Annotated in this window: 205 protein-coding genes, 1 tRNA gene, 3 pseudogenes and 1 riboswitch (2 of these 210 running past the window's edge); of the genes and pseudogenes, 95 read left to right on the forward strand and 114 right to left on the reverse strand. The window is 53.7% G+C overall.

Annotated features, from left to right (window positions below; all coding sequences use genetic code 11):
• A protein-coding gene (gene wrbA / locus E2L00_RS05760; RefSeq protein WP_167608262.1) for an NAD(P)H:quinone oxidoreductase crosses the window boundary here: on the forward strand, positions 1-523 show its 3' portion. Its footprint begins 74 nt before the window's first position; 523 of the gene's 597 nt are visible here — the last part of the coding sequence; its start codon lies off the left edge, out of view; its stop codon occupies positions 521-523.
• 17 nt (positions 524-540) lie between these two features.
• Positions 541-768: a YccJ family protein gene (locus tag E2L00_RS05765; RefSeq protein ID WP_167608264.1), complete on the forward strand. Its 228-nt coding sequence runs from the start codon at positions 541-543 to the stop codon at positions 766-768.
• A gap of 47 nt (positions 769-815) precedes the next feature.
• Here E2L00_RS05765 and agp read toward each other — a convergent pair whose 3' ends face one another.
• The gene (gene agp / locus E2L00_RS05770) at positions 816-2,063 is read right to left on the reverse strand and encodes a bifunctional glucose-1-phosphatase/inositol phosphatase (protein ID WP_167608267.1); all 1,248 of its coding nucleotides are present in this window, start codon (positions 2,061-2,063) and stop codon (positions 816-818) included.
• Positions 2,064-2,474: 411 nt separating this feature from the next.
• Positions 2,475-3,548: a LacI family DNA-binding transcriptional regulator gene (locus E2L00_RS05775; protein WP_167608269.1), complete on the reverse strand. Its 1,074-nt coding sequence runs from the start codon at positions 3,546-3,548 to the stop codon at positions 2,475-2,477.
• 268 nt (positions 3,549-3,816) lie between these two features.
• On the opposite strand from E2L00_RS05775, the gene E2L00_RS05780 reads away from it, so the two are divergent.
• Positions 3,817-5,079 (forward strand): maltoporin, encoded by a 1,263-nt coding sequence (locus tag E2L00_RS05780; protein ID WP_167608272.1) that lies wholly within the window; start codon positions 3,817-3,819, stop codon positions 5,077-5,079.
• A gap of 161 nt (positions 5,080-5,240) precedes the next feature.
• Here the strand turns inward: E2L00_RS05780 and E2L00_RS05785 are convergent, their stop codons facing one another.
• The 6 genes from E2L00_RS05785 to E2L00_RS05810 all read right to left on the reverse strand — a co-directional run bounded on the left by E2L00_RS05785 (position 5,241) and on the right by E2L00_RS05810 (position 12,376).
• Positions 5,241-5,552 carry a PTS sugar transporter subunit IIB gene (locus tag E2L00_RS05785; RefSeq protein ID WP_167608275.1) on the reverse strand — a complete coding sequence of 104 codons (312 nt, stop codon included), beginning with the start codon at positions 5,550-5,552 and terminating at the stop codon, positions 5,241-5,243.
• 68 nt (positions 5,553-5,620) lie between these two features.
• The gene (locus E2L00_RS05790; RefSeq protein WP_167608278.1) at positions 5,621-7,681 is read right to left on the reverse strand and encodes a beta-galactosidase; all 2,061 of its coding nucleotides are present in this window, start codon (positions 7,679-7,681) and stop codon (positions 5,621-5,623) included.
• Positions 7,682-7,710: 29 nt separating this feature from the next.
• Positions 7,711-8,913: a glycoside hydrolase family 53 protein gene (locus E2L00_RS05795; protein WP_167608281.1), complete on the reverse strand. Its 1,203-nt coding sequence runs from the start codon at positions 8,911-8,913 to the stop codon at positions 7,711-7,713.
• Between the two features lie 4 nt (positions 8,914-8,917).
• Positions 8,918-9,769, reverse strand: coding sequence for a sugar ABC transporter permease (locus E2L00_RS05800; protein ID WP_167608284.1), 852 nt, complete (start codon positions 9,767-9,769; stop codon positions 8,918-8,920).
• Between the two features lie 10 nt (positions 9,770-9,779).
• Positions 9,780-11,087, reverse strand: a complete 1,308-nt coding sequence (locus E2L00_RS05805) for an ABC transporter permease subunit (protein WP_167608287.1) — start codon at positions 11,085-11,087, stop codon at positions 9,780-9,782.
• 56 nt (positions 11,088-11,143) lie between these two features.
• Entirely contained in the window at positions 11,144-12,376 is a 1,233-nt protein-coding gene (locus E2L00_RS05810; protein ID WP_167608290.1) for an extracellular solute-binding protein, read from the reverse strand.
• A gap of 357 nt (positions 12,377-12,733) precedes the next feature.
• Here E2L00_RS05810 and E2L00_RS05815 point away from each other — a divergent pair, with 357 nt between their 5' ends.
• Positions 12,734-13,843, forward strand: a complete 1,110-nt coding sequence (locus E2L00_RS05815) for an ABC transporter ATP-binding protein (RefSeq protein ID WP_167608293.1) — start codon at positions 12,734-12,736, stop codon at positions 13,841-13,843.
• Positions 13,844-14,129: 286 nt separating this feature from the next.
• On the opposite strand, the gene melR is transcribed toward E2L00_RS05815, so the two are convergent.
• Positions 14,130-15,059, reverse strand: a complete 930-nt coding sequence (melR, locus tag E2L00_RS05820; protein ID WP_167608296.1) for a transcriptional regulator MelR — start codon at positions 15,057-15,059, stop codon at positions 14,130-14,132.
• A 268-nt stretch (positions 15,060-15,327) separates the two neighbouring features.
• Here melR and melA point away from each other — a divergent pair, with 268 nt between their 5' ends.
• The 4 genes from melA to E2L00_RS21545 all read left to right on the forward strand — a co-directional run bounded on the left by melA (position 15,328) and on the right by E2L00_RS21545 (position 19,681).
• Positions 15,328-16,683: an alpha-galactosidase gene (gene melA, locus E2L00_RS05825; protein WP_167608299.1), complete on the forward strand. Its 1,356-nt coding sequence runs from the start codon at positions 15,328-15,330 to the stop codon at positions 16,681-16,683.
• Between the two features lie 92 nt (positions 16,684-16,775).
• Entirely contained in the window at positions 16,776-18,212 is a 1,437-nt protein-coding gene (gene melB / locus E2L00_RS05830) for a melibiose:sodium transporter MelB (protein ID WP_167608302.1), read from the forward strand.
• A 2-nt stretch (positions 18,213-18,214) separates the two neighbouring features.
• Positions 18,215-18,469 (forward strand): SemiSWEET transporter, encoded by a 255-nt coding sequence (locus E2L00_RS05835; RefSeq protein ID WP_167608305.1) that lies wholly within the window; start codon positions 18,215-18,217, stop codon positions 18,467-18,469.
• Between the two features lie 1,083 nt (positions 18,470-19,552).
• Positions 19,553-19,681 carry an LbetaH domain-containing protein gene (locus tag E2L00_RS21545; RefSeq protein WP_338031907.1) on the forward strand — a complete coding sequence of 43 codons (129 nt, stop codon included), beginning with the start codon at positions 19,553-19,555 and terminating at the stop codon, positions 19,679-19,681.
• Between the two features lie 26 nt (positions 19,682-19,707).
• Here the strand turns inward: E2L00_RS21545 and E2L00_RS05845 are convergent.
• Positions 19,708-20,049, reverse strand: a pseudogene (locus tag E2L00_RS05845) (tail fiber assembly protein); the annotation flags it as partial.
• Positions 20,050-20,228: 179 nt separating this feature from the next.
• Here E2L00_RS05845 and E2L00_RS05850 point away from each other — a divergent pair.
• A pseudogene (locus E2L00_RS05850) lies at positions 20,229-20,409 on the forward strand (tyrosine-type recombinase/integrase); the annotation flags it as partial.
• Between the two features lie 77 nt (positions 20,410-20,486).
• On the opposite strand, the gene E2L00_RS05855 reads toward E2L00_RS05850, so the two are convergent.
• Together E2L00_RS05855 and E2L00_RS05860 are read right to left on the reverse strand one after the other, a co-directional pair.
• Positions 20,487-20,574 (reverse strand) — tRNA-Ser (locus tag E2L00_RS05855).
• 139 nt (positions 20,575-20,713) lie between these two features.
• On the reverse strand, positions 20,714-22,342 hold the full coding sequence (locus tag E2L00_RS05860; protein ID WP_167608308.1) for an ABC transporter substrate-binding protein: 1,629 nt from the start codon (positions 22,340-22,342) through the stop codon (positions 20,714-20,716).
• A gap of 227 nt (positions 22,343-22,569) precedes the next feature.
• Here E2L00_RS05860 and yccA point away from each other — a divergent pair, with 227 nt between their 5' ends.
• Together yccA and tusE are read left to right on the forward strand one after the other, a co-directional pair.
• Positions 22,570-23,229 carry an FtsH protease modulator YccA gene (yccA, locus tag E2L00_RS05865; RefSeq protein WP_167608311.1) on the forward strand — a complete coding sequence of 220 codons (660 nt, stop codon included), beginning with the start codon at positions 22,570-22,572 and terminating at the stop codon, positions 23,227-23,229.
• 108 nt (positions 23,230-23,337) lie between these two features.
• Complete coding sequence (gene tusE / locus E2L00_RS05870; protein ID WP_167609634.1) at positions 23,338-23,667, forward strand: sulfurtransferase TusE; 330 nt, start codon at positions 23,338-23,340, stop codon at positions 23,665-23,667.
• Positions 23,668-23,670: 3 nt separating this feature from the next.
• On the opposite strand, the gene yccX is transcribed toward tusE, so the two are convergent.
• A complete protein-coding gene (gene yccX, locus E2L00_RS05875; protein ID WP_167608314.1) occupies positions 23,671-23,952 on the reverse strand; it encodes an acylphosphatase in 282 nt (93 codons plus the stop codon).
• A gap of 90 nt (positions 23,953-24,042) precedes the next feature.
• On the opposite strand from yccX, the gene rlmI reads away from it, so the two are divergent.
• A complete protein-coding gene (gene rlmI / locus E2L00_RS05880; RefSeq protein WP_167608317.1) occupies positions 24,043-25,233 on the forward strand; it encodes a 23S rRNA (cytosine(1962)-C(5))-methyltransferase RlmI in 1,191 nt (396 codons plus the stop codon).
• Between the two features lie 62 nt (positions 25,234-25,295).
• Positions 25,296-25,613: a heat shock protein HspQ gene (gene hspQ / locus E2L00_RS05885; protein ID WP_167608319.1), complete on the forward strand. Its 318-nt coding sequence runs from the start codon at positions 25,296-25,298 to the stop codon at positions 25,611-25,613.
• Positions 25,614-25,640: 27 nt separating this feature from the next.
• Here hspQ and E2L00_RS05890 read toward each other — a convergent pair whose 3' ends face one another.
• Positions 25,641-26,054: a CoA-binding protein gene (locus E2L00_RS05890; protein WP_167608322.1), complete on the reverse strand. Its 414-nt coding sequence runs from the start codon at positions 26,052-26,054 to the stop codon at positions 25,641-25,643.
• A 187-nt stretch (positions 26,055-26,241) separates the two neighbouring features.
• On the opposite strand from E2L00_RS05890, the gene csgI reads away from it, so the two are divergent.
• Positions 26,242-26,907, forward strand: a complete 666-nt coding sequence (gene csgI / locus E2L00_RS05895) for a curli synthesis inhibitor (RefSeq protein ID WP_167608325.1) — start codon at positions 26,242-26,244, stop codon at positions 26,905-26,907.
• Positions 26,908-27,004: 97 nt separating this feature from the next.
• Complete coding sequence (gene mgsA / locus E2L00_RS05900; protein WP_167608328.1) at positions 27,005-27,463, forward strand: methylglyoxal synthase; 459 nt, start codon at positions 27,005-27,007, stop codon at positions 27,461-27,463.
• On the opposite strand, the gene helD is transcribed toward mgsA, so the two are convergent.
• Positions 27,464-29,518 (reverse strand): DNA helicase IV, encoded by a 2,055-nt coding sequence (gene helD / locus E2L00_RS05905; protein ID WP_167608331.1) that lies wholly within the window; start codon positions 29,516-29,518, stop codon positions 27,464-27,466. It abuts the gene before it with no gap.
• 128 nt (positions 29,519-29,646) lie between these two features.
• Here helD and E2L00_RS05910 point away from each other — a divergent pair, with 128 nt between their 5' ends.
• Together E2L00_RS05910 and yccS are read left to right on the forward strand one after the other, a co-directional pair.
• A complete protein-coding gene (locus E2L00_RS05910) occupies positions 29,647-30,093 on the forward strand; it encodes a YccF domain-containing protein (protein ID WP_167608334.1) in 447 nt (148 codons plus the stop codon).
• A gap of 21 nt (positions 30,094-30,114) precedes the next feature.
• Positions 30,115-32,250 carry a YccS family putative transporter gene (yccS, locus tag E2L00_RS05915; protein ID WP_167608337.1) on the forward strand — a complete coding sequence of 712 codons (2,136 nt, stop codon included), beginning with the start codon at positions 30,115-30,117 and terminating at the stop codon, positions 32,248-32,250.
• Here the strand turns inward: yccS and E2L00_RS05920 are convergent.
• On the reverse strand, positions 32,247-32,861 hold the full coding sequence (locus tag E2L00_RS05920; protein WP_167608340.1) for a TfoX/Sxy family DNA transformation protein: 615 nt from the start codon (positions 32,859-32,861) through the stop codon (positions 32,247-32,249). The two genes, yccS and E2L00_RS05920, sit on opposite strands and share 4 nt — an antisense overlap.
• Positions 32,862-33,080: 219 nt before the next feature.
• Here E2L00_RS05920 and sulA point away from each other — a divergent pair, with 219 nt between their 5' ends.
• Both sulA and ompA read left to right on the forward strand, forming a co-directional pair.
• Complete coding sequence (sulA, locus tag E2L00_RS05925) at positions 33,081-33,590, forward strand: SOS-induced cell division inhibitor SulA (protein WP_167608343.1); 510 nt, start codon at positions 33,081-33,083, stop codon at positions 33,588-33,590.
• Positions 33,591-33,948: 358 nt separating this feature from the next.
• Positions 33,949-35,022 (forward strand): porin OmpA, encoded by a 1,074-nt coding sequence (gene ompA / locus E2L00_RS05930; protein WP_167608347.1) that lies wholly within the window; start codon positions 33,949-33,951, stop codon positions 35,020-35,022.
• An 81-nt stretch (positions 35,023-35,103) separates the two neighbouring features.
• Here ompA and matP read toward each other — a convergent pair whose 3' ends face one another.
• Complete coding sequence (gene matP / locus E2L00_RS05935; RefSeq protein WP_167608350.1) at positions 35,104-35,556, reverse strand: macrodomain Ter protein MatP; 453 nt, start codon at positions 35,554-35,556, stop codon at positions 35,104-35,106.
• Between the two features lie 175 nt (positions 35,557-35,731).
• On the opposite strand from matP, the gene E2L00_RS05940 reads away from it, so the two are divergent.
• Positions 35,732-37,486: an AAA family ATPase gene (locus E2L00_RS05940; protein ID WP_167608353.1), complete on the forward strand. Its 1,755-nt coding sequence runs from the start codon at positions 35,732-35,734 to the stop codon at positions 37,484-37,486.
• A 68-nt stretch (positions 37,487-37,554) separates the two neighbouring features.
• Positions 37,555-38,073, forward strand: coding sequence for a bifunctional 3-hydroxydecanoyl-ACP dehydratase/trans-2-decenoyl-ACP isomerase (fabA, locus tag E2L00_RS05945; protein ID WP_167608356.1), 519 nt, complete (start codon positions 37,555-37,557; stop codon positions 38,071-38,073).
• Positions 38,074-38,131: 58 nt separating this feature from the next.
• Here fabA and rmf read toward each other — a convergent pair whose 3' ends face one another.
• The 6 genes from rmf to rlmKL all read right to left on the reverse strand — a co-directional run bounded on the left by rmf (position 38,132) and on the right by rlmKL (position 46,061).
• Positions 38,132-38,299 carry a ribosome modulation factor gene (gene rmf / locus E2L00_RS05950; RefSeq protein WP_167608359.1) on the reverse strand — a complete coding sequence of 56 codons (168 nt, stop codon included), beginning with the start codon at positions 38,297-38,299 and terminating at the stop codon, positions 38,132-38,134.
• Positions 38,300-38,552: 253 nt separating this feature from the next.
• Complete coding sequence (gene pqiC, locus E2L00_RS05955) at positions 38,553-39,119, reverse strand: membrane integrity-associated transporter subunit PqiC (RefSeq protein WP_167608362.1); 567 nt, start codon at positions 39,117-39,119, stop codon at positions 38,553-38,555.
• Positions 39,116-40,756, reverse strand: coding sequence for an intermembrane transport protein PqiB (gene pqiB, locus E2L00_RS05960; protein WP_167608365.1), 1,641 nt, complete (start codon positions 40,754-40,756; stop codon positions 39,116-39,118). The genes pqiC and pqiB overlap by 4 nt, the downstream gene beginning before the upstream one ends.
• Positions 40,746-42,014, reverse strand: coding sequence for a membrane integrity-associated transporter subunit PqiA (gene pqiA, locus E2L00_RS05965; RefSeq protein WP_167608368.1), 1,269 nt, complete (start codon positions 42,012-42,014; stop codon positions 40,746-40,748). The genes pqiB and pqiA overlap by 11 nt, the downstream gene beginning before the upstream one ends.
• A 16-nt stretch (positions 42,015-42,030) precedes the next feature.
• A complete protein-coding gene (locus tag E2L00_RS05970; protein WP_167608371.1) occupies positions 42,031-43,938 on the reverse strand; it encodes an ABC transporter ATP-binding protein in 1,908 nt (635 codons plus the stop codon).
• A gap of 5 nt (positions 43,939-43,943) precedes the next feature.
• Positions 43,944-46,061, reverse strand: a complete 2,118-nt coding sequence (rlmKL, locus tag E2L00_RS05975) for a bifunctional 23S rRNA (guanine(2069)-N(7))-methyltransferase RlmK/23S rRNA (guanine(2445)-N(2))-methyltransferase RlmL (RefSeq protein ID WP_167608374.1) — start codon at positions 46,059-46,061, stop codon at positions 43,944-43,946.
• Between the two features lie 107 nt (positions 46,062-46,168).
• Between rlmKL and E2L00_RS05980 the strand changes: the two genes are divergently transcribed.
• Positions 46,169-47,281: a YcbX family protein gene (locus tag E2L00_RS05980; RefSeq protein ID WP_167608377.1), complete on the forward strand. Its 1,113-nt coding sequence runs from the start codon at positions 46,169-46,171 to the stop codon at positions 47,279-47,281.
• Here E2L00_RS05980 and E2L00_RS05985 read toward each other — a convergent pair.
• Positions 47,278-47,820: a cell division protein ZapC gene (locus E2L00_RS05985; RefSeq protein ID WP_167609636.1), complete on the reverse strand. Its 543-nt coding sequence runs from the start codon at positions 47,818-47,820 to the stop codon at positions 47,278-47,280. The genes E2L00_RS05980 and E2L00_RS05985 overlap by 4 nt on opposite strands.
• 165 nt (positions 47,821-47,985) lie before the next feature.
• Entirely contained in the window at positions 47,986-48,996 is a 1,011-nt protein-coding gene (gene pyrD, locus E2L00_RS05990; protein WP_167608380.1) for a quinone-dependent dihydroorotate dehydrogenase, read from the reverse strand.
• 248 nt (positions 48,997-49,244) lie between these two features.
• Between pyrD and ssuE the strand changes: the two genes are divergently transcribed.
• From ssuE to ssuB, 5 genes are read left to right on the forward strand one after another with little or no spacing between them, the layout of a single operon-like run.
• Complete coding sequence (gene ssuE / locus E2L00_RS05995) at positions 49,245-49,820, forward strand: NADPH-dependent FMN reductase (RefSeq protein ID WP_167608383.1); 576 nt, start codon at positions 49,245-49,247, stop codon at positions 49,818-49,820.
• Complete coding sequence (locus E2L00_RS06000) at positions 49,813-50,790, forward strand: sulfonate ABC transporter substrate-binding protein (protein ID WP_167608386.1); 978 nt, start codon at positions 49,813-49,815, stop codon at positions 50,788-50,790. Before ssuE ends, E2L00_RS06000 begins: the two co-directional genes overlap by 8 nt.
• Positions 50,787-51,932: an FMNH2-dependent alkanesulfonate monooxygenase gene (gene ssuD / locus E2L00_RS06005; protein WP_167608389.1), complete on the forward strand. Its 1,146-nt coding sequence runs from the start codon at positions 50,787-50,789 to the stop codon at positions 51,930-51,932. The genes E2L00_RS06000 and ssuD overlap by 4 nt, the downstream gene beginning before the upstream one ends.
• A gap of 10 nt (positions 51,933-51,942) precedes the next feature.
• A complete protein-coding gene (gene ssuC / locus E2L00_RS06010) occupies positions 51,943-52,734 on the forward strand; it encodes an aliphatic sulfonate ABC transporter permease SsuC (protein ID WP_167608392.1) in 792 nt (263 codons plus the stop codon).
• Positions 52,731-53,501 carry an aliphatic sulfonates ABC transporter ATP-binding protein gene (gene ssuB, locus E2L00_RS06015; RefSeq protein WP_167608395.1) on the forward strand — a complete coding sequence of 257 codons (771 nt, stop codon included), beginning with the start codon at positions 52,731-52,733 and terminating at the stop codon, positions 53,499-53,501. Before ssuC ends, ssuB begins: the two co-directional genes overlap by 4 nt.
• A 91-nt stretch (positions 53,502-53,592) precedes the next feature.
• Here ssuB and pepN read toward each other — a convergent pair whose 3' ends face one another.
• Positions 53,593-56,205 carry an aminopeptidase N gene (pepN, locus tag E2L00_RS06020; RefSeq protein ID WP_167608398.1) on the reverse strand — a complete coding sequence of 871 codons (2,613 nt, stop codon included), beginning with the start codon at positions 56,203-56,205 and terminating at the stop codon, positions 53,593-53,595.
• Between the two features lie 311 nt (positions 56,206-56,516).
• Between pepN and E2L00_RS06025 the strand changes: the two genes are divergently transcribed.
• The 5 genes from E2L00_RS06025 (at position 56,517) to E2L00_RS06045 (ending at position 62,930) form a co-directional block, all read left to right on the forward strand.
• Positions 56,517-56,807: a YdgH/BhsA/McbA family protein gene (locus E2L00_RS06025; RefSeq protein WP_167608401.1), complete on the forward strand. Its 291-nt coding sequence runs from the start codon at positions 56,517-56,519 to the stop codon at positions 56,805-56,807.
• A 272-nt stretch (positions 56,808-57,079) separates the two neighbouring features.
• Positions 57,080-58,282: a nicotinate phosphoribosyltransferase gene (gene pncB / locus E2L00_RS06030; protein ID WP_167608404.1), complete on the forward strand. Its 1,203-nt coding sequence runs from the start codon at positions 57,080-57,082 to the stop codon at positions 58,280-58,282.
• A gap of 172 nt (positions 58,283-58,454) precedes the next feature.
• Positions 58,455-59,855 (forward strand): asparagine--tRNA ligase, encoded by a 1,401-nt coding sequence (gene asnS / locus E2L00_RS06035; RefSeq protein WP_167608407.1) that lies wholly within the window; start codon positions 58,455-58,457, stop codon positions 59,853-59,855.
• A 595-nt stretch (positions 59,856-60,450) separates the two neighbouring features.
• On the forward strand, positions 60,451-61,551 hold the full coding sequence (gene ompF, locus E2L00_RS06040; RefSeq protein WP_275940753.1) for a porin OmpF: 1,101 nt from the start codon (positions 60,451-60,453) through the stop codon (positions 61,549-61,551).
• 188 nt (positions 61,552-61,739) lie between these two features.
• Positions 61,740-62,930, forward strand: coding sequence for an amino acid aminotransferase (locus tag E2L00_RS06045; RefSeq protein ID WP_167608410.1), 1,191 nt, complete (start codon positions 61,740-61,742; stop codon positions 62,928-62,930).
• A gap of 42 nt (positions 62,931-62,972) precedes the next feature.
• On the opposite strand, the gene E2L00_RS06050 is transcribed toward E2L00_RS06045, so the two are convergent.
• The 7 genes from E2L00_RS06050 to cmoM all read right to left on the reverse strand — a co-directional run bounded on the left by E2L00_RS06050 (position 62,973) and on the right by cmoM (position 73,694).
• A complete protein-coding gene (locus E2L00_RS06050) occupies positions 62,973-63,620 on the reverse strand; it encodes an MBL fold metallo-hydrolase (RefSeq protein ID WP_167608413.1) in 648 nt (215 codons plus the stop codon).
• 40 nt (positions 63,621-63,660) lie between these two features.
• Positions 63,661-64,209 carry a peptidoglycan L,D-endopeptidase MepK gene (gene mepK / locus E2L00_RS06055; protein WP_167608416.1) on the reverse strand — a complete coding sequence of 183 codons (549 nt, stop codon included), beginning with the start codon at positions 64,207-64,209 and terminating at the stop codon, positions 63,661-63,663.
• 183 nt (positions 64,210-64,392) lie between these two features.
• Positions 64,393-66,273 carry a L,D-transpeptidase gene (ldtD, locus tag E2L00_RS06060; RefSeq protein ID WP_167608419.1) on the reverse strand — a complete coding sequence of 627 codons (1,881 nt, stop codon included), beginning with the start codon at positions 66,271-66,273 and terminating at the stop codon, positions 64,393-64,395.
• Between the two features lie 175 nt (positions 66,274-66,448).
• The gene (gene mukB / locus E2L00_RS06065) at positions 66,449-70,897 is read right to left on the reverse strand and encodes a chromosome partition protein MukB (protein ID WP_167608422.1); all 4,449 of its coding nucleotides are present in this window, start codon (positions 70,895-70,897) and stop codon (positions 66,449-66,451) included.
• Positions 70,894-71,610 (reverse strand): chromosome partition protein MukE, encoded by a 717-nt coding sequence (gene mukE, locus E2L00_RS06070; protein ID WP_167608425.1) that lies wholly within the window; start codon positions 71,608-71,610, stop codon positions 70,894-70,896. Before mukE ends, mukB begins: the two co-directional genes overlap by 4 nt.
• Complete coding sequence (gene mukF / locus E2L00_RS06075) at positions 71,591-72,913, reverse strand: chromosome partition protein MukF (RefSeq protein WP_167608428.1); 1,323 nt, start codon at positions 72,911-72,913, stop codon at positions 71,591-71,593. Before mukF ends, mukE begins: the two co-directional genes overlap by 20 nt.
• On the reverse strand, positions 72,906-73,694 hold the full coding sequence (cmoM, locus tag E2L00_RS06080) for a tRNA uridine 5-oxyacetic acid(34) methyltransferase CmoM (protein WP_167608431.1): 789 nt from the start codon (positions 73,692-73,694) through the stop codon (positions 72,906-72,908). Before cmoM ends, mukF begins: the two co-directional genes overlap by 8 nt.
• A 135-nt stretch (positions 73,695-73,829) precedes the next feature.
• On the opposite strand from cmoM, the gene elyC reads away from it, so the two are divergent.
• Positions 73,830-74,606: an envelope biogenesis factor ElyC gene (elyC, locus tag E2L00_RS06085; RefSeq protein WP_167608434.1), complete on the forward strand. Its 777-nt coding sequence runs from the start codon at positions 73,830-73,832 to the stop codon at positions 74,604-74,606.
• On the opposite strand, the gene E2L00_RS06090 is transcribed toward elyC, so the two are convergent.
• The 13 genes from E2L00_RS06090 to E2L00_RS06150 all read right to left on the reverse strand — a co-directional run bounded on the left by E2L00_RS06090 (position 74,586) and on the right by E2L00_RS06150 (position 89,530).
• Positions 74,586-75,479 (reverse strand): YcbJ family phosphotransferase, encoded by an 894-nt coding sequence (locus E2L00_RS06090; RefSeq protein WP_167608437.1) that lies wholly within the window; start codon positions 75,477-75,479, stop codon positions 74,586-74,588. The genes elyC and E2L00_RS06090 overlap by 21 nt on opposite strands.
• Positions 75,480-75,612: 133 nt before the next feature.
• Positions 75,613-76,359: a 3-deoxy-manno-octulosonate cytidylyltransferase gene (gene kdsB, locus E2L00_RS06095; RefSeq protein ID WP_167608440.1), complete on the reverse strand. Its 747-nt coding sequence runs from the start codon at positions 76,357-76,359 to the stop codon at positions 75,613-75,615.
• Complete coding sequence (locus E2L00_RS06100) at positions 76,356-76,538, reverse strand: Trm112 family protein (RefSeq protein WP_167608443.1); 183 nt, start codon at positions 76,536-76,538, stop codon at positions 76,356-76,358. The genes kdsB and E2L00_RS06100 overlap by 4 nt, the downstream gene beginning before the upstream one ends.
• 49 nt (positions 76,539-76,587) lie before the next feature.
• Positions 76,588-77,820 carry a winged helix-turn-helix domain-containing protein gene (locus E2L00_RS06105; RefSeq protein WP_167608446.1) on the reverse strand — a complete coding sequence of 411 codons (1,233 nt, stop codon included), beginning with the start codon at positions 77,818-77,820 and terminating at the stop codon, positions 76,588-76,590.
• A 46-nt stretch (positions 77,821-77,866) separates the two neighbouring features.
• Entirely contained in the window at positions 77,867-78,850 is a 984-nt protein-coding gene (gene lpxK / locus E2L00_RS06110; RefSeq protein ID WP_167608449.1) for a tetraacyldisaccharide 4'-kinase, read from the reverse strand.
• Positions 78,847-80,595: a lipid A ABC transporter ATP-binding protein/permease MsbA gene (msbA, locus tag E2L00_RS06115; protein ID WP_167608452.1), complete on the reverse strand. Its 1,749-nt coding sequence runs from the start codon at positions 80,593-80,595 to the stop codon at positions 78,847-78,849. The genes lpxK and msbA overlap by 4 nt, the downstream gene beginning before the upstream one ends.
• A 37-nt stretch (positions 80,596-80,632) precedes the next feature.
• On the reverse strand, positions 80,633-82,909 hold the full coding sequence (locus E2L00_RS06120) for a ComEC family protein (RefSeq protein WP_167608455.1): 2,277 nt from the start codon (positions 82,907-82,909) through the stop codon (positions 80,633-80,635).
• A 202-nt stretch (positions 82,910-83,111) separates the two neighbouring features.
• Entirely contained in the window at positions 83,112-83,399 is a 288-nt protein-coding gene (ihfB, locus tag E2L00_RS06125) for an integration host factor subunit beta (RefSeq protein WP_121267284.1), read from the reverse strand.
• 90 nt (positions 83,400-83,489) lie between these two features.
• Complete coding sequence (rpsA, locus tag E2L00_RS06130) at positions 83,490-85,163, reverse strand: 30S ribosomal protein S1 (protein ID WP_121267283.1); 1,674 nt, start codon at positions 85,161-85,163, stop codon at positions 83,490-83,492.
• Positions 85,164-85,354: 191 nt separating this feature from the next.
• Positions 85,355-86,035 (reverse strand): (d)CMP kinase, encoded by a 681-nt coding sequence (cmk, locus tag E2L00_RS06135; protein WP_167608458.1) that lies wholly within the window; start codon positions 86,033-86,035, stop codon positions 85,355-85,357.
• 196 nt (positions 86,036-86,231) lie between these two features.
• Complete coding sequence (aroA, locus tag E2L00_RS06140) at positions 86,232-87,515, reverse strand: 3-phosphoshikimate 1-carboxyvinyltransferase (protein WP_167609642.1); 1,284 nt, start codon at positions 87,513-87,515, stop codon at positions 86,232-86,234.
• 76 nt (positions 87,516-87,591) lie between these two features.
• Positions 87,592-88,677 carry a 3-phosphoserine/phosphohydroxythreonine transaminase gene (gene serC, locus E2L00_RS06145; RefSeq protein WP_167608461.1) on the reverse strand — a complete coding sequence of 362 codons (1,086 nt, stop codon included), beginning with the start codon at positions 88,675-88,677 and terminating at the stop codon, positions 87,592-87,594.
• A gap of 160 nt (positions 88,678-88,837) precedes the next feature.
• Positions 88,838-89,530 carry a DUF421 domain-containing protein gene (locus tag E2L00_RS06150; RefSeq protein WP_167608464.1) on the reverse strand — a complete coding sequence of 231 codons (693 nt, stop codon included), beginning with the start codon at positions 89,528-89,530 and terminating at the stop codon, positions 88,838-88,840.
• Between the two features lie 135 nt (positions 89,531-89,665).
• On the opposite strand from E2L00_RS06150, the gene ycaO reads away from it, so the two are divergent.
• From ycaO to pflA, 4 genes are all read left to right on the forward strand, one after another.
• Complete coding sequence (gene ycaO, locus E2L00_RS06155) at positions 89,666-91,429, forward strand: 30S ribosomal protein S12 methylthiotransferase accessory factor YcaO (RefSeq protein ID WP_167608467.1); 1,764 nt, start codon at positions 89,666-89,668, stop codon at positions 91,427-91,429.
• 559 nt (positions 91,430-91,988) lie between these two features.
• Positions 91,989-92,846, forward strand: coding sequence for a formate transporter FocA (focA, locus tag E2L00_RS06160; protein WP_167608470.1), 858 nt, complete (start codon positions 91,989-91,991; stop codon positions 92,844-92,846).
• A gap of 53 nt (positions 92,847-92,899) precedes the next feature.
• Positions 92,900-95,182: a formate C-acetyltransferase gene (gene pflB / locus E2L00_RS06165; RefSeq protein ID WP_167608473.1), complete on the forward strand. Its 2,283-nt coding sequence runs from the start codon at positions 92,900-92,902 to the stop codon at positions 95,180-95,182.
• Between the two features lie 384 nt (positions 95,183-95,566).
• Entirely contained in the window at positions 95,567-96,307 is a 741-nt protein-coding gene (gene pflA, locus E2L00_RS06170; RefSeq protein WP_167608476.1) for a pyruvate formate lyase 1-activating protein, read from the forward strand.
• Positions 96,308-96,475: 168 nt separating this feature from the next.
• Here pflA and E2L00_RS06175 read toward each other — a convergent pair whose 3' ends face one another.
• The 6 genes from E2L00_RS06175 to lrp form a co-directional block, all read right to left on the reverse strand.
• A complete protein-coding gene (locus E2L00_RS06175) occupies positions 96,476-97,624 on the reverse strand; it encodes an MFS transporter (RefSeq protein ID WP_167608479.1) in 1,149 nt (382 codons plus the stop codon).
• A 295-nt stretch (positions 97,625-97,919) separates the two neighbouring features.
• A complete protein-coding gene (gene serS, locus E2L00_RS06180; RefSeq protein ID WP_167608481.1) occupies positions 97,920-99,212 on the reverse strand; it encodes a serine--tRNA ligase in 1,293 nt (430 codons plus the stop codon).
• 93 nt (positions 99,213-99,305) lie between these two features.
• Positions 99,306-100,652: an AAA family ATPase gene (locus E2L00_RS06185; RefSeq protein WP_167608484.1), complete on the reverse strand. Its 1,347-nt coding sequence runs from the start codon at positions 100,650-100,652 to the stop codon at positions 99,306-99,308.
• Positions 100,653-100,660: 8 nt separating this feature from the next.
• A complete protein-coding gene (gene lolA, locus E2L00_RS06190) occupies positions 100,661-101,272 on the reverse strand; it encodes an outer membrane lipoprotein periplasmic chaperone LolA (RefSeq protein WP_167608487.1) in 612 nt (203 codons plus the stop codon).
• Between the two features lie 163 nt (positions 101,273-101,435).
• The gene (locus E2L00_RS06195) at positions 101,436-105,212 is read right to left on the reverse strand and encodes a DNA translocase FtsK 4TM domain-containing protein (protein ID WP_167608490.1); all 3,777 of its coding nucleotides are present in this window, start codon (positions 105,210-105,212) and stop codon (positions 101,436-101,438) included.
• A gap of 121 nt (positions 105,213-105,333) precedes the next feature.
• Positions 105,334-105,828, reverse strand: coding sequence for a leucine-responsive transcriptional regulator Lrp (lrp, locus tag E2L00_RS06200; RefSeq protein ID WP_025245352.1), 495 nt, complete (start codon positions 105,826-105,828; stop codon positions 105,334-105,336).
• 503 nt (positions 105,829-106,331) lie between these two features.
• Between lrp and trxB the strand changes: the two genes are divergently transcribed.
• The 5 genes from trxB (at position 106,332) to infA (ending at position 112,162) form a co-directional block, all read left to right on the forward strand.
• A complete protein-coding gene (trxB, locus tag E2L00_RS06205; RefSeq protein WP_167608493.1) occupies positions 106,332-107,300 on the forward strand; it encodes a thioredoxin-disulfide reductase in 969 nt (322 codons plus the stop codon).
• Positions 107,301-107,414: 114 nt separating this feature from the next.
• Positions 107,415-109,181, forward strand: a complete 1,767-nt coding sequence (cydD, locus tag E2L00_RS06210; protein WP_167608496.1) for a heme ABC transporter permease/ATP-binding protein CydD — start codon at positions 107,415-107,417, stop codon at positions 109,179-109,181.
• Positions 109,181-110,902: a heme ABC transporter ATP-binding protein/permease CydC gene (gene cydC / locus E2L00_RS06215; RefSeq protein ID WP_167608499.1), complete on the forward strand. Its 1,722-nt coding sequence runs from the start codon at positions 109,181-109,183 to the stop codon at positions 110,900-110,902. Before cydD ends, cydC begins: the two co-directional genes overlap by 1 nt.
• 58 nt (positions 110,903-110,960) lie before the next feature.
• Entirely contained in the window at positions 110,961-111,659 is a 699-nt protein-coding gene (gene aat / locus E2L00_RS06220; RefSeq protein WP_167608502.1) for a leucyl/phenylalanyl-tRNA--protein transferase, read from the forward strand.
• Between the two features lie 284 nt (positions 111,660-111,943).
• Positions 111,944-112,162, forward strand: coding sequence for a translation initiation factor IF-1 (gene infA, locus E2L00_RS06225; protein WP_002211347.1), 219 nt, complete (start codon positions 111,944-111,946; stop codon positions 112,160-112,162).
• A gap of 94 nt (positions 112,163-112,256) precedes the next feature.
• Here the strand turns inward: infA and clpA are convergent, their stop codons facing one another.
• Positions 112,257-114,530 carry an ATP-dependent Clp protease ATP-binding subunit ClpA gene (gene clpA / locus E2L00_RS06230; protein WP_167608505.1) on the reverse strand — a complete coding sequence of 758 codons (2,274 nt, stop codon included), beginning with the start codon at positions 114,528-114,530 and terminating at the stop codon, positions 112,257-112,259.
• A 28-nt stretch (positions 114,531-114,558) separates the two neighbouring features.
• On the reverse strand, positions 114,559-114,879 hold the full coding sequence (clpS, locus tag E2L00_RS06235; RefSeq protein WP_167608508.1) for an ATP-dependent Clp protease adapter ClpS: 321 nt from the start codon (positions 114,877-114,879) through the stop codon (positions 114,559-114,561).
• A 319-nt stretch (positions 114,880-115,198) separates the two neighbouring features.
• Between clpS and cspD the strand changes: the two genes are divergently transcribed.
• Positions 115,199-115,423: a cold shock-like protein CspD gene (gene cspD / locus E2L00_RS06240; protein ID WP_167608511.1), complete on the forward strand. Its 225-nt coding sequence runs from the start codon at positions 115,199-115,201 to the stop codon at positions 115,421-115,423.
• 87 nt (positions 115,424-115,510) lie between these two features.
• Here cspD and macB read toward each other — a convergent pair whose 3' ends face one another.
• Positions 115,511-117,457, reverse strand: a complete 1,947-nt coding sequence (gene macB, locus E2L00_RS06245) for a macrolide ABC transporter ATP-binding protein/permease MacB (RefSeq protein ID WP_167608514.1) — start codon at positions 117,455-117,457, stop codon at positions 115,511-115,513.
• The gene (gene macA, locus E2L00_RS06250) at positions 117,454-118,569 is read right to left on the reverse strand and encodes a macrolide transporter subunit MacA (RefSeq protein WP_167608517.1); all 1,116 of its coding nucleotides are present in this window, start codon (positions 118,567-118,569) and stop codon (positions 117,454-117,456) included. The genes macB and macA overlap by 4 nt, the downstream gene beginning before the upstream one ends.
• 286 nt (positions 118,570-118,855) lie before the next feature.
• On the opposite strand from macA, the gene E2L00_RS06255 reads away from it, so the two are divergent.
• The gene (locus tag E2L00_RS06255; protein ID WP_167608520.1) at positions 118,856-119,008 is read left to right on the forward strand and encodes a hypothetical protein; all 153 of its coding nucleotides are present in this window, start codon (positions 118,856-118,858) and stop codon (positions 119,006-119,008) included.
• Here the strand turns inward: E2L00_RS06255 and E2L00_RS06260 are convergent.
• Positions 119,005-120,660 carry an ATP-dependent endonuclease gene (locus E2L00_RS06260; RefSeq protein WP_167608523.1) on the reverse strand — a complete coding sequence of 552 codons (1,656 nt, stop codon included), beginning with the start codon at positions 120,658-120,660 and terminating at the stop codon, positions 119,005-119,007. The genes E2L00_RS06255 and E2L00_RS06260 overlap by 4 nt on opposite strands.
• A gap of 276 nt (positions 120,661-120,936) precedes the next feature.
• Here E2L00_RS06260 and E2L00_RS06265 point away from each other — a divergent pair, with 276 nt between their 5' ends.
• The 7 genes from E2L00_RS06265 to E2L00_RS06295 all read left to right on the forward strand — a co-directional run bounded on the left by E2L00_RS06265 (position 120,937) and on the right by E2L00_RS06295 (position 130,040).
• Positions 120,937-121,836, forward strand: a complete 900-nt coding sequence (locus tag E2L00_RS06265) for a LysO family transporter (protein ID WP_167608526.1) — start codon at positions 120,937-120,939, stop codon at positions 121,834-121,836.
• A 143-nt stretch (positions 121,837-121,979) separates the two neighbouring features.
• Complete coding sequence (gene hcp, locus E2L00_RS06270) at positions 121,980-123,632, forward strand: hydroxylamine reductase (protein WP_167608528.1); 1,653 nt, start codon at positions 121,980-121,982, stop codon at positions 123,630-123,632.
• 9 nt (positions 123,633-123,641) lie between these two features.
• Complete coding sequence (hcr, locus tag E2L00_RS06275; protein WP_167608531.1) at positions 123,642-124,610, forward strand: NADH oxidoreductase; 969 nt, start codon at positions 123,642-123,644, stop codon at positions 124,608-124,610.
• 102 nt (positions 124,611-124,712) lie between these two features.
• Complete coding sequence (poxB, locus tag E2L00_RS06280; protein WP_167608534.1) at positions 124,713-126,437, forward strand: ubiquinone-dependent pyruvate dehydrogenase; 1,725 nt, start codon at positions 124,713-124,715, stop codon at positions 126,435-126,437.
• Positions 126,438-126,474: 37 nt separating this feature from the next.
• Complete coding sequence (ltaE, locus tag E2L00_RS06285; protein WP_167608537.1) at positions 126,475-127,476, forward strand: low-specificity L-threonine aldolase; 1,002 nt, start codon at positions 126,475-126,477, stop codon at positions 127,474-127,476.
• Between the two features lie 16 nt (positions 127,477-127,492).
• Entirely contained in the window at positions 127,493-128,944 is a 1,452-nt protein-coding gene (locus E2L00_RS06290; RefSeq protein ID WP_167608540.1) for an SDR family oxidoreductase, read from the forward strand.
• 88 nt (positions 128,945-129,032) lie between these two features.
• Positions 129,033-130,040 (forward strand): NAD-dependent epimerase/dehydratase family protein, encoded by a 1,008-nt coding sequence (locus E2L00_RS06295; RefSeq protein WP_167608543.1) that lies wholly within the window; start codon positions 129,033-129,035, stop codon positions 130,038-130,040.
• Here the strand turns inward: E2L00_RS06295 and E2L00_RS06300 are convergent, their stop codons facing one another.
• Both E2L00_RS06300 and E2L00_RS06305 read right to left on the reverse strand, forming a co-directional pair.
• Positions 130,041-130,871, reverse strand: a complete 831-nt coding sequence (locus E2L00_RS06300; protein WP_167608546.1) for an N-acetylmuramoyl-L-alanine amidase — start codon at positions 130,869-130,871, stop codon at positions 130,041-130,043. It abuts the gene before it with no gap.
• On the reverse strand, positions 130,868-131,191 hold the full coding sequence (locus tag E2L00_RS06305; RefSeq protein WP_167608549.1) for a heavy metal-binding domain-containing protein: 324 nt from the start codon (positions 131,189-131,191) through the stop codon (positions 130,868-130,870). The genes E2L00_RS06300 and E2L00_RS06305 overlap by 4 nt, the downstream gene beginning before the upstream one ends.
• Before the next feature lie 107 nt (positions 131,192-131,298).
• Between E2L00_RS06305 and E2L00_RS06310 the strand changes: the two genes are divergently transcribed.
• The 6 genes from E2L00_RS06310 to artJ all read left to right on the forward strand — a co-directional run bounded on the left by E2L00_RS06310 (position 131,299) and on the right by artJ (position 135,813).
• Positions 131,299-131,826: a lipoprotein gene (locus E2L00_RS06310; RefSeq protein ID WP_167608552.1), complete on the forward strand. Its 528-nt coding sequence runs from the start codon at positions 131,299-131,301 to the stop codon at positions 131,824-131,826.
• Between the two features lie 226 nt (positions 131,827-132,052).
• A complete protein-coding gene (gene artP / locus E2L00_RS06315) occupies positions 132,053-132,781 on the forward strand; it encodes an arginine ABC transporter ATP-binding protein ArtP (RefSeq protein ID WP_167608555.1) in 729 nt (242 codons plus the stop codon).
• Positions 132,782-132,801: 20 nt separating this feature from the next.
• Positions 132,802-133,533 carry an arginine ABC transporter substrate-binding protein ArtI gene (artI, locus tag E2L00_RS06320; RefSeq protein WP_167608558.1) on the forward strand — a complete coding sequence of 244 codons (732 nt, stop codon included), beginning with the start codon at positions 132,802-132,804 and terminating at the stop codon, positions 133,531-133,533.
• Between the two features lie 10 nt (positions 133,534-133,543).
• The gene (gene artQ, locus E2L00_RS06325) at positions 133,544-134,260 is read left to right on the forward strand and encodes an arginine ABC transporter permease ArtQ (protein ID WP_167608561.1); all 717 of its coding nucleotides are present in this window, start codon (positions 133,544-133,546) and stop codon (positions 134,258-134,260) included.
• Positions 134,260-134,928: an arginine ABC transporter permease ArtM gene (artM, locus tag E2L00_RS06330; protein WP_167608564.1), complete on the forward strand. Its 669-nt coding sequence runs from the start codon at positions 134,260-134,262 to the stop codon at positions 134,926-134,928. The genes artQ and artM overlap by 1 nt, the downstream gene beginning before the upstream one ends.
• Before the next feature lie 153 nt (positions 134,929-135,081).
• Positions 135,082-135,813, forward strand: a complete 732-nt coding sequence (gene artJ, locus E2L00_RS06335) for an arginine ABC transporter substrate-binding protein ArtJ (protein ID WP_167608567.1) — start codon at positions 135,082-135,084, stop codon at positions 135,811-135,813.
• Between the two features lie 46 nt (positions 135,814-135,859).
• Here artJ and rlmC read toward each other — a convergent pair whose 3' ends face one another.
• The 10 genes from rlmC to E2L00_RS06385 form a co-directional block, all read right to left on the reverse strand.
• The gene (gene rlmC, locus E2L00_RS06340) at positions 135,860-136,990 is read right to left on the reverse strand and encodes a 23S rRNA (uracil(747)-C(5))-methyltransferase RlmC (RefSeq protein ID WP_167608570.1); all 1,131 of its coding nucleotides are present in this window, start codon (positions 136,988-136,990) and stop codon (positions 135,860-135,862) included.
• A gap of 48 nt (positions 136,991-137,038) precedes the next feature.
• Complete coding sequence (locus E2L00_RS06345) at positions 137,039-137,512, reverse strand: YbjO family protein (RefSeq protein ID WP_338031898.1); 474 nt, start codon at positions 137,510-137,512, stop codon at positions 137,039-137,041.
• A 76-nt stretch (positions 137,513-137,588) separates the two neighbouring features.
• The gene (gene potI / locus E2L00_RS06350; RefSeq protein ID WP_167608573.1) at positions 137,589-138,434 is read right to left on the reverse strand and encodes a putrescine ABC transporter permease PotI; all 846 of its coding nucleotides are present in this window, start codon (positions 138,432-138,434) and stop codon (positions 137,589-137,591) included.
• Positions 138,431-139,384, reverse strand: a complete 954-nt coding sequence (gene potH, locus E2L00_RS06355) for a putrescine ABC transporter permease PotH (protein WP_167608576.1) — start codon at positions 139,382-139,384, stop codon at positions 138,431-138,433. The genes potI and potH overlap by 4 nt, the downstream gene beginning before the upstream one ends.
• Before the next feature lie 9 nt (positions 139,385-139,393).
• Positions 139,394-140,527, reverse strand: coding sequence for a putrescine ABC transporter ATP-binding subunit PotG (potG, locus tag E2L00_RS06360; RefSeq protein WP_167608579.1), 1,134 nt, complete (start codon positions 140,525-140,527; stop codon positions 139,394-139,396).
• Positions 140,528-140,682: 155 nt separating this feature from the next.
• Complete coding sequence (potF, locus tag E2L00_RS06365; protein ID WP_167608581.1) at positions 140,683-141,795, reverse strand: spermidine/putrescine ABC transporter substrate-binding protein PotF; 1,113 nt, start codon at positions 141,793-141,795, stop codon at positions 140,683-140,685.
• 382 nt (positions 141,796-142,177) lie between these two features.
• The gene (locus E2L00_RS06370) at positions 142,178-142,657 is read right to left on the reverse strand and encodes a YbjN domain-containing protein (protein ID WP_167608584.1); all 480 of its coding nucleotides are present in this window, start codon (positions 142,655-142,657) and stop codon (positions 142,178-142,180) included.
• A gap of 114 nt (positions 142,658-142,771) precedes the next feature.
• The gene (gene rimK / locus E2L00_RS06375; RefSeq protein WP_167608587.1) at positions 142,772-143,674 is read right to left on the reverse strand and encodes a 30S ribosomal protein S6--L-glutamate ligase; all 903 of its coding nucleotides are present in this window, start codon (positions 143,672-143,674) and stop codon (positions 142,772-142,774) included.
• A 190-nt stretch (positions 143,675-143,864) separates the two neighbouring features.
• Complete coding sequence (gene nfsA, locus E2L00_RS06380; protein WP_167608590.1) at positions 143,865-144,587, reverse strand: oxygen-insensitive NADPH nitroreductase; 723 nt, start codon at positions 144,585-144,587, stop codon at positions 143,865-143,867.
• Positions 144,571-144,939, reverse strand: coding sequence for a YbjC family protein (locus E2L00_RS06385; protein WP_338031899.1), 369 nt, complete (start codon positions 144,937-144,939; stop codon positions 144,571-144,573). The genes nfsA and E2L00_RS06385 overlap by 17 nt, the downstream gene beginning before the upstream one ends.
• Positions 144,940-145,051: 112 nt before the next feature.
• Between E2L00_RS06385 and E2L00_RS06390 the strand changes: the two genes are divergently transcribed.
• Entirely contained in the window at positions 145,052-145,327 is a 276-nt protein-coding gene (locus E2L00_RS06390; protein ID WP_167608592.1) for a GrxA family glutaredoxin, read from the forward strand.
• Positions 145,328-145,511: 184 nt separating this feature from the next.
• On the opposite strand, the gene ybjM is transcribed toward E2L00_RS06390, so the two are convergent.
• Positions 145,512-145,901, reverse strand: coding sequence for an inner membrane protein YbjM (gene ybjM, locus E2L00_RS06395; RefSeq protein WP_167608595.1), 390 nt, complete (start codon positions 145,899-145,901; stop codon positions 145,512-145,514).
• Between the two features lie 297 nt (positions 145,902-146,198).
• On the opposite strand from ybjM, the gene E2L00_RS06400 reads away from it, so the two are divergent.
• On the forward strand, positions 146,199-147,878 hold the full coding sequence (locus tag E2L00_RS06400) for an aspartate:alanine antiporter (protein ID WP_167608597.1): 1,680 nt from the start codon (positions 146,199-146,201) through the stop codon (positions 147,876-147,878).
• A 188-nt stretch (positions 147,879-148,066) separates the two neighbouring features.
• On the opposite strand, the gene E2L00_RS06405 is transcribed toward E2L00_RS06400, so the two are convergent.
• Both E2L00_RS06405 and E2L00_RS06410 read right to left on the reverse strand, forming a co-directional pair.
• Entirely contained in the window at positions 148,067-149,302 is a 1,236-nt protein-coding gene (locus E2L00_RS06405) for an MFS transporter (protein ID WP_167608600.1), read from the reverse strand.
• Between the two features lie 159 nt (positions 149,303-149,461).
• Entirely contained in the window at positions 149,462-150,007 is a 546-nt protein-coding gene (locus E2L00_RS06410; RefSeq protein WP_167608603.1) for a TetR/AcrR family transcriptional regulator, read from the reverse strand.
• A 123-nt stretch (positions 150,008-150,130) separates the two neighbouring features.
• Between E2L00_RS06410 and E2L00_RS06415 the strand changes: the two genes are divergently transcribed.
• Together E2L00_RS06415 and E2L00_RS06420 are read left to right on the forward strand one after the other, a co-directional pair.
• Positions 150,131-151,348 (forward strand): MFS transporter, encoded by a 1,218-nt coding sequence (locus E2L00_RS06415; RefSeq protein WP_167608606.1) that lies wholly within the window; start codon positions 150,131-150,133, stop codon positions 151,346-151,348.
• A gap of 28 nt (positions 151,349-151,376) precedes the next feature.
• Positions 151,377-152,192 carry a Cof-type HAD-IIB family hydrolase gene (locus E2L00_RS06420; RefSeq protein WP_167608608.1) on the forward strand — a complete coding sequence of 272 codons (816 nt, stop codon included), beginning with the start codon at positions 151,377-151,379 and terminating at the stop codon, positions 152,190-152,192.
• Positions 152,193-152,276: 84 nt separating this feature from the next.
• Here E2L00_RS06420 and E2L00_RS06425 read toward each other — a convergent pair whose 3' ends face one another.
• From E2L00_RS06425 to mntR, 6 genes are all read right to left on the reverse strand, one after another.
• The gene (locus tag E2L00_RS06425; protein ID WP_167608611.1) at positions 152,277-153,311 is read right to left on the reverse strand and encodes an aldo/keto reductase; all 1,035 of its coding nucleotides are present in this window, start codon (positions 153,309-153,311) and stop codon (positions 152,277-152,279) included.
• Between the two features lie 121 nt (positions 153,312-153,432).
• A complete protein-coding gene (locus E2L00_RS06430) occupies positions 153,433-154,962 on the reverse strand; it encodes an efflux transporter outer membrane subunit (protein WP_167608614.1) in 1,530 nt (509 codons plus the stop codon).
• 1 nt (position 154,963) lies between these two features.
• Positions 154,964-156,544: a DHA2 family efflux MFS transporter permease subunit gene (locus E2L00_RS06435; protein WP_167608617.1), complete on the reverse strand. Its 1,581-nt coding sequence runs from the start codon at positions 156,542-156,544 to the stop codon at positions 154,964-154,966.
• Entirely contained in the window at positions 156,541-157,710 is a 1,170-nt protein-coding gene (locus E2L00_RS06440) for an HlyD family secretion protein (protein WP_167608620.1), read from the reverse strand. The genes E2L00_RS06435 and E2L00_RS06440 overlap by 4 nt, the downstream gene beginning before the upstream one ends.
• A gap of 115 nt (positions 157,711-157,825) precedes the next feature.
• Positions 157,826-158,938, reverse strand: coding sequence for an SLC13 family permease (locus E2L00_RS06445; protein ID WP_167608623.1), 1,113 nt, complete (start codon positions 158,936-158,938; stop codon positions 157,826-157,828).
• Positions 158,939-159,409 (reverse strand): manganese-binding transcriptional regulator MntR, encoded by a 471-nt coding sequence (gene mntR, locus E2L00_RS06450; RefSeq protein ID WP_167608626.1) that lies wholly within the window; start codon positions 159,407-159,409, stop codon positions 158,939-158,941.
• 191 nt (positions 159,410-159,600) lie between these two features.
• Between mntR and mntS the strand changes: the two genes are divergently transcribed.
• Positions 159,601-159,729 (forward strand): manganase accumulation protein MntS, encoded by a 129-nt coding sequence (mntS, locus tag E2L00_RS06455; RefSeq protein ID WP_167608629.1) that lies wholly within the window; start codon positions 159,601-159,603, stop codon positions 159,727-159,729.
• A gap of 319 nt (positions 159,730-160,048) precedes the next feature.
• A complete protein-coding gene (locus E2L00_RS06460; protein ID WP_167609651.1) occupies positions 160,049-161,632 on the forward strand; it encodes a phosphoethanolamine transferase family protein in 1,584 nt (527 codons plus the stop codon).
• A 67-nt stretch (positions 161,633-161,699) separates the two neighbouring features.
• On the opposite strand, the gene ompX is transcribed toward E2L00_RS06460, so the two are convergent.
• Positions 161,700-162,206: an outer membrane protein OmpX gene (gene ompX, locus E2L00_RS06465; RefSeq protein ID WP_167608632.1), complete on the reverse strand. Its 507-nt coding sequence runs from the start codon at positions 162,204-162,206 to the stop codon at positions 161,700-161,702.
• 368 nt (positions 162,207-162,574) lie between these two features.
• Here ompX and rhtA point away from each other — a divergent pair, with 368 nt between their 5' ends.
• The 6 genes from rhtA to ybiO all read left to right on the forward strand — a co-directional run bounded on the left by rhtA (position 162,575) and on the right by ybiO (position 169,315).
• Entirely contained in the window at positions 162,575-163,462 is an 888-nt protein-coding gene (gene rhtA / locus E2L00_RS06470; protein WP_167608635.1) for a threonine/homoserine exporter RhtA, read from the forward strand.
• 310 nt (positions 163,463-163,772) lie between these two features.
• Positions 163,773-164,276: a DNA starvation/stationary phase protection protein Dps gene (gene dps / locus E2L00_RS06475; protein ID WP_167608638.1), complete on the forward strand. Its 504-nt coding sequence runs from the start codon at positions 163,773-163,775 to the stop codon at positions 164,274-164,276.
• A 362-nt stretch (positions 164,277-164,638) separates the two neighbouring features.
• Positions 164,639-165,385 (forward strand): glutamine ABC transporter substrate-binding protein GlnH, encoded by a 747-nt coding sequence (gene glnH, locus E2L00_RS06480; protein WP_167608641.1) that lies wholly within the window; start codon positions 164,639-164,641, stop codon positions 165,383-165,385.
• Positions 165,386-165,468: 83 nt separating this feature from the next.
• Complete coding sequence (glnP, locus tag E2L00_RS06485; RefSeq protein ID WP_167608644.1) at positions 165,469-166,128, forward strand: glutamine ABC transporter permease GlnP; 660 nt, start codon at positions 165,469-165,471, stop codon at positions 166,126-166,128.
• Positions 166,125-166,847: a glutamine ABC transporter ATP-binding protein GlnQ gene (glnQ, locus tag E2L00_RS06490; RefSeq protein ID WP_167608647.1), complete on the forward strand. Its 723-nt coding sequence runs from the start codon at positions 166,125-166,127 to the stop codon at positions 166,845-166,847. Before glnP ends, glnQ begins: the two co-directional genes overlap by 4 nt.
• Positions 166,848-167,056: 209 nt before the next feature.
• Positions 167,057-169,315 carry a mechanosensitive channel protein gene (gene ybiO, locus E2L00_RS06495; protein ID WP_167608649.1) on the forward strand — a complete coding sequence of 753 codons (2,259 nt, stop codon included), beginning with the start codon at positions 167,057-167,059 and terminating at the stop codon, positions 169,313-169,315.
• Here ybiO and rlmF read toward each other — a convergent pair whose 3' ends face one another.
• Entirely contained in the window at positions 169,316-170,257 is a 942-nt protein-coding gene (rlmF, locus tag E2L00_RS06500) for a 23S rRNA (adenine(1618)-N(6))-methyltransferase RlmF (protein WP_167608651.1), read from the reverse strand.
• 90 nt (positions 170,258-170,347) lie between these two features.
• Here rlmF and E2L00_RS06505 point away from each other — a divergent pair, with 90 nt between their 5' ends.
• The 6 genes from E2L00_RS06505 (at position 170,348) to E2L00_RS21550 (ending at position 175,574) form a co-directional block, all read left to right on the forward strand.
• Complete coding sequence (locus E2L00_RS06505; protein WP_167608653.1) at positions 170,348-170,974, forward strand: flavin reductase family protein; 627 nt, start codon at positions 170,348-170,350, stop codon at positions 170,972-170,974.
• Positions 170,975-171,153: 179 nt separating this feature from the next.
• Positions 171,154-171,414 (forward strand): DUF1471 family periplasmic protein McbA, encoded by a 261-nt coding sequence (mcbA, locus tag E2L00_RS06510; RefSeq protein ID WP_167608654.1) that lies wholly within the window; start codon positions 171,154-171,156, stop codon positions 171,412-171,414.
• 256 nt (positions 171,415-171,670) lie between these two features.
• Positions 171,671-172,984, forward strand: coding sequence for a PTS cellobiose transporter subunit IIC (celB, locus tag E2L00_RS06515; RefSeq protein ID WP_167608655.1), 1,314 nt, complete (start codon positions 171,671-171,673; stop codon positions 172,982-172,984).
• Between the two features lie 7 nt (positions 172,985-172,991).
• The gene (locus E2L00_RS06520; RefSeq protein WP_167608658.1) at positions 172,992-173,960 is read left to right on the forward strand and encodes a glycosylasparaginase; all 969 of its coding nucleotides are present in this window, start codon (positions 172,992-172,994) and stop codon (positions 173,958-173,960) included.
• Entirely contained in the window at positions 173,957-175,402 is a 1,446-nt protein-coding gene (locus E2L00_RS06525; protein WP_167608661.1) for a leucyl aminopeptidase, read from the forward strand. Before E2L00_RS06520 ends, E2L00_RS06525 begins: the two co-directional genes overlap by 4 nt.
• 22 nt (positions 175,403-175,424) lie before the next feature.
• Entirely contained in the window at positions 175,425-175,574 is a 150-nt protein-coding gene (locus E2L00_RS21550; RefSeq protein ID WP_236127684.1) for a PTS sugar transporter subunit IIB, read from the forward strand.
• A 74-nt stretch (positions 175,575-175,648) separates the two neighbouring features.
• Here E2L00_RS21550 and E2L00_RS06535 read toward each other — a convergent pair whose 3' ends face one another.
• On the reverse strand, positions 175,649-176,476 hold the full coding sequence (locus tag E2L00_RS06535) for a helix-turn-helix domain-containing protein (protein WP_167608664.1): 828 nt from the start codon (positions 176,474-176,476) through the stop codon (positions 175,649-175,651).
• Between the two features lie 363 nt (positions 176,477-176,839).
• Here E2L00_RS06535 and ybiJ point away from each other — a divergent pair, with 363 nt between their 5' ends.
• Complete coding sequence (gene ybiJ, locus E2L00_RS06540; protein WP_167608667.1) at positions 176,840-177,100, forward strand: DUF1471 family protein YbiJ; 261 nt, start codon at positions 176,840-176,842, stop codon at positions 177,098-177,100.
• A gap of 158 nt (positions 177,101-177,258) precedes the next feature.
• On the opposite strand, the gene ybiB is transcribed toward ybiJ, so the two are convergent.
• Positions 177,259-178,227, reverse strand: a complete 969-nt coding sequence (ybiB, locus tag E2L00_RS06545; RefSeq protein ID WP_167608669.1) for a DNA-binding protein YbiB — start codon at positions 178,225-178,227, stop codon at positions 177,259-177,261.
• 146 nt (positions 178,228-178,373) lie between these two features.
• The gene (gene dinG, locus E2L00_RS06550) at positions 178,374-180,545 is read right to left on the reverse strand and encodes an ATP-dependent DNA helicase DinG (RefSeq protein WP_167609654.1); all 2,172 of its coding nucleotides are present in this window, start codon (positions 180,543-180,545) and stop codon (positions 178,374-178,376) included.
• Between the two features lie 166 nt (positions 180,546-180,711).
• Here dinG and E2L00_RS06555 point away from each other — a divergent pair, with 166 nt between their 5' ends.
• The 3 genes from E2L00_RS06555 (at position 180,712) to E2L00_RS21555 (ending at position 182,921) form a co-directional block, all read left to right on the forward strand.
• Positions 180,712-181,836, forward strand: coding sequence for a ribosomal protein uL16 3-hydroxylase (locus E2L00_RS06555; protein WP_167608672.1), 1,125 nt, complete (start codon positions 180,712-180,714; stop codon positions 181,834-181,836).
• Positions 181,837-181,986: 150 nt separating this feature from the next.
• Positions 181,987-182,754, forward strand: a complete 768-nt coding sequence (locus tag E2L00_RS06560) for a MerR family transcriptional regulator (RefSeq protein ID WP_167608674.1) — start codon at positions 181,987-181,989, stop codon at positions 182,752-182,754.
• Between the two features lie 59 nt (positions 182,755-182,813).
• Positions 182,814-182,921: a hypothetical protein gene (locus tag E2L00_RS21555; protein WP_236127685.1), complete on the forward strand. Its 108-nt coding sequence runs from the start codon at positions 182,814-182,816 to the stop codon at positions 182,919-182,921.
• Here E2L00_RS21555 and E2L00_RS06565 read toward each other — a convergent pair.
• From E2L00_RS06565 to bglX, 7 genes are all read right to left on the reverse strand, one after another.
• Positions 182,902-183,633 (reverse strand): ABC transporter permease, encoded by a 732-nt coding sequence (locus E2L00_RS06565; protein WP_167608677.1) that lies wholly within the window; start codon positions 183,631-183,633, stop codon positions 182,902-182,904. The two genes, E2L00_RS21555 and E2L00_RS06565, sit on opposite strands and share 20 nt — an antisense overlap.
• The gene (locus tag E2L00_RS06570) at positions 183,617-184,561 is read right to left on the reverse strand and encodes an ABC transporter ATP-binding protein (protein WP_167608680.1); all 945 of its coding nucleotides are present in this window, start codon (positions 184,559-184,561) and stop codon (positions 183,617-183,619) included. Before E2L00_RS06570 ends, E2L00_RS06565 begins: the two co-directional genes overlap by 17 nt.
• Positions 184,558-185,715 (reverse strand): ABC transporter permease, encoded by a 1,158-nt coding sequence (locus E2L00_RS06575; RefSeq protein WP_236127686.1) that lies wholly within the window; start codon positions 185,713-185,715, stop codon positions 184,558-184,560. Before E2L00_RS06575 ends, E2L00_RS06570 begins: the two co-directional genes overlap by 4 nt.
• 55 nt (positions 185,716-185,770) lie before the next feature.
• Complete coding sequence (gene osmF / locus E2L00_RS06580; protein WP_167608686.1) at positions 185,771-186,682, reverse strand: glycine betaine ABC transporter substrate-binding protein OsmF; 912 nt, start codon at positions 186,680-186,682, stop codon at positions 185,771-185,773.
• A 406-nt stretch (positions 186,683-187,088) separates the two neighbouring features.
• Positions 187,089-187,376 carry a hypothetical protein gene (locus E2L00_RS06585; RefSeq protein WP_167607588.1) on the reverse strand — a complete coding sequence of 96 codons (288 nt, stop codon included), beginning with the start codon at positions 187,374-187,376 and terminating at the stop codon, positions 187,089-187,091.
• 97 nt (positions 187,377-187,473) lie between these two features.
• The gene (locus E2L00_RS06590) at positions 187,474-187,737 is read right to left on the reverse strand and encodes a hypothetical protein (RefSeq protein WP_167608689.1); all 264 of its coding nucleotides are present in this window, start codon (positions 187,735-187,737) and stop codon (positions 187,474-187,476) included.
• A gap of 554 nt (positions 187,738-188,291) precedes the next feature.
• Positions 188,292-190,589, reverse strand: a complete 2,298-nt coding sequence (gene bglX, locus E2L00_RS06595) for a beta-glucosidase BglX (RefSeq protein ID WP_167608692.1) — start codon at positions 190,587-190,589, stop codon at positions 188,292-188,294.
• 198 nt (positions 190,590-190,787) lie between these two features.
• Between bglX and dld the strand changes: the two genes are divergently transcribed.
• Together dld and E2L00_RS06605 are read left to right on the forward strand one after the other, a co-directional pair.
• A complete protein-coding gene (dld, locus tag E2L00_RS06600) occupies positions 190,788-192,533 on the forward strand; it encodes a D-lactate dehydrogenase (RefSeq protein WP_167608695.1) in 1,746 nt (581 codons plus the stop codon).
• 118 nt (positions 192,534-192,651) lie between these two features.
• Positions 192,652-193,203 carry a GNAT family N-acetyltransferase gene (locus E2L00_RS06605; protein WP_167608698.1) on the forward strand — a complete coding sequence of 184 codons (552 nt, stop codon included), beginning with the start codon at positions 192,652-192,654 and terminating at the stop codon, positions 193,201-193,203.
• A gap of 49 nt (positions 193,204-193,252) precedes the next feature.
• On the opposite strand, the gene pbpG is transcribed toward E2L00_RS06605, so the two are convergent.
• Both pbpG and E2L00_RS06615 read right to left on the reverse strand, forming a co-directional pair.
• The gene (gene pbpG, locus E2L00_RS06610; RefSeq protein ID WP_167608701.1) at positions 193,253-194,194 is read right to left on the reverse strand and encodes a D-alanyl-D-alanine endopeptidase; all 942 of its coding nucleotides are present in this window, start codon (positions 194,192-194,194) and stop codon (positions 193,253-193,255) included.
• Between the two features lie 135 nt (positions 194,195-194,329).
• Positions 194,330-194,917, reverse strand: a complete 588-nt coding sequence (locus tag E2L00_RS06615) for a Yip1 family protein (RefSeq protein WP_167608704.1) — start codon at positions 194,915-194,917, stop codon at positions 194,330-194,332.
• A gap of 167 nt (positions 194,918-195,084) precedes the next feature.
• Here E2L00_RS06615 and E2L00_RS06620 point away from each other — a divergent pair, with 167 nt between their 5' ends.
• Entirely contained in the window at positions 195,085-195,654 is a 570-nt protein-coding gene (locus E2L00_RS06620; protein WP_167608707.1) for a DedA family protein, read from the forward strand.
• Here the strand turns inward: E2L00_RS06620 and E2L00_RS06625 are convergent.
• The gene (locus E2L00_RS06625; RefSeq protein ID WP_167608710.1) at positions 195,651-196,424 is read right to left on the reverse strand and encodes an SDR family oxidoreductase; all 774 of its coding nucleotides are present in this window, start codon (positions 196,422-196,424) and stop codon (positions 195,651-195,653) included. The genes E2L00_RS06620 and E2L00_RS06625 overlap by 4 nt on opposite strands.
• 511 nt (positions 196,425-196,935) lie before the next feature.
• Between E2L00_RS06625 and yohP the strand changes: the two genes are divergently transcribed.
• Positions 196,936-197,019 (forward strand): small membrane protein YohP, encoded by an 84-nt coding sequence (gene yohP, locus E2L00_RS06630; RefSeq protein WP_072009412.1) that lies wholly within the window; start codon positions 196,936-196,938, stop codon positions 197,017-197,019.
• Between the two features lie 36 nt (positions 197,020-197,055).
• On the opposite strand, the pseudogene E2L00_RS21560 reads toward yohP, so the two are convergent.
• A pseudogene (locus tag E2L00_RS21560) lies at positions 197,056-197,334 on the reverse strand (MBL fold metallo-hydrolase); the annotation flags it as partial.
• Between the two features lie 149 nt (positions 197,335-197,483).
• Between E2L00_RS21560 and E2L00_RS06635 the strand changes: the two are divergent.
• Positions 197,484-198,398, forward strand: coding sequence for a LysR family transcriptional regulator (locus E2L00_RS06635; RefSeq protein ID WP_167608713.1), 915 nt, complete (start codon positions 197,484-197,486; stop codon positions 198,396-198,398).
• 20 nt (positions 198,399-198,418) lie between these two features.
• Here the strand turns inward: E2L00_RS06635 and E2L00_RS06640 are convergent, their stop codons facing one another.
• From E2L00_RS06640 to rhlE, 7 genes are all read right to left on the reverse strand, one after another.
• The gene (locus E2L00_RS06640; protein ID WP_167608716.1) at positions 198,419-199,822 is read right to left on the reverse strand and encodes a glycoside hydrolase family 1 protein; all 1,404 of its coding nucleotides are present in this window, start codon (positions 199,820-199,822) and stop codon (positions 198,419-198,421) included.
• Positions 199,806-201,692 carry a PTS beta-glucoside transporter subunit IIABC gene (bglF, locus tag E2L00_RS06645; protein WP_167608719.1) on the reverse strand — a complete coding sequence of 629 codons (1,887 nt, stop codon included), beginning with the start codon at positions 201,690-201,692 and terminating at the stop codon, positions 199,806-199,808. The genes E2L00_RS06640 and bglF overlap by 17 nt, the downstream gene beginning before the upstream one ends.
• A gap of 127 nt (positions 201,693-201,819) precedes the next feature.
• The gene (gene licT / locus E2L00_RS06650; RefSeq protein ID WP_167608722.1) at positions 201,820-202,662 is read right to left on the reverse strand and encodes a BglG family transcription antiterminator LicT; all 843 of its coding nucleotides are present in this window, start codon (positions 202,660-202,662) and stop codon (positions 201,820-201,822) included.
• A gap of 162 nt (positions 202,663-202,824) precedes the next feature.
• On the reverse strand, positions 202,825-203,715 hold the full coding sequence (gene surE, locus E2L00_RS06655) for a 5'/3'-nucleotidase SurE (RefSeq protein WP_167608726.1): 891 nt from the start codon (positions 203,713-203,715) through the stop codon (positions 202,825-202,827).
• 179 nt (positions 203,716-203,894) lie between these two features.
• Complete coding sequence (locus tag E2L00_RS06660; RefSeq protein ID WP_167608729.1) at positions 203,895-204,071, reverse strand: hypothetical protein; 177 nt, start codon at positions 204,069-204,071, stop codon at positions 203,895-203,897.
• A gap of 399 nt (positions 204,072-204,470) precedes the next feature.
• A complete protein-coding gene (gene dusC / locus E2L00_RS06665) occupies positions 204,471-205,403 on the reverse strand; it encodes a tRNA dihydrouridine(16) synthase DusC (RefSeq protein WP_167608732.1) in 933 nt (310 codons plus the stop codon).
• Positions 205,404-205,651: 248 nt separating this feature from the next.
• On the reverse strand, positions 205,652-207,019 hold the full coding sequence (gene rhlE / locus E2L00_RS06670; protein ID WP_167608735.1) for an ATP-dependent RNA helicase RhlE: 1,368 nt from the start codon (positions 207,017-207,019) through the stop codon (positions 205,652-205,654).
• 250 nt (positions 207,020-207,269) lie between these two features.
• Between rhlE and cecR the strand changes: the two genes are divergently transcribed.
• Genes cecR through E2L00_RS06695 form a run of 5 tightly spaced genes read left to right on the forward strand, consistent with a single transcriptional unit; the run spans position 207,270 to position 212,939 of the window.
• The gene (cecR, locus tag E2L00_RS06675) at positions 207,270-207,965 is read left to right on the forward strand and encodes a transcriptional regulator CecR (RefSeq protein WP_167608738.1); all 696 of its coding nucleotides are present in this window, start codon (positions 207,270-207,272) and stop codon (positions 207,963-207,965) included.
• Entirely contained in the window at positions 207,955-208,962 is a 1,008-nt protein-coding gene (hlyD, locus tag E2L00_RS06680) for a secretion protein HlyD (protein ID WP_167608741.1), read from the forward strand. Before cecR ends, hlyD begins: the two co-directional genes overlap by 11 nt.
• On the forward strand, positions 208,949-210,697 hold the full coding sequence (locus E2L00_RS06685) for an ATP-binding cassette domain-containing protein (RefSeq protein ID WP_167608743.1): 1,749 nt from the start codon (positions 208,949-208,951) through the stop codon (positions 210,695-210,697). Before hlyD ends, E2L00_RS06685 begins: the two co-directional genes overlap by 14 nt.
• A complete protein-coding gene (locus tag E2L00_RS06690; RefSeq protein WP_167608747.1) occupies positions 210,684-211,823 on the forward strand; it encodes an ABC transporter permease in 1,140 nt (379 codons plus the stop codon). Before E2L00_RS06685 ends, E2L00_RS06690 begins: the two co-directional genes overlap by 14 nt.
• A 9-nt stretch (positions 211,824-211,832) precedes the next feature.
• Positions 211,833-212,939, forward strand: coding sequence for an ABC transporter permease (locus E2L00_RS06695; protein ID WP_167608750.1), 1,107 nt, complete (start codon positions 211,833-211,835; stop codon positions 212,937-212,939).
• Here the strand turns inward: E2L00_RS06695 and E2L00_RS06700 are convergent.
• Positions 212,901-213,308, reverse strand: coding sequence for a YbhQ family protein (locus E2L00_RS06700; RefSeq protein WP_167608753.1), 408 nt, complete (start codon positions 213,306-213,308; stop codon positions 212,901-212,903). The two genes, E2L00_RS06695 and E2L00_RS06700, sit on opposite strands and share 39 nt — an antisense overlap.
• A 133-nt stretch (positions 213,309-213,441) precedes the next feature.
• On the opposite strand from E2L00_RS06700, the gene E2L00_RS06705 reads away from it, so the two are divergent.
• The 3 genes from E2L00_RS06705 to E2L00_RS06715 are packed head-to-tail and all read left to right on the forward strand — an operon-like array spanning position 213,442 to position 216,463.
• Positions 213,442-214,203, forward strand: coding sequence for an endonuclease/exonuclease/phosphatase family protein (locus tag E2L00_RS06705; RefSeq protein WP_167608756.1), 762 nt, complete (start codon positions 213,442-213,444; stop codon positions 214,201-214,203).
• Complete coding sequence (clsB, locus tag E2L00_RS06710; RefSeq protein ID WP_167608759.1) at positions 214,200-215,444, forward strand: cardiolipin synthase ClsB; 1,245 nt, start codon at positions 214,200-214,202, stop codon at positions 215,442-215,444. Before E2L00_RS06705 ends, clsB begins: the two co-directional genes overlap by 4 nt.
• Positions 215,444-216,463: a lysylphosphatidylglycerol synthase domain-containing protein gene (locus E2L00_RS06715; RefSeq protein ID WP_167608762.1), complete on the forward strand. Its 1,020-nt coding sequence runs from the start codon at positions 215,444-215,446 to the stop codon at positions 216,461-216,463. The genes clsB and E2L00_RS06715 overlap by 1 nt, the downstream gene beginning before the upstream one ends.
• Here the strand turns inward: E2L00_RS06715 and E2L00_RS06720 are convergent.
• From E2L00_RS06720 to moaA, 6 genes are all read right to left on the reverse strand, one after another.
• The gene (locus E2L00_RS06720; RefSeq protein WP_167608765.1) at positions 216,460-217,170 is read right to left on the reverse strand and encodes a Bax inhibitor-1/YccA family protein; all 711 of its coding nucleotides are present in this window, start codon (positions 217,168-217,170) and stop codon (positions 216,460-216,462) included. The two genes, E2L00_RS06715 and E2L00_RS06720, sit on opposite strands and share 4 nt — an antisense overlap.
• Before the next feature lie 88 nt (positions 217,171-217,258).
• Positions 217,259-217,711 carry a molybdopterin synthase catalytic subunit MoaE gene (gene moaE, locus E2L00_RS06725; RefSeq protein WP_167609657.1) on the reverse strand — a complete coding sequence of 151 codons (453 nt, stop codon included), beginning with the start codon at positions 217,709-217,711 and terminating at the stop codon, positions 217,259-217,261.
• 4 nt (positions 217,712-217,715) lie between these two features.
• The gene (gene moaD, locus E2L00_RS06730; protein WP_167608769.1) at positions 217,716-217,961 is read right to left on the reverse strand and encodes a molybdopterin synthase sulfur carrier subunit; all 246 of its coding nucleotides are present in this window, start codon (positions 217,959-217,961) and stop codon (positions 217,716-217,718) included.
• Positions 217,954-218,439 carry a cyclic pyranopterin monophosphate synthase MoaC gene (gene moaC / locus E2L00_RS06735; protein ID WP_167608772.1) on the reverse strand — a complete coding sequence of 162 codons (486 nt, stop codon included), beginning with the start codon at positions 218,437-218,439 and terminating at the stop codon, positions 217,954-217,956. The genes moaD and moaC overlap by 8 nt, the downstream gene beginning before the upstream one ends.
• Positions 218,440-218,442: 3 nt before the next feature.
• Positions 218,443-218,955 (reverse strand): molybdenum cofactor biosynthesis protein B, encoded by a 513-nt coding sequence (gene moaB / locus E2L00_RS06740; RefSeq protein ID WP_167608775.1) that lies wholly within the window; start codon positions 218,953-218,955, stop codon positions 218,443-218,445.
• A 24-nt stretch (positions 218,956-218,979) separates the two neighbouring features.
• Positions 218,980-219,969, reverse strand: coding sequence for a GTP 3',8-cyclase MoaA (moaA, locus tag E2L00_RS06745; protein ID WP_167608778.1), 990 nt, complete (start codon positions 219,967-219,969; stop codon positions 218,980-218,982).
• Positions 219,957-220,089: riboswitch (molybdenum cofactor riboswitch) on the reverse strand. (Overlaps the previous gene by 13 nt.)
• A 203-nt stretch (positions 220,090-220,292) precedes the next feature.
• Between moaA and yvcK the strand changes: the two genes are divergently transcribed.
• Positions 220,293-221,201 carry a uridine diphosphate-N-acetylglucosamine-binding protein YvcK gene (yvcK, locus tag E2L00_RS06750; protein ID WP_167608781.1) on the forward strand — a complete coding sequence of 303 codons (909 nt, stop codon included), beginning with the start codon at positions 220,293-220,295 and terminating at the stop codon, positions 221,199-221,201.
• A 94-nt stretch (positions 221,202-221,295) separates the two neighbouring features.
• Here yvcK and uvrB read toward each other — a convergent pair whose 3' ends face one another.
• Positions 221,296-223,311 carry an excinuclease ABC subunit UvrB gene (gene uvrB, locus E2L00_RS06755; protein WP_167608784.1) on the reverse strand — a complete coding sequence of 672 codons (2,016 nt, stop codon included), beginning with the start codon at positions 223,309-223,311 and terminating at the stop codon, positions 221,296-221,298.
• 841 nt (positions 223,312-224,152) lie between these two features.
• On the opposite strand from uvrB, the gene E2L00_RS06760 reads away from it, so the two are divergent.
• Positions 224,153-224,863: an ABC transporter ATP-binding protein gene (locus tag E2L00_RS06760; RefSeq protein ID WP_167608787.1), complete on the forward strand. Its 711-nt coding sequence runs from the start codon at positions 224,153-224,155 to the stop codon at positions 224,861-224,863.
• A gap of 41 nt (positions 224,864-224,904) precedes the next feature.
• On the opposite strand, the gene E2L00_RS06765 is transcribed toward E2L00_RS06760, so the two are convergent.
• From E2L00_RS06765 to bioB, 5 genes are all read right to left on the reverse strand, one after another.
• Complete coding sequence (locus tag E2L00_RS06765; RefSeq protein WP_167608790.1) at positions 224,905-225,423, reverse strand: DNA-binding protein; 519 nt, start codon at positions 225,421-225,423, stop codon at positions 224,905-224,907.
• 444 nt (positions 225,424-225,867) lie between these two features.
• Positions 225,868-226,551: a dethiobiotin synthase gene (bioD, locus tag E2L00_RS06775; protein ID WP_338031900.1), complete on the reverse strand. Its 684-nt coding sequence runs from the start codon at positions 226,549-226,551 to the stop codon at positions 225,868-225,870.
• On the reverse strand, positions 226,544-227,302 hold the full coding sequence (gene bioC / locus E2L00_RS06780) for a malonyl-ACP O-methyltransferase BioC (RefSeq protein ID WP_167608796.1): 759 nt from the start codon (positions 227,300-227,302) through the stop codon (positions 226,544-226,546). Before bioC ends, bioD begins: the two co-directional genes overlap by 8 nt.
• A complete protein-coding gene (gene bioF / locus E2L00_RS06785; protein WP_167608799.1) occupies positions 227,286-228,437 on the reverse strand; it encodes an 8-amino-7-oxononanoate synthase in 1,152 nt (383 codons plus the stop codon). The genes bioC and bioF overlap by 17 nt, the downstream gene beginning before the upstream one ends.
• On the reverse strand, positions 228,434-229,474 hold the full coding sequence (bioB, locus tag E2L00_RS06790) for a biotin synthase BioB (protein WP_167608802.1): 1,041 nt from the start codon (positions 229,472-229,474) through the stop codon (positions 228,434-228,436). Before bioB ends, bioF begins: the two co-directional genes overlap by 4 nt.
• Positions 229,475-229,563: 89 nt before the next feature.
• On the opposite strand from bioB, the gene bioA reads away from it, so the two are divergent.
• Positions 229,564-230,686: the 5' portion of an adenosylmethionine--8-amino-7-oxononanoate transaminase gene (gene bioA / locus E2L00_RS06795; RefSeq protein WP_167608804.1), read on the forward strand. It continues 167 nt past the right edge of the window; only the first 1,123 of its 1,290 coding nucleotides appear in the window; it begins with the start codon at positions 229,564-229,566; its stop codon lies beyond the right edge, outside the window.

Consider the following 230,686-nt stretch of genomic DNA (forward strand, 5'->3'; position numbering starts at 1 on the left):
TGCGCAAAAGGTCGATGGTGCTGAAGTAACGATAAAACGGGTACCGGAAACCATGCCGGAAGAGGCCTTCTTAAAAGCCGGTGGTAAAACGCAGAATGCACCCCAGGCTACCCCGCAGGAGCTGGCAGAATATGATGCCATCATTTTTGGCACCCCAACCCGCTTTGGCAATATGTCAGGGCAAATGCGGACCTTCCTCGATCAAACCGGCAGTCTGTGGGTATCCGGTGGCCTTTACGGCAAGCTTGCCAGCGTGTTCAGTTCAACCGGCACAGGCGGCGGACAGGAACATACTATCTCTTCAACATGGACTACGCTTGCACATCACGGGATGGTCATTGTCCCGATCGGCTATGCGGCACAGGAGCTGTTCGATATTTCTCAGGTACGCGGCGGCACCCCTTACGGCGCCACGACTATAGCCGGTGGCGACGGCTCTCGTCAGCCAAGCCCGGAAGAGCTATCAATCGCCCGCTATCAGGGTGAATACGTGGCTGGTCTGGCAGTAAAACTTAACGGTTAATTTCAGAAGGAGCATATATGCCAACTCAAGAATCCAAGGCGCATCACGTCGGTGAATGGGCGAGTTTACGTAACACTTCTCCTGAGATAGCAGAAGCTATTTTTGAAGTGGCCGACTATGACGAAAAGCTCGCAGAGAAAATCTGGGAGGAAGGCAGCGACGAAGTGTTGATCAAGGCGTTTGAGAAAACCGATAAAGACTCGCTGTTCTGGGGAGAGCAAACCATAGAGCGCAAAAACGTTTAGATTGTGCAACCGGTCCCCCGCCAGGGCGGGGGACTTATCTCTCTACGCTACTTGCCTGCCACCGCCTGATTTAACACGTCGGTAAACTTATCCCACGGACAAAAACCATTTGCGTCAATCGGACAGCCGTTGAGCTGCAGCGTTACGCGCTGCGGCGGCTGTTGCAGGCTCAGCACCTGCCCGTTTCGTAACTGCTCGCTGCTCTGGTAGACGTACTCTACTTTCATCAGCTCACGATTGGCCTTGCTGTCATGCCAGCGCTGGAACATGATTTTGCCGCCGATAGGCGTACGCTCGTTTTGCTGCGCAAGCTGGTAGTCTTTAAAATCCAGCGCGGTCAGCAGCGAAGCAATATTTGAATCATGGCCCACCAACAGGGTAACTTTTGGCGCTTCGGCCTGGTTACCGGTCAGCGCTTTCTGGATATATTTTACCAACGGGGCCGCCACGTTACGCGCAACTTCTGGTGACGTGAACAGCGTGTCCTGATAGCTGTTTTTCAACTGCGACAGCACGCGCCACTGCTTTTCGGTTTTGATTTGCCCCCAGGCAACCTGGTCGAGCGGGAACCCTTCGTAGTATTGCAGCGTAAAAGCATCCACCAGCGAGTTGCCCACTTTTAACGGCCCGCTGACGCCCGGCTCCTCGGTCGCTTTTGCGCTGAATTGGTCCTTCGATGCGGTTAAATCACACTGTTGTTTCTCTTTGCAGGTCGGCGAGTCGTTAAACGCCGTCACCTGCTCAAGCAGTTTGTAGCTGTCGTCCAGCTTGTAGTGCTCGCGCTGGGCCTCCATGGCTTTCACCGCCGCCTGCTGGAATGCGGGAGAGTCGTTGGTTATCACCGGATTAAACGTTGGGTCCATGGTGCCCATTTTTTCCTGATGATGAACCGGCACGTCGCAGCCGGGGAAAGCGCCGGTGATAAAGAACTGTGCGGTAGCTACGGTTCGTTGCAGGCTGTTGGCGTAGGCATACACACTTTGCGGAGCCGGACACTCGCCGCTTTTCACCAGGCCCTGCTCCGCCAGCCACTCGCGCAGATAATGCCCCATGTAGATTTCCAGCACGCCACCTTTGGTGGTTAGCTGCCCGCCAGGCACATCCCATTCCGGCCACGATTGCGCAGTAGACTGCTCAAGCACGCTGCCATTATTCGCCAGCGGCGCACGCAGATTGTGGCGGCTCATCAACAGAACCTGCTGAAGCTGATAGCCTTCCGGGGCGGCTTCGGCATTTGCCATTCCTGGAACAAAACAGGACACGGCCAGTAATGAGGCGACGATTTTCTTATTCATTCCTTATTCCTCAAGAGGTTATTGCAGCAAAGGTACCAGGCAAAGTGTGGCAGAAAAACCGCTGCACGCCCGGTAACAGATCGCAAAATGACAGATTAACGAACCCATACTCAGAAAATTATGGAGTTATCTGACCGGCAGACTCAATCAACTGATTTTTTGGTAGCGGTTATGCGGGCCATAAAGCGGACGTCCAGGCAAATGCGGCATGGTCAGAGCGATGTAGCGCGAATTACAGAGCCACGGAAGGATTTTCAGTTGGTGCATCCGGCACGGTCAAAGTAGCTGCCGATGCCTTTGAGCCGCCGCTTTTTCATAAAGTCTTTCGGGAAGAATGCCGGGCCCACGGCATCCGCAAACGGCATTGATTAAGACAGGTTAACGGACTCCGTGAAGAAGTCCGCTATGGCATCACCGGGCGAGCATCCGGGCAATGCCGCTTAGCTGCTCCGCTATGGCCTGCAGATTCTGGCTTTTTTCCTGCTTCGGCCCGGTGGAATTACGCACAACCAGCCGGGCAGGCAAAATAGAGGAACTGCGCTCCGCGTCGTTATGGTTGCTGTCGAGAATACGCCGCACAGCCTCTTTTCCCTGCAAATCTAAATCCAGTGATACGGTGGTCAGCGCCGGATGGAAAAACGAGCTTTCATAGGTATCGTCATAGCCGATAACCGATTTTTCGCCGGGAATCGAGATTTGATGTTGATGAAACGCGCTCAGTACACCCAGCGCCATCTGGTCGTTTGCCGCTAAAACGGCGCTAAAATTTGGCGTTGAGCGAAGTATTTGCAGCGCTCCAGCATAGCCGCTCTGCGCATCCCAGTTCCCCTTCACCACCGCAGCCGGCTGCAGGCCGTAACTATTAAGCGTTTCTATCCAGCTTTTCAGACGCAGCTTCGCGGATACCGAGCTATCCGGCCCTGAAAGCAATGCGATGTCCCGGTGTCCCAGCTCATAAAGATATTTCACGCTGGAACGGGTGCCGTCCGCCGGGTTGAATGAGACATTAAAGACCGAACTGTAGGGATCGACGTCGAGAAACAGGCACTGCACGTTAGCGTTATCCGCGACAATTTTTTCGGCAGATTCGGTCTCCAGCGGCACATTAATAATGACCTTATCAACCAGCTGCGACTTGAGTTCGTTGATGGAATCCTGAATACCATAGTTGACGTTCTCATCAATCATGGAGATCAGCACCTGGTAGCCCTCAAGATTCGCATAGCGTTTTACCGCAGCAGCAACCTGTGAAGGCGCATGCAACGCAAGCGATGTGGTGACCAGCCCAACGGTTTTACTCTGCTTTCCTACCAGCTGCTGCGCCAGCTTATTTGGTACATAGCGTAGTAACTCTATGGACTTCTCTACCTTACTACGCGTGGCTTCGGAAACATTGGCTGACTTATTTAGCACCCTTGACACTGTCTGGTAAGAGACGCCCGCATGGTGAGCAACATCCTCTAACGTCGCGCTTTTAGACTTCATGGTCCGGTTCCTTATGTTGTTATGCATTGATTTTAACAGGGGCCATTTAAAAAACGCACACCAGGATAAAAAAACGCGACCGTTACGCCATTTAAGTATTACGTTCACATAAAAATCAAGTGTGAACACGCCCACCTATCGCCATTAATCTTGCTGATTTATTTGCACTTAATCACACATTCGAGATCAATCATTTGCCTGATTTTACGTTTAGGCATTTTATGACATCGATTTTTGTGAACGTAATACAAAACAATAAGAGGATAACATGAAAACTACGCTACGCACCGTGTCCATTGCGTTAGCCGCTGCGCTAACTTCACCCTCGCTTCTGGCTGCCGTTAACCCCATCGATTTCCATGGCTATCTGCGCTCCGGTATAGGTGTATCGCGGGACGGTGGAATGGAAGAGTGGCAAAAGAATAAAATCGGCCGTTTAGGTAACGAGGCCGACACTTATGGCGAACTGGAACTGGGTTCTGAGGTATATAAAAAAAACGATGTCAGCTTCTATGTGGACAGCATGGTCAGTATGGTTTCTGACGGTTCAAACGACAGTGAAACCACCTTTGACGATGATGCAGAATTTGGTCTGCGCCAGCTTAATTTGCAGATTAAAGGGCTGATCCCCGGCGATCCGAATGCGGTGATTTGGGGCGGGAAACGCTACTACCAGCGTCACGACTTGCATATCATCGATACAAAATACTGGAATATTTCCGGTTCCGGTGCCGGTATTGAGAACTATACCGTCGGACCGGGTGCGGTTTCTTTTGCATGGATTCGCGGAGATGCGAACGACGTTGACTATCGTGTCGACGGTGACAGCGATGTGAATATTAACTACCTCGACCTGCGTTATGCTGGCTGGAAGCCATGGACGGGAGCCTGGACTGAGTTTGGTATCGACTACGCCATGCCTAACCCTACTAATAAGCAAAAAGAATACGGCGGACTTTACGAGGCCGATAATGGCGTAATGCTGACCGGTGAAATATCCCAGGATATGCTCGGCGGCTATAACAAACTGGTATTGCAGTATGCTAACAAAGGGCTGGCACAGAACATGATTTCGCAGGGCGGAGGCTGGTATGACATGTGGAATTACGTTAACGACGCCACCGGTTACCGCGTCATTAACACCGGTCTTATTCCTATCACCGGCAGGCTTTCGCTTAACCACGTGCTGACCTATGGTTCAGCAGACGACATCACGCAGTACACCGACAAATCACGCCTGGTTTCACTGGTTGGCCGTGCACAGTATCAGTTCACCGAATATGTGCGTTTAATAGGTGAAGTGGGTGGCTTCTATCAGAAAGATACCTACAACAACGGTACGCATTATAAGCAAAGCGGAGAAAAATATACCGTAGCATTAGGCCTGGCAGACGGCCCTGATTTTATGTCTCGCCCGGAACTGCGCGTGTTCGCTTCTTATCTTAACGATTCAGAAGACGGAAAATCTTTCCAGGATGGCACCGCCAGCGATACCTGGAACTTTGGTGTACAGGTTGAAACCTGGTGGTAATCGTCACTCGTTAATCTAATTAAAGAGTAATATTTTCTGTATATTTTTGCCGCCCTATCTCCGAGCCTTTAATTTAACTCCGCTATTGAGTAAATTATTAATTTCTTTTTTTCTTGTATTATTTTGGGATGGATTTTATCAGGCCATCCCATTTTTATTATTTAGCGTGTAGAGAAATGTTCTTCAAGTAATTTTCTTAAAGCGTCTGACTGCTTACCAAAAACAGCATGCACTTCCTGCCCCAGAATAATAACCCCAAGCGCACCTTGCGCCTGTAATTCTTCAGAATTAACCCGCAGCAGATTTTTAACCGTGACACGCAGACGGGTAATACAGGCATCCACCTTTTCAATATTTTGCTCGCCACCAAACGCGGTAATAAGCGCGATAATTTTCTGTTGCTCCTGCTCGGTTAATGCCACCGTCAGTTTGGGTTGGGAGAAATAATGCAGAAATGACTTTAAACTCACCATAATTGTCTCCAGATATTTGGTAGATAAAAAAACGCCTGCTCGTCCGAACAGGCGTTAGGGTATTACAATTACGCTTTACGTTTAACGATGCGGCAATCGTACGGCATTAGCTGGAGGAGCGCGCCGTTGATATCCTTGCCGTTCAGCGCGTCGCTGTAGCCTTGCGGCAGCGTCACTATCTGCTGCTGCGCGGTGAAGTTCTGAACAAACACCCAGCATGATTCCCCGTCGGTACGCGCAGTGGCGACGACTCCCGGCGGGAACTCAGCCTCAATAGCGCGCGGCAGTTTTAGCTCCTGCATAATACCGGCGAAGAAATCTCGCTGGAAAGCAAGATCGTTGCGCGACGCGACATACCAGGCTTTTCCCTGACCGAAGCGATTCACCGTGACCGCCGGACGACCGGCATAGAAATCATCCCGGTAGGTAGCCAGAACCTGCGCGCCTTGCGCGTGGATCAGGTCGCATAAATGACGAACCTGGTACGGTCCCTGCAACCCTGCCGCATTCCCCGCAAGCCCCTGAATCAGATTGCGCTCGCCCTCGCCCAGACAGTCAATCTCTTCGGCCCAGACTCCCAGCAAATCGCGTAGCGGCCCCGGGAAGCCACCAAGATGGCAGAGATCGGATTCATTGACGATCCCGCTCCAGTATGTTGTAACGAAGTGACCACCTGCGGCAACAAAGGCCTCGGCACGTGCGGCAAAGCCTTCGCGCACCATATACAGCATCGGCGCGATAACTAACTGATATCCGCTTAGATCGCAGTCAGCGTTAATGATATCTACCGCAACACCCTTCTCCCAGAACGGGCGATAGTGTTCGGTGACGGTTTTTTCGTATTCCATCCCCATGTTGCGCGGACCTTCGGCATCATCCATGGCCCAACGGTTTTCCCAGTCAAAAATAATGGCGACTTTCGCTTCAGTGCGACAGCCGGCCACAGCGTTGAGCTGGTTGAGCATCTCGCCGAGCTTCGTCACTTCACGTCCTACCCGAGTATCAATGTGCCCTACATGATCCACCACCGCGCCGTGGAGTTTCTCCACCGAGCCACGGCTTTTGCGCCACTGGAAGTACTGCACCGAATCGGCACCGTGCGCCACCGCCTGCAATGACGAAAGAATGTGCATGCCCGGTTTTTTCAGCTTGCTGGTAGGTTGCCAGTTGGTCACGCTGGGGGACGATTCCATTAGTACGAAGGGTTTGCCCCCTTTCAGAGTACGCATTAAATCGTGATACATGGCGGTGTAGCAGGCGAGCGTGGTTTCATCTTTTTCGTGATGCCACATCGGGTAGCTATCCCAGGAGATGAAATCCAGCTGTTGGGCAAGCTGCCAGTAGTTGTAATCGTAGAAGTACTCCATAAAGTTCGTGGTGGCCGGCAGCTGCGGATTCACGGCTTTAAGAGGCTCAATTTCATGGCGATAGAAATCTGTAACCTGAGCGGTGTTAAACCGCCGCCAGTCAAGATTCAGGCCGTGAATGGATACTTCCCCCTGCGGAGACGGAGACTGGATCTGCGACCAGTCACTGTAGGTGTGGCTCCAGAAGGTGCTCCACCAGGCGTGGTTGAGGTTATCCAGCGTCTGATAACGTGCCTTCAACCAGTCGCGGAAGCGTTCCTGACACAGATCGCAATGACATTCGCCACCATACTCATTAGAAACATGCCAGCCGAGTACCGCCGGATGCTGTGAATAACGTTCAGCCAGCAAGCGGTTAATCCTGAGCGTTTTTTCCCGATAAACCGGGGAACTCATACAGTGATTGTGGCGGCCTCCATGCAGCGCCGGTACGCGATCGCGGCCCACACGCAGCACTTCCGGGTATTTTTGCGACATCCAGGCCGGACGCGCGCCGCTCGGCGTCGCCAGGAAAACATGGATACCCGCCTGATAAAGTTTATTCAGAATCGTATCCAGCCAGGCGAAATCAAATTCACCTTCGCGAGGTTCAAGTTTAGCCCAGCTGAAAATACCGACCGACATGACATTACAATTTGCCTGCGACATCATGGAAATATCTTTCTCAATAATACCGGGATACGCTTCCCATTGCTCCGGATTATAGTCCGCGCCGTGCAATAGCCCGGCAACCTTTGGACTTAAAGGCAAAAATTTTTTCATATTTACGGTCCTGAAAATAACGTCGAAAATTAATTAAACACTTTTACTGATGGCAGCACTTTCCCCTGGCAATTAAATAACGCCTGATTTTCACGTGCATTACCTTCTTTCCACGGGTCTTCGGTATATTTCATTCCAGCGGGCGTCGCCCAGGTATTTCCCGGCACCGCAATCCAACCGGGCTCCCAATAAAATACACCTTTACCGCGCTGGTTCGGCACATTAACAACCGCCTGCATTAAATCATGGACATAATCATATTGCCCTTGCACGGTGGCTGGATAACCGCCGTTTTGCTCTTCTTTTTGCTGGAAACTATTTTCCGTGTTATCGCAATTTTCCAGCGTCCAGGCATAGGCCGCTTCTACTACAATGACATCTTTTTTATAGCGTTGGCTGATATCATCCATATTGGCTTTTAACGCGCTAATCGGCCCGTTCCAGTAGGTATACATCGACAGGCCAATTACATCAAACGGCACGTTGCGTTTGGTTATTTCATCAAACCACCAGCGGAAAGTATCGTTCTTAGTCCCTTCCGCCAGATGCAGCATGATTTTCACCTGTTCGCCGGGCTTGATATTTTCTTTCATCCCGTCAATGGCAGCATTCAGCAAACCGGCCAGCCGGTCAAATTCACCGCCGCCCTGCCCCCAGCTTTTGCCTTCTGGCCACAGTATGCCGCCGTTAATTTCATTGCCAATTTGCACCATATCCGGCAGCACTCCTTCTTGTTTGAAGCGGGCGATGGTGTCGCGGGTATAGTCGTGAATCGCGGTTTTTAACTGCGGGTAATCCATTTTTTGCCAGGCTTTCGGCTTAAACTGTTTACCCGGATCGGTCCAGAAGTCACTGTAATGGAAATCCAGCAGCAGTTTCATCCCCTGCGCTTTAGCCCGTTTAGCCAGCGCCAGCGTGACGGCCAGATCGTTCTCTCCGCCGCCGTAGCTATTGCCCTGTTTATCTTTTGGATCAACCCACAGGCGCAGGCGAACATAGTTCACACCGTTCTCTTTCAGAATGACGAGTGCGTCTTTCTGCTGGTTATTGGCGTCATAAAATTTACCGCCGTGTTTTTCGACGTCCAGCAGCGTGGAAATGTCCACCCCTTTGATAAAATCGGCGGGCATGTTATCGAAAGTACGTGTTTTAAGGTTATCGGCGGCTAACAGGCTGGCGGAAAAACTGCATGCCAGACAAACAGCAAGCACCGTTGGTTTCACTCTTTTCATGGAATTATCCTTTCGTACTGCCAGAGGTAAGGCCGGAAACAAAGTATTTTTGTAACGCCAGATAAAAGATGGCCACCGGTAACGCGATCAGGACTGCACCTGCGGCATAGGTGGTGTAGCTGGCGCCCATTTTTTGCGCCACCAGGTTATACAGTCCGATGGGAAGCGTGTATTTATCCGGCGTGCGCAGAATGGTGCTGGAAAGAATGAAATCCCCCAGCGGGCCGGTAAACGAGAACAGCGCTACAACCGCCACAATCGGCTTTGATAGCGGCATGATTATCTCGATGAATATGCGGAAGTTACTGGCTCCGTCCATGCGTGCCGATTCGTCCAGATCTTTAGGAATGGCATCGAGATAGCCTTTCATCAGATAGGTATTCATCGGGATCATGCCGGCAACATAAATCAGCACCAGCGCCAGGTGGCTATTGATAAGCCCCAGCAGCTGGGACAGGACAAAAATCGCAATCAGCGCCGAAAACTGCGGGATCATTTGCAGCAACAGGAACAGCATCAGACCGTTTTGCCGTCCCTTAAAGCGAAAGCGTGAGAAGGCATAGGCGGTAAAACTCACGCTAATCAGCGTCAGGATCATGGTAAGGAAGCTGATTTTCATCGAGTTCCAGTACCAGGTCATATAATTGACCTGCCCGTTAAACAAGTCTGCATAATGCTGAAACGAGAGGTTTTCCGGGATGATTGATGTACTCAGCAGACTGTTGCCTGCGTTAAGCGATGCCCCAACGGTCCAGATAAGCGGATAGATAATGATCGCCGACACCGCCAGAATAATCCCCCAGGAAAGAGAAAGGCGGATCCATTTATCACGTTTAATGCTTGGTGATTTAGCCATAATTCTCTCCTTATGCCATGTCATCATTTTTAAATGATTTCGTGGCGCGGAACTGCCACAACGCCAGGCCAACCACGAAGATCGACAGCAGGATGGTGATGGTTGCCGCAATGGCGTACTGCGAAGATGACATCGTCAGCTTGTAGATCCACGAAACCAGGATGTCTGTTCCGCCTGCATTTGACCCCACCACGGCTGGCCCACCGTTGTTAAATAGATATATGATGTTGAAATTATTAAAATTGAAGGTGTACTGAGTGATGATGATTGGCGCAATGGCGTAAAGCACCAGCGGCAGCGTAATAGTGCGCAGTTTCGTTCCGGTGCTGGCGCCGTCCATGGTGGCCGCTTCGTAGAGATCGTCCGGGATGGCCTGCAGTACGCCCGTTGTCATCGCAAAGACAAACGGGAAACCCAGCCAGGTCTGCATCATTATTAGCGCAGTTTTGGTCCAGAACGGATCGGTCATCCACGCTTTCGGGCTGATGTTAAGGAAGGCCAGAATCGCATTGTTGATAACCCCAAAGGTGTCATTAAACATCCCGGCGAACACGAGGATGGTTACGAAACCCGGAACCGCCCAGGGCAGGATAAAAATAGTGCGAATCAGCGGCTTAAAGCGCAGATCTTTTTGATTAACCAGAATCGCCAGCATTACGCCAACGGTACACTGCAAGGTTGTCGCAAGCAGCGTCCAGACTACCGTCCACTGCAGGACGTCAAAGAAGGTCGAACGCCAGATAGATAAGGTGAAAATATTGACGAAGTTTTTAAACCCTACCCAGTTCACCAGCTTAGCGGGCGGCGTGTGGTAGAGGTTGTAGTTGGTAAAAGCGATGGCAAAACCGAACAGGATAGGAAAAATAACCACGAACACCAGCAAAATAAAGCCGGGGGTGATCATCAGATAAGGAAAACCTTCGCTCAGCAGCAGCTGATACTGTTTGCGTACGCTGTTGAGCTGCTCGCCGTCGTCGCGTTTTTTGCCGTTAACCCACGCGTCGCGCAGTGACAAATAATAGACGCTGACGCCAAACCCTATAATCAGCAGGCTGATAATGCCTTCTGCCAGCAAAAAGATTGAGTTATCTCGCGGCACTTCTTCACCCAGCGTAGACAGCCCCCACAGGCCCTCACGCAGGAAATCAGAAAAAATGCCCATAAAGCTGCTCAGCAGCACCAGGAAGACTCCCCCTTTCAGCCACTGGCGGTGATAAAACTGACCAAACCCCGGCACGATAGCCAATAACAGGCCACACCAGGCATGGCGACCTGCGCTACGCGCTTTCGCAATATTTCCGCTGGGACTGATAATCACACATGACTCCTTCTGAAAATGGGAGGCATCGCTCCCATTCTGTTACTACAAAGCGGTTACTGGTTGCTGGCCTGCATGGCTTCAATTTGCATTTTGATTTGCTTCTCCGCGCTGTCGAGGGCGGCCTTCGGCTCCTGTTTGCCGGTGAGGCTCAGCTCCAGCGCCGCATTGGCCGGTCCCCACACCTCACCCATTTCCGGGATACCGGGCATCGGTGTTGCGCGGGCAGACTGCACGGCGACCGCACTCGCCTTCTCGTCATTTTTAATCATCGGCTCGTCAATCATGGCCGTCATCGGCGGGATCTCACGAGTGGAGATGTAACGCGTTTTCACATATTGAGGCTGGTTGATGAACTCAATAAACTGCTGCGACAGCGCCTTATCTTTACTCCAGGTGGAGACCACATATCCTTTTACACCGAGGAACGAACTCATCGGTTTACCGTCCGGCAGCAGCGGTAGCGGCACAACGCCAAAGTTGATTCCGGCGGCTTCATAAGGTTGGAACGCCCACGGGCCGTTAATCACCGCCACCGCTTTTTTCTCAGTAAACAACGAGTCGATGGCGTTCAGGCCGTTATCGCCAATGAGTCCCGCCGGGAAAACTTTCTCGGTATAAAACTTTTTCAGGAAAGTGACAGCCTCCACGGCTCCCGGCTTGTTAAGGCCCACATCCTGCGCGTTTAAGCCGCCTTTGCCGTTGTCACCGAAGATGTAGCCGCCCATCGGGCCAATAGCGCCCCAGCTGTAGTAGATCTGATCAAATTTGGCCAGAAGACCGTATTTATTCTGCTCACGCTGTTTTTTCGAGTAGTCGAACCACTCCTGCAGCGTGCTGAGCGGCTTGTCAATCAGGTCTTTATTGTAAATAAGCACCAGCGTCTCAACGGCTTTCGGCACACCGTACTGAGTGTTATCCATGTTGAATGCGCGAACCGAGGCGGGAGTGAAAGCGTCAAGCTTTGATTTGTCCAGGTTCAGGGGGGTCAGCAACCCTTGTACAACGGCAGCGCCAAGCTGATCGTTGGGGATGACCAGCACGTCTGGCCCGATGCCCGCTGGGCCATCAAGACGCAGCTTTTCCAGCTGCTGTGCGTAAGGCATCTCCTGCACGTTGACCTTAACGTTGTACTGTTTTTCAAAATCGCTAACGGCATCTTGAATGCCCGGGGACTTTTTGATGTCTTCCCACACGTTAAGCTGCTGCGCGCCGTAAGCGGATAGACTAATAAGCTGCCCAACGGCAAGCGTTGAGAGGATTAGTGCAGTAAGAATGTTCTTTTTCATTATCAACCTCATGTGAAGGTATAACAATTAAGTAGTTTTAATGGTTTGTATTTTGCAGAAAAGCGGGCATGAATCGTGATTACAAGGCACCTTACCAACGTTCAGCCCAACACTTCGCATTTGTTATACGCTACACTTGATAGCGGTTTAACACGATAAAAAACTGCAAGTTGTGTGATCTTCTTAGCAGAAATGAAACTTACCTGTAGGGCGCTAACCCGCTGAAAGTTATAGTCACGCCATGAATTAAACGCTGTTGAGCATCCATTAGCTGAATTGTTATACGTAATACACAAATAGCTTCAGCACCGTCAAACCCCAACGGCAAACAACGGCTAATGATTTCGAGGAATGTTGATGTCTAATATCAGGCTTAGAAATGTTACTAAGCGATTCGGCAAAACCGAGACGCTGCACAATGTTAATCTTGACATTGAAGACGGTGAATTTGCGGTGTTTGTCGGCCCGTCCGGCTGCGGTAAATCTACGCTGCTGCGCATGATTGCGGGTCTGGAAGAGGTGAGCGACGGCGAAGTACTGATTGGCGATGAGGTGATGAACGATGTGGCGCCCGCGCACCGCGGCGTGGCGATGGTGTTTCAGTCTTATGCGCTCTATCCGCACATGACGGTTGCGGAGAATATGGGTTACGGTCTGAAGGTCAATAAAATGCCGAAAGATGAGATCCGTCATCAGGTGGAAATGGTGGCGAAAACCCTGCAGCTTTCTCATTTGCTGGATCGTAAACCAAAGCAACTTTCCGGCGGCCAGCGTCAGCGCGTGGCGATTGGCCGCGCCATCGTGCGCAATCCACAGGTGTTTATGTTCGATGAACCGCTATCAAATCTGGATGCTGAACTGCGCGTGGATATGCGTCTGCATATCGCCAAGCTGCATCAGGAAATGAAAGTCACCATGGTGTATGTGACCCACGATCAGATTGAGGCGATGACGCTTGCGGATAAAATCGTGGTGATGAACTACGGTAAAGTCGAGCAAATCGGCGCGCCTATGAGCCTTTACTACAATCCGGTGAATAAATTTGTGGCGGGTTTCATCGGCTCACCCAAAATGAACTTCTTGCCCGTTACCGTTATAGCCTGGCAGCCCGGCGAACTCACCGTCAGCGTGGCGCAAAACCAGACGCTAACGCTTGCACTCGATACCGCACCGCTCCAGCGAGGTGACAGTATCACGCTGGGTATCCGTCCCGAGCATCTGTCCACCAACGTTACCAACGGTACGGCACTGGAATTCAATTGTGAAGTTGTGGAGCGGTTGGGTAATAACACCTATCTGTTCGGGCAATGCTACGGTCACGATAACATTAAAATTCTGCTGCCCGGCGATGTTCAGTTCAAACCGTGGCAGAAGATAGGCGTGGCGTTTGATCCTAAGTACTGCATGGTTTTTGATGAAAATGACCTGCGTATTAACAGCGCAATCCCCTTCCCTGTCGGCCAGTAATCATAGCGCTCCTGAAATACGGGGCGCTCGTTTTTCCTCGTTTCCTTTCTGCTAAGGCTAAGTCAGAACCAACGAAATATTGAAGCCTTAGCCGACCTGCTTAAGCAGTATCGGCTCATAATATTCAATCTTTCTGAATAATCATCCACATATATGCCATGGTTTTATCTGCTTTTTTTGATGACATGGAACCCATTCGTTCGGCAATCTGCACAATTTCCCCATCCTGTCGGGCCAACCCGCGACGCGATAATCTCTTCCTGTTAGATAAAAGCGCCAGCCTGGCTCAGACAGACTTTATTTGCCGCCGCTGCTGACTCAGCTTGCGATATTGCTGAGGTGACATGCCGACATATTTAGCAAACGTACTGTAAAAACGGCTGCTGGAACGGAAACCGGCGATTAGGGCAACATCAAGGATGGTTTTGTCGGTATCGCTTAGCAGGGCGCGAACATGATTAATGCGCATCGCCGTAATGTATTGCTTCATGGTTAGCTGCATCACTCGCTGGAAAATTCCCATCGCATAGTTGGCGTTGAGCTTTACATGCTCCGCGACGTCGTTGATCGTCAGCGCCTGATCGTAGTTATCGGCAATAAATCCCAGCATCTGGCTGACGTAAAATTGCGCATGGCGCGAGACGCTGTTTTTATGCGTGCGTGAGGTTTTGTTAACCAGAATGGGCTGCCAGCCAGAAAGACTAAAACGCTTAAGCATCAAGCCGATTTCGTCCATTGCGAGCTGGCGAATTTGTTCGTCCGGGCTGCTTAACTCCTGCTGCCAGCGCTGGACTTCAAAGGTGCTGAGCTGCTGTGTGGCCAGTGATTTTATGACCATCCCATGCGTGACATGGTTAATCAAATCCCGGTCCAGCGGCCAGGAGAGAAACAGGTGCATCGGCAGATTAAAAATCGCCATGCGCTGGCAGTTGCCAGGACGGGTAAGCTGATGCGGAGTACAGGCCCAGAAGAGTGTGATATGCCCTTGTTTTATCTGTACTACTTCGTTATTAATCAGATATTCTACGTCGCCGTCGAATGGGACGTTTACCTCAACCTGTCCATGCCAGTGGCTGGCAGGCATGCTGTGCGGCGGACGCAGTTCGATCTCCATTCGTTGATATTCCGAGTACAGCGACAGCGGGCTACGGGTCTGCTTTTCGTCGCTGCTGCACATATACGGGTCGGGTAGAGAAGATATTGGCAGCGTATTCATGGTTACTCCATTTCCTGAATTATCAGAAATATGCCGCCAGCGTTGAAGCAAGACCGGGAATGAGGGCATAAAACCAACGTTTATTATAGATAGTAGCCTGGCTGCAAGGCCAGATACTCTGCTTTTTACGTTATTTTGTCCCAAAAACTCAGATCTCCTGTCAGCCAGCATAGGATCTGAGTTTATGGGAATACTCATCAGGGAAAACGGAAGTTTTCATCCGGTTAGCGTGCCACCATGATCTTGTTCAACAACCTTCTGGAGAGTCATGATGTCTGCACCCAAAATTACCTTTATCGGCGCTGGTTCGACTATTTTCGTGAAAAATATCCTCGGCGATGTTTTTCACCGCGAGGCGCTGAGATCGGCGCATATTGCGTTGATGGATATCGACGCGACTCGTCTTGAAGAGTCGCATATTGTCGTGCGCAAGCTGATGGATTCTGCCGGGGCTTCCGGCCATATTACCTGCCATACCAACCAGAAAAAGGCTCTGCAGGATGCTGACTTCGTGGTGGTTGCCTTCCAGATAGGCGGTTATGAACCGTGCACCGTCACCGATTTTGAGGTCTGTAAGCGTCACGGCCTGGAACAGACCATCGCCGATACGCTCGGCCCGGGCGGCATTATGCGTGCTCTGCGCACCATCCCGCACCTGTGGCAGATTTGCGAGGACATGACCGAAGTCTGTCCAAACGCCACAATGCTTAACTACGTTAACCCAATGGCGATGAACACTTGGGCGATGTATGCCCGTTATCCGCATATCAGGCAGATAGGTCTGTGCCACTCTGTACAGGGAACGGCAGAAGAGCTGGCGCACGACCTGGATCTCGATCCTGCTTCTTTGCGCTACCGCTGTGCCGGGATCAATCACATGGCGTTCTACCTTGAGCTGGAGCGCAAAACGGCCGATGGCACTTATGTGAATCTTTACCCGGAACTGCTGGCGGCGTATGAAACCGGGCAGGCGCCACAACCGAATATCCACGGTAACGAACGTTGTCAAAACATCGTGCGTTATGAAATGTTCAAAAAGCTGGGTTATTTCGTAACGGAATCGTCGGAGCACTTTGCCGAATACACACCGTGGTTTATCAAACCGGGACGTGAAGATTTAATCGAGCGCTATAAAGTCCCGTTGGATGAGTATCCGAAACGCTGTGTGGAGCAGCTGGCGAACTGGCATAAAGAGCTGGATGAGTACAAAACCGCCGATCGAATTGATATTAAACCGTCGCGGGAATATGCCAGCACCATTATGAACGCGATTTGGACAGGCGAGCCGAGCGTGATTTATGGCAACGTTCGTAACGATGCGTTAATCGACAACCTGCCGCAGGGCAGCTGCGTGGAAGTGGCCTGCCTGGTCGATGCGAACGGGATTCAGCCGACGAAGGTGGGGACTATTCCTTCGCATCTGGCGGCGATGATGCAAACTAATATTAATGTGCAAACGCTGCTTACCGAAGCCATCCTGACGGAAAACCGCGATCGCGTTTATCACGCGGCGATGATGGATCCCCACACGGCTGCCGTGCTGGGCATTGAAGAGATTTATGCGCTGGTAGATGACCTGATTGCCGCACATGGCGACTGGCTACCGGCCTGGCTCCACCGCTAATACCCCGCAACGCCGGGCGATAAGTCCGGCGTTCAACGACTAACGTTTCCAATTACAGAAGGCAGGCGCTGGCAACAGCGACCCGGTACCCTATGAGCATTTCAACGACAACAAAACTCAGTTATGGATTCGGAGCGTTTGGTAAGGATTTCGCTATCGGCATTGTGTATATGTACCTGATGTATTACTACACCGATGTGGTGGGATTATCGATGGGGCTCATCGGGACGCTATTTTTGGTGGCGCGAATCTGGGATGCGATAAACGATCCCATTATGGGCTGGATTGTTAACGCCACGCGTTCGCGATGGGGGAAATTTAAGCCGTGGATTTTTATTGGCACTTTAGCCAACTCGCTGGTGCTGTTTCTGCTTTTTAGTGCGCATCTTTTTGAAGGCACAACCCAGATTGTCTTCGTCTGCGTAACCTACATTTTGTGGGGCATGACCTATACCATCATGGATATTCCGTTCTGGTCGCTGGTGCCGACTATTACTCTCGACAAACGTGAACGCGAACAGCTGGTGCCTTTCCCACGCTTCTTCGCCAGCCTGGCCGGGTTTGTAACCGCCGGGGTGACGCTGCCGTTTGTGAATTATGTGGGCGGTGCGGATCGGGGTTTTGGTTTTCAGATGTTTACGCTGGTGCTGATCGCATTCTTCATCGCCTCGACTATCGTCACGCTGCGTAACGTGCATGAAGTCTTTTCCTCCGACAGTGACGCCACCGCTGACAGTTCCCGACTGTCGCTAAAATCCGTTGTCGGACTGATTTACAAGAACGATCAGCTTTCGTGCCTGCTGGGCATGGCGCTGGCCTATAATATTGCTTCTAATATTATCAGCGGCTTTGCTATCTACTACTTCACTTATGTTATTGGTAATGCCGATCTTTTCCCGTATTACATGTCCTACGCAGGCGCCGCGAACCTGTTGACGCTGATCCTCTTCCCCCGGCTGGTGAAAATGCTGTCTCGCCGTATTTTGTGGGCAGGTGCATCAATGTTGCCGGTTCTGAGCTGCGGCGTACTCTTTGCGATGGCGTTAGCGGGGAGCCATCACGCTGCTCTGATTGTGGTCGCAGGGATTTTGATGAACACAGGAACCGCGCTCTTCTGGGTATTGCAGGTCATTATGGTGGCTGACACCGTCGATTACGGCGAATGTAAACTCAATGTTCGCTGTGAGAGTATCGCCTATTCTGTACAAACCATGGTGGTGAAAGGCGGCTCGGCGTTTGCGGCGTTATTTATCGCCATTGTGCTGGGATTGATTGGCTATGTCCCGAATATCGCTCAGTCTGCACAAACGATTCAGGGGATGCAGTTCATCATGATTGCGCTGCCAGCACTGTTTTTCATGATAACACTCGTCCTCTACTTCCGCTTCTACCGCCTGAATGGCGATACGCTGCGTAAGGTTCAGATCCTCCTGCTGGATAAGTACCGTAAAATGCCACAGGCCGAAGTGCAACCTGAGACACCGGCTATTCCTGCGTCTGTTGTAGCAGTTGGCGATATGAAGGCGTAACCATGGACTGGACTTCAACGATTGGTTATCTGGCGGCAAGTCTGACGACGCTCTCTTTTTTGCCGCAGGCATTTAAAGTTATCACTACCCAAAATACGCAGGGAATTTCCGGGCTGATGTATGTGATGTTTGTTACTGGGCTGGTGATATGGCTGGTTTATGGGCTGCTGATTGGAGATGCGGCCGTGAGTATGGCGAATTTTTTAACGCTGGTGTTCGCCTTGCCGATTCTGGTGATGAAATATCGTAAAGGATAATGCTGCTTAGCGGGAAAGCGCTGAAGGAAATCAGAATCTGCTTTAGATTATGTCAGCTTAAGGATTATTGCGGCAAAAACGAAAAAGCCCGGGCTTGTTACAAGCTCGGGCTTAAACGTTGGCAGAAGCGCAAAGCTTAGCACTCTGGAACCCTTTCGGGCCGCTGGTTGCCAGGGCTGGCCAGGCCATACGAACTTAATAACAAGCGCTTGCCTTTTATAGCTGCTACAGCTTCGTAATTTTACCTTTATCAAAATCACCGGGATAACCGTTTACGGCAAGTTCGTCTATCAACCCTTTCTTGATAAATGCGTGGATATAAAATTCCTGCAAACGCTTTTTGCGGTTAATTTTTGTGCGAATGAGGCTGTAGAGGAATGAATCAGTTATTATGTCCTGCTTCACGCCTTAATCATTAGATAGCTGTTTCTCTGCTCGTCAGCAAATCTTAATAACGCTTCATCTACCACGGCTGCTGAATACCCTGCCCGGCAAAATACAGCATGTCGCGTCCCCCTGGCTACGAGATGGATGAGCACTTCCGCGGTCTTTACTGTTATGACTGTCCATCCGGCTGATTTTTAATGATGTTGTTTACAAGGTTTGCAATATTCGTATCATTGCAAACCTTACGTGTTATATAAGATGAGATGAAATTGTGGAGAAGTAATTTTTAAAAGAATGCCTCAGGGTAGAAGTAATTGGGGGAAGAGACAAAAAATTTTCATGGAGCAGGGCTTGTCGTCACGCATGGCGTCAACCGAAACGCAGGTTCCTTTTTTGGTGGCGCATAGCCTCATACATTTATTCTACAAATGGGAAGAGGGGAAATAAGCCTGCCACCTTTTTGAACAGGCGACTGATGAAAAAATACAATACCGAAATTGGCCTCTGTGCGGGAATAAAACCAGGGCTCTTCATTGCGCATTATAATGGCATTGTCGTTTCCTCATATTGTGATATTGGTGAAAATTTCATATTAAGAAAAACACGACAATCGGAATTAAAACACCCGGTAAAAATGATGATGAGTATAAGATTACCATTGGCGACAATGTAGTTATCGGCGCGAATAGTTGCATAATCTCTGATAATTTAACCATAGGCAGTAACGTAAAAATAGGAGCCATGTCGTTCATTAACAAAAACATACCTGATAACTGCATATACTACACAAAAAGAGAACATACTTGTGTGATAAGGGAGCAGTAATTCTCCCTAAATTATTTTCCTTATTCCTACACTGGCTTATCTGGCCATAAAATATCAGGATCCGTTGTGATATCAACGCGGGTTAATAGAAGAAAATATTTTCCCCGTTCCAGCGATACCTTCTGCTGTTCTTCTGCTGCGATATTAAGATCGGCGGCGTTCTGTAGCGGGCCGATTCTTTTCACGGTGCGATCAAGTAGCACATTCCTCTCTTGTGATGCGGCTTCAGGCTGGGCATTCCGTTCCGCTTCCTTGTCTTTTACCCCATTATCCCCCGTTCCATACTTGATAATTGCCAGCAAGGCAACAGAAACAGCAGCATCAGGCCAGGCACTCAATTGGCTACTTGCAATAGCCTGCCCTGTCTGAGTGTTGTAATCGCCGCGTTTACGCGCGGCCGTGGATCTCGCTACCCAAAAAACTGATTAGCCGGTGAGCTGCCAGATCCCTGAACCATCTGGCGGCAAAAGGAATAAAAAATGTTCACTACCTGGTGCAATAAGCAAAGAAAGCAGTCGTGCTGGAGATTGGGCGCTCTATCCCCGGAACGTTTCATGACCTCAAGGCAAAGGCGATTTCGGACTATGAAGGAGGTTCCCTAAATGAAACAGCTTTTCTCCGGGCACAAGACAGAAAGTCAGGTTAATACTTATGATCGCAAGGTGAAAATTTCACCTACGTTGGATGTGCCGATGATGGCTAAAGAGGAAGGGAAAACGGGTGCGTAAAGCAAGAATATACCAGGTAAATATACCAACACCCCAAAAGCAAAAGGGGTCGCCTTTCGGCAACCCCTTGATAATGTTGGCGGAAGCGCAGAGATTCGAACTCTGGAACCCTTTCGGGTCGCCGGTTTTCAAGACCGGTGCCTTCAACCGCTCGGCCACACTTCCAACGAGGCGAACTATAAACATACCCATACTTCATGTAAAGCATGATTTTGTTCGTTCGCCTGAAAAACAAGCAAATTTGCATCGTTTGGCTGAAACATCAACAATTTGACCGGTTTATCGACATCGCTTGCGGAAGTATTTAGTGTTTTTTGATGTACATATCCTTTGTGTAGTAGAAGCCAAGGTTACCGGGCGCGTATCCCCCCACGAAAGGTTTTACCAGCTGAGCCAGTACATAGTGATAAACCGGGATGGCCGGCACATCCTGAGCAAGCTGATTTTCCGCCTGTTGGTAAAATTTCCCACGAGCCTCGACATTATCCGCTTTCGCAGCGTTCTTTAACGCTTCATCAAACCTGGCATTGGTATACTGGGAAGTGTTTTCGCTATCGCCGGTGCGGAAGTTGTTCAGGAAGGTGGATGCGTCATCGTAATCCGCTATCCACGCATACCGCACCATATCGAAATTGCCGCTGTGCATAGTATCGAGCATGGTTTTCCATTCCTGATTTTGCAGCCTTGCGACCACCCCCAGGTTCTTGCTCCACATTGAACTGACCGCAATGGCGATGCGTTTATGGTTTTCAGAAGTGTTGTACAGTAGGTTGAAACTTAACGGATGCGCAGCATTATATCCTGCTGCTTCCAGCAGATGTTTCGCCTCTTCAACCCGTTTCTCGTGGCTCCAGCTTGCGTAGTCGGGCGATTTAAGCTCTACCCCACCGATTTTTTTCTGGCTAATGACCCAGGCGGGGATTTGTCCCTGCCCCAGCACCTTATCCGCGATAATATCCTTATCCAGCGCCATGTTCAGCGCTCTGCGAACCCGTGCATCATTAAATGGCGCTTTGGTGGTATTAAATTCAAAATAATAGGTCGCAAGTTTTGGCGTAACGTGCACCTGATCCGGCATGGATTTTTTCAGAGAAGCAAACAAGGTTTGCGGCAGGGAGTAAACGATATCAATTTCACCTGCCTTATAACGATTGATATCTGCCGTCTCGGAACCGATCGGCAGATACGTTACCTTATTAATAACGGTGTGTTTGTTGTCCCAGTATTGAGCATTTCTTTCAGCAACGATTTTTTCATTCACCACCCATTGAACAGGCTTGTATGCCCCGCTGCCGACGAAATTACCGGGCTGGGTCCATTTCTCGCCAAACTTTTCAAGAAGAGTTTTATCCACAGGCACCAGCGATGGATGCGCCAGCATGGCAAGGAACGCGGCTGTCGGCTGGGTGAGGGTTATCTGAAGCGTGCTGTCATCCAGTGCTTTGATGCCGAGCGTATCCGCAGTTTTAGTCCCCTGCGCGATTTCCGCCGCATTTTGCAGATGCATATTGCCGAGATAGCTTGCATAAGGAGAAGCTGTTTTCGGATCGACCAGACGTTGCCAGCTCCAGACAACATCTTCAGCCGTAATCGGCTGACCATTCGACCATTTAATACCCGGACGTAAATGGAACGTCCAGACGGTGCTGCCTTTCTCTTCCCATTTTTCTGCCAGGCGCGGCTCAATTGAACCGTCGCGGCGCACGGCTACCAGACCGTCGAAAAAGTCGCTGATGAGATTAAATTCAACATCACTTTCGACCTTATGGGGATCCAGGGAAGCGGGTTCGCTGCCGTTGTTACGGACAAGCTCCTGCTTTGTTGCGAGTTCCGTTCCTTGCGGTACATTTGCGGCCCAGGCACCAGAAGAAGCTGCACTAATCAGGCTCAGGGCGATAATCGATTTGATGAACGTGTTGTAGTTTGCTTTCATTAAACGCGCCTTGTTTGAGTTATTAATGACGGTACGGCTACCACTTTTAGTCATGACCGCGCGTTAATGCAATATTTTTCAGGAACCTATAAGGGACAAATATGGAACGCTTTCTGAACGGTTTTTTTGACAATGACAGGTAAAGATGGGTAAAAAAGCTTTTGTGCAATAAAGGTGCCGCTTATTCTCCATCACCATATCCACCTGTAATAAGAGAGAGTTTCTGAATGGATCGCATAATTACCTCCTCGCGTGGCCGTTCGTCACTGCTAAGCACTCACAAGGTGCTCCGTAATACCTATTTCCTGCTCAGCCTGACGCTGGCCTTCTCTGCGTTAGTTGCCACGGCCAGCACCGTGCTGATGCTGCCTTCGCCGGGTCTGATCCTGACGCTGGTTGGTATGTATGGCCTGATGTTTCTGACCTACCGCCTGGCAAATAAGCCAACCGGGATTATTGCAGCTTTTGCCTTTACCGGTTTCCTTGGCTATATCCTGGGACCGATCCTTAACGCCTATCTGTCTGCCGGTATGGGCGACGTCATTGGTATGGCGCTGGGCGGTACTGCCCTGGTATTCTTCTGCTGCTCTGCTTACGTTCTGACAACCCGTAAAGACATGTCTTTCCTGGGTGGAATGTTAATGGCGGGCGTCGTGGTAGTGCTGGTTGGCATGGTCGCGAATATCTTCCTGCAGCTGCCTGCGTTACATCTGGCTATCAGCGCGGTGTTTATTCTGATCTCCTCGGGTGCCATCCTGTTTGAGACCAGCAATATCATCCGCGGCGGTGAAACAAACTATATTCGTGCTACGGTGAGCCTGTACGTTTCCCTGTACAATATCTTCATCAGCTTGTTGAGCATTCTGGGTTTCGCCAGCCGCGATTAACGGCAGCGTTTCTCAACTGAACCATAGCCCCGCCATGCGGGGCTTTGTTTTTTCTGAGCGAGCAAATTTGTTACACTGCGCGCAGTTTGATTAAGGTTGCAGATGACTATGTTGACGTTCGAAGGAAAAGAAATAGCAACAGATGCTGATGGGTATCTGAAAAACAGCGCGGAATGGAGCGAGCCGCTTGCCGTGGTTATCGCGGAAAAAGAAGGGATTACGCTCGCGGTGGAGCACTGGGAAGTGGTGCGTTTCGTGCGCGAATTCTATCTGGAATTTAACACCTCTCCGGCGATTCGCATGCTGGTTAAGGCTATGGCTAACAAATTTGGCGAGGAAAAAGGTAACAGTCGCTACCTGTATTGCCTCTTTCCAAAAGGCCCGGCTAAGCAAGCCACCAAAATTGCAGGCCTGCCCAAGCCGGTGAAATGTATTTAGTATTTAGTAGCGGATCCCAAAGTTGGTCCATTCTCTGTCGGGTTGGTGAGGTTCTGTGAGCACTTTATCAACCCTGGCGCTGCGTGGCCCTCCCGCTTTCAGCCAGTCGACAAGCTGTTCAACCTGCTCCGCTTCACCACAGGCCAGCACTTCAACGCTGCCGTCATCCATATTGCGCGCGTAGCCGGTAAGGCCCAGCTTCTGTGCTTCGTGCTGCGTACTGTAGCGAAAACCAACCCCCTGAACCATACCGTGGACCCAGGCAAGCGTGCATACTGATGCCATAACTTCCTCCGTTTAGGGTTCTTGCGTTGCATTTCTACGGTGTAACCCGGAAAATGACGCCCAATTCTTAGCAAAACAGCATAACAAAATATGACCGTACGTTTAGTGTTAACCAAAGGGCGCGAAAAATCTTTATTGCGCCGTCATCCGTGGGTGTTTTCTGGTGCAGTCGCTCGCCTGGAAGGAAAAGCCAATCTCGGCGAAACCATTGATATCGTCGACAGCCAGGGTAAGTGGTTAGCGCGTGCAGCCTACTCTCCCTCTTCGCAAATCCGCGCCCGCGTGTGGACATTTGATGCTAACGAAAGCATCGATATCGCCTTTTTCACTCGCCGTCTGCAGCAGGCGCAGCAGTGGCGGGAATGGCTTGCTAAGCGTGACGGGCTGGACAGCTACCGTCTTATCGCCGGAGAGTCCGACGGACTGCCTGGCGTGACTATCGACCGCTTCGGCAATTTCCTCGTGCTGCAACTGCTCTCAGCTGGCGCCGAATACCAGCGCCCGGCCCTGGTTGCAGCGCTGCAAAATCTCTATCCGGCATGCGCCATTTATGATCGTTCAGACGTTGCCGTGCGTAAAAAAGAAGGTATGGAACTAACGCAGGGCCCGATTAGCGGTGAGTTACCGCCTGAGCTGCTGCCAATTGAAGAACACGGCATGAAGCTGCTGGTGGATATTAAAGGCGGTCACAAAACGGGTTATTACCTCGATCAGCGCGACAGCCGCTTTGCCACGCGCCAGTACGTTAAAGATAAACGTGTTCTGAACTGCTTCTCCTATACCGGCGGTTTCGCCGTTTCTGCTTTGATGGGCGGCTGCAGCCAGGTGGTGAGCGTTGATACTTCGCAGGACGCGCTGGACATCGCAAAGCAAAACGTCGAGCTGAATAAGCTGGATCTCAGCAAAGCTCAATTCCTGCGTGATGATGTTTTCAAACTGCTGCGTAAATATCGCGACGGGGGCGAGAAGTTCGACGTTATCGTGATGGACCCGCCAAAGTTTGTAGAAAACAAAAATCAGTTGATGGGCGCCTGCCGCGGTTACAAGGATATCAATATGCTGGCCATTCAGCTTCTGAACCCGGGCGGCATTTTGATGACCTTCTCCTGTTCCGGCCTGATGACCACCGATTTATTCCAGAAAATCATTGCTGATGCCGCCGTAGATGCCGGGCGTGATGTACAATTTATAGAGCAGTTCCGTCAGGCGGCCGATCACCCGGTGATCGCAACCTATCCGGAAGGTCTTTATCTGAAAGGGTTTGCCTGTCGCGTCATGTAGCTTGAAAAGTGGAAAGTTGCCCGCATATCTCTATGCAGAATAACGTTTCCCGGGAGGTGACAATGATTGCCAGCAAATTCGGAATTGGTCAGCAGGTACGCCATTCGTTGTTGGGTTACTTAGGAGTCGTGGTTGATATCGATCCTGAGTATTCCCTTGATGAACCAGCGGAAGATGAACTGGCTGATAACGACGCTTTGCGTACCGCGCCCTGGTATCACGTTGTCATGGAAGATGATGATGGCCAGGCGATGCATACTTATCTTGCTGAAGCCCAGCTGAGCGGGGAGGCGCAAGAAGAGCACCCTGAACAGCCTTCAATGGATGAACTGGCGGCGTCAATACGGCAGCAGCTTCAGGCACCTCGCCTGCGTAACTGACAAAAACCCGCATCTGCGGGTTTTTTCTTATTTAGCTAGCCCAAGCCGCGGGATCTCAATTGCCGGACATCTGTCCATAACAACGTTCAGACCAGCATCCTGAGCCAGCACAGCCGCCTGTTCATTTATGACCCCTAGCTGCAACCAAAGCGTTTTTGCGCCAATGGCTATGGCCTCTTTGGCGACATCCCATGCGGCTTCGGAATTGCGGAACACATCCACCATATCCACCTTCTTCGGGATTTCCGCGAGGCTGCCGTAGCCCTGCTGACCCAACAGCGTTTTGCCCGCTACTTTTGGGGAGACCGGGATTACCTCGTAGCCCTGATTTAACAGATATGCCATCACCCGATAGCTCGGGCGATCGGGCTTATCGCTGGCGCCCACCAGCGCGATGGTATGTGTATTTTTTAAAATACTTTCAATATCTGTCTGTTTCATGACGCTCTCCGCCTTGATGAAGTAATCAAAAGTGTAAGCCAAAGGTTACTGGCCCACCATATTTCCCATACGGATGGGCGAGAGCAAAGAATAAGAATATGTCTATATGTTAATGAGCCGTTATTGTGAAAAATTTTGATACATTCTGGAGCAGGTAATTCAGGCCGCGCTGACGCAGGAGAAAAGAATGAAAATCGGGCCTTATACGTTATTCTGGTGCGTCCTGTTCCTGCCTTTCTCCGGATGGGCAACCACCTTACAGCTTTCCACCGACGTGGACTTGTTGGTGCTTGATGGCAAGAAAGTTTCCAGTTCGCTATTAAAAGGGGCGGATAGCATTGAGCTGGACAACGGCGCGCACCAGATAGTCTTTCGCGTCGAAAAAAATATTCGGGCAAACGCGCACGAACAAAGGCTTTATATTTCTGCCCCTTTGGTGGTGAGTTTTGATACGAAACGAATAAGCCAGGTGAATTTCAACCTCCCGCGTATTGAAAATGAAAAAGAAAGCGAGGTTTTTGACCATGCCCCTCATCTGCAGCTTCTTGATGGCAGCGCGGTGGCTATTCCTGTCAAACTTGACGTATTAACCACAAACCCCTCGCCACAGGGAATCGATTACGAAAATGATACCCAGCGATATAACAAAGCAGGCAAAATCGCTTCGATGCCGCAATTCGCCATAATGATGGCAGATGACAGCGCGTTGCTCTCCAGAACTTCTGAACTCGATCCGCCGGTTCGTCCGTCCGAAACGCTGACGGAGCAGCGGCTGAAATACTGGTTTGTACAGGCCGATAAAACGACTCGTGAACGTTTTTTACAATGGGTGAAAGAGCATCCATCGCCTTAATTATGTGACCTTTTGAATACATTTTTACCGCCTTCTCTTGCAGCATCAGCGGCTTCCAGTAAGCTGTAGCCAACGCTAATCAATCGGGGTTTTCTCCATGGAATCAACCATCCGCACCCTCGCGGCTAAAAAACATATTGCGCTGGTGGCGCACGATCACTGTAAAGAAGCGCTGCTGAAGTGGGTTGAACGTCATCGTGCAACGCTGGCTACGCATATCCTGTACGCAACAGGCACTACCGGTAATTTGATTCAGCGAGCCAGCGGGCTGGACGTTAACGCCATGCTGAGCGGGCCTATGGGCGGCGATCAACAGGTCGGCGCGTTGATTTCGGAAGGGAAAATTGACGTACTGATTTTCTTCTGGGATCCCCTTAACGCGGTGCCGCACGATCCGGATGTGAAGGCTCTGCTGCGCCTTGCTACCGTCTGGAATATCCCGGTGGCAACTAATCTTTCTACCGCTGATTTCATTATTCAGTCGCCAGGTTTTAACCAGGCTGTGGAAATCCTTATCCCGGATTACCAGCGCTACCTTGCTGAAAGGCTGAAATAATTAAGGGCGGCTGGCGGTCGGTACGCCGAGGCGCCTGAGAATATCGACAAAATCAGAAGGCTCTTTTTTGTTAAAAAGTAGCCAAACGCGATGACGTGCCCGCGTCATCGCGACATATAATAACCGCCGCTCTTCTGCATCCGGATACGCTTCCGGCTGCGGCAATAATGCCTGTTCCATCACCGACTCCCTTGCCGCGGCCGGGAAGCCGTCTTTGCCCTGCTGCAATCCCAGCACGATAACGTAATCCGCCTGCTGTCCTTTACTGGCGTGGATGGTCATAAAATCAATATTGAGTTTTGGCCAGCGCGTCGCCGCTTTTTCAAGACTCGGCGGACGCAGATGATGATAACGAGCAAGTACCAGAATGCGTTGTTCTGGCTTAGCGTAGCCGCTGAGCTTATCGAGAAGGTTGTCGAGCTGCTCGTCTGCCAGAAGCGTAACCGATTTTTTATCCCCTTTTGACAGGCTGTTTAATGGCTTAGCAAGCTGGCCTGGGTTCTGCTGAATAAAATTATTAGCAATTTCACCGATGCGATCGTTAAAGCGATAGGTGGTATCCAGCGCGCACCGATCGCCTTCACCGAAATGATGCGCAAACGCCGTAGTGAGGGCCATTTCCGCACCGCTGAAACGGTAGATAGCCTGCCAGTCATCCCCTACCGCGTACAGGGATGCGTGAGAGTTTTGCCGACGAAGCGCCGTCAGCAATGCGGCACGCTGCGGAGAGATATCCTGGAATTCATCCACCAGAATGTGCTTCCACGGACTAATAAAACGCCCTTTCTCCAGCACGTTAATCGCCTGGTGGATCAGACCTGAGAAATCTACCGCTTCCTCGGCTTTAAGCGTACTTTTCCAGGTTTTTAATAAGGGAGCCATCAGCTTCACGCGTTTTGAAAACAGGTCGCGCACTTCCTCTGGACACGCAGCGATCATTTCTACCTGCGAACCCCCGTGCATACGCATCAGCCCCAACCAGCGGTCAAGCCTGCTGGCCAGACGTTTGGCTAAACGTTCGTTCTGCCAGTATTCGCCTTCGGGCACGTCCCATTCCAGCTCTTCACTTAACCATTCACGCCACCCTTTTGCCTGGGCTTTTTTCTCACGACACTGCTGTCGCCAGCTTTCAATTAAAAGCTGATGGCGTGCGGCGGTGTCCGATTCCAGTTCGCTGATACGCGGCGATTTGCGCCCGCCTTGCTGAATGATATGCAGCGCAAGCGCGTGAAAAGTGCGTGCGGTTATCGCATCCGTGTGCAGGCGTTCAGCAATTCGCTGATCCATTTCTTGTGCAGCCTGGCGCCCAAAGGCCAGCAGCAGAATTTGATCTTCCGTCGCCTCGCCCCGTTGCAGTAACCAGCCTGCACGGGCGACCAGTACTGAAGTTTTGCCACTCCCCGCTCCTGCCAGAACTAATAACGAATCTTCCCCATTTACCACGGCGCGCGCCTGAGAAGGATTGAGCGGAGAGCTTTCAACCCGCTGGAAAAAATCAGCATATTTTTCCAGCATGCGATCGGTATACTCCGCGTTGCGCTCCTCGCGGCGCATGTCGCCCTGTTCCAGCCACGCCTTGCAGCTCAGCCAGGCTTCACGGCAATTATCAAATTCTTCAAGCCTTGCCAGAGGCAGAGGTAACGCCGCAAAAGCGGCTCTGACATTCTGCTGTAATGCTTCCATATCGCTGCGCTTAAACCATTTTTCCTGAAGCGTACGTCGGGTGATGTCGGCATACTGTTCGCTGAGCACCAGGGCTGCGACCTCACTCATTTCCACGCTCCATGTCTGCCACAGGGTTTCCAGTTGACGATAAAAGCGCTGGGTTTCGCCCCATTCGGTACCATGCAAGCGCACAACTTTATCTTCCGGCAATACAAACTCCAGTTCCCCCCAGACCAGCCCGCGCTTGATGTTAATCGCCACCAGTTGATTAAATGGGATAAGGTATTCGTGACGATCGCCCTTTACCTCCACGCCCGCGCTGAGTAATTTCACGCGATTGTAAGGATGCTGTGCTAAATGTTTGCCAAGGGAGGTCGCTTTGAGTTCCATTACGCTTTGTCTGCATCTGAAAGAAGTTGTCGCTAAGTTTACCCGTCGATGGAATGACGCTCCAGAGTAAAAACGCGTTACAATTGCTGTGGTTATTTATTTATGACATCAACCAACGAAGAGTGCTTATGCGTACGGTCCTTAATGTGTTGAACTTTGTACTGGGTGGTTTCGTGACAACCCTCTCCTGGTTACTGGCCACTCTCGTCAGTATTATCTTTATCTTCACGATGCCCCTGACTCGCTCCTGCTGGGAGATAACCAGGCTTTCCCTTGTGCCGTACGGCAATGAAGCTGTTCATGTCGATGAACTCAATCCGCAGGGTAAAAGCGTGCTGATGAACACGGGCGGCACCTTATTGAACATTTTCTGGCTGGTTTTCTTCGGCTGGTGGCTTTGCGTGATGCATATCCTTACGGGTATAGCACAATGCGTTACCCTCATTGGTATTCCGGTGGGAATTGCGAATTTTAAAATCGCCGCCATTGCCCTGTGGCCCGTCGGCCGTCGCGTAGTCTCCGTTGAAACTGCACGGGCTGCGCGTACTGCCAACGCGCAGCGCCGTTTTCAGTAACGCAGAGGAAATTGCGTACTAATGCTTAGTCCCTTACTGCACCGCTATACCCGGAACAGCACCTGGCTTTATAACTTACGCATTTTTATCGCTCTGACCGGTACGGCTGCGCTGCCCTGGTGGCTGGGAGAAGTCAAACTGACTATTCCGTTGACGCTTGGCGTGGTTGCAGCGGCGCTGGCGGATCTGGACGACCGCCTGACCGGGCGTCTGCGAAATCTGTTGATAACGCTGGTAAGCTTTTTCATTGCTTCAGCTTCCGTAGAACTGCTGTTTCCCTGGCCGTGGCTGTTTGCCTTGGGGCTGATGTTTTCTACCAGCGGTTTCATCCTGCTGGGCGGGCTGGGCCAGCGCTACGCAACGATTGCGTTTGGTGCTTTGCTTATCGCTATTTACACGATGCTCGGCATCTCTTTATACGAGCACTGGTATCAGCAACCGATACTTCTGTTAGCGGGTGCCGTGTGGTACAACCTGCTCACGCTTGCTGGGCATCTTATTTTCCCGATCCGCCCATTGCAGGATAATCTGGCCCGCTGTTATGACCATCTGGCGGATTATCTGGAAATCAAAGCGACGCTGTTTGATCCCGATATTGAAAAGGAAAGCCACGCGCCAATGCTGGAGCTGGCAATGGCTAACAGCAGGCTGGTAACTACGCTGAACCAGACAAAAGCCACCCTGCTGACTCGCTTACGTGGCGATCGCGGACAGCGTGGCACCAGGCGCACCCTGCACTACTATTTTGTCGCACAGGATATCCACGAGCGGGCCAGTTCTTCGCATATTCAGTATCAGGCTCTACGGGATAAATTTCGCCACAGCGACATTATGTTTCGTTTTCAACGCCTGCTAACGCTGCAGTCTCAGGCTTGCCAACAGCTTTCGCGCTCAATTCTTTTACGCGTTCCCTACCAGCATGACGCCAGATTAGAGCGCGCCTTTACCCATCTTGAAGCCGCCCTTGAAAGAATTAACCTGGCACAGGTTGCCGCTGGCGAAATGAAGGCGCTGGGCTATCTGTTAAGTAACCTGCACGCCATAGACGCGCAGCTTGCCACTATCGAATCCGAACAGGCTCTTGCCGCCCCGCAAAATGATATTGAGAACCGCCTTGCTGACGACAGGCTAACGGGATTTAGCGATATCTGGCTGCGTCTTACCCATAATCTGACCTCTGATTCCGCACTGTTCCGTCATGCTGTGCGTATGTCGGTGGTGCTTTGCGTGGGCTACGCTTTTATCCAGCTTACGGGCTTACAGCACGGTTACTGGATCCTGCTTACCAGCCTTTTTGTCTGCCAGCCGAATTACAGCGCCACCCGCAGACGCCTTGCTTTACGTATTGCCGGCACGCTCGCGGGTGTGGCGATAGGTCTGCCCATTTTGTGGTTTGTCCCCTCGCTGGAAGGCCAGCTGGTCCTGATTGTCATCACCGGCGTATTATTCTTCGCGTTTCGTAACGTTCAGTACGCGCATGCAACCATGTTTATCACCCTGCTTGTGCTGCTGTGCTTCAATTTGCTTGGCGAAGGTTTCCAGGTTGCGTTACCGCGCGTGGTTGATACGCTGCTTGGCTGTGCGATTGCATGGGCCGCGGTAAGTTTTATCTGGCCAGACTGGCGTTTCCGCCGTCTGCCGCTGGTTGTAGAACGTGCGTTTAACGCCAACTGCCGTTATCTGGACGCTATTCTTGAGCAGTATCACCAGGGAAGAGACAACCGCCTCGAATACCGTATTGCTCGCCGTGATGCGCACAACCGCGATGCTGAACTTGCCTCTGTGGTGTCCAACATGTCCTCAGAACCCCGGGTTGCACCTGAAACCCGGGAAACCGCATTCCGTTTATTGTGTCTAAATCACACGTTTAACAGCTATGTCTCAGCGCTGGGCGCGCACCGTGAAAAGATTGATAATGGCGAGATCCTGTTGCTGCTGGATGATGCTGTCTGTTACGTTGACGATGCGCTTCACCACTTACCTGCCGATGAACAGCGAGTGCAACACGCGCTCACGGGGCTGTCGGAAAGAATTGCTCATATCGAGCCGGGTCCTGAGACTAAAGAACCGCTTGTGCTGCAGCAAATTGGACTGCTGGTCTCCCTCCTGCCAGAGATATCTCGTCTCCAGCAGCATATTGTCCATCACACCGATTAACGTCTGTGACGTTGTTCGTAACGATGATACCAGTCTAACAGCTCCTGGCGTGTCACTGCCGGGAGCGCTGCTTCATGAATCCCTGAGATAGCACCGGCCAGGGCGAGAAGGATTTTTACGCCCACGAATTTTTTAACGCTGCGCAGTTTGATCCATGAACGCCTGGCCCCGTAAGCCTGCAGGGTACGCAGATCTGCAATTCCCGCCTCCCAGAGCCATATTTCAATATTTACCGAAAGGTTAGGGAGATCCTTAAGTCGCCTTTGCGTTTTGCGGACTGATTTCTCTCGACGGGCATTAATGAGCGCGTCATAAGAAAGCTGCAGCAACTTGTCCGGATTTTGCCAAAGATCTTCATCGACCCGATAGTAATTAAGGACGATGGGTCTGCCACGCTTGTTGTAAATGAGCGGTAGGGCGGCTTTGCTGAAGAAATACGTTTCGCTTTCCTCGCATGCGCGCAGGTAGAGTTCTCCCTCTGACACCATAGCAAAGACGACGTTGCCGATGGCGAGGCTATAGCCGCCGAACTGCGATCGATAGTCAATATCGCCCAGCGGCGCGAGGTGTTTTTGTGATTGGTGAATCCTGTCATATGATTTAAATTTCATGAATAAATCCTTAATTATCATGAACTAAATTCCGATTTTATTGTTTACCGGTTCCACTAACAGAACAATAATTAACCTGCCTGCCGGCTGCAATAACAATTTAACAATTCCGGGAAATACATAAAGAATTTGCGAGTTGCTTTCAGAAATTTAGATTGATCTTTGCTCGCTCAGGGATTACTGTATAAACATACAGTAACACATCAGGCGGGACTCACTATGGACACACCGAACTATCGTACTCATATTGGCAGCAACTCATCCGTTGCGCTTAGCTCTGCGGAATCATTTGCAGGAAACAATGTTAGAGGATTGATTAGTGAAGTGGTTTATAGCGAAGACCAACCATGGATGACTCAGATGGTTTTATTACCTTTACTGCAACAGCTCGGTAAGCAGTCGCGCTGGCAGTTATGGCTGACCCCTCAGCAGAAATTAAGTCGGCAGTGGGTGCAGGCCTCAGGGTTGCCTCTTACTAAAGTGATGCAGGCAAGGCAGCTGGATCCGCTTTTTACAGTTGATGCTATGGTAAAAGCATTACAGACAGGAAATTACAGCGTCGTTATCGGATGGTTATCTGAAGAACTGTCCGATGAAGAACATTTTCGCCTCGCAAACGCCGCCGAAAAAGGCAACGCCATCGGGTTTATCATGAGGCCCACCAGGACGCCCGGATCCGGTTGCAGACCACGAGCTGGCCTAAAAATTCATTCTAGTTTGTATCATTAAGTAAATTTAAGAGAAATCCTGGCACTTTTTCTTCGAAAATTACAATGCCTTGTCATTTATCATGAATCCCCTTTGCAAGCCGCTTCTGACGCCATTCTGAACGAAACGGCGTGGTTGAATTACCGACAAAGCTGTTACTAAATGTGTATGCAAGTCGTTTTTTTTCATATGCCTGACAGAGTTCACACTTGTAAGTTTTCAACTACGTTGTAGACTTTAGCTCGCCAGGGTTGCTCTTCATAACACCGTCTAATCGGTAGAGTAACAATTGAGCGTTAACCCGGGCGAAGGATTTAACCCTGGGCTTTGACGATGTTTAAGGCTCATGGCCTATTTGGATGATAATGAGGCGCAAAAAATGAAAAAGACAGCTATCGCGATTGCAGTGGCACTGGCTGGCTTCGCTACCGTAGCGCAGGCCGCTCCGAAAGATAATACCTGGTATGCAGGTGGCAAACTGGGCTGGTCTCAGTTCCACGATACTGGTTTCTACGGTAACGGTTATGACGGCGGTATCGGCAACGGCCCTACCCACGAAAGCCAGCTGGGCGCAGGTGCCTTTGGTGGTTATCAGGTTAACCCGTACGTTGGTTTCGAATTAGGTTATGACTGGTTAGGCCGTATGCCGTACAAAGGCAGCGTTGAAAACGGTGCTTTCAAAGCTCAGGGTGTTCAACTGACGACTAAACTGAGCTACCCAGTAGCTGACGAGCTGGACGTATATACTCGTCTGGGTGGTATGGTATGGCGCGCTGACTCTACGGCTATTAACGGTGCTGGCGACCGTCTGAAAGACCACGACACCGGCGTTTCTCCAGTATTCGCTGGCGGCGTTGAGTGGGCAGTTACCCGTGATATCGCTACCCGTCTGGAATACCAGTGGGTTAACAACATCGGTGACGCACAAACTGTTGGTACTCGTCCAGACAACGGCATGCTGAGCCTGGGTGTTTCCTACCGTTTCGGCCAGGAAGAAGCTGCACCAGTTGTAGCTCCGGCTCCGGCTCCAGCGCCAGAAGTACAGACCAAGCACTTCACTCTGAAGTCTGACGTGCTGTTCAACTTCAATAAATCTACTCTGAAACCAGAAGGTCAACAGGCCCTGGATCAGCTGTACACCCAGCTGAGCAACCTGGATCCGAAAGATGGTTCTGTTGTCGTTCTGGGCTTCACTGACCGTATCGGTTCTGACCAGTACAACCAGAAACTGTCTGACCAACGTGCACAGTCTGTTGTTGATTACCTGATTTCTAAAGGTATCCCGGCGAACAAGATCTCCCCACGCGGTATGGGCGAATCTAACCCGGTCACTGGCAATACCTGTGATAACGTAGCGCCTCGCGCTAAACTGATTGATTGCCTGGCTCCGGATCGTCGCGTAGAGATCGAAGTTAAAGGTATCAAAGACGTTGTAACTCAGCCTGCGGCATAAGTTACCGTTAAAAAAACCCCGCTGCGGCGGGGTTTTTTATTGTCTGAGAAAGCAAATATCGCGATAAACCAAGCAGGAATTTTATCCTTTACCGAGCAGAGCCTGCAGATCCTGTTTGAGATTCGACATCTGGCTGGCGTATTTTTCTTTACGCTCCGCGTCTTCAATCAACTGCACTATCGTTTCAGAGAGCGTGCAACCGCGACGCTGAGCAAGCCCTGCCAGCCGCTGCCAGACCAGATATTCCAGATCGATTGATTTCTTGCGCGTATGCTGATGTTCCGCATTAAAATAGCGCTTACGGCGGGCACGAATAGTCTGCTTCATGCGATTATGCAGCACCGGGTTCATATGCTGTTCAATCCAGTTCAACACGTGTACAGGTTCATTTTCCAGCTTTAACAGCGCATCGACGGCTTCTTTCGCCGCGCTGGCTTCGATATATCGCGTAATGAGCTCACCTTCACGGTGTTTTTTCACCAGATATTTCCACTTCCAGCCGCTCTCGAGATTTTCTAACTGTTGATATTTCATCGCGATCTCAGTGTGACCCTGTAACCTTCTTCAGGATAACAGTTTTTACCGCTTTCGCTCACCTGAAAAATTAAAGCTGTGAACCGGATAAGCTTGTCAACAACCATTAACCGTGTGCTACCCGACCTATTCTTGTATAATCGCGCCTTTGACATCTGATTAATAAATAGCGACTTTGACGACTAATCGACTTGAATGGCGTGCCCTTGTTCCCGATACCGAGAGTTATCAGGAAATTTTTGCGCAGCCTTATGACACCGACTCTGCGCCCTTCTCTACTGTCCAGCCGCGTCTGTTTTACGGCCTGGAACAGCTGAGCCAACCGGTAGCCTCGGCTTCACTGATGCTGGTAAAAGCCGCTGAAGAATCCGAATACCTTAATTTACTGGCCGCCGCTGCCCGCGGCGTCTGGCCGACTGCCAAAACGCTGACCGGCGGTCATTACCTCATCGAAGGCACTCGGGTAACGTTACGTCCAGCCGAAGAAAGCGATGGCTCTTTTACAGGCCGTGGTGAAGTTGTCGTTGCTGATTGGGTCGAAACAGAGCAGCTTTTTGGCTGTGTGCGCCAGTTTGCGGGTGAAATCAGCCTGACGCCTGGCGCAATACATCGGGCAAATGGCGGCGTGCTGGTGCTCTCTTTACGAAGCGTATTGGCTCAACCATTACTGTGGTTACGTCTGAAACAGATGGTGACTCAGGGGCGTTTCGACTGGATTTCGCCAGACGAGTCTCGTCCCTTGCCGGTGAGCATTCCTTCCCTGCCTCTGAATCTGAAGCTTATCCTGGTTGGCGAGCGTGATTCGCTGGCAGATTTTCAGGATATGGAACCCGAACTGGCCGCGCAGGCTATTTACAGCGAATTTGAAGAGAACCTTCAGCTTGCCTCTGCTGATGACATTGCGCTCTGGTGCCAGTGGACTCATGCGGTTGCGCAAGCCAGGGATTTGCCTTCACCTGCGCATGATGCCTGGCCTGTCCTGATGCGGGAAGCCGTTCGCTACACGGGCGATCAGGAGACGCTGCCGCTGTGTCCTCTGTGGTTAACCCGGCAGCTACGTGAAGTCGCCGCCTTTACTGAAGATGCCACCTTTAGCGGTGAGCAACTTTCGCAGATGCTGATTCAGCGCGAGTGGCGGGAAGGTTACCTCGCTGAACGTATGCAGGATGAAATTCTGCTTGAGCAAATTCTGATTGAGACCGAAGGTGAAATGGTTGGGCAAATCAACGCCCTGTCGGTTATTGAATTCCCGGGCCACCCACGCGCGTTCGGCGAGCCTTCACGTATTAGCTGCGTCGTACACGTTGGCGACGGGGAATTTACAGACGTCGAGCGTAAAGCGGAACTGGGCGGCAATATTCACGCCAAGGGCATGATGATCATGCAGGCGTTTTTAATGTCCGAGCTACAGCTTGAACAGCCAATTCCTTTTTCTGCCTCGATAACCTTTGAACAATCGTACAGCGAAGTGGATGGCGACAGCGCTTCTATGGCCGAACTGTGCGCATTAATCAGCGCCCTTGCCAATATTCCTGTTCACCAGCATATAGCGATAACGGGTTCCGTCGACCAGTTTGGTCGGGTGCAGCCCGTTGGCGGACTGAATGAGAAAATTGAGGGTTTCTTCCGGATTTGCCAGCAGCGAGAACTGACAGGTCAGCAGGGCGTCATTATTCCTGTGGCCAACGTACGCCATCTTTGTCTTCATCAGGACGTTCTGGACGCCGTAGAACAAGGTCAGTTCTCAATCTGGGCCATCGATGAAGTGGCGGATGCGCTACCCTTATTAACGAATCTGCCATGGGATGGCGAAGGACAAAACACTCTGCTGCACGCCGTCCAGGAGCGAATCGCTCAGGCCAATGCACAGGACATTCGGCACCGATATCCGTGGCCACTACGTTGGCTCAACTGGTTCAACCACAACTGATCGGACTTGTTGAGCGTACACGTGTTAGCTAACCTGCGTGCTTCATTATAAAAAGGCTTACTGTAAACATGGTAGATAAACGCGAATCCTATACAAAAGAAGATCTTCTTGCCTCTGGTCGTGGCGAACTGTTTGGTGCTGAAGGCCCACGTTTACCCGCGCCACCCATGCTGATGATGGACCGCGTGGTCAAAATGACCGAAGACGGCGGTAACTTCGATAAAGGTTACGTTGAAGCTGAATTAGATATTAATCCAGACCTGTGGTTCTTCGCCTGTCATTTCATCGGCGATCCGGTGATGCCCGGCTGTCTGGGCCTGGACGCGATGTGGCAGCTGGTAGGTTTTTACCTCGGCTGGCTGGGCGGTGAAGGTAAAGGCCGTGCGCTCGGCGTGGGTGAAGTTAAGCTTGCAGGGCAGATCCTGCCCAGCGCCAAAAAAGTAACCTATCGCATTCACTTTAAACGCGTCATTAACCGTCGCCTGATTATGGGCATGGCAGACGGTGAAGTGCTGGTTGATGGCCGCGTGATCTACACCGCCACCGACATGAAAGTGGGCCTCTTTAAAGACACCACCGCTTTCTAATCCGCAGAAACGTGAAACCTCCGCAGGGCGGAGGTTTCTTTTTCTAAAGAGACAGTGATTATGCGGTAACCGCCCTGTCTTCCATGGCTTCTCGCCAGCCTCCCATCCAGTACGACCTCTGATTCAGTGCCTGATAAGGACATATCTCTTTGGAGCGTCCGGCGATACCTGCTTGATAACCACGTTGATGAGCCCGTTCCAGGCGATCTCGTTTTTGTCTCTTCATGCCTCGTTTCCCTCATTTCTTGATCTGGTGGAAAGAAAACAGTGATTACAAAATGTGCAACCACATGTAAGGGATACCTGTAAATGACCGCGTCGTCAATGCGCAAAATTCACGCCAGTGTCATATTTGTGAGATATACAAAATATCATTTGTACAAAAACTGTGATGCCGCACAGATAATACGCGCAGGCCAAAAAAAAGCTGCGCTTCGCGGTTAAGACGAAGAGCGCAGCTTTTTTGCGGCGAAGTTAAATTAGTTCAGACGAGTAAGCTGGCCTGCAATGCTCTGAGCCTCCTGCTGCCAGGCCTGAGCCAGAGTTTTAACCATCGCGTCGTAACCATCTTCTTGCTGTTTCAGTTCAAGATGGAACGGGCGTTTTATTAGTTGTCCCTGGTGATTGAGCAGCCACTCACCGCTAACGATAACTTTGCCATCGTAGCGTCCGTGGAAACCTGTGACGTTCACATTCAGAATATCCTGATCGTTACCCAGCGGTTGAGAGGCGACCACCCAGCCGGGTAAAGCACCGCTGAGATTGCTCACCAGGGTATTACGCAACTGTTGATCCAGCGGACTCGCCCATAAATTGCTGGTTGCAATAACGAACTGCACATCGCTGGTCTGGTAAACCACGCCGTTTCCGGCGAGGTAATCAGGCACCGCAACCTGTTCTACCCATAAAAGATGGGTGCCAGGCTGGCTCACCGCCTGCATAGCGGGCGTTGAGCTTTGAGGCAGCTGGTAATACGTTTTGCCATCATCGCTGCTGCTACAGGCGCTCAGCATCAGCACCGCGATAACCGTTAGCCACTTTTTCATTCTTTAGCCCTCTTCGGCTGGGGATCGCTTTTCTCCTTCGCCTCAAAGATCAGCGAATTGCTCTTATCGTTCAACGTGCGCAGCACCGGCTGAAGCTCACGCAGGACCTGATCAAGACGCTGCATATCCGCCACCATCTTGTTATAGGCCGCAGACCCCGGCTGGAAGCCCTGCATGCTGCGGTTCAGTTCACGCAGCGTTGACTGCATGTTTTCCGGCAGCGACTGCGTGGACTTGTTGTTCATCAACTTGTTGAGGCTATCAATCGTCTGTTGCAGACGCTGCATCGTGCGCTGGCTTTCAGCAAGCGACTTAGTGGTCTGCTCAATCATCGGGTTAAGCGGCAGATTATTAATCTTATCCAGCGTATCCAGCAGTCGTTGCTGAATTTGCGCCAGCCCGCCGCTTACCGTAGGAACGATCGGATAACCGCTAAAGCTCTTCATGCCCGTCATCGGTTCAGCCTTCGGATAGAAGTCGAGATCGATATATAACGCACCGGTTAACAAATTGCCGTTCTTCAGCGAGGCGCGCAGGCCACGTTTGAGTAAGGCGGCCATATTCTCCTGAATATTGGTGTTTCCGCCGATGACATTTTTTAGACGCTCAGGCTCGATGCGAATCAGAATTGGAATGCGGAAATCATCATTCAGCGCCTGTTGCATGCCCGGCGTAAAGAACGGAACCTGAGCAACCGTACCTAAACGAATGCCACGGAATTCTACAGGCGCGCCCGGCTGCAGGCCGCGAATAGAATCTTTGAAGAACATCAGATAATCAACGTGCTGGGTATACAGCGAATCCTGAATGCTTCTCTGATCGTCGAAGAGTTTATAATCCGCGCCCGGCAGCGCAGGCTGCCCCAGCTCCCATCCATCGGGAACGTCAAAGCTAACCCCTCCGCTAAAGAGCGTAGTCAGCGACCCCATTTCAACGCGCATCCCCTGGGAAGACATATCCACGGCAATACCGCTGTCTTTCCAGAAGCGCACATTGCTGGTCACCAGCCTGTCGTTGGGCGCGCTGATAAACAGCTGATAGCTAATGCGGCGTTCAGCTGCGTCGAAGGTGCTGGCTTCAACAGAGCCTACGCGATAGCCACGGAACAACACCGGGTCACCGGGATTAAGCTGTCCTGCTTTATCGCTATCAAGCGTAATGCGGATGCCTTTCGCATCTGGCGACGCCAGCGGTGGGGAATCAAGCAGCTTATAGCTATCGGGTTTTGAGCCTTTAGTCCCTGGCTGCAATTCAATATAGGCGCCCGAGAGCAAGGTACTCAGCCCGGAAACGCCACCGCGCCCCACCTGGGGCTTCACGACCCAGAATACCGAGTCCTTATGCAGCAGTTTTTCCATGCCCGCGTTCAGACGAGCCGTGATTTCTACATGATGTAAATCATCGGACAGCACCGCGCTTTCAACCACGCCTACGTCAACGCTACGGCTCTTAATAGTCGTCTTGCCGCCTTCAATACCTTCAGCATTGGTGGTTATCAGAGTCACTTCCGGCCCCTGATGGCTGTAATGATAAAACAGTATCCACGCGCCAATAAGCGCGGTCACGATTGGGAAAATCCACACCGGGGACCAGTTTTTCACCTTGCGAACTTTTGCTTCCCCGCTTTTATTTTCCATGCTCAGACGACTCCTCATGCGTTGAATCTGGTGCGCGATCCCAGGACAAGCGAGGGTCGAAGGTCATCGCAGCAAACATTGTCAAAATTACCACTAAGGCGAACATTAACGCGCCAATCGCCGGATAAATATTCATCAGTGCGCCCATTCTCACCAGCGCTGAGAGCACTGCTATTACAAAAACGTCAATCATTGACCAGCGGCCAACAAATTCCACCACTTCATAAATCAGATGCATACGTTCGCTGTCACGCTTGCCGTGGCCTTTGGCATCCCAGCATAGCCATGCGATCGCCAGCATCTTCAGCGTCGGCACCATAATACTGGCGATAAATATCACCATAGCGACCGGATAAGAGCCGTCGCTCCACAGCAGTATTACCCCGGCGATAATCGTCGACGGCATCTTGCTGCCCAGCAGTTCGGTAACCATAATCGGCAAAATATTCGCCGGCAGGTAAAGCAGAATTGAGGTGATCAGGAGCGCGAGCGTCCACTGCAAACTGTGCTTTCGTCTTATATGGCCTTTCGTTTCGCAGCGCGGGCAAATCAGTTGATTTTCGGGCAGTATCGCCGTGCAGCAGGAACAGGAACGCAGCCCTTGGTGAATACCGGTAACGCCCACTTTCAGCGGCTGTTCAACGGCAGGCATCGGGGCGAGGCTATTCCAGAGCCTGCGTTTATCCACGCATTGAAAAGCCCGCAGTTGCAGAATGCAGAACAAACACCACGGCATAAAGCTGCTGCCCACGCCGATATCGCCGTAGGCCATTAGCTTAACGAAGCTCACCAGCACGCCGGCGAGGAAAATTTCTGCCATTCCCCAGGATTTAAGCTGAAACAGCGTTCGCGCCATCAGACGCTGCAAAACCGCAGGCAGCGTGACCTGGTTAACCAACAGCAAAATGGTAATCAGGCAGAAAGCCGGCACCGCCTGGACGAATAGCAGAAAGAACGTTCCAAGACTTGCGTAATCCTCGGAAAACATCACGCCGGGGATTTCCAGCAGCGTAACTTCGCTGGCGACGCCTGCGACCTTCATATTGATAAACGGGAAAAGGTTGGCCAGCAAAAGCATAAACAGGGCCGACAGCGCATAGGCCGTGGGCCGCTGACGCGGAGAGGGCCATTGCGTGATAAGCGTTGTGCCGCAACGTGGGCAGGCGGCTTTATGGCCGTCCTGCAGCGCTGGCAAAGTCACCAGCAAATCACATTGTGGACACAATATGTGCGAACGAGTTTGATGCGTGGCACACATATCGGGTCTCCTTACGTTACGCGCCGTTTTTCAGAGACTCGAGGTACTCCCAGCGTTCAAAAGCGTCTTCCAGTGCTTTTTCGGCAGCGGCCAGCTCGCTCAATACTTTTTGCGTCTCATTGTGCGGTTGGTTGAAGAACTCAGCACCGCCAACCTTCGCCTGAAGCGCTTCCAGCTCGGCCTCAAGTTGTTCAAGACGTTGCGGCAGCTGCTCCAGTTCACGCTGCAGGTTATAGCTTAGTTTGCTATTGCTGCGTTTTGTAGCTTCGGTTGTTACGGATTCGCTCTTCGGTTGCTTATCCTGAGCGGTTGCGCGCAGCGCACGCGCTGAACCCTGCTGGCCTTTTGCATCGTGATAACCGCCAACGTAACGGCCAATACGCCCTTCACCTTCGAAGATCCAGCATTCGGTCACGGTATTGTCCACGAACTGACGATCGTGGCTTACCAGCAGCACGGTGCCCTGATAGCTATCAATCAGCTCTTCAAGCAATTCCAGCGTTTCAACATCCAGGTCGTTTGTCGGTTCATCGAGGATCAGCAAATTGCTTGGCTTCAGGAATAAGCGAGCCAGTAACAGACGATTACGCTCGCCGCCCGACAGCGCGCGTACCGGCGTCATAGCGCGTTTTGGATGGAACAAGAAGTCCTGCAGATAGCCCAGAACGTGGCGCGGCTTGCCGTTCACCATCACTTCCTGCTTACCTTCAGCCAGGTTATCCATCACGGTGCGGTCTGGATCGAGTTCCGCACGGTGCTGGTCAAAGTACGCCACTTCAAGTTTCGTCCCGCAGTGCACGCGGCCGCTATCGGCCTGCAACTGGCCCAGCATCAGCTTAAGTAAAGTGGTTTTACCGCAGCCGTTCGGCCCCACCAGCGCGATTTTATCGCTGCGCTGAACCTGGGCGGAGAAATCTTTCACTAACTGTTTACCGGCAACCTGATAGCAAACATTTTCCAGTTCAAAGACAATCTTGCCTGAACGAGAAGCTTCTTCGACCTGCATTTTGGCGCTGCCCAGCACTTCACGGCGCTCGCCACGTTCGCGGCGCATGGCTTTCAGCGCACGCACCCGGCCTTCATTACGCGTGCGGCGAGCTTTGATCCCCTGACGGATCCACACTTCTTCCTGGGCAAGCTTGCGGTCGAACTCTGCGTTTTGCAGATCTTCCACGCGCAGGGCTTCTTCTTTAGCCAGCAAATACTGATCGTAATCGCCGGGGTAAGAAACCAGTTTGCCGCGATCCAGATCGACAATGCGGGTCGCCATATTGCGAATAAAGGAACGGTCGTGGGAAATGAAAATGATGCTGCCCTGGAACTCTTTCAGGAAGCCTTCCAGCCAGTCGATGGTTTCAATATCCAGGTGGTTCGTCGGTTCATCCAGCAGCAAAACGCGTGGGGAACTGACGAGGGCCCGACCCAGCGCCGCTTTACGTAGCCAGCCGCCTGAAAGCGCGGACAGTTCGGTATCGGCATCCAGACCTAGCTGCTCAAGCACTTCATTAATACGGCTGTCCAGTTGCCACAGGTTCTGGTGATCCAGAATGTCCTGGATGCGCGCCATTTCATTGAGGTTCTTTTCGCTCGGATCGCTCATCACCTTATGCGAAATATCGTGGTAGGCCTTCAGATATTCAGCCTGCTCCTCCACCCCTTCGGCGACGAAGTCGTACACGGTACCCGCCACGTTACGCGGTGGGTCCTGCTGCAGGCGCGCCACAATTAAATCCTGCTCGTAAACCATGCGGCCGTCATCCAGCGGCAGCTCGCGATTCAGGATTTTCATCAGCGTGGATTTACCCGCGCCGTTACGACCAACCAGACAAACGCGTTCGTTTTCTTCGATATGAAGTTCGGTGTTATCTAACAGCGGCGCGTCGCTAAACGACAGCCAGGCACCGTGCATACTGATTAATGACATGAAAATTAATCCTTGGCTTTGTGAGTAACAAGCCAGCAGTTATGGATCTGGCGATTACGGGCGAAGTCTTGCGACAGGGTTTTCTGGGTTATCTCTTCCGCTTCCAGGCCCAGCGTTGCCAGCCCGTCAAAATCCATTTTGAAGCCACGTTTATTGTTGGAGAACATAATGGTGCCCCCGCGGCGCAGCAGGCGTTTGAGGTTTGTCATCAGGCCAATATGATCGCGTTGCACGTCAAACGACTCCTCCATACGTTTTGAGTTAGAAAACGTCGGCGGATCGATAAAGATCAGATCAAACTGCTCGTCCGTTTCACTCAGCCAGCCCAGACAATCCGCCTGGATCAGGCGATGGTTACGACCGCTCAGCCCGTTAAGACGCAGATTACGTTCCGCCCATTCCAGGTAGGTGCGAGACATATCCACCGTGGTGGTGGTTTTCGCGCCGCCCAGACCTGCGTGCACGGTGGCGCTGCCGGTGTAGGCAAACAGGTTAAGGAAATCTTTTCCTTTGCTCATTTTACCGAGCATATGACGTGCGATACGGTGGTCGAGGAACAGGCCAGTATCAAGATAGTCCGTCAGGTTAACCCACAGACGCGCGTTGTATTCGCCGACTTCCATAAAGTCGCCCTTCTCGCCCATCTTCTGGTACTGATTTTTACCCTTTTGGCGTTCACGCGTTTTCAAAACCAGGCGATTCGACGGCAGATCGAGCACGGAGAGCGTGGCGGCAATCACATCAAACAGGCGCTGGCGCGCCTTGTTGGCATCTATGGTTTTTGGCGGCGCGTATTCCTGCACCACAACCCAGTCGCCGTAGCGGTCCACGGCTACGTTGTAGTCCGGTAAATCTGCGTCGTATACGCGGTAACATTCAATGCCTTCCTGCCGCGCCCATTTATCCAGCTTTTTAATATTCTTACGCAAACGGTTAGCATAATCTTCGGCATGCTGACCACCGGCCGCGCCGGTAGTATTCTCCGCCAGCTGATAATTTTTTTGCACGCAATCAAGCGGGCCGTTTTTCGCTTTGAACTGACGCTCGGCGCGCAGTTGCAGGCAGTTCAGCAGATCCGGCGATGCGCTGAATAACGACAGGTTCCAGCCGCCAAACTGCGCCTTCATATTGCGTCCCAGCAGGTTATGCAGCGCGATAAGCGCCGGTTCGCTATCCAGACGCTCGCCGTATGGCGGGTTGCTGATGACGGTGCCCGTTGGCCCTTCCGGCAGCGGGTTAGTCAGTTTGGCGACGTCTTTCACTTCATAGCTGATAAGATCGGCAAGCCCGGCACGACGGGTGTTAACGCGTGCGCGTTCAATAACGCGAGGATCGTTATCGGAACCAAAGAAACGAGAAGTATAATCCCCAAGCCCTTTGCGAGCGCGCACCTGCGCTTCGGTAGTGACCTCTTTCCACAGATCCTGGTCGTGTTTCGCCCAGCCCAGGAAGCCCCAGCGTTTGCGGTGCAGACCCGGCGCGCGATCGGTTGCGATCATCGCGGCTTCAATCAGCAGCGTACCGGAACCACACATCGGGTCGAGCAGCGGCGTGCCTGGCTGCCAGCCGGAGCGCATAACGATTGCCGCTGCCAGCGTTTCTTTGACCGGAGCCGCCCCCGCGCTGTCGCGATAGCCGCGCTGATGCAGGCCTTCACCGCTTAAATCCAGCGCAATGCTGGCCGTGTCTTTATTCAGCCAGACGTTGATGCGTAAATCTGGCTGTTCACGATCGACATTCGGACGCGGCAGGTTTTTACGGGTAAAGGAGTCAACGATGGCATCTTTTACCTTAAGCGCGCCGTACTGGCTGTTACGAATAACGTCGTTCAGGCCGCTGAAGTGCACAGCGAAAGTCGCATCCGGGCCGAAGATGGCCGGCCAGTCGATAACCTGCACGCCCAGGTATAAATCCAGATCGCTGTAAACATTGCACTCGCTAAGCGGCAGCAGGATGCGGGACGCCAGGCGGCTCCACATCAGGCTTTGGTAAACCAGACGCGAATCCCCCTGGTAATGTACGCCGCCCTGAACGACCTGGCAGCCTTGCGCGCCGAGGCCTTCCAGTTCAGTTTTTAGCAGCTCTTCGAGCCCACGCGCCGTACTGGCAAACAGAGAATTCATATCGTCACTTATTGGTCAGAAAAAGAAAATAGTGGCGCATTATAGCTAATCCGCCACGCATGTCATAAAGTTGCCCTCTTATTATTTTTACAGGCATGGAGGGCAGCATGATCAGTCTATCTCAACTTTATATTCACCCGGTCAAATCAATGCGCGGACTTGCCCTCTCGCATGCACGGGTCGCCCCCAGCGGCCTGGCTTTTGACCGTATTTTTATGCTTACCGAAGCGGATGGTACGTTTATTACCGCCCGTCAGTATCCGCAAATGGTGCTTTTTACCCCGGCAATTCTTCATGATGGCCTCTATCTGAGCGCACCAGATGGCACCTCAGCAAACGTTCGCTTTGCCGATTTCCAGCCAACGCCTGCCGCCACTGAGGTCTGGGGCAACCATTTCACCGCCCTGATTGCACCTGATGACATCAATAGCTGGTTGAGCGGCTTCTTTCCACGTCCCGTACAGCTGCGTTGGGTGGGCGATGCCTTAACCCGCCGGGTTAAGCACCATAAAGAAGTCCCTTTGTCCTTCGCTGACGGTTTCCCTTTCCTGCTGACTAACGAAGCGTCGCTGCGCGATTTGCAAAACCGCTGCCCGGCAAGCGTGAAGATGACCCAGTTCCGTCCAAACATCGTGGTAGCAGGCGCGCAGGCGTGGGAAGAAGATACCTGGCAGGTGGTGCGTATTGGCGGCGTGACGTTTGATGTCGCTAAGCCGTGCAGCCGTTGTATCTTCACTACCGTCAGTCCGGAAAAAGGTCGTAAGCATCCTGCGGGCGAACCGCTGGCTACCCTGCAACGCTTCCGCACCGCGCAAGATAGCGACGATGTTGACTTCGGGCAGAACCTGATTGCGCGTAACAGCGGGATTATCCGCATCGGTGATGAGCTGGAAGTGCTGGCCCGTAAGCCCGCCAGAGTCTATGGTGCAGGTCAGGTTGTAGAAAGCATTGAGCCAGAAACGCAGCCGGAAAGCACGGTGGCAATTGACTGGCAGGGCCAGGCTTTCCGCGGCAACAACCAGCAAATCTTACTGGAACAGCTTGAGCAGCAGGGCGTTCGCATCCCCTACTCCTGCCGTGCCGGAATTTGCGGAAGCTGTCGGATTCGTTTACTGGACGGCGAAGTGAAAGCGCTCAAGCAAAGCGCCGTGGACGCAGACGGCACCATCTTATGCTGTAGCTGCGTACCTGCGGGAGACGTGAAGTTAGCAGAGCTTTAAACCGCCTGATCGAGGCTGAGGTTGCTACTTACCGGCTGCGGCTTCAGTCTGTCATTCATTACCTTAATCGCATCCCCGAGCTGCATGGTGCGACCAGCAAGCTGCAGTCCCGGCTGTGCCAGCAAACACAGCGCTGCGTTATCGCCGGTTTCGACCACCAGCAGATTCACCTGCTGCATATCTTCGCTTAACCACACGCAGGCCGCATCGCCTGGCTCGGGCTGCCAGCAGTCGCCGTGCGAGACAAAGTGCCAGCTTTTCGGCATTTGCGGTTTGAGATAGCGGATAGCCACCAGCGCATTCAGTACCAGCTCAGCGCGCTGTTCTTTGCTCAGCGGTAGATCGCGGCACGTCTCGTCAAACGTGAAAAACAATGCGGCGTCATCAACGCAAAATCCAGCGTTTTCAAAGGCGTCGGGGGTAAGCATTTTACGTGAGAAACGGGAACGAAAAATCATTCCATTGGCCAAATCGAGCATCATACGATCGTGCTCTTCATCGAAATACCAATGCCAGCTATCGTCCGGTTTTATCCGCATCATAACCTACCCTTTTGTTTATTCCGCAAACTTAAAACATCCTTCTCGCCGCTTCGTTTAAGGCTGTATTAATAAAAGACCAGGATGATTAATTTAGCAACAGCCACGGAATATAAAACAACCAGGGCTGAAAATAAAGCCCCGGTTGTCTGGATATGAGAGGGATCAGAGGTGAGTAACGATATCTTTAATCAGCGGCGGACCTTTAAATATGAACCCGGAATAAATTTGAATAAGCGTTGCGCCTGCCGCCAGTTTTTCACGTGCGGCGATGACTGAATCAATGCCGCCCACACCAATTATCGGCAATCTGCCGTTTAATTCCTGCGCCAGGCGGCGGATAATTTCTGTACTCTTCAACTGTACCGGGCGGCCGCTTAAGCCTCCCGTTTCATTACAATACTTCATGCCCTGAACGAGGCTACGATCCAGGGTGGTATTGGTCGCGATGACCCCATCAATATTATGGCGAACTAAACTGTCAGCCACCTGGACCAGTTCTTCTACAGAGAGATCCGGCGCGATTTTAACCGCGATCGGCACATATTTATGGTGCAGTTCTTGCAACGCCTGCTGCTTATTTTTTAGGGCGATTAAAAGATCGTCCAGGGCTTCGCCATATTGCAATGAACGTAATCCCGGCGTATTGGGTGAGGAAATATTGATCGCTATATAGCCCGCGTATGGATAAATTTTATCCATACAGATCAGGTAGTCATCTTTGCCCTGCTCAACCGGCGTATCTTTATTTTTACCAATATTGATTCCGAGCACGCCATCAAAGTGGGCTTTTTTCACGTTCTCGACAAGGTTATCCACGCCAAGATTATTAAAGCCCATGCGGTTAATTAACCCTTCGGCTTCCACCAGGCGGAAGAGGCGCGGCTTATCATTTCCCGGCTGCGGCCGGGGCGTGACGGTGCCGATTTCGATGGCACCAAACCCCATCGCCCCCAGCGCATCAATGCATTCACCGTTTTTATCCAGACCCGCAGCTAAGCCAAGAGGATTCTTAAAATTTAACCCCATGCAGGAAACCGGTTTAGACGGGACGTTTTGTCGCACCAGCCATTCGAGCGGCGTGCCCGTTACGCGGCGTAATTGCTGAAAGGTCACTTCATGAGCGCGCTCTGGATCGAGCTGAAAAAGGGCTTTACGAACGAAGGGGTAGTACATGAACTCTCCTGGATTCCGGTGTGCAAACCGGGGCCGTATTATTATCGATTACACATACGAATGGAATTGACCTGCAACAAAAATAGCTCGAATAGACGCAAACGTTTTCTCTCCTCCGCTTTGTTATGCAATTTTCGACATTTGTTTATCAAATAAATCATTTAATGGAATAACGCCTCTCTGCCACTATTAGCTGCAATTGTTATCAAATTTAACAAACAGCTAACATTTAGTTATAAGGAGCCAAGATGCGCGTCATCACCCTTGCCGGAAGCCCCCGCTTTCCTTCCCGTTCCAGCGCCCTGCTGGAATATTCACGTGAGAAACTGAGCGCGCTTGATGTGGAGGTATGTCACTGGCATCTGCAAAATTTTGTGCCCGAAGATTTACTCTATGCGCGCTTAGAAAGCCCTGCGCTAAAAACGCTTATCGAACAGCTTGAGCATGCAGACGGGCTGATTATCGCCACGCCCGTCTATAAAGCATCCTTTGCCGGTGCGCTAAAAACGCTGCTTGATCTGCTGCCAGAACGCGCGCTGGAAAAGAAGGTTGTCCTTCCTCTGGCCACCGGCGGCACCGTAGCGCACATGCTGGCGGTGGATTACGCCCTTAAGCCCGTGCTGAATGCGCTTAAAGCACAGGAGATCCTCCACGGCGTTTTTGCCGACGATAGCCAGGTTTCCGACTATCAGCACAAGCCGGTCTTTACGCCCAATTTGCAACAGCGTCTGGATACTGCGCTGGAGACATTCTGGCAGGCTCTGCATCGCCGTGATTTTTCCGTCACCTCCCCGTTTAATCAGCAAGGAGCTGCGCATGTTTAATCTCTTAAAACGCACTGCGCCCTGGCTGGCCTTTGCCGGAATAATAAGCCTGAGTATGACCGTTCATGCCGCCCAGCCCGAACCGGATCGGCTGCGCATTGGTTTCCAAAAAGGCTCGGTGAGCATGGTGCTGGCGAAAAGCTATCAGTTCCTTGAGCAGCGCTATCCGCACACCAAAATTTCCTGGATAGAGTTCCCGGCAGGCCCGCAGATGCTCGAAGCGCTAAACGTGGGCAGTATCGATCTGGGCGGAACAGGAGACATTCCTCCCATCTTTGCGCAAGCCGCCGGAGCGGATCTGGTGTATGTCGGATCTGAACCCGCAAAGCCAAAAGCAGAAGTGATTCTGGTCCCGGAAAACAGCCCGCTGAAAACTATTGCCGATCTTAAGGGCCACAAGATTGCCTTCCAGAAAGGTTCCAGTTCGCACAACCTGGTGCTGCGGACTTTACAAAAAGCCGGGCTGAAATTTACCGATATTCAGCCAGCCTATCTGTCCCCGGCAGATGCACGTGCCGCATTCCAGCAGGGCAACGTCGATGCATGGGCAATCTGGGACCCTTATTACTCGGCCGCTTTTCTCAATGGCGGCGTCCGGGTGTTGTCTGACGCAAGCCTGATAAACCAGACCGGTTCGTTCTACCTGGCTTCGCGTCCTTATACCGAGAAGCACGGTGAATTCCTGCAAAACGTGCTGAAAATCTTCAGCGAAGCGGACGATCTGACCCGTACGCAGCGAGCGAAAAGCATCACGCTATTTGCGAAAACCATGGGTTTACCTGAACCCGTCATCGCCACCTATTTCGATCACCGCCCGCCAACCGAGATCGTGCCGGTCAGCGCCGCAACCGCTGAAAAACAGCAGCAAACCGCCGACCTGTTTTATGACAACCATTTAGTGCCGAAAAAAATCGATATCCGCACCCGTATCTGGCAGCCGACAGGCACCGTAAAAGGAGATAAATCATGAGCCTCAATTTATTCTGGTTCTTACCAACCCATGGTGATGGTCATTATTTAGGCAGCAACGACGTCGCTCGTCCGGTGGATCACGGTTATCTGCAACAAATTGCGCAGGCTGCGGACAGGCTCGGCTTTACCGGCGTGCTCATTCCCACTGGTCGTTCATGTGAAGACGCCTGGCTGGTGGCCGCTTCCATGATCCCGGTGACGCAGCGGCTAAAATTCCTGGTGGCGCTGCGCCCGAGCGTCGTTTCGCCGACGGTTGCCGCTCGTCAGGCCGCGACGCTCGACCGGCTTTCTAACGGCCGGGCGCTGTTTAATCTGGTCACCGGCAGCGATCCAGAAGAGCTGGCAGGGGACGGCGTGTTCCTCGATCATAGGGAACGTTATGAAGCTTCAGCCGAATTTACCCGCATCTGGCGGCGCGTGCTGGAAGGTGAAACGGTTGATTACGAAGGGAAGCATATTCAGGTTAAAGGCGCGAAATTACTGTTCCCTCCGGTGCAGCAGCCGCGCCCGCCGCTTTACTTTGGCGGCTCTTCGGACGTCGCGCAGGATTTGGCCGCCGAACAGGTCGATCTTTATCTGACCTGGGGCGAGCCGCCGCATCTTGTGGAAGAGAAAATTGCACAGGTTCGTGCCAAAGCCGCTAAACATGGGCGCACCGTAAGATTCGGCATTCGTCTGCACGTGATTGTGCGTGAAACCAACGCAGAGGCCTGGCAGGCAGCGGACCGTCTGATTTCGCAGCTTGACGATGACACTATCGCCAAAGCGCAGGCCGCTTTTGCGCGTACCGATTCGGTTGGCCAGCACCGCATGGCGGCCCTGCACGGCGGCAGGCGCGACAATCTGGAAATCAGCCCTAACCTGTGGGCGGGCGTTGGCCTGGTGCGCGGCGGTGCGGGTACGGCTCTGGTTGGCGATGGCCCAACGGTCGCGGCCCGCATCAACGAGTACGCCGCGCTGGGTATCGACAGTTTTATTTTCTCCGGCTATCCGCATCTGGAAGAGGCTTACCGTGTAGGCGAGCTGTTATTCCCGCATCTGGATGTCGCTATCCCGGAAATCCCGCAGCCGCGCCAGCATCATGAAAAAGGCGAAGTCGTGGCTAACGATTTTATCCCTCGTAAAGTCGCGCAGAGCTAAGGGGAAAAGCATGACGAACAGCACGCGTAAGCTCTTGTTCCGCCTGGCTCCCTGGGCGCTGCCGGTCGCCATTATCGCTATCTGGCAGCTTTCTTCTTCGGTTGGCTGGCTTTCAACGCGCATTCTGCCCTCGCCCGAAGGCGTGGTTGTCACCTTCTGGCGCCTCTCCGTCAGCGGTGAGCTATGGCAGCACCTGGCGATCAGCTCCTGGCGCGCGGCGATCGGCTTTAGCATTGGCGCCTCGTTCGGCTTGATCCTCGGGCTGATAAGCGGCCTGTCGCGCTGGGGTGAGCGCCTGCTGGACACCTCGATTCAGATGTTGCGTAACGTGCCGCATCTGGCGCTGATCCCGCTGGTCATTCTGTGGTTTGGGATTGATGAAACCGCCAAGATTTTTCTGGTCGCGCTCGGCACGCTGTTCCCGATCTACATCAATACCTGGCACGGCATCAAAAACATCGATCGGGGATTGCTGGAAATGGCGCGCAGCTATGGTTTGTCGGGCTTTAGCCTGTTTGCTCAGGTGATCCTGCCCGGCGCCCTGCCCTCGATTATGGTCGGCGTGCGTTTTGCCCTCGGCCTGATGTGGCTGACGCTTATCGTCGCCGAGACTATCTCAGCCAACTCTGGCATCGGCTATCTGGCGATGAACGCCCGTGAGTTCCTGCAAACCGATATCGTGGTCGTCGCCATTATTCTGTACGCCCTGCTCGGCAAGCTGGCAGATATCAGCGCGCAGCTGCTGGAGCGCGTCTGGCTGCGCTGGCATCCGGCTTACCGGTTAAAAGAGGAAACCGTATGAATACCGCTCGCTTAAATCAGGGTACGCCGCTGCTGCTTGAGGGCGTAACCAAACGCTACGGCGATAAAACGATTCTCAACGAACTGGCGTTGCACGTCCCCGCCGGACAGTTTGTCGCCGTTGTCGGACGCAGCGGCGGAGGTAAAAGCACCTTGCTGCGCCTGCTGGCCGGACTGGAAAATCCTGGCGCCGGTTCACTGCTGGCAGGCAACGCCCCGCTACGCGAAAGCCAGGACGATACCAGATTGATGTTCCAGGACGCGAGGTTGCTGCCATGGAAATCCGTGATTGATAACGTTGGGCTGGGGCTGAAAGGGAACTGGCGCGATGCGGCGTACCGGGTGCTTGCGGCCGTCGGGCTGGAGAGCCGTGCGAAAGAGTGGCCTGCGGCCCTTTCAGGCGGGCAGAAGCAGCGTGTGGCGCTGGCTCGCGCGCTGATTCATCGTCCGGGCTTACTGCTGCTGGATGAACCGCTCGGCGCGCTTGATGCGCTAACGCGCATTGAAATGCAGGATCTCATCGTTTCGCTCTGGCTGAAGCACGGTTTTACCGTCCTGCTGGTAACGCACGATGTCAGTGAAGCGGTTGCTATGGCGGATCGCGTGCTGCTGATAGAAGACGGGAAAATCGGCCTGGATTTAACGGTGGATTTACCCCGACCACGGCGTCTGGGCTCGGTAAGACTGGCGGAGCTGGAATCGCAGGTGCTTAAGCGAGTGATGAAGCGCCAGGAGGAAGAACCGGAACGCGTGGTGCGAACCGGCTGAGAGAATATCGGGTGGCGCAAGGCTTACCCGATCTACCCTATCGGGTTTGTAAGGTGGATAAGCGACAGCGCCGTCCACCTTACAAAACCCTTTACGCTAATGCCTTGCTGATTTTCTCAAACAGATCGCCGGACAGATTCTCCAGCCCTTTTAGCTGTTCCAGCGCCGCGCGCATCATTTCCTGACGCTTCTCATCATAGCGTTTCAGACGAATCAACGGTTCGATCAGGCGAGAAGCCACCTGCGGATTACGACAGTTCAGCTCGCTGAGCATTTCCACCATAAACTGGTAACCGCTGCCGTCCTCCGCGTGGAAGGCCGCCGGGTTGCCCGCCGCAAAAGCGCCGATCAGAGAACGGATGCGGTTCGGGTTGCCGAGGCTGAACGAACGATGATTCAACAGTTCGCGTACTTTACTCAGCGTATCCGCCGCCGGACTGGTCGCCTGCAGAACAAACCACTTGTCCATTACCAGACCGTCCTGATGCCACTTCTCATCATACTTCGCCAGCAGCTCTTCACGGCACGGTAATTGCGCGGCAACGGCGGCTGACAGCGCAGCGATGGCATCGGTCATATTATCCGCCGCGTCATACTGCGCGCGCACCAGCTGCTCGGCCAGCTCTTGCTCACCAAACGCCAGATAACGCAGGCAGGTGTTACGCAGGGTACGTTTGCCGATGTCCGCATGCTCAACGCGATAGGCGTCGAGCCTGTTGGCGTTGTAGATAACGAGGAACTCATCCGCTAATTCCGTTGCCAGCGTGCGGGTCAGCGCTTCGTGAACCTCGGCGATAGCGCCCGGATCGATCTGCTGGAACAGCTCGGCAATTTCATTCTGCGAAGGCAGCGTGAGGATTTCAGCGGCCAGGGCCGGATCTATCGCCTCATCAAGCAAAATAGCGCGGAAAGCATCGGCCACGTGCAGCGGCAGTGACAGTGGCTGCTTCTGCTGGCTACGGTTAACGTTCAGCTTGATGTGGGTCGCCAGCAGGCTTTGCGCCGCGTCCCAACGGGAGAAATCGTTGCGGGCGTAGCGCATCAGGAAGGTCAGTTGCTGATCGCTCCAGTTATATTCCAGTTTTACGGGCGCTGAGAACTCACGCAGCAGCGATGGCACCGGCTGGAAATAAACGTTATCAAAGACAAACGTCTGCTCGGCCTGGGTCACATTCAGCACATGATGGACCGGGTGACCGCCTTTTTGCAGCGGGATAACTTTGCCTTCGTTGTCATAGAGTTCAATATCGAACGGAATATGCAACGGCTGTTTTTCCTGCTGCTCCGCGGTTGGCGGCGTCATCTGGCTGATGGTAAGCGTGTACTGTTCGGTTTCCGGGTTGTAGTCATCACGCACGCTGACGACTGGCGTACCGGCCTGGCTGTACCAGCGGCGGAAATGGGACAGGTCGACGTTGGAGGCGTCTTCCATCGCCTGCACGAAATCGTCGCAGGTCGCGGCGCTACCGTCATGACGCTCGAAGTAAAGCTGCATGCCTTTCTGGAAGTTCTCTTCGCCAAGCAACGTGTGCAGCATGCGAATCACTTCTGAACCTTTCTCATACACGGTCAGCGTGTAGAAATTGTTCATTTCAATGACTTTTTCCGGGCGGATCGGGTGCGCCATCGGGCTTGCGTCTTCGGCAAACTGCATCGCGCGCATGGTGCGCACGTTCTGAATGCGGTTAACGGCCCGCGAGCCGAGATCCGAGCTGAATTCCTGATCGCGGAAAACGGTCAGGCCTTCTTTAAGGCTCAGCTGGAACCAGTCGCGACAGGTCACGCGGTTGCCGGTCCAGTTGTGGAAATATTCGTGGCCGATAACGCGTTCGATATCAAGGTAGTCTTTGTCGGTGGCTGTTTCTGCACGCGCAAGCACGTATTTAGAGTTAAAGATGTTAAGGCCTTTGTTCTCCATCGCGCCCATGTTGAAGAAGTCCACAGCGACAACCATATAGATGTCGAGATCGTATTCCAGGCCGAAGCGGGTTTCGTCCCACTTCATGGACGCCTTCAGCGAGGTCATCGCCCAGCCGGCGCGGTCCAGATTGCCGCGATCGACAAACAGTTCCAGCGCAACATCGCGGCCAGAGCGCGTTTTAAAGCTATCGCGCAGCACGTCGAAATCACCGGCTACCAGCGCAAACAGATAGCAAGGTTTCGGGAACGGATCCTGCCACTGCACCCAGTGGCGCCCATTTTCCAGCTCCCCTTCAGCAATGCGGTTACCGTTGGAGAGCAGATATGGATATTTCGTTTTATCGGCAATCAGTTTGGTGGTGAAGCGCGCGAGCACGTCCGGGCGGTCCAGGTACCAGGTAATATGGCGGAAACCTTCGGCCTCGCACTGGGTGCAAAGCGCCTCGCCTGACTGGTACAACCCTTCAAGCGCGGTATTTGCCGCCGGGCTAATTTCATTGACGATGGTCAACAAGAAATTCTCCGGCAGCTGTTCAAGCACCAGCGCGCCTTCCTGCAGGGAATAATGCTCCCAGGCCTTGCCGTCCACGTGAACGCTGACCAGGGTAAGGTCGCCACCCTCAAGACGTAGAGGAGCCTGAGCTGCGCCCTGGCGGCTTACTTTGCTGATGGCGGTGACCAGGGTTTTTGTGGCATCCAGGTCAAAGGTCAAATCGATGTCGCTAATCGTGTAATCCGGCGCACGGTAGTCGTGGCGGTATTTGGCTTGTGGCTGTTGTGTCATAAAAAACCTTATACATCATCCGTAAGTTATCGGCATTCAGTCTATTCCTGTTGCGTTAATGTTGCCACGCAGAATCATCATCTTTTCCGGGCTAATCACGCTGTTTGCTACATTTTTGTAACATGGGCTTATGCAAGGTCTGGTGCAAAAGTCGGCTAACAAGCAAAAGAAGATGTGTCGCTCTTCGCCTTTTTATATTGCCGACAGGAAAATACAGCACTTGCTGATGTCATTAGCCTCCCGCAGAAATTGGTCTAAACTGAATTAGCGTTAAGCAAACTTCTATGTCCAGCCATACAAGGATGACTTTTATGAAAAAAATTGCTGTAGTTACCTCTCTTCTGATCTCTGCTATCTCCTTTGGTGCCTTTGCTGCCGATCAGGTTTCCAAAGATGAAGTTACCCACTTCAAGCTTGTCAAAGTGGGCAGCGTCAGCGTTTCACAGAGCGGCGGAGCGATTTCATCCCCATCCGATCTGCACGATAAACTTTCAGATTTAGCAGATGAAAAAGGTGGCAAGTACTACCATATCGTTGCTGCGCGTGAGCATGGTTCTAATTTCGAAGCAGTGGCTAATGTCTACAAAGATGCCGACAAATAAACTCTGATTTAAGCCTGCAAAACCACGCCTTGTTGCGTGGTTTTTTATCTCCCCGCCGGAAGCAATGGAGAAATAATTATATTTAACTTCAAGGAGTTAACTAAGAACCCGCCACATAACTATACCCTGCGGCACGAATTGCTCTCGACCCGAATTCACCCTTGTGTTGTGATCCGGGTTTAATAAACAGATAATCAGGGTATACTCCTGCGTCTTTATCTGCTTCTAGCCCTTGATGGAAACGCTCCTGTGAGAGGATGCTGCAACGCGCCATGACACGACACGCTTCCCCGATTTTGCAAACGCTTCTGGATACTGACGCCTATAAGCTTCATATGCAGCAGGCGGTATTCCACCGTTATTATGACGTGAGCGTCGCGGCCGAGTTTCGCTGCCGCGGTGACGATCTGCTGGGCATTTATGCAGATGCAATCCGTCAACAGGTCGACAATATGCAACGCCTCGCGCTAAGCGCCGAGGAATTCGTCTGGCTTGAGGGGCTTCCTTTCTTTGAAGCAGATTATCTCGCCTGGCTGCGTACTTTCCGCTACGACCCCACGCAGGTTGAAATCACTAATAATGAAGGCCACCTGGATATTCGCCTGACCGGCCCGTGGCGTGAAGTTATCATGTGGGAAGTGCCGCTGCTGGCCGTGATCAGTGAAGTGGTGCATCAGCATCGCTCGCCGGCCGTTACGCCGCAGATGGCGCTGGCGCATCTGGAAAGCAAGCTGCTGCAGTTCAAAGAACTGACGGCGGATGTCAATTTGTCTTCATTCCATCTGATGGACTTCGGTACACGGCGTCGCTTCTCCCGTGAAGTTCAGGAGGCCATCGTTGGTCGCCTGCGACAGGAGCCCTGGTTTGTCGGCACCAGCAATTACGATCTGGCGCGTCGCCTGAACCTGACGCCGATGGGTACGCAAGCTCACGAATGGTTCCAGGCGCATCAGCAAATCAGCCCGGTGCTTGCCAATAGCCAGCGCGCGGCGCTTCAGGCCTGGCTGGATGAATATCCGGATCGATTGGGCATCGCTCTTACCGACTGCATTACTATGGACGCCTTTCTGCGCGACTTTGGCCCCGAGTTTGCCCGGCAGTATCAAGGGTTACGCCACGACTCCGGTGACCCGTTTGAATGGGGTGAAAAAGCCATTGCGCATTATGAAAACCTGGGTATTGACCCAATGAGCAAGGTGCTGGTTTTCTCCGATAACCTGGATTTACCAAAAGCCGTTGAGCTTTATAAGCATTTTGCTTCACGCATCAATCTGAGCTTCGGAATTGGCACACGCCTGACGTGCGATATCCCACAGGTGAAACCGCTGAATATCGTTATCAAGCTGGTGGAGTGCAACGGTAAACCCGTAGCAAAACTTTCTGACAGCCCCGGCAAAACCATTTGCCATGATAAAGCGTTCGTGCGCGCCCTGCGTAAAGCCTTCGATTTGCCGCTGGTAAAAAAAGCCAGCTGAATCAAATAAGGCCTGTAAATTATATTTGTTTGGTTTACGGGCCTCTCTTCCTCTTTATTTCTTCAAACGAATGCGATTTCCGCTTGTCTGACGGCGCGCGACAGGTAACATAGATATCCCCCCGTTGTGGGTAATTATTTTTTGTCATTGACCATTTAATAGAGAGAAAACTATGAGCGTTGTGCCTGTAGCCGACGTACTCCAGGGCCGCGTCGCCGTTGACAGTGAAGTCACCGTGCGCGGATGGGTGCGTACTCGAAGAGATTCAAAAGCTGGTATCTCCTTCCTCGCCGTCTATGACGGTTCCTGCTTCTCTCCTGTACAGGCCGTCATCAATAATTCTCTGCCCAATTACAGTGAAGACGTGCTGCGCCTGACTACCGGTTGCTCCGTCGTCGTCACGGGTAAGGTGGTGGAATCTCTTGGTCAGGGCCAGAGCTTTGAAATCCAGGCGACCAGCGTAGAAGTCACCGGCTGGGTGGACGATCCGGATACTTATCCGATGGCGGCAAAGCGTCACAGCATCGAATATCTGCGCGAAGTTGCACACCTGCGCCCGCGCACCAACATGATAGGCGCGGTTGCACGCGTTCGTCATACGCTGGCGCAGGCGCTGCATCGCTTCTTCCATGAAAACGGCTATTTCTGGGTTTCCACCCCGCTGATTACCGCATCCGACACCGAAGGCGCCGGTGAAATGTTCCGCGTTTCAACGCTCGATCTCGAAAACCTGCCGCGTACCGATGCAGGTAAAATCGACTTCGACAAAGACTTCTTCGGTAAAGAAGCGTTCCTGACCGTATCCGGCCAGCTGAACGGCGAAACCTATGCGTGTGCGCTGTCTAAGGTTTATACCTTTGGCCCAACGTTCCGCGCAGAAAATTCCAACACCAGCCGCCACCTGGCGGAGTTCTGGATGCTGGAGCCAGAGGTGGCCTTCGCAAGCCTGGACGACGTCGCGGGTCTGGCAGAGGCGATGCTGAAATATGTCTTTAAGGCCGTGCTGGACGAACGCATGGACGACATGCAGTTCTTCGCAGAACGCGTAGATAAAGACGCGGTTGAGCGTCTGCAACGTTTCATTGAGGCCGACTTCGCCCAGGTAGACTACACCGATGCTGTCGCTATCCTTGAGAAATGCGGCCAGAAGTTCGAAAACCCGGTTTACTGGGGCGTCGACCTCTCTTCCGAACATGAACGTTACCTTGCTGAGCAACACTTCAAAGCGCCGGTAGTGGTGAAAAACTATCCGAAAGACATTAAGGCCTTCTACATGCGCCTTAACGAAGACGGCAAGACCGTTGCCGCCATGGACGTATTAGCCCCGGGCATCGGTGAAATCATCGGTGGTTCTCAGCGTGAAGAGCGGCTGGATGTGCTGGACGCGCGCATGGCTGAAATGGGTCTGAACAAAGAAGACTACTGGTGGTACCGCGATCTGCGTCGCTACGGCACCGTGCCACATTCCGGCTTCGGTCTCGGCTTTGAGCGTCTGATAGCTTATGTTACCGGGGTGCAGAACGTTCGTGACGTGATTCCGTTCCCGCGTACGCCACGTAACGCAAGCTTCTAAAGTAGCCGTTTTAACTAAGGCCAGCATCGCTGGCCTCTTTTTTATTCATTTTACAAAGGTTGTTTTTCTTCAACAGAAGTTAAACAAATGTATGTTTCAACCCCGTCCAGCCTTCTCTCCGTAACGAAATATCTCTGTGACATAATTGGGCACAAAATAAGCCAGATTTTTACTGGGGTTTTTCTAAAAGCATTTGCTTAGCATATTTGTACGAAAGCTGCACAGATGTCTGGACATCCAAAAAAGTAACAAAAAATCTGCAAAAGTAAACGAAACGTAACGCATTTTTTGCTTTATGCGGATTAAACATAAGTAATTCATATATATAAGTTAGGGGTAGCTAATAAATTGACCAAAGCCAATTGAAATTTGAGGTGGTTCACAAAGTTCCCTTAAATACATATTTAGTTACACATATTTTCTTTTGGTTACTTAGTTTAGACATTTGTAGCACTTTCAGGCTAGCGAAACGGTTTCATGGATGGAAAGATGCCAGACAGATACAGAAAGACACCAAACTCTCATCAATAGTTCCGTAAAGAATTATTGACGGCAGTGGCAGGTGTTCATAAAAAACCAATGAGGGTAATAAATAATGATGAAGCGCAATATTCTGGCAGTGGTTATTCCTGCTCTGCTGGTAGCCGGCGCAGCTAACGCTGCAGAAATCTATAACAAAGACGGCAACAAAGTTGACCTCTACGGTAAAGCGGTAGGTCTGCATTATTTCTCCAAAGACAACGGTAGCAACGCATACGCCAGTAACGGTGACCAGACTTATGCTCGTCTGGGCTTCAAAGGCGAAACTCAAATTAACGACCAGCTGACCGGTTACGGCCAGTGGGAATACCAGTTTACCGGCAGCAGCTCTGAAGGCGGTTCTGATGCGCAGTCTGGTAACAAAACCCGTCTGGCCTTTGCCGGTCTGAAATTCGGCGACGCAGGCTCCTTCGACTACGGTCGTAACTACGGTCTGGTTTATGACGCAATCGGTATCACCGATATGCTGCCAGAGTTCGGCGGCGACACAGGTGCGAGCGATAACTTCTTCGCTGGCCGTAACGGTGGCCTTGCAACTTACCGTAACAGCGACTTCTTCGGTCTGGTTGAAGGTCTGAACTTCGGCGTACAGTACCTGGGCAAAAACGAGCGCACAGATAACCCGGGCCGTTCAAACGGCGACGGTTGGGCAACCTCTTTAAGCTATGAATTTGAAGGCTTCGGTATCGTTGGTGGCTACGGCGCAGCAGACCGTACCAACGCTCAAGAAGCAATGGCTCTTGGCAACGGTGAGAGAGCGGAACAGTGGGCGGCTGGCCTGAAATACGATGCGAACAACATCTATCTGGCGGCTATCTACGGTGAAACCCGCAACGCAACTCGTATCACGAATAGCACTGGCACAGATCCAATCAGCGGCTTCGCTAACAAAACTCAGGACTTCTCCGTAGTTGCACAGTACCAGTTCGACTTCGGCCTGCGTCCATCCATCGCTTACTACAAATCTAAAGCGAAAGACGTTGAAGGTGTAGGCAGTGCTGATTACCTCAACTACATCGAAGTTGGCGCAACTTACTACTTCAACAAAAACATGTCCACCTATGTTGATTACATCATCAACCAGATCGACAGCGACAACGCGCTGGGGCTTGGTTCTGATGATACCGTTGCAGTGGGTATCGTTTACCAGTTCTAATTATTCGACGGCTTATGCGTCTGAATATAAGAAAAACAGGGCCTCGGCCCTGTTTTTTTACGCCTGAAAAGCGAAAACATTCAGCTTGTGAAGCCGGTTGTTTCTTTTTGTCGCAAACGGTTGGCATTTGTGAAAACAGCGGTTAACCTGAGAGCGTTTCTCCCTCGATATCACAATGGAACCTTGTCATGTTTGAGAACATTACCGCTGCCCCTGCTGATCCAATTCTTGGCCTGGCCGATCTGTTTCGTGCCGACGACCGCCCGACCAAAATTAACCTCGGCATTGGGGTTTATAAGGATGAGACTGGTAAAACGCCGGTGCTGACCAGCGTTAAAAAAGCAGAAGCTTATCTGCTGGAAAATGAAAATACTAAAAACTACCTGGGCATAGATGGTATTCCCGAGTTTGGTCGCTGCACCCAGGAACTGCTGTTTGGCAAAGGTAACGCAATCAGCGCAGCCAAACGCGCGCGCACGGCGCAAACCCCAGGCGGCACCGGCGCGCTTCGCGTAGCGGCTGATTTCCTGGCGAAAAACACCGCAACCAAACGCGTATGGGTAAGTAATCCAAGCTGGCCAAATCATAAAGGCGTGTTTAACTCCGCCGGTCTGGAAGTTTGCGAATATGACTATTACAACGCCGAACACCACGCTCTGAACTTCGACGGTCTGGTAAGCAGCCTGCAGGCGGCACAGGCGGATGACGTTGTGTTGTTCCACGGTTGCTGCCATAACCCAACCGGTATCGATCCTACTTTAGAGCAGTGGCAGACGCTTGCGAAAATGTCGCAGGAAAAAGGCTGGCTGCCGCTGTTTGATTTTGCCTATCAGGGCTTTGCCCGTGGCCTGGAAGAAGATGCGGAAGGCCTGCGCGTCTTCGCAGCCACTCACAAAGAGCTGATTGTCGCCAGCTCCTACTCCAAGAACTTCGGCCTGTATAACGAGCGCGTAGGCGCCTGTACGCTGGTCGCTTCGGATGCAGATACCGTTGACCGTGCGTTCAGCCAGATGAAATCCGTGATCCGCGCAAACTACTCTAACCCGCCGGCGCACGGGGCCGCCGTTGTGGCAACTATCCTGAGCAACGACGCCCTGCGTACGCTCTGGGAGCAGGAGCTGACCGATATGCGTCAACGCATTCACCGCATGCGTCAGCTTTTTGTTAGCACGCTGCAGGAAAAAGGCGCAAATCGTGACTTTAGCTTTATCATCAATCAGAACGGGATGTTCTCGTTTAGCGGCCTGACCAAAGAACAGGTTCTGCGCCTGCGCGAAGAGTTTGGCGTGTACGCGGTGGCTTCTGGCCGTGTCAACGTTGCGGGGATGACGCCTGACAATATGGCGCCACTGTGCGAAGCGATTGTTGCTGTTCTTTAGTTTAAGAGTAAAAAAAGAGCCGCGTTAAGCGGCTCTTATCTTTTACCAGACCGGCAGTTCATCCTGCAAAAAAGGATTGTGTAAACGCTCATAACCCAGCGTGGAAAGCGGGCCATGGCCTGGAATAAAGGTTACGTCATCGCCCAGCGGTAACAGCTTACGCTTAATCGAATCGATAAGCGCCGCATGGTCGCCCTGTGGGAAATCGCTGCGTCCTACCCCGCCTTTGAAGACCACATCTCCGGAAACCAGCAGTTTAGCCTTGTCGTCAAAGAAAACGATATGCCCCGGCGTGTGCCCCGGACAATGTAATACCTGTAGGGTCACCTTCCCGACGGATACGGTTTCCCCTTCTTCAAGCCAGCGATCTGGCGTCAGCGGCAGGCATTCATCAAGGCCAAACATCCGGCTTTGCGCAGGTAGCCCTTGCAGCCAAAAATCATCTGCTTTTTCTGGCCCAACAATCGGCACCCCGTAATGTGCGGCCAGTTCTGCGGCGGCGCCAACGTGATCAAGATGACCATGAGTTAACAGGATCTGGCTTACCGTTACGCCTTTTGCCGCCGCTTCACGGATAATTTTTTGCGCTTCACCGCCTGGATCCACCACCGCGGCCTGCAGGGTTTCTTCGCACCAGATTAAAGAACAGTTCTGGGCAAAGGCCGTTACCGGAATAATGTGATAATTCATGCTGCTCCATTACCGGCAACGCGCGCCGGATTCCGTTGTTTTACCAGTGCCGTACTGGCCCGGTATCAATATGCACAAAGTTGCTGCTTGGGTAATATCCTACACCACCTGAGCGCAGAGATAATGCAGCTTTGCGTATATTGCTTAACGAAATCCCTTCAATATGGAAATCCATTGCCTGCCCTTTGGTGTGGTAGCTTTTTTTCGCCACTCCACTGCTATGAGCGCGCAATTCATTGTTAGTGTTAAGGGAGCGGTAACCGGAGATAAGCTGCACGGGTTTGTTCGTTCCTAACAGTCCCTGCAAACGATAAAGCTGATCAAACAGCCCGGGATCGATGGCCTTAACTTTGTTCGCGCGAAAATCACGGAAGAAATGGTTAAGCCTGGCTAATTCATCCTGAATATAGCTTTTACCATCAAAGAACTCAGCTTTTAGCGTCTCACCGGTGTGGAGATTATTAAGAGTTAAAACGCGCGGGCGCGGTGTCGAGAGGGTTGCAAACGCTTGCGTAGGTAACAGAGCGGCACCCAAAGCCACGCTGCCCAACGCCAGCAGCTTGCGGCGATTAGCGTCAAATTTGTCCATGATGTCCAGGTCTACAGGTAAAAAAATGGTCGAATAATATGCACTTCTGGCGCACTGCCCGCACCTTAACCGTCAAATAACCTTGAGTCAAGGCGCTGTAAAACCCAGCTAAACCGGGCCCTGCGAGGGACCCGGCTGGGTATTACATTACTTACGACCACTAATTCATTAGTATTACTGCACTTACCTGATTAACTGCCCGGCTTTTGCCAGGATTTGTGCGCCCGATCGCGCGGCGAGATCGTAATTGTAAATATCTGTACGAAACTGCGTACGTCCGTCTTTGCCGACAAAAGCGGTCAGATAATAGAGGTTAACCGGAATTGTTTGCCGAATGTTGACGTACTTAGTACTGCCGTCTTTTAGCTGACCTGAAATTCGCGTGTCGTTCCAGCCTGCATCCTGCAGCAGCATATTTGCCAGCTCGGAGGCTTTATTGACGCGAACACAGCCGGAACTCAGCGCCCGCGCATCCTTCCGGAACAGATTGTGATTCGGCGTATCGTGAAGATAGATAGCATCAGAACTCGGCATATTAAATTTGTAACGTCCTAACGAGTTCTGCGTTCCGGGTTTCTGCTGGAAACGGAACGGTAAATTGCTGGCGGTAATGGTTTGCCAGTCGACACGCCAGGGATCGATGGCTTCTGCATTGTTGCTCCAGCCGCGCAGCACGCTATAACCATGGCGGTCCAGATAGCCGGGGTCCTGGCGAACTTTCGGTAGAATATCGTTACGCGCCAGCGTATTTGGCACATTCCACGGCGGGTTAACCACCACGTTATTCAGCGCGCTGCTCATCATCGGCGTTTTACGATCCGGCCGTCCGACAATAACGCGGGATGCCAGCGCTTCGCTGCCGTCCAGGTAGTACACCAGAGAATAGTTCGGAATGTTCACCATGATGCCGGTATCGAGCTTGTTCGGCAGCAGGCGTAAACGTTGAATATTCAAAGCCACAAGCGAAGCCCGCTGTTGTGGCGTAACGTTTAGCCAGTCACGGGTTAATGGCCCAATTGCGCCATCCGCCCCCAGCCCTTGCCATTTTTGAAAGCGCTTTACGCCCTCAATCAGTTCACGGTTATAAGCGCTGCGTACCGCGGCGGAAGATTTTTTCTTCGGGCCGGCAGCAACGCCCGGTACTTTCCCCTCACCTTCATCATTTATCGCCGACGGGCTAACCACGGCCGCGGTCTGCGTATTATTACTATCGTCACCAGGTAATGGAATTGCCGGGTCGGCCTGCAGCATGCCGCTTCTGGCAAGGATTTCGCGCAGCGCAGGCACATCTTTACTCCATTGCCCTGGGCGAAGCGTCTCTTTACCGGTTAGCTGCGGCCACGGACGCGTATCCCCCAACAGATGCACCAGAGACTGATGCATCCGGGCATATTGCGGATGCTGCGGTGCCAGGGTAGCGATAAAGCTGGCTAACGTCCCCCGATCGACAGCTACCTGCCACTGGTTAATGACCGATAAAGGCGCAGTCTGCATTTTGTAAGGCGTGGTGCTATATAACCAGCGGTTCCCTTCGGTGGGAATGCCGGAAACAAACTGCAGGTAGCCCATCATGGCATCGGAGAGCACGATATCGCGCGCCATACCGGTCACGCCAGGATCGGTCAGCAGTTCGACCCAGGTAGTGAATTGAGGCTGGATACCCGCAATGGCCAGCTCCGCCAGCTGCTGCTGGAAAGCCTGCACCGCATCGCGGTTTTCCCACATCGGCTTCATGTCTCGTGCAGCATAGAAGGCTGAAAGCGCATTAAGGTAGATGGGCGCGTATCCCGCAGGCAGCTGGGAGAGCAGCTGTGAGCGGCTCTGCGCGGCGGACATTGAGGCTGAATCAAGCGACAGGGTGCCGGTCAGCATCGCTGTCGCGCTGGACTGCGCTAACGGCTGCTCAAGCGCCGTAGGTTGCTCTGCCGTCACGGCGGAGCTGTCGGAAGGAACCACAGCAGGCTCTTGCTCTTGCGCCTGTACCGTAAACAGCGGAGCCAGACCGAGCGCCAGGCAATACCCTATGGCCGACACTCTAAAACCGTGCATTTTCATAAGCAACATCCTTTGCCCCCTGTTTTACCGTTTATCGTAACCAGCGTTTCGCCTGGTTCTTTTAACAGTATATAAACAGTAAAAACCAATTACCCGTATAAATGTAAAGAAAAATAAAGCTTAAGAAATTTCCGGATCAAAAAAGCGGGCCGTAGCCCGCGGTTGAACAGAGAATAAAAACGGGTCAGAGAATCTCTGCCGTATTCGGTAACGCTTCCGGTAGCGGTGGGGCAAAACCTCGCAGGCCTACAACGTGCACATGCTCGTGATTGTTAAAGACCTTACGAACCAGCTTATAAGTGGTTCCTTTTTCCGGGCTGATATTTTCCGGCGCCGCAATAATTAACTGCATTTCAAGCCGCTCGCACAGCTCAAACAGCGTGGCGATTGATCTGGCATCCAGACGCGCCGCTTCATCAAGGAACAGCAGACGGCAAGGCGAGATATCTTTGCCACGCAGGCGGCGCGATTCATCTTCCCAACTCTGCACCACCATTACCAGAATCGACATCCCGGTACCGATAGCTTCACCCGTAGAAAGCGCACCGCTTTCCGCGCGCAGCCAGCCATCCGTACCACGGTTAACTTCCACTTCCATCTCAAGATAGTTGCGGTAGTCCAGCAGCTCTTCACCAATGGTCTGCGGCGTGCGCTGGCCCATATCAATTTGCGGATTCAGACGCTGATACAGCTTCGCCAGCGCTTCGGAGAAGCTCAGACGGTTGCTGTTAAACAGATCCTGGTGCTGCTCATGCTGCTCAGACAGGACATTCAGCAAAGTGGCATGCGCTTCGCGCACGTTTACGTTCAGGCGAACGCTGTTTACCTGGCCGAAGGAGACGTTTTGCAGCCCCTGGTTCAGCATGCGGATGCGGTTCTGTTCGCGCTGTATGGTTTTACGAATAATATTCGCCACGCTGCGGGAACTGATCGCCAGCTTCTGCTCACGCGAGGTCAGTTCTTCAGTCAGACGACCCAGTTCGATTTCCATCTGCTCAATGGCTTCAACCGGATCGTCGGTACGGATAATATCCTGACGGATACGCTCGCGCAGATGCTGATAAACCGCCACGAAGAACTGGATTTTACGCTCAGGACGTTTTGGATCTTCCGACATACGCAGCACATCGCGTAAATGTTCATTATCCGCCACCGCCAGACGCAGCGCGCCCAGCGCCTTATCTGACATAGAGCGCAGCTCATCGCCGGACTGATAAGCCAGCTCGCGGCGGTGCAGACGACGTTCTACGCCATTGTCTTTCACCATACGCATTACCGCACACCAGCCCGCTTTCGCCGTCACCACCTGCTCGCGCATATCGAAATAACTGCGTTCCAGTTGCTTAAGCTTGCGGGTCAGGTTGTTCATTTCCGCTTCGCAGTAGGTTAGCGCTTTTTCGAGCTGATTACGGCGGGAGCGGTTATTGCTCAGCGCGGTATGCAATTCATCGCGACGAAGACGGGCACGCTCTTCTGCGCCGGTATCCGCACGCACGCCGATGTCCCGCAGCTCTTTATGCAGATCGTTGAGCAGTTCTTTCTTGGTATCGAAAGAGCTTTTCAGCGAGGCCATTAGCTGGCTGAACTGGCTGAGCTGCTGTGCGTGAGAGCGAAGCGCCTCGCGGGAGCGGGTACGCTCTGCTTCTGCCTGTTCCAGCCGACGGCGCAGCTTCTCGTTCAGATCGCTGTTGCCGTCCAGCATCGCTGCCGAATCGGAATAGCTGAAGTGGGTCCGACGCTGCACCACTTCCGTCAACGCAAACGCCTGTTGGCGCGCATCGCGCTGGATCTGCTGCGCATACTGATAGTCTTCTTTTAACTGCTCAAACTGTTCCGGGTCGCTTTGCAATACCGAAGCCACGGCTTCGAGTTTGGCCAGTTGGTTGCCATGTTGATGGATAAAGCGCGCCGCTTCTTCGGCTTCCATCAGGCGCTCGCGAATTTCATCGCAGCGGTCTGCCAGCGTCTCGTCGTTTAACAGGCTGACGCGCGGCAGCAGGCGGTTTAGCTGCGCAACGCCCTCTTTTGCCAGCTCGAACTGCTGGCGCTGCTGCTGATTCTCGTTTTCGTGATTGCTGATGGCGCGTTCAATTTCACCGCGACGGGCGTTGAGCTGGCGGATTTCTTCTTCAGGATCTTCGTCAAACGCTACGCCCAGATGCTGGCCGATAAAGCGGCTGAACGACTGGTGCAATCGCTGGGATTTCTGTACGTCAAACGAGAGCGTGGCGAAACGCTCCGCCAGCGTCTCACGCTCGGCATGCAGGTTTTCGAGACGATTTTCACGCGCCGCACGGCCAAACAGCGGCAGTTCAGGCAGACGGGAATAACGCCACTGGCGCTCGGCGGTTTTCACCAGCACCGCAGCGTCCATCTCTTCCACGGTGAAAACGCTGTCGTCGAAGGAAGACGGGTCTCCTTCAATCAAATAAAGATCTTCCGGGCACTCTTCCAGGTTCTCAAGCTGGTCGCGCACCAGCGACAAATCCGGTACGACGATAGCGTGGCGGGATGGACCGTACAGCGCCGAGAAGTATGGCGCGTCATCCAGGCTGATATCGTCGTAGATCTCTGATAACAGCACGCCACCAAAACGTTCAGCCAGCGCGTTCAGACGCGGGTCTTCGGCACCGCCCGGCTGGCTCAGACGCTCGATTTCTTCGTCGATGGCACGCTTGCGGGCGCCGACTTCATCGCGTTCTACCGTGACGTCACGCTCGCGTTCAAGAAGTTGCTGCATGTATTCAGTCACATGCTGGCTGCTTTCAAACGCTTCGTTACTCTGCTCGCAAAGCTGGTTAAGGCTGGTTTGCGCCGCAAGCCAGACCGGCGCGCGCAGGGAAAGGCGTTTGATACGCGCCTGAATTTGTTCCTGCTCCTGTCGCAGAGAAACACGCTGTTCGCTGGCTTCTGACACGCTCTGTTGCAGCGACGCGATGCGTTCTTCCAGCTCTTCGTGCAGCGTTTCGAGCTCTGTAGGATCGAAGCGTTTGCCCTGACGTTTGCAGAAGTCAGCCAGCAGACGCTCGGCTTCCTGCTGCTCACGCAGACGCTGTTCAAGTTCATTAAGACGCATGCGCAAAGGCTGAACTTGCTCAGTGAGATGACGCTGGTTGTTGCTGTCGCGCAGCAGTTCACGCGCGGCTTCCCAGGCTTCGCTGCGGCTCACCGGCCCGCTGATTGCCGTGACAAGCTGGTAAGCATGTTCAAACTGGCTGTGCGCCGTTTGCGCCACGCTCATTTTCTGTTCCAGCGTCAGCAGTTTTTCCGTGGCTTCCTGCTCTTTGGCCTGGAAGGTTTCCAGCCATTCGTCTGCGCTCTCTGCGGTTAAATCCGGCAGATGGCAGACCGCGCGCGCGCGTTCCAGCGCCTGCAAAGCCTGCTGATACTGTATTGCACGCGTCTGCTGCACGTCCAGCGCCTGCTGGTAGTCGGCAAGCTGGCTTTTCAGCTCGTCCACTTCCAGCTCCGCGGCTTCCGCACGCGCTTCGTTCTCTTCCTGCTGTTCGTGGGCTTCGGCTACGATTTCGTTCTGCTCTTCGAGGCGCATTTGCAGCTCGTCGAGGTCGGATTCATAACGTTCAATTTTTTCCTGCTGACGGATAGCCGTCTGCACCAGGCTCAGGTGATCGCTGGCGGCCTGGTAATCTATTTCCAGACTGCCTTCCGCCCCGCTGTGCTCGGCCAGCTCACGCGCCATATCAACGTGTTTAAACTGCTCCGCAGCCAGCTGTTTGCGGCTAAGGTGCAGTTCACGGCGGAATTCGAGCGCTTTATCCAGATGAATGCGGCGTTCGTTGGCGTGACGCATATAGTCCGCCGCCACGTAATCCGTGGCTTCGGAAATCAGATGCTTGAACAGATCGCGATCGGACTGGGTCACGCGAATGGCTTCCAGCGTCATGCGGTTTTCCCGCAGCGCGGCTTCCATATCCTGGAAAGCTTTGCGCACGCCGCTGTTTTCTGGCAGCAGATAGTCGCGTAAAGAGCGGGTGATGGCGCTGGAAATGCCGCCGTAAAGCGAGGCTTCAATCAGGCGATAGTATTTACTACGGTCCGAGGCGCTGCGCAGACGACGCGCCACGATACCCAGATCGAACATTAAAGAATGATAATCGGTGATGGAGTTGAACTGCTTAAACTGGACGCCTTCAATGGCTTCCACTTTGTCTTTTAGCTCCTGCAGGCTCAGCACGCGCGCCTGACGTTCATTAAGCGTTTCTGTCAGCAACTGCGTCGGCTGGATAGAGGTTGGCAGCCCCTGAATAGCAAAAGGTTTGATATCTACTTTACGGTCGCGGCCTGCAACCTGTTGCAGGCGCACGCCGACCACCACGCGCTGATGGCGAGAGTTGATGACATCCAGCGTTGAATAACAAACGCCCGCTTTTAACTTACCGTGCAGGCCCTTGTCACGTGAGCCGGACGTGGCGCCTGCTTCGGTGGTGTTACGGAAATGCAGCAGCGTTAAATCCGGGATTAACGCCGTAACGAATGCCGCCATGGTGGTGGATTTACCGGCGCCGTTGCCGCCCGAAAGCGTGGTAACCAGCTCATCTAAATCAAAGGTGCGCGCGAAGAAACCGTTCCAGTTAATCAGCGTTAGCGAGCGAAACTTTCCGCGTTCAATCATTCCTGTTCATCCTCCGCGTTATCCTGGGCGTTCTGTGGCTCGTCGATTTCATCGTTGAGTTGCAAGCGAGTTTCAACGGACATCGCCTCTCCGTCGCGAATCATACGTAGCTGCGCTTCACGTGGATCGTCACCGGCACGCACATCGGCACCGAAGCGGAATACCGATTCGGTAATGCGGAACTTGCTGCTGTCGTGGCCCATAAACCAAATCATGCCGAGGCGGCGCAGGCGCGTCAGTGAAGCGCGCACTTTTTCCTGCAGCTTTTGCCTGTCGACATCCGAGCCGGTAGAACGGTTGTTCACAAGCTTCAACAGCTTGCTTTCGTCTGCCAGCGTCAGCAGTTCGTCGTAGAGTTCCTGCTGCGTGAAGATACCTTCGTTCGCCAGGCGTTCCGGGCTGAGATAGAGGTAGCAGAGAATTTTGCCGACCATCATATCCAGCTCGGACAGCACCGAGCGCGGGATAAGCGTGGTGGAACGCGGGCGCAGATAGAAGAAACCTTCCGGCGCGCGAATTAGCTCCACGTTATAGCGAGCGTAGAACTCTTCCAGGTCTTCCTGGAAATCCATCAAAAAGGCATGATTATCCAGCTCGTCGAGACCAATGTGCCGGCCTGCGCGTAGCTGGCTGTCGAGCGCCGGGAATAACGGGTTTGCCAACGCCTGTGCCAGCTTAACCGGCATCGATTTTTCAATATTTATTGATGACATGCGCCTGTACCTTGGCTCCGTAATCGTTAATTGCCTGCCACTGAGGCGGCAGGCCGGTAAAGTCTGCTTCAGCCACACCGAGACGCACCGCCTGGTCGACCACGATTCGTGCCACATCAAAATGACGCGCGCGCGGATATTGGGTTAAATAGTCCTTCATCACCACGCCTAAATCCAGCGGCAATTGTCTGGATTTGTAGACCTCCAGGGCCGCTTCAATCATCGCCGCCAGCTGTTCACGGATTTCGTTAAACTCTTCGAATTCGAGGTCCGTTGGCAGCTCGCCGGTGACTTCTTCATCGCGGAGCGTCATCTCTTCATCACGCATATCGAGCAGACGATCGGCGCTGGCATAGGTCAGTGCCCACGGAGCGTCGAAATAATTTTGCACCGATACGCGCAGGCGCTGGGCAAAGACGCGGTTTTTATCCATGTCGATGGCGGTACGAATGAACTTATGCACGTGGCGGTCGTAGCCGATCCACAGATCGATAGCCTGCTGGCCCCAGCTGATAATGCGGTCCAGCTTGCTTTGCAGATCGAAGACCAGGCGATCGACAAAATGCAGGTCGTCGCGTCCCATCGTAGCGTCCTGGATACGCAACAAGTTCGCCTGTAACTTATCACCGGCGGCTTCAAGGGTGTCCTGCAGTTCGCGCAGGGTGCCGGAAGTTTCAGACAGTAAAAGTTCACAGCTTGAGATAGCCGCGCGCCAGTCTTTATTCAGCAACTGTGCAATATCGTCTTTAACCTGCTGCTGCTGCTCATCCATGATGCGCTGGGTGAGATCGATGCTGTCGAAAATCTCCGCGACGGAGTATTTGAGCGGCGCAAAAACGTTGCGATGCCAGTGGAACTCATCGCCGTTTTCATCGGCGGCATCGGCGGCACGCTTAAGTTCACCGGCGACGATTGAGAGCTGCATCGACAGGCGCAGCGTGGAGAATTCGCGCTGGCGAATGTAATAGTCGGTAATACCAATCCCCAGCGGCGTGAGACGATAGATCGAATTTCCTTCGTGGATCTCGCTGGTAAAGCGGTTGAGCAGACGCTGGCGCACCATATCGTTGATGGCGTTATTTGCGCGTACGTTGATGGTTTCGGTGGTTTGCTCGAACCCATCGCTCACGTGGCGGAAGGCGTCTACCAGTTCCCCTTCGCTCATCTCGCCGTCCAGCCTTTCACCGTTTAAGGTGGCAATCGTCAACAGGAATGTCAGACGTTCGGTTGGCAGCGAGATGGCGAAATCATTTTTCCGGGCCCAGGCAACCAGTTCAGGTACCGTCTGGGAAACATCACTCATAATTTTTCCTTGGCTCAAGCGGCTTGATGGCTGTCACGTGGATATAGCGGCCGAGGCTAAGAAAAGGCTCCTGCCGGCAATAACGCGTTTCAAGTTCAAGCAAATCGTCAAAACCATCACGTTGTTTTTGCTTGTCGCGCAGGTAATCATGGAATACCCGCACACCGGTTTTTCCGGTAATCTGCCAGCCAATTTGCTCCAGCCAGTGATAAACCTGTTCTGGCTGTAGCGGATTGTCAGGCGAAAGCGTCTTCTTCTTATTCTTTTTCATTCCCTGAAGAACATATTCAAAGTTCCCCACGAACATGTTTCGCATCAGCAGGCCGTTCGCATTGTAAAACATCAGCGATAACGCCCCGCCCGGTGCCAGGCACTCCCAGAGCGACTGCAGCACGGCCTGCGGGTTAACAACCCATTCCAGCACCGCGTGAAACAATATCAGATCGACCGGCCTTTCCAAATGTTGACCAATCTCCTGGGCTGCGGAATGTACAAAATGCATGTTCTCGCTCACATCTTTTTCAACGGCCGTCAGCCGGGCGCGGGCGATCATCTCAGCGGAAACATCACACAGTATGACGTCGTGACCCAGCTCAGCCATACGACAGCCCGTTTGCCCTTCGCCGCCGCCCGCGTCCAGCACTCGCAGCTTCGGCGCCAGGGTAGCCAGCAGAGCATTAAGATCCTGCCACAGGATAGCCTGGCGCAGCAGGCCTTTGGTGGTGCCATAGATGTTGCGTGAGAACTTCTCGGCAATGTCATCAAAATTGCGGTCACGCACGGGTACTACTCCACAGCCTTTAAGGGTCAGTTTCAGAAAACCGCTATTTTGGCACAGCTAGCAGGAGAATGAACCTGGCTGGTGTAATATCACCGGTGTTTACCCGTTGGATGGTTAAAAAAGGACCCGGAATTCATGCTTTTTATCCTGAAAAAATTTATCGGCGGCCTGTTACTGCCCCTGCCTTTTCTGCTGCTGGTGATTGGCTTAGCTATTTTGCTGTTGTGGTTTACCCGCTGGCAAAAAACGGGGAAAGCATTACTTACTGCCGGTTGGCTGGTTTTACTCCTGCTGAGCCTTCAGCCGGTGGCCGATCGCCTGCTTAAGCCGATTGAAGATTCCTGGCCGACGTGGCGCGGCGGTGCGCAGGTTAACTACGTGGTGGTGCTGGGCGGCGGCTATACCTGGAATCCTGACTGGGCACCGAGTTCGAACCTGATCAATAACAGCCTTCCGCGGGTCACCGAGGGGATAAGGTTATGGCAGGCGAATCCCGGCGCTAAACTAATCTTTACCGGCGCACGCGCGATGACAAATTCTGTCAGTACCGCAGAAGCAGGGGCAAGAGTAGCGGAAAGTCTGGGCGTGCCGCGTTCAGCAATCATCACGCTGGATAGCCCGAAGGATACGGAAGAAGAGGCAGCGGCGGTAGCAAAAACCATCGGTAAGCAACCTTTCCTGCTCGTCACTTCCGCCTCGCATTTACCGCGCGCCGTCATTTTCTTCCGCAATGCAGGCCTTAATCCTGTTCCTGCACCGGCTAATCAGATGGCCATTGAGTCGCCGCTCAACCCATGGGAAAAGATCGTTCCGTCACCGCTTTGGTTAATGCACAGCGACCGGGTATGGTATGAAACGCTGGGGCGAGCCTGGCAGTGGCTTAAAGGATCTTCAGGAAATCCAGGGGAGTAGCCCCTTCGTCGCGGCATCGAAGGCGGGCCGGTTTATGCGGCCCGTCTGGAGCAATCTGTCGACCGCATCCCACAGCACATACAGCCAGCGTCGCCACAGGAACGATTCCGCCACGGGTGCGCGTTGCAGGTAGCGCCAGAATAAGCTTTCCGCCTGCCCTTCTTCATACAAACGGAAAATCTCATATTCGCGCGGCGCCCACAGCACGACGCCCGGATTTACCATCGCCAGTAGCTGATCGCTCTTGCCGTCTTTGAGCATGCTCCGCAACGTAAAATTGCCATGGACCAGCACGCAATTATCGTTGAAACCTTCAAACATGCGCGGCAAACACTCGCGCGAACGGAACAGGACGCGTCTGTCCTGCATCGTAAGGCCGGTGTTCTTAAACTGATTTAATGTGTTCCACAGCACGTCCACCCGCTGACGATACCAGGATGGCCAGATGTTTTCCTGGGTGCTGTCGACGCTGCCTACGCAGCCCGCGCTGTCAACGCGATGCCAGGCCAGCAAACCTTCGACGATTTGGTCTTTCAGCTGTTCCCAGCGCTCCGGCGTTCTGGCTGGCGCTTCAACGGAAACCCCGCGCAGGCGTTCCATCAACAACACGTCCGGGCCGGGTTTGTCTTCGTGAGTCACTATGCCATAGACCACGGGCATGCGAACGGTGCCTGAGCGCGCCAGCAGCGACATTTTCCATGCCTGCTGCGCGGCGATGCCCGGAGAGGTAAAGCTTTTAGCCAGCAGCGGCATCGCGTGGCCTTCTCTGTCATACAGCGACCAGACCGCAGTATTCGTTTGCTCACTGACGCACTCAATACGGCTTAACTTTTCACCCAGCAGATGGCTTAACTCCTTCCGCAGCAGCTCCATAACCCGTAACCCCTATAAATAATGATGCTATTTATAATGAGCGCGCTTTTGCCGGATGTCATCACTTCCGATCAATATGTATTCAGATAATAAAAAACCGGCTCAGCGGCCGGTTTTTCAGTGCAGGAAAGATTTAGCGCATCGCTATGCGAACGTGTTCCAGATCTTCCGGCGTATCCACGCCCGTACCGGGGATCTCTTTTGCTACCGCAACGTGAATTTTTTCACCGTTCCACAAAACGCGCAGTTGCTCCAGCATTTCAATTTGCTCAAGCTGGCTTGGTTCCCAGCTGATATAGCGACGGATAAAACCCGCACGATATCCGTAAATGCCGATGTGACGCAGGAAAGTATCGCCAATTTTTTCACGCGACTGAGCGAACCGGTCGCGATCCCATGGAATGGTGGCTCGCGAGAAGTACAGAGCATAGCCCTGAGCATCCATCACCACTTTAACCGCGTTCGGATTAAAGGCTTCTTCCGCCGAGTCGATAGGTACGGCGAGGGTTGCCATTCCCGCCTGGCTGTTAGCCAGATTTTCTGCGACCTGACGAATGATGACCGGCGGGATCATTGGTTCATCGCCCTGCACGTTGACGATGACGGTGTCGTCGCCAAAGCCGCATTTTTCGATAACTTCGGCGAGGCGTTCGGTACCTGACTGATGATCCGCACGGGTCATGCACACTTCGCCGCCAGCGGCTTCTACAGCACGAGCTACGTCTTCGTGATCGGTGGCGACAATAATACGTTCCGCGCCGGACTCACGGGCACGTTCCAGAACATGCACCACCATCGGTTTGCCGTTAATATCTTTCAGCGGCTTGCCCGGCAAACGTGTGGACGAATAGCGGGCAGGGATAATTGCCACAAAACTCATGAAGTCGTCTCGTCGAGGGTCAGCGTGCGCGCCTGGGTTTCCAGCAGAACCGGAATACCGTCGCGGAACGGAAAGGCCAGGCCATCAGCTTTACAGATAAGCTCTTGCTTTTCTTGGTTAAAATAGAGTTTGCCGTTGCACACCGGGCAGGCAATGATTTCAAGTAAACGACTTTCCATAGATACTCCAGAACGGGCGCCATCAAGGGCGTCAGGATAACATAACTGATTAGCTCCTCGGGGTAATTTCCCAGCCGCTTCCCCATACGGCGGCAAGCAAAGCGGGAATACTCCCCAGGGCAATCCGTGAAGCGCCTTGCCAGAGCGCAAACTCCGTTAACGCGCCGTGCAGGCCGTCTGTCAATGATATACCGGGCCTGATGCCCTCTTCCAGATACAAGCTGATAATTTCAAGCTCGCTGCGCTTGCGGTGCATTTTGGCATCCATACGCCCGACCAGTACGCCCCGATGCAGCAGCGGCAAAACGAAATAGCCGTATTTACGTTTTGCCGCCGGGGTGTAGCATTCCAGACGATATGAGAAATCAAACAGCGCTTGCGCACGCGCGCGATCCCAAACGACGGGATCAAAGGGGGACAGCACGGCGCTATGAGTCGCTTTAAGCTTGTTCTGTTCCGCGCGTGGCAGCAATGGCAACAACGCGCTGTGCACCCACATCTCGCCCAGCTTTTCTGTCTGCACGGGAACGATCTTTCCCTGCAGCTCCCACTCGCTCATGATGGCCTTAACGGGAACACGACGTAAACGATAGTAGTCAGCCAGCCACTCGGGGCGGAAAATGCCCAGGCTGCGGGCGCTGTTTTCCAGCATTTGCCGTTCGGCATCCTGTTGCTGAATAAGGTTTAGCTCATCGTTCCAGTCCGGCATTACGCGGGTCGTAAGGTCGTAAACTCGCTGAAAATTGCGGCGCTCAATTACCATCACCTGACCGGAAGTAAACAGACCTTCAAGATGTTTTTTATGCGGTTTCCATTCCCACCAGCCGCCTGCACCTTTATGCGGATGTTCAAAATCCGCCGAACGAACCGGGCCGTTTTCCGCAATATGCGCGAGCAGGCGTTCAATCTCTTCTGCATGTTCCGCCATCCAGTCCGGCTTGTATTTCCAGCCCATATTCTCCGGCTGCAGCATTCTGTGGCGCACCAGCGCAAAATCTTCTTTAGGCAGAAAACACGCCTCGTGTGCCCAGTATTCGATGAGCTTTCCACTCGCTAAGGCTTCATCAAGCCAGCCTGGGGAGTATTGCCCAAGGCGGCTGAACAGCACCAGATAAGGGCTACGGGCGACAATGTTGATGGTATCGATTTGCAGGAGCGACATCTGCGATATTGTCTCGATGATGTCTGACGCGCGGGCGCGACGGCGCGGTTTGTTTAGCAGCCCCTGCGCGGCAAGGTGAAGGTTTCGGGCAGCTTGTAAGGTCAGGTACGGTAAGGACATAATCTTTCCTGTCGTCAACAAACCATTGCGCGGCGCGCTGAAAAGCCTACTTCACCAGCGCAACCAGGGTTTGCAGCAGCTGTTCTGCCTGCGGTTGGGCAAGGCGAGCATCAACGGGCAGATACCACCAGTTCTCATGACCCGCCACAAAGGCACGACATTTAACCGCATCTTTTTCCGTCATTAATAACGTCTGGTCTTTATCCAGCAGCTTTACGACATCCGCTTCCGTCAGCGCCTGATGATCCGCAAGGCTTACCGTGTTAACCGGCGTCACGCCGCACTGCTTTAGCGTGGCGAAAAAACGCGGTGGATGACCGATGCCCGCCATTGCGACCACATTCTGCAAAACCTGCGCAGGACAACGCTCGCCGCTGAGCAAATTAACGGCCTCTCCTGGTTGCAGGTGCATAGCAATTTCTCCTGCCTGCGCTTCGCCACCGTTGGTGATTATCGCATCCACAGAGTTTAACCGCCCAGCCCGCTCGCGCATTGGCCCAGCGGGCAGCCACCAGCCGTTGCCGAACCGGCGCACGCCGTCTACTACAACAATTTCTTTATCCCGCGCCAGGGCGTAGTGTTGCAGGCCATCATCGGTGATGATGAGCTGCGGCTGCGCATGTTCGATTAAAACTTTTACCGCAGCACTGCGTTCAGGAGCCACGGCCACAGGCGCACCAGTACGCTGATAAATCAACACCGGCTCATCCCCTGCCTGCGTGGTATCGGTAGCGGGAGTAAGGATTAAAGGATAACGCTCTGCTTTGCCCCCGTAGCCACGGGAAACAACCCCCACGCGGATACCTCGTGACTGAAGCTGCTCCACGAGCCAGATAACTACCGGTGTCTTGCCATTGCCGCCTGCGGTCAGATTACCGACCACTACAATCGGAACCGGTGCGCGCCACGCCTTACGCAGCCCAAGTTTCCAGCTAAGCCGAATAGCTCCGCTCACCAGGCCATAAAGCCAGGAGAGCGGCAGTAACAGTAGGTAGAGAGAAGATTTTCCCGACCAGATGCGTTCGATCATTCGCCGAATTGCATCTTATACAGCTGAGCGTACACGCCACGATGGGCGATCAGCTCAGCGTGCGGGCCACGCTCAACGATACGGCCATCTTCCACCACCACGATTTCATCGGCTTGTTCAATAGTAGACAGACGGTGAGCAATAACCAGAGAGGTACGGTTTTTCTGTAATTCGTCCAGCGCCGCCTGAATGGCGCGTTCCGATTCCGTATCCAACGCGGAGGTAGCTTCATCAAGAATTAATATTGGGCTGTCACGCAGCAGCGCACGGGCAATGGCGATACGCTGACGCTGACCGCCGGAAAGCAGCACGCCGTTTTCGCCAATAACGGTATCCAGACCGTTGTCCATTTTACTGATGAAGTCCATCGCGTAAGCCATGCGGGCAGCCTTTTCAATGTCTTCACGGCTGTACTGTTCTGTCCGCGCATAGGCGATGTTGTTGGCTATGGTGTCGTTAAACAGGTGAACATTCTGTGAAACCAGCGCCACCTGATTACGAAGCGACGACAGCGTGTATTCACGGATGTCCACGCCATCAATCAGGACGTTGCCTTCCTCAATATCGTAGAACCGCGTAATGAGGCTGGCGATAGTAGATTTTCCTGAGCCCGAACGTCCTACCAGCGCAACCGTCTTCCCGGCGGGAACATTCAGGCTAACGTCGCGTAACGCAGGAATATCGCGGCCAGGATAGGTGAAAGTCACATTTCTGAATTCAAGATCGCCTTTCGCACGTTCAATTTTGCGCGTGCCTTCGTCTTTCTCCTGTTCAGAATCGAGGATAGAGAACAGCGTCTGGCATGCCGCCATACCGCGCTGGAACTGAGCGTTAACGTTGGTCAACGATTTTAGCGGACGCATCAGAGCAATCATGGAAGAGAACACGACGGTGATAGTACCGGCGGTCAGGGTTTCCATCACGCTCGGGAAACTCGCAGCATAAAGAACAAAGGCCAGCGCGAGGGAGGCAATCAGTTGAATAATAGGATCTGAAATCGAAGAGGCTGACACCAGTTTCATGCCCTGGTGGCGCATATGGTTGCTGACTTTGTTAAAGCGATCCGTTTCTACTTCCTGACCGCCAAAAATCAGCACTTCTTTATGCCCTTTGAGCATTTGTTCCGCGCTGGTCGTCACCTGTCCCATAGTGTTCTGCATGTTCTTGCTGATATTACGAAAGCGTTTAGAAACCAGGCGAATGGCGAAGGAGACGACTGGCGCAAGCACAATCAAAATCAGCGAAAGCTGCCAGCTATACCAGAACATCAGCACAAACAGGCCGATGATGGAAGCACCTTCACGCACTACGGTAATAAGCGCGCTGGAAGAGGACGATGCCACCTGCTCGGAATCATAGGTAATACGAGAAAGCAGCGTACCTGTCGATTGCTGATCGAAGTAGGCGACGGGCATTCCCATCATATGGCTGAACAGGCGGCGGCGCATATTCATGACTACCTGGCCTGAAACCCACGAAATACAGTAACTTGACACGTAACTTGTCAGGCCGCGCATCACCATAAGCCCGATGACAACCAGCGGCATCCATAACAAAACGGATTTATCCGTTTTACCGAAACCATCATCCAGTAACGGTTTAAGCAACGATAGCATAAAGGTATCGCTGGCTGCGTTGAGGATTAACGCAACCCCAGCCACGATCAGACCCGCTTTAAAAGGAGCAATCATCGGCCAGAGGCGACGGAAGGTCTGTAGGGTGGAGAGATCTTTATCGTTCTGCATTAAGTCGAACCAGCATTTAATGAAATAGCCGCATATTCTACCTATTATCGCGGGTGACGCCAAACCACTGATGATACCAACGGGGCATTATTTGATCTCTGAAGCCCTTGATTTGCCATTTATCACGCTTTATGCGGATAGTGATTTGGCCGGCATGAGCCGTGTCGTACCATGTGTAGCCCTGCTTTTTGTAGCGTTCAATAACTTTCGCAGACGGTAAGCGCCAGGCGTTATAACGGGAAACCGAAGCCAGCGCGGCCTTACCAGAAATAGCCCGCAAGAGGGGCGCAGTTGACGAGGTTCGGCTGCCATGATGAGGAACCTGAACAATATCAGCCTCAAATGCGCCCCACTGCTTCCTGAGCATAGCAAATTCTGCGGGTGCTTCCACATCGCCGGTTAACAGCAGCCGAAACCGGCCGTCGCTAACCATTACCACGCAGGAGCCGTTATTACCCGGCGCCCGGTGCGCTTCTGGCGGCCACCATGCGGTGAAATCCAGGCCCTGCCATTGCCACTTTTGCCCCTGAAAGCAAGGAAGGTGGTTTGCCCAGCGAAGCGGGCTACGGACCGTCATTCCCGGCCAGGCCCGCTGCAGGCTGGGAAGCCCGCCGCGATGATCGAGATGTTCATGACTAATGATAACGGCTTCGGGGGTGAGATTACGCCAGCGCAGCCAGGGGATAATGACCTGTTGCGCAGCGTCCCCGCCAGGCCAGGCGTTTCCTGTGTCATAGAGAAGCACTTTGCCATGACGAACGATAGCAACAGCAAGGCCATGTCCTACATCCAGCATCGTAATTTCCCACGATTGCTCGTCTTTTTCCTCAGGCGTACGGAAACTAAAAACGATCAGAATAATCATCAGCACGCCTGTTGAAGCTGCGGAAGTTCTCCAGAGGAATAAACGGCAGATGCCGATGGCTCCCCAGCCAATAAAACTCACCGCCTGAAAACGCTCGTCCAGCTCCTGCCAGCCTCCCGGCAGGAGTCTGAGAAAAACAAACAGCTGTTCCAGCAGGACATCTACCAGCCGCCACAGATTTTTTCCCAGCCATGGGATGCCCGTCAGCATGAGTCCTGTCAGCAGCACTGGCGTGACAATAAAGGAAACAAAGGGCACGGCTAACAGATTTGCCAGCAGCGCGTTTACGCTAAGCCCGTGAAATATAAAAACCTGCAACGGCAATAAAAGTAACGTGATGCCCGCCTGTAAATATACCAGACCCGCCAGATGGCGATAAAACCATCGCCAGTGCGCGACCCGACGTGGCAGCGGCATCCACTGATACCAGAAGATAATCCCGGCGACAGCGAGTACAGACAGCCAGAAACTGTCGGACAATACCGTTAAAGGCTCGTAAAGCAGGATCCCGGCTATACAGCAGATCCAGACTTCCCAGTTCGACCATTGTCGGCCGCTCAAACGAAGCGATAACCAGATAACCAGCCCTAAAAAGGTTCTTGTCGCCGGAGGGTTAGAGCCTGCAAGCCAGGTACAGACGCCGGCAGTAAACAGGCTTGCAAGCAGGGGCATTCGAAAATGAATCCGATGGGCAGGCAAAAATAGCTGAATAAATCTTGCAAACAGCCAGCCTACTCCTGCGGCCAGTGAGATATGCAGCCCTGAGATTGCCATCAAATGTGCGGTTCCGGTACGCCGCAGGATATCCTTGACCTCTGCGGTCATAACCGTGCGTTCACCAAACCCCAGAGCAAGGATCGTTCCCTGCCAGGTGAGTGACCGTGTCGCATTAGTGACCGCATTCAACCATCGCCCGCGAAGAGAACATTGTTCGCTCAGCCTTTGCGCTTTGACAACGCGACCCCGAAGCGGCAAATTTTGTGCCAGCGCATAACGCTGGCTATCAAATCCCCCTTCGTTTATCTGACCATGAACCGGCCGCAAACGCAGCGTCATCTGCCATTTTTGGCCGGAACAAACGGGTTCGGGTAGGTTGGTTCCTCTCAAAACGATGCCCGGCGGTGGGAAAAAGTATTGCTTACCGCTTTGAATAATCTGTAACTCATGATTCTGAGCGCCATCGGTACGCGTAATAACCACCCGCGCGGTTACGGGGTTTTGTATCCAGCTTTCAAATGACAGCTGGCTTTCTTTGGCAGCAAGCAATCCCCAGCAGCAGCAAAGCACGGCGATGGCCGAATAACGCAGCAGCCGAAACTTAAAAACCGCAAGACATAGCGCGGCTGCCAGCAGTAATGCGATGGTCGCCGGTTCGGGAATATCGGTTAACCACAACAGCGGTAAAATGCCAATAGCGGCGCTAAGACAGAACCCTGGTAAAGTAACCACAGCAACCTCCTTGTTGGGAGCAGTGTGGTGTATCAGGGATTCAGCGTCAGCCGACAATGAATAAACTTACGGGAAGGTTTCCGGGGTTTTTCTATAAGGGAACTTATTTTCAGGGAACGCTGTGACGAGAGTCGCTCTGCGAATTGCAGACATAAAAAAACGGCACCCGTGGGTACCGTTTTTAACAGTTAAATCCGTAGACTCAATTGCCGTAAATATTGGCGCGGTCACGTAGCTCTTTACCTGGTTTAAAGTGCGGAACGTATTTGCCTTCCAGGTCCACTTTATCGCCGGTCTTAGGGTTACGTCCGGTGCGAGGAGCGCGATAGTGTAATGAGAAGCTGCCGAAACCCCGGATTTCAATACGCTCGCCAAGGGCTAGCGTAGAGGCCATATGCTCCAGCATCTCTTTTACTGCGTCTTCCACAGCCTTAGCGGGAATGTGAGATTGCTGGGTTGCAAGTCTTTCTATCAATTCTGACTTGGTCATGATTCCTCCGGTTTCCATTCAGGAAAATTAGCTTACAGCTATCAATCGAACAAGGGCGGCCGCAGCCGCCCTGATATAGCGCTCGGACGATTACTCGCCTTTAGCTGCTTTGAATGCTTCAGCCATTGCGTTAGAGAAGTTGCCTTCTTCCTGTTTGTTGTTAACAGTCGCAATTGCATCTTTCTCGTCAGCTTCGTCTTTAGCACGAACAGACAGGCTCACAACACGGTTTTTACGATCGACGCCGGTGAATTTAGCTTCAACATCGTCGCCTACGTTCAGAACCAGAGTTGCATCTTCAACGCGGTCACGGGAAGCTTCAGAAGCACGCAGGTAGCCTTCTACGCCGTCTGCTAATTCAACTGTAGCACCTTTCGCGTCAACTGCCGTTACTTTACCAGTAACGATAGTACCTTTCTTGTTCAGCGCAACGTAGTTGTTGAACGGATCTTCTGCGAGTTGTTTAACACCCAGGGAGATACGCTCGCGCTCTGCGTCAACCTGCAGAACCACAGCTGCGATTTCGTCGCCTTTTTTGTATTCACGAACTGCTTCTTCGCCTGCAACGTTCCAGGAGATGTCAGACAGGTGAACCAGGCCGTCGATGCCGCCGTCCAGGCCGATGAAGATACCGAAGTCAGTGATAGACTTGATTTTACCTTCAACGCGGTCGCCTTTGTTGTGGGTCTCAGCGAACTGCTGCCATGGGTTGTTTTTGCACTGCTTCAGGCCCAGGGAGATACGACGACGTTCTTCGTCGATATCCAGAACCATAACTTCCACTACGTCACCAACGTTAACAACTTTGGATGGGTGGATGTTTTTGTTGGTCCAGTCCATTTCGGAAACGTGCACCAGGCCTTCAACGCCTTCTTCGATTTCAACGAAGCAGCCGTAGTCGGTCAGGTTGGTTACGCGGCCAGTCAGACGAGTACCTTCCGGGTAACGCTTAGCGATAGCTACCCATGGATCTTCGCCCAGCTGTTTCAGGCCCAGGGAAACACGGGTACGCTCGCGGTCGAACTTCAGCACTTTAACAGTGATTTCGTCGCCAACGTTCACGATTTCGCTTGGATGCTTAACGCGTTTCCATGCCATGTCAGTGATGTGCAGCAGGCCATCAACGCCGCCCAGATCAACGAATGCACCGTAGTCAGTAAGGTTCTTAACGATACCTTTAACTTCCATGCCTTCCTGCAGGTTTTCCAGCAGCTGATCGCGTTCTGCGCTGTTTTCAGATTCGATAACAGCACGGCGTGAAACAACAACGTTGTTACGTTTCTGGTCAAGCTTGATTACTTTGAATTCAAGCTCTTTGCCTTCGAGGTGCAGCGTGTCGCGAACCGGACGAACGTCAACCAGGGAGCCTGGCAGGAACGCGCGAATACCGTTCAGCTCAACAGTGAAGCCACCTTTAACTTTGCCGTTGATAACACCGACCACAGTCTCAGCTTCTTCGTAAGCTTTTTCCAGCGTGATCCAGGCTTCGTGACGCTTAGCTTTCTCACGGGACAGCAGGGTTTCGCCGAAGCCATCTTCAACTGCGTCCAGAGCAACGTCAACTTCGTCGCCGACCTGGATTTCCAGTTCGCCAGCCGCGTTTTTGAATTGCTCAGCCGGAATGGCAGACTCAGATTTCAGACCGGCGTCAACCAGTACTACGTCTTTGTCGATAGCAACAACAACGCCACGAACGATGGAACCCGGACGGGTTTCGATTGTTTTCAGGGATTCTTCAAAGAGTTGAGCGAAAGATTCAGTCATGTTGTTAATCTTCAAGGTTCTTTAGTTTAACGTCCATTTAGCGTCCCGCCGAATGGGGTTGTTTGACATACCCCGCCATTGGCTCCATGCCGACAGGGTTAGATTACAGGGGGCGAATTTTACCCGATCTGTAGAAATATCGCTATGGCAATGCCATGACAATATTGACAAAATTCTTATCACGGGGCGGCTTACGCTGCCAGTACTTCCCGTGCATAGGCCAATGCGCGCTCGATGACTTCGTCTATAGACATGCTGGTTGAATCCAGCACCAAAGCATCTGCGGCAGGTACTAACGGCGCTACGGGCCGATTACGATCGCGATCGTCGCGCTCTTTTATTTCGGCCAAAAGGCGCTCAAAGTTAACACTAAAGCCCTTTTCCTGCAACTGTAGCATCCGCCTGTGCGCGCGTTCTTCAGATGAGGCATCAAGAAATATTTTCACCGGTGCGTCAGGAAAGACAACCGTTCCCATGTCCCGCCCGTCGGCGATAAGGCCGGGCGCTTCACGGAACGCGCGCTGGCGACGCAGCAGGGCCTCGCGCACACGGGGGAAAGCGGCTATCTGCGAAGCAGCATTGGCGACTTCCTGAGTACGAATTTCGCCGCTCACATCTTCTCCTTCCAGAATCACCTCAAGGTTGCCGTTGATCGCGACAAAACGCACATCAAGGTGCGCCGCCAGAGGTACCAGCGCTTCCTCAGAAACAACGTCCACCTGATGATGCAAGGCAGCCAGAGCAAGCACGCGGTAGATCGCGCCGGAGTCCAGCAGATGCCACTGCAACGCTTCCGCCATCGCCTTACACAACGTGCCTTTGCCTGCACCGCTTGGTCCATCAATTGTTATTACCGGGGCGGGTGCCGTCATATTTTTCTCCTTCTCGCGGGATCGCGGACCTAAAACGTGAACGCCGCGTATTATACGCCCCCAACCAGCCGGACCGTTATCTTTCCTGCTAAATATCCTGGGGAATCAGGCTGAGTGTAGAAGAATTGCGCAACATGATTGTAAGGAAACGTAGAGAGATAAGAAAACCGCATCAAATGATGCGGTTAGGAGAGAATTACGCGAGGGTACTGATGCTTGCAAGCCGCTCAAAATAGTCCGGGAAGGTTTTCGCCGTACAGCCAGGGTCAAGAATAGTTACCGGCGTGTCAGACAGGGCGACAAGCGAAAAACACATCGCCATACGGTGATCGTTATAGGTACCGATCTCTGCGTTCTGCAGCTTCGTCGGCGGCGTGACGGCGATGTAATCTTCGCCCTCTTCCACTTCTGCGCCCACTTTACGTAGCTCGGTAGCCATCGCTGACAGTCTGTCCGTCTCTTTCACCCGCCAGTTATAAATATTGCGCAGCGTCGTGGTGCCTTTTGCAAAGAGCGCCGCGGTAGCTATGGTCATTGCCGCATCGGGAATATGGTTCATATCCATATCGATAGCCTTCAGCTCGCCGCGCTCGCAGGAGATAAAGTCTTCGCCCCAGGTAATTTTCGCGCCCATCTTTTCCAGCACGTCAGCGAAACGGATATCGCCCTGCACGCTGTTGCGTCCAATGCCGGTGACTTTTACCTTGCCGCCTTTAATAGCACCGGCCGCAAGAAAGTAAGAAGCGGAAGAGGCATCGCCTTCAACCAGATAAGCTCCCGGAGACTGGTACTGCTGGCCGCCGCGAATGACGAAGCTGCGATAGTCACGGTTTTCGACATTAACACCGAAGGTTTTCATCAGGTGTAAAGTGATGTCGATATAAGGTTTGGAAACCAGTTCACCTTTAATGGTGATTTCGGTGTCATTCGCCGCCAGCGGGGCCATCATAAGAAGCGCTGTCAGAAACTGGCTTGAAACGCTGCCGTCTACCGCAACCTGGCCACCGGCAAAACCACCGCGTAAACGCAGCGGAGGATAGTTTTCTTGTTCGAGGTAATCGATCTGCGCACCGCCCTGACGCAGAGCATCAACCAGATGACCGATAGGACGCTCTTTCATGCGCGGTTCGCCCGTCAGGACGACATTATTGCTGCCTGCGCATAAAGCCGCGGCCAGAGGACGCATCGCCGTTCCCGCATTTCCCAGGAAAAGCTCCAGCTCACCCGCAGCCTGTAATGGCCCGCCAACGCCAACCACCTCACAACGAGTACGATCCGCTGAAAGCGTGTAGCTTACGCCCAGCGCTTTTAGCGCATTAAGCATATGACGAACATCATCGCTGTCGAGCAGGTTGGTCAGCTCAGTTGTGCCTTTTGCGAGTGCTGCAAGCAGCAAAGCGCGGTTAGAAACGCTTTTTGAACCGGGAAGATTAATTGTGCCGTCAACGAGCGCGATGGGTTGTAACGTCAGGGATTCCAGCATGGGGAAGTACTCTCAATCAAACAGAATAAACCCCGCGAGAACGGCTCGCGGGGAGAAACGCAACGCGCGCGGCTTAGCCGTGACGACGTTCGAAGTTAACCATAAAGTCAGTAAGCGCTTTAACGCCTTCAAGCGGCATAGCATTATAAATAGAAGCGCGCATGCCGCCCACGACACGGTGGCCTTTCAGAGCATGCAAACCAGCCGCGAAGGACTCTTCAAGGAAGAGCTTATCCAGAGCGCTGTCGGCCAGCTGGAACGGAACGTTCATGCGGGAACGGTTAGCCGGGGCCACATCGTTACGATAGAAGTCGCTGTTATCAATCACGCCGTAAAGGAGATCCGCTTTCGCCTGGTTGATTTTGTCCATAGCCGCGACGCCGCCTTGCTCTTTGAGCCACTTAAATACCAGCCCTGACAGATACCAGGCGAAGGTTGGCGGCGTGTTAAACATGGAGTCGTTATCGTTTAGCACGGTGTAATCGAGAATAGACGGACAGGATTGGTGCGCCTTGCCAAGCAAATCTTCACGCACGATAACCAGCGTCAGGCCTGCCGGGCCGATATTTTTCTGCGCGCCTGCGTAAATCACACCGAAACGGCTGACGTCCAGCGGCTGCGACAGGATGGTAGAAGAAAAATCGGCGGCCACCACCGTATCGCCGAAATCAGGCGTTTCGTGGATAGCGATGCCGTCGATGGTTTCGTTCGGGCAATAGTGCAGGTAAGCACTGTTATCAGAAACCTGCCACTCGCTCATCGGCTTGATGGCACGCAGGCCGTCCACGGTCACTTTGGCATCAAACACGGCTGGAGTAAGGTATTTATGCGCTTCTTTTACCGCGCTATGCGCCCAGTAGCCGCCGTCGATGTAGTCAGCGGTTTTCTTATCGCCCAGCAGGTTTAACGGAACGCCAGCGAACTGTCCGCGTCCGCCGCCGTGGCAGAACAAAACTTTGTAGTTCGAGGGGATTTGCAGCAGATCGCGAAAATCTTTTTCGGCGTCGTGCGCTACCTGAATAAATTCTTTACTACGGTGGCTTATCTCCATTACGGAGGTGCCCAGCCCGTTCCAGTCGCAGAGTTCGTGCTGTGCACGACGAAGTACGTCAGCCGGTAGCATCGCCGGGCCGGAACTAAAATTGTATACCTGAGTCATTTCCCCTCACCACGCTTAGAGCAATAAGATTTATCACGTTATCGGTTTTATCACTCACTTGCAGGGGCTGCAATGGTTAATCCGGCACGGCGGAAGAATGTGCGCAAAATCACACAAAACAATCCACCAGCCAGCCCATAAAACACCCTATTTATTCTCGTCACGTCACTCGCTTTGCGGTACAGGCTTTTACCCAGGCGTCATTTTTGCAGCGTGGACAAGATAATTTATCGCCGGCGTTAAACTTTATAATCTCGCTGCAGCGAATGCAGGCATAGTCGCCATCTTCGGGTATTTTTTCGAACCGTTCATTGCAGGGCTCGGGCAAAATGGATAATCCCGGTCTGACGAGATGATCCGGGTAAAAATAGACGCTTATCTGACCGTTGGTCTCCAGGATAGCAAGGCGAACCTGCCCCAGGTGTTCAACGCTGTGCAGCCGAAGCTCCATGAAAAACTCAAACTCGGTCATGTTCTGGGCCTGCATTTTTTCCCAGGCGAACTCCCCGTCTTCAATAATGACCTTCGCTTTGCCCTCAAACAGCGTTTCCAGCTTTTCGCTGTGGTTCATCAGCCACATCACCAGGCGATACAGACAGGCAAGGGTAATAAACACCACAAATACGGGCAGCATCGGCACGTCGTGGTAAAACGCCACGTCGCCCGCAGCCGAGCCTAAGGTCAAAATAATGAGCACTTCAAAAAGCGACATCTGACGCACGCCGCGACGTCCGGTAATTTTCAAAAACAGGAAAACCAGAATAAAGGTATAAAGGCTGCGGACACCGACTTCTAATAAAAAGTCAGGGGGCACGTCGTTGAAAGCCATACGTTGTAGATCAAAGGTCTTCATTTATCCCGCCATAACAGTTATTTACTGAGTGTAAGCATAGCCTGTTATGCTAGTAACACCCACAACGCTGGCGATAGCGCCAGCCCGCTAAAACCCGTATCATTGCGCGCTTTGCGTACGACAAAAGTGAACCTCATGACTCAAACCTTTATTCCCGGTAAAGATGCCGCCCTGGAAGATTCTATTGCCCGCTTCCAGAAGCAGCTCACCGATCTCGGCTTTAATATAGAAGAAGCCTCCTGGCTGAACCCCGTTCCTAACGTTTGGTCGGTCCACATTCGTGATAAAGACAGCGCGCTGTGCTTTACGAATGGCAAAGGCGCCACCAAAAAAGCCGCGCTGGCTTCCGCGCTGGGCGAATATTTTGAACGTCTTTCCACCAACTACTTTTTCGCTGATTTCTGGCTGGGTGAAACCATCGCCAATGGCCCATTTGTGCACTATCCGAATGAGAAGTGGTTCCCGATCCCTGAAGATGAACAGCTGCCGGCAGGGATTCTCGACGATCGTCTGCGCGCGTTTTACGATCCAGAAAACGAGCTGACCGCAGGCATGCTGATCGACCTGCAGTCAGGTAACGAAGAACGCGGCATCTGCGCGTTGCCGTTTACCCGCCAGTCCGATCTGCAAACTGTTTATATCCCGATGAACATTATCGGCAACCTGTACGTTTCCAACGGAATGTCCGCCGGAAATACCGCCAACGAAGCGCGAGTGCAGGGCCTGTCCGAAGTTTTTGAACGCCATATTAAAAATCGCATTATTGCCGAATCAATCAGCCTGCCGGAAATTCCGCAGGCAGTGCTCGCGCGCTACCCGGGCGTGGTGGAATCCATCGCGAAGCTCGAAGCGGAAGGGTTCCCGATATTTGCTTACGATGGCTCCCTCGGCGGCAAATATCCGGTTATCTGTGTTGTCCTGTTTAATCCGGCGAACGGCACCTGCTTCGCCTCGTTCGGCGCGCATCCTGATTTCGGCGTGGCGCTGGAACGTACGGTTACCGAGCTGCTGCAGGGCCGTGGTCTTAAAGATCTCGACGTCTTTACTCCACCAACCTTTGATGATGAAGAAGTGGCGGAGCACGCCAACCTCGAAACTCACTTTATCGACTCAAGCGGCCTGATCTCCTGGGATATGTTCAAACAGGATGCGGATTACCCGTTCGTGGACTGGAGCTTCTCAGGCACAACCGAAGAAGAGTTCGCCACGTTAATGGCTATTTTTAACGCGGAAGACCAGGAGGTTTACATCGCGGATTACCAGCATCTGGATGTTTATGCCTGCCGCATTATCGTTCCGGGCATGTCCGATATTTACCCTGCGGAAGACCTGCTGTTAGCCAACAATAATATGGGTTATCACCTGCGCGAAACCATTCTTGCCCTGCCGGGCAGCGAGTGGGAAAAACAGGATTATCTGGATCTGATTTCCCAGCTGGATGAAGAAGGCCACGATGATTTTACCCGCGTACGCGAGCTGCTTGGCCTGGCGACAGGCAAAGATAATGGCTGGTATACGCTGCGCATCGGCGAGCTGAAGGCTATGCTGGCGCTGGCCGGTGGCGATCCAGAGCAAGCGCTGATCTGGACCGAATGGACCATGGAGTTCAATGCTTCTATTTTCAGCGCCGAACGCGCTAACTACTACCGTTGCCTGCAAACTCTGCTGTTGCTGGCGATGGAAGAAGAACGCGAGCCGCTGCAATATCTGAATGCGTTTGTCCGCATGTATGGCGCGCAAACCGTGGAAGCAGCAAGCGCTGCGTTAAGCGGCGAGGCTGCGTTCTATGGCCTGCAGGCGGTCGACAGCGATCTTAAGGCGTTTCCGGCACATCAGGCGCTCCTGGGCGCTTACGAAAAATTACAGCGCGCGAAAGCCCGTTTCTGGCAAGCTAACTAACGGGCGTACTTTGCCAGCTGCTTGATTAACGCGGCTTGCGCTATATTAAGGGGCAATTTTATTGCCTCTTAACTCTCTGACAAAAAAGAAAAAAACGTGGTTTTTCCTTCGTTGTGGTTAGCAGCCGAAAATCAATGAATTGATTTTGCTGGTTTTTTATTTGGTGCTATACGTGCAATATGCAAATTGAGGGTTTGTCATCAATCTGAGGGGCAATTTTATTGCCCTTATTTTTATTATGCTAAAAAATAATCTTATATGTAGCTAATCAGTTAAATACAGGTGAAATATTTAATCTTTAAACTGCATATATTGTTGCCATTGTTTTTAAATACTCCGTTTTAATTAACGTTAAAAAAACGCGGGATAACTAAACTTCAAATTAATGAATAACATTTAAAATTTAGTTATTCCATTAAAATCATAGAGTTAATTTAAAAATAGCGCTTTCGCCCGCCGCATGCGGGTCCGTAAGCTTGGTTAAATATGATCCACATCAATTTTTACTCTATAATGCTTTGTTAGTATCTTCTCGCCGAATAAATAAGAGAGAGTTAGTGTGAAAACTGACAACCCTTTTGATCTATTGCTTCCACCCGTCATGGCAAAAGTTGCCGAAGATACCGGTGTCTATAAAGCAACAAAACAGCCGCTGACGACGTTTTATTTAGCGATCACAGCAGGTATGTTTATCTCGATTGCTTTTGTCTTTTACATTACCGCTACGACCGGTACTTCGACCATTCCATTCGGTATCGCCAAGCTTATCGGCGGAACCTGTTTCTCTTTGGGGTTGATACTTTGCGTGGTCTGCGGTGCCGATCTGTTCACCTCAACCGTGCTGATTGTCGTGGCGAAAGCCAGCGGCCGCATCACCTGGGGTCAGTTAGCGCGTAACTGGATTAACGTCTATGTTGGTAATCTGATTGGCGCACTTCTCTTTGTCCTCCTGATTTGGCTGTCAGGAATGTATATGACCGCTAACGGCGCCTGGGGCCTGAACGTCCTGCAGACCGCCGACCATAAAATGCATCATACATTCATCGAAGCCGTGTGCCTCGGTATCCTTGCGAACTTAATGGTTTGCCTGGCCGTCTGGATGAGCTACTCCGGTCGCAGCCTGATGGACAAAATGTTTGCAATGATCCTTCCGGTCGCCATGTTCGTTGCCTGCGGCTTCGAGCACAGCATTGCGAACATGTTCATGATCCCGATGGGGATCGTGGTACGCCATTTCGCAAGCCCGGCGTTCTGGACCGCAGTCGGGTCTTCTGCGGATAGTTTTTCTCATCTGACCATACTGAACTTCATCACTGATAACCTCATTCCGGTAACTATCGGAAACATCATCGGCGGTGGTTTGTTGGTCGGGTTGACATACTGGGTAATTTATCTGCGCGGTGATGACAAGCACTAAGTGCCGTTCAACGCGCGGGGAATAAGAAATCCACATTAGAAGGTAGGTGTTACATGTCCGAGCTTAATGAAAAGTTAGCCACAGCCTGGGAAGGTTTTGCCAAAGGCGACTGGCAGAATGAAGTTAACGTACGTGACTTCATTCAGAAAAACTACACCCCTTACGAGGGCGACGAGTCCTTCCTGGCAGGCGCGACAGACGCAACTACCAGGCTGTGGGACAGCGTTATGGAAGGCGTTAAACAGGAAAACCGCACTCATGCGCCTGTTGACTTCGATACCGACCTCGCTTCAACCATCACCTCTCATGATGCTGGCTATATCAACAAGTCCCTCGAAACCATCGTGGGTCTGCAAACCGATGCGCCTCTGAAACGTGCCATTATTCCGTTCGGCGGCATCAAAATGGTTGAAGGTTCCTGCAAAGTATACGGTCGTGAACTCGACCCTATGCTTAAAAAGATCTTTACCGAATACCGTAAGACTCACAATCAGGGCGTGTTTGACGTTTACACCAAAGACATCCTGAACTGCCGTAAATCAGGCGTCATCACCGGTCTGCCGGATGCTTACGGCCGCGGTCGTATCATCGGTGACTACCGTCGCGTTGCGCTGTACGGTATCGACTACCTGATGAAAGACAAATTTGCCCAGTTCAACTCACTGCAAACCAAACTGGAAAACGGTGAAGATCTGGAAGCAACCATTCGTCTGCGTGAAGAGATCTCCGAACAGCATCGCGCGCTGGGTCAGATCAAAGAAATGGCGGCGAAATACGGCTGCGATATCTCGGGTCCTGCTACCAACGCTCAGGAAGCGGTTCAGTGGACCTACTTCGGCTACCTGGCCGCGGTTAAATCTCAGAACGGCGCTGCCATGTCCTTCGGTCGCGTATCCACCTTCCTGGATGCCTACATCGAACGCGACCTGAAAGCAGGCAAAATCACCGAGCTCGACGCGCAGGAAATGATTGACCACCTGGTCATGAAGCTGCGTATGGTTCGCTTCCTGCGCACCCCTGAATACGATGAGCTGTTCTCCGGCGACCCAATCTGGGCAACTGAATCTATCGGCGGTATGGGCGTTGATGGCCGTACTCTGGTCACCAAATCCAGCTTCCGCTTCCTGAACACCCTGTATACCATGGGGCCGTCTCCGGAGCCGAACATCACCATTCTGTGGTCTGAAAAACTACCGCTGAACTTTAAAAAATACGCGGCTAAAGTCTCCATCGACACCTCTTCTCTGCAATATGAGAATGACGATCTGATGCGTCCTGACTTTAACAACGACGACTACGCTATTGCCTGCTGCGTAAGCCCGATGATCGTTGGTAAGCAAATGCAGTTCTTCGGTGCTCGTGCAAACCTCGCGAAAACCATGCTGTATGCGATCAACGGCGGCGTTGATGAAAAACTGAAAATGCAGGTTGGTCCTAAAGAAGCGCCAATCACTGCTGAGGTTCTGGATTACGATAACGTTCTGGACCGTCTGGACCACTTTATGGACTGGCTGGCTAAACAGTACGTCACCGCGCTGAACATCATTCACTATATGCATGATAAATACAGCTACGAAGCGTCGCTGATGGCTCTGCATGACCGTGACGTTGTTCGCACTATGGCTTGTGGTATCGCCGGTCTGTCCGTTGCAGCCGACTCCCTGTCTGCAATCAAGTACGCCAAAGTTAAACCAATTCGTGATGAAGACGGCCTGGCGACAGACTTCGAAATCGAAGGTGAATATCCACAGTTCGGTAACAACGATCCGCGCGTGGATGACATCGCCGTTGACCTGGTAGAACGTTTCATGAAGAAAATTCAGAAACTGACTACCTACCGTGGCGCTATCGCGACGCAGTCCGTTCTGACCATCACTTCTAACGTGGTTTATGGTAAGAAAACGGGTAACACGCCAGACGGCCGTCGCGCAGGTACGCCGTTCGGCCCAGGCGCTAACCCAATGCACGGTCGCGACCAGAAAGGCGCCGTTGCCTCTCTGACTTCCGTTGCTAAACTGCCGTTTGCTTATGCTAAAGACGGGATCTCTTACACCTTCTCTATCGTGCCAAACGCGTTGGGCAAAGACGACGACGTGCGTAAAACTAACCTCGCGGGTCTGATGGATGGTTACTTCCACCATGAGACGTCCATCGAAGGTGGTCAACACCTGAACGTGAACGTAATGAACCGTGAAATGCTGCTGGATGCGATGGAACACCCTGAGAAATATCCTCAGTTGACCATTCGCGTCTCCGGTTACGCGGTACGTTTTAACTCCCTGACCAAAGAGCAGCAGCAGGACGTTATTACCCGTACCTTCACAAAAACCATGTAATATCTGGTTTGGCTGGAAAAGCATCGCCCTATGAGATGCGAATTACAGCCAGGCGGCAAGCGAGTGACAAAATTGGCGCAAGTCGTTTTGAACGCTGCTTGCAGCGGCTCGCAGGGGAATAATCCCGATGAGCTTACTAAGGTAAGTGACTCGGGTGAGAGAATGCAGCCAACACCCCTGCAATTTGCAGGGTGACGGGTATAGAATAAAGGCTCCACTCAGGTGGGGCCTTTTCTTATCCCCCGGTCAGAACCAGTTTTGCAGGATAACTGCTACGTTTAGGCTATCGTGCAAAATTGATTCGACGCGGCACGCAACACACAGACCGCGCTCAACCTGGCCCATGCTTTGTCTTCATGGGTCAATACTGGAGAAAACACCGCAATGTCAGCAATTGGCCGAATTCATTCCTTTGAATCATGCGGTACCGTGGATGGCCCCGGTATTCGTTTTATCACCTTCTTCCAGGGCTGCCTGATGCGCTGCCTGTACTGTCACAACCGTGATACGTGGGATACGCACGGCGGCAAAGAAATCACCGTCGAAGAGCTAATGAAAGAAGTGGTGACCTACCGCCACTTTATGAATGCCTCCGGCGGCGGCGTAACCGCATCCGGTGGGGAAGCCATTTTGCAGGCTGAATTTGTGCGTGACTGGTTCCGCGCCTGCCACCAGGAAGGCATTCACACCTGTCTTGATACCAACGGTTTCGTGCGCCGTTACGATCCGGTGATCGATGAATTACTGGAAGTGACCGATCTGGTGATGCTCGATTTGAAACAGATGAACGACGAGATACATCAGAACCTGGTGGGCGTGTCTAATCACCGCACTCTGGAGTTCGCACGCTACCTCGCTGATAAAAATATTAAGGTCTGGATCCGCTATGTGGTCGTGCCCGGCTGGTCAGACGATGACGATTCCGCGCACCGCCTCGGCGAGTTCACTCGTGACATGGGCAACGTTGAGAAAATCGAACTGCTGCCGTACCACGAACTTGGTAAGCATAAGTGGGTCGCAATGGGTGAGGAGTACAAGCTGGACGGCGTACATCCGCCCAAAAAAGAGACCATGGATCGCGTAAAAGGCATCCTCGAACAGTATGGTCACAAGGTGATGTACTAAACCCTCATAAGAGGGTCTGAATGCTGATAAAGTCTTCAGATGTTAAACGTTGCTTTGCCAGCGCTTTTAAAAAAAGCATTATATCTTCTGGTTTACCCCAAACATCCGAAAACCACGCTTTGGGTGTTTATCAGCAATCTGAGGCCCTTATAAAAGGGCCTTTTTGTATCAGGCGTGAGCCACAGGCGTCGGGTGATGTCCCGCTTTGCGCAGCAGCATCAACAGATAGACAAACGCCACGCCGGCAATCATCACAAACAAAAGATTGTCTGAATAGCTCTGCATCAGCATGGCGGTGAAGGTCGGCCCCAGCAGGCTGCCAACGGTATAACTGAGCAACAGCGCCTGATTCATCGCCACAAGCTGATGATGTTCCACCTTCTCGCAGGCCCATGCCATTGCAACCGGGTAAAGGGTAAATCCGGCGGCGCCCAGCACAAACAAGGCCGGCCCCATCGCGGCATTACTCAGCATCGCCAGGCAGCCTAAAATTACGATGAAAACCTGAACACGCAGCACCAGCAAACGGCCGTATTTATCGGCTAAACGCCCTACCGGCCACTGTCCGACGATCCCTGCGCTCACCATCACCGCCATCCAGAAACCTATCCCGGAGTCGCTCACGCCCTGATGATTCAGATACAGCGGCATCAGGCCGTACAGAGAACCCAGTACAATGCCGGAGATAATGCAGCCGTTGACGCCAAGTCGCGCGTGGCGCAGACGCAGCATTGGCCATACCGCCACGGCCTCCTGGCTTTCACTGCGATCGTTCACGATGCGGGTGAACAGCAGAGGAAGTATCGCGGCCAGCACCAGTGCGGTCACCCAGGGCAGTACGCTGACTAAATCCGTTGGCATTTTGCTGACCATCAGTTGGCCAAGCACGGTTCCGACGTAATAAACCATCATATAAGCCGCAAGCAAACGTCCGCGATTACGGGAAGTGCCGCTGCACATCAGCGCGCTTTCAACCACCACCCAGATCATCGCGCAGCCAACGCCCGCGATGAAGCGCCACATCATCCAGCTCCAGAATCCCCCCATTAACCCCAGGCCTACGCAGCCGACGGCAAAAATCAGCGAGGCAAGATAATAGCTGCGATTAAAACCCTGACGCTTAATGAGCCAGCCCGTCACCATCGTGCCCAGCAGGTTGCCGGTAAAGTAGGACGAACTGACCATCCCTACCTGCCAGGTTGGCAGATGTTCATGGGCAAGCCACAGGGGAACAAGCGTATTGAGCACCGCTATCGCCAGGGTCAACAGCATCAGGCCACAGAGCAAAAGCATCACTGGCCGGGTATAGGTGGACATGTAAAAAACCGCGAGGAAGAGAAGAAATTTGTGCGCATCATGCCACCGGCAAAATCTTTGTCAATCCAGCGCTGACGGGCTCTCGCAGGAATTGCACCCTGTCGATTTGAAAAACTTATCTTCGCCAAGGGTTAAGCGTAATGCAGAAATGCTATCTCGCTGTTTTTGATAGAATCGGGCAGGAATAATCGAAGCGGGATGGATGAAAAATTTCATGGTACTCGGCTAATATTTTCTTAGCTGATAAAAAAAGCGCCCGCAGGCGCTTAGTCAGAATCGAGCGGCAATATAACGCTTAACCGATATACTCAAGCCCTTTCATATAAGGACGCAGCGCTTCCGGCACTTCGATGCGGCCGTCGGCCTGCTGGTAGTTTTCCAGCACCGCAACCAGAGTACGACCCACTGCCAGGCCGGAGCCGTTCAGGGTGTGCACCAGGCGGGTTTTCTTATCGGCTTTGCTGCGGCAGCGAGCCTGCAGGCGACGCGCCTGGAAATCCCACATGTTTGAACAGGAAGAGATTTCGCGGTAGGTGTTTTGAGCGGGCAGCCAGACTTCAAGATCGTAGGTTTTAGCCGAGCCAAAGCCGATATCGCCGCTGCACAGCAGCACCTTGCGGTACGGCAGATTCAGCAGCTGTAGCACTTTCTCCGCCTGGCCGGTCAGCTCTTCCAGCGCATCCATAGAGTCTTCCGGGCGAACGATCTGCACCATTTCAACTTTATCGAACTGGTGCTGACGGATCAGACCGCGAGTATCACGACCATAAGAGCCCGCCTCGGAACGGAAGCAAGGCGTATGCGCAGTCAGCTTTATCGGCAGGGAATCTTCGTCAATGATCTCGTCGCGCACCAGGTTGGTCAACGGCACTTCCGCCGTTGGGATCAGCGCATAGTTGCTGGCATCCGCCTCTTCTTCCAGTGGACGAGTATGGAACAGATCGCCGCCGAACTTAGGCAATTGGCCTGTACCATACAGCGTCTCCTGGTTCACCAGATACGGCACATAGTTTTCCATGTAACCATGCTGTTCGGTATGCAGATCGAGCATGAACTGGCTTAAGGCGCGGTGCAGACGAGCAATCTGACCCTGCATCACAACGAAACGGGAGCCGGTCAGTTTAACCGCAGAAGCGAAATCCAGGCCTTTAGCCATTTCGCCCAGCGTGACGTGATCGCGCACTTCAAAATCGAATTTACGCGGCTCACCCCAGCGGCTGACTTCAACGTTCTCGCTGTCGTCTTTACCGTTTGGTACGCAGTCATCCGGAATGTTAGGCAGCGTCAGCGCGATGTCACGGATCTCTGCCAGCAGGGCCTCAAGCTCGGTTTTAGCCGCATCCAGCTCTTCGCCCAGCTGGTTGACCTGCAAACGCAGCGGCTCGATATCTTCCCCACGCGCTTTCGCCTGGCCGATGGATTTCGATCGCGAGTTACGTTCAGCCTGCAGATTTTCAGTTTTTACCTGCAACACTTTACGACGCTCTTCTAAGGAGCGCAGCGTTTCTACATCCAGCTTAAAGCCTCGGCGTGCCAGTTTTTCAGCGACTGCGTCTGGCTCTGTACGCAGCAGATTGGGATCGAGCATGCTTATCCTGTGCTTATCGAATTAAATGAAGGGGATGCGGCCACAGCCTGCGGCCACATTGATAGTCTTGCTAACCTTACCGCAACGCCTGCATTAGCGGTAGCGTTTTGTCGGGCTATTTTGATCCTGTTCAGCAAGCCAGGCGAGCTTTTCGCCGATTTTGCCTTCAAGACCTCTGTTTGTCGGATGATAATAGCGTGTTTGTGCCAAATCCTCAGGGAAATAGGCTTCACCGGCAGCATAGGCGTTGGGCTCGTCATGAGCATAACGATACGCCTGCCCGTAACCCATTTCTTTCATCAGTTTGGTTGGCGCATTGCGCAGATGAACGGGCACGTCGTAATCCGGACGCTCGCGGGCATCCGCCATTGCGGCTTTGAAAGCGGTATAGACGGCGTTACTTTTTGGCGCGCAGGCGAGATAGACGATTGCCTGCGCGATGGCGCGCTCCCCTTCCGCCGGCCCAACGCGGGTAAAGCAGTCCCATGCGGAGATAGCGACCTGCATAGCACGCGGATCGGCATTGCCCACGTCTTCTGAAGCAATGGCTAATAAACGGCGCGCTACATAAAGCGGGTCGCCGCCAGCGGTAATAATGCGGGCGTACCAGTACAGCGCTGCATCCGGTGATGAGCCGCGTACGGATTTGTGTAACGCGGAAATGAGATCGTAAAAACGGTCGCCTTTATTATCAAAGCGCGCGCTGCGTTCACCCGCAATTTCCGTAAGCAACGTCGTGTGCAGAACGCGTTTACCTTTTGCATCGCTCTCGGCCATATCGGCCATCATTTCTAGCGTATTCAGCGCGCGACGAGCGTCTCCGTTAACCAGCTCCGCAATTGCCCGGCGAGTTTCAATCGGCAGCACCAGGTCGGTCTGATCACCGTAGCCCCGCTCGCTGTCGTTCATCGCTTGATCCAGCACCTTTTCGATATCTTCGACGGTAAGGGACTTCAGCAAATAAACCCGCGCGCGTGAAAGTAACGCGGAGTTCAGTTCAAACGAGGGGTTTTCAGTGGTCGCGCCGATAAAGGTAATGGTGCCGTCTTCAATGTGCGGCAGGAAAGCATCCTGCTGGCTCTTGTTGAAGCGATGGACTTCGTCGACAAACAGAATAGTGCGACGCCCGGCATTGCGATTCTGGCGCGCGCGTTCGATGGCTTCACGGATCTCTTTTACGCCTGAAGTCACCGCAGAAATGCGCTCAACGTCCGCATTGGCGTAATGCGCGATCACTTCTGCCAGCGTCGTTTTACCGGTCCCCGGAGGTCCCCATAAAATCATCGAATGAAGATGGCCTGCTTCGATTGCCCTTGGCAAAGGCTTGCCGGCGGCTAAAAGATGCTGCTGACCAATGTACTGCGTTAAGTTTTCTGGCCGCATACGCGCGGCCAGAGGTTGAAACGTATGATCAGAAAAATCGAGCGACAGATTGCCCACTCACGCCTCTATTTACGTTGGTCATCCACCGTCACGCCCTGAGGCGGGGTGAATGTAAACTTATTCATATCCACCGAGCCGTTTTGCTGGGTTTTCAACGCGTAGCTGCTGCGCTGATCGTCCTGCTCTACCGCGCTAAACTGGTGGATAGTCCCGTCGCGTCCTACGTTAATGGTGAACTGTTTAAGGTTACCCGCGCTGTTTTTTGGCGTCAGTACAAAGTCGTCGCCGGTTTGTTTGATGTTGTACTGCTGCCAGTCGCTGGTCTGGTTACGCGCGATCAGCATAAACGGCGTATTGCTGGTGGCATCTTTCAGCCAGGTCGCGCTCACCTGCTCAACAAACGGATTGTAGAACCATAAGGTCTTACCGTCAGAAACCAGGATGCTTTCATCCGGCTGGGTCATATGCCAGTTGAAAAGATTAGGCCGTTTCACCCATAAATCTCCCTGCCCTTCCTGCACCGCAGCACCGCTGCCATCGGTCACTTTTTGCGTGAAGCTTGCATGGAAGCTGCTCACTTTATCCAGACGGCCTTTCAGGTCGCCTGCGGCATCGGCCCAGGCGCTGGTGGCGGCAAAGGTGGTCAACAAAGCACAGGCAATTACGATCTTTTTCATTATTTTCCCTCTGAATTCATTCGCCACTGCGCGACGGCGCGATGGAACTTCTGTTGCTCAATTTAGTGCAGAGCTAAAGCGGAGCAACAGAAGAAAAAGCTGATTTCCCGGTAATTTACCCTTCTTTGCAAAGCATCGCGGCTGCGACGCCGTGCATGAAAGCTTACTCAAATGGCGGCGGAGCCAACACTTCACGGTTGCCGTTATGCCCCTGCGGACTAACGATGCCCTGCGCTTCCATCTGCTCAACGATGCGCGCTGCGCGGTTGTAGCCGATGCGGAACTGACGCTGAACGCCGGAAATCGACGCCTTACGTTTTTCAACGACAAACGCGACGGCCTGATCGAACAGCGGATCCAGCTCTTCATCGCCATCCATGCCACCGCCTGCGCCGCCCTCGCCCTGGGTATCGGAGGTGATGCCAGAGATGTACTGTGGACGACCGCGCGCCTTCCAGTCCTGAACTACCGCGTGAACTTCCTGATCGCGCACAAACGCACCGTGCACACGAACTGGCGTGGTGGAGTTCGGTCCTGAGTAAAGCATATCACCCATGCCCAGCAGGGATTCCGCACCGCCCTGATCGAGGATGGTTCGCGAGTCAATTTTACTCGACACGGTAAATGCAATACGCGTCGGGATGTTCGCTTTAATAAGGCCGGTAATAACATCAACAGACGGGCGCTGGGTGGCGAGAACCAGGTGGATACCTGCCGCACGCGCTTTCTGCGCCAGGCGAGCGATAAGCTCTTCAACTTTTTTGCCCACCGTCATCATCAGGTCGGCAAATTCATCCACCAGCACCACGATGTACGGCAGTTTTTCCAGCATTGGATGCGTGGCGTCCATGCTGTCGCCCGGCTTCCAGAACGGATCAGGAATCGGACGGCCCATGCGCTCAGCTTCCAGCACGCGCTCGTTATAACCGGCAAGGTTACGCACGCCGAGCGCCGACATCAGCTTGTAGCGGCGTTCCATCTCGTTAACGCTCCAGCGCAGCGCGTTGGCAGCGTCTTTCATATCGGTGACCACTTCAGTCAACAGATGAGGGATGCCTTCATAGACCGACAGCTCGAGCATTTTCGGGTCGATCATGATGAATTTCACTTCTTCCGGCGTGGCTTTGTACAGGATGCTGAGGATCATGGCGTTCACGCCCACGGATTTACCCGAGCCCGTGGTACCCGCAACCAGCAGATGCGGCATTTTCGCCAGATCGGCTACGACCGACTCGCCGCCAATATCTTTACCAAGCACAACGGTCAGTGGAGAAGCGCTTTCGCGGAATTTCGCGCAGTCCAGCACTTCACGCAGGTAGACGGTCTGACGCTTTTTGTTTGGCAATTCAAGCCCGACATAAGGCTTGCCGGGGATAACTTCAACAACGCGAACCGCCACCGTGGAGAGAGAGCGGGCCAGGTCACGCGACAGGTTAGAGATGCGTGCGGCTTTTACGCCGGGTGCTAAATCAAGTTCGAAGCGAGTGATGACCGGGCCTGGCGAGTAATCCACCACCTCCGCTTTAATGCGGTAATCCGCCAGACGAGCCTCAACCAGACGCGCCATTTGCTGCAGGGCAAAGGTATCGACCGGTTCAACTTCAGCCGGTGGCGACGTCAGCAGATCCAGAGACGGCAACGGCGTGGTCGGTCTTTGCAGCGGACGATCGTCACCATTGCGCATCAGGAATGGATGAATCAGGCTTTCCTGCGGCTGCGGTGCCGCGGACTGCTGCGGCTGATAAGAGGGCTGTTGCGCCGGTGCCTGCTGCTGTACTGGCTGCTGCGGCTGATACATCTGCTGTTGCGCCGATGCCTGCTGCTGTACTGGCTGCTGCGGCTGATACGTCTGCTGTTGCGCCGGTGCCTGCTGCTGCGCTGGCTGCACGGGTGCAGTCGGTACAGGCTCTTCTACCGGGCTCGGTGTAAACAGCGGCTCGTTTGGCCCCTCGTCTACCAGCGCTTTCATCGGGGAGAAATCAAAGTCATCCAGAGAGAAAGGCGCGCTGGACGGCGGCGTGGACTGCTCATAACGCTGATGTTGCTGAGCCGCAAACTGGCGAGCCAGCTCCGCTTGCTCTGCCGCAGCTTCATCTTCTGCAGATAACGCCGCTTCTTTATATTCTTCGCCATAACGCTGCTGAAGCTGCGACGAGAACTGACGAGCCAGCTCGTGCTGCTGCATTTCATCCGCGTTATCGTCGCTATACTCATCGCCGTAGCTGCCGTTCTGACGAGGTTCTTCTTTGCGAGCCTGCTCTTCCGCCATGCGCTGTGACGGTAATTTAATGCCGTAGGAGGCCAGCTCACGGCGCGTAGGAACACGCACGCGGTTCGGACGCGGCAGCTGCGGGCCGATGCCCTCTTTGACCTGAGCACGTGGCGCATCGCCTGCGATACTGAACACCGGCGAGAACGCGGCTGCAGTACCGGCAACCTGTGCCGCTTCTTTAATGCCTGGCGCCGCCGGCGTCACTTCCAGCGCAGGCATTGCAGACGACGTAACCGACGATGCGGCCGATGCCGCTGGTATAACCGATGCTCGCTCGTAAGGCTCTGGCTTCGGTTCGTTAACCGGCTGATACCAGGCGGCCAGCTGTTCACGTTCGCGAGCCCGCTGTGCTTCCACCTCTTCGAAATGATAAAGCGGAGGACGCGCAGGCTTCACTTCTTCAACGGGTTCTGGCTGGAATCCTGGTTCAGCGGCGGGCGCGGCCGGGTCTGACCAGCGGCTGGTCATCTCCTGCGGCACCTGTTGTGCTGCCGGGCGCGGCGCGACGTAGCTATCCGGGGCCGGAGCGATAACAGGTTCTGGCGTCACTGTTGTAGGTGCAGGTTCCCAGGCGATGGCCGCGCTGGTTTCGGTCTCTGGCGCGGGTGTCTGCACCGGCGGCATTGGAGCCGCAGGCGTAACCGGGGCCGCATAAGCCTGATTGGCCATGGTGGCCGCCGCCGCTGCGGCTACAGGCTCAGCAACAGAGTGATTATTGAGCAGCGGATCGTATTCTTCATCTTCAGGCAAGATTGCTTTGTTACCTGAGAACAAAACATCGTTTGCATCGGCTTCAATGCCGCGCGCGCTGAACAACACGTCATCTTCATCGTCATCCATTCGCTTACCGGAAAACAGCGCGGTATCGGTTTTACGCGCGTTAGGATTGGCGAATTTCTCTGAGATGCGCTGTTTGCGTGCTAAGGCACCGCGCAGGATACGGGCGCGACGAGACTCACGTTTTTCCACTGCTGGCTCGTGTTCATCGTCATATTCTTCATCGTGTTCTTCTGCGTAGTCGTAGTCATCGTCCTGCCAGGTATTGTCCCGGCGCGTGCGGTTGCTGGCAAACGTCAGCACCGTCAGCACGGCACTGCCAATTTTCTCGGCAATGCTGACCCATGACCAGCCGGTAAACAGCGTTAATCCCGCAGCCCATACGCACAGAAGCGCGATAGTTCCGCCGCTGCTGTTGAGCAATGGCATCATCGCGGTGCTCAGCAGGCTGCCGATAACGCCGCCGGATGCAAAGTACCAGATATCATCGGCATTAATCGCGGCCAGGCCGCATGAGGTTAGCACTATTGCCAGCACGCCAATCAGACGCAGCGAGACGGCGAAATAGTCGATGTAGTCTTCGCTTTCACGCTGACGCCAGGTGAACCAGCATCCACCGATAATAATCACCGGGATGGTATAGGCCATCACGCCAAAAATGAAAAACAGGGTATCGGCAAGCCATGCGCCGGGGGCACCACCTAAATTATGGATAGGTTCGTGCCATGCCGTCTGCGACCAGCTTGGATCGGAAGGGTTAAAACTCAGTAAAGCGGCCATCAGGTAGATGGCGAAAATGGCAACAAGAATCAGCAACGCCTCAAGTAACCGGCGCCCGCTGCTGAGTTTCCTCAATGTAACTTCTTTATCTTCGGTATATTCCTGGCTCAAGTAAGACTCTCCAGGTCCTTAAATATATGGAGAGCAACAGCGCCGGGAGGATCCCGGCACTGTTGCTGTATGGATTACCAGGAGTGTAACCAAAATATGCGGTTTTTGCACCTGGCCCGTATTAACGGGTCTTAATTACCAGACGATTACTCTGTTTGACTTCTTCCATGACCACATAGGTGCGGGTATCGTTCACACCCGGCAGTCGTAACAGGGTTTCGCCTAATAATTTGCGGTAAGCCGACATATCCGGCACGCGGGTTTTCAACAGGTAGTCAAAATCACCGGATACCAGGTGACACTCTTGAATTTCTTCCAGTTTCTGCACAGCGGCGTTAAATTGCTCAAACACATCGGGCGCGCCACGATTCAGAGTAATCTCAACAAAAACCAGAAGTGATGCATCCAGATAGTGCGGGTTTAACAGTGCCGTGTAGCCCTGAATAAAACCCTGACGTTCCAGACGACGAACGCGCTCAAGGCACGGCGTCGGTGAAAGCCCCACACGCTTCGAAAGCTCGACGTTAGAAATTCGCCCGTCTTTTTGTAGCTCATTGAGAATATTACGATCGATGCGGTCGAGATCTTTGCCAGGGCGCTTCTTGTTATCTACCATTATTATTGTCTCTCTCTGTTCCTTCCATCACCTGCCATAACCCGGGTCAACGTCACTGTTCCGGGTGTACGTGAGAAGACCGGTGCCGGGTGGCTGCTATCGATATCACGCATGGCGTCTGTCCACACCATGCGTAGATTTCAATTGCCCGGTAAATTTGCATCAGGTATGCATGACGTTTAGAACAATCACACCAAATGTTTTTTTCTTCCTCGAATGTTTTCGCAAATGCTTAGGGGATTGTCAAAGCAAAACATCCATTTTTAGTGGAACGTGCCAGATATTAGGGGGACTTGACGATTATTCATCATCTTACCTCCGTAACGCGTTCCCTTTAATTGCTGAGTATTTATGCGCAATTGCGGCATTTTCAGCGCTCCGATTGAGCATGGCTATTACACATATCGTTAACCCTGGCCCTTAACATCGGTGCTACACCTTTTTTTAACGCGCCAAATTCCCTACAATCCTCCGATTGTCAGCAAACGTTCAATGAGGAACTCATGAGCACGGCTAAACACAGTAAGTTGCTTATTCTGGGCTCCGGCCCTGCGGGCTACACCGCAGCGGTCTATGCTGCTCGCGCCAACCTGAAACCCGTTTTGATTACCGGCATGGAAAAAGGGGGTCAGCTCACTACGACTACCGAAGTAGAAAACTGGCCGGGCGACCCGCACGATCTGACGGGTCCATTGTTGATGGAACGCATGCACGAGCACGCGGCTAAATTCGAGACCGAAATTCTCTTCGACCATATCAGTAAGGTCGACCTGCAGACCCGCCCTTTCCGTCTGACCGGCGACAGCGGCGAGTACACCTGTGATGCGCTGATCATTGCAACAGGGGCTTCTGCTCGTTACCTGGGCCTGCCTTCCGAAGAAGCCTTCAAAGGGCGCGGTGTATCCGCCTGCGCAACCTGCGACGGATTCTTCTACCGTAACCAGAAGGTGGCGGTCATCGGCGGCGGAAATACCGCAGTGGAAGAAGCGCTTTATCTGGCAAACATTGCCTCTGAAGTGCACCTCATCCACCGCCGCGACAGCTTCCGCGCGGAAAAAATCCTTATCAACCGTTTGATGGATAAAGTGGCAAACGGCAACATCGTTCTGCACACCAACAAAACGCTTGATGAAGTCACCGGCGATCAAATGGGCGTGAGCGGTCTGCGTCTGCGCGACACCCACAATACCGATCAGACTGAAGAGTTAGCGGTTGCGGGTCTGTTTGTTGCTATCGGCCACAGCCCGAACACGGCTATTTTTGCCGATCAGCTTGAGCTGGAAAACGGCTACATCAAAGTGCAGTCCGGCATTCACGGCAACGCGACGCAAACCAGCATTGCCGGCGTTTTCGCAGCGGGCGATGTGATGGACCATATTTACCGTCAGGCTATTACCTCTGCCGGTACCGGCTGTATGGCGGCGCTGGATGCAGAACGTTATCTTGACGGCCTGGCCGAACTGAACAAGTAAATCATTTGCTTTATAACGGGCGACCTTTAATAGGTCGCCTTTCTTTTCTGTGCGTTGTAACATTGCCAGCAAATTTTGCCTGATAATTCCTTTATCTACCTGCGCTGGCATGTCATGAATAAAACCCGTCAACAAGAACTTAGCCGCTGGCTAAAGCAGCAAAGTGTTATCTCTCGCCGCTGGCTTGGGCTGTCACGTATTTTAGGGCTGGTGAGTGGTCTGTTGATTGTCGCCCAGGCCTGGCTTCTTGCCCGCCTGCTCGACCATATGATTATGGAAAATATTCCACGAGAAGCCCTGCTGGTTCCGTTTATCCTTCTGGTACTTGTTTTCATCCTGCGCGCGTGGGTTGTATGGTTGCGCGAGAAAGTGGGATTCCATGCCGGACAACATATTCGTCAGGAAATTCGCCGCAAGGTGCTCGATCGCCTGCATCACGCAGGACCCGCATGGATTCAGGGCAAGCCAGTGGGAAGCTGGGCCACGCTGGTACTCGAACAAATCGAAGATATGCATGATTACTACGCCCGCTATTTGCCGCAGATGTCGCTGGCGGTAATGATACCGGTGCTAATCCTGATAGCCATTTTCCCGTCCAACTGGGCGGCCGCGCTCATTCTGCTTGGTACGGCACCGTTGATTCCGCTGTTTATGGCAATGGTGGGAATGGGGGCAGCCGACGCCAACCGTCGTAATTTCCAGGCGCTCGCTCGCTTAAGCGGGCATTTTCTCGATCGTCTGCGTGGCATAGAAACGCTGCGTCTGTTTAACCGGGGAGCGGCTGAAACAGAAACTATTCGCGCCGCTTCGCAGGATTTTCGTCAGCGCACCATGGAAGTATTGCGCCTGGCGTTTCTTTCATCAGGCGTGCTGGAGTTTTTCGCCTCGCTATCTATCGCGCTGGTCGCTGTTTATTTCGGCTTCTCTTACCTGGGGGAACTGAATTTTGGTCACTACGGTACGGGCGTAACGTTGTTTGCTGGCTTCCTGGCGCTGATCCTCGCGCCGGAATTTTTCCTGCCTCTGCGCGACTTAGGCACGTTTTATCATGCTAAAGCGCAGGCTGTTGGTGCGGCAGATAGCCTGATGACCTTCCTGGATGCGCCTTTGCAGCAGCAAGAAAATGGTAACATCCAGCTTAACAGCGCCACGCCATTTACCATTGAAGCACGGAATCTGACGATTTTATCTGCGGAAGGGCAGCCGCTTGCGGGGCCGCTGGCCTTCACGCTTGCGGCGGGTCAACGCGTGGTGCTTGTCGGTCAGAGTGGCGCAGGCAAGAGTTCATTGCTGAACGTATTATCCGGCTTTTTACCCTATCAGGGCGAGCTGCGGGTCAATGGCATTGAGCTTTCCCGGCTCGATCCCGTCTGGTGGCGCGAACGGTTAAGCTGGGTCGGCCAAAATCCACAGCTTCCTGCCGCAACGCTACGCGAGAACGTTTTACTCGCAGCCCCTGACGCCAGCGAAGCGGCTTTAAACGCCGCGCTGGACAGAGCCTCGGTAAGCGAATTTCTACCTCTTTTGCCGCAGGGCGTCGATACCCCGTTAGGCGATCAGGCTGCGCGTTTATCGGTTGGTCAGGCGCAGCGCGTCGCGGTTGCTCGTACGTTACTGGTTCCAGGCCAACTGCTGCTGCTCGATGAGCCAGCCGCGAGCCTTGATGCCCACAGCGAACAGCGCGTCATGGAAGCGCTGGACGAAGCCTCCCGCCAGCAAACCACCCTGATGGTGACCCATCAGCTTGATTACATCACCGGCTGGGATGACATCTGGGTAATGCGTGACGGCATAATCGTCCAGCAAGGTGATTTCCGCACGCTTGCCGCAACAGATGGCCCGTTTGCCGAGCTACTGGCCAGTCGCAAGGAGGAGATTTGATGCGCGCTTTACTGCCGTACCTGGCGCTTTATCGTCGCCATATCTGGCTGCTTTTACTGGGTGTCGTACTGGCTATCGTTACCCTGCTCGCCAGCATAGGTTTGCTGACCCTTTCCGGATGGTTCCTTTCTGCTTCTGCGGTTGTGGGCGTCGCCGGGATTTACAGCTTTAACTATATGCTGCCTGCCGCTGGCGTACGCGGCGCGGCAATTACTCGTACGGCCGGGCGCTACTTCGAGCGGCTGGTCAGCCACGATGCGACCTTCCGCGTATTGCAGCATTTGCGCGTATTTACCTTCAGTAAGCTGCTTCCCCTCTCTCCTGCCGGGCTGGCGCGTTTTCGCCAGGGCGAGTTGCTCAACCGTCTGGTTGCCGATGTTGATACGCTCGATCACCTTTATCTGCGCGTGTTGTCTCCGCTGATCGGGGCATTTGTGGTGATTGTGGTGGTGACCTTTGGCCTAAGCTTGCTGGATGTTCAGCTGGCTTTAACGCTGGGCGCCATCATGCTGGCCACGCTGATAATCCTTCCGCCGCTGTTTTATTACGCCGGTAAGCCAACGGGCGAAGCGCTGACGGCAAGCCGCGGGCAGTATCGCCAGCGGTTAACTGCATGGCTGCAGGGGCACGCAGAATTGACTATTTTCGGCGCAGCCAGGCGCTATCGCGAGCAGCTTGATGCGACGGAGTATGCCTGGCATGAAGCGCAACGTCGCCAGTCTGAACTTACGGCGCTTTCGCAAGCGTTGATGCTGTTGATTGGCGGTCTGGCCGTCCTCGCCATGCTGTGGATGGCGGCAGCGGGCGTAGGCGGTAACGCTTCGCCAGGCGCGCTCATTGCTTTGTTCGTTTTCTGCGCGCTGGCGGCCTTCGAAGCGCTGGCGCCCGTTACCGGCGCGTTTCAACATCTTGGACAGGTTATCGCCTCCGCGCTGCGGGTGACCCAAATTACCAGCCAGCAGCCTGAAGTCACTTTCGTTGCGGGTTCTTCCGGAGCGCTCACGCAGGTTTCTCTGGATATTAAACAGGTCAGCTTTACCTATCCGCAGCAGCTACAAAGCGCGTTAAAGGATATTACTCTGACCGTTAAAGCCGGGCAGCACGTGGCGATTCTGGGCCGCACCGGCTGTGGTAAATCAACGCTGCTGCAATTGCTGACCCGCGCCTGGGATCCGCAACAGGGCGAAATTCAGCTCAACGGCATACCGCTGAGCGAGCTGGATGAAAGCACTTTACGCGCCGCCACGAGCGTCGTGCCACAACGAGTTCATCTGTTTAGCGCAACCCTGCGCGATAACCTGCTGCTGGCGGCGCCGCAGGCAAGCGATGAGCAGCTAAGCACAACGCTTGAACGCGTCGGGCTTGAAAAACTGCTTCCCGATGCGGGACTCAATGGCTGGCTTGGCGAAGGCGGACGTCAGCTTTCCGGCGGCGAGCTGCGCCGTCTGGCTATCGCCAGAGCATTATTACACGACGCGCCACTGATGCTGCTTGATGAACCGACCGAAGGTCTGGATGCCGAAACCGAGCGCCAGATCCTGGATTTACTGGCTGAAGTGACCGCAGGAAAAACCGTTCTGATGGTCACTCACCGCCTGCGGGGCCTGAAGCGTTTTGACAGCATAATCGTAATGGACAACGGACAAATTAAAGAGCGTGGTAATCACGCAGAATTGATGGCGACGGGCGGGCGTTATTACCAGTTCCACCGGCGTTTGTAACCTCTGCGCATAGTCTATTATCAATCAATAATTAGCTTCATGATGGAGTGTTAAAGTCATGCGCCTGATACAGCTTTCTCGTGACTCTATTGCCTTCCCCTCACCGGAAGCTGCGTTACGTGAACCTAATGGATTACTGGCGCTTGGGGGAGATCTAAGTCCGGCTCGATTGCTGATGGCGTATCAACGCGGTATTTTCCCATGGTTCTCGCCGGGCGATCCTATTTTGTGGTGGTCGCCGGATCCGCGTGCGGTGCTTTTTCCCGAGCAATTCCACCTTAGCCGCAGCATGAAGCGGTTTCACAAACGCTCACCCTACCGGGTAACGCTAAATCACGCCTTTGAAAAAGTGATCGCCGGCTGCGCCAACGATCGCAATGAGGGTACCTGGATCACCGGTGATATCACGATAGCCTATACGCGTCTGCATGAGCTGGGCTACGCGCATTCCGTTGAGGTCTGGGAAGGCGATGAGTTAGTCGGAGGAATGTATGGCGTAACTCAGGGCGCGTTATTCTGCGGCGAATCAATGTTCAGCCGTCGCGAAAACGCCTCCAAGACAGCTCTGCTGTTATTCTGCCAACATTTTTTACGCCACGGCGGAAAATTAATTGATTGTCAGGTTTTAAACAGCCATACCGCATCACTGGGCGCTGTCGAAATTCCACGCCGGGATTATCTGCAACACCTTGCGAATTTCCGTTTGGAATACCTGGTTTCACACTGTTGGGTGCCACAAACCCTGTCCGGCCTATAATGTTTACGGCACATTTTATTCTACGGTGTTATAATTAGCTCCGCAGAGTGAGCTCTGCCCATTACCCCGCCGCCATATGGGAACTGCAATTAAAGGGAACGCCCCTCGTTTATCTCTTCGCACCCCTTGTCGTAAGCGCATTTAATGCAGCTTTCGCGTGGTTTATGGGTAATGTGCAAAATGCACTTTCGCTTGCGATTTCACCAACAATTCTTTACATGATAAGCGAACTTCGGCATTATCTTGCCGGTTCAAACTATGGTAGTGATACCCCCGAGGATTAGATGGCCAAAGAAGACAATATTGAAATGCAGGGTACCGTTCTTGATACGTTACCTAACACCATGTTCCGCGTTGAGCTGGAAAACGGGCACGTGGTAACCGCTCATATCTCCGGTAAAATGCGTAAAAACTATATCCGCATCCTGACGGGCGACAAAGTCACTGTAGAGCTGACCCCGTACGACCTGAGCAAAGGCCGCATTGTCTTCCGTAGTCGTTAAGCGTTTTTATCCGTCGTAGCCGGGCGCTGCGATCGAGTCATAGCTAATAAAAAGGCCGGATATTACTATCCGGCCTTTTTTTGCTTCGGGAAAGCTAGTGCGCCGCTTCCGGTTTATGTTTCTGAGCACTGACGAAGTTGTAGGTCAGCTGTTCCTGCGCTTTGTCCAGGGCGACAATTACCTGTCCGCCATCAACCAGTGAACCAAACAGCAGTTCGTTAGCGAGCGGTTTTTTCAGGTTGTCCTGAATGACCCGCGTCATAGGACGCGCGCCCATTGCACGGTCATAGCCTTTTGCGGCCAGCCAGTCACGCGCTTCCTGGCTGACTTCCAGAGAGACGCCTTTCTGATCCAACTGCACCTGCAGCTCGACAATAAATTTGTCGACCACTTGATGAATCACCTCGGTTGAGAGAGGGTTGAACCAGATGATGTTATCCAGACGGTTACGGAATTCCGGGGTAAAGATCTTTTTGATCTCTTCCATCGCGTCGGTACTGTTGTCCTGACGAATCAGGCCAATAGACTTACGCTCGGTTTCACGCACGCCGGCGTTGGTAGTCATCACCAGAATCACATTGCGGAAATCTGCCTTACGCCCGTTGTTATCGGTCAGCGTGCCGTTATCCATTACCTGCAACAGCAGGTTAAAGACGTCCGGGTGCGCTTTTTCAATTTCATCAAGCAGCAGTACCGAGTGCGGATGTTTAATAACCGCATCCGTCAGCAATCCGCCCTGGTCAAACCCAACGTAGCCCGGAGGCGCGCCAATCAGGCGGCTCACGGTATGGCGTTCCATATATTCAGACATATCGAAACGCAGCAGTTCGATACCCAGCGACTTCGCCAGTTGCACCGTCACTTCCGTTTTACCGACCCCGGTTGGGCCCGCAAAGAGGAATGAACCCACCGGCTTACGATCGTGCCCAAGCCCGGCGCGGCTCATTTTGATGGCTTCGGTTAATGCCTCGATAGCTTTATCCTGGCCAAACACCAGCATTTTCAGACGATCGTTAAGGCCTTTCAGGGTGTCGCGATCGCTTGCGGACACGCTCTTCTCAGGAATACGCGCGATGCGGGCAACCACGGTTTCGATATCCGCCACGTTGACGGTTTTCTTGCGTTTGCTCACCGGCATCAGGCGGCTACGCGCCCCGGCCTCGTCGATAACGTCGATAGCTTTATCCGGCAAATGACGATCGTTGATATATTTCACCGCCAGCTCCACCGCGGCACGAATCGCTTTCGCGGTGTAACGCACGTCGTGGTGCGCTTCGTACTTTTTCTTCAGGCCGTTGATAATCTGCACGGTCTCTTCAACGCTTGGCTCAGTAATATCGATCTTCTGGAAGCGGCGCGCCAGCGCACGGTCTTTTTCGAAGATATTGCTGAACTCCTGGTAAGTGGTAGAGCCGATAACGCGGATTTTACCGCCGGACAGCAGCGGCTTGATGAGGTTCGCAGCATCCACCTGGCCACCAGACGCCGCACCCGCGCCGATAATGGTATGAATTTCATCAATGAACAGAATGCTGTTCTGGTCCTGTTCAAGCTGTTTAAGCAGGGCTTTGAAACGTTTCTCAAAGTCGCCGCGATATTTCGTACCGGCGAGCAGCGAACCGATATCCAGCGAGTAGATGGTGCAATCGGCCATGACTTCCGGCACTTCGCCCTGCACAATACGCCAGGCAAGCCCTTCGGCAATCGCCGTTTTCCCAACGCCCGACTCCCCCACCAGCAGCGGGTTATTCTTGCGGCGACGGCAGAGCACCTGGATGGCCCGCTCCAGCTCTTTATCGCGGCCAATCAGCGGATCGATACCGCCCACGCGCGCAAGCTGGTTGAGATTGGTGGTGAAGTTTTCCATACGTTCCTCCCCGCCTGCCTGCTCTTCATTGACCGGATTTTCTGATCCCGGCGCCTGATTTGGCTCATCTTTACGCGTGCCGTGGGAGATGAAGTTCACCACATCAAGACGGCTTACTTCGTGTTTGCGCAGCAGATAGGCCGCCTGGGACTCCTGCTCGCTAAAGATGGCAACCAGCACGTTTGCGCCGGTGACCTCACTGCGGCCAGAAGACTGGACGTGGAATACCGCGCGTTGCAGGACGCGCTGGAAGCTGAGCGTAGGTTGTGTATCCCGCTCTTCTTCACTGGCCGGCAGCACCGGAGTGGTTTGTTCGATGAAGGCTTCGAGTTCCTGACGCAGCGCCACCAGATCCACGGTGCAGGCTTCCAGCGCTTCGCGGGCCGACGGGTTACTGAGCAAAGCCAGTAACAAATGCTCGACGGTCATAAACTCATGTCGGTGCTCGCGCGCTCTGGCGAAAGCCATGTTTAAACTGAGTTCCAGTTCTTGATTGAGCATAGGCACCTCCCCCAAATTTTTGCCTTCTTCAGGCTTGTTCTAGCGTACACAGCAAAGGATGCTCGTTCTCCCTGGCATACTGGTTCACTAACGCTACCTTGGTTTCCGCCACTTCTGCAGTAAAGATGCCACAGATGGCCTTACCCTGATAGTGAACCGTGAGCATCAACTGCGTGGCTCGCTCTACATCATAAGAAAAGAACTTTTGCAGCACGTCAATAACAAATTCCATCGGCGTGTAGTCATCGTTCATTAACATAACTTTATACATAGAAGGGGGTTTTAGCGCTTCGCGCAGTTTATCGCCCACCAATTGATCGAAGTCTAACCAGTCGTTCGTCTTACCCATTACGGAGTCATCATGTTTATTCGTCTGACGTTTATCAAACGAGGCCCTTAGGTTGAGTGTAATACGCTTTTGGTTACTGCAACTAATTGTGTAAAAAAGTGCTGCTTTTGCCTGCGTGCGAGCTGCGTCACATTAATGGCAATAGCGTTAACTGCTTCAAATTTTTGACTGAATCCTGGTCCTCTTTCCCCGTTGAACGCTTGACGCTGTGATTAAATTATCTACATTGTACTGGCGTGAGTTGGCGAGGTTTTGAACAGCCTGCCCTTACCCACCGGTTCATTCCATCTCACAATTAAGATTTACGAAGGATAGAAGCATGGAGACGGGTACAGTTAAATGGTTCAATAACGCAAAAGGGTTCGGGTTCATCTGCCCTGAAGGCGGCGGCGAAGACATCTTCGCTCACTACTCCACCATCCAGATGGATGGTTACAGAACGCTCAAAGCCGGGCAAGCCGTCAGGTTTGATGTACATCAGGGGCCAAAAGGCAATCATGCCAGTCTTATCGTTCCCTTCGAAGCAGAAGCGGCGGTCGCTTAAGCCCGTCTGTTTTATTGTGTACATCCTGAAGTCAAAATGCCAGCCCTTACGGCTGGCATTTTTATTGTAGCCATCCGGACTTTAGTACTACTCACGCGCCAGCGCGTCAATCGGATTAAGTCGCGCTGCGTTGCGTGCGGGCAACCAGCCGAAGAGCACGCCGGTCGCCGTAGAACAGGCAAATGCGGTAAGCAGCGCCATCGGCGAAAAGCCAATCTGCCAGCCGGGCAAAACCAGCCCAAGCGTGAAGGCAATCAGCAGCGAGAGCGAAATACCCAGCGCCCCGCCCACCAGACAAACCAGCACCGCTTCAATCAAAAATTGCTGCAATACGTCGCTTGCCCTGGCGCCAACCGCCATACGAATGCCGATCTCTTTGGTCCTTTCTGTCACCGAAACCAGCATAATATTCATCACGCCAATTCCCCCAACCAGCAGCGATATCACCGCCACTAACGTCAGGAACAACTGAAGAGTACGTGTGGTCTTTTCTGCCGTTTTCAACAGGCCATCCATATTGTAGGTGAAAAAATCCTTTTTGCCGTGGCGCAGCGTCAGCATGCGGTTAAGCTGCTGCTCCGCCTCGTGGCTGTCATATCCTTCTTTCACGCGCACCGTAATGGTATTAAGCCAGCTCTGCCCCATGACACGTCCGGCCATAGTATTGTAGGGTAGCCAGACGCGCAGCACTTTGCTGCTGCCAAACATCGACTGCTTTTCTTCCGCCACGCCGATCACGGTTGCAGGCATGTTTCCGACCAGAATTACTTCCCCGACCACGTTCAGCTTGTTCGGGAATAGCTGCCGCTTGCTGTTGTTATCCAGCACCACTACCTGCGCGCGTCCGTTAAGCTGCTCGTTGTTGAAAGTGGCTCCCTGGCTCATCGTCATGCCATAAACGTTAAAATACTGCCCGTTCACGCCGTTAACGCTCGCCGCCGCATCCACGTTGCCATAACGCAGGCGCAGGTTGCTTGAGATGGAAGGCGTCGCCGATGCGACCCACGGCTGCTGCTCAATAGCGGCCAGGTCAGCGTATTTCAGCGCCTGCTGATATTGCGGATCGTCATCACCAAAGTCTTTGCCGGGATAAACGTCGATGGTGTTGGTGCCGATAGAGCGGATATCTTCCAGTACCATCTGCTTTGCCGCATCGCCAACAATCACGATGGATACCACCGAGGCGATACCGATAATGATGCCCAGCATAGTGAGTAGCGTGCGCATTTTGTTTGCCGCAAGCGCCAGCCAGGCCATCGAGAAAGCCTCGCAAAAACTGCTCAGCATCTGCTGAAACGCGGAGATTACCGGACGGGAAGGCGCCTCGCTTTTCGGCTTAGCAACCTGCGAAACGGGCGGAGGGTTACTGATAATTTCGCCGTCATGAATTTCGATAATGCGCTGCGCCTGCGCAGCCACCAACGGATCGTGCGTGACGATAATTACCGTATGTCCCTGCTCGCATAGCTGCTTGAGAGTTGCCATAACTTCTTCGCCAGAGTGGCTATCAAGCGCGCCGGTAGGTTCATCGGCAAGAATTACCTGGCCGCCGTTCATCAAGGCTCGGGCGATACTGACACGTTGCTGCTGGCCACCGGAAAGCTGTGAGGGCTGATAGTCCACGCGATCCGCAAGTCCCAGGCGCATCAATAATGCACGCGCACGCTGCTGACGATATACACGTGCCGTGCCCGCGTACACTGCGGGGACCTCCACATTTTGCGTCGCGTTAAGGTGCGAAAGCAAATGATAGCGCTGAAAGATAAAGCCGAAATGCTCACGGCGTAAGGTCGCCAGCTCGTCGCTATTAAGCGCCGCAGTATCCACGCCGGCTGCCCGATAGCTGCCGCTGGAAGGTTTATCCAGGCAGCCAAGGATATTCATCAGCGTGGATTTGCCGGAGCCGGACGCCCCGACAATCGCCACCATTTCACCCGCTTCGATAGCAATACTGACGCCTTTAAGCACCTCAATTTGCTCGTCACCCGACGGATAGCTTCTGCGAATATCCTTCAGTTCAAGCAAGGCTGTCATTGTGCGCTCCCGCCGGAAGATTTGCCGGTAACGACCTCTTCGCCCTCCTCCAGGCCCGTCGCAACCTGAACCTGTGTGTCGTTACGCATACCGATAGTGATTTCGCGTTCGCGGGTTTCACCGTTGCGCAGCACGGTAACCTTGTAGCGATTATCCCCAATCGGCTCGCCCAACGCCGCAAGCGGAATGGTTAACACGTCTTTCACGCCGCCTAACTGAATATGCACCTGCGCCGTCATCTCCAGACGCAGCACGCCCTGTGGATTTGGCACTTCGAAACGCGCGTTATAAAAAATCGCATCGTTGACCTTATCCGGCGTTGGCAGAATATCTTTTAGCTTGCCTTCATAGCGTGTCAGCGGATCGCCCAGCACGGTAAACCACGCTTTCTGGCCCGGCTTGAGATGGATGACGTCGGCCTCTGATACCTGAGCCTTTACAAGCATGGTGCTGAGATCGGCCAGCGTAAGAATGTTCGGCGCCTGCTGGGCCGCAATCACCGTCTGTCCCTGGAGAGTGGTGATCTGGGTTACTTCGCCCGCCATAGGCGCCACGATACGCGTGAAGTCCAGATTGGTTTTCGCGGTATCGAGTGAAGCCTGGTTACGCTGAATTTGCGCGTCAATAGTGCCGATTTGCGCGAGCTTAACGTCCAAATCTGTAGCCGCGGTATCCAGATCCTGGCGAGATATGGCCTGGGTTTTCGCAAGCTCCCGTTGACGATGCAGGGTCACCTGCGCCAGTTTGGCCTGCGCCTGCGCCTGACGCCGCTGGGCACGAAGCTCCGTCAGCGTCGCCTCCACTTCTTTAATCTGGTTTTGCGCCTGTTCCGGGTCGATAACGCCCAGCAACTGATCCTTTTTCACCTTGTCGCCAATGTTTACCGACAGCGTTTTTAGCTGCCCGCTGACCTGGGCCCCGACGTCAACCTTACGTAAAGCGTCAAGTTTACCGGTAGCCAGCACGCTCTGCTCAAGCGAGCCTTTGCGAACGATCATGGTCTGATAAGACGGCGTTGGCGCATTCAGGAACTGCCATAGCCATATCGCCAGCATCAGCACCAGCAGTGCGAACAACCAATAGCGTTTTTTAATTTTTCCCTTAAATTTCATAGATATCCTTAAAAAATGCGCGGTTAAAAAAGTATCAATAAGCGTAAAAGCCCGCCGCAGCGCTTACCCTGACTGAATTTTGGTTGACGTTACCGATGGTGGAACAGGCAGCACCATCTGCACCGGATACTTATGTCGCAGATTGCCGTAAACCAACCGACAATAACGATGCCGCAAAAAGACTGGCAACGGCTTATTTTATTAGCAAAGGGACGGCAGCAACCCGCAGACGCCTGCATCGCCTTTATCGGCCGGTGAATTTTAACCGCAAGGATACCCGGAATGCATGGTGTTTCCATTATCAAACGCCGATCCACACTCTGCCAGAAATGCTGTTGACCGTCGTTTTTCTAAAAGCGATGCGCTTCTGGCCCGGTTCGAGGTTAAAGACGGGTCACAATATTTCATCGGCGTGGAAGAGATCGCCAGCCGGTTTTAATCCGCCCGGCCCCGCGCCAGCCATAAAACGCGCGAGAACATTTTGCGTAATAATGAAGGAACGGCGTCCACGCCACGCCGTCCTGCTTCCATTGCCACCTCAATGGCAAGATCCGGCTTGGACGAGCGATGAATCGCTTTAATAATGACGCGGCGCATGTTCATCGGCACATTCTCAGGTATGTGCGCCACGCGATGGTAAACGTCTGCGAACCCCTGCCGGTACATAAAGTGTTCCATGTCCATTGCCGGTAACGCGGTAAGGTGCTCGCGCTCCCCATTCCTGTCGTTATCCAGCAGCCCGCGAACGGTGGCGGCGTATTTCTTTCCTGCTTCGTCACCGTCCACAAGCACGTGCCACTCAATTCCCATTCTGCGCGCAAACTTGATAAGCGGCCGAAGCCCCGACTGCGCAAATTCAATGACCTTCACCCCCTCAGCATCAAAATGATGGCCGCACTGGCGCGCCAGTTCGTTCATCACCCAGACTTCGGTTTCTCCTTCAACCAATAACCAACAGCGGGCAAAAAGGGATGAGGCGCGATTAAAGCGGATATGAAAGGCGATGCGACGGCTGTCTTCCGCGTTCATTCCCCCGGGACCAAGCCGCCAGGCGGAAACGCCGGAAGATTCGCGCACCAGGCGACAAACCTGTTCCACCGGCGTGAGCGACAGCAGCTCACCGGAGTTGGTGGTGGTAATTTTTTGCAGCGGCAGCAGGTTAAGCAGATGCCAGGCCACGGAAAGCATGATGGGATGCAGCCGGGTTTCAGGGTCCTCCACCAGCAGCAGCGGACGCGCGTCTTTATCCAGCGTTACCGTGCCCTTCGCCTGCAACAGGGTAGAAAACATGCCCAGCAGAATCATGCGATGCGCACGGCTGTTGGGCCTGTCGATCATCCGGTTGATGATATCAAGGTATCGCCAACTGCGTTGTTCATCATGCGAACGGCGACGCATCAGGCGGCGTTGGGCAACGGCGCCCTGCTCCGAAAAGTAGTGTTCCAGCAACTGCACCATGGCAGAAAGCCCCTGCCGTAGCTGGGAATCCGTAAGATTTTGCGGGCGTGAAACCAGCTCGCGCGCCAAGAAATCCAACTGCCGGGCGGTCATTTCCGTGGTCGGCATATCCGGCGCATTGCCGTTACGTAAACGACGCATGAATCGCGCATCGCGCAGCCTGAGTACGGGATTAAGGCGTGTGATTTGCTGAGCAAGCGCGTCAATATCTTCCAGCACGAGGGGCTTTGCCGCATCGTCAAGAAAGCTGCGCAGCGTTAATACCGTATTATCCTCCGCAAGCTCGCCTTCAAGGCGATACATGATGCGACGATAGCCGTCATTGCCCTCAACCCATACCGGTGCGAGCCCGCGATACCTGCGCCCCAGATAATGCCCCGGCGCATTTTCACGGAAAGTCAAAACGATATGCAGGTGGTGCTCGCGCCCCAGCATATCTCCGGGCGGAAAATGGAAATCTTCACGGGCAAAGTGATAAAGCTTTTCCTGCGGGGAGAGCAACAGAGTGAGCGCGTCCAGCAGGCTCGATTTACCCCAGGCGTTCTCGCCGATCAGCACGTTATTTTGCTCAAGCATTAATGACAGACGGTTAATACCGCGAAACCCGACAATCTCAACTCGTTCGAGAAACATACTCCCTCCAGGGTCATCCGCTGCATATCCATAAGTTGCCAGGGCTGGCAATAAATGGAGTATAGCGGGAAGGTGCTGCTCCAGGCCCGGCATGGACGCTGGTTCATCCGATCGGCAGTATTCCGGGCGGCGCAATGTTTACCCACCCTACAAAAATCAAGCCTGCCAGCAAACCTGTTATTTTGCATAAAAAGTCTCATTTTTCGCAGCTTTACTCACTCCGCTACTTTGGGTAGTGTGAGCTGTGCCGTTTTTATTTCAAGGATTGCCCACCTCATGTTTTCGGGATTGTTGATTATCTTAGTGCCGCTGATTGTCGGCTATCTTATTGCCCTGCGACAAACCAGTCTTTTAAAACTCATTAATCGTCTGCTTAGCTGGATTGTTTATGTGATTCTGTTTTTCATGGGGATAAGCCTTGCGTTTCTCGACAACCTGGCGAGTAACCTGCTGGCAATATTCCACTACTCGGCGGTCAGCGTGGTGGTAATTTTGCTGTGTAACGCCGCAGCGCTTTTGTGGCTGGAACGTTCGCTGCCCTGGCATCACGCCCATCAGCAGGAAAAACTGCCTTCCCGAATCGCCATGGCGCTGGAATCTTTAAAACTCTGCTTCGTCGTGGTGGCGGGTTTTCTGCTCGGGCTAACGGGCTGGACATTTTTGCATTACGCCACGCAGGCGAGCGAATATACGCTGATTTTCCTGTTGTTCCTGGTCGGGATACAGTTGCGTAACAGCGGCATGACGTTAAAACAAATCGTGCTTAACCGGCGCGGTATGATTATTGCGGTAGTGGTTGTCCTGAGCTCAATGGCCGCCGGCGTGATAAACGCCTTTATTCTCGGTCTGCCCATTAAAACCGGTCTGGCAATGGCGTCGGGCTTTGGCTGGTATTCGCTTTCCGGCATCCTGATGACCGAATCCTATGGCCCGGTTATCGGCAGCGCCACCTTCTTTAACGATCTTATCCGCGAGCTGTTGGCAATCGTGCTGATACCGGGCCTTGTGGCTAAGAGCCGCTCTACGGCGCTGGGACTGTGCGGGGCCACCTCAATGGACTTTACGCTACCGGTGCTGCAACGCAGCGGCGGGCTGGAAATCGTCCCTGCGGCTATCGTACACGGCTTTATTCTCAGCCTGCTGACCCCGCTGCTGATGGCCTTCTTCGCTTCCTGATACCTCATTGGCGGTAGGTTTCTGCCGCCAAATTTGCGCTAAATCAATCTCCGCTTAACTTCCGGTAAAAAGACCTTTTCTCCCATCTGAGTGAGGCATAACCTTAAACATGTATATTAAATATAACTTTAAAAGGTACGATCATGTTTTGTGTGCAATGTGAACAAACAATCCGCACCCCAGCGGGTAACGGCTGCTCTTACGCGCAGGGGATGTGTGGCAAAACTGCCGAAACTTCTGACCTGCAGGATCTGCTGATTGCCACTTTGCAGGGGCTATCCGCCTGGGCCGTTGCCGCCCGCGAAGCTGGTATTATCGACCACGAAGCCGACAGCTTTGCGCCACGCGCCTTCTTCTCTACCCTCACTAACGTCAACTTCGACTCCCCACGCATTATTGGCTACGCGCGCGAAGCCATCGCCCTGCGTGAAAGCCTTAAAGCACGCGCTCTTGCGGTTAACGCGGATATTACCGTCGATAGCCCAATGGCCGAGCTGCAGCTGGTCAGCGATGATTTAGGCGAATTACAGCGCCAGGCGGCAGACTTTGCCCCTAACCGCGATAAAGCGGAAATCGGGGAAGATATCCTGGGTCTGCGCCTGCTTTGCCTGTACGGCCTGAAAGGGGCCGCAGCCTATATGGAACACGCCCACGTGCTCGGCCAGTACGACAACGATATCTACGCGCAGTACCACAAAATTATGGCGTGGCTCGGCACCTGGCCTGCGGATATGGGCGCGCTGCTTGAATGCTCAATGGAAATCGGCCAGATGAACTTCAAAGTGATGAGCATTCTGGATCACGGCGAAACCACCAAATATGGCCACCCAACGCCAACTCAGGTGAACGTGCGCCCTGTTGCCGGCAAATGTATTTTGATTTCCGGTCACGACCTGAAAGACCTGTTCAGCCTGCTGGAGCAGACCGAAGGCACCGGCGTTAACGTCTACACGCATGGCGAAATGCTGCCGGCTCATGGTTACCCGGAACTGCGTAAATTCAAACACCTGGTCGGTAACTACGGCAGCGGCTGGCAGAATCAGCAGACCGAATTCGCCCGTTTCCCGGGCCCGGTGGTAATGACATCCAACTGCATCATCAACCCGGAAGTGGGTTCCTATGCAGACCGTATCTGGACCCGCAGCATCGTCGGCTGGCCGGGCGTTAGCCATCTTGAAGGCGAAGACTTCGCACCGGTGATTGCCCAGGCGCAGCAGATGGCCGGCTTCCCTTATAGCGAAATCGAGCACCTGATCACCGTTGGTTTTGGACGCCAGACACTGCTGGGCGCGGCCGACACGCTGATCGATCTGGTGAGCCGCGAAAAACTGCGTCACATCTTCCTGGTCGGCGGCTGCGACGGCGACCGTGGCGAACGCAGCTACTTTACCGATTTCGCCACCAGCGTACCGAAAGACTGCATGATCCTGACGCTGGCCTGCGGAAAGTATCGCTTCAACAAGCTGGACTTCGGCAACATTGAAGGTCTGCCGCGCCTGGTGGATGCCGGTCAGTGTAACGATTCCTACTCGGCGATTATTCTGGCGGTTACGCTTGCTGAAAAACTCGGCTGTGGCGTGAACGATCTCCCGCTGAGCCTGGTGCTTTCCTGGTTTGAGCAAAAAGCCATTGTTGTTCTGCTCACCCTGCTGTCGCTGGGCGTGACCAATATCGTGACCGGCCCAACCGCGCCTGGTTTCCTGACGCCAAATCTGCTGGCCATCCTCAACGAGAAATTTGGCCTGCGTGCCATCACTACCGTTGAAGAAGACATCCAGCAGTTAATGAGCGCGTAAGGAGTAGCCATGACCATGCCAACGCCGCTGTGCCCGTATCGTATGCAGGTGCATCACATTCACCAGGAGACGCCGGACGTCTGGACGCTGTCGCTTATCAACCACGACTTTTATCCTTATAAGGCCGGGCAGTACGCGCTGGTGAGTATTCGCAACGGCGATGAAACGCTGCGCGCTTACACGATCTCTTCCACGCCGGGAATCAGCCCGTTCATTACGCTGACGGTCCGTCGTATTGAGGATGGCGTTGGTTCCGGGTGGCTGACGCAGGAAGTGAAGGTCGGTGATTACCTGTGGCTGTCTGAAGGCCAGGGGGAATTTACCTGCGAAAATCTGACCGCCGACCGCTATCTGCTGATGGCGGCGGGCTGCGGCGTGACGCCCGTCATGTCGATGCGTCGCTGGCTGGCAAAACATCGCCCGCAGGCTGACGTAGCGGTGATTTTCAACGTGCGCTCACCGCAAGACGTGATTTTCGCCGCAGAGTGGCGCGATTATCCGGTGACGCTGGTGGCAGAAAACAACGCTACCCAGGGTTTTATCGCCGGTCGTTTGACTCGCGACATTCTGCAGGCGGTTCCGGATATCGCCTCTCGTACCGTCATGACCTGCGGGCCTGCGCCTTATATGGACCTGGTGGAAAAAGAAGTGAAGGCGCTGGGCGTAACCGAGTTTTATAGCGAGAAGTTTTTCACACCCGTAGCAAAACCCGTGGACAGCGGGCTGAAATTCACCACGCTGAAGCCGATGCGCGAATTCCACGCCCCCGTTGGCAGCACGCTGCTGGCAGCGCTGGAAAGCAACAGCGTGCCGGTTAACGCCGCCTGCCGTGCCGGGGTTTGTGGAAGCTGTAAAACTAAAATCGAATCCGGGGATTACACCGTCAGCAGCACCATGACGCTGACCGAGGCCGAAATTGCCAACGGTTACGTGCTGGCCTGCTCGTGCCATCCGCAAAGTGATTTAGTTCTCGCCTGATATCTTATGCCGCCCGGTTTCCGGGTGGCACTTTCTGCCCTGTCTCTCTTATTTCATTGGCTAAGCTTGTTAACGGTAACTGAATCGTGACAAGGAGAACCGATGAAACAGACCGTAGCCGCTTATCTGGCAAAAACTCTTGAAAGCGCAGGTGTAAAACGCATCTGGGGCGTGACCGGCGATTCCCTCAACGGCATCAGCGACAGCCTGAATCGCATGGGCACGATAGACTGGATGCCGACGCGCCACGAAGAGGTAGCCGCTTTTGCCGCTGGCGCCGAAGCGCATCTGACGGGCGAGCTGGCCGTCTGCGCGGGTTCGTGCGGGCCGGGTAACCTTCACTTAATTAACGGCCTGTTCGACTGTCATCGTAACCGGGTGCCCGTGCTGGCCATCGCCGCCCATATTCCCTCAAGCGAAATCGGCAGCGGATATTTCCAGGAGACGCATCCTGAAGAGCTGTTTCGCGAATGCAGCCATTACTGCGAGCTGGTGTCATCCCCGGAGCAGATCCCGCAGGTGCTGGCGATTGCCATGCGCAAAGCCGTTCTTAACCGTGGTGTTTCGGTGGTGGTTCTGCCCGGCGACGTGGCGCTTAAACCCGCTCCTGAATCTGCCACTACTCACTGGTATCCCGCTCCGCAGCCCGTTATCGTCCCACAGCATGAGGAGCTAAAAAAGCTCGCTCAGCTGCTGCGTTATAACGACAACATCGCGCTGATGTGCGGCAGCGGCTGTGCGGGCGCTCATGAAGAGCTGGTGCAGTTTGCCGCAACGTTAAAAGCCCCGATTGTTCACGCGCTGCGCGGCAAAGAACACGTTGAATACGACAACCCTTACGATGTGGGCATGACCGGACTTATTGGTTTCTCATCCGGCTTCCATACCATGATGAACGCCGACACGCTGATCCTGCTCGGCACCCAGTTCCCGTATCGCGCCTTTTATCCCACGGATGCAAAAATCATTCAGATTGATATCAACCCCGGCAGCATCGGCGCGCACAGCAAAGTCGATATGGCGCTGGTCGGGGATATTAAGGCCACCCTGAGCGCCCTGCTTCCGCTACTGGAAGAAAAAACCGATCGCAGCTTCCTCGACAAGGCGCTGGATGACTATCGTGAAGCACGCGAAAGCCTGGACGAGCTGGCGCAGGCAAGCGACGAGGACAAGCCCATTCATCCGCAGTATGTCGCGCAGCAAATCAGCACATACGCTGCTGAAGACGCCATCTTTACCTGCGACGTAGGCACGCCAACCGTCTGGGCCGCACGCTACCTGAAGATGAACGGTAAACGCCGCCTGCTCGGCTCCTTCACGCACGGCTCGATGGCGAACGCCATGCCCCAGGCGCTGGGCGCACAGGCCACAGCACCTGGCCGCCAGGTGGTAGCCATGTGCGGCGACGGCGGATTCAGCATGCTGATGGGCGATTTTCTCTCCGTGGTGCAGATGAAGCTGCCCGTCAAAATCGTGGTATTCAACAACAGCGTGCTGGGCTTTGTCGCAATGGAGATGAAAGCAGGCGGCTATCTGACGGACGGCACCGACCTGCACGAAACCAACTTCGCCAATATTGCCAACGCCTGCGGCATCACCGGCATCCGCGTTGAGAAGTCAGCGGATCTCGATAATGCCCTTCAGCGCGCCTTTAGCATTGACGGCCCGGTGCTGGTGGATGTGGTCGTTGCAAAAGAAGAGCTGGCGATCCCGCCGCAAATCAAACTGGAGCAGGCCAAAGGGTTCAGCCTGTATATGCTGCGCGCAATTATTAGCGGACGCGGCGACGAGGTTATCGAACTGGCGAAAACCAACTGGTTCCGGTAAAACAGAGGCTTATTATGGATATTAATGAGGTTCCCCCGTGATAGATCTGCGCAGCGACACCGTAACCCGACCGTCCGGAGCCATGCTTGAAAAAATGATGGCCGCGCCGACCGGCGATGACGTATATGGCGACGACCCAACGGTCAATGAATTGCAGGCGTATGCCGCAAAAATCAGCGGTAAAGAAGCCGCGCTGTTTTTACCAACCGGCACGCAGGCAAACCTTGTCGCGCTGCTTAGCCACTGCGAGCGCGGCGAAGAGTATATCGTTGGTCAGCTCGCGCATAATTACCTCTACGAGGCAGGCGGTGCCGCCGTGCTGGGCAGCATTCAGCCTCAGCCGATCGAAGCTAATCAGGACGGTTCGCTGCCGCTCGATAAAGTCGCGGCGAAAATCAAACCGGATGATATCCACTTCGCCCGCACCAAACTCCTTAGCCTTGAAAATACCCATAACGGCAAAGTTCTGCCGCGCGAATATTTGCAGCAGGCATGGGAATTCACGCGCCAACATAACCTCGCCCTTCACGTCGATGGCGCACGTATTTTCAACGCGGTAGTCGCTTACGGCTGCCAGCTTGAAGAAATAGTTCGCTATTGCGACTCCTTCACCATCTGCCTTTCCAAAGGGCTCGGCACTCCGGTTGGCTCGCTGCTGGTCGGCAGCCACGATTACATCAAGCGCGCGACACGCTGGCGTAAAATGGTCGGCGGCGGAATGCGTCAGGCCGGGATTCTGGCCGCGGCAGGCCTGTACGCGCTGGAAAACAACGTTCAGCGCTTACGCGAAGATCACGACAATGCGCACTGGCTTGCCGGTGAACTCCGCGAAATCGGCGTGGATGTGACGCGTCAGGATACCAATATGGTCTTTGTGCGCGTCCCGGCGGAGCAAGCGGAACGCCTGGGTCAATATATGCGTGAGCGTGGCGTATTAATGAGCGCCGGACCGATTACCCGTCTGGTCACTCACCTCGACGTTAGCCGCGCGCAGCTCGCCGAAGTGGTTAATCACTGGCGCGCCTTCGTACAGCTTTAACTGAGGTTCAGGGACGATGACTCGGCCACAAAGGATTCTGGTGCTCGGCGCGAGCGGCTACATCGGTCAACGTCTGGTGCCGGAGCTTAGTAAAGCCGGGCACCATATTGTTGCCGCTGCGCGCCGCGTGGAGTGGCTGAAGAAACAGCAATGGCCCGGCGTTGAATGCCAGCACGTTGATCTACAGTGGCCGCAACACCTTCCGGCGCTGCTCGAAGGCGTGAACACCCTTTATTACCTGGTTCACAGCATGGGCGACGGGCCAGATTTTGTCGCCCACGAGCGCCAGGCCGCGCTTAATCTACGCGACGCGCTTGCTGAGCATCCTGTTCAACACATCATTTTCCTGAGTTCTTTACAGGCGTCGGATGGCGATCGCAGCTCTGACCACCTGCGCGCTCGCCAGCTCACCGCTGATATTCTGCGCGATTCCGGCGTGCCGGTAACCGAATTACGCGCCGGGATAATCATCGGCGCGGGTTCAGCGGCATTCGAAGTGATGCGCGATATGGTGTACAACCTGCCGGTACTGACGCCGCCGCGCTGGGTACGTTCGCGTACCACGCCCATCGCGCTGCAAAACCTGCTTTATTATCTTGTCGCGTTACTCGAACATCCCGCGCAAGAAAACCGGGTATTTGAAGCAGCGGGGCCAGAAGTGCTCAGCTACCAGCAGCAATTTGAGCGCTTTATGGCCATCAGCGGCCGTCATCGTATGCTGCTCCCCGTTCCGCTACCGACCCGCTGGATCTCCGTCTGGTTCCTGAATGTCATTACCTCAGTACCGCCGACCACTGCAAAAGCGCTGATCCAGGGACTTAAGCACGATCTTCTGGCGAACGATGGCGATCTGCGGGCGCTCATTCCACAGCGACTTATCTCTTTTGAGGACGCCGTTCGGGCGACCCTTAGCGAAGAAAATAAGCTGGCAAATTCGCAGGACTGGGGATACGACGCCCAGGCGCACGCGCGCTGGCGTCCGGAATACGGCTACTTCCCCAAACAGGCCGGTTATACCATGCACACCCGCGCGAGCCTCGCTGAACTATGGAATGTGGTGAATCAGCTCGGCGGCAAAGAAGGCTACTTTTTTGGCAACGTCCTCTGGCGAACTCGCGCATTTATGGACCTGCTGATGGGGCATAAGCTTGCTAAAGGCCGTCCTGCGCATCCGATGCTTAAAGTGGGTGACGGAGTGGATAGCTGGAAAGTCATTATCGTTGAGCCACAAAAAGAGCTGGCGCTGCTGTTTGGGATGAAAGCGCCCGGTCTTGGGCGTCTGACTTTCACTTTGCACGACGAGGGCGATAAGCGAACGCTGGATGTTCGCGCCTGGTGGCATCCTCACGGCAGCGCCGGGCTGTTTTACTGGCTGGTGATGATCCCTGCACATCTGTTTATTTTCCAGGGGATGGCGCGGCGTATATGTCATTTAGCCGAACAATCTTCGCGCAAAGAGCGTCTATAGTTCTTATTCTTACTCACAGGGCATTGCAAGCGCTGCCGTTTCACGGAAAAATGCCCGCGTTAATCTCAACCACAATGAGTTGGTCTACATGAAGGTACTGGTCACGGGCGCCACCAGCGGTTTAGGCCGAAACGCGGTCGAATATCTACGTGCGAAGGGTATCAGCGTTCGCGCCACGGGCCGCAATGAGGCGATGGGCAAGCTGCTGAAAAAAATGGGCGCCGAGTTTGTGCATGCGGACCTGACTGAACTCGTCTCCTCGCAGGCAAAAGTGATGCTGGCCGACGTCGACACGCTCTGGCACTGCTCAAGCTTTACTTCGCCGTGGGGCACGCAGGAAGCGTTCGATCTCGCCAACGTGCGCGCAACCCGCCGTCTGGGTGAATGGGCCGTTGCCTGGGGCGTGCGCAACTTTATTCATATCTCTTCGCCTTCGCTCTATTTTGATTATCGCCATCACCGCAATATCAGCGAAGATTTCCGTCCGGCGCGCTTCGCAAACGAATTTGCGCGCAGCAAAGCCGCAAGCGAAGAAGTGATTCAGCTGCTGGCGCAGGCCAACCCGCATACGCGCTTTACCATTTTGCGCCCGCAAAGCCTGTTCGGGCCCCACGATAAAGTGTTCTTCCCGCGCCTGGTACAGATGATGCGTCACTACGGCAGCATTTTACTGCCGCGCGGCGGCGATGCGCTGGTTGATATGACCTATCTGGAAAACGCCGTCCATGCCATGTGGCTGGCCTCTGAGCATAATGAACTGCCTTCCGGTCGCGCCTATAACATTACCAATATGGAAGCGCGCCCGCTGCGCACCATTGTGCAAAAGCTGATTGACGATCTGGATATCAAGTGCCGCATCCGCTCCGTGCCTTATCCGATGCTGGATATGATTGCCCGCGGGATGGAAAAGTTTGGCAACAAAGCGGCCAGAGAACCGGCGCTGACGCACTACGGCGTGTCAAAGCTGAATTTTGATTTGACGCTGGATACCTCGCGTGCCGAAAGCGAGCTGGGCTATAAGCCCATTGTCACGCTCGATGAGGGGATTCGCCGTACCGCAGCTTGGCTGAAAGACCACGGTACGCTGCATCGTTAATTAGCCCTGGCCGTATTTCTCCAGCAGCGCTTGTGCAATAGCCTGACTTTGCGCATCCGCCACGCCGTTATACAGCGCCGGGCGGAAGTGCATCTGGAAGGCGCCTATCACCCGCCGCTGCCCGGCCTCCGTCATTCCCGCCTCAACCTGATAACCATAGCGCGACAGCAAATCCAGCAGGCTTGCGGAATCAACCGGCGCATAAGGATCGCGTCCGTTCAGATAAAACGCCACACGTGCTTCATCTGGCCATGCGCCGATCCCTTTTTGCGCCAGCTGCTGCCAGGGAAAAAGCGGACCGGGATCGACTTTGCGTTGCGGAGCAATATCACCGTGAGCGACAACGTTCTGCGGCGCAATGTGATAACGCCCGATAATCTCTTTTGCGAGCTTTTCCAGCACATCGATTTGCGGAGCATTAAACGGGTAAAACTGCTTCACCTCGCCCTGACGGCGGTAGCCTTGATTCTCAAGCTCGATGCCGATGGAGGTATCGTTGATGCGGGTAGCGCCGCGCCAGAAGCTCGCCCCCGCATGCCAGGCCAGTTCACTTTCCGGCACCAGCCGCCAGATAACCGGTTTACCGCCTGACAGCGGCGGATTATCGGGAATGAGGTAGTGAGCGCTGACGTTTTTGTCCGTCAGCGTCGCAAGCGAGCCGTGAAAATCATCGGCGGTATAGTGAATAACCAGCACTTTTACGCGCGGATAAGCCGCCTGCGCCTGGCGACGGGTATCAATTTTATAGCTGCCCTTATCGATAACGCCCTTCTCGCTGGTACAGCCCGCCAGCAACATAGTGATAATGAAGGCGGCAAGACGAGCTTTCATCGGCGGGTTTTCACCGCCGTACCCGTTACGCTCACCATCAGCATGCTGCCTTCTTTGCCTACGGTTTCGTAATCGATATCAATGCCTACAACGGCATTCGCGTCCAGGCTTTCCGCCTGTTCCTGTAACTCTTTAAAGGCGATTTCACGCGCTTTACGCAACTCCTTTTCATAAGCCCCTGAACGGCCACCGACGATATCACGCACGCCCGCAAAAAAATCACGGAAAATATTGGCGCCCAGGATAGCTTCCCCGGTCACCACGCCGCAGTATTCAGTGATGATCTGCCCTTCAAGCGTCGGGGTAGTGGTAAATTGCATCGGCTTCTCCTCTCTTTGGATCAATATCTTAGCGCGCTGCCCGCCACGCATTTTGACAGCGATACGCTATGCTAAGGTAGTCCTCCTGAGAAAATAAGGAAATAAAAATGCGCAGCTCAGTTTTGGTTCTTCTTCCGTGCGCCATGCTCCTGACGGCCTGTACGTCCAGCGTTAGCCCGGCCTTTAAAGATATTGGCACCCGCAGCGGCCCGTGCATCGAAGGCGGCCCGGATAGCGTGGCGCAGCAGTTTTATGACTATCAAATAGCCCACAAATCTATAGGCACCAGCGGACTAACCGGCCTGCGTCCTTATCTTAGCGATTCGCTCTCGCAGCAGTTGCAAAAAGCCAGCAGCTCGCCGAATGCACAGAACGCCTTTATGCGCGAAGATATCTTCTCCAGCAACGCCCGCGGAGTGGACAAAGCGGAAGTGGCAACTGCGTCAACCATTCCGAATACCGATGCACGAAACATTCCGCTACGCGTGAAGCTCTCCAAAGGCAGCCAAAGCTGGCAGGATGAAGTGCTGATGATCCGCGAAGGACAGTGCTGGGCGGTTGACGACGTTCGCTATCTCGGCGCCAACAGCCACGCGCCTGCCGGCAGCCTGCGCCAGGCTATTGAGACCAATTAATTGCTGATTATTCGCACGCCTGGCGGGATGCAGCCCATAACCCATGTAAATAGTCTGGATTTTTTGCGTAACTCCGACATTTATTCCTGGTTCCATTCCGCCACGCTATTTTGTGCTACTTTTAACAATGAAACCCGATTGTTTTTAAGTTTTAACGCACAAAGATTGCATAACTATTCTGTTAAAGGTAATCTTTGCGGCCTCAATTGCTACGTAACCGCAACGAATGAGTATTCAACTAAACGGCATTAATTGCTTTTACGGCGCGCATCAGGCGCTGTTCGATATCACCCTTGAGTGCCCGCATGGCGAAACGCTGGTGCTGCTTGGTCCAAGTGGTGCGGGTAAAAGCTCGCTGCTGCGCGTACTCAATCTGCTTGAGATGCCTCAATCCGGGCAGCTCAGCATTGCGGGCAACCATTTTGACTTCACCAAAGCACCCGGCGAAAAAGCTATCCGTGAGCTGCGCCAGAACGTGGGTATGGTGTTTCAGCAATACAATCTCTGGCCGCATCTGACCGTGCTGCAAAACCTGACTGAAGCGCCCTGCCGCGTCTTAGGTTTAAGCAAGGACGATGCCCGCGCGCGCGCGGATAAGCTGCTCGAACGCCTGCGCCTCAAACCTTATATGGACCGCTATCCTCTGCACCTTTCCGGTGGTCAGCAGCAGCGCGTGGCTATTGCCCGTGCGCTGATGATGGAGCCGCAGATCCTGCTGTTTGATGAGCCAACCGCCGCGCTGGATCCGGAGATTACCGCGCAGATCGTCAGCATCATTCGCGAACTGGCAGAAACCAACATTACCCAGGTCATCGTGACGCACGAAGTGGAAGTGGCGCGCAAAACCGCCAGCCGCGTGGTGTACATGGAAAACGGCCATATTGTTGAACAAGGTACGGCGAGTTGCTTTACCAACCCGCAGACCGACGCGTTTAAATTCTATTTATCACACTGATGTTGAACGGGAAAATGATAATGAAAAAAGTTCTGCTTGCCACATTGCTCGCCGGTCTGAGCCTGTCTGCCACGGCTGCACAAACGATTCGTTTTGCTACGGAAGCCTCTTACCCTCCGTTTGAGTCCATGGACGCCAACAACAAAATCGTTGGCTTCGATGTCGATTTGGCTAACGCGTTGTGTAAAGAGATCGATGCCACCTGCACCTTCTCTAACCAGTCTTTCGACAGCCTGATCCCAAGCCTGAAGTTCCGCCGTATCGACGCGGCAATGGCCGGTATGGACATCACGCCGGAGCGTGAAAAACAGGTTCTGTTCAGCAACCCGTATTACGATAACTCTGCTCTGTTCATCGGTCAGAAAGGCAAAATTGCCGATATCGCGGCGCTGAAAGGCAAAAAAGTCGGCGTGCAGAACGGCACCACGCATCAGAAATTCATCATGGATAAGCATCCGGAAATCACCACCGTTCCATACGATAGCTACCAGAATGCGAAGCTGGATCTGCAAAATGGCCGCATCGATGCGGTATTCGGTGACACGGCTGTGGTAACCGAGTGGCTGAAAGCCGAGCCAAAACTGGCGGCAATCGGCGACAAAGTGACCGACAAAGACTACTTCGGCACCGGGCTGGGCATCGCGGTTCGTCAGGGCAACACTGACCTGCAGGCGAAGTTCAACACCGCGCTGGAGAAAGTGAAGAAGGATGGGACTTACCAGACCATCTATGAAAAATGGTTTCAGAAGTAAGCCACACTGAATGAACGAAATGTTTCCTTTAGCAAGCGCCACCGGGATGACCGTTGGCCTTGCCGTTTGTGCTCTGGTCATCGGCCTTGCTCTGGCGATGCTCTTCGCTGTCTGGGAGTCCGCCAGATGGCGCCCGGTGGCGTGGGCTGGTTCAGCGCTGGTGACCGTGCTGCGCGGCCTGCCTGAAATTCTGGTCGTGCTCTTTATCTACTTCGGCTCTTCTCAGCTACTGCTGACCTTGTCTGACGGCTTTACTCTGCATCTTGGTTTTGCGCAGATTCCGGTGCAGATGCAAATTGAGAACTTCGACGTCAGCCCCTTCCTGTGCGGCGTGATTGCCCTCTCCCTGCTTTATTCTGCTTACGCTTCGCAAACGCTGCGCGGCGCGCTGAAAGCCGTGCCCGTTGGGCAGTGGGAATCAGGCCAGGCGCTGGGCTTATCAAAAGTGGCCATTTTCTTCCGGCTAATAATGCCGCAGATGTGGCGTCATGCGTTGCCGGGGCTGGGTAACCAGTGGCTGGTGCTGCTGAAAGATACCGCCCTGGTGTCGCTTATCAGCGTGAACGATTTGATGCTGCAGACCAGAAGTATCGCCACCCGCACCCAGGAGCCGTTTACCTGGTACGTCATTGCCGCCGCGATTTATCTGCTGATTACGCTTGTGAGCCAGTACATCCTCAAACGTATCGACCTGCGTGCCACGCGCTTTGAGCGGAGGCCCGGCTGATGCTTGAATATTTACCGCAGCTGCTCAAAGGTCTGCACACCAGCCTGACGCTGACCGCGGCATCTATCGTCGTGGCGCTGATTTTGTCACTGATTTTCACCATCATCCTGACGTTAAAAACGCCGGTGCTGGTGTACATCGTTCGCGCCTGGATCACGCTGTTCACCGGCACGCCTTTGCTGGTGCAAATCTTCCTGATTTACTACGGCCCGGGCCAGTTCCCGTCGATTCAGAACTACCCGGCGCTCTGGCACCTGCTCTCTGAGCCGTGGCTGTGCGCGCTGATTGCGCTTTCTCTGAACAGCGCCGCGTACACCACGCAGCTCTTTTACGGTGCTATCCGCGCAATCCCGGAAGGCCAATGGCAATCCTGCGGCGCGCTGGGCATGAGCAAAAAAGATACGCTGGCCATTCTGCTGCCGTATGCATTTAAACGCGCCCTGTCGTCTTATTCCAACGAAGTGGTGCTGGTGTTCAAAAGCACCTCTCTGGCCTACACCATCACGCTGATGGAGGTCATGGGCTACGGACAGCTGCTGTATGGGCGCACCTATGATGTGATGGTGTTTGGCGCTGCGGGTCTGGTTTATCTGGTGGTCAACGGCTGTTTAACGCTGCTGATGCGTCTGATAGAACGTCGCGCGCTGGCATTTGAACGCCGAAACTAACAGGCTTGCTAAGGCGGGGAACTTCCCCGCCTTTTTTGTATTCAGTGAAATATAATTATACGTTTTTATTGAATATAAATTCATTTGCTGGCAAGGTTATTCGACGTCGGGAAACGACGATTATAGAATAAACACGACAGACGGGAGCCACACATGAAGAAGTTACTTTTAGCCGCTATGCTCGCCACAGCCGCATTCAGCGCCGCCGCAGCAGATAAGATCAACTTTGGTTCTTCGGCAACCTATCCGCCATTTGAATCGCTGGATGCCAGCAATCAGATCGTCGGTTTTGATATCGATCTGGCGAAAGCTTTATGCAAACAGATGCAGGCAGACTGTACCTTTACCAACCACGCGTTTGACAGCCTGATCCCGTCGTTGAAATTCCGTAAATACGATGCGGTGATCTCCGGGATGGATATCACGCCGGAACGCAGCAAACAGGTCGCCTTTACCAATCCGTACTATGCAAACTCAGCCGTCGTCATCGCTAAGAAAGGGGCATTTAAGTCTCTGGACGATCTGAAGGGCAAACGTATCGGCATGGAGAACGGCACCACGCATCAGAAATACCTGCAGGATAAGCATCCGGAAATCAAAACGGTTTCCTACGACAGCTATCAGAACGCGATTATCGATCTGAAAAATGGCCGTATTGACGGGGTATTTGGCGACACGGCGGTGGTGAATGAATGGCTGAAAACCAACCCACAGCTTGGCACGGTTGGCGAACACGTCACTGACCCGCAATACTTCGGCACCGGCCTTGGCATTGCCGTTCGCCCGGAAAATAAAGCGTTGCTGAAAAAACTTAACGACGCGCTGGCGGCGATTAAAGCCGACGGCACTTACCAGAAAATTAGCGACCAGTGGTTCCCGCAGTAAGCTCTTTCAAAGATGGCGGATGGCGCAAGCTTATCCGCCCTACCGCTTAATCTGCCCTGATTAGCAAAGCCAATACTTCGTAATGCGCCGTATGCGGGAACATATCGAATAGCTGCACCCGCTCAACCCGATAGGCCGACAGGGACGAGATATCCCGCGCCATGGTCTGCGCATTACAGCTTGAATAAACAATATATTTTGGCGCGACGCCATTCAGGTAATAGCACAGCGCCTGGCCGATGCCGCGCCTTGGCGGGTTCACCAGCACCAGATCGGGAATATCCTGCTGGTCGGTGGCGAACTGCGTGGAATCCAGCGCCTGGAAATGAATATCTGTCAGCCCAAGTTTTGCCGCCGACTGCCGAGCGCTGGCGATAGCCTCCGGCGCAATTTCAATACCGGTCAGCTTCATCTCCTGAGTCGCACAATGCAGGCCAAACCCGCCTACGCCGCAGAACAAATCCCACATATGCTTAACCGGCAGCGCGCTCACCCAATCACGCGCGCTTGCATAAAGTGAGGCTGCAACCACGGGGTTGGTCTGGAAGAAACTTTGCGGACGAATATACAGCGGCACGCCGTTAAACTGCTCTTCCAGCGCGCGCTGTTCGGTCAGCGGTATCTCCTGCTCCCCTTCCATAATGGCCATATGAACGGGCTGAATATTGGCGGAGATAACCTTCAACTGCGGCAGCTGCTGTTGCAGCCAGGGCAAGGCCGCACGAAGCTGTTCGAGCTTGCTAACCGAACGCAGCACAAAGCGCAACATCAGCCCGCCATCAAGCTGACTTTCGGTCAACAACAGATATTTCAGCTCGCCCCGTTTACGCGCCACGTTATAGGGCGTTAAGCCTGCGCGTGCGATAAAGGGTTTCAGCGTTGCAAAAACAGCCTGGAAAGATGCCGGGTAAAGCGGGCAGTCGGTTAAATCTTCGGGGGAGCCGTCGCGGTGCAGCATACCCAATAGCGGTTTTTCCACGCTGCCGCTGACGACCATTTTGGCCTTATTACGAAACGCCTGTTCAGGACCGCAGACCGGCGAGCGCCACTCTTTCACCGCAACGTCGCTCAACAACCGGCGCAGGTCGTTCATTTTAGCGGTGAGTTGATCGGACACGGGCTGTTCAATCCACTGACAGGAGCGGCAACGGCCAGCATCATAGAGCGCGCAATGCATAGTAAAACCCTGAAATATGACGAGGGCGCAGATTGTATCACCGCGCGCTTACTGAAGTTTAAAAAAAAGCCTGCTGCGTGAGGGGGCAAAAAGCAGAAACAGCACCAGCAAATCCGGCAGCTTCTGCATTATCAGGGAGTGGAAGATCTCACGTTTCGACTCGCCGGGAATGCTGAATAGCTCAGGATATCCCCAGCCCAGCGAAGCCGCCCAGAGATAGCTCACCGCTATTACCTGCGTGGCGAGATAGACCCAGCGTCCCCATGACTTCCCTTTCAGAATAACAAACGCACAGCGCACCTCAACGCACAGCATGACCAGGCTGCCGAGAAAAATCAGCGTCAGGCTCCAGGTTTGTACGCTGCGATGGACAAAATCCATCATCCCCCGAACGCCCAGCAGATTAAGCAGCATCAGCAAATCCAGACAGCGGGTTGTCAGAATAGCGATGGCCGCCACCGCAACAAGCGTGGGGACGTTTAATTTGGCCTGATGGCTACGTTGTTTCCTGAAAATTTGCACACCTCGCGTTCCATACGGCACAGTGCCGCGTCAGGCGCGGCACTGGAGGTAACAATAATTGCAGATTTTAAGCGTTTCAGCCACGCCTTGCACGCTGGATATCACGCAGTCGCTGCTTTTCTGCTCGCGCCATAAACCACCATGCAATCAGCCCGATGATGCCCACCACGCCGAGAATGATAGATGCCAGGGCGTTAATTTCCGGATTCACGCCCATACGCACGCTTGAGAATACCAGCATCGGCAGGGTTGTAGCGCCGGGCCCGGAGACAAAGCTCGCAATCACCAGATCATCAAGCGACAGGGTAAAGGCCAGCAGCCAGCCGGAGATAATCGCCGGGGCAATCATCGGCACGGTTATCACAAAGAAAACTTTCAGCGGCGTGGCGCCAAGATCCATCGCCGCCTCTTCGATGGAATGATCAAGCTCCCTCAGGCGCGAGCTGATAACTACCGACACATAGGCGGTGCAAAACGTTACGTGTGCAAGCCAGATGGTCAGCATGCCGCGGTCGCTCGGCCAGCCAATCGCGTGTCCCAGCGCAACGAACAGCAGCAGCAGCGATAGCCCGGTGATAACGTCCGGCATAACCAGCGGCGCGGTCAGCATAAATGCGAAACCCGTTGAGCCACGGAATGTGCCAAAGCGCACCATTACCACCGCCGCGATCGTCCCCAGCACAACGGCCATGGTTGCCGCCGCTGCCGCAATCGTCAGGCTCAGGCCCACCGCGCTCATCATGGCGGAATCGTGAAACAGCTCCACATACCAGCGTGTTGACCAGCCCGCCCAGACCGTTACCAGCTTTGAGCTGTTGAAGGAATAAATCACCAGCATCAGCATCGGCGCATACAGGAAGGTAAAGCCGATAACCAGGATGGCGATTCGCCACGGAGAACGCACTACCGGTAAGTTGTTCATGCGTGGTCCTCCGCCATTTTGTTCTGGTACTTGTGGAACCACATAATGGGCAAAATTAACAGCAGCAGCATAACGATGGCGACGCTTGAGGCCACCGGCCAGTCGCGGTTATTGAAGAACTCCTGCCATAGCACGCGGCCAATCATAATGCTGTCCGGCCCGCCGAGCAGCTCAGGGATCACAAACTCCCCTACCGCCGGGATAAACACCAGCATAGATCCGGCGATAATCCCGCCCTTGGTCAGCGGCACAATCACGCTGAAAAACGTTTTCAACGGACGTGCGCCCAAATCCAGCGAAGCTTCTACCAGCGAATAATCAATTCGCGTCAGCGCGGTATAAATCGGCAGCACCATAAACGGCAGATAGGCGTACACAACCCCGATGTATACGGCAAGATTGGTGTGCAAAATCGTCAGCGGCTGGTCGATAACGCCCAGCCACATCAGCACGTTATTAAGCACGCCGTTATTTTTAAGGATGCCCATCCACGCGTAAACGCGGATCAAAAACGATGTCCACGACGGCAGGATCACCAGCAGCAGCAGAATATTGCGCGTCGACGCCTTGCTGTGCGCCACCGCCCAGGCAAGAGGATAGCCAATCGCCAGACAGCAAAGAGTGGAGACTGCCGCAACCTGCAACGACTGCAAATACGCCTCCGCATAAAGCGGATCGTCGGTGAGCTGGAAGTAGTTAGCAAAGTTCAGCGCTACCGAAAGCTGATCGTCCGCCCACGTCATAAGATCGGTATACGGCGGGATCGCGCGTGCCATTTCCGCAAAGCTTATCTTAAAGACTATCAGGAACGGCAGCATAAACAGCAGGATCAGCCACAGGTACGGCAGCGCTACTACCAGCTTTCGTCCATGCGCCATTTGCATGCGCGCAAGCCACGATGCAAAACCGCCTGCCGCTGGATCTGCCGGGCGTTCAGTTAATGTACTCATTGCGCCCCCTTAAACCGTCAGCACCACACAGCTTTCCGTATCCCAGCAAAGGCGGACTTCATCACCCCAGGTCGGGGCGCCTTTGCGGAAACGCTGATCGTTTTGCATCTGCGCGCTAATCATCTGTCCGCTCTTGAGACGCACATGGTAAATAGAGAGATCGCCCAGGTAAGCGATATGCACCACTTCGCCAAGCGCAAAATTGAAGCCATCAGCGGGCGGCTCGTCGCAGAGCATGACTTTCTCCGGACGCAGCGCAACATATACCGGCACGCCATCAACAACCGAGGCGTCAGGATCCACTTTCAGCGGGTGGACAAGTCCCGGGCTGTCGATGACCAAACCGTTTTCTTCACGCGCTTTCAGCAGCCCTTCGAACACGTTAACGGAGCCGATAAACTCAGCGCTGTAGCGGGTTGTCGGATGCTCGTAAATCTCTTCCGGCTCGCCAATTTGCACAAACTTGCCGCGGTTCATAATGGCGATACGCCCGGCCATGGTCATCGCTTCTTCCTGATCGTGCGTCACCATCACGCAGGTCACGCCGACGCGCTCGAGAATATCCACCACTTCGAGCTGCATACGGTCGCGCAGTTTTTTATCCAGCGCGCCCATTGGCTCATCAAGCAGCAGCAGCTTCGGTCGTTTTGCCAGGCTTCGCGCCAGGGCAACACGCTGGCGCTGGCCGCCAGAAAGCTGATGCGGCTTACGTTTAGCGAACTCCTGCATATGCACCAGCGCCAGCATTTCCTGCACGCGCTGGGTGATTTCCGCTTTGGGCAGCTTGTCCTGCTTAAGCCCGAAGGCGATATTCTGCTCAACGGTCATATGCGGAAAAAGCGCGTATGACTGGAACATCATATTGATCGGACGCTGGTACGGGGGAACGTGGGATAGATCCACGCCGTCGAGCATGATTTGTCCGCTGCTTGGCGGTTCGAAACCCGCCAGCATACGTAACAGCGTCGACTTTCCACAGCCAGAAGGCCCGAGCAGGGCGAAAATTTCGCCTTTATAGATAGTGAGGCTGACGTCGTCCACGGCATGTTGCCCGTCGAAGGATTTAGTCAGGTTGCGGATTTCCAGCAGCGGTGTCAGCGCCTTACGAATTTTCGCTTGCGGTCGGGGGGTAGCGTCGTTCAATTATGTTGCTCTCCGGCAAAAGCATAGAAGGGTACGGCCCGGTTGCCGTCCTGATGACGCGACGCAGGCTGTACGTCCGCGTCCGTATTGGGGCAACTGCACCATCTGGGTGCAGCGCCCCGTTGCAAACCATATTAAGTGGCTAACAGATTTGCTTATTTCCCGGTTTTAACTTTAGTCCATGCGCGGGTGATCACACGGTCAACTTTTGGCGACAACACCTTTTGTGTGTACAGCTTCGCACGGACATCGGCCGACGGATAAATGCCCGGATTATCGCGTACTTCAGCGTTCAGCAGCGGCGTGGCTTCTTTGTTAGCATTGGCGTAGTAAACGTGATTGCTGATATTTGCCACCACGTCCGGCTTCATCAGGTAGTTAAGGAACTGATACGCCTCATCCTGATTTTTCGCATCTTTTGGCATCGCGAACATATCGAAGTACACCATCGCCCCTTCTTTAGGAATGGTGTAGGCAATGTTCACGCCATTTTTTGCTTCTTTGGCGCGGTTAGCCGCCTGAAGAATATCGCCGGACCAGCCAATTGCCACGCAGATATCGCCGTTCGCCAGGTCGTTGATGTACTGGGACGAATGGAAATAACGAATGGACGGACGCAGCTTCATCAGCAGATCGTTAGCCGCCCCGGTGTAATCTTTCGGATTGGAACTGTTAGGATCTTTGCCCAGATAATGCAGCACGCTGGCGTAAACCTCGCTTGGTGCATCCAGGAATGAAACGCCGCAGCTTTTGAGTTTTTCGAGATTTTCTGGCTTAAAGATCAGATCCCAGCTATCCACCGGCGCATCTTTGCCCAACGCGGCTTTCACCTTTTCGACGTTGTAGCCGATACCGGTTGTCACCATCATATACGGGATGCCGTATTTATTATCGTGGTCGTTTTGCGCCACCAGCTTGAGCATGTCCGGATCGAGATTTTTGTAATTCGGCAATTTGCTTTTATCAAGCGGCTGGAAAATTCCGGCCTGAGCCTGGCGCTCCAGGAACTGAGATGAGGGAACCACGAGATCGTAACCGGTGCTGCCGGCCATCAGTTTCCCTTCGAGCACTTCGTTAGAATCGAAAACGTCGTAGACCACTTTAATGCCGGTTTCTTTCGTGAAGTTTGCCAGCGTGTCCGGGGCAATATAATCAGACCAGTTATAAATGTGCAGCGTCTTCTGTTCTGCCGCAGCCGTGCTGGCAGACACCGCCATCAGGGCGCCTGCAACCAAAGCCGACAACCATTTTTTACGTTGGGCGAACATATCTCATTCCTTCTGAATAAAGGGTAAAACCTCGCGGTCGCGAGCTTAATTTACTCAATACGGCTTATACGCGTGAAGTTCTCACAACCGAGACATGCAAGAATCATGCATCTCTATTCATTTCGCAGTGAAAAAAGAGAGATTTTTTCTGCAAACGTTGCACGCTTTTGGCAGCCCCGCAAGAATAACTGTAGCCAGGATTGGCGAACAGAGCCCAGGGAAAAAAACGCCTTTTATCAATTTTTTAAGGACATCTGGTCTATGGGATCGGCCTGAGAAGGCATCGGGGGAGAGAATGATGCTGGCTGAAAGGGATTAATGCAGAATAAAAATATGCAGAACGCAGCGGGCATGACAGCCACTGCGCCTGATTACGCCACCGTTAGTGGAGAAAGTGAGTTTGAATAGCTGTACCGACCGGCTCTTCTTCTTCAGAGATATAAAGTAGCTGGTTTGCGCAGGCTTCAAGAATGACCATAGAGATCTGCTCTTCGCTCTGTTTTACGAATGCGGCAAACTGTTCACGCGTGATCCCAACCGCTACCTGCAGCGACTGACAGACCACAAGCTTCGGCAGATTATCATCCTGCACGTCGAGGAACGCTTTTACGGTAAGCGAGCTTGCGTTAATCGAAGAGAGATCGGCGGCCAGCGGCAGCAAAGCGGAAGGCTTTACTTCAGCAAGCGCTGAAAACAAGACGATATTATCAACCAGATCGATTTTGGCATCGTAAACACCCTCGAAATTCTGCATATGCGGCAAATGCAGCGCCTGGCAGGTATCGCACTCGAAAATAGTCACGCCAGTTTCATCCAGCCAGCGGCGTAAGGTGTCCAGGGTCGGGACAACGAGTGAATCCATAAATGCAGATGCCTCTTAAAGATGGTTAAAGTCGCGCCATAGCTTACGCAAAAATGACGCGTCATACTATGTTTATGCGCCCGGTCTGGCGGTGTTTATGCACCCGACTGGCGCTTATCCGCCGGTTTTCAGGCTAAAGCCGGGCTGTGCCTGTCGCTCTATCCATTCGATCATAAGCGTTGCTATATCGACGCCGCTTGTTTTTTCAATGCCTTCCAGCCCCGGTGAAGCATTGACTTCCATCACCAACGGGCCACGGCTGGCGCGCAAAATATCCACTCCTGCGACATCAAGCCCTAAAGTTATTGCCGCCTGCAAAGCGATTTCACGTTCACGCTCGGTAATAGCGACCGGATTTGCCTGCCCGCCGCGATGTAAATTCGAGCGGAAGTCGCCGGGTTTCGCCTGCCGTTCAATAGCGGCGACAATTTTATTCCCTACCACCAGGCAGCGAATATCCGCGCCCTGCGCTTCTTTAATATATTCCTGCACCAGAATATGCGCATTCAGGCCGCGAAACGCATCGATAACGCTTTCTGCGGCCTGCCGCGTTTCCGCCAGCACCACGCCAATTCCCTGCGTGCCCTCCACCAGCTTCACCACCAGCGGTGCGCCGCCTACCATATCGATAAGATCGCTGGTGTCATCCGGGGAATGGGCGAAGCCGGTCACGGGCAAATCAATACCCTGACGAGCCAGCAACTGTAACGAACGGAGTTTGTCGCGCGCTCGTGTGATGGCGACGGATTCATTAAGCGGATAGCTGCCCAGCATTTCAAACTGACGCAGCACTGCCGTACCGTAAAAGGTAATGGCCGAGCCGATACGCGGGATCACCGCATCATAATGGGGAAGCTGACGGCCCTTGTAATGCACCGATGGCGCCGCCGGGTTGATGTTCATATAGCATGATAGCGGATCGATAATTTCCACCGCGTGGCCGCGGCTTATCGCCGCCTCACGCAGGCGTTTACATGAATAAAGCGTACCATCCCGGGACAAAATGGCGATTTTCACCCTGCACCTCTGCGCAACGATAAAACAGCGCGCCTATCATATCACCGCGTTGCGCTTTCAACGATGGGGCAACGCGGCGTCTTTTCAGCGCGTCAGTTAATCGCTGTGGGCTGGCTGCGAACTTACGCTACCTCAGAGCCGCAGAGGTTATTTTTGTCGGCGGGCGCAACACCGCGCGCCGCCGTGGAAACTAGCGCGTGGCCCAGCCCTGCTTATGCAAATAATCCAGAATAAACGGGCGGCTTTCTTTGATTACGGTGCGGCGAATATGATCGCTCCAGGTGTCCCGCCGCGCGTTGCTGTCGCGGGAAAGATAATACTGTGCCATCTCCTCGTCGTACTGCGCCAGCAACGCTTTATCAACCGGCTGGTAGTGATTTTCATGCACCAGCATGGCGGCAGGCATACGCGGTTTCACACCGTGCTCCTGATCGGGCCAGCCCAGACAAAGCCCAAATAACGGCAGGACATGTTTTGGTAAATTAAGCAGCTCGGTTACGGATTCAATACTGTTGCGAATGCCGCCGATGTATACGCCACCCAGCCCCAGCGATTCCGCAGCGGTAAAGGCATTTTGCCCCATAATGGCGGTGTCTACGGCCCCTAACAATAGCTGCTCCGCAAGACCCAGTTCGGCGTCCGGGCAAATCTGCAACAGGCGATTAAAATCGGCGCAAAATACCCAGAATTCTGCGGCCTGCGCCACGTGCTGCTGCCCGCCGGTTAGCGTCACAAATTGTTCGCGCATCGTTGTATCGGTAATACGAATTATCGAACTACACTGCAAAAAACTGGAGCTGGAGGCCGACTGCGCACTGGCTATGATCGCCGCGCGTTGTTCGTCTGTAATAGGCTCATCGGTAAACCTGCGAATGGAGCGGTGCGCGCGTAACAGATCAATGGTCGGCGTCATCTCGTTTTTCCTTTGTCTTATCGGTTGGTAATTTATCTTCTGGCAATGGGCCTTTGGTTACCAGCGGAGCAATATTTTGCGCCATGGCCCATACCATTAGCGCTGCTGCCGGGATCATCAGCGCAATGCCCAAAAATACCATGACAATAGCCGCGCCAGCACTACCGATCGGTGCGGGTAATGAAACATACCCATGCAGGGAAAGATAAGAAAGAAGTAAAAAACCGATACCGATAACTTCGAGTAATAATACCGGTCTGGGTAACGCACCGAGGGAACGCATCCGCTTGTCTCCAGAAGCAATTAACGCTTCAGTATACCCTGGCTGCCCGGCCTTAGGGTTGATAGCCATAGATGCTGAATATCAAACTAACAGGCAGGACCTTCTTTTCAAAACGATGAGTTACCGGCATTATGCTTCCCATTCGCCGGTTCGGATCGGCCACAAAAACTAAGGAGATACCATGTTTGCAGTAATTTTTGGACGCCCTGGCTGCCCGTATTGCGTTCGTGCTAAAGAGCTGGCTGAGAAACTGACCGCTGAGCGTGAAGACTTTAACTTCCGCTATGTTGATATCCACGCTGAAGGCATCACCAAGGCCGATCTGGAAAAAACCGTCGGTAAACCGGTTGAAACCGTACCGCAGATTTTCCTCGACCAGAAACACATTGGTGGTTGCACCGATTTTGAAGCTTACGCGAAAGAGCATCTGGCTTTGTTCCAGAGCGCAGAGCAGTAAGTAAAAGAGATGAAAAACCGGCTCAGCGAGCCGGTTTAGATTGCTGACAAAGAAGGAAAAAGCGTGATTTTTCCTTCTTTGTGGCGATCGGCCGAAAACCAACCAGTTGATTTTCCTTATTTTTTATTCGGTGGTAGACGTTCAACCTGTGCTGGTTGAGAGTTTATCATCAGTCTGAACCGGCTCAGCGAGCCGGTTTTTTTGTGCCTGCAGATCGCCTGAGCAGCATAGTAACCAGCAGAAAGCCCAGCGATCCCAGCGACGTCCAGAATACCGCGCTAAACAGCCAGGCCACTTCCTGCCAGAAAGCACGGACCGGCGTTAAGCTGGTATGCGCCAGCACCAGACAAAGCGGCAATGCCAGTAATGCGCCCGCCAGCGGCCCCACCACCTTTTCTTCTTTCGCAACAAAGCTGGCAATAGCGCCGGGTAAGACAAAAAACAGACATCCCAGCTCCATATGATCCGTGGTCATAAAGCGGCCTGGCACGCCCAGATGCAGCAACAGAAAAACTAAAATAAAGAGCACAAAGCAGCAGATTATCCCTAACCAGCGCTGTCCACGCCTGTACATACATTCCCCTTCAAGTCACCTGTATCGAACCAATTAACCGTTACTCCCTGCTGCGCAAAGAGATCCAGGTCTGATAAAGTTGTGGCTATCCGTGCCAAAAATGCATGCTGGAATCAGCACAATATTCTTACTGGCCGTTAATCTTCATAAAGATTAAACTAGCGGCCATTGTCAGGGTGTCACATCTGCTATTCAGATGTTTTTAAAATACGTTACTTAAAGCGTCAACGGGTAAAAACACTACCCCAAAAAACGCTTTATTTCAACAGCTTACTGGTAAAGAAGAAGTTAGCCTTCGTGAATATAAACGTCGCAGATTTGTTAAACGGGAATTACATTCTGTTATTATTTGTGGTGCTTACCTTAGGGTTGTGCCTGGGTAAATTACGCCTTGGTTCAGTCCAACTCGGTAATTCCATTGGTGTTTTAGTTGTCTCTTTATTACTGGGACAGCAGCACTTCGCCATCAACACCGACGCCTTAAATCTTGGATTTATGCTGTTTATCTTTTGCGTGGGCGTGGAGGCCGGACCCAACTTTTTCTCTATCTTCTTCCGCGACGGAAAAAACTACCTGATGCTGGCCCTGGTCATGGTGGGCAGCGCTATGTTGATTGCCCTGGGACTAGGGAAGCTGTTCGGCTGGGATATCGGCCTCACCGCCGGGATGCTGGCAGGCTCCATGACATCCACCCCTGTGCTGGTAGGCGCCGGCGATACGCTGCGCCATTCCGGCATGTCGGGTGATGCGCTCGCCTCCTCGCTTGATCACCTGAGCCTCGGCTACGCCCTTACCTATTTAATCGGTCTGGTTAGCCTGATAGTTGGCGCTCGCTATATGCCAAAACTACAGCATCAGGATTTGCAGACCAGCGCACAGCAAATCGCTCGCGAGCGCGGTCTGGATACAGACGCCACCCGCAAGGTTTATTTGCCCGTTATTCGCGCCTATCGTGTCGGCTCCGAACTGGTCGCCTGGGCAGACGGTAAGAATCTGCGCGAGCTGGGGATTTATCGCCAGACCGGCTGCTATATAGAACGCATTCGCCGCAACGGTATTCTGGCTAACCCGGATGGCGATGCGGTGCTGCAAAAAGGCGATGAAATCGCGCTTGTCGGTTATCCCGATGCGCATTCTCGCCTCGACCCCAGCTTTCGCAACGGCAAAGAAGTATTCGATCGCGACCTGCTGGATATGCGCATCGTCACCGAAGAGATCGTGGTAAAAAACCACAATGCCGTTGGTCGCCGCCTCGGACAGTTAAAACTGACCGATCATGGCTGCTTCCTGAACCGCGTCATCCGCAGCCAGATTGAAATGCCCATCGACGACAATATTGTGCTGAACAAGGGCGATGTATTGCAGGTCAGCGGCGATGCGCGGCGCGTGAAAACCGTTGCGGAACGTATCGGCTTTATCTCGATTCACAGCCAGATAACCGACCTGCTCGCCTTCTGCGCCTTCTTTATTATTGGCCTGATGATTGGCATGGTTACCTTCCAGTTCAGCTCGTTCAGCTTCGGTATTGGTAACGCAGCCGGGCTTTTGTTTGCAGGCATTATGCTGGGCTTCCTGCGCGCCAACCATCCGACCTTCGGCTATATCCCGCAAGGAGCGCTGAATATGGTGAAAGAGTTTGGCTTAATGGTATTTATGGCGGGCGTGGGGCTTAGCGCGGGTAGCGGTATCGGCCACGTTGGAGCGGTCGGTGGGCAGATGCTGATTGCCGGTTTAATCGTCAGCCTGGTGCCGGTAGTGATTTGCTTCCTGTTTGGCGCTTATGTCCTGCGTATGAACCGTGCCCTGCTCTTCGGGGCGATGATGGGCGCACGCACCTGTGCACCCGCAATGGAAATTATCAGCGATGTGGCACGCAGCAATATCCCGGCCCTGGGATACGCAGGCACATATGCTATCGCTAACGTATTGTTAACGCTGGCAGGTACGCTCATCGTCATCGTATGGCCAGGTTTGTGATCCGTATCATAGACAAAGAAAAATAGATTTTTTTTATGGCGGACAGAACTTTTTGCGTGGGCGCTAGTCTTAATTAGTGCCACTGCTTTTCTTTGATGTCCCCAATTTGTGGAGCCCATCAACCCCGCCTCTTTGGTTCAAGGTTGATGGGTTTTTTATTGCCTGAAACATCCTGTCTCTTCAAAAGATTACCCGTTATCTTCTAAATGCAAGTCACGGTTCCTTCCTCGTGTCGAAAAACGATTCACCGCCAGCATAATCATTACCGCCGCAAGCCCACCGCCCGCGCAAATACACAGCACCCAGGCGGGGTCATAATGGTCTGCGGCAAGGCCTGCAATAACCGGTAAAAACAGCGTAATCGCCAGCTGTAAGCGCCAGGATTTCGCCATTGCCATGCCGGTTACCGCAGCGGGGAAAGTTCGCATAATATTTAGCGTTGCCAGAACGTAAACGATATTTGTGAAAATATGCGCCGCTACAATCAGCAACATTGCCATGCCCTGGCTATGCGTTATCGAAACCAGTGCATAACAACAAATAAACAGCGCGAGGAAAACCACGAACACATTTAGCTTGCCGCTATAGTGTTTAAGCTGCGCTTCCGACAGTAACAACGGGCCGATCAGCTGCCCGAAACTGCGTGCTAAAAGCAGTATTAATCCCGTGTCTGTTACCTCGCCGCTAAAATTTACCGCCAGCGCAGGAAGCAGTGCCATTGCCGGTGCGCCGACCAGGGCGAGTGAAGGCAATAGCAGCAAGCTGCGGCGCTGTAGCTGATTAAGTTCCCGCCATCTGAGCTCCCCGCCTGCTTCACCGCTCTTCAACTGTTCAACGGCCCGATAATTTCGATGCGCAGCAAATAGCAACCCGATGGATAAAGCAAAACTCAGTGCATCCAAAGCGAGGATTAGCTGCGACGGCAATCTTCCGTAAAGTAGCGTGCCGATGCCGATCCCAAGGATAACGTTTGCCGCAAAGATCAGCGTTTCCATACCCGAAGCCGCGGGAAGATCCGCAGGTTGCAGGCCATTTTTCAGCAGTTGACTTAATACCGGCACCGCCATTCCGCCGGCAAAAGCGGCTACGGCCTGGCTTAACAAAAGCAGAACCTGGTTATCGCTGTATAAAGACCACAGCGGGAAAACGAGTCCGGCAAGTCCGAGCATCTCGCTCATCGCCAGGATATGGATAAGCGGTAACCTTTTCAGAAACTTTTCGGCCATAAGGCTGCCGGGGATACCCGGCGCCAGCGCCAGAATATAGGCAAGGGTCAGCGCCGAGGGTTTTGCCTCAAGCGTGAGCAGCTTTCCAAATACGATAACGTAGGTAAGGCCGTTGCCTATAGATGAGAGCAGCAGCGCGCCGCCAAGCAGCGCAAACCAGCGATACTGCCGCAGGCAGCGTAAGATGAGAAAAAACATAGGTTATCCCTTATCAACAAGCACAAGTAGGTCGCCGACGATGAAGTCGGGGTTAGGTCTGTGTTTATCGGTAAAGGGACAGCTACATTGGCGGGAAACCTACATTAAGCATCTGCTGCAAACTCTAGCTAACAAACGCCAGAATTTCACCTGCCAGATTTAGCGCACGATTTTCGCAACCATCCGGGTGAGATCTTCGCGGCTCATCGGCTCGCGATCGGTGACGTAATGCAGCGTCATGCCTTCAATAAAAGCATCCAGCGTGCGGGCGGTTATCGGGTCGAAGAAGGCTTCCAGCGTCTGCTGGCTGCGACACATCCAGTCCTGCATGATAGTTTTGAGCGGCGGTGTACAGTTGGCGTAAGCATAAAGCTGGTACATTACCTGCAGGTTATAAGACGTCGCGATCGTCTCGCCGCAAATCATGTCGACGATGGCTTCGCAGGCTTCATCCGCATTTTTTGCCTGCTCAAGGCGGGCGCGATAGCTGTCTGACATTTCCAGCGCAAACTGCGTAAAGGCTTCGCTAAGCAGCGAATCTATGCCGTCAAAATAGTAGGTCATCGACCCCAGCGAAACGCCCGCCGCGGCAGCGATTTTACGGTGCGTGATGTGGCTGATGCCGTGTTCCACCAGCATATCCAGCGTGGCTTGCAGAATGCGGGCGCGCCTGTCCGGATCGTTGCGCGGGGGTGCTTTGCTCATGCTAAATCCTGTTGAGTGCCTTTCACGTTGCGATGAAAAGAGTTTAACCATGATTGTGTACAAATGTACACGGTCTTGCTAGTGTAAATGTTATCTATCTCAAATGACTGATTGGTTCTGTCCATGCCTGCCGCTTCAACCCAAAGAAAAGCCCTATTGCATCGCACCTGGGCGCTGTTTGCCTTCTTCTTTCTTCCCGGCCTCGTGATGGCTTCCTGGGCGACGCGCACCCCGGCAATCCGCGACACGCTTAACGTTTCCACGGCGGGTATGGGCATCGTGTTGTTTGGCCTGTCCGTCGGCTCGATGAGCGGTATTTTATGCTCCGGCTGGCTGGTCAAACGCTTCGGCACACATACAATTATTCGCAGCGGCATGACGTTAATGGTCGCTGGCATGCTAAGCATGGGTATCGCGCTGTTTTTCGCCTCTCCGCTTCTGTTCGCACTCGGTCTTGCGCTGTTGGGCATGGGGCTGGGCTCATCGGAAGTGGCGATAAACGTCGAAGGCGCGACGGTTGAAGAGCTGATGAAAAAGACCGTATTGCCGATGATGCACGGCTTTTACAGCCTTGGCACGCTGGTAGGCGCGGGCATCGGCATGAGTTTAACCGCTATTAATTTTGCCGCCTTCACGCATTTACTGCTGATTGGCCTGCTGGTTATCGTGCCGATTGCCGTCGCAATTCGGGCAATACCGCACGGCGTAGGTAAAGACAATCCTGCGAGCGATGCCGCAAATTTGGCCGAGCCGCACCCGCCCTTTTATAAAGACCTTCAGCTGCTGCTGATTGGTATCATCGTGTTGGCAATGGCCTTCGCCGAAGGTTCTGCCAATGACTGGCTGCCATTGTTGATGGTGGATGGCCACGGTTTTAGTCCAACATCCGGCTCGCTGATTTATGTTGGCTTCACTCTGGGGATGACGGTTGGACGCTTCACCGGCGGCTGGTTTATCGACCGCTACAGCCGCGTTGCCGTGGTACGAGCCTGTGCGCTAATGGGCATCCTCGGCATCGGGATGATCGTCTTTGTAGACAGCGCGTTCCTCGCCGGCGTGTCGGTCATTTTATGGGGGCTTGGTACTTCGCTTGGTTTCCCACTGGCGATTTCCGCCGCGGGCGATACCGGACCGGATCCGGCCACGCGTGTGAGCGTCGTCGCCGCTTCTGGCTATGTTGCTTTTCTCGTCGGGCCGCCGCTGCTTGGTTTTCTCGGTGAACATTACGGGCTGCGGCTGGCAATGCTGGTCGTCCTCGCACTGATGGTGGTCGCCGCGCTGATTGCTCGTGCCGTGGCAAAACCGTCGCAGTGTTCGCAGCTGGCAAGTGATACAGAATAATAACTGGCGTGATTCAACGGAGAATTCGATGAGTGTGAAATTAATTGCCGTAGACATGGATGGTACTTTTCTCGACGACCGCAAAAACTACAACCGGGCGCGTTTCGCCGGACAGTACCAGCAAATGAAAGCCCAGGGCATTCGTTTTGTCGTCGCCAGCGGTAACCAGTATTACCAGCTCAGGTCGTTTTTCCCGGGAATTGACCATGAAATTTCTTTTGTGTCGGATAACGGCGGCTGGGTGGTAAGCGAAAACCAGGACGTGTTCAACGGCGCGCTGACAAAACAGCAGTACGACACGGTTATCGATCATCTTCTGACGCTGCCCCACGTCGATATCATCACCTGCGGCAAGCGCAGCGGTTACACCCTGCAAAGCTACAGTGAAGGGTTTAAGCGCATGGCAGGCATGTATTACCATCGCCTTGAACTTGTGGATGATTTCGCTCATCCGGACGACGTCATTTTCAAATTCGCCCTTAACCTGCCGGATGATTTACTGGCCGATACTATGGATTCGCTGACGGCAATTCTGGAAGGCATTGTCGTCCCCGTCTCCAGCGGCCACGGCTCCATTGACCTGATAATCCCCGGCGTTCATAAAGCCAACGGGCTGCGGATTTTGCAGGATAAATGGGGCATTAAGGATGGCGAAGTCGTCACGTTTGGCGACGGTGGCAACGATATTGAGATGCTGTGCCAGGCCGGTTTTGGCTTTGCGATGGCAAACGCCCCGGACAAAATTAAGCAGATTGCACGTTTCCAGGCAGGGTATAACAACGAAGAAGGCGTGCTGGATGTAATTGATAAGGTGCTGAAAGGGGAAGCGCCTTTTAACGAGTAAAATACCTCGCGAAGAAGCGGTGGATGGCGCTTACGCTTACCCACCCTACAAAACTGTAGGTCGGGTAAGCGCAGCGTCACCCGACTATTTCAGTTGGTTACGACGATACTCTCCCTGGCGCTCCAGCATCCAGCCCGGATATTCCCGCGGCAGTTCACTCACCGCATTCAGTTTCTGTAGTTCATCTTCTGTGAAGCGAATTTCCGTTGCGGCGATATTGTCGTTTAGCTGCTCGACACGCTTAGCGCCAATAATCACGCTGCTGACTACCTGCTGGTGCAGTAGCCAGGCGAGCGCTATCTGCGCCACGGAAACACCTTTGTCTTCCGCGATTTCACGCATCACGTCAACGCAGTCGAACGCGCGCTCTTTGTTGACCGGCGGGAAGTCAAACTCAATGCGGCGGCTGCCCGCTTCGGCTTTGCCATCGCGACTGTATTTACCGCTCAGCAGGCCGCCGGCCAGCGGACTCCAGACCATCAGCCCCACGCCTTCGCTTTGCAGCATTGGTGCCAGATCGCGCTCAAGATCGCGTCCGGCGATAGTGTAATAAGCCTGTAGCGAGGCAAACTTCGCAAGGCCCAGACGTTCGGCAATTCCCAGCGCCTTCATGATTTGCCAGGCGGCCCAGTTTGACACGCCTATATAGCGAACGTGGCCGTGCTGCACCAGCGTATCCAGCGCGCGGAGCGTTTCTTCAATGGGGGTTGCCGGGTCAAAACCGTGCAACTGGTAAAGATCGATATGATCCAGCTGCATGCGCTGCAGGCTTTCTTTCACGCTATTCATGATGTGATAACGCGAGGAGCCACGGGAGTTGGTGCTGCCGGTTCCGGTTTCACCAAAAACTTTCGTCGCGACGACAACATTTTCACGCGGGATCTTCAGATTTTTTAGCGCCTGGCCGGTGATAATCTCCGAGCGTCCTTCAGAGTAAACGTTGGCGGTATCAATAAAGTTGATGCCTGCATCCAGCGCGCTGCCGACCAGCTTTTCCGCATCGGACTGAGCGAGGTTGCCTATTTTACCCCACATGCCGCCCTCGCCGCCAAAGGTCATGGTGCCAAGGCAAAGTTCCGAAACAAACAGCCCGGTGTTACCAAGTTTTTTATAACGCATAGTGGTGACCTCATGTTCAGGATTTCAGATGGATTTCTTAAACGCCCTGACAGTTATACGCCCACTTTCCGCTTATGAAATGGGGGGTTTCTACCCATTCCTTGCCCGATTCTGCAAAAATTTAGCCGCGCGGCGCGTCGCCAAAAACGGCGTAATCAGGCATATTTACCCGCTGATAAGGCTCCCAGCCGCCGCCGAGCGCTTTATACAAGGCGACTAAATCGATGCTGCTTTGTACCCGCGCCTGAGCGCGCTGCTGCTCGGCCTGCGCAAGCTGCCGCTGGGCATCCAGCACATCGATAAAGGTGGCGATACCCTTGCGATAGCTGTCATTGGCCAAATCAAATGCCGTCTGTAATGACTGCGTGGTTTGCGCCAGCCCCGCTTCCCGCTGCTGGTCGGTGCGATAGCTTACCAGCGCGTTTTCCACATCCTGCAACGCGGTCAAAACGGTCTGACGATATTGCAGTACCGCGCTGCCCTGCTGCGCACGCGCCACTTTCACGCTGGAAACCAGCCGTCCGCCCTGGAAGATCGGGATCGAAACCTGCGGGCCGAAACTGTAAAAGTGGCTGGCCCAGTCGAGTAAATAACCCGATTCGTCGTTACGCAAACCTAACTGTCCGGTAAGCGAGAGCGAAGGGAAAAGCTGCGCCACGGAGACGCCGATTTGCGCGGTTGCCGCATGGAGATTCGCTTCCGCTTCGCGCACGTCCGGGCGACGGCGCGCCAGGTTTGCGGGGATGCCGACGGAAACGATATCCGGCAGCTTCGGCAAGTCCTGTTTATTTGCCAGCTCACGGTCGAGCGCGCCCGGCGGCTTGCCCAACAGCACGGCCAGCCCGTTCATCGCCTGGCGTTCCTGTGCCTGATACTGCGGGAGCTGCGCCTGAAGATTGCCAAGCTGGGCACGCGCATTTTCCACATCCATCTGCGGGGACAGCCCGCCTTGCTGGCGGCTCTCCGTTAGCTCAAACGTCTGCTGTGCCGTATCGATTTGCGTTTGCAATGTTTGCATCACGCTTTGCGCCCCGCGTAGCTGTAGCCAGGCGCGGGCGACTTCCGCCTCCAGCGACACCAGCGCGTCGTTGCGCTGCTCAATTGCCGCATCCTGCTGGGCTTTCGCCGCCTCAACCTGGCGACGGACTTTGCCCCACATATCCAGCTCCCAGCTGGCGTCGAAACTCCCCTGATACAGCGTTATAGGTTTGGTTAGCGGATCAAGCGCGCCATTCAGCGACGGATCGACCTCGTTAAGTTGGTCATAAACGCCATGGGATTTCAGCTCGCCTTTCACCCCCAACTGCTGTCGCGTAACGCTCGCGCTGCCGTTGACGCTCGGGTAAAACGCGCCGCCCGCCTGGGTAATTTGTTCCCGCGCTCCGGCAATGCGCAGCACGGTTTGCTGTAGCGTCAGGTTGCCGGCAATCGCCCGTTCTATCAGGCTGTCGAGCTGCGGCGAGTTAAAGTTTTTCCACCAGCGCGGATCGATGGCGGTGGTTTGCGCGCGGGAAGCCACGCCCGGCTCGTTCTGGTTAGCCGTGTCGTTAAAACTTGCGGGTGTTTGCGGTCTGGCGGGCTGATAATCCGGCCCTACCGCGCAGCCAGCCACCAGCAGCGCCAGCGTGGATATCCACATTCTCCTGTTCATATCAATGCGCTCCAGCAGCACCTTCGCTCTTCACCGGCGAAAGCAATAAACATAGTGGGATCAGCAATAAAGCTACAAAGCCCAGAATTGTAAACACGTCGATGTAGGCAAGAATTCGGGACTGTTCAATCATCGTTTTATAGAGTTGCCCGGTGGCGATGCCGATCGGGTCGCCAGTTTGCGTCGTAAAGTCACGGATCGCCTGCGCGCCGCTTTTAATTGCCTGCTGAAACTGTTCATCAAATGGATTCATATGGGTGCTGAGATGGGCGCTATGAGCCTGCGCACGCTCGGTGATCGCCGCCGTGGAGAGCGAGATACCTATCGACCCGGCCACGTTACGGAACATGGTAAACAGCGCCGCCGCATCGGCGTTAAGCGTCCGGGGAATGGTAATAAACGCAATGGTCGTCAGCGGCACGAATAAGAAGCCCAGCCCGACCGACTGCGCGCTACGGAACAGCACCAGCGTTTCAAAATCGACATTCGGCGTCAGGTTACGCGACCAGAAAAAAGACGCGGCGAGGCAGCTAAAGCCAAAGGCGATAAGCCAGCGCGTCTGCACAATCGGCATTAGCTTAATCACCAGCGGGATAGTCAGCACGATCAGCACCGCACCGGGGGAGAGCACCAGCCCGGACCAGGTTGCGGTATATCCCAAATCCTGCTGGGCAAGCTGGGGAATCACCACGGAGCTGCCGTATAAAATCATCGCCATCCCTGCCATCAACATACTGGAAACGGCAAAATTTTTGTCCTTTATGCAGCGTAAATCCACCACCGGTTTTTTGGCGTAGATTAGCCAGAAAATGGCGCCGATAATGCCGATTATCGTCAATACGGCAAAGGTGCGGATAAAGTTCGAGTAAAACCAGTCGTCGTCTTCACCGCGATCCAGCATAACCTGCAGGCAGCCAAGGCCAAGCGCGATAAGGCCGATGCCGGTCCAGTCAACGGTCATTTTTTCTGCGGACTTACGCTCCCACGGCGGATCTTCAAGCAGTTGATAAATCGCCAGCACCGTAACAATGCCGACCGGGATATTGATAAAAAACACCCAGCGCCAGGAATAGTTGTCGGTTATCCATCCGCCGAGGGTTGGCCCGAGCACCGGCGCGACGATAATCGCAATCGACGACAGCCCAAACGCTTTACCGCGATCTTCAGGCTTGAAGTAATCCAGCAACACCGACTGCTGTGTGGGCTGTAACCCGCCGCCGAAGAAGCCCTGCATGACGCGGAACAGAATGATTTCCCACAGTTCGGTGGCGATGCCGCACAAAAAAGAACAGATGGTAAACATCACAATGCAGATTAAAAAGAACTGCTTGCGGCCAAACAGACGGCTTAAGAAGGCGGAAATTGGCAGCACGATGCCGTTTGCCACCAGATACGAGGTGAGTACCCAGGTGGATTCATCGTAGCTTGAGGAGAGCGAACCCGCGACGTGCGGCAGCGCCACGTTGACAATGGTGGTGTCGAGGATTTCCATAAATACGGCAAGCGTGACGACTACCGCCACGGCCCACGGATTACTGGCGGGTTTCCAGTTATCGTGTTGTTCGGCTGCCTGCTCACTCATTCTACCGTTACCTTCGGCTCAACGGACAGCCCCAGCGGCAGCGGATGGTTCGCGTCCAGCCCTTTATCAATGACGATTTTTACCGGCACGCGCTGCACAATCTTCACGAAGTTGCCGGTAGCGTTTTCCGCCGGGAAGGCTGAGAAGCGCGAGCCGCTGCCCTGCTGAATACTGTCGATGTGCCCTTCCAGCTCCATATCCGGATAAGCATCCACGCTGAGCTGCACTTTATTACCGGGACGCATTCTTTCGAGCTGAGATTCCTTGAAGTTAGCCGTGACCCAGATATCCGGCGAGACGATCGAAAACAGCGCTGTTCCGGCCTGTACCAGCGAGCCGAGCTGCACGTTACGCAGCGTGACAAAGCCGTCAAACGGCGCGCGCACTTCGGTATAAGAGAGGTTCAGCTCTGCCGTCTCAAGCTGGGCTTTGGCCTGTTCAACCTGCCGGACGCGGGCTTCCACGTTAGTTTCCTGCTGGCGAATTTGCAGTTTGACCTGGCTTGCGACTTCAAGCTGCGCGCGGGCGTTAGCAAGCCCCGCTTCGGCTGAACGCAGCTGCGCGCTGGCGGTATCGATATTTTGCTGGGAGGTGGCGCGCGGATCTACGCCGCGTTGGCGTTTGTATTCTGCACGGGCATTGGCTAAATCTGCTTCTGCTTTCGCCACCTGCGCCTGCGCCTGATCGCGCTGGGCAGGATACTGCACTTTTGCCAGATCGAGCTGGGCCTGAGCCTGATGCAGCTGCGATTGCGCAAGGCCAACCTGCGCCCGGGCCTGGTCACGCTGCGCGGCGGCATCTCGCGGATCGATAACCACCAGCAGGTCGCCTTTTTTTACCCGCTGGTTATCGCCTGTGTGCAACTCTGTAACGTAACCTGCCACTTTCGGCGCGATGGTAACGGCGTTCCCTTCGGTGAAAGCATCGTCGGTGGTCTCTTCGTTTCTGGTCAGAAACCACCACACTGCCGCCACAATCACCATCACTACCACGACGATGCCTAAGATGATCAGCGGCTTTTTGCCGGGACGTTTTTTTTCGTCGTTTTGATTGTTGTTTTTTTGGTTATTGTCTTTTTGGTTATTGTCTTTTTGGTTATTGTCTTTTTGAGCACTGCTGTTTTTCTGATCTTCGCCGTCATCCGGCTTGTCGTTTTGGTCTGCCATAGGTTCGCTAACTCGCCCTGCTTCGCGTTATCTGCGTCACAAAAAATTTTACCGTTTAGTAAATTTAGAAGTTAGCTAAACCTTTGCCAGGAAAAACTGACAATTGGTACTTATCTTAGGTTAACAACAGCAATAAACCGTATCCCACCAGGACCGCCCACAGCAGCATCGGCAGCGAATAGTAGTGAAACCGCACCCAAATTCGCCTGTCGTTTGCCATGCGCAGCGCAATGAGATTGGCAAGGGAGCCGGGCAGCAGCCCGAAGCCGCCAATGTTTACGGCGAAGGCCAGCAGAACCGAGGCCGGAATAGAGTTCAGCAGCAGAATAGTGGCAGGCACGTTGCTGATGATTTGCGAAAGCCCAATGCCCAGCGCGAATAGCCCGCCCGGTGAAAGCTGGCTTACGTCATGCAGCGCGTCTCCGGCAAGCGGGAGCTGAGTGATTAAGTGGATGTCGATAAACATCACCATAAACACCAGCAGCAGGCTCCAGTCGATCTTCAACAAAATCCGCCGGGCAAGAATGATAAAACCCAGGGCGATCAGCGCCAGGCCCCAGACTTCCTGCTTCAGCTCAAGCGAAACGATAAACGCCACGTACAGCGCAACGCTTGTGTAGACCAGACGCGGCTGCCAGGTATGTATTCTGTCGTGCCCGTGATAGTACAACGCCTTTTGCGGGAAGCAGAACCAGCACAGCACCAGCAGGCTTGCCACCATCGCTCCCGCAAGCGGAGCCATTTGCCAGGTGAAGGCGGCAAACGAAAGGCCCGAACGCCCCCACAGCAGGATGTTTTGCGGATTACCGACCGGCGTGAGAAGCGAACCGGCGTTCACCGCCAGCGCTTCAAAGATAATCAGCCGGTTCACCGGAACCGAGCAGAGTTTCCTGAGCGTGATGGTCAGCGGCACGATAATAAACAGCGCCACGTCATTGGTGAGAAAAGTTGAGAGCAGTGCCGCCGCGCTGGTCATAAACATCGCCAGCTGCCGCTCACTGCCAAAGCGCTTCACCATCCGGCGGCCCAGCACGTCGAAATAGCCGCTGAGTTCCACACCTTTGGTCAGCATCATCAAACCGGCAAGGGTAATGATGGTGTGCCAGTCGATAGCAGCAGCCCACAAGCCCGGACGAAAGGGCACCGCCAGACAGCACGCAGCGCCGATAATCAGCAATAGATGAAGAAAACGATCGCGTAAAAACGGCCGGGCCAGCGCTTTCAACATTTATTGCTCAAAGCCGCTCTGCTGCGTGAAGCGACGGAAGGCCTCCAGCGTTTCTTCGCTAACGTGATGTTCCACGCCTTCGGCATCAATGCGAGCCGTTTCCGGGCTAATGCCTAACGCCAGGAAGAAGTTTTCCACAATCTGATGGCGCTCGCGGCTGAGCTGCGCCTGCTTTTCCCCTTCGGCAGTGAGGAAAACGCCTCGCCAGGGGATCTGTTCAATCAGGCCAAGCGTTGCCAGGCGCTTGAGCATTTTAGCCACCGTCGGCTGCGACACTCCCAGGCGCGCGGCCATATCTACCTGGCGCACTTCCCCAACTTCGCGAATAAGATCGGAGATAAGTTCAACATAATCATCGATTAATTCACGGCGATGCGCTTCCCTTACCTGACGAAAACCTTCGACATGTTCTTCAACGTTAAGTAGCTGCGTCACTTTTTTACTGTTCTTTTGACCTGCCTGACGGCTCATGGTGCTTCCTCATACGGTGGCGTGACGTCGTTCTTCGTCGGCGGAAACGCCCATTGTAAACCACCTCCACGTATCCACAAAAATTTAACGGCATAGCAATAGCTATATAATATAGCCTGTGCTATACCTGTATGTAATGCAGGCAGCTCTTAATGGATTAAGGGTGGCAGAGATAAAGAGGAGGATTTTTTATGAACGAATTTAAAAGGTGCATAAGCGTGTTTACTCACTCTCCTTTCCAGGTGCGGTTAATGCTACTGAATATGCTGTGTGACTGGGTTTGCGGGAAACCAAAGCAGGGCGCAAAAACAAAGCCATAGGCGTTTGCCCTGCCTTCTTTTACCTCAGACATTTCCATCACTTTGCGTCATCTTTTTGTAACAACTATTTTCTGTTATTTTCGCAATCAGGCTTTCTGCCCGCGCTTTAACCACACAAACTACCCGATTTGCAATCCGCCTCGCAAAATACGCTTTGGTTACCTGTTGATCTTCTCTACGTTGCGCTCTATCTTCTTGCAGCCCTGCACATGAAGCGGCTCCCGGATGTGGTTCCGTCTCCCTTCTTTTCCGTCTGTCAGGCAGGTTTTTGACCCTTGTCGCCAGGGTTCACGCATGGCGTTTTGTTGATTCGGTAAACATGAATTTAACGGCTAAAGATACCCTCACGGCTCGCGGTGTTGCGCTCAACCCGTGGACCGCTTTTTACTTTCTGCAATCGCTGCTTATTAACTTCGCTCTAGGTTATACATTCAGCCTGCTTTATGCGGTCGCTTTCGGCTGCGTGCTGCTTTTGCTCTGGCGCCGCGCTCCGCGCTTGCAGAAAGGCATAGTTGCGGTTTGCAGCCTGGTAGCGGCAATGTATTTCCCTTTCGGGCAGGCTTATGGCGCGCCTAACTTCAATACCTTGCTGGCGCTGCATTCCACCAACTTTGAAGAATCCACGGAGATAATGACCATCTTCCCGTGGTACAGCTATCTGGTGTCGGTGTTTATTCTGGCGCTGGGCTATATAGCCGTGCGCCGCAAGGCCACGGCAAAACCGGCCTGGAGCTACTTCGACAGCGGCTGTCTGGCAATAAGCCTGGCGTGCTTTTTCGTCACGCCGGTGCAGAACCTCACCCAGGGCGGCGTCTTTAAATTTAAAGACACGGGCTACCCGGTATTGCGCTTCGTCAAAGATGTGGTGGTGAATAACCAGGAAGTGCTTGATGAGCAAACCCGCATGCAGGCGCTTGCAAAAATGAAAGACAGCTGGAATGTGCTGGCGGTAAAACCGAAGTATCACACCTATGTGGTGGTGATTGGCGAGAGCGCGCGCCGCGATGCGCTTGGCGCTTTTGGCGGCCACTGGAACAACACGCCGTTTGCCAGCTCGGTTAACGGCAACTTATTTACTGACTACATTTCGGCAAGCGGCTCCACGCAGAAATCGCTGGGCATGACGCTCAACCGCGTTATCGACGGCAAGCCACAATACCAGGACAATATTGTGACGCTCGCCAATCGCGCCGGTTTTCAGACATGGTGGTTTTCAAATCAGGGTCAGATTGGCGAGTACGATACCGCGATAGCCAGCATCGCAAAACGCGCTGATGAAGCGCAGTTCCTGAAAAGCGGTGATTTTGAAGCGGATAAAAATACCCGTGATGAAGCGCTACTGAAGATGACGGCACAGGTATTTGCTACCCGTCGCACCACGCCGCAACTGATCGTGCTGCATTTAATGGGCTCGCACCCGCAGGCATGTGACCGTACACAAGGGAAGTACGCGGAGTTTGTGCAGTCGAAAGAGACCTCCTGCTATATCTACAGCATGACGCAGACTGACGATCTTCTTAAGCAGCTTTATCAGCAGTTGCAGAACACCGGCGAGACTTTCTCGATGGTATATTTCTCCGATCACGGTCTGGCCTTTAAAGAACGCGGCACCAACGTACAGTATCTGGCGCACGATGATGAGTTCCAGCAGAACTTCCAGGTGCCCTTTATGGTGCTATCAAGCGACGATAAAGAACATCGTCTGATAAAAGCGCGCCGTTCGGCCAACGATTTTCTTAACTTTTTCTCTGACTGGACCGGTATTAAAACCAAAGAGCTGGCGATGAAATACAAGTTTATTTCCGAGCAAAAAGCGGGCCCGACCTGGATCACTAACTTTAAGCTTAAAAAGGTGGACTATAATCATCTGCAGAGCGATATTTTTGAAATAAAAACGCGCTGAGGTGAGTTAAGGACATAAAAAAATCCGCCACAAGGGCGGATTTTTATTTTCACCTTCAAAGGGTGAATTAGAAGCGGTAACCCACGCCTGCGATCCAGGTGCCAACATCAACGTTACGGATGCGGCTCTGCTCGTAGGAAACGTCCAGTGCAACGTTTTCAATTGGGTTGAACTGCATACCTGCGCCGTAGGAGAAACCGTAGTCGCTGGTGTCAGATTTTGCCGGGTAGTCGGTGCTCTGGAATTTACCGTAGCCTACACCCACAACGCCGTAGATGCTTGCCCAGTCGTTCAGACGGTAAGCCGGACCCGCAGTGATGCCGTAATATTGACCTTTGTTGTAAACGCCATCGTCAGTGTGGTCTTTTTCGGTGTAGGTGAAGGAACCGATATAGCCCAGTGGGGTGTCGTTTTCGTAACGGTATTTCAGGTTGAAGCCGTTAGCTTTGTTAGCAACGCCCTGCATATCGCTCTGAGCATAACCACCGGTTACGGTGCTGGTTGCTGCAGTTGCGGTACCTACGGAAACGGCCAGAACACAAGCCAGTGCTGAAAGACATGCAATTTTTTTCATAATCCACCTCAAATGTGCTTCAAGTAAGTCCTAAGATTTAAATATAACAAAACCCCGTAAGAAACTCTTCGTCAATCGTGTTGTCTAATGAATCTTTTCATGTAACACAACGTTTCCATGGCAGGCTATGTTGCTAAATTATCAATGATTTATTAACAAATCCGCGCAATTATTGGTGCGTTTAATAATTTCGTCATCCAGATAATTCTTAATTTTTCTGAACCAAACTTACGCAAACTGACCGCAAGGGTAGCCTAAAGTAGCCCGCTTTTTCTTAACGAAAATTCAACCAGCCATAAGTTAATCCTTTACACTGAAGATCGTTTTCTTACATTGACCTACCCCGACATTAACTGACAGGACGCAGGATGCCGTTAACTTCCCGTAAAATGCCCGTTTGGCTGCCCATCGTTATATTGCTTATTGCCATGACCTCGATTCAGGGCGGCGCATCGCTCGCCAAATCGCTTTTCCCGCTGGTTGGCGCACCGGGCGTGACTGCGATACGTCTGGCTTTAGGTACGCTGATTCTGGTAGCGGTATTCAAACCCTGGCGCTTACGCTTTAAACCGGAGCAGCGGCTGCCGCTTTTGATCTATGGCTTATCGCTCGGCGCCATGAACTATCTCTTCTATCTGTCTATTCAGTCCATTCCTCTCGGAATAGCCGTGGCGCTCGAGTTCACCGGCCCGCTGGCCTTAGCGCTGTTCTCATCGCGTCGGGCCGTTGACTTTATCTGGGTGGTGCTGGCGGTGACGGGCCTGTGGTTTCTTCTGCCGCTCGGGCAAGATATTTCTCATGTGGATTTAACCGGTGCCGCCTTTGCGCTGGGGGCCGGGGCATGCTGGGCGCTGTATATTCTGTCTGGTCAGAAAGCGGGAGCCGATCACGGTCCGGCGACGGTAGCCATAGGTTCGCTGATTGCCGCAGTAGTCTTCGTACCAATTGGCGCGTGGGAAGCAGGAGGCGCCATCTGGCACTGGTCGCTGCTTCCTTTAGGGCTTGGCGTGGCGATTCTGTCTACCGCCCTGCCGTATTCGCTTGAGATGATTGCGCTCACCCGCTTGCCGACGCGTACCTTTGGTACGCTAATGAGTATGGAGCCCGGCCTTGCTGCGCTCTCCGGCATGCTGTTTCTTGGAGAGCTTCTGAGCTGGGTTCAGTGGCTGGCTTTACTGTCGATTATTGCAGCCTCTGTTGGCTCGACGTTAACGCTTAAACGCGAGACGCAGATAAAAAGTGTCGATATAAATTAATCTGGATCAATTTATTTCCCGTTGACTGGCTTTGGCGGGAAATAAAAAAACCTGCGATCAATCACTTATATTCCCCGCGCTTTACAAGCGTAAATAAGAATTATTTATTTCTGCCGTTCATTCTCTTTTCATTTTTATGAAATATCTTAGACGCGAACGGTAACTTGCTGATAGAAAACTATATTATTAACGCCATCATATCCTTACTATTTGTCTGATAGGTATTACCCGATCCCGCAAGGTTAAAATCCGGTGCTATACTTATTCCCGGTAAGAAATCAGGAAACACACATCAAGAGGATGAAAGATTATGAGTACCGCTAAACTGGTAAAAACCAAATCTACAAATCTGCTGTATACCCGTAATGATGTAGCGGATAACGAGAAAAAAGCCACCATCGAGCTGTTGAATCGTCAGGTAATCCAGTTCATCGATCTGTCCCTGATTACCAAACAGGCTCACTGGAACATGCGCGGTGCCAACTTTATTGCCGTCCACGAAATGCTTGATGGCTTCCGTACAGCGTTGACCAATCATATGGACACCATGGCGGAACGTGCCGTTCAGCTTGGCGGCGTGGCGCTGGGCACAACGCAGGTCGTTAATAGCAAGACGGCGCTGAAGAGTTATCCGCTGGATATTCATAGCGTCCAGGACCACTTAAAAGAGCTGGCGGATCGCTATGCCGTGGTTGCTAACGACGTGCGCAAGGCCATCAGCGAAACCAAAGACGAAGATACTGCGGATATTTTCACCGCGGCGTCCCGCGATCTGGACCAGTTCCTGTGGTTCATCGAATCTAATATCGAATAATTGATATGTGATTCTTATGCTTCTTCCCCGCCCGGGGAAGAAGCACGCACCATTTTAGCGCAGCAAAACGTCCGACCCCGCCGCAAAAGTTGCATTCCTGTAATAATCACATCACACAATCGTTAATGAATGATTGTTTTGCCGCCATAGTTCGCGGTAAAACTAGTTCCCGACCCGCCAGTCAAAAATATGCACCACGATGGAGCACCATAGCGGTGCGTCATGCTCAGCTTGCAACGCATATTGTGCAATGTTACAAATTCACATCCTTGCAAAACAATATGTTGTAAATTTGGCACGATTCTTCCATGCCGTGTTGGCTGCTGCAGGGGATAGCCCCATGGATTAATAAAGGAAATGCTATGAAGTCGATATTGAAAGTTTCACTGGCTGCACTCACTCTGGCTCTTGCGGTAACTTCCCACGCCGCTGAGAAGAAACTGGTTGTCGCGACCGACACCGCATTTGTTCCTTTTGAATTTAAACAAGGCGATAAATACGTCGGGTTCGACGTGGATTTATGGGCCGCCATCGCCAAAGAATTAAAACTGGACTACACCCTGAAACCGATGGATTTCAGCGGTATCATTCCGGCTCTGCAAACTAAGAATATCGATCTGGCGCTGGCCGGTATCACCATTACTCCCGAGCGTCAAAAAGCAATCGACTTCTCCGATGGTTACTACAAAAGCGGTCTGTTAGTGATGGTAAAAGCTAACAACAACGAGATTAAAAGCGTAAAAGATCTCGATGGCAAAGTCGTTGCTGTTAAAAGCGGCACCGGCTCTGTTGATTACGCGAAAGCCAATATCAAACCTAAAGACCTGCGTCAGTTCCCGAACATCGACAACGCTTACATGGAACTCGGCACCAACCGTGCTGACGCCGTGCTGCACGACACGCCAAACATCCTGTATTTCATTAAAACCGCCGGTAACGGTCAGTTCAAAGCGGTAGGTGATTCACTGGAAGCGCAGCAATACGGCATTGCCTTCCCGAAAGGCAGCGACGATCTGCGTACGAAAGTGAACGGCGCGCTGAAAACGTTGAAAGAGAACGGCACCTATAACGAAATCTACAAAAAATGGTTCGACACTGAACCGAAATAATTATTCTTAATAAAACTCATTGTTCTCAGGGGCGACCTTTCGCCCCTCTTATTTTTTTTGAACCATGGTAACAGGAACATATTATGCAGTTTGACTGGAGCGTCATCTGGCCTGCCATTCCTATCTTGCTGGAAGGCGCCAAAATGACTCTGTGGATTTCGATCCTTGGGCTGGCTGGCGGTATTGTTATTGGTCTGCTGGCCGGTTTAGCCCGCACCTACGGCGGTTGGATTACCAATCACCTGGCCCTCGTTTTTATCGAAGTGATTCGCGGAACGCCCATCGTAGTGCAGGTGATGTATATTTACTTCGCTTTACCAATGGCATTCCCGGACATCCGTATCGATACATTCACCGCCGCTGTGATCACCATAATGATCAACTCCGGCGCCTATATTGCGGAAATCACCCGTGGATCGGTGCTGTCAATCCATAAAGGCTTCAGCGAAGCGGGACTTGCCCTCGGCCTGTCTCGTCGTGAAACCATTCGCCATGTGATTATGCCTCTGGCTCTGCGTCGCATGCTGCCGGCACTTGGCAACCAGTTAATTATCAGTATCAAAGATACCTCGCTGTTTATCGTTATCGGTGCAGCAGAGTTGACGCGCAGCGGTCAGGAAATCATTGCCGGCAACTTCCGTGCGCTGGAAATTTGGACCGCCGTCGGCGTTATCTATCTCGTCATCACCCAGCTCCTGAACATAGTTCTCCGCATTCTTGAAAGAAGGATGAAAATCCTGTGATTGAATTTAAAAACGTTTCCAAGCATTTCGGGCAAACCCAGGTGCTGCACAATATCGATCTGAATATCAAGCAGGGTGAAGTGGTGGTGATCATCGGGCCGTCAGGTTCCGGTAAATCTACCCTGCTGCGTTGTATTAACAAGCTGGAAGATATCACCAGCGGCGATCTGTTTGTCGACGGGCTGAAGGTTAACGACCCAAAAGTGGATGAGCGCCTGATCCGTCAGGAAGCTGGCATGGTATTCCAGCAGTTTTACCTTTTTCCGCATCTCACCGCGCTGGAAAACGTCTCTTTCGGCCCGATGCGCGTGCGTGGCCTGAAGAAAGAAGCGGCTGATAAACTGGCGAAAGAGCTGCTGGCGAAAGTGGGCCTTGCGGAACGCGCGCACCACTACCCTTCCGAGCTTTCCGGCGGCCAGCAGCAGCGCGTGGCGATTGCCCGTGCGCTGGCGGTCAAACCGAAAATGATGCTCTTCGATGAACCAACCTCCGCCCTCGACCCGGAGCTGCGTCACGAAGTGCTGAAGGTTATGCAGGACCTGGCCGAAGAAGGCATGACGATGGTTATCGTCACGCACGAAGTGGGTTTTGCCGCGAAAGTTGCTTCCCGCCTGATCTTTATTGATAAAGGCCGCGTGGCCGAAGATGGCAATCCTCAGGAGCTGATCGATAACCCGCCAAGCCAGCGTTTGCAGGAATTCTTGCAGCACGTCTCGTAATTTTCTCCCGCTCTAACCCTCTTCCGCAAGGGAGAGGGACAATTCGGTGGTTCTCCCTCTGCTGGTGAAAAAGCCTGCTCCAGGGAAGCGTGATTCTCCCGCTGCTGGGGATGAGGGCGTCCATACCAGATAATTCCCGTTTTCCAGGCTCCCGATCCCAACGGGCTATACTTTTTCTTTGTCTGACTTTCTCAGTCTGGAGAAGTGCCGTGCCGTGGATTCTGTTGTTACTATGCAGCCTGCTTAGCTTTCAAATTCAGGCGGTAACGCTGCCTGCCGCCGCCGTTGCCGCATCTTCCACCCAGGCCAGCGATACCCCTCCCGCCGAACCTAATCTCGAAGAAAAAAAGAAAGCCTATTCGGCCCTTGCGGACGTGCTGGATAACGACAAATCAAGAAGCGAATTAATCGATCAACTGCGTAAAGTCGCCGCTACCCCGCCTTCTGAACCGGTGCCTGTTATCACGCCGCCGGAAGAACTTCATGAGGACAAAACGGTGCTGGAGAACGTGACGGATGTGAGCCGTCGCTACGGCGGGGAACTGGCTGAGCACTTTGCCCAACTGTACCGCAATATCACCAGTTCACCTTATAAGACCTTTAACCAGCAAACCTTTTTCAAAGCGCTCACCCACTTCACGATGCTTGCCGCCTCGGTCTTCGCCTTCTACGTGCTGGCCCGTTTATGTATGACGCCAGTCTGGCGGCACATGGGAAAATGGGGACGCAAAAAAAACCGTGACCGCTCCAGTTGGTTCCACCTGCCGCTGACCATCGTCGCCGCGTTTGTGATTGATCTGCTGCTGCTGGCCCTGACGCTGTTTGTCGGACAAATTTTCAGCGACATGATGAATGCGGGTAGCCGCACCATCGCCCGCCAGCAGGGCCTGTTTCTCAACGCCTTCGCGCTTATCGAATTCTTTAAGGCCGTTCTGCGGCTAATCTTTTGCCCGCGCTTCCCGGACCTGCGTCCCTTCCCGGTAAGCGAGCAAAGCGCAAAATACTGGAACAGCCGTTTATCGGCGTTAAGCAGTTTAATCGGCTACGGGACTCTGGTCGCCGTGCCGATTATCTCAAGCCAGGTAAACGTGCAGACGGGCGCAATGACCAACGTCGCCATTATGCTGTGTATTACGCTTTGGGCGCTGTACCTGATTTTCCACAATAAACCTTCTATTCAGCGCAGCCTGAACCGGCTTGCCGATCGTTCAATGGCCTTTTTCAGCCTGTTTATCCGCGCCTTTGCGCTTATCTGGCACTGGCTTGCCAGCGCCTACTTTGTGGTGCTGTTTTTCTTCTCGCTGTTTAATCCGGGCAATAGCCTGAAGTGGATGATGAGCGCGTCCGTGCATAGCCTGGCGATTATCGGCATCGCCGCGTTTATCTCCGGCATGCTTTCGCGCTGGATTGCAAAAACGATCGCGCTTTCACCGCAGGTGCAGCGCAGCTATCCCGAGCTGCAAAAACGTCTCAACGGCTGGATTTCTGCTTCCTTAAAAATGGCGCGCATCCTCACCGTTTGCGTTGCCGTGATGCTGCTGTTAAACGCCTGGGGCCTGTTCGATATGTGGGCCTGGCTGTCCAACGGCGCGGGGGAGAAAACCGTCGATATCCTTATTCGTATCACCCTGATCCTGTTCTTCTCGGCCGTGGGCTGGACGCTGCTGGCAAGCCTGATTGAAAATCGTCTGGCATCCGACATACACGGCCGCCCGATGCCGAGCGCCCGCACGCGCACGCTGCTGACGCTCTTCCGTAACGCCCTCGCGGTGGTGATAAGCACCATCACGATAATGATTCTGCTGTCGGAAATCGGCGTGAACATCGCACCGCTGCTGGCAGGCGCAGGCGCTTTAGGGCTGGCGGTGAGCTTCGGCTCGCAAACGCTGGTGAAAGATATTATTACGGGAGTGTTTATCCAGTTTGAGAATGGCATGAATACCGGCGACCTGGTGACCATCGGGCCGATAACCGGCTCCGTGGAACGCATGACTATTCGCTCTGTCGGCGTGCGGCAGGATACCGGGGCCTACCACATTATTCCCTGGTCATCGATTACTACCTTCGCCAACTTTGTGCGCGGGATTGGTTCGTTTGTGGCGAACTACGATGTAGACCGCCAGGAAGACGTTGATAAGGCCAACCGCACTCTTAAGGCAGCGGTAGCTGAACTGATGGAACAGCAGGCTATCCGTATGCTGGTGATTGGCGAGCCTGCGTTCGCCGGGATCGTTGGTCTGACAAACCAGGCCTTTACGGTACGTGTGTCGTTCACCACGCAGCCGCTAAAACAGTGGACGGTGCGTTTTGCGCTTGATGGCATGGTGAAAAAGCACTTCGACGCGGCGGGAATACGCCCGCCGGTACAAACCGTGCAGGTAATGCAGCCAGGGCCGGATATTGCGCAGGCGATGCAGGCTACGGAGGCGGCAACCGGAGCGCTGCCGCCAGCAAACCCCAGGGTATGATCATTTAAAACGCGTGGCGGCCCAGCGAGCACGCTGTGCATCGTTCATAAAGGACCAGGCGATGAAGCGGCTCTGCTTCTGGCCCTGGGCCATCTCTTTTTTCACCACTTTCTCAACGCCCGCTTCCTGTAAGACACGGTAGATGGCCGGCAAGTTTTCGCCACGGGACACCAGAGAAGTAAACCACATCACCTGGCGGCCAAACGCTTTACTCTCATTAATCATCTGGCTGACAAAGGCCACCTCGCCGCCCTCACACCACAGCTCATGTTCATGCCCGCCGAAGTTCAGCGCGCCCTTCTCATGCTGGCCGAGATTTCGGCGTTTACGTTCGCTGCCGCTGCGAGCGGCCTCTTGCGAGTCATGGAACGGCGGATTACACAGCGTGGCGTCGAAAGTTTCGTTTTTATGGATGATGCCCGGGAAAATAGCATTCGGCGTTTTCTGGCGGCGCAGACGAATCATGCGGCTTAAACCCGGGTTGGCATCGATAATCATCGTCGCGCTGCGTAAGGCATCAGCATCAATTTCCGATCCCGTAAAACGCCAGCCGTATTCATGCTGTCCGATTAACGGGTAAATGCAGTTGGCACCGACCCCCACATCCAGTACGGAAGCCTGCGTCGGCACCTTGCCCTCGTTACCTTCGGCCAGCAAATCCGCAAGATGATGAATATAATCTGCACGGCCCGGCACCGGCGGGCAGAGAAAACCCTCGGGAATGTCCCACTGCAAAACGCCGTAGAAATGCGCCAGCAAGGCCTGATTCAGCGCTTTAACCGCCAGAGGATCGGCGAAATCCACCGTGCTGTCACCGTGCGGACCGGCTTTGATAAATGCCGTAAGTGCCGGGCAGCTTTGCTGCAGGGCGGCAAAATCATAGCGGTTACGGTGGCGGTTACGCGGGTGCAGGCCCGGTTTAGTGGTGGCAGGGGTTTTCATCGCGGCTTCTCCTTGTGTGGGCGCGTAAGATACTCTGTGAAGCCAGCGGGGTAAATACGCCGCGCCAATTTCAACACTGAAAGAGGTAATATGTCTGCGAAAAGGTATTACTACGAACCTGCGTCCGGCCATGGGTTGCCGCACGACCCGCTAAACGCCATTATCGGGCCGCGTCCGATTGGCTGGATAGCCTCGGTTAATCCGCAAGGCCAGCGCAACCTGGCGCCTTACAGCTTTTTTAACTGTTTTAACTATCGCCCACCGATTATCGGCTTTGCCAGCAGCGGCTGGAAAGACAGCGTGCAGAATATTCTCGATACCAAAGAATTCGTCTGGAATCTCACGACCCGCGAACTTGCGGTACAGATGAACGAGACCTCCGCAACGCTGCCGCGCGGAGAAGATGAGTTTGTCCACGCGGGTTTAACAGCGGTTCCGGGCCGTAAAGTGAAGGCGAGCCTGGTAGCAGAAAGCCCGGTTAACTTCGAGTGTCGCCTCTCGCAGTGTATCCAGCTCACCTCTGCGGACGGCGTGGCAATTGATACCTGGCTGGTTCTGGGCGAGGTCGTCGCGGTACACATCGATGAAAGCCTGCTCAGGGACGGGATTTATCAGACCGCCCTGGCAAATCCCGTACTGCGAGCCGGTGGCCCATCGGCTTATTACACCATCGAAGCCTCTCACCGTTTTGATTTAATCCGCCCGGATGCACGATAAATCAAGCAAAATCAGCCGCCTTTACGTGGCTGATTTGTAAGCTTTTTGTCAGCATATGTCGTTCAAAAAACACGTATAACTCAATCAATTTTTTGCGCTCTTTTATTAGCACTTTCCTCCTACACTTTTAGTGTTGATGGAATTTTAATCAACCCCCAGAAGCTTATGAGGATGTGATGATGAAAAAGTTGCTGTATTTCTCCGCGGTTATCACTCTTGCTGCTCTTCCCTTTGCTGCTCAGGCGGCGCAGGAAATGATGGATAACCAAACCGGCCAGCTCCGCGCGGCAGGCACCGTTTCCGCTAACAACGCGCATAGTCTTGACGAGTTGCAGGACAAACTGGCTGAAAAAGCGAAAGAACAAGGCGCCACAGGTTTTGTAATTAACTCCGCCGGCGACGACAACCATATGTACGGCACCGCCACCATTTATAAATAACCTTCCCGGCAAGAAGCATGATGACAAAAGTGAAACTACCCTAAGCGGCTTTTCCATGCGAAGAGCCGTTTTTTTATCTCCTTGCCGCTTTTCTACAAGCCTGAAACACCGGTACGACCGCCTTTATCCTGTAAGCAATCACTTGATACTTCATTTAAACAACTGTGAATCAACTCACTTTCTTGCCGCCAAACAAAGCTTAAGGTAATGCTACAGAAAAATTGTATCGTCTGATTACCTATGGAGCGGCAATAACATGAAAAACCTGATGACTGCCATCGAAGCCCGGCTGATGCCGCTGGCGGGAAGAATGGCACAGCAGCGCCACCTGGGCGCCATCCGCGACGCCTACATCTCGTTTATGCCTTTTATTATTGTCGGCTCGATTCTTCTGGTTATCTCCTCCTTTCCAAGCCAGGCCTACCAGACGTTTATGGCCTCGATATTCGGCGAAGGCTGGTCGGCAACCGTTGAAATTCCATTCAACGCCATTTTCTCCACCATGGCGGTCTTTATCTCCTTCCTCGTCGCCTACCGCCTGGGGGAACGCTACGATATCGACAAAATGTCGTCTGGTATCCTCTCGCTTTCTTGCTTCCTGATCCTGACGCCCTTTAGCAAGCACGCCGAAATTGGCGGCCTGATCCCGCTGGAATGGCTGGGTTCGAAAGGGCTATTTGTCGCCATGCTCGGCGCGCTAGGCTCCACCGAGCTGTTCGCCTGGATGCTGCGCCAGAATTGGGTGATCCGCATGCCGGACGGCGTGCCGCCTGCGGTGCAAAAATCGTTTGCGGCGCTCATTCCTTCTTTGCTGATTCTGGTGATTGCCCTGGCGGTTCGCGTGCTGTTTGCCCACACGCACTACAACACCATCCACCAGTTCATCTATCAAGTGCTGGCGACGCCGATTCGCCACTTCGGCACCTCCTACGTGGGTGCGTTGTTTACCTGCTTTAGCATTACCAGCCTGTGGTCGGTCGGCATCAACTCCGGTTCGATGGTGAACGGCATTCTGCGTCCTTTCTGGATGGAGAATCAGATGGAAAATCTCACCGCCACCCAGGCAGGCCTGGTGCCGCCGCATGTGGTGACGGAGCAGTTCTACGACATGATCTGGATGGGCGGCGCGGGGGCAACTTTGTCTCTGGTGATTGCTATGCTGCTTTTTGCCCGCAGCCAGCACATTAAGAATGTCTCTCGCCTCGCGGCGGGTTCGTCAATTTTCAATATCAACGAGCCGGTGCTGTTCGGCCTGCCCGTCATCATGAACCCGATCATGCTGATCCCCTTCAACCTCGTGCCGCTGGTGCTGGTCACCGTGCAGTACATCGCGATGTCGGTTGGGCTGGTCGCCACTACCACCGGGGTTTATATCCCGTGGACGCTGCCGCCGGTACTCAGCGGATTTATCGTCACCGGCCATCTGAGCGGCGCGGTTATCCAGCTCATTAACCTGGCGATTGGCGCGGTGATTTACCTGCCGTTCCTGAAAGTTGTCGATAAGCAGTACCGGGCCAGCGAAACCCCGGCCGTTGAATCAGAATATAAAAACACCTCAGTCACGGAGTAAGTACAACATGACCTTATCAGCAAACTGGGGCGTAATTGCCACCTGGCGCATGGCCTGGGAAGGCGTGTCCGAGGCGGCAAACCTGTTGCAGGCAAACAAGGCAGCTGGTGAAGCGGCCATCCACGCGGTGAAATGCGTTGAAGATTATCCATTCTACAAATCTGTAGGCTTTGGCGGCCTGCCCAACGAACGCGGGGAAGTCGAGCTGGACGCCGCCTTTATGGACGGCACCAGCCTCGCGATCGGCGCCGTCGCCGGCGTGCGCAATATCGCAAACCCAATCCTGGTGGCGCAGGCCCTTAGCCGCGAGCGTTTTAACAGCTTTATGGTTGGAGGCGGAGCGGAAGAATGGGCGCAGGCTCAGGGTTTTGAGCGCAAAGAGATGCTGACCGAACGCGCGCGAAACCACTACCTGAAGCGCAAGCGTGAAACGTTAGACCGCGGCCTGAGCCCCTACACCGGCCACGATACGGTAGGCGTTATCACCCTCGATACGCAGCAAAACCTCTGCGTTGGCACCTCCACCAGCGGCCTGTTTATGAAGCGCCCGGGCCGCGTGGGCGACTCGCCGGTTTCCGGTTCCGGCTTCTACGCCGACAGCCAAATTGGCGCCGCCACCGCCACGGGCCTTGGCGAGGACCTGATGAAAGGCTGCATCAGCTATGAAATTGTCAGCCGCATGGGACGCGGCATGTCGCCCCAGCAGGCCGCAGAATCGGCCGTTTATGACCTGGAAACGCGGTTGATTAGCCGCTTCGGGCGCGCAGGGGATTTGTCGGTAGTCTGTATGAACGCCCGCGGCGAATACGGTGTCGCCACGACAATTGATAACTTCTCCTTTTCGGTAGCCACTCCGTCCCAGCCTGCGGCGGTTTTCCTCACCGCACGCGACGGTAAGCACACGCTGATTCGCCCGGCAGACAGCGCCTGGCTGGAAGCCTATCAACAACGCATCACGGCGGAGGTCATCCAATGAAATGTTCCCTTTCTCAACCAAATGCGTCCCTGACGAACGCACATCTGCTGCTGTGGAAATCTAACCCGGCGGCCTGGCCCGATGCGCTCCAGCCTCTGCTCAAAGAGATGGCGCAGGCCGATGAGGTGCAAACCTGCCGCTTTGGTCTGCGGGATGCCTGCCAGACGCTCAGCCTGCTGTCGGATGCCAGGCTGCACCAGCCCGCAACGCTGCGTAAGCTGACGGAAAGCATCGCCACCCTGCTTCCTTCACCCGTCGCCCAGCCCGTAGCGCTGGATATTTCCGGCTTCGACCTGGCCGATGAAACAACCTTTATTCGCCTGCGCGCGCTGCTGCTGACCATCCTGAATCGCTTCTACCAGCTGCCGCAGCTTGGCTATCGTCGTGATGAACACCAAAGCCCCGGGCAGCTCTGGCTGCTGGGGAATCATTCACCAGAAGCCAGACGGCTTGTTAACCAGACGCAGGCCATTGCCGACGGAATGCTGCTCTCCCGCCAGCTTGCCGATCTGCCAGCCAGCGACTGCACGCCTGAAACCGTGGCGCAGCGGGCAATGGCCTGGGCGAGCGAGCATCCGCAAACCTTCTGCGAAGTGCTGGATGAAAAAGAGATTGAGCGCCAGCACATGGGCTGCCTGCTCGCCACCGGCAAAGGGAGCCGCAATCCGCCACGCCTGGTCACATTGCGCTGGCAGGGAGCCGGGGAAAACGCCCCAGCCTATGCTTTTGTCGGCAAGGGCATTACCTTCGATACCGGCGGGCTGTGGCTCAAAGGCGGCGAAGGTATGAGCACCATGAAATATGATATGTGCGGCGCGGCGGTGGTCTTTGGCCTGCTCGAAACAGTGAAGGCGCTAAACCTGCCGCTCAACGTTGTAGCGGTTATGGCGCTGGCCGAAAACATGCCGACGGATAGCGCGATGCGCCCCGGCGACGTGGTTCGTTCGCACGCGGGGCACAGCGTGGAAATCATCAATACCGATGCGGAAGGCCGTCTGGTGCTCGCCGACGCGCTCAGCTACGCTGCGCAAACCTTTAAGCCTGCGGCCATGGTTGACGTTGCCACCCTCACCGGCGCGGTGGTTAAAGCCCTGGGCTACGACATCAGCGGCATGATGAGCAATTCGGACACGCTTGAGGAACAAATCCAGCGGGCCGCGGCGCTAACCCAGGACAGAGTCTGGCCGCTGCCGCTCGATGAAAGCTTTGATAAACAGGTGAAGAGCAACATTGCCGACCTGACTAACACGCCGCCGAACAACGCCGCCATTGCGGTTTCAGCGGCCCAGTTCCTGAGCAAGTTTTGCCATCAAACGCCGTGGGCGCATCTCGATGTCAGCGGCACCGCGCTAAGCCGGGACAAATTTACCCAGGCCTCCGGCCGCCCCGCCCATCTGCTCACGCAGTATTTGCTAACGCTTTGCGAAGGAAACCAACGATGAAAAAGAGCCCGTAGTAAAACGCATGCAGGAAGCCGCGGCCAAACGCGATTTGGACGTTGAGATTGCCGCCAAAGGCGTGCAGGAGTTTAAAACGGCTATCGCAACCTACGGCTGTGCGCTACCTGGTCCGCAAGCTGGCGGAGTGCCAGAAGATTGCCGAGCCGCTCAATAAGCGGGTAGAGACGATTAACATGATGGATTACGCCGTGGTCAACGGGGGGAAATTCCTCGACCACGCGCTGCGGCTTATGCCTGCCGCGTTTTTAGCCACGCGGCCGGGGTGAGATTCTTCAGCCGGCTGCGTATAATCCTTAGATTCAGCAGGTCCTCAAACTCCAGCAGCACCGCCCCGAGCCCAAGCCGCTTATCAAAACGCTCGCCGTTGAGTATCGCTTCCAGCGGCTGCTGGAAATCCCCTTTCGCAGCTTCAGCCAGCCAGCTTTCTTCTTCCGCAGTACGTAAAGGAACGGCAAGCTCCTGCGACAGCTTCTGCGCCAGCGCTGAAGGATGCGCGGTGAGCGACAGAACCGGCAGCAGCAGACCGTTTTGCAAAAAGCCCACCAGCGCCTCAAGCGACTGGTGCTCATCCCGCTCGCGCAGTGCCACCGCCAGATAGCCAGAAACGGCATCGCTGAACACCAGCAGCGCGCCCTGCTTATGGCTGATGGTTTCCGGCAGCGGGAAGGCATCCAGCCGCAGATGGCCTGGATCCTGCGTTAAGTCCGGCTTGCCGATGCGCGATACCTGCCAGTTTTGCAGCACCCGGCTGATGCTCGCTCGGGAAATTCCCTGCTGAACCAGCAGGCGCGCCGCTTCAACCAGTTCGTCCAGCGACAGCGCAAGACGCAGACGCAGGAAGACCAGAATGGCCTCCTGTTCGCGGCTTAACGCCCGATGAATGGTGTTTGGGCGATGAGATTTGTCATAGCAGTCATCCCGCTTGCGCCAGCGGCGCACGGTATCGACGGAGATATTCAGCTCTTCCGCAAGCTCTGCGTCAGTTTTTCTTGAGTCCTGAATGTATTTCCGGGTACGCGGCGTCGTTGTCGCGTTGGAGTGCAGCTTAATCTCCATCGAACCTCATCTAAATAGGCTGATAAATAAAGAACTTCATTATAAAAGTTCGCCGCCGGGCTTTCAGCGAAAAGTGCCGCATCCTGAGTAAAAAGCGTGCGCAAGCGGTTGCTTATCAGGTGCGACCAGCAATATGAAAAAGAGTAGCAAAAGATGCGCTAAACGAGGCGGGGAGAAGATAACACTCGCGGTATTGATAATTTGCAGGCTAATCATCACTAATTTCAAAAGGTTATCTTAAATTCAAATTTTTTGAACAAGGCGGTCAATTCTCTTCGATTTAATGCTCTGCTAAAAAGTGTGATCATAATCACATCGACGGAAAAACGTCACCCTGACAGAATAACCAGCGAGAGATTAACCATGAAAACCATCAAATATGCTGTTGCCGCTATCGCTCTTTCAACGCTTTCCTTCGGCGCTTTCGCCGTCCAGGCCGTCAGCCCTGCTCAGGCACAAAACATGAATAAAGCAGGTGTGGTTTCCGCGCACGGTGCCACAACGCTGGATGGGCTGGAAGCACAGCTGGCTCTTAAAGCGGAACAGGCGGGCGCAAAAGCGTATGCGATTACCTCTGCTACCTCCAACGACAAAATGAGCGGCACCGCGGTTATCTACAAATAAATTGTAAAGCAAAGCGTTAAATTTTTATCCCTGTGAAATGTTGTATTGCTTTGATTTAACCCTCATCTGGAGCCCTGCTCCGACCTTTGTTCGACCCTTGATGTTACCCTTGTTGCCTGCGGCCTTTACCGCAGGCTTTTTTTTGCCTGCACGCCGGGCTAGAACGTTTGCTCTACTCTGGCAAACCCGTCTTCCAGCGTCTGCGCCTCGCCGGTTGCCACCAGACAGCAGGCCATTTGCGTTTTTAGCGACTGAGGAACCGGCTCCACGCCTGCCACACAGCGTTCAATCCAGCGCGCGGTAATTTCCGGATCTTTTGTCGCAGGCAGGGCAATATCTTCACTATTCATCTGCGTCTGCCTTTCGCTTAGCACCCGCGCGCCTTGGCCATCAATCAGGCTTATCTGCGGACAGCGCTGCGGATTAGCATACACCTCGCCTTCTGTACCGTGCATTAACAGGCCGCGCCCGCCGATTTCGGCAAAGAATTGCGCCACTTTCGGCACGTATTCCGGATGGGAAACGCTGGCAAGACGCAGCGCGGCATCTTCTGCAAACGGCGTAGCAAGTTTCGCCAGCGTATGCGCGCTGTTGCGAACGCCCATCCGCCAGCGCATGGCAAGCTGATTTTCCATCGGCGGACACAGCGCGCCAATCGGCATATAAACCGGATGATGCGATTCGAGCTTCGCCTGGGCCTGGCCCGCATGCAGCGTTGGCTCGATTCCCAACAGCGTAAAAATAGTTTCCGTCAGCACGCGGGTGGGATCGTGGCTTACGCCATGCACCACGACCGGATAGCCCAGACGATTAAGCAGCATCGCCAGCAGTGGCGTCAGGTTTGCCTGCTTGCGCGCGCCGTTATAAGAGGGGATTACTATCGGCATCGGTTTGTTTACCGGCGGCGTAAGGGAGATAAGATGCTGCTTCATCGCTTCGTAGAAGCCCAGCATCTCGGCCTCGCCTTCGCCTTTAATGCGCAGCGCGATAAGCACGCCGCCAAGCTCAAGCTCCGGTACCGCGCCGTTAAGCATATGGGTATACAAGCCGCGCGCGGTGTCAAAATCTAAATCTCTGGCGTGGTTCTTGCCGCGCCCTATCTCTTTTATGATTTTACGATAGTCCATTTCAACTCCCCTGAGATTCCTGACAAAGAAGGAAAAAGCGTGGTTTTCCCCTCTTTGCGATTGATCTGCCGAAAATCAATAAATCGATTTTCCGTATTATTTTTACGGTGAGATATTTTTTTATCTCAAAGGCATGAGGTTTACCCTCAGCCTGCCGGGTGTTTTTTGCTCACACGTTTACGCCGCCCTGTCTTTTCAGGCGCCGCTTTAATCAGTTTAGCCGCAGGCGCGGGCGGCTGGGTAATAGGAAACACCGGCAAAGCGCCCAGCAAACGCTGACCGTAATTTTTGGTCAGCAGGCGGCGGTCATAAATAACGACCTCGCCGTAACAGCCATGACTACGAATTAAACGCCCTACCTGCTGGATAAGGTTAAATGAGGCGGCAGGTAAACTCTGCACCTCGAAAGGATAGCGTCTGAGGCTTTTTAACCACTCGCCTTCCGTCACGACCACCGGGCTGTCTACCGGCGGGAAAGCGATTTTATGAATATGCACCTGGCTTAGCAGGTCGCCTTTTAAATCTAACCCTTCGGCAAAAGATTGCAGCCCGACCAGCACGCTGGTTTCCCCCTGCTCCACGCGCTTGCGATGCAGTTCCACCAGCCTGTAGCGCGGCTGGTCGCCCTGCACCAGCAAGGTGAGGCGCAGGTCGGTGACGTGGGTAAGAAACAGCTGCATGGCGCGGTTGCTGGCAAACAACACCAGCATGCCTTTGTGCTCGCCTTTTGCCAGTTCAGCACGGAAAAATGCCGCCATTTCAGCGATATGCTGCGGTTCGTTTTCCATGGTTGGCTCAACCGTAAGCTGCGGGATAACCAGCTTGCCCTGATCGATATGATTAAACGGCGAATCCAGCGCGATAAAACGATCGCCCGCTTTTTCACGCAGGCCGCTCATCTCTTGCAGCCGGTCGAATTTATTAAGCGAACGCAGCGTGGCCGAAGTAACAATTACATGCGGCACGTTACGCCAGACTAGCTTTTCCAGCTGATCGCTTACGCGGATGCCTACGCAATGGAAGAACAGATGTGGCTGCCCTTCCCTGTTTTCCCGCGTTACCCACTTGGAAACCGGTGCGCCGGACGCCTTCTCCATAGCGGAAAGCCGCCAGAGCTTGCTTTGGGATTCGAAATAGCCCAGCGCGCGGTTCATTTGCAGCAGGGCCCGATGCACGCGCACCACGTCATGGCTGCCGGTTTTTTCACTCAGATCGCCCTGCAGCGCTTCCGCCAGGCTGCGTAAGCCTTCCATTAATTTCGCCAGACGCTGGCAGATAGCCATGATTTCTTCAGGCAGCACGCCCATTTCAAAACGGTGCTCGCTTTCATACTCGCCCGGCATCCATAATTTTACGATGCCGCAAAACGAGCTGAGCAGTTCGTGTATTTCATCGCAATGGTTAGTCAGACGCTCCGGCGAGGTGAGCGGCGGCGGGCTTTTCGGGCGGAACTGCGCCATGCAGGTTTCCACCAGTTTGCAGAACAAATCGAGCTGCAGGCGGCTGTGGCCGGGGGTGACTTCTGCACTCATTTCCAGCGCGTCACGGGCAACGTCCGGCAGATGGTGGCCTTCATCAAGCACCAGCAGCAGGTTTTTCGCTTCCGGCAGAACAGCCTCGCTTTCCATAGCGGCCATCACCAGCGCGTGGTTAGCCACCACCACTTCCGCCTCGTCGATTTCGCGGCGCGCCACGAAAAACGGGCATTCGCGATACCAGTGGCAGTTACGGCCAAGGCAGCTGGCTTTATCCGTGCTCATCCTTCGCCAGAGATCGTCGTCGATGGCCTGAGCGTTATGATCGCGTATCCCGTCCCATTTGTAAGTATCCAGCTCGGTTTTCAGCTTCGCACAGCGCTGCTGTTCATCCTTGCTGGCGGGAGCCAGCTCGTCGTCAAGGAAGGCGAGCAGATCTCCCTGCGCCAGGTTATCCGTAGCTAACGCCGCCAGATTGCGCGGGCAGACATAGCGTCCACGTCCGAAGGCGGCGGTAAATTTCAGGTCGGGGATAATTTTGCGCAGCAGCGGCAGGTCTTTACTGAAGATTTGATCCTGCAACGCTACGTTTGCGGTGCTGACCACCAGCGTTTTTTGCTCCCCGCGCGCAACGGCGATGCCCGGAATCAGGTACGAGAGCGTTTTGCCCACGCCCGTTGGCGCTTCAATCGCCAGGTGACGCCCTTCATCGCCCGCAAGCGTTTTCGCCACTTCGGCAATCATCTGCCGCTGCGGGGGACGCGGAATAAAGTCCGGAATCTGCTGTTGTAGCGCCTTATACCAGGCGGCGATTTGCGCTTTTTGCGCCGGGGACAAAGCCATGAGCACCACTTCTACTGTATAAACAGCCACTATTGTCCCACTTTTCGCAGGCGGGCGGCATAATTTTTTGTTTTTACGTCATCCACCCGGCCTTGACCAATGACAAAGCGGTGACGCGCGGCCTCTCTCTATAATCATTCGTCCCTCTTCCCACTGGTATAAAACTATGGCTTATCAACTCACCTTAGACTGGCAAGAATTTCTGAAGAAATATTGGCAAAAACAGCCGGTTGTATTGAAAAATGCCTTTCCGGATTTTAGCGATCCTATTACGCCGGACGAGCTGGCGGGTCTGGCCATGGAACCTGAGGTGGACAGCCGCCTCGTCAGCCATAGCGAAGACGGGCAGTGGCATGCCAGCAACGGGCCGTTTGAGGATTTCGATAATCTGGGGGAGACGGGCTGGTCGCTGCTGGCGCAGGCCGTCAACCACTGGCATGAGCCGTCTGCCGAATTGGTGCGTCCTTTCCGCGTGCTGCCGGACTGGCGTCTGGACGATCTGATGATCTCCTTCTCCGTACCGGGCGGCGGCGTTGGGCCACATATCGATCAGTACGATGTGTTTATTATCCAGGGGATGGGCAGCCGCCGCTGGCGCGTGGGCGATAAGCTCCCGATGCGTCAGTTTTGCCCGCACCCGGCACTGCTGCACGTTGACCCGTTTACGCCAATTATCGATGAAGATCTTGCGCCGGGCGATATTCTTTATATCCCGCCAGGCTTCCCGCACGACGGCTTTACGCATAAAACTGCTCTTAACTATTCCGTTGGTTTTCGTGGACCAAATGGCCGCGATCTGATCAGCAGCTTTGCCGACTATGCGCTGGAAAACGATCTGGGTAATGAACATTACAGCGATCCCGATCTGACGCTGCGTGAACATCCGGGCAAAGTGGAAGACTACGAGCTGGAAAGGCTGCGCAGCATGATGATGGAGGTTATCAACCAGCCGGAAGATTTCCGACAGTGGTTCGGACGTTTTGCCACCACGCCGCGTCACGAGCTGGATATTGCTCCTGCGCAGCCGCCATATGCACGGACAGAAATCCTTGATGCTTTGCTTCAGGGCGATAGCCTGACTCGCCTGAGCGGCCTGCGCGTGCTGAACGTCGGCGACAACTTTTTTGTAAACGGCGAACCGCTGGCGGCATCGAACCTGAGCGCAGCCGACGCGCTTTGTCGCCACGCGATAATTAGCCGCAACGAGCTGGGTTCAGCGTTGCAGGACCGCTCCTTCATGGCGGTGCTGACCGGGCTGGTAAACCAGGGTTACTGGTATTTCGAGAACTAATGCCAGCGGCTTTTGGGGCGGGAGGTGCCTGTGCTTATTCGCCCTGAAAATTTGAACCATCCCGCGCAGAAAAAATCAGCAAAACTTCCCAGAGTCAGCTGCACTGTCTACAGTTAAATGGGGACTTCCCGGACTGGCTTTGGGGACATCATGGCGCTTTATACCATTGGTGAAGTAGCTGAGCTTTGCGATATCAATCCCGTCACGCTGCGCGCCTGGCAAAGGCGTTACGGATTGCTGAAACCACAGCGCACCGACGGCGGGCATCGCCTGTTTGATGATGCGGATATTGACCGTATTCGCGAGATCAAACGCTGGATTGAAAACGGCGTGCAGGTCAGCAAAGTCAAAGCGTTGCTCAGCGAAGATGAAAAAGCGCTGGATACAGGCTGGCGTGAACGGCAGGAAGAGTTGCTGCGTCATCTGCAGGGCGGCAACCCCGCTCGGCTACGCGGCTGGATTGCCGATATCGGGCGCGATTACCCCGCGGAAACGCTGGTGATGCAGCTTTATACTCCGCTGCGTCGCCGCCTGCAATGCCAGCAGGTTACGCTTAATACGCTATTAAGCCTGCTTGACGGCGCCTTGATTAACTATATTGCGCAGTGCCTTGCCTCAGCGCGCAAACACAGCGGCAAAGACGCACTTTTGATTGGCTGGAACACATCGGACACCACGCGTTTATGGATGGCGGCCTGGATGGCGATTCAACAAGGCTGGCGCGTTGATGTGCTGGCACACCCGCTAAGCAGCGTGCGGCCCGAACTTTTCCCGCGGCAGACAATTCTGGTGTGGTGCGGCGAGACGCCTAGCGACCAGCAGCTTAATCAGCTGGAGCAGTGGCGCTGCGCCGGGCTGCCCGTCTTCCCGCTTAATAGCGCTGGTCGGGAGCCCACCCGCATCACCGAAGGCATTTAAAGGTTCATTAACCAGACAGCTTCGCTTTATAATCGCCCCCGTCACATTGGGAGCGAAAAATGAAATTGTCTAAAATTGCCATCGTCGGTGGCATGCTGGTGATGGCCATCGGCGGAATTGGCGGCGTGATACTTGTGGGTTACATCGTTATCCTTCATGGCGCGTAATGTAACGTAACAGGCGTTCAAACAGGCGGTCGGTAACTATCGCCGCCAGCGCCACCAGTATGGCCCCCTGAAGCACATAAGCGGTGTTAAAACCGCTCAGGCCGATAATGATGGGCGAGCCGAGCGTATTGGCTCCCACCGTCGAGGCAATTGTCGCCGTGCCGATGTTAACGATCACCGACGTCCTCACCCCCGCCAGGATCACCGGGGCTGCCAGCGGCAGCTCAACTTTGCGCAGCACCTGCCAGCGGCTCATACCCGCACCAGAAGCGATTTCTCGCGTCGCTTCCGGCACCGCGCCAATGCCTGCCAGCGTACCCTGTAATATCGGCAACAGGCCATAAAGCACCAGCGCGATAATCGCCGGCTGCTGTCCGAAACCCATGACAGGCACGGCAATCGCCAGCACGGCAACGGGCGGGAATGTCTGCCCTGCGGCGGTTATCGTTTCCACCAGCGAGCGAAATTCCAGCCCGGCGGGACGCGTTACCGCAATGCCCAGCCCTACGCCAATTACCACCGCTACCAGGCTTGAAACCGCCACCAGCGTCAGATGCGCAAGGGCCAGCGAGATAAAGCTGTCCTGCTGGTACAGCGGCCTTGCAAGCTCGGGGAACAGCCAGCTAAACAATGCCCCGGTATAAGGCATCAAAAAAAGCAGCGCGATAAACAGGGCCAACAGCCACAGCAGCGGATCAGCTACCCGACGCATGTTCACCTCGCACCAGATCGCTGAAATGCAGCACGCCGCACGCCTCGCCCTTTTCGTCCACCACCGGTAGTTGCTGGCACTGCCGATCAACAAACAACGACAGCGCCTCGCGCAGGCTCAGATCCGCCTTAATAGGTTCACCTGCAATACGCTCATCGGCGCGCAAGCTGTTAACGACCTGGCGTAACGACAGCAGCCGCAGGCCAAGCTCGCTGCGGCCAAAGAAATCCCGCACAAAATCATTGGCCGGGTTAGTCAGCAGCGCCAGCGGCGTTCCCTGCTGAATAATCTGTCCGCCATCCATAAGAACAATGCGATCCGCCAGCCGTAGCGCTTCTTCGATATCATGCGTGACCAGCACAATGGTGCGTCCGAACAGATGGTGGATGCGCACAATCTCCTGCTGAAGCGCTGCACGGGTTACCGGATCGAGCGCGCCGAAGGGTTCATCCATCAGCAGAACTTCCGGGTCGGCTGCCAGCGCACGGGCTACGCCAACGCGCTGCTGTTGTCCGCCAGAGAGCTGATGCGGGTAACGCTCGCGAAATTGCGCGGCGTCCAGGCCGAGCAAATCTAATAGCTCATCAATTCGCGTCTCAATTCGCGCCTTCGGCCATTTCAGAAGCTGCGGCACCGTGGCGATGTTCTGCGCCACGTTCCAGTGGGGAAACAGGCCGATGGACTGAATCGCGTAGCCCATCCGGCGGCGCAGCGCCCTGGCATCAAAATTACGAATCTCTTCACCCGCGAAGCGAATTCTCCCTTCGTCGTGCTCCACCAGCCGGTTGATCATTTTCAGCGTCGTGGATTTTCCTGAGCCGGACGTGCCAATCAGCACCGTGAACTCTCCTTCGCGGATAGTTAACGACAGATCTTTAACCGCCGCTTCTCCCTGGAAGTATTTACTGACATGGTCAAATTCGATCATGGCTGTTTCGCCTCAAGTAACGAGATTAGCAGTTTAAAAAGCGCGTCCAGCATGACGGCCAGCGCAATCACCGGGATCACACCCAGCAGCACCAAATCCAGCGCGCTGCTCAGCAAGCCCTGGAAGATAATTGCGCCAAATCCTCCCGCGCCGATTAGCGCAGCAATAACCGCCATGCCGATGGTTTGCACGCAAACCACACGCAGGCTTCGCAACAGCACGGGCATCGCCAGCGGGACTTCCGCCCGCCAGAATATTTGCCGCCGCGACATCCCCATGCCTTCGGCGCTTTCAATAATATTACGCGGAACCTGCTGCAAACCTGCGACAACGCCGCGAACCAGCGGCAGCAGCGCATAAAGCACCAGCGCAATTAATGCAGGCGTCACCCCGATGCCGCTTATGCCTAGCGTGCCAAGCCAGGGCACTAATTTGGCAAGCCCCGCCAGCGGCGCAATCAACAGGCCAAAGAGCGCTACGGAGGGAACGGTCTGAATCACGTTAAGCACGGAGAATACGGATGGTTGCCAGGACGGACGCTGATAGCAAAATACCCCGAGCGGCACGCCAATCAGCAGCGCCGGAACCAACGTTCCCAGCAATAGCGCCAGATGGCGGCTCAGTGCGTCATCGAAAACGTCCTGCCGGTTGGCATATTCTTTGAGTAAAGAGAGCTCGGCAAAAAACCCGCTCAGCAGCAAGGCGACGGGCACTATCCAGATTTGTAGATTAAGCAGCAAACGCCATAGCGCTTTCGGGGTCAGACGATTAATCGCGTCGGCGCATATCAGCAGGCAGAGCGCCAGCCCCAGCCAGAGACCGCTGCCGGGGGACGTGCGGGCAACGCTACTGCCTTCCTGGGCAAACCAGCTTGCCGTTTTGCCCATCAACACCAGCGCCGCGATAAATATCGCCTCAGCAACAAACAACGTCAGAAACAGCGGGATGCGGCGCGTGGGAACAAGGATTAAACCAGCCAGAATAACCGTGGGAAGGGCAAGCAGTAAAAGCGCATGGTCAGGCAACTGGCTAAGTACCATGGGTTCCCCCGATACCAGCCGGTTTGCGGCGTGATTAATAAAAGGAAGAACTCCGCCTGCTGCTACCAGCAAAAGCACCAGCAGCAGCAGTACGCGGTTATGGATTTTAAGCAAACTCACTTCCTGTTAGTTTTGTCGGGCGGCATTTCGCTCACCCGACCTGGGTTGTCTATTTCACAAAACCTTTCTGCTTCAGGTAGTCAGCCGCCACTTTTTTGGCATCCAGCCCTTCCACCGCAATGCTGGCGTTCAGTTGTTGCAGGGTTTTCTCGTCAAGAGACGCAAAGACTGGTTTTAGCCACTCATCCAGCTGCGGATAATCTTTCAGCACCGCCTCACGCACAACGGGCGCTGGCGCATATATCGGCTGCACGCCTTTTGGATCGCTTAGCGTTTGCAGGCCGAGCGCCGCCACCGGACCATCGGTGCCGTAAGCCATCGCCGCATTCACGCCGGAGGTTTGCTGAGCTGCCGCTTTGATGGTTACCGCCGTGTCGCCGCCCGCGAGGGAAAGCAACTGTTTCTGATCGAGGTTAAAACCGTAGGCCTTTTCAAAGGCAGGCAGCGCATCCGGGCGCTCGATAAATTCAGCGGAAGCCGCAAGCTTAAACTCACCGCCTTTTTTCAGCCAGGCGCTGAGATCGCTAAGCGAAGCAAGTTTGTTTTTCTCCGCCACATCTTTGCGCACCGCGATGGTCCAGGTATTGTTCGCCGGCGCAGGCGTCAGCCAGACAAGCTTATTCTTCTCAGCATCGAGCTGCTTTACTTTGTCATAACCCTTTTGCGCGTTTTTCCACACCGGATCGTTGTCATCTTTAAAGAAGAATGCGCCGTTGCCGGTGTATTCCGGATATATATCCAGCTCACCCGAGGTGATTGCGCCGCGCACCACTGGCGTGGTCCCTAACTGTATTTTATTCACGGTTTTCACGCCGTGGCTTTCCAGCACCTGCAAAATGATATTGCCCAGCAAAGAGCCTTCGGTATCAATTTTGGAGCCAACCTTTACCGGCCCGGCCGCCTGCGCACCCGCCGCCAGCATCAGTAATCCTGCCATACCCCAACGCGCTGATAAATTCATGGTGATTCCTCGTTGTTGTTCTTTGCTTAAAAATCAGGAGGTCACAAAAAGGATAGCCGAGTTTAACAACTCAGGGAAAGCATATAAAAGTACATATTATGCGAAACGGTTGTTGCAGAAGCGTAACTTGCGCTATTGCTGATTCTGCCTGGCTTTATCGCCATATCTTCAACGTAAGCGGCATGGGGAGGTCCGATTTAACGGCACGTTGCTCAGGAAAGCGGCTGAGATTTATAACCTGCCAGGGTGGGGTTAATCCTTATCCGACTATGCACTTCAGTGTCCAAACATAATAGCCAGCATCATGAGACTGCGCGAGGCCCGTACGATTATCATGCACCCGGCACGGGGTTTGAGATGACAATAAAAAGCGCACGGCTCGCAGGCCGTGCGCCACAAATTGAGCTTAACGATTCTTAAGCTGCGATACTACATCAATACCAAACTCAACAATGCCGGTAATACCGGTGCCTATCTGTGAGATAGCCCCGATAAAATTTAATTCAAAAATACTGCCGATACCTTTGCCCAGCGTTGTTGCAGGATCCGTTGCGTTTGTATTAAGCCCACCCAGTGCCGTACCGGCATCAACAATACCGCCAATAGCGCCACCGATTGCCCCAGCGATATCTGCAAAAATACCCGCGCCGGATACCTGTTCAATTTCTGCTGCGTTTAATTCTTTCATCGTCATTTATCCTCAGTTGTGAGCGTTATGGTTTTAAAATAAAAAATATTTTTCCCCATAACTGGTTATTAGTCGCTATATGTCAGCGTTGCGTTATAAAAGCTTAAAGGAGTTGTATGGCGCAGGGCAAACTTAAAGCTAAAAGGCGGTATCCCATGATGCCTGCAATGCCTTTGCTAATCCGCCTGTATGCCTCCTTAAAATTCATCGTAAAGAGGCTGCCGACACCTTTACCCAACGCTGTTGCCGCATCTTTCATATCGAGGTTATAACTTCCTGCTGCCGCACCGGCGTCAACAATATTACCAATAGTTCCCTGTTGGACCCCGACAGAGCGGCAAAAAACCTGCACCTGAAACTCGCTCAAGCTCTGCCTTATTCAACTCTTTCGTCGTTGCTCCTTAATCGTTTAACGTGCTGATTTAGAAGTAAATAGTTACATTTATTTCGTATAATCCCCGTAACCATTTTGTTATGCAGCCATCATCAAAACTGCGCGATAAGTTGTAACATGTTTTAATTACAGGAAAAAGATGCTGTCCATATTTAACGCCTTGCCCTACGTTCAATGCCTTATTCATATAAGTTAAGATAAAAAAATAAATATCGCGATCGGAAAAAGCAGTTACCGACAATTAAACAGCCGTTAAAACCTATTCACACATCTCTATCGCCTGGAAACGCAAAATAAAAATTCAGTTTACCTTTATAAGAATGATAAAAGTAAAGATGCGTTATGATGATCTATGCGATAAATATAAAATATCGTCACAAGACAAAATATTTAATGATCATTGAATGCCCTGCCTCAAGGAAAAACCCAACGGCAGCTTTTAAAACAGAGGGGAATTATGCGGAGCCAGACTACGTTCAGATTAAACCAACCGGTTTTGAACGTAGTCTGGATAACGTTACTGGAATTTACTTCAGTTCAAACTCGCCACGTTTCACACGAGCGGAATCCAGCCCAACAAACACGTTAAATTTGCCGGGCTCGGCGTCATATTTCATCTCCGCGTTCCAGAATTTCAGCTCTTCGATATCAATCGGGAAGCTGACGCTCTGGGTTTCGCCCGGCTTGAGCAGCACTTTCTTAAAGCCTTTCAGCTCCTTAACAGGACGGCTCATCGACGCGGTGACATCCTGCAGATACATCTGCACCACCGTTTCGCCTTCACGCTCGCCGGTGTTTTTCACTTCTACGGTAGCTTCCACTTTGCCGTCGCGCGTCATGGATGGCGCGGACATTTTTACGTCAGACAGGGTGAAGGTGGTGTAGCTCAGCCCGTAGCCAAATGGATAAAGCGGGCCGTTCGCTTCGTCAAAGTAGCGGGAAGTGTACTTGTTTGGTTTTTCCGGGTTATACGGACGCCCGGTGTTCAGATGGCTGTACCAGGTTGGGATTTGACCAACAGAACGCGGGAAGGACATTGGCAGCTTACCGGACGGGTTGACGTCGCCAAACAGCACATCGGCGATAGCGTTACCGCCTTCGGTACCTGCATACCAGGCCTCAAGCAGCGCATCAGCCTGCTGGTCTTCTTTTACCAGCGCCAGCGGTCGCCCGTTCATCAGCACCAGCACCAGCGGTTTGCCGGTCGCCTTCAGCGCGGCGATAAGATCGCGCTGACTTTGCGGCAATACCAGATCGGTACGGCTTGATGCCTCATGAGCCATGCCCTGCGCTTCACCGACAACCGCGACCACAACGTCTGAGTTTTTCGCGGTGTTTACCGCCTCATCGATCATCTCTTTTGGCGTGCGTGGATCTACCTGCACCGCCGGTTCGTACTGGTTCAGGAAGTCGACGATGTCTTTCTGGTCGGTGATATTCGCGCCTTTAACGTGAACAACTTTCGCTTTATCACCCACGACATTCTGGATGCCCTGCAACACGGTGACGGTCTGGTCGGCAACGCCTGCCGCAGACCAGCTGCCCATCATGTCACGCTTGCTGTCGGCCAGCGGGCCAATCACCGCGATAGTACCTGACTTTTTCAGCGGCAGGGTTTGCAGACGGTTTTTCAGCAAAACCAGGCTTTCACGCGCGACTTCACGGGCTTCTTGACGATGCAGGCGACTTTCCGCGTTGGTGTCTTCCGGATCGGATTCCTTCGGCCCTAAGTGGCTGTACGGATCGTTAAACAGTCCCATATCGTATTTTACGTTCAGCACGTGACGAGTGGCATCATCCAGTTCCGCCTGCGGTACCGCGCCGCTTTTTACCAGCTCCGGCAGATATTTGCTGTAAAACTCATCGCTCATACTCATGTTGATACCGGAATTCAGCGCCACGCGCACCGCGTCTTTCGGATCGCTTGCTACGCCGTGCTTGATAAGCTCTTTGATAGCGCCATGGTCAGAAATGGTGATGCCGTTAAAGTTCCATTCATCCCGCAGCAGATTTTTGAGCAGCCAGCTATTGGAAGAGGCCGGCGTACCGTTGATGGTGTTCAGCGCCACCATCACCCCGCCGCTGCCCGCGTCCAGCGCGGCTTTATAAGGAGGCATATAGTCGTTGAACAGGCGCTGCGGGCTCATGTCCACGGTGTTGTATTCTTTCCCGCCTTCGACTGCGCCATAGGCCGCGAAATGTTTTACGCTGGTCATCACCGAATAACGATCCGCCGGGCTTTTGCCCTGCATCGCCTCTACCATGGTGCTGCCCATAATGGATGTCAGATAAGTATCCTCGCCGAAACCTTCGGACACGCGGCCCCAGCGCGGATCGCGGGACACATCTACCATCGGCGCCCAGGTCATATTCAGGCCGTCGTCCGCTGCTTCATAAGCTGAAACGCGGCCAACGGTTTTTACCGCCTCAAGATTAAAGGAGGAAGCCAGACCAAGGCTGATGGGGAATACCGTGCGCTGTCCGTGCACCACGTCGTAGGCAAAGAACAGAGGAATTTTCAGGCGGCTGAGGCTCATCACCTGATCCTGCATGATGCGGATATCGTGGCGGGTGACGGTATTGAAAATCGCCCCAACCTGCCCGTCTTTGATCATCTCACGAATGGCTTCTTTTGGGTTATCAGGCCCGACGCTGATTAAACGTAGCTGACCGATTTTCTCGTCATTGGTCATTTTTGTCAGCAAGTCAGTGACGAACGCATCACGCGCTTGCGGCGTCAACGGATGCGGACCGAACATCTCTTCGGCCAGCGCCGGTTGCAGTGCGAGGCTAACCGCGATACCTACAGAACAGAGCCATTTCATGGGATTTACTCTCTTGCTCAAGCCGCCCGCGCGGGCAGCACATTATGATAAGGAGAGCAGTGTGCCACATCGTTACGCGGGTAAGAAGAGCGGCTCCGGTGTTAAACGCTGATTTTTCGAACATTTCAGAGTATTGATAAGTGTTTTGCGACTATCATTGAAAACGAGAATTTTTGTGCCATCACAAGGAGTGGGATCATGCCCTTATCTGCGCATTCTGCTAAACAAACCTTTATAAATGAATTGAATCGCCTGCTTGGTAGTCAACACGTTCTGACAGACGCGGCAAAAACCGCGCGCTACCGCAAAGGGTTCCGCTCCGGCCAGGGCGAGGCGCTGGCCGTGGTGTTTCCCGGCTCGCTTATTGAACTGTGGCGCGTGCTAAGCGCCTGCGTGGCCGCCGATAAAATTATTTTGATGCAGGCCGCCAACACCGGCCTGACCGAAGGTTCAACGCCAAACGGCAATGATTACGATCGCGATATCGTCATTATCAGCACCCTGCGCCTCGACAAGTTACAGCTTCTGGATAGCGGCAAGCAGGTTCTGGCCTTCCCCGGCAGCACGCTTTACCAACTTGAAAAAGCGCTTAAACCGCTCGGACGTGAGCCCCATTCAGTGATTGGCTCTTCATGTATCGGCGCGTCGGTCATTGGCGGCATCTGCAACAACTCCGGCGGTTCGCTGGTACAGCGCGGTCCGGCTTATACCGAAATGGCGCTTTATGCCCGTATCGATGAACAAGGTAAGCTAACGCTGGTGAATCATCTGGGCATTGAGCTGGGCGCCACGCCTGAGCAAATTCTCAGCAAACTCGACGACGAGCGAATTAAGCCAGAGGACATCCTGCACGATAACCGTCAGGCTTCAGACCACGATTATGCCGGGCGCGTGCGCGATGTTGATGCCGATACGCCATCGCGTTTTAATGCCGATCCAAGCCGCCTGTTTGAAGCTTCCGGCTGCGCAGGCAAGCTTGCGGTATTCGCCGTCCGTCTCGATACGTTTGTCGCCGAAAAGCAAAATGAAGTGTTTTACATCGGCACCAATAAGCCTGAAGTGCTGACCGCAATCCGCCGTCACATTCTGGCGAATTTCAAAAACCTGCCGGTTGCAGGTGAATATATGCACCGTGATATCTACGATATCGCCGAGGTCTATGGCAAAGACACCTTTATGATGATCGACAAGCTCGGCACCGACAAAATGCCGTTCTTCTTTACCGTGAAAGGCCGTGTGGACGCTGCGCTGGAGAAAGTTCCTTTTATTAAACCGCACTTTACCGACCGCGCCTTACAACGCTTTAATGCCCTTTTCCCGCGCCATCTTCCGCCGCGGATGAAATCCTGGCGTGATAAATACGAACATCATCTGCTGCTGAAAATGTCCGGAGAAGGTATTGCGGAAGCGCGTACCTGGCTTGAGCACTATTTCCAGCAGGCGGAAGGCGCATTTTTTGCCTGTACACCTGAAGAAGGTGCCAAAGCGTTCCTGCATCGCTTTGCTGCCGCGGGCGCTGCCGTGCGCTATCACGCCGTTCATGCCGATGAAGTGGAAGATATTCTGGCGCTGGATATTGCGCTGCGCCGTAACGATCGGGATTGGTTTGAACAGCTGCCGCCGGAAATCAGCAGCCAGATTAGCCACAGCCTGTATTACGGCCATTTTATGTGCCATGTTTTCCACCAGGACTACATCGTGAAGAAAGGTGTGGACGCGCATGCGCTTAAAGAGCAAATGCTTGAATTGCTTCGTTTACGTGGCGCGCAATATCCGGCGGAGCACAACGTTGGTCATTTATACGAAGCGCCAGAAACATTAAAACGATTTTATAAAGCAAATGATCCTACAAATAGCATGAATCCGGGGATTGGCAGGACCACTAAGCATAAGTGGTGGGATGAGAGCGTTTGCAGCCATACACACCAGCATGATCCGCACTAAAACTTGTCGTCAACTGCCAGAATGGGGACTATTTTTCGCCCATTTTTAGTACTAAATTAGCGAATAATAAGGGCGGGGAACATCTTTCCCGCCCGCATCCCAGCGCAGAGGTTCGAAAATGTCAGTGGTCGAAACATTACCGTTCGCGCGGCTAGATGTTCGTGAAGCTACGCTCGACGATATTCCTGCTATTACCGCCATTTATGAATGGCATGTCCTCCATGGTCGCGGCTCTTTTGAAGAAACTCCCCCGACCGAATTACAAATGAGAGAACGTTTACACTACATCCGCGAACAGGGATTGCCGTGGCTGGTTGGGCATTATGATGGGATCGTGGTGGGTTACTGCTACGCCACCGTTTATCGTCCTCGTCCCGCGTATCGTTTTACCATCGAAGATTCTGTTTATATCGATGCCAGCATGACCGGGCGCGGCATCGGCAGCGAACTGCTGAACGCGCTGATTAACCGCTGCGAAGAAGGCCCCTGGCGACAAATGATTGCTATCATCGGTGACGGAGAAAAAAATACCGGTTCGTGCCGTCTGCATAAACAATTCGGCTTTGAAGTCGTGGGAAATTTACGCAGCGTGGGGTTCAAACTGGGCGACTGGCGGGATACGTTAATTATGCAGCGCCCGCTTAACACAGGGGACTGGAGCGCCCCCTGAGTTGTTGTCGGGTGACGCTAACGCTTACCCGACCTGCAACCTTTATAACTCAATCTTCCTGCGCGTTACCTGCCGCAGCATTGCTCGCCATCTGCGCCGCTTTTTGCTTTTTATAGCTAAGGGCGGAAGACGGAACAGGCGTTATTTTCCCGGTTTCCAGGAAGGATCGCAGGCGATTAGCATCCGCGAAGTGGGTATATTTACCGAACGCATCCAGCACGACCAGCGACACCGGCCGATCGTTAATCACGGTGCGCATCACCAGGCAGTGCCCGGCGTTATTGGTAAAGCCGGTTTTCGTTAGCTGAATGCTCCAGTTATTGCGATAGACCAGATGATTGGTATTGCGGAACGGCAGCGTATACGGCGGGTTGCTGAAGGTCGCCATATCCTCTTTAGTCGTGCTCAACTGACCAAGCAGCGGATAGTTTTTCGAGGCAATCAGCATCTTGGTGAGATCGCGCGCGGTGGAAACGTTATCTATCGATAAACCTGTTGGTTCCACATAGCGGGTGTGGCTCATACCAAGGGATTTTGCCTTCGCATTCATCGCGCGAATAAACGCATCATAGCCGCCAGGATAGTGGTGCGCGAGGCTTGCCGCGGCACGGTTTTCCGAAGACATCAGCGCCAGCAGCAGCATATTTTTACGGCTGATTTTACTCTTCAGGCGCACGCGGGAGTAAATCCCCTTCATCTCTGGCGTGTGGCTGATGTCCACGCTCAGCATCTCATCCAGCGGTAAATGCGCATCCAGCACCACCATGGCGGTCATTAATTTGGTGATGGAAGCAATCGGACGCACCAGATCCGGATGGCTGGAGTACACCACCTTATTGGTTTGCAAATCGACAATCATGGCGCTGCCAGAAGCGATCTCTTGCCCGCTGCTGGCAGGCGTTACGGTCTTGCTCGCAAAGGCCTGCGGTGCCAGAGGCACGGTTACCATCAGCGCAAGGCTGAACAGTGATAGACGGATTTTTGTCGGCATGGTGGCGCTTCTGTAATTATTCTGGAGTGTGATATTTGCCACTACTCACGTTCAGATGATGAATGAAATAAGTGAGGCGCCAGCATAATACTCTGACGCCTCGGGAAACGGCTACTGGAGAATCGTAACCTGATGTCAAAACAGGCGATACCCGTAACCCCACAGGATGACGGCCAACGCCAGCAGCACTTCCAGCACCAGTACGCCGATGGCGAGCGTGGAGCTGGAGAAGCTCATCCCTTCCTCTTTATTAATATTCAGGAATTCAGGAATACCAACATAAAGCAGATAACCCGTGTAGACCAGCGCCGCCGCACCCACCGCAACACAAAGCCAGACCAGCGGGTATAGCGCAACCACGCCGCTTAAGAACAAGGGAGTCGCCACATAACCGGCAAACACCATGCACCGGGCAAGCGACGGGCGATGCGGATAATTTCTTGCCATCCACCAGATAACGCGGCCCATGACGGCCACGCCGGCCAGCATCAGCGCATAGAACAGCACGCCGAGAAAAAAACCGGTAAGCATTGAGAGCCGAACGAAGGTGCCATCGCCAAAATTCCAGCCGATTTGCGTGGTGCCGATAAAGGCGCAAATAACCGGGATGGCCGCCATAAGCAAAACATGATGCGTGTAGTGATGCGAGACCGTTTCGTTCTCGCGCTTAATTTCCTGCATTTCACGATTAGGATGGGATAGCAATCCCCAGACATGGTTCATAGGGCCTCCTGTCATAGCGATCCAAAGTGTAAGCAGCACCCTAATTATAATGCACACCGTTAGATTGTTTTTTAATCGTGCTAATTTATCTGCCTCGTTTAGCTACGGACGAGCCGTGGGGTTGTATGCTTTAAAGGTGTTAACCATAAGGAGTATTTTGGAGTCTCATGGATATCAACAATTTAATTGAGCATTACGGTTATGCGGCGCTGGTGCTGGGCAGCATGGCGGAAGGGGAAACGATCACGCTACTCGGTGGGGTGGCGGCACATCAGGGGCTGCTGAGATTCTCTCTGGTGGTCATTTCCGTGGCGCTGGGCGGCATGATTGGCGACCAGCTGCTTTATCTGATCGGAAGACGCTTTGGCGATTCGTTGCTTGCACGCTTGAGTAAACACCAGAAAAAAATCACCAGGGCCCAGAATCTTATCCATCGCCATCCTTATCTGTTTGTGATCGGCACGCGCTTTATGTACGGCTTTCGTGTTATCGGACCGCTATTAATCGGCGCCAGCCGCCTGCCGCCGAAAATATTTCTGCCGCTGAATATCGCGGGCGCGCTGATTTGGGCAACCCTGTTCACCTCGCTGGGATACGTAGGGGGCGAGGTGATAAGTCCGTGGCTGCACAGCCTCGATCAGTATATTAAACGCTGGATTTGGCTGGTTATCGTTGTCGCCCTGGTCTGGCTTGCCCGCTACTGGTTTAAACGCCGCGAGAACAAAGATCGGGACTAGCTTTTGGGTTTGAACTGGGGATTGGCCAACATAAAGCCCCCGTCAACGATAAACGACTGTCCGGTAGTGTAGCTGGCACTACCTGAACACAGCCAGGCAACAAGGCTTGCTATCTCTTCCGTCTCGCCAAATCGACCAAGCGGGACTTCCGGTAGTTCAGTATGTTTACCTTCTCCCTCGTTCATATTGTTCATCGGGGTGGCGATAGCCCCGGGCGCAACGGCGTTTACCAGGATGTTATGCTGAACCAGCTCCATCGCCATTGATTTGGTCAGCCCGCCCAGCGCATGTTTTGCGGCGGTATAGGTACAGGCTTCCGGCAACGGCGTGTGTTCATGGACAGAGGTGATATTCACAATCCGCCCTCCGCTTCCTTGCTGAACCATAGCGCGCGCCGCTTTTTGCGAACATAAAAATGCGCCGTCTACGTCAACGGTAAACAACTTACGCCATTCGTCCAGCGTGACGTCCAGGAAGGGTTTTTTACTCATTGCGCCAGCGTTGTTCACCAGAGCATCGATTCTCCCGAAGCGGCTTATCAGCTCGTCAATGCCAGCCGCCCCGTCAGGTAAATTACTTAAGTCGAGTTGAACAGTTTCAGCCCGCCGCCCCAGGCCGCGAACCTCCCGCGCCGTTTCTTCCGCACCCTGCTCGTCCGAATGCCAGGTAATTCCTACGTCATAACCCTGTTCAGCCAGCATCAACGCGCATTTTTTGCCGATACCAGAATCCGACGCCGTTACGATAACCACTTTGTTAGCCGTACTCATCATCACCTCCCGGACAACATTAAAAACAGAAAACTAAGTATAGCTTCCTCCGGCGGAGCCTTACGCCGGGCCTTAGCAATGGCGCCGTCAATCCCTATCGCGATAGTCGCTGCCCGCTGGCGTCCGGCTTCATCTTCTGGCAACTGCTTCTTCAGGGCGTCGCTCATTTACTGTTTGTGGCTTTGAGCAAGGCAAGGCTTGCAGGCCCGGTTTCACCGCAGCATTGATACATGCGCAGCCGGCTCCGGTACCATTCATCCAGCGTGGCGCAAAAGGCCGCCGGGCCGACGCCCGGACGCCCCCGGTTAAGCAGCTTTGGTTTTTAAGGGATGCATATCTCAAAAATAGAAGATAATTAGATTATTATACCGCCAAGAGATAAATAACGGTTTATTTGGCCGGGCACCTGCATTTTTCCTTGGGTTCACCTTCTTATGGGAAGGCAATTTTCCCCGCCTCGCGCATCCTTGCCTATACTGACTGAACATCAGCCAAAAGATAGGGAGCATTAATGAAAATTATTTTATGGGCAGTTCTAATCATCTTTATTATTGGCTTACTGGTTGTCACCGGCGTATTCAAAATGATTTTCTGATGGTAGCGAGCGGGTGCCACTCCCGTGGCACCGTTCTTATCTCTTAGCCTTAGCGCTGTAATTTACCGGCACCCAACGGGGCCTCCTTGTTTCTGAACATGCCCACTTTCCGGAAATGAAATATGCGCTGCCGCAATCCAAACGCCTTCCGGGCCACTTCTTTGCGCACTTTTTCTCGGGTTGCTATCGCCTTTTCCCGATTCACATCGAAATGCAATGCCACGTCCGGATCCGGCATCTGCACCCTTTGACATGAATAATGTCGCCCCACAGCATGATGGTTTGCCCGCCGTTGCTGACGCGATAAATGACGCTGGCTTTCCTCTTGTTAATGCTGGCCGGGTTCAGCCAGCGATCGGCGCTAAAATTGTCAGTGACGTTTGCAGCTTGTCCGCAGAAAGTGAGCGGAGCTTGCGGACAGTATCGCCAGGGCTTTATTATCACTCCAATTGATTGGAGAAATAATGACTATCAAAGAGAATGATTTCCGTAAAATCGACCTCAATTTACTTATCGCCTTTGCGGTGTTATTTCGCGAACAGAGCGTTTCGCTGGCAGCGGATAAACTGCATCTCGGCCAGCCTGCGGTAAGCGGTTCGTTAGCGCGCCTGCGCGACATGTTCGACGATCCTCTTTTTATTCGCAGCGGCCATCGCATGCAGCCCACCGCCCGCGCCACTGAATTACACGCCGAATTGATGCCGCTGCTGGAACAGCTGCAAAGCGCCCTCTTTCAGCAGGCAGAGTTTAATCCAGCCAACGCGAAAACCACCGTCACCCTCGGCATGACAGACTGGGTAGAAATGTGGCTAATGCCGCTTCTGGTGCCCGCCCTGCGTGCAGAAGCGCCGGGCGTGCGCCTGAACGTGGTGGCAAGCGATCCGTTTACCGATGCACAACGTCTGGAAGGCGGCGATCTGGATATGGCGATTAGCGTGGCAAACCAGTCCGCACGCTGGATGGAGCGGGAAATCCTCACGCCGATGGAGTTTGTTACCCTCTGGCATCCTTCACAGCTTCAGCCTGCAGCGCCTTTAACCCCTGCGGCTTACGCCGCACAGCAGCACGTGCTGGTGAGCTATCGGGAAGCCACAAACAGTCGTATCGACACGCTACTGGCAAAAATTGGTCATCAGCGAGAGGTTTGTTACACCACGCCGCACTTCGCCGCTCTGCCCGGCCTGCTAATGCAAATGCCCGCGCTGGCAACCGTGCCGCAAGGGCTGAGTGAAAACTGGCAGAAGACATGGGGCTTACAAAGCAGTCCGTTACCGCTCGAGGTGGCGCCGTTTGAGGTGGCATTATTATGGCATCAGCGCCATAACAGCGATGCGGCGCTGATGTGGATGCGTGGCTTTATTAAGCGTCTGGTTCAATAACCATGTCGGATGGCGCAGGCTTATCCGGCATGCTCCTTCAGACTCCCGCCGTTGGTGGCAATAACCTCTTTGTACCAGTGGAAGCTTTTCTTACGCGTCCGCGCAAGCGTACCGTTACCCTCGTCGTCGCGGTCAACGTAGATAAAACCATAGCGTTTAGAAAGCTCTGCTTTAGAAGCGCTCACCAGATCGATCGGCCCCCAGCAGGTATAACCGAGCACCGCAACGCCGTCTTCAATGGCTTCTCCCACCTGCACTAAATGGTCGTTCAGATAGCTGATGCGGTAATCGTCATGCACCGTGCCATCGGCTTCCAGCTTGTCCTTTGCTCCCAGCCCGTTCTCCACGATGAACAGCGGTTTCTGATAACGATCCCACAGTTCATTAAGCAGGATGCGCAGGCCAATCGGATCTATCTGCCAGCCCCACTCAGAACTTGCCAGATGCGGGTTTGGCACCATGCTCAGAATGTTGCCGCGCGCCTTAGCATTCACCTCTTCATCCGCCGTTACGCAGCCGGACATGTAGTAACTAAATGAGATAAAGTCGACGGTGGATTTCAGCGCTTCGCGATCGCTTTCGGTGATGTCCAGTTCAATGCCGTTATCGCGGAAGTAACGCAGCATATAACCAGGATATTCACCGCGGCACTGCACATCGCCAAAGAACAGCCAGGAACGATTTTCCTGCAGGGTTTCCAGCATATCTTCCGGCTTGCAGGTCAGCGGATACATCAGGCCACCCAGCAGCATGTTGCCGATACGGGCGTCCGGGATTATCTCGTGACAGGCTTTCACCACAAGCGCGCTTGCCACCAGTTGATGATGAATAGCCTGATAGATTTCTTTTTTACCCGGCTTCCCTTCCAGCCCCACGCCGGTGAGCGGCGCATGCAGCGACATGTTGATTTCGTTAAACGTCAGCCACAGCTTCACTTTGTTTTTATAACGCGTGAACACCGAACGCGCATAGCGCTCGAAGAAAGTAATCAGTTCACGGCTGCCCCAGCCGCCATATTTCTTTACCAGTTCCCACGGCATTTCATAATGGGACAGCGTCACCATCGGAGTGATGTTGTGCTTCGCCAGCTCATCAAACAGGCGATCGTAATAAGCCAGGCCTTCTTCGTTTGGCGTCTGCTCATCCCCCTGAGGAAAGATACGCGCCCAGGCAATAGACACACGCAGGCATCCGAACCCCATTTCCGCGAACAGCGCAATATCTTCCGGGTAGCGATGATAAAAATCGATGGCTACGTCTTTGATGCCGAAATCACCCGGCTCGCGCTCGACAGCTTCGCTCATAACACCGTGCGGCTGGACATCGGACGTGGAGATCCCTTTGCCGCCTTCCCGCCATGCGCCTTCTACCTGATTTGCGGCAATTGCGCCGCCCCACAAAAACGTCTCAGGAAATGCTTTCATTGACTTCTCCTTTTGTTAAGCGGCTTACCGTCAGGAACGGCATGCCTGAATCGATGGTGCTACTGCTCGTCTCGCGTTTGACGGCCGCATAATCATCGCTGTTACTGACGATAACCGGCGTGGCGAGATCGTATCCCGCCTTCAGGATAGCCTGACGATCAAACTCGATAAGCAAATCGCCCGGCTTAAATTTGTCCCCTGGTTTAACATGAGCGGTGAAATATTTTCCATCCAGTCTTACCGTATCAATGCCTATATGAATCAACAGTTCAATGCCGCTGTCGCTGAGCAGACCGATGGCGTGGCGCGTCTGGAACAGCGAGGCAACTTCACCGTGGAACGGGGCGATAACCCGATTGCTGAGTGGAATAATGGCCGCCCCCTGACCCAGCAGACCGCTGGCAAAGGTGGAATCCGGAACCTTATCTATCGCAAGGACAGTGCCGCTCATCGGCGCGAGAATCTCGTTTTCACTCATCTTAACGACGTCGTCAGCTTTTTCGCTGCGCGGTAAACCTGCAAACCACGTCATGACACAAGCCAGCACCAGCGCGACGGTTGTGCCGATAATAGCTCCCCATACGCTGGCATCCGGCCCGCCAGGCGGAATTATTTGTGTAAAGGTAAAAATGCTGGCAAGGCCAAATGAATAGACCATGCTGTGGCTAAACCCTACAATCGCCCCGCCGATGGCTCCGGCTACGCAACCGAAAATAAACGGACGCCGATTTGGCAGCGTTACGCCATACACGGCAGGCTCGGTAATACCGAAGATGCCGGCAGTAAACGCTGAGCCAGCCAGCGCTTTCTGGCGTATATCGCGGGTACGCAGAAATACGCCAAGGGTTGCCCCAACCTGCCCCATAACCGCTGGCAGCAGCAAGGGGGCTAGCGTGTCATAGCCAAGCACGCTGAGGTTGTTTATCGCTAACGGCACCAGTCCCCAGTGCAGGCCGAAGATGACGCAAATCTGCCAGGCTGCGCCCATCGCCGCCCCCGCAAGCCACGGCGCAAAGGCATAAATCGCCTGATAACCGTTCACCAGCATCTGGCTCAGCCAGGTCGCCGCCGGGCCAATCAACAGGAACGTCAGCGGAACGACAATGGCGAGGCAAAATAGCGGCGTAAAGAAATTACGCACGGCGGACGGCAGGAGTTTGTTGAAGCGCTTCTCAAGCCAGCAGCTCACCCATGCGGCCAGGATAATCGGGATCACCGACGCGCTGTAATTAATAAAGGTAATGGGTATACCAAGAAAATGCTCGCTTACCGCCTTGCCCTGGTTACCCGCTTCAAAAGCTTGCAGCACCACCGGATGCGTCAGCGCGCCTCCAATCGCCATAGTGACAAAAGGGCTGCCGCCAAATTTTTTGCCCGCCGTGTAACCCAACACCAGCGGAAAGAAGTAAAACAGACTATCGCTGGCGGCAAACCAAAGTGTGTAAGTGCCTGACGCCACGCTCATCCAGCCACAGGCAACCGACAGCGCCAGTAGCCCTTTAAGAATACCGGAAGCGGCCATTACGCCAAGGAACGGGGTAAAAATCGCCGAGACGATATCTATCAGGCGATTCAGTAAGTTAACCTTTCCCTCGTTATTTATCTGCGGGGCCGTTTCTTCGATGATGCCCGCCTGTGCGCACACCGAGCGGTAAACATCATGTACATGGTTGCCTATCACGACCTGGAACTGCCCGCCGCTTTCCACCACCATAATCACGCCGGGATGCTTTTTAAGCGCCGCCGCGTCTGCAAGCTTCCCATCCTTTAGCTTAAAGCGCAGCCTCGTGGCGCAATGCACCAGGCTCGCTATGTTCTCGCGCCCGCCAACCTGGTTCAGAATATCCTTCGCAAGTTCTTGATACGCCATAATTCATTCCTTTCACTTATTGCCCGCAGGCTATGTGCGACCGAGTAAAATGCAAAAAACCTGAGGCCAGCCTCCCGGGGGGAACCGACGCTCAGGTTTTGCCTGCCGAAGCAGTAGCAATCCGTTTTTAAGAAGCCTTGCGGCCCTCTTTACGCACTCGCTCAATATGGATGGCGAGGAACATAATCTCTTCTGTCGTTAGCTCACGCTGATATTCAGCGGCTAAATGCCGGTTAATTTTTTCTGCACAACGCCAGGCGCGCGGATAATTATCTTTCACCGCAGCGTGCAGCGTTGCATCGTCGTCTGCCACTACGCTTCGGTTCAGCATGCGCTGGGCGAAAAACTTCAAATGCGTAACAAAACGCTGATAGCTCAGGCTTCCTTCATCGTATTCCAGCGTAAGCTGATACTTCACGATATGGAGGATTTCCTGCATTACCCGCGTCACGTGCATCACTTCTGGCATTTCGCTGTCGAGCTGGGCGGTGACAAGATGCAGCGCGATAAAGCCCGCTTCATCTTCCGCAAGCCGTACGGCGAGGCGCTTTTCAATAATATCCAGCGCCTCCAGGCCCAGCAAAAATTCCTTCGGATATAGCCGCTTAATATCCCATAACAGCACATTACGAATGGCTACGCCCTTCTTTTGCCTTTCAATGGCAAAGTGGCAGTGGTCGGTCAGCGTGATGTACAACGTCTCTTGCAGTTTGCCCAGGCGCTGACGCGACAATTCAATAATGCGATCGCAGGTGGTTATGACCTCCAGCGGAATCTGGCTTAACAGCTCGCTTAAGCGCGCCACCAGTTCATCGCTTTGCAGAGCAAAGACCTTTTCAATTTTATGCGGGTCCAGCGTATCTCCGGTATGTTTCTGAAACCCCAGCCCGCGCCCCATGACCACCCGTTCGCGAAGGTGCTCATCAAGGATCACCACCACGTTATTGTTCAATATTTTGGTGATTTTCATTGCTATCCCGGAAACAAAAAAACCTGACCTCCAGCCTGGGGCCAGAAAATCAGGTTTTGCCTGCAAAATGCAGTAACAATCCATCTAAGTGAACGTATCATAAAGGAAATATGGCTCAAGCCACGAAAGCAGAAAGCGTGACAGAGATCGCGCCGCAGTAGATTACCTGGCCTCTGGCTGTCCGGCAAACAGCTGGCGATACTGCGCTTCAAATTGCGGAGCATTCCACTCGCCGTCAAATATCGTCCATGCAATGTAGCCTCTGTTCAACCAGCCCGTATCGGTATCCGTATCCACCGGCGTCAGCACTTTCTCATTCATGATTTGCTGCGCTTTACCGTCCGGCAGAATTTTATAGAAGTGCTGCGGCAGCGGATTACGTTCGTTTTCTACATATTTGATGCCGCGAATGGCGTTTTTTGCCAGCGCGGGATAATTAATACTTAACCCCGATCCGGCAGGCAACAGCGCTTTTCCCGGCTGCCAGTTTTTAGCCAGCGTATCCGCCAGGTCTGCCACATAGTCAACGGCATCAGGCCAGTATTTGTGCGTGCTGGGCCAGCCGGCCTTCATTTCGTCTTCGCTAAGGATGTAGCCAATGCTGGCGGCGATCGCTGGATAGCCATAGCGTACTGCCCTTGCGGCTGCGCCAATGGTGCCTGAGTTAAGCTGCGCCACGCCGGTATTAGGACCGTCGTTCACGCCGGAAATGACAAGGTCCACAGGCTGATCCTTAAGCAGGCCCAGTAAACCAAAGTCAACGGCATCAGCGGGCGTGCCCGGGAAGCAGTAGCGTTTTTCCGCGATCTTTTTCACAGCAAAAATCTTATTCGGCTTAAAAGTAATTGCCGAACCAATGCCGCTTTGGTTAGTGGCCGGAGCGACCATCCACACGTCGTACCCTTTCGCCGTCAGCTTATCCTGCAGGGAGGTAGTGCCTACGGATTCGCAGCCATCATCGTTGACCAGCAGGATACGCATTGCCCGTTCCGTCGCCTGGGCTCCGCCCGTAGTTAACAATGCAATCAGCGCTACGGTTAGATGTTTTTTCATTATTTTGACTTCCTTGTATTTATTTATCAGAACAAATTGAATTTATATTCCACGCGTCCAGCCGCACCTACGCCTTTAGCTCGATTAAAGCTTTTTTATCATTGATGAGGATAGCGTTATTTTTGGGGTTAACTTCCAGCTATAGCCAGGACCAAATCCTGCGAAAATAGTTAATCCTTTTACCTGCGGAGTATTCCGGGAGAGGTATCCGCCCGGGTCCCATACAGCGAATGGGTAAGATCCAGGCGGCTATTATCCACCAGACCGCCGGTTGAAAAATGCTGTGTGAACGGGTGAATAACGCCGCACTCTGCCATTAAGGTAATACCAGGCACCGGTTTTTTATATGAGAACATAATAAACATCCTGTTATTCTTGCCTGCTGATAAATAAGGCATCGGAAAAACCGTCCTCTATTAGCGACTCCCTTTACAACTTCCTCGGTACAAAAAGCGTATTTACTGTAAGAAATAAAAACCCTGTATATCAGGCGCAAAATAAAAGCAAAAAAACCTAAATCCTGAAAAGCCAAATGGCTTCAGAAAATTAGGTTTTGCCTGTCAGACAGTAACAATCCTGTATTTACTCTACCGGCACACCCTATCACCGGAATTATTCATTATCCAGCACAAAAAAAGAATAGCCACTAAAAATGTGAGCCATTTAACATCGAACGGCAAATACTTTGTCGCATATAAGAAATAGTATTAACAGAACGCAGAGAAAATTGCGTGAATCGTTTATTTTTCTCTTAATTACAACGCACCTATTGCACGCGCAATCTCAGGCGAGGTTTTATAAGTGCGGATCTCACTAAATAATTCTGTCGCCTCAGCGTACTCTTTGCGCAGATAACCCAGCCACTGCTTAATACGCGCGACATGATACATGCCCGTGTCGCCCTGCTTTTCGAGCTGGCTGTATTTTTGCAGCAGTTTCACGACTCCGGGCCACGGCATACGCGGTTCATTGTATTTGATGACCCGGCTCAGATTTGGCACGTTTAGCGCGCCGCGGCCGATCATTACCGAATCACAACCCGTTGCCGCGAGACAGTCCTGCGCGCTCTGCCAGTCCCAAATTTCACCGTTAGCGATCACCGGAATGGATAACCGCTGGCGGATTTCGCCGATTGCGGCCCAGTTAATAAGCTCTGCTTTGTAACCGTCTTCCTTCGTACGCCCGTGGACCACAAGCTCCGTAGCACCAGCCTGCTGCACCGCGTCGGCTATTTCAAACTGCCGGGCGCAGCACGCCCAGCCAAGGCGTATTTTGACCGTCACCGGCAATGCCGCAGGAACCGCTTCACGCATGGCTTTTGCGCCACGATAAATAAGCTCAGGATCTTTAAGCAGCGTTGCGCCACCGCCGCTGCCGTTAACCAGTTTGGACGGGCAGCCGCAATTGAGATCCACGCCCCACGAACCGAGCTCAACGGCGCGCGCGGCATTTTCTGCCAGCCATTGCGGATACTGGCCCAGAAGTTGAACACGCACTAACGTGCCGGAAGGCGTGCGGCTGTTGTGCAGTAGCTCCGGGCAAAGTTTATGAAAGGATTTTACCGGCAAAAGCTGGTCGACCACGCGCAGAAACTCGGTGATACACAGGTCGTAGTCGTTCACCTCGGTGAGCAATTCACGAACCAAAGAGTCGAGAACGCCTTCCATCGGCGCCAGTAGGACACGCATTATGTTTTCCGGTAAAAAAAGAGGCGCTATGTTAGCGCCTGAAACCTTTAACAAAGATTATCTTTCGTAAGAGCAAGTTAATCTACGCTAGTAAAAACAAAGGATTATGATGTATGGTTTACCCAAACATCCAGAAACCACGCTTTTCGGCTGATAACCACAAAGAAGGAAAACCACGCTTTCTCCTTCTTTGTCAGCAATCTAAGGCGCTATGTTAGCGCCTCTTTTTACATTGGCAAAGCCGAAGATTAGTTAGATGCGGCAGGCTTACGAGGCGGACGACGACGGCCGTTCGCACCAGCCGGTTTAGCAGCACCCTCGCCCTGAGGACGGGACTGACGACGCGGCGCACCGCTGCGATCGGACGGCGCACTGCTGTTGCCGTTCCCGCCGCGACGTTGACCCTGGCCCTGACCACCGCGACCGCCGCCACGCTGCTGCTGGCGACCGTTTACGATAGGTTCGGCAGGAATAGAAGGGTCCACTTCATAGCCCGGAATCGCCATGCGCGGGATTTCGCGTTTCAGCAGGCGCTCGATATCACGCAGCAGTTTGTGTTCATCAACACAAACCAAAGACAGCGCCTCGCCTGTTGCCGCAGCACGACCGGTACGCCCGATGCGGTGCACGTAATCTTCCGGCACGTTCGGCAGCTCGTAGTTCACCACGTGCGGCAGCTCTTCAATATCCAGACCGCGAGCCGCGATATCCGTTGCTACCAGCACGCGAATACCGCCGCTTTTGAAATCGGCCAGCGCGCGGGTACGGGCACCCTGGCTCTTGTTGCCATGGATGGCGGCGGCGGTAATACCGTCTTTACCCAACTGTTCAGCCAGATGGTTGGCACCGTGTTTGGTACGCGTAAAGACCAGCACCTGCTGCCAGTTGCCCTCGCCAATCATCTGCGACAGCAGCTCTCTTTTACGTTTCTTATCAACAAAGTGAACGTGCTGAGTAACTTGCTCAGAGGCCGTATTGCGACGCGCCACTGATACTTCTTCCGGGTTATGCAGCAGTTTCTCTGCCAGCCCTTTAATGTCGTCTGAGAATGTTGCAGAGAACAGCAGGTTCTGACGGCGAGCGGGCAGTTTTGCCAGCACGCGACGAATATCGTGGATAAAGCCCATATCCAGCATGCGGTCGGCTTCATCAAGCACCAGGATTTCGACCTGGTCCAGCTTCACGGCGTTCTGATGTTCCAGATCTAACAGACGGCCAGGGGTTGCCACCAGCACGTCTACGCCGCTGCGCAGTTTCATCATCTGCGGATTAATGCTCACACCGCCGAAAACTACCAGCGAGCGGAGGTTTAAATATTTGCTGTAATCACGCACGTTTTCGCCAATCTGAGCGGCCAGCTCACGGGTTGGCGTCAGGATCAGGGCGCGCACCGGGCGACGGCCTTTCGCATGCGGCTCGTTGTCCACCAGACGTTGCAACAGCGGCAGGGTAAAACCTGCGGTTTTGCCGGTGCCGGTCTGGGCACTGGCCATCAGGTCACGGCCTGCTAATACTACCGGGATCGCCTGGCGCTGGATTGGGGTAGGCTCACGATAGCCCTGCTCTTCCACCGCACGCAGAATATCGGCATTCAGGCCGAGAGAATCAAAAGACATAGGTACTCCAGAATCGCCCTGACCGCGATGCGCGGTGTAGTTTCCAGGGGTTCATATGACGCCAGTCTCCTGGCGAGTAGAGGGGCACAAACCACGGTGCCGTAAGAGGCGCAGTGTAGCAGCTTTTGTGATACTCCGCACAATTTCTCTCTTTATCGCCCTTTCACAGCATAATGACTCGCCGCTGGACGGCGTGCGAGTAACGGCATACTCTTAATCAATCGATTGATTAACTTTTTAAGAGGTCGGTATGAACGCCACGTCGGCACCCGTCACCTCCCGCGGTGAACAGGCTAAAAATACCCTTATCAATGCCGCTATTGCTCAGTTTGGCGAATATGGCCTGCACGCTACCACGCGTGATATCGCCGCCCTTGCCGGGCAAAATATTGCGGCCATCACCTATTATTTCGGCTCCAAAGAAGAGCTCTATATGGCTTCTGCCCGATGGATTGCGGATTTCATCAGCCACAACTTCCAGCCGCACGTGCAAAGTGCCGAGACTATTCTTAGCCGGCCCGAACCGGACAAAGCGCAAATCCGCGAGCTTATTCACACCGCCTGCGGACACATGCTTAGCCTGCTCACCGCCGATGAAACGCTGAATTTTAGCAAATTTATCTCGCGCGAGCAGCTTTCGCCGACGCCCGCCTACCAGCTCATTCACGAGCGGGTAATTGCGCCGATGCATATGTATCTCACAAGCCTCGTGGGCAGCTACACGGGCCGCGATCCGTCAGATACCGAAACCATTTTGCACACCCACGCTCTACTCGGACAGGTTCTTGCCTTCCGCTTAGGGCGCGAGACGATTTTATTACGCACCGGCTGGACGACGTTCGATAAGGCTGGCGTGCAGCAAATCAGCGATGTGGTGCTAAGCCACGTCGATTTCATCCTGCAGGGATTATCTGTTGAGCGAGGAAGAGCGTGCGATGAAAAATAAAAAGCCCATCGTTGTGGTGATAGTGCTTATTGCGCTGCTGGCCGTCTGTGCTGGCGGCTGGCTGTGGTATCAAAGCGAACGGGAGAAACCGCTGATGCTCTACGGCAACGTGGATATTCGCACCGTCAACATGAGCTTTCGCGCAGGCGGGCGTCTCGCCACGCTAAAAGTGGATGAAGGCGACGCGGTTAAAGCCGGAGAAACCCTTGGCGAGCTGGATAAAGGCCCGTATCAGAACGCTTTACAACAGGCGGAAGCCAACGTTGCGGCCGCCCAGGCTAAATTCGATCTGGTGATTGCGGGCTACCGCGATGAAGAAATTTCCCAGGCCGCGGCGCAGGTCAACCAGGCGCAGGCCGCTTACGACTATGCGCAGAATTTTTATCAGCGCCAGCAGGGATTGTGGGCCAGACGCGTGGTTTCCGCTAACGATCTGGAAAACGCCCGCTCCGCAAGCAGCCAGGCTAAAGCCACGCTAAAAGCCGCCCAGGACAAACTCAACCAGTACCGCACCGGTAACCGCCCGCAGGAGATCGCTCAGGCACAGGCCAGCCTGCAACAGGCCAAAGCACAGCTCGCACAGGCGCAGCTGGATTTACAGGACACCACGCTTATCGCCCCTTCCGACGGCACGATACTGACCCGCGCCGTAGAGCCCGGCAGCATGCTGAACGCCGGAAGCACGGTGCTGACGCTTTCCCTGACGCGTCCGGTCTGGGTGCGAGCCTATGTGAACGAAGTCAGCCTGCACAAAGCGCAGCCCGGCACGGAAGTGCAGATTTATACCGACGGACGGCCCGATAAACCCTACCGCGGCAAAATAGGATTTGTTTCCCCGACCGCTGAATTCACGCCGAAAACGGTTGAGACGCCAGACCTGCGCACCGATTTAGTCTATCGCCTGCGCATTATCGTCACCGACGCGGACAACTCGCTGCGCCAGGGCATGCCGGTCACCGTCAGCTTTAACGATGGAACGCAGCATGAGCAGCAGTGACGGCATCATCCGCCTGCGCGGGCTGATGAAAAGCTTTCCGGGGCTGGATAAGCCTGCCGTGGCAAGCCTTGACTGTGAAATCCACGCGGGCGAGGTCACCGGTCTGGTGGGGCCGGACGGCGCGGGTAAAACCACATTAATGCGCATGCTGGCAGGGCTGCTTAAACCAACCGAGGGAAGCGCGGACGTCATCGGACTGGACCCGTTAAAAGACGACCGCGCCCTGCACGCCGTGCTGGGATACATGCCGCAAAAATTCGGCCTGTATGAAGACTTAACGGTGATGGAAAACCTCAAGCTTTACGCTGACCTGCGCGGCGTGACGGGCGAAGAACGTGAAACAACGTTCAGGCGCCTGCTGGAATTTACCTCCCTTGGGCCGTTCACTTCGCGCCTCGCGGGAAAGCTTTCCGGCGGCATGAAGCAGAAGCTTGGTCTTGCCTGCACGCTGGTCGGCCAGCCAAAAGTTCTGCTACTTGATGAGCCGGGCGTGGGCGTAGATCCTATCTCACGCCGCGAACTGTGGCAGATGGTGCATGAGCTGGCGGGCGAAGGGATGCTGATTTTATGGAGCACCTCCTATCTCGACGAAGCCGAACAGTGCCGCGAGGTGCTGCTGATGAATGAAGGCGAGCTGCTGTATCACGGCGCGCCGAAAGAGCTGACGCAGAAGATGGCCGGGCGTTCGCTGTTGGTGAGCCACGGCGAAGAAAACAACCGCAAGCTGCTGCAACGGGCACTGAAGCTGCCACAGGTGAGCGACGGTGTGATTCAGGGACGCTCGGTGCGGCTGATCCTCGCCAAAGACGCCAGCACCCAAGCGCTGACGGCGGCGCTGAAGCTGCCTTCCGATCGTATCGTGCAAACCGAGCCGCGATTTGAAGATGCGTTCATCGACCTGCTAGGCGGCGCAGGGGAACAGGAATCGCCGCTCGGTAAAATTCTGCATACCGTAGAAGGCAGCCCCGAAGAAACGGTGATCGAAGCCAAACGGTTGACCAAAAAATTTGGTGATTTTGCCGCCACCGACCATGTGGATTTTACCGTACAACGCGGCGAAATCTTCGGACTGCTGGGGCCAAACGGCGCGGGGAAATCCACCACCTTTAAAATGATGTGCGGCCTGCTGGTGCCAACCTCCGGCCAGGCGCTGGTGCTGAATATGGATTTAAAAACCAGCTCGGGCAAGGCGCGACAGCGCCTGGGCTATATGGCGCAGAAATTTTCGCTGTACGGCAACCTGACGGTGGAGCAAAACCTGCGCTTTTTCTCCGGCGTGTACGGTCTGCGCGGCAGGAATCAGGAAGCAAAGATCCGCAGCATGAGCGAGGCGTTTAATCTCCAGCCAATTTTTAACAGCGCGACGGATTCCCTGCCGCTCGGATTTAAACAGCGCCTGGCGCTGGCCTGCTCCCTGATGCACGAGCCGGATATCCTTTTTCTCGATGAACCGACCTCCGGCGTTGACCCGATCACCCGCCGCGAATTCTGGCTGCACATTAATAGCATGGTCGAAAAAGGCGTAACGGTCATGGTCACTACGCACTTTATGGACGAGGCGGAATACTGCGACCGCATAGGGCTTGTGTATCGCGGAAAGCTTATCGCCAGCGGCACGCCGGACGATCTTAAGCAACAGGCGGCGAACGACGAGCAGGCCGATCCGACCATGGAACAGGCATTTATCACGCTGATACACGAGTGGGATAAGGAGCATGAAGATGAGCGAGCATAATCAGATTATCTCCTGGCGGCGGGTACGCGCCCTGTGCGTGAAGGAAACGCGGCAGATTGTGCGCGACCCAAGCAGTTGGCTAATTGCCGTCGTGATCCCCCTGCTGCTGCTGTTTATTTTTGGCTATGGAATCAACCTCGATTCCAGTCGTCTGCACGTGGGCGTCCTGCTGGAGCAGCAAAGCGAGGAAGCGCTGGACTTCGCCCATACCATCAGCGCCTCGCCCTATATCCAGCCCACCGTCAGCGATAACCGCCAGGAGCTGATTCGGCTTATGCAGGCGGGGAAAATTCGCGGCATGGTGGTTATCCCAACCGATTTTGCGCAGAACATGGCGCGTGCGGACGCAACCGCGCCGATTCAGGTCATCACCGACGGCAGCGAGCCGAATACCGCGAATTTTGTGCAGGGCTATATGGAAGGGATCTGGCAGATCTGGCAACAGCAGCGCGCGGAAGATCGGGGCGAAAGCTTTGAACCGCAGATCGACGTGCAGCTGCGCTACTGGTTTAACCCCGCGGCCATCAGCCAGCATTTTATTATCCCCGGCGCGATAACCATCATTATGACGGTCATCGGCGCGATCCTGACTTCGCTGGTCGTCGCGCGTGAATGGGAACGCGGTACGATGGAGGCGCTGCTGTCAACCCAGGTCACACGCAGCGAATTATTGCTGTGCAAGCTGCTGCCGTATTACGTGCTCGGCATGCTGGCGATGCTGCTGTGTATGCTGGTTTCGGTCTTTATTCTCGGCGTGCCTTACCGTGGGTCGCTGCTGCTGTTATTTCTTATCACCAGCCTGTTTTTGCTCAGTACGCTCGGCATGGGATTGCTGATCTCTACGATTACCCGTAATCAGTTTAACGCGGCCCAGGTGGCGCTGAACGCCGCGTTTCTGCCGTCAATTATGCTGTCGGGCTTTATCTTCCAGATTGACAGCATGCCCGCGATTATTCGCGCGGTGACCTATGTGATACCCGCTCGCTACTTCGTCAGCACGCTGCAAAGCCTGTTTCTGGCGGGGAATATTGCCACGGTGCTGGTGGTCAACGTGCTGTTTTTAATCGCCTCAGCGGTGATGTTTATCGGCCTGACGGCGCTGAAAACCAAACGTCGTCTTGATTAAGGGAAAGCTATGTTTCATCGCCTATGGACATTGATTCGCAAAGAGCTGCAATCTCTGCTGCGCGAACCACAAACCCGCGCCATTCTCATTGCGCCGGTCATCATACAGGTCGTGCTGTTCCCCTTTGCCGCAACGCTTGAAGTGACCAACGCGACCATTGCGATTTATAACGAGGATAACGGCAGCCATTCCGTGGAGCTGACGCAGCGTTTTGCGCGCGCAAAGGCCTTTAACCACGTGCTGCTGTTAAAGAGCCCGCAGGAAATACAGCCGACCATCGATAATCAAAAGGCGCTGTTGCTGATTCGCTTCCCGGCGGATTTTTCGCGCAGCCTGGCAAGCAACCAGCCCGCAAAACTGCAAATCATTCTGGATGGGCGTAACTCTAACAGCGCCCAGATTGCCGCCAATTATCTGCAGCAGATAGTGAAGAACTACCAGCAGGAGTTAATGACCGGGCAGTCAAAACCGAACAACAGCGAGCTGGTGGTACGCAACTGGTATAACCCGAATCTGGACTATAAATGGTTCGTGGTGCCGTCGCTTATCGCCATGATAACGACCATCGGCGTGATGATTGTCACCTCGCTGTCGGTTGCCCGCGAGCGCGAACAGGGCACGCTCGATCAGCTTCTGGTATCGCCGCTGGCGACCTGGCAGATTTTCGTCGGCAAAGCCGTACCCGCGCTGATTGTCGCTATCGGACAGGCCACTATCGTGCTGGGCGTGGGGATTTGGGGCTATCACATTCCCTTCTCCGGCTCGGTGCTGCTGTTCTACTTCACAATGCTGATTTACGGCCTGTCTTTGGTAGGCTTTGGGCTGCTTATCTCCGCGCTGTGCTCAACGCAGCAGCAGGCGTTTATCGGGGTATTTGTCTTTATGATGCCGGCGATATTGCTTTCGGGTTACGTTTCCCCGGTGGAGAATATGCCGGTGTGGCTACAGGATATAACCTGGATAAACCCTATCCGGCATTTCACCGACATTACGAAACAGATTTACCTGAAGGATGCGAGTTTTGACATTGTGTGGGGAAGCGTGTGGCCGCTGCTGGTGATAGCGGCCATCACTCTATCAGCGGCGTACTGGATGTTTCGTCGCAAAATTGCCTGATTTGTCTTTGGCAAGCAGGGAATAGACGGCGGGCCCGGCAAGCATGACCAGGCCTGCTACTGCGATAAGCAAAGTGCTTTCTACCACGCGGGACAGCAGCCAAAGAGCAATCATCGCCGACCCGAAATACCAGCTTGTGGTTAACTCCTCCAGGAAATCACCGATGTCGCGCAGCCTGCCGCTGTGAAAGCGCTGCAGGGCGAACATCATAATAACCGTTGCCACATAAAGCAGACACAAGCCCACGCCGACCGGGATAAGCGTCTTCATTTTCCAGCCTGCCAGCAGCGCAACCACGACCATAAAATGCAGCATAATCTGCCAACAAGTCAGCCCGGTTGTCACCTGTAAGCGCTGTTGCCACTTCATGTTTTTACTCCTGGCATGGTTTTACCTGTCATTGAGAGTACGCCAGTGTACGGAAAATTCCGCAAGCCGCCCTCTTTTTGTGACAAAGACTACACTTTATTTACATCAGGAATACAAAAAGACCGGGAGCGGCATGGCACATCAGACTCCGCGCTTTTCCTTTAAAGTGCTCACTATAAATACACACAAGGGCTTCACCACGTTTAACCGACGTTTTATTCTGCCGGAACTCCGGGATGCGGTGCGCACGGTAGCGGCAGATATTGTCTGCCTTCAGGAAGTGATGGGCGCGCATGAAGCCCATTCAGTGCGCTTCGAAAACTGGCCTGAAAGCAGCCACTATGAGTTTCTGGCCGACACCGTATGGCATGATTTCGCCTACGGACGCAACGCCGTTTATCCGGAAGGCCATCATGGCAACGCCGTGCTTTCCCGCTTCCCCATTACCCAGTTTGATAATCGCGATATCTCCGTGGACGGTCATGAAAAGCGAGGCATGCTGCATTGCCAGATGACCGTGCCGGAGCAAAGCATTCGCGTGCACGTTATTTGCGTTCATCTTGGGCTGCGCGAAGAACACCGTCAGGCGCAGCTGAATATGTTGTGCAAGCTGGTGAATGAGTTGCCAGAAGGGGAACCCGTGGTGGTTGCCGGCGATTTTAACGACTGGCGGCAAAAAGCGAATCGTCTGCTAAAAAATGTAGCCGGGCTGGATGAAGTCTTTACCCGCGCTTATGGCCGCCCGGCTCGCACTTTTCCGGCAGGCTTGCCGCTTTTACGTCTGGACAGGATTTACGTCAAACATGCTCACGTTAGCGCGCCTTCGGCCCTCAACCTGCGTCACTGGCGTCATCTGTCCGATCATGCCCCGCTCGCCGTGGAGATCCATATATGAAAAATAACTGGCGCGACGGCAACCGCATCGAACTGCTGGTAAATGGGGATGAACTCTTCCCGGCGGTATTTGAAGCGATCGACAACGCGCGTAATACGGTAATACTCGAAACCTTTATCTGGTTTGAAGACAGCGTCGGCAAACGGCTTCACAAGACTATCCTGGATGCGGCTAAACGTGGCGTAAGTATCGACGTGCTGCTCGACGGCTACGGCTCTCCCGATTTAAGCGATGAATTTGTCAACCAGCTCACCAGCGCCGGCGTAAAGTTTCGCTATTACGATCCCCGCCCGCCGCTGTTCGGGATGCGCACCAACGTGTTCCGCCGGATGCACCGCAAGCTGGTGGTGGTGGATGGCCAGCTCGCCTTTATCGGCGGCATTAACTACTCCGCCGAGCATATGATTGATTACGGTCCGGAGGCGAAGCAGGACTATGCCGTCAGGGTTGAAGGGCCGGTGGTGGATGATATCTCAGGCTTTATGGTTTCTAACCTGCCGGGGCATGAAAGCCCGCGCCGCTGGTGGGGCCGCCGTCGCCATCGGGCGCAGGATAATCCGATGCCGGGCGAAGCGCAGGCGCTGTTTGTCTGGCGCGATAACGACCAACATCGGGACGATATTGAGCGCTACTATCTGAAAATGTTAAGCAACGCGAAGCAGGAAGTGATTATCGCCAACGCCTATTTCTTTCCTGGCTACCGGCTGCTGCACGCCATGCGCAACGCCGCCCGCCGCGGCGTAAAGGTAAAGCTTATCGTGCAGGGCGAGCCGGATATGCCGATTGTGAAAGTAGGCGCCCGCCTGCTCTATAACTATCTGGTAAAAGGCGGGGTCGATGTCTATGAATACCTGCGCAGGCCGCTGCACGGTAAAGTAGCGCTGATGGACGATCACTGGGCCACCGTCGGCTCCAGCAATCTTGATCCGCTGAGCCTCTCCCTCAATCTGGAAGCGAACCTGATAGTCTACGATCTGAACTTCAATCAGCAGCTACGTGAAAATCTCAGCCAGTTAATCAGCGAAGACTGCCAGCAGGTGGATGAATCTCTGATCCCCAAACGTACCTGGTGGAACCTGGGCAAAAGCGTGGTGGTATTCCACTTTTTACGCCACTTCCCCGCCCTGGTGGGCTGGCTGCCCGGGCATACCCCGCGCCTGTCGCTGGTAGAACCGCCCGTACAGCCTGAAATGGAGACGCAGGACCGGGTAGATTCCGATAACGAGGGAGTAAAACTGTAATGGCGCACTCACACCCCAAATGGCGTAAGGCAAAGAAAATCCTTACCTGGCTGTTTTTTATCGCTGTGATTGTGCTGCTGGGGGTTTATGCCCAGAAAGTTAACTGGCAGGAGGTGTGGAAGGTTATCCGCGGCTACAACCGCATCGCGCTCTTTAGCGCCGTGGGGTTGGTTATTATAAGCTATCTGCTTTATGGCTGTTACGATCTGCTGGGGCGAGCCTACTGCGGCCATAAGCTGGCTAAACGGCAGGTCATGCTGGTCTCTTTTATTTGCTATGCCTTTAACCTGACGCTCAGCACCTGGGTTGGCGGGATCGGTATGCGCTACCGGCTCTATTCGCGTCTTGGCCTGCCCGGCAGCACCATTACGCGTATCTTCTCTTTGAGTATTTCCACCAACTGGCTTGGTTACATCCTGCTGGGCGGGGTGATTTTTACCGCAGGCGTCGTGCAACTGCCTGACCACTGGTATATCAATCAGACTACGCTGCGCATTATTGGCATCGTGCTGCTGGCGATAATTGTGGCCTACCTGTGGTTCTGCGCTTTTGCCAAACACCGCCATATGACGGTAAAGGGGCAGAAACTGGTGCTGCCCTCGTTTAAGTTCGCCGTTGCGCAGATGCTCATCTCCAGCGCCAACTGGATGGCGATGGGCGCCATTATCTGGCTGCTTCTGGGCCAGGAGATAAACTACTTCTTCGTACTGGGCGTACTGCTGGTAAGCAGCATCGTCGGGGTTATTGTGCATATTCCGGCGGGTATCGGGGTTCTGGAAGCAGTATTTATCGCGCTGCTGGCCGGGGAACACACCAGTCACGGCGCCATTATCGCCGCCCTGCTCGCCTATCGTTTGCTCTATTTTATCGCCCCGCTGCTGCTGGCCATCGTCTGTTATCTGGCGTTGGAAAGCCGGGCGAAAAAACTACGGGCGAAGAACGAGAAGAAGATGCAAAAAGAAGAGAAAAAAACCCCTGCTCCGGAGGAAGAGGGGCCTGACCACAAAATTTCGACCTAACGGCGGTTACCAAAAATACGCAGCAGCATCAGGAACAGGTTGATGAAGTCCAGATACAGCGTCAATGCGCCAAGGATGGAGTATTTACGCATGTTTTGCGTATCGCGCACGTCAATCTGTTCGCCGATATTCTTCAGCTTCTGCGTGTCGTAGGCGGTGAGGCCAACAAACACAATCACTCCGATGTAGGTCACCGCCCACATAAGCGCGGAGCTTTTCAGCCAGATGTTGACAAGCGAAGCCAGTACGATGCCGATCAGCGCCATAAACAGCATATTGCCGAAACCGCTCAGGTCACGTTTGGTGGTGTAGCCATACAGGCTCATGGCGCCAAACATGCCGCCTGCAACCACAAAGGTGCTGGCGATAGACGAATAGGTATAAACAATGAAAATGCTGGAGAGCGTAAGCCCCGTCAGGGCGGAGTAAAGCATAAACAGCGTGGTTGCCATGCCTGAGCTCAGCCTTTGCACCATGCCGGACAGCACAAACACCAGCGCCAGTTGGGCGATAATCAGCCCGAAAAAGGTGATCTTACTGGAGAAGACAAACTCCATCACCGCCGGGGTGTTAGCGGCATACCAGGCAATAAACGCGGTCAGCAACAGCCCGCAGGTCATCCAGCCGTAAACCTGCGCCATATATGCCTGCAGGCCGGTACGCGCCTGCTGAACGATTGTGTCATTGGAACGGGGGAATCGATCCATGATGCTACCTCTGTTAATTGCGTTAACCTGATTTCAGGCTTAAAAGCCTACCATATTTAAGATTAACACAACTCCAACAGGGTGCCTCCTACCAGCGTTTGGCCGCCTGTTTATCGCTATCGCGTGCTTCGACCCAGCGATCCCCTTCCGGCGTAGCCTCACGCTTCCAGAACGGCGCGCGCGTTTTCAGGTAATCCATTATAAATTGCGCCGCTTCGAACGCCGAGCTGCGGTGCGCGCCGGTCACGCCAACAAAAACGATTTCATCGCCGGGCCATAACTCACCGATACGGTGAATGACCGAAACGCGTTGCAGCGGCCAGCGAAGACGAGCTTCTTCGACAATTTCCGCCAGCGCTTTTTCCGTCATGCCGGGATAGTGCTCAAGGGTCAGCGCACTGACGCTCTCGCCCAGGTTATGATTGCGAACTTTGCCGGTAAAGGTGACGACCGCGCCGTCTTCATCACACTGTGACAGCCAGAGATATTCGTCGCCCACGCTAAAATTTTCGTGGCTGACGCGGATGCGGGTATTTTCCATGCCGTTAGCCTCCGGTAACCGGCGGGAAGAAAGCGACTTCATCGCCGTCCGCCAGTGGATGATCGAAGCTCACCAGCGTTTGATTAACCGCGGCCAGCAGTTTGCCTGACTCAAGCGCCAGCGCCCAGCGGTCGTTTCTGCTTGCCAGCTCGGCACGCAACTGTTCAACATCGTCATATGCTGCGCTGAGCTGCAGCCTGTCGCAGTCCACCAGTTCACGTACCTGGGCAAAAAACAGAACGTTAATCATTGCCGTTCACCTTAAAATCACCGGATTTGCCGCCGCTTTTCGCCAGCAGGCGTAGCGGGCCAATCACCATGTCTTTTTGCACGGCCTTGCACATGTCATAGATGGTTAAAGCGGCAACCGAAGCGGCTGTCAGCGCTTCCATTTCGACGCCGGTTTTGCCTGTCAGACGGCAGATGGTTTCAATACGCACGCGGCTGTGCTCCGGCTCAGCTTCCAGATTTACTTCAACTTTGCTCAGCATCAGCGGATGGCACAGCGGGATAAGCTCCCAGGTACGTTTCGCTGCCTGAATCCCGGCAATGCGGGCGGTGGCAAAAACGTCGCCTTTGTGATGGCTGCCTTCGAGGATCATGGCGAGCGTTTCAGCCCGCATGGTGACAAAGGCTTCCGCGCGCGCTTCCCGCACGGTTTCAGCTTTAGTGGAAACATCCACCATATGCGCTTCACCGGCGGCGTTAATGTGGGTCAGTTGCGACATAGTCTATTTCTTGATGTGTGGATGGAAGTTACAGGGACGCTGGCGCGCATCCAGCTGCTGCACAATGATATTTTCCCAGGCGGTGCGACAGGCTTTGGTGGAGCCTGGCATGGCAAAAATCAGCGTACGGTTGGCAAGGCCCGCGACCGCCCGGGACTGCAGCGTTGAGGTGCCAATCTCTTCGTAAGAGAGCATGCGGAACAGCTCGCCAAAACCTTCTATTTCGCGGTCGAACAGCGGCAGCAGCGCTTCCGGCACCCGATCGCCCTCGGTGAATCCCGTGCCGCCGTTAATTAACACGACCTGCACATCATCGCTTGCGATCCACTGGGAAACCCGGGCGCGGATGGCATAAAGGTTTTCTTTCACGATGGCTTTGTCTACCACTTCATGACCCGCTTCCACGGCCGACTCGCGCAGATAGTGGCCGGAGGTATCATCCTCTTCGCCTCGGCGGCTGGAGACGGTCAAAATGGCAATACGTGCCGGAATGAACGCTTCGCTTACCTGACTCATACTTCTTCTCCTTATTTTTTGACGCTATCCACCAATCCAGGACAGGTTCTGGGTGATGCCGGTATGACCATCGTGCAGGAAATGGGTCTGTTTCTTCTGGACAAGGGCTGAGGTGATTCGCGCTTCCAGTGCTTCACCTTGCGCATCATTCGCCAGCAAATCACGCAGCGCAATGCCGCCGTCGCCAAACAGGCACAGATGAAGATTGCCGGTCGACGACACGCGCAGGCGGTTGCAGCTCGCACAGAAGTCTTTTTCATACGGCATGATGAGGCCAATTTCGCCTTTGTAATCGGAATGGCAGAAGACCTGCGCCGGGCCATCGCTACGGCCGCGAAGCTTCTGCACCCAGCCGCGTTGCAAAAGCTGGTCGCGGATGATGGTGCCGGAGATATGGTATTTACGGAAGAGTTCGCCGCCGTCACCGGTTTCCATCAGTTCAATAAAGCGTAGCTGAATGGGACGCGGTTTAATCCAGGCGAGAAAAGTATCCAGCTCGTGATGGTTAACGCCGCGCATCAGTACCGTATTAACTTTAACGCGCTCAAAACCGGCGGCAAAAGCGGCGTCGATGCCGTTCATCACCTGACGAAATTTATCCTGCCCGGTGATGGCGTGAAACTGGCGGGCGTCCAGACTGTCCACGCTAACATTCACTGCGGTTAACCCCGCATCCCGCCACTGCTGAACATCTCTTGCCAGACGGTAACCGTTGGTTGTGACGGCAAGCTGGCGAATCGCCGGGTTTTCGCTGATGGCAGCAATAATTTCAGGGAAGTCGCGACGCAAAGAGGGTTCACCGCCGGTCAGGCGTACCTTTTCGGTACCCAAAGCGGCAAAGGCGCGGGTAACACGACGAATTTCATCGACGTTAAGGAAGCTTTTATTCGCCACGCCGTGCGGCTTGTAGCCATCCGGCAGGCAGTAGTTGCAACGGAAATTGCAAACGTCGGTAATCGACAGGCGCAAATAGAAAAATTTGCGCGCAAACGCATCGGTCAGTTGAGGAGCCATATACACCTTTCCAAATACGGGAGATGCAGGCATTTCTTTCTGCACCCGGCGGCCCGGAGGTCGCGGCCAAAGCACCCTATCTTGCGACTTAGGTCCAGAGGCTTAGTGTGTGTTTAAACGATAGTAACGCGTGACGGGGCTATTCGCCATAGTAGCCTTCGTTATATAAATAAAGATATAACGAACTAATCGTTCAATTTCGTCACAGAGTACGCGAAAAGTGAACTTTTACCTTGATATACATCATTAACCACGGCGCCTGCATCGTCTTTTCGGCGCTTTTACGCTACCTTAAGCCGGAGAGTTGGTCATAAGGAATAGTTATGCGCAGTCGCACGTTTGCGGATCTTGATCGGGTGGTTGCCCTCGGCGGCGGCCACGGCCTTGGCCGGGTCATGTCTTCCCTTTCCTCTTTAGGTTCCCGTCTGACGGGTATCGTAACCACCACGGATGATGGCGGCTCAACCGGCCGTATTCGGCGTTCTGAAGGGGGAATTGCCTGGGGAGATATGCGTAACTGTTTAAATCAGTTAATTACCGAACCCAGCGTCGCTTCGGCAATGTTTGAGTATCGTTTTGGCGGTAATGGCGAACTTTCCGGGCATAACCTTGGAAATCTGATGTTAAAGGCGTTAGATCACCTGAGCATAAGGCCTCTGGAAGCCATTAATCTCATTCGTAGCCTGCTAAAAGTTGACGCGCTGCTGATTCCCATGTCGGAACAACCGGTTGATCTGATGGCGACCGATGCAGACGGGCATTTTATCTATGGCGAAGTAAATATCGATCAGCTTGCCTCCCCGCCGCAGGAGCTAATGCTGTATCCGAAATCTCATGCTACTCGCGAAGCGGTGGAAGCCATTGCCGAAGCGGATCTTATCCTGATTGGTCCGGGCAGCTTTTATACCAGCCTGATGCCGCTTCTACTGCTGGAAGATATGGATCAGGCACTCAGGCGCACCCCGGCACCGGTAGTTTATATCGGCAATCTGGGGCGCGAGCTTAGCGTAGCCGCAGCAAGCCTGACGCTGAACGAAAAGCTGCAAATCATGGAGCAAAGGGTCGGGAAAAGGATTATCGATGCGGTGGTTGTAGGTCCGCACGTTGATGTCTCAAGTGTTAAGGACCGGGTGGTCATTCAGGAGCCGCTGGAAGCCAGCGATATTCCTTATCGCCATGACCGTCTCCTGCTGCGCCAGGCGCTGGAAAAAGCGATTCAGACGCTGGGTTAACGGGAAAAGTAGCGGTGGATAGCGGCTTGCTTTTATCCACCCTACAAAATCTTTCCTGTTGTGTCGCTGCGTCGGTTGGGTCCACCCAACAAGTTTACGAAGCGGCGATAAATAGATCGCGCAGCTGGTGTAGCTGGTCACGAACCAGCGCAGCTTCTTCAAACTCCAGATTCTGGGCATGTTCCAGCATTTTCGCTTCCAGTTGATGAATTTTCTGCTGCAGCGCTTTCGGCGTCAGGACAATTTCGTCCTCTTCAATCACGCTACGCGCTTTGCTCTTCATTCTGCCTTTGGTTTTCGCCATCCCTTCGCCAAGCTGCAGGATATCCACCACTTTCTTATTCAGGCCCTGCGGAGTAATGCCGTTCTCTTCGTTATAGTGCTGCTGTTTCTCGCGACGGCGCTCCGTTTCCCCAATCGCTTTCGCCATTGACGGAGTGATTTTATCGCCGTACAGAATCGCTTTACCGTTAACGTTACGCGCCGCACGGCCAATGGTCTGGATCAGCGAACGCTCGGAGCGCAGGAAGCCCTCTTTGTCGGCATCCAGAATCGCCACCAGCGAGACTTCCGGCATATCCAGCCCTTCACGCAACAGGTTGATGCCCACCAGCACGTCGAACTCGCCAAGGCGCAAATCACGGATGATCTCCATACGTTCTACCGTATCGATATCTGAGTGCAGATAGCGCACCTTTTCGCCATGCTCTTCAAGGTATTCGGTAAGATCTTCCGCCATGCGTTTGGTCAGCGTGGTTACCAGCACGCGTTCGTTAATCTCCACGCGCTTGCGGATCTCAGAAAGCAGATCGTCAACCTGGGTAGCAACCGGACGTACTTCGATTATCGGATCCAGCAGCCCCGTAGGGCGCACGACCTGATCGACGATATCGCCGCCGGATTTTTCCAGCTCGTAATTGCCAGGCGTTGCCGAAACATAAATAGTCTGCGGCGCCAGCGCTTCGAATTCTTCAAACTTCAGCGGACGATTGTCCAGCGCAGAAGGCAGGCGGAAACCATACTCCACCAGCGTCTCTTTACGCGCCCGGTCGCCGCGGTACATGCCGCCGATTTGTGGGATGGTAACGTGCGATTCGTCCACCACCAGCAGACCATCGGCAGGCAGATAATCGAATAACGTCGGCGGCGCCTCGCCAGGCCCGCGCCCGGAAAGGAAGCGAGAGTAGTTTTCTACGCCCGAGCAATAACCCAGCTCGTTCATCATTTCTAAATCGAACTGCGTACGCTGCGTTAAGCGCTGCTCTTCAAGCAGTTTGTTGTTAGCCAGCAGCACCTTGCGTCTGTCTGCCAGCTCATCTTTGATCTCTTCCATCGCCTGCAGAATACGCTCACGCGGCGTGACGTAGTGCGTTTTAGGGTAGACGGTAAAACGCTGGATAGCTTGATCGACCTGGCCGGTCAGCGGATCGAACAGCGACAGGCGTTCTACCTCTTCGTCGAACAGCTCCACGCGCAGCGCCAGGTCGTCTGATTCTGCCGGGAAGATATCAATAACTTCGCCACGCACCCGGAAGGTGCCGCGCTGGAATGCCTGGTCGTTGCGCGTATATTGCAGTTCGGTAAGGCGACGCAAAATGGAGCGCTGATCGATGATCATCCCTTTGGTGAGGTGCAGCATCATTTTCAGATACAGATCGGGATCGCCCAGGCCATAAATAGCTGAAACCGACGCCACGACAATAACGTCACGCCGCTCAAGCAACGCTTTAGTCGCCGATAAACGCATTTGTTCGATGTGTTCGTTTACCGAGGAGTCTTTTTCGATAAAGGTGTCGGAGCTGGGTACGTAGGCTTCGGGCTGATAGTAGTCGTAGTAAGAGACGAAAAATTCCACCGCGTTGTCAGGAAAGAACTCTTTCATCTCGCCATAAAGCTGCGCCGCGAGCGTTTTGTTTGGTGCCAGCACCATGGTTGGACGCTGCAGGTCCGCAATCACGTTTGCTACGGTAAAGGTCTTACCTGACCCGGTCACCCCCAGTAACGTCTGATGGGCGAGTCCATCTTCAAGCCCTTCTTCAAGACGCCGTATAGCATCGGGCTGATCGCCGGAGGGTTTGAATGCAGAATTAAGTTTGAACGCTTTACTCATTGAGTTGCTACCTGAGGAAAAAACCAGCGGGCCGGAGGATAATTTTACTCGACACAGGAATTTTTGCCAGCAAATAATACTGGATAAAAAACCAGTTCAAGAAGCTATAATGTCGAGGACAGGGTAAAATCTCGCCGGGCTTTGTATGCGATTGCAGCAAGGTTGAAATTAACGCTGTCCTGTGGCGGTTATCCCCAGACTTTTCGCCCTTTAACGTTTGTCAAGTAATGTAATAAAAATGAGACCCTGGTCTATGTCACTTTTCTTACACGGATTGATTTTATTTAACCAGCTAATTTTAAAAGCCTTTTTTTAAAAGACCGGTTTCGCGTCAATTCGCGCGCAGGCCGCGCCCGCTCTCGCTTACCGTTAGTTTTCTAACCCTAATGCACAAGGTTATCCACAGGAATAGTGGATAAGTGCATCCAGCCCTTTCGGGTCGCCGCCCGCAAAAATTCCTTTTTTTAACGGACCCACTCCGAAAAAAAATTTTCCGTCTTATTTTTGATTTTTATCATCTCATTTCACTTTCCGTGGACGATGGAGAAGACGCTCACAAATCCAACGTTTCCTGCCTCTTTTTTTATGTAATTTTCTGCACCAGAATCGAGAAAAGAAAAGCACCGACAAAGGGCAGCGTAACGACAAGGTTATGCCGCTCATGCTTTTTCCATCCGCATTGATGAGGCTATTCTCAAAATTTCCCTGTTTCTGCAACCCCTGCGTGAGATGGCAAGGGAATTGCAGCATTCCGGGAGGACTCATTCCCTCCTTATCCAGAGATGGTGCCTACCGTGGTGAAATGAGCTTATTTTTTAATCCTGTCGTGAGGAGATGATGCATGTTGAGTTTACGCGCCGTGAACCAGTTTTATGGCGAGAACCATGTTTTATGGAACCTCGACCTGGAACTGACGAAAGGAGAATGCACCTGTGTGCTGGGAGCCGCAGGCATGGGCAAAACCACGTTAATAAACTGTATTACTGGCTACCTGCCCGTGCAGAGCGGCAGCATGATATGGGAGGAGGCTGGCCGCCCGCCGCAGGATTTGCGCGCTAAGCCCGTTGAAGAGCGCGCCGCGCTGGGCATGAGCTATGTGGCGCATGAACGACGCATTTTTTCTCAGCTCTCCGTCGAAGAGAACCTGCAGATTGCGCGTCTGGCCGGAAACGAGCGCGCCCGAGCTATCCCCTCCATGGTGTATGATCTGTTCCCTGCGCTTTACGCGCTGCGCCATACGCGCGGCAGCGAACTCACAGGCGACGTTCAGCAGCAGCTTGTGCTTGCCAGAGCGCTGATGGGCGAACCAAAACTGCTGATCCTCGATGAACCGGCCTGCGAAAGCGGACAAGGATTTATTCATGATATGGGAAATATCCTTCACCGCCTGAACCAGGATTTTGGCCTCACGATTTTGCTGGTCGAACAGCGTTTATCTTTTATCCGCCGTGTAGCGGACCGCTTTTGCCTTTTGCATCGTGGACGTAACGTAGCGCAAGGCAGCGTCGCACAGCTTGACGATAAGCTCATTGCAAACTGGATGACGTCATGAATTATTCTGCAGCGGCGGTCATTTTTTGGGCCGTCACGCAGCTACAGTTGCCCAAGCTGTTTTTGCAAGGCGCTGTCTAACGCCGCCAGCTCACGCTGTAAATTGCACTGCCGCGTCACTGCAGAAAGCTCCAGTAGCGGCAAAGGAACTTTGCTTACTCCCGTCTCGCGAAGCCAGCGCAGCACCGATTCAAGATGCCAGATGGCCGTTTTACCGTCATGCACCGGTGCGGGAAAACACTGGCGGCTCACCATCACTTTACGCATGTACTGCCGGGAAAAGCCCATTAATTCGGCTATATCCGTTAACCCGACCAAATCTGGCGCGACTTCCACCAGGCCTGCGCTGGGAATAATGCGTTTCACATCCTGAATGGCAGAAACCACGGCTTGCCTCGCGGTTTGCGCTTCACGGATAAAATTCAGCGCAATTCTGCCCGTTACGCCCACGCCGATCAGCGCGTCATCGCAGCCGTTTTCGCCCAGCGCCTGCAACCAAAGCGCCGGGTCCTGCTGGCTTTGCGGCAGGATGAATATCAATGTAAAGCTAAATTCCGACATACACTTCTCCTTCTAATGCCGTGTTGGCCTGGCCGTATTTTGACAGCAGCCATCAACCACGCGCCTAATCTGCCTTGCGTGATTCCATGCGTTGCGTGGCGTACTCCAGATACAGCTAATACAGAATTCGCCGCATCGACAGATTTTGTTGTTCCAGGGGCAGTACATTTTCCCCCAACAGTGGGAGCCACCGGCTTTTATCTGCCAGCCCTGATGTTCTGCATAGCTCAACGCGGCCTCAATATCCTTATTCGGATGTACTCGACGCATCATAAATTCTCCTGGTTACTATCCCACATCGGTTGTCACATGACAACAAAAAGTGCGGATAATTTATCCGGTATTAAGAGGCTGCGACAGGGTTTGTTTTAGCGAGGGTGTGATTTTGGGAAAGTGCCCGAAGTAAACTTCGGGCGTTGCAATTGTGCCGGGGAAAAATACGACCTAAGCCGCAAGACAGGATAAATCGAGGTAATGGCCGAGTGCGGTTTTTTCATCAAGCTCCGGTAGCCAGGGAATTTCGCCAAGCATGGGCGCTGGCAGCACTTTTCTGAGCGTTGCAATATATTCAGCATGCCGTTTGCCCGTTGGCTGCACGTCGTTTGCAATCCACCCCGCCAGCGGAAGCCCCGCGCTTTTTATCGCATGGGCCGTTAACATCGCATGGTTAATGCAGCCCAGCCTGACGCCCACGACCAGAATAACCGGCAGTTTTTCCGCTACCGCCCAGTCGGCAAAAGTGGTGGATTCCGACAGCGGCGTAAACCATCCTCCCGCGCCTTCCACCTGCACCCAATTCCCGCGCTGCGACAGCGCCTCCAGTCCCGCAGAGAGCGTTGAAAATTCGATGGGACGGCCTTCTTCTGCGCTGATGATATGCGGAGATGTCGGCTCCAGAAAGGCCAGCGGATTAACCTGTTCATAGCTCAGTGGCACGCTACTGTTACGCTGTAGCGCAAGCGCGTCACCGTTACGGATGCCGGCTGGCGTCATTTCGCTTCCCGAGGCCACAGGCTTGTAACCCACGGTCAGAAAACCGGCCTGCCTTGCCGCCTGCAATAAGGCGCAACTGGCAACGGTTTTCCCCACTTCGGTATCGGTTCCGGTAACAAACCATTTTTTAATCACGTTCAATCACTCCACAAACAAGTTGCCAGGTGAGCGGAAATTCTCCGTCACGTTGCGGCCAGGCAAGGCTAAGGCGTTGCAGCTGCTGGCGCGTCATCAGCGAATTTTTGCGCCCGTCGTGCAGATGCGTAGCACCGACGCCTTTAAGCGTGCGCATGGCGCTTAAAACATCCGGGAAACGTTGAGACACCTGCCCGGCATAAAGCGATACACGCCAGCCTTCACAGGCGGCTTCAACTTCATCAAAGGATAAGAATTCATTGGCATGCGCCCTTGTATCCACGGCCTGCCAGGCAGCATGCAGTTCCGGAAGCGATCCGGCGGCTATCGTGGTAAACGCAATGCATCCTCCCGGACGAGTCACGCGGTAAAGCTCACTTAACCCTTTGCGCAAATCGCTGCACCACTGCACGGCCAGATTGCTCCAGGCCAGATCCACTTGTTCATTTGTCAGCGGCAGCGCCTCAATATCGCCTTCAAGGTAGCCGTTTGCTGCCCGCTGCTCACGGGCGTGGCTCAGCATTTTTGCCGAAAGATCGAGTGCCGTGACGTGGCTGCCCTGCGCTTTCCAGTACTGGCTAAACCAGCCCGTGCCGCAGCCAGCGTCCAGCACCTGCCTGAACTCGCGCCCGCTGAGGCGGCTTATCATTTGGTTTCCGCTGATTCGCTGGAGGTCGGCAAAGTTGTCGTAGGTCGCCGCCGCGCGTCCAAAAGCCTGCGCCACCGCCGGTTTATTAACGGGTTTCGTCATCAAGGGCCTCCAGCAGCGCTTCGATATCTTCGCGGGTATGTTCGGCGGTAAGCGTCACGCGCAAACGTGCGCTGCCCGTCGGAACAGTAGGAGGACGAATGGCCGTGAGCCAGAACCCGCGCTCGCGCAAACGAGCGGCAAGGCTGAGCGTGCGCGCATTTTCACCAACGATCAGCGGTTGGATAGCAGTTTGTGAGTTGATTAATCCGAGCGGGAGCTGCGCCGCTCCATGCCGAAAAACAGCAATATTGTCGCGCAGGCGTGAGCGTTTTTCATCGCCCTTGCGAATCACCTCTAAAGCTGCGGACAGCGCGCAGGCCTGGGCAGGCGGCATCGCCGTGCTGTAAATCAGGTGGCGGGCAAACTGCAGCAAATAATCGGCCACATCGTTACTGCACAATACCGCCGCACCGCTCACACCAAAAGCTTTGCCGAAGGTGATGATCAGCAAATCCGGCTTAACCTGCTGCCGGTGACAGCTTCCGCGTCCTGCTTCGCCCAGCACGCCGATACCGTGCGCGTCGTCGACCATCAGCCAGCCGCCTGAGCGACGCGTAGCAGCAGCGATCGCGCCAAGCGGAGCCTCATCGCCATCCATGCTGAACACGCCTTCGGTGATGACTAGTTGCTGGCCTTCGCATGCGGAGTTCAGCAAATTCTCAAGCGCCTGAACATCGTTATGCGCGAAACGCCGCAGTTGCGCAGGGCTTAACATTGCCGCTTCAAGCAAGGAGGCATGGCTGAGTTTGTCCGCCAGTATGCGATCCTGCTTTTGCGCCAGAGCCGCGATCGTCGCCTGGTTGGCGGCAAATCCGGAGATAAACAAAAGCGCGCGCGAATAGCCCAGCCACTGTGAAAGCTCGCTTTCAAGCCGATGATGGGCGGTGCTGTAGCCTGTGACATGTCCCGAGCCACCGCTGCCGACGCCATAGCGTTCCGCGCCCTGCTGCCAGGCGCGCACGATCTCCGGATGCTGGCTTAGCCCCAGATAATCGTTACTGGAAAAATTCAGATGCCGCTTTGCGTGGGTAACCAGGTAGCGCCCGCTTCCGGATTCGTTGACCTCCCGGCTGCGAAAGCTATCGCTGGCGTGCCTTGCCGCAAGCCGCTGCTCAATGCGCTTCTGCCAGGTCATACCGCCGCCGCGTTGTAATACTTATCCGTATCCGCCGTAAGGAGCTGTGATGCAAGCTGTTGCTGCTGCTCGTTATCCCCCGCGTCGGTGGTAGTTTGCTGCGGATTCAGACCCAGCTTGCGGAACAGCTGCAAATCCTTATCTTCCTTGGGATTTGGCGTGGTAAGAAGTTTGCAGCCGTAGAAAATGGAGTTCGCACCGGCCATAAAGCACATCGCCTGAGTCTGCTCGCTCATCTGCTCGCGGCCCGCGGAGAGACGCACGAACGAGGTCGGCATCATGATACGCGCCACGGCGATAGTGCGGATAAAATCAAACGCATCCACGTCGTCGTTATCCGCAAGCGGCGTACCTTTCACCTTCACCAGCATGTTGATCGGCACGCTTTCTGGCGGCGTTGGCAGGTTAGCCAGCTGGAGCAGTAATCCCGCGCGGTCTTTAACGGTTTCACCCAATCCAACAATGCCGCCGGAGCAAACCTTGATGCCCGCATCGCGCACTTTATCAAGCGTATCCAGACGTTCCTGGTAGGTACGCGTGGTGATGATGTTGCCGTAAAATTCCGGGGAGGTGTCGAGGTTATGGTTGTAGTAATCCAGCCCGGCAGATGCCAGGCGCTGCGCCTGCGCATCGGTTAACGTGCCGAGCGTCATGCAGGTTTCCAGCCCCATTTCCCGCACGCCCTGCACCATTTGTTCAAGGTAAGGCATATCGCGATCGTTAGGGTTTTTCCAGGCCGCGCCCATGCAAAAACGCGTTGAGCCAGCGTTGCGCGCCTTGCGGGCAGAATCCAGCACCTGCTCGACTTCCATCAGGCGCTCGGATTCCAGCCCCGTTTTATAGCGCGCGCTTTGCGGGCAGTATTTGCAGTCTTCCGGGCAGGCGCCCGTTTTAATCGACAGCAGCGTGCTGACCTGTACGTGACGAGGATCGAAATGCTGACGGTGTACCTGCTGCGCTTCAAACAGCAGTTCGAGAAAAGGTTTTTCAAATAAAGCAGCGACCTGCGACATTGACCAGCGGGCGTGGTGAGCCATGGGGCGTCTCCAAAAGGGGTGTTGTTAGCCATTGATTGGCGTTATACTTGTAAACCTAAATGTTTTTAAAATGGTTTACAAGTCACCTTATGACGCCTGCTGATTTAACATTCGATCGACGCCATATCTGGCATCCCTACACATCCATGACCCAACCGCTGCCGGTTTATCCGGTCATTTCAGCAGCAGGCTGCGAGCTAAACCTTGCTGATGGCAGACCGCTGGTTGACGGTATGTCTTCGTGGTGGGCAGCCATTCACGGTTACAACCACCCGCGCCTGAACGAGGCGATGAAAAGCCAGATGGACCAGATGTCGCACGTGATGTTTGGCGGTATCACCCATCCCGCCGCGGTGGCGCTTTGCCGCAGGCTGATTGCGATGACGCCTGCGCAGCTCGAGTGCGTTTTCCTGGCCGATTCGGGTTCCGTCGCGGTAGAAGTCGCGATGAAAATGGCGCTGCAGTACTGGCATGCGAAGGGCGAACCGCGCCAGCGCTTTCTGACTTTCCGCCACGGCTATCACGGCGACACGTTCGGCGCGATGTCCGTATGCGATCCTGATAATTCCATGCACAGTCTCTGGCAGGGTTACCTCCCGGAACATCTGTTCGCCCCTGCTCCGCAATGCGGTTTTGACGACGAATGGGATGAAATGGATATCGTGCCGTTTGCGCGCCTGATGGCCGCCCATCGTCAGGAAATTGCTGCCGTGATTCTGGAACCCATCGTGCAGGGCGCGGGCGGGATGCGTTTTTATCATCCGGAATGGCTGAAGCGCATCCGCCGCATGTGCGATCGCGAAGGGATTTTACTTATCGCCGACGAAATCGCTACCGGCTTTGGCCGCACCGGCAAACTGTTTGCCTGTGAACACGCGGGCATTGCGCCCGATATCATGTGCCTGGGTAAAGCGCTGACCGGAGGAACCATGACCCTTTCCGCCACGCTTGCCACCCGCCACGTAGCCGAAACCATCAGTGATGGCGAAGCAGGCTGCTTTATGCATGGACCGACGTTTATGGGCAATCCGCTGGCCTGTGCGGTAGCCTGTGAAAGTCTCGCCCTGCTGGAAGAAGGCGACTGGCAGCAGCAGGTTAACGCTATCGAACGGCAGTTGCTGGCCGGGCTTGGTTCTCTGAAGAGCTGTGAGCAGGTGGCGGACGTGCGCGTGCTTGGCGCGATTGGCGTCGTGGAAACGCATCATCCGGTAG

Origin of the sequence: Cedecea colo (assembly GCF_011808225.1) — a bacterium.
GTDB classification, from domain to species: Bacteria; Pseudomonadota; Gammaproteobacteria; order Enterobacterales; family Enterobacteriaceae; genus Dryocola; species Dryocola colo.

Excerpts from the sequence above, each read along its gene's own strand:
- E2L00_RS05765 (WP_167608264.1), top strand. The coding sequence starts at position 541 with ATGCCAACTCAAGAATCCAAGGCGCATCACGTCGGTGAATGGGCGAGT.
- agp (WP_167608267.1), bottom strand. The coding sequence starts at position 2,063 with ATGAATAAGAAAATCGTCGCCTCATTACTGGCCGTGTCCTGTTTTGTT.
- E2L00_RS05775 (WP_167608269.1), bottom strand. The coding sequence starts at position 3,548 with ATGAAGTCTAAAAGCGCGACGTTAGAGGATGTTGCTCACCATGCGGGC.
- E2L00_RS05780 (WP_167608272.1), top strand. The coding sequence starts at position 3,817 with ATGAAAACTACGCTACGCACCGTGTCCATTGCGTTAGCCGCTGCGCTA.
- E2L00_RS05785 (WP_167608275.1), bottom strand. The coding sequence starts at position 5,552 with ATGGTGAGTTTAAAGTCATTTCTGCATTATTTCTCCCAACCCAAACTG.
- E2L00_RS05790 (WP_167608278.1), bottom strand. The coding sequence starts at position 7,681 with ATGAAAAAATTTTTGCCTTTAAGTCCAAAGGTTGCCGGGCTATTGCAC.
- E2L00_RS05795 (WP_167608281.1), bottom strand. The coding sequence starts at position 8,913 with ATGAAAAGAGTGAAACCAACGGTGCTTGCTGTTTGTCTGGCATGCAGT.
- E2L00_RS05800 (WP_167608284.1), bottom strand. The coding sequence starts at position 9,769 with ATGGCTAAATCACCAAGCATTAAACGTGATAAATGGATCCGCCTTTCT.
- E2L00_RS05810 (WP_167608290.1), bottom strand. The coding sequence starts at position 12,376 with ATGAAAAAGAACATTCTTACTGCACTAATCCTCTCAACGCTTGCCGTT.
- E2L00_RS05815 (WP_167608293.1), top strand. The coding sequence starts at position 12,734 with ATGTCTAATATCAGGCTTAGAAATGTTACTAAGCGATTCGGCAAAACC.
- melR (WP_167608296.1), bottom strand. The coding sequence starts at position 15,059 with ATGAATACGCTGCCAATATCTTCTCTACCCGACCCGTATATGTGCAGC.
- melA (WP_167608299.1), top strand. The coding sequence starts at position 15,328 with ATGATGTCTGCACCCAAAATTACCTTTATCGGCGCTGGTTCGACTATT.
- melB (WP_167608302.1), top strand. The coding sequence starts at position 16,776 with ATGAGCATTTCAACGACAACAAAACTCAGTTATGGATTCGGAGCGTTT.
- E2L00_RS05835 (WP_167608305.1), top strand. The coding sequence starts at position 18,215 with ATGGACTGGACTTCAACGATTGGTTATCTGGCGGCAAGTCTGACGACG.
- E2L00_RS05860 (WP_167608308.1), bottom strand. The coding sequence starts at position 22,342 with ATGAAAGCAAACTACAACACGTTCATCAAATCGATTATCGCCCTGAGC.
- yccA (WP_167608311.1), top strand. The coding sequence starts at position 22,570 with ATGGATCGCATAATTACCTCCTCGCGTGGCCGTTCGTCACTGCTAAGC.
- tusE (WP_167609634.1), top strand. The coding sequence starts at position 23,338 with ATGTTGACGTTCGAAGGAAAAGAAATAGCAACAGATGCTGATGGGTAT.
- yccX (WP_167608314.1), bottom strand. The coding sequence starts at position 23,952 with ATGGCATCAGTATGCACGCTTGCCTGGGTCCACGGTATGGTTCAGGGG.
- rlmI (WP_167608317.1), top strand. The coding sequence starts at position 24,043 with ATGACCGTACGTTTAGTGTTAACCAAAGGGCGCGAAAAATCTTTATTG.
- hspQ (WP_167608319.1), top strand. The coding sequence starts at position 25,296 with ATGATTGCCAGCAAATTCGGAATTGGTCAGCAGGTACGCCATTCGTTG.
- E2L00_RS05890 (WP_167608322.1), bottom strand. The coding sequence starts at position 26,054 with ATGAAACAGACAGATATTGAAAGTATTTTAAAAAATACACATACCATC.
- csgI (WP_167608325.1), top strand. The coding sequence starts at position 26,242 with ATGAAAATCGGGCCTTATACGTTATTCTGGTGCGTCCTGTTCCTGCCT.
- mgsA (WP_167608328.1), top strand. The coding sequence starts at position 27,005 with ATGGAATCAACCATCCGCACCCTCGCGGCTAAAAAACATATTGCGCTG.
- helD (WP_167608331.1), bottom strand. The coding sequence starts at position 29,518 with ATGGAACTCAAAGCGACCTCCCTTGGCAAACATTTAGCACAGCATCCT.
- E2L00_RS05910 (WP_167608334.1), top strand. The coding sequence starts at position 29,647 with ATGCGTACGGTCCTTAATGTGTTGAACTTTGTACTGGGTGGTTTCGTG.
- yccS (WP_167608337.1), top strand. The coding sequence starts at position 30,115 with ATGCTTAGTCCCTTACTGCACCGCTATACCCGGAACAGCACCTGGCTT.
- E2L00_RS05920 (WP_167608340.1), bottom strand. The coding sequence starts at position 32,861 with ATGAAATTTAAATCATATGACAGGATTCACCAATCACAAAAACACCTC.
- sulA (WP_167608343.1), top strand. The coding sequence starts at position 33,081 with ATGGACACACCGAACTATCGTACTCATATTGGCAGCAACTCATCCGTT.
- ompA (WP_167608347.1), top strand. The coding sequence starts at position 33,949 with ATGAAAAAGACAGCTATCGCGATTGCAGTGGCACTGGCTGGCTTCGCT.
- matP (WP_167608350.1), bottom strand. The coding sequence starts at position 35,556 with ATGAAATATCAACAGTTAGAAAATCTCGAGAGCGGCTGGAAGTGGAAA.
- fabA (WP_167608356.1), top strand. The coding sequence starts at position 37,555 with ATGGTAGATAAACGCGAATCCTATACAAAAGAAGATCTTCTTGCCTCT.
- rmf (WP_167608359.1), bottom strand. The coding sequence starts at position 38,299 with ATGAAGAGACAAAAACGAGATCGCCTGGAACGGGCTCATCAACGTGGT.
- pqiC (WP_167608362.1), bottom strand. The coding sequence starts at position 39,119 with ATGAAAAAGTGGCTAACGGTTATCGCGGTGCTGATGCTGAGCGCCTGT.
- pqiB (WP_167608365.1), bottom strand. The coding sequence starts at position 40,756 with ATGGAAAATAAAAGCGGGGAAGCAAAAGTTCGCAAGGTGAAAAACTGG.
- pqiA (WP_167608368.1), bottom strand. The coding sequence starts at position 42,014 with ATGTGTGCCACGCATCAAACTCGTTCGCACATATTGTGTCCACAATGT.
- E2L00_RS05970 (WP_167608371.1), bottom strand. The coding sequence starts at position 43,938 with ATGTCATTAATCAGTATGCACGGTGCCTGGCTGTCGTTTAGCGACGCG.
- rlmKL (WP_167608374.1), bottom strand. The coding sequence starts at position 46,061 with ATGAATTCTCTGTTTGCCAGTACGGCGCGTGGGCTCGAAGAGCTGCTA.
- E2L00_RS05980 (WP_167608377.1), top strand. The coding sequence starts at position 46,169 with ATGATCAGTCTATCTCAACTTTATATTCACCCGGTCAAATCAATGCGC.
- E2L00_RS05985 (WP_167609636.1), bottom strand. The coding sequence starts at position 47,820 with ATGCGGATAAAACCGGACGATAGCTGGCATTGGTATTTCGATGAAGAG.
- pyrD (WP_167608380.1), bottom strand. The coding sequence starts at position 48,996 with ATGTACTACCCCTTCGTTCGTAAAGCCCTTTTTCAGCTCGATCCAGAG.
- ssuE (WP_167608383.1), top strand. The coding sequence starts at position 49,245 with ATGCGCGTCATCACCCTTGCCGGAAGCCCCCGCTTTCCTTCCCGTTCC.
- E2L00_RS06000 (WP_167608386.1), top strand. The coding sequence starts at position 49,813 with ATGTTTAATCTCTTAAAACGCACTGCGCCCTGGCTGGCCTTTGCCGGA.
- ssuD (WP_167608389.1), top strand. The coding sequence starts at position 50,787 with ATGAGCCTCAATTTATTCTGGTTCTTACCAACCCATGGTGATGGTCAT.
- ssuC (WP_167608392.1), top strand. The coding sequence starts at position 51,943 with ATGACGAACAGCACGCGTAAGCTCTTGTTCCGCCTGGCTCCCTGGGCG.
- ssuB (WP_167608395.1), top strand. The coding sequence starts at position 52,731 with ATGAATACCGCTCGCTTAAATCAGGGTACGCCGCTGCTGCTTGAGGGC.
- pepN (WP_167608398.1), bottom strand. The coding sequence starts at position 56,205 with ATGACACAACAGCCACAAGCCAAATACCGCCACGACTACCGTGCGCCG.
- E2L00_RS06025 (WP_167608401.1), top strand. The coding sequence starts at position 56,517 with ATGAAAAAAATTGCTGTAGTTACCTCTCTTCTGATCTCTGCTATCTCC.
- pncB (WP_167608404.1), top strand. The coding sequence starts at position 57,080 with ATGACACGACACGCTTCCCCGATTTTGCAAACGCTTCTGGATACTGAC.
- asnS (WP_167608407.1), top strand. The coding sequence starts at position 58,455 with ATGAGCGTTGTGCCTGTAGCCGACGTACTCCAGGGCCGCGTCGCCGTT.
- ompF (WP_275940753.1), top strand. The coding sequence starts at position 60,451 with ATGATGAAGCGCAATATTCTGGCAGTGGTTATTCCTGCTCTGCTGGTA.
- E2L00_RS06045 (WP_167608410.1), top strand. The coding sequence starts at position 61,740 with ATGTTTGAGAACATTACCGCTGCCCCTGCTGATCCAATTCTTGGCCTG.
- E2L00_RS06050 (WP_167608413.1), bottom strand. The coding sequence starts at position 63,620 with ATGAATTATCACATTATTCCGGTAACGGCCTTTGCCCAGAACTGTTCT.
- mepK (WP_167608416.1), bottom strand. The coding sequence starts at position 64,209 with ATGGACAAATTTGACGCTAATCGCCGCAAGCTGCTGGCGTTGGGCAGC.
- ldtD (WP_167608419.1), bottom strand. The coding sequence starts at position 66,273 with ATGTTGCTTATGAAAATGCACGGTTTTAGAGTGTCGGCCATAGGGTAT.
- mukB (WP_167608422.1), bottom strand. The coding sequence starts at position 70,897 with ATGATTGAACGCGGAAAGTTTCGCTCGCTAACGCTGATTAACTGGAAC.
- mukE (WP_167608425.1), bottom strand. The coding sequence starts at position 71,610 with ATGTCATCAATAAATATTGAAAAATCGATGCCGGTTAAGCTGGCACAG.
- mukF (WP_167608428.1), bottom strand. The coding sequence starts at position 72,913 with ATGAGTGATGTTTCCCAGACGGTACCTGAACTGGTTGCCTGGGCCCGG.
- elyC (WP_167608434.1), top strand. The coding sequence starts at position 73,830 with ATGCTTTTTATCCTGAAAAAATTTATCGGCGGCCTGTTACTGCCCCTG.
- E2L00_RS06090 (WP_167608437.1), bottom strand. The coding sequence starts at position 75,479 with ATGGAGCTGCTGCGGAAGGAGTTAAGCCATCTGCTGGGTGAAAAGTTA.
- kdsB (WP_167608440.1), bottom strand. The coding sequence starts at position 76,359 with ATGAGTTTTGTGGCAATTATCCCTGCCCGCTATTCGTCCACACGTTTG.
- E2L00_RS06100 (WP_167608443.1), bottom strand. The coding sequence starts at position 76,538 with ATGGAAAGTCGTTTACTTGAAATCATTGCCTGCCCGGTGTGCAACGGC.
- E2L00_RS06105 (WP_167608446.1), bottom strand. The coding sequence starts at position 77,820 with ATGTCCTTACCGTACCTGACCTTACAAGCTGCCCGAAACCTTCACCTT.
- lpxK (WP_167608449.1), bottom strand. The coding sequence starts at position 78,850 with ATGATCGAACGCATCTGGTCGGGAAAATCTTCTCTCTACCTACTGTTA.
- msbA (WP_167608452.1), bottom strand. The coding sequence starts at position 80,595 with ATGCAGAACGATAAAGATCTCTCCACCCTACAGACCTTCCGTCGCCTC.
- ihfB (WP_121267284.1), bottom strand. The coding sequence starts at position 83,399 with ATGACCAAGTCAGAATTGATAGAAAGACTTGCAACCCAGCAATCTCAC.
- rpsA (WP_121267283.1), bottom strand. The coding sequence starts at position 85,163 with ATGACTGAATCTTTCGCTCAACTCTTTGAAGAATCCCTGAAAACAATC.
- cmk (WP_167608458.1), bottom strand. The coding sequence starts at position 86,035 with ATGACGGCACCCGCCCCGGTAATAACAATTGATGGACCAAGCGGTGCA.
- serC (WP_167608461.1), bottom strand. The coding sequence starts at position 88,677 with ATGACTCAGGTATACAATTTTAGTTCCGGCCCGGCGATGCTACCGGCT.
- E2L00_RS06150 (WP_167608464.1), bottom strand. The coding sequence starts at position 89,530 with ATGAAGACCTTTGATCTACAACGTATGGCTTTCAACGACGTGCCCCCT.
- ycaO (WP_167608467.1), top strand. The coding sequence starts at position 89,666 with ATGACTCAAACCTTTATTCCCGGTAAAGATGCCGCCCTGGAAGATTCT.
- pflB (WP_167608473.1), top strand. The coding sequence starts at position 92,900 with ATGTCCGAGCTTAATGAAAAGTTAGCCACAGCCTGGGAAGGTTTTGCC.
- pflA (WP_167608476.1), top strand. The coding sequence starts at position 95,567 with ATGTCAGCAATTGGCCGAATTCATTCCTTTGAATCATGCGGTACCGTG.
- E2L00_RS06175 (WP_167608479.1), bottom strand. The coding sequence starts at position 97,624 with ATGTCCACCTATACCCGGCCAGTGATGCTTTTGCTCTGTGGCCTGATG.
- serS (WP_167608481.1), bottom strand. The coding sequence starts at position 99,212 with ATGCTCGATCCCAATCTGCTGCGTACAGAGCCAGACGCAGTCGCTGAA.
- lolA (WP_167608487.1), bottom strand. The coding sequence starts at position 101,272 with ATGAAAAAGATCGTAATTGCCTGTGCTTTGTTGACCACCTTTGCCGCC.
- lrp (WP_025245352.1), bottom strand. The coding sequence starts at position 105,828 with ATGGTAGATAACAAGAAGCGCCCTGGCAAAGATCTCGACCGCATCGAT.
- trxB (WP_167608493.1), top strand. The coding sequence starts at position 106,332 with ATGAGCACGGCTAAACACAGTAAGTTGCTTATTCTGGGCTCCGGCCCT.
- cydD (WP_167608496.1), top strand. The coding sequence starts at position 107,415 with ATGAATAAAACCCGTCAACAAGAACTTAGCCGCTGGCTAAAGCAGCAA.
- cydC (WP_167608499.1), top strand. The coding sequence starts at position 109,181 with ATGCGCGCTTTACTGCCGTACCTGGCGCTTTATCGTCGCCATATCTGG.
- aat (WP_167608502.1), top strand. The coding sequence starts at position 110,961 with ATGCGCCTGATACAGCTTTCTCGTGACTCTATTGCCTTCCCCTCACCG.
- infA (WP_002211347.1), top strand. The coding sequence starts at position 111,944 with ATGGCCAAAGAAGACAATATTGAAATGCAGGGTACCGTTCTTGATACG.
- clpA (WP_167608505.1), bottom strand. The coding sequence starts at position 114,530 with ATGCTCAATCAAGAACTGGAACTCAGTTTAAACATGGCTTTCGCCAGA.
- clpS (WP_167608508.1), bottom strand. The coding sequence starts at position 114,879 with ATGGGTAAGACGAACGACTGGTTAGACTTCGATCAATTGGTGGGCGAT.
- cspD (WP_167608511.1), top strand. The coding sequence starts at position 115,199 with ATGGAGACGGGTACAGTTAAATGGTTCAATAACGCAAAAGGGTTCGGG.
- macB (WP_167608514.1), bottom strand. The coding sequence starts at position 117,457 with ATGACAGCCTTGCTTGAACTGAAGGATATTCGCAGAAGCTATCCGTCG.
- macA (WP_167608517.1), bottom strand. The coding sequence starts at position 118,569 with ATGAAATTTAAGGGAAAAATTAAAAAACGCTATTGGTTGTTCGCACTG.
- E2L00_RS06255 (WP_167608520.1), top strand. The coding sequence starts at position 118,856 with ATGGTGTTTCCATTATCAAACGCCGATCCACACTCTGCCAGAAATGCT.
- E2L00_RS06260 (WP_167608523.1), bottom strand. The coding sequence starts at position 120,660 with ATGTTTCTCGAACGAGTTGAGATTGTCGGGTTTCGCGGTATTAACCGT.
- E2L00_RS06265 (WP_167608526.1), top strand. The coding sequence starts at position 120,937 with ATGTTTTCGGGATTGTTGATTATCTTAGTGCCGCTGATTGTCGGCTAT.
- hcp (WP_167608528.1), top strand. The coding sequence starts at position 121,980 with ATGTTTTGTGTGCAATGTGAACAAACAATCCGCACCCCAGCGGGTAAC.
- hcr (WP_167608531.1), top strand. The coding sequence starts at position 123,642 with ATGACCATGCCAACGCCGCTGTGCCCGTATCGTATGCAGGTGCATCAC.
- poxB (WP_167608534.1), top strand. The coding sequence starts at position 124,713 with ATGAAACAGACCGTAGCCGCTTATCTGGCAAAAACTCTTGAAAGCGCA.
- E2L00_RS06290 (WP_167608540.1), top strand. The coding sequence starts at position 127,493 with ATGACTCGGCCACAAAGGATTCTGGTGCTCGGCGCGAGCGGCTACATC.
- E2L00_RS06295 (WP_167608543.1), top strand. The coding sequence starts at position 129,033 with ATGAAGGTACTGGTCACGGGCGCCACCAGCGGTTTAGGCCGAAACGCG.
- E2L00_RS06300 (WP_167608546.1), bottom strand. The coding sequence starts at position 130,871 with ATGAAAGCTCGTCTTGCCGCCTTCATTATCACTATGTTGCTGGCGGGC.
- E2L00_RS06305 (WP_167608549.1), bottom strand. The coding sequence starts at position 131,191 with ATGCAATTTACCACTACCCCGACGCTTGAAGGGCAGATCATCACTGAA.
- E2L00_RS06310 (WP_167608552.1), top strand. The coding sequence starts at position 131,299 with ATGCGCAGCTCAGTTTTGGTTCTTCTTCCGTGCGCCATGCTCCTGACG.
- artP (WP_167608555.1), top strand. The coding sequence starts at position 132,053 with ATGAGTATTCAACTAAACGGCATTAATTGCTTTTACGGCGCGCATCAG.
- artI (WP_167608558.1), top strand. The coding sequence starts at position 132,802 with ATGAAAAAAGTTCTGCTTGCCACATTGCTCGCCGGTCTGAGCCTGTCT.
- artQ (WP_167608561.1), top strand. The coding sequence starts at position 133,544 with ATGAACGAAATGTTTCCTTTAGCAAGCGCCACCGGGATGACCGTTGGC.
- artM (WP_167608564.1), top strand. The coding sequence starts at position 134,260 with ATGCTTGAATATTTACCGCAGCTGCTCAAAGGTCTGCACACCAGCCTG.
- artJ (WP_167608567.1), top strand. The coding sequence starts at position 135,082 with ATGAAGAAGTTACTTTTAGCCGCTATGCTCGCCACAGCCGCATTCAGC.
- rlmC (WP_167608570.1), bottom strand. The coding sequence starts at position 136,990 with ATGCATTGCGCGCTCTATGATGCTGGCCGTTGCCGCTCCTGTCAGTGG.
- potI (WP_167608573.1), bottom strand. The coding sequence starts at position 138,434 with ATGAACAACTTACCGGTAGTGCGTTCTCCGTGGCGAATCGCCATCCTG.
- potH (WP_167608576.1), bottom strand. The coding sequence starts at position 139,384 with ATGAGTACATTAACTGAACGCCCGGCAGATCCAGCGGCAGGCGGTTTT.
- potF (WP_167608581.1), bottom strand. The coding sequence starts at position 141,795 with ATGTTCGCCCAACGTAAAAAATGGTTGTCGGCTTTGGTTGCAGGCGCC.
- E2L00_RS06370 (WP_167608584.1), bottom strand. The coding sequence starts at position 142,657 with ATGGATTCACTCGTTGTCCCGACCCTGGACACCTTACGCCGCTGGCTG.
- nfsA (WP_167608590.1), bottom strand. The coding sequence starts at position 144,587 with ATGACGCCGACCATTGATCTGTTACGCGCGCACCGCTCCATTCGCAGG.
- E2L00_RS06385 (WP_338031899.1), bottom strand. The coding sequence starts at position 144,939 with ATGGCTATCAACCCTAAGGCCGGGCAGCCAGGGTATACTGAAGCGTTA.
- E2L00_RS06390 (WP_167608592.1), top strand. The coding sequence starts at position 145,052 with ATGTTTGCAGTAATTTTTGGACGCCCTGGCTGCCCGTATTGCGTTCGT.
- ybjM (WP_167608595.1), bottom strand. The coding sequence starts at position 145,901 with ATGTACAGGCGTGGACAGCGCTGGTTAGGGATAATCTGCTGCTTTGTG.
- E2L00_RS06405 (WP_167608600.1), bottom strand. The coding sequence starts at position 149,302 with ATGTTTTTTCTCATCTTACGCTGCCTGCGGCAGTATCGCTGGTTTGCG.
- E2L00_RS06410 (WP_167608603.1), bottom strand. The coding sequence starts at position 150,007 with ATGAGCAAAGCACCCCCGCGCAACGATCCGGACAGGCGCGCCCGCATT.
- E2L00_RS06415 (WP_167608606.1), top strand. The coding sequence starts at position 150,131 with ATGCCTGCCGCTTCAACCCAAAGAAAAGCCCTATTGCATCGCACCTGG.
- E2L00_RS06420 (WP_167608608.1), top strand. The coding sequence starts at position 151,377 with ATGAGTGTGAAATTAATTGCCGTAGACATGGATGGTACTTTTCTCGAC.
- E2L00_RS06425 (WP_167608611.1), bottom strand. The coding sequence starts at position 153,311 with ATGCGTTATAAAAAACTTGGTAACACCGGGCTGTTTGTTTCGGAACTT.
- E2L00_RS06430 (WP_167608614.1), bottom strand. The coding sequence starts at position 154,962 with ATGAACAGGAGAATGTGGATATCCACGCTGGCGCTGCTGGTGGCTGGC.
- E2L00_RS06435 (WP_167608617.1), bottom strand. The coding sequence starts at position 156,544 with ATGAGTGAGCAGGCAGCCGAACAACACGATAACTGGAAACCCGCCAGT.
- E2L00_RS06440 (WP_167608620.1), bottom strand. The coding sequence starts at position 157,710 with ATGGCAGACCAAAACGACAAGCCGGATGACGGCGAAGATCAGAAAAAC.
- E2L00_RS06445 (WP_167608623.1), bottom strand. The coding sequence starts at position 158,938 with ATGTTGAAAGCGCTGGCCCGGCCGTTTTTACGCGATCGTTTTCTTCAT.
- mntR (WP_167608626.1), bottom strand. The coding sequence starts at position 159,409 with ATGAGCCGTCAGGCAGGTCAAAAGAACAGTAAAAAAGTGACGCAGCTA.
- mntS (WP_167608629.1), top strand. The coding sequence starts at position 159,601 with ATGAACGAATTTAAAAGGTGCATAAGCGTGTTTACTCACTCTCCTTTC.
- E2L00_RS06460 (WP_167609651.1), top strand. The coding sequence starts at position 160,049 with ATGAATTTAACGGCTAAAGATACCCTCACGGCTCGCGGTGTTGCGCTC.
- ompX (WP_167608632.1), bottom strand. The coding sequence starts at position 162,206 with ATGAAAAAAATTGCATGTCTTTCAGCACTGGCTTGTGTTCTGGCCGTT.
- rhtA (WP_167608635.1), top strand. The coding sequence starts at position 162,575 with ATGCCGTTAACTTCCCGTAAAATGCCCGTTTGGCTGCCCATCGTTATA.
- dps (WP_167608638.1), top strand. The coding sequence starts at position 163,773 with ATGAGTACCGCTAAACTGGTAAAAACCAAATCTACAAATCTGCTGTAT.
- glnH (WP_167608641.1), top strand. The coding sequence starts at position 164,639 with ATGAAGTCGATATTGAAAGTTTCACTGGCTGCACTCACTCTGGCTCTT.
- glnP (WP_167608644.1), top strand. The coding sequence starts at position 165,469 with ATGCAGTTTGACTGGAGCGTCATCTGGCCTGCCATTCCTATCTTGCTG.
- rlmF (WP_167608651.1), bottom strand. The coding sequence starts at position 170,257 with ATGAAAACCCCTGCCACCACTAAACCGGGCCTGCACCCGCGTAACCGC.
- E2L00_RS06505 (WP_167608653.1), top strand. The coding sequence starts at position 170,348 with ATGTCTGCGAAAAGGTATTACTACGAACCTGCGTCCGGCCATGGGTTG.
- mcbA (WP_167608654.1), top strand. The coding sequence starts at position 171,154 with ATGAAAAAGTTGCTGTATTTCTCCGCGGTTATCACTCTTGCTGCTCTT.
- celB (WP_167608655.1), top strand. The coding sequence starts at position 171,671 with ATGAAAAACCTGATGACTGCCATCGAAGCCCGGCTGATGCCGCTGGCG.
- E2L00_RS06520 (WP_167608658.1), top strand. The coding sequence starts at position 172,992 with ATGACCTTATCAGCAAACTGGGGCGTAATTGCCACCTGGCGCATGGCC.
- E2L00_RS06525 (WP_167608661.1), top strand. The coding sequence starts at position 173,957 with ATGAAATGTTCCCTTTCTCAACCAAATGCGTCCCTGACGAACGCACAT.
- E2L00_RS21550 (WP_236127684.1), top strand. The coding sequence starts at position 175,425 with ATGCAGGAAGCCGCGGCCAAACGCGATTTGGACGTTGAGATTGCCGCC.
- E2L00_RS06535 (WP_167608664.1), bottom strand. The coding sequence starts at position 176,476 with ATGGAGATTAAGCTGCACTCCAACGCGACAACGACGCCGCGTACCCGG.
- ybiJ (WP_167608667.1), top strand. The coding sequence starts at position 176,840 with ATGAAAACCATCAAATATGCTGTTGCCGCTATCGCTCTTTCAACGCTT.
- ybiB (WP_167608669.1), bottom strand. The coding sequence starts at position 178,227 with ATGGACTATCGTAAAATCATAAAAGAGATAGGGCGCGGCAAGAACCAC.
- dinG (WP_167609654.1), bottom strand. The coding sequence starts at position 180,545 with ATGGCTTTGTCCCCGGCGCAAAAAGCGCAAATCGCCGCCTGGTATAAG.
- E2L00_RS06555 (WP_167608672.1), top strand. The coding sequence starts at position 180,712 with ATGGCTTATCAACTCACCTTAGACTGGCAAGAATTTCTGAAGAAATAT.
- E2L00_RS06560 (WP_167608674.1), top strand. The coding sequence starts at position 181,987 with ATGGCGCTTTATACCATTGGTGAAGTAGCTGAGCTTTGCGATATCAAT.
- E2L00_RS21555 (WP_236127685.1), top strand. The coding sequence starts at position 182,814 with ATGAAATTGTCTAAAATTGCCATCGTCGGTGGCATGCTGGTGATGGCC.
- E2L00_RS06565 (WP_167608677.1), bottom strand. The coding sequence starts at position 183,633 with ATGCGTCGGGTAGCTGATCCGCTGCTGTGGCTGTTGGCCCTGTTTATC.
- E2L00_RS06570 (WP_167608680.1), bottom strand. The coding sequence starts at position 184,561 with ATGATCGAATTTGACCATGTCAGTAAATACTTCCAGGGAGAAGCGGCG.
- osmF (WP_167608686.1), bottom strand. The coding sequence starts at position 186,682 with ATGAATTTATCAGCGCGTTGGGGTATGGCAGGATTACTGATGCTGGCG.
- E2L00_RS06585 (WP_167607588.1), bottom strand. The coding sequence starts at position 187,376 with ATGACGATGAAAGAATTAAACGCAGCAGAAATTGAACAGGTATCCGGC.
- bglX (WP_167608692.1), bottom strand. The coding sequence starts at position 190,589 with ATGAAATGGCTCTGTTCTGTAGGTATCGCGGTTAGCCTCGCACTGCAA.
- dld (WP_167608695.1), top strand. The coding sequence starts at position 190,788 with ATGCCCTTATCTGCGCATTCTGCTAAACAAACCTTTATAAATGAATTG.
- E2L00_RS06605 (WP_167608698.1), top strand. The coding sequence starts at position 192,652 with ATGTCAGTGGTCGAAACATTACCGTTCGCGCGGCTAGATGTTCGTGAA.
- pbpG (WP_167608701.1), bottom strand. The coding sequence starts at position 194,194 with ATGCCGACAAAAATCCGTCTATCACTGTTCAGCCTTGCGCTGATGGTA.
- E2L00_RS06615 (WP_167608704.1), bottom strand. The coding sequence starts at position 194,917 with ATGAACCATGTCTGGGGATTGCTATCCCATCCTAATCGTGAAATGCAG.
- E2L00_RS06620 (WP_167608707.1), top strand. The coding sequence starts at position 195,085 with ATGGATATCAACAATTTAATTGAGCATTACGGTTATGCGGCGCTGGTG.
- E2L00_RS06625 (WP_167608710.1), bottom strand. The coding sequence starts at position 196,424 with ATGAGTACGGCTAACAAAGTGGTTATCGTAACGGCGTCGGATTCTGGT.
- yohP (WP_072009412.1), top strand. The coding sequence starts at position 196,936 with ATGAAAATTATTTTATGGGCAGTTCTAATCATCTTTATTATTGGCTTA.
- E2L00_RS06635 (WP_167608713.1), top strand. The coding sequence starts at position 197,484 with ATGACTATCAAAGAGAATGATTTCCGTAAAATCGACCTCAATTTACTT.
- E2L00_RS06640 (WP_167608716.1), bottom strand. The coding sequence starts at position 199,822 with ATGAAAGCATTTCCTGAGACGTTTTTGTGGGGCGGCGCAATTGCCGCA.
- bglF (WP_167608719.1), bottom strand. The coding sequence starts at position 201,692 with ATGGCGTATCAAGAACTTGCGAAGGATATTCTGAACCAGGTTGGCGGG.
- licT (WP_167608722.1), bottom strand. The coding sequence starts at position 202,662 with ATGAAAATCACCAAAATATTGAACAATAACGTGGTGGTGATCCTTGAT.
- surE (WP_167608726.1), bottom strand. The coding sequence starts at position 203,715 with ATGAAAAAACATCTAACCGTAGCGCTGATTGCATTGTTAACTACGGGC.
- E2L00_RS06660 (WP_167608729.1), bottom strand. The coding sequence starts at position 204,071 with ATGTTCTCATATAAAAAACCGGTGCCTGGTATTACCTTAATGGCAGAG.
- dusC (WP_167608732.1), bottom strand. The coding sequence starts at position 205,403 with ATGCGTGTCCTACTGGCGCCGATGGAAGGCGTTCTCGACTCTTTGGTT.
- rhlE (WP_167608735.1), bottom strand. The coding sequence starts at position 207,019 with ATGTCTTTTGATTCTCTCGGCCTGAATGCCGATATTCTGCGTGCGGTG.
- cecR (WP_167608738.1), top strand. The coding sequence starts at position 207,270 with ATGAACGCCACGTCGGCACCCGTCACCTCCCGCGGTGAACAGGCTAAA.
- hlyD (WP_167608741.1), top strand. The coding sequence starts at position 207,955 with ATGAAAAATAAAAAGCCCATCGTTGTGGTGATAGTGCTTATTGCGCTG.
- E2L00_RS06685 (WP_167608743.1), top strand. The coding sequence starts at position 208,949 with ATGAGCAGCAGTGACGGCATCATCCGCCTGCGCGGGCTGATGAAAAGC.
- E2L00_RS06690 (WP_167608747.1), top strand. The coding sequence starts at position 210,684 with ATGAGCGAGCATAATCAGATTATCTCCTGGCGGCGGGTACGCGCCCTG.
- E2L00_RS06695 (WP_167608750.1), top strand. The coding sequence starts at position 211,833 with ATGTTTCATCGCCTATGGACATTGATTCGCAAAGAGCTGCAATCTCTG.
- E2L00_RS06700 (WP_167608753.1), bottom strand. The coding sequence starts at position 213,308 with ATGAAGTGGCAACAGCGCTTACAGGTGACAACCGGGCTGACTTGTTGG.
- E2L00_RS06705 (WP_167608756.1), top strand. The coding sequence starts at position 213,442 with ATGGCACATCAGACTCCGCGCTTTTCCTTTAAAGTGCTCACTATAAAT.
- clsB (WP_167608759.1), top strand. The coding sequence starts at position 214,200 with ATGAAAAATAACTGGCGCGACGGCAACCGCATCGAACTGCTGGTAAAT.
- E2L00_RS06715 (WP_167608762.1), top strand. The coding sequence starts at position 215,444 with ATGGCGCACTCACACCCCAAATGGCGTAAGGCAAAGAAAATCCTTACC.
- E2L00_RS06720 (WP_167608765.1), bottom strand. The coding sequence starts at position 217,170 with ATGGATCGATTCCCCCGTTCCAATGACACAATCGTTCAGCAGGCGCGT.
- moaE (WP_167609657.1), bottom strand. The coding sequence starts at position 217,711 with ATGGAAAATACCCGCATCCGCGTCAGCCACGAAAATTTTAGCGTGGGC.
- moaD (WP_167608769.1), bottom strand. The coding sequence starts at position 217,961 with ATGATTAACGTTCTGTTTTTTGCCCAGGTACGTGAACTGGTGGACTGC.
- moaC (WP_167608772.1), bottom strand. The coding sequence starts at position 218,439 with ATGTCGCAACTGACCCACATTAACGCCGCCGGTGAAGCGCATATGGTG.
- moaB (WP_167608775.1), bottom strand. The coding sequence starts at position 218,955 with ATGAGTCAGGTAAGCGAAGCGTTCATTCCGGCACGTATTGCCATTTTG.
- moaA (WP_167608778.1), bottom strand. The coding sequence starts at position 219,969 with ATGGCTCCTCAACTGACCGATGCGTTTGCGCGCAAATTTTTCTATTTG.
- yvcK (WP_167608781.1), top strand. The coding sequence starts at position 220,293 with ATGCGCAGTCGCACGTTTGCGGATCTTGATCGGGTGGTTGCCCTCGGC.
- uvrB (WP_167608784.1), bottom strand. The coding sequence starts at position 223,311 with ATGAGTAAAGCGTTCAAACTTAATTCTGCATTCAAACCCTCCGGCGAT.
- E2L00_RS06760 (WP_167608787.1), top strand. The coding sequence starts at position 224,153 with ATGTTGAGTTTACGCGCCGTGAACCAGTTTTATGGCGAGAACCATGTT.
- E2L00_RS06765 (WP_167608790.1), bottom strand. The coding sequence starts at position 225,423 with ATGTCGGAATTTAGCTTTACATTGATATTCATCCTGCCGCAAAGCCAG.
- bioC (WP_167608796.1), bottom strand. The coding sequence starts at position 227,302 with ATGACGAAACCCGTTAATAAACCGGCGGTGGCGCAGGCTTTTGGACGC.
- bioF (WP_167608799.1), bottom strand. The coding sequence starts at position 228,437 with ATGACCTGGCAGAAGCGCATTGAGCAGCGGCTTGCGGCAAGGCACGCC.
- bioB (WP_167608802.1), bottom strand. The coding sequence starts at position 229,474 with ATGGCTCACCACGCCCGCTGGTCAATGTCGCAGGTCGCTGCTTTATTT.